We start from the raw sequence: 230686 nt of genomic DNA, 5'->3' as shown, positions 1-230686 counted from the left end.
CTGCTGCTGCTGTGGCTGTTCATCTTCGCGGCGTTCCGCGTGGTGCGCGCCGACCTGTTCGGTGGCCGCCCGGGCCGCGTCGCGTCGGTGCCGCCGCGCTCGGCCACGCCGAAGAAGCGCGGGCAGCGCGGTCCCCGCACGCTGGTGGTGACCGCCGGCCCGCTGAGCGGCACCAAGATCACGCTCGGCGACCAGCCGATCCTCATCGGCCGGGCCGACGACTCCACCCTGGTCCTCACCGACGACTTCGCCAGCTCGCGGCACGCGCGGCTGACCAACCGCGGCGGCCAGTGGTACGTCGAGGACCTCGGTTCCACCAACGGCACCTACCTCGACCAGCAGCGCGTCCAGGGCCCGCTGCTCGTCGCCCCCGGCCAGCCGATCCGCATCGGCCAGACCGCACTGGAGCTGCGTTCGTGACGCTGGTTCTCCGCTACGCCGCGCGATCCGACCGCGGCCTCATCCGCGGCAACAACCAGGACTCGGTCTACGCCGGGCCGCGGCTGCTGGCCGTGGCCGACGGCATGGGCGGCCACGCCGCCGGTGACGTCGCGAGCAAGGTCGTCATCGCCGCGCTCGAGCACCTCGACGACGACGCGCCCTCCGGCGACATGCTGCAGGCGATGCGCTCGGCGGTCTTCGAGGGCAGCGAGCACCTGCGGGAGGTGATCCGCGAGTCCCCGCAGCTCGAGGGCATGGGGACGACGCTCACCGCGATCCTCTTCGCCGGCGGCCGGCTGGCGCTGTGCCACGTCGGCGACTCCCGCGCCTACCTGCTCCGCGACGGCCAGTTCTCCCAGATCACCCATGACGACACGTTCGTGCAGACGCTGATCGACGACGGCCGGATCACGGTGGAGGAGGCCAACCACCACCCCCAGCGGTCGCTCCTGCTGCGGGCGCTCAACGGCCAGGAGGTCGAGCCCGACCTCTCCATGCGCGAGGCCCGGGCCGGCGACCGCTACCTGCTCTGCTCCGACGGGCTCTCCGGCGTCGTCAGCGAGGAGACCCTCGCCGAGGCGATGCTGGACCCCGACCCGCAGGCCACCGCCGACCGGCTGATCGAGCTGGCCCTGCGCAGCGGCGGCCCGGACAACATCACCGTCATCGTCGCCGACGTCGTCGAGGACACCGGCGGCGGCGGACGGCTGGACCCGGTCGTGGACGGCGCGGCCGGCGACAACGTCGGCCAGCGGCAGGTCGACGCCCGCTCGGCCGCCGGCCGGGCCGCGCTGGCCGATGCCCCACCCGCCTCCGCTCCCCCGCCGACACCCACGCTGCCGACGGGCGGCGGCCCCTCCGCCCGCCGCCGCCCGCTGCGCATCCTCCTGGTGGCGGGGGCGCTCCTCATCGTTCTGGTGGCCGGAGCGATCGGCACGTACGTCTGGGCCCTCAACCACTGGTTCGTGGGCGTCGACGGCACCGGCGAGGACTCGCAGGTCGCCGTCTTCCGCGGGCTGGACGTCTCCGTGCTGGGCCTGGACCTGTACCGGCTCGACCGCGACACCGACCTGGCGGTCGCCGACCTCACGCCGGCGGCCCGCACCCGCGTCAAGGGCAGCATCACCGCCGACGACTCCGGCGACGTCGACCGCATCCTGGAGGCGCTGCGCGACCAGCAGCTGCCGCTGTGCCGCACCCTGGACGCCGAGGCCACCGAGCCGACGCCCCCGCCGACGCCCTCGCCCGCGGTCCCGACGCCTCCCCCGCCCCCCGTCCCCGGCGAGCCGGCTCTTCCCGAGCCCCCGGCCCCCGAGGAGGCGACGACCACCTCGTCGTCGGCCCGGACGACGACGTCGTCCGAGCCGGGGGTGAACTGCCGGGAGGCGAGCTGATGCCCGGCCCGCTCACCGATCCCCGCGGTACCGCCGCCGGGGACACCCCCACCCGCCGCGGCACCGAGGCCTGGCTGCTGGGCTTCGCCGTCCTCATCACCGTCGTGGCCCAGGTCATCGTCGACCTGACCGTCACCGGCTCGCTGCGCCCGGAGATGGCCGCCTTCAGCGTCTGGATCTCCGCGCTCTGGGTCGTGGCGCACCTCGTCGTCCGCAAGTGGGCGTCCTACGCCGACCCGCTGCTGCTGCCCGCCGTGGCGCTGCTCGTCGGGCTGGGGCTCACGGTGATCCACCGGCTGGACCTCGCCGGCGAGCAGTCCGGCGACTCGGTCCGCGAGGACGCCCCGGTGCAGCTCATCTGGGCCACCCTGGGCGTGGCGCTCTTCGTCGCCTTCCTGGTCGTGGTCCGCGACCACCGCTCGCTCGCCCGCTTCGCCTACACCCTCGCGCTGGTCGGCATCGTGCTGCTGGCGCTCCCGGCGGTCCTGCCGGCATCGATCTCCGAGGTCAACGGCGCCAAGATCTGGATCCGCGTCGCCGGCTTCTCCATCCAGCCCGGTGAGTTCGCGAAGATCTGCCTGGTCGTCTTCTTCGCCGCCTACCTCGAGGACAAGCGCGACGTGCTGGCGCTGGCCAGCCGCAAGGTCGCCGGCCTCGAGCTGCCCCGCGGCCGCGACCTGGGACCGGTGCTCCTGGCCTGGATCCTGTCCATCCTCGTGCTGGTCTTCGAGCGCGACCTGGGCAGCTCGCTGCTGCTGTTCGGCATCTTCGTGGTGATGCTCTACGTCGCCACCGAGCGGGCCAGCTGGCTGTTCATCGGCCTGGGTCTGTTCGCCGGCGGCGCGCTCATCGCCTACCAGGTCTTCGGTCACGTCCGCGCCCGCGTGGACACCTGGCTGGACCCCTTCGCCTACATCGACGGCGCCGGCTACCAGCTGGTCCAGTCGTTGTTCGGCCTCGGTACCGGCGGGCTGTTCGGCGCCGGGCTGGGCGGCGGCCGCCCGGACCAGGTGCCGGTGGCCAAGAGCGACTTCATCGCCGCGGCGGTCGGCGAGGAGCTCGGCCTGTTCGGCCTGGTCGCGGTGATCATCGTCTACCTGGTGCTCGTGGAGCGCGGCCTGCGCACCTCGCTCGTCGTCCGCGACGCCTTCGGCAAGCTGCTCGCCGCCGGCCTGGCGTTCGCCATCGCCTGGCAGGTCTTCGTCGTCCTCGGCGGCGTCACCGGGCTGCTCCCGCTCACCGGTCTGACCACCCCGTTCCTCGCCTACGGAGGCTCCTCCCTCGTGGCGAACTTCGTCCTCGTGGCGATCCTCGCGCGGATCAGCGACGCCGCCCGTCGGCCCAGCACCCCGCACGCCGCCCCGGTCCGCCTCGGGGACGCGCCGACCGAGGTGGTGACGCCGTGAACGCGCCGCTGCGCCGGGTGGCGATCAGCGTCCTCGTGCTCTTCACGCTGCTGATCGTCAACGTCAACATCATCCAGGTGGTCCGCTCCGACGACCTGCGCGACGACAACCGCAACACCCGGGTGCTCGCCGAGGAGTACGACCGGGAGCGCGGCTCGATCGTCGTCTCCGGCAGCGAGATCGCGGTCTCGGTCCCGACCGACGACCGGCTCGAGTACCTCAGGACGTATCCGCAGGGACCGTTGTACGCGGCGGTCACCGGGTACTACTCGCTGGTGTACGGCAACACCGCCCTCGAGGACGCCGCGAACGACGTGCTCGCCGGCGAGGACCCCCGCCTGTTCGTGCGCCGGATCGCCGACCTCTTCACCGGGCGCGACCCCGCGGGCGGCGACGTCGTCCTCACCCTCGACCCGGCCGTGCAGGAGGCCGCCATGGCCGGCCTGGAGGGCGTGACCGGCGGCGTGGTGGCCATGGACCCCTCGACCGGCGCGATCCTCGGCATGGCCAGCACCCCGACGTACGACCCCGCCCAGCTCTCCAGCCACGACCCCGAGGCCATCCGCGCCTACATGGAGCAGATCACCGGCGGGGACTCCCCCGACCCGCGGGTGAACCGGACGATCGCGGACAACTACCCGCCCGGGTCGCTGTTCAAGGTGATCGTGTCGGCCGCGGCCCTCGAGCAGGGCTACGCGCCCGACACCGTCGTGCCGGCGCCGGACATCCTGACCCTGCCGCAGACCAGCACCCAGCTGCGCAATTTCAACAACTCCCGCTGCGACCCCAGCCAGGAACAGTCGCTGATCGACGCGCTGACGATCTCCTGCAACACCGCCTTCGCCCAGCTCGGCATCGACCTCGGCGAGGACGAGGTGCGGGAGATGGCCGAGGCGTTCGGGCTGGACGGCGAGCCCTTCGAGATCCCGCTGCCCGTCGCGGGCAGCCACGTCGGCGAGATCGAGAGCGACGCGGCGCTGGGCCAGACCTCCATCGGTCAGCGGGACGTGCGCATGACCGTCCTGCAGGCGGCCATGGTGGCCGCCACCGTCGCCAACGACGGCGTGCAGATGAAGCCCTACCTGGTCGACCAGCTGCTCGCGCCGGACCTGACGGTCATCGACGACACCGACCCGGAGGAGCTGCGCGAGCCGGTCTCCGCCGAGGTCGCCGACAAGCTGACCGAGATGATGGTCAGCGTCGTCGCCCGCGGCTCGGGGCGGGCGGCCCGCATCCAGGGGATGGACGTCGCCGGCAAGACCGGTACCGCCCAGGTGCGCGAGGGCGTCCCGGACCACAACTGGTTCATGGGCTTCGCCCCGGCCGACGACCCGCAGATCGCCGTGGCCGTCTTCGTGGCCAACGGCGGGGGCACCGGCGGCGACGTGTCGGCGCCGATCGCGGGCCGGGTCATGCAGGCCTACTTCGAGGGGCAGGGCGGCTGATGGCACTGGGCATCGGAAGTCTGCTGGCCGGGCGCTACGAGATCACCGCCCCCATCGCCACCGGCGGCATGGGCGAGGTGTGGAAGGCGCGCGACCAGGTCCTCGACCGCATCGTCGCCGCGAAGGTGCTGAAGACCGAGTACACGAACGACCCCAGCTTCCTCGCCCGGTTCCGCAACGAGGCCCGGCACACCGCCGCGCTGTCGCACCCGAACATCGCCTCGGTCTACGACTACGGCGAGACCACCGACGACAGCGGCCTGCAGACCCTCGCGTTCCTCGTCATGGAGTTCGTCGAGGGCCAGCCGCTGGTGACGATCCTCCACGAGGAGGGCCGGCTGCCCGTCGACTGGACGCTGCACGTGCTCAGCCAGTCCGCCGACGGCCTGTCCGCCGCGCACCGCGCCGGGGTCGTGCACCGCGACATCAAGCCGGGCAACCTGATCGTCCGCCCTGACGGCGTCGTCAAGCTCACCGACTTCGGCATCGCCCAGGCCCGGGACGCAGCACCCCTCACCCGCACCGGCATGGTCGTCGGCACCGCGCAGTACCTCTCCCCCGAGCAGGCGCAGGGCCTGGAGGTCAACGCCGCCTCCGACGTCTACTCCCTCGGCGTCGTCGGCTACGAGTGCCTGGCGGGCGCACGGCCCTTCGACGGCGCCTCGCAGGTGGCCATCGCCCTGGCGCACATCAACCGCCCCCCGCCACCGCTGCCCGGCGACGTGCCCCCGGCGGTCCGGCTGCTCATCGACCGCGCGCTGGCCAAGGACCCCTCCGACCGCTTCCCCGACGGCGGTGCCTTCGCCGAGGCCGTGCGGCAGGTCGGCTCCGGCGGCACCGTGGCCGCCCTCGGTGGCATGGCGGCCGCCGCCACCGTGGTCTCGCCCGCGACCGCGCCCACCCAGGTCGTCGACGTCGCCGCGGACGGGCGCACCCAGGTCTTCGCCACGCCCGCCGCGGGGCTGCCCGCCGTCTCCCCCGCCACCGGCGGTCGTCCGATGCCCGCGCTGCACGCGCCGGACGACGAGGACGACGAGTGGCTCCCCGACGAGCAGGAGCCGGCCCGGCGCCGCCGCTGGATCTGGCCGGCCGCGGCACTGGCGCTGCTGCTGCTGATCGGCGGCGTCATCTGGATCCTGATGTCCGGCGGGGGCGAGGACGCCGACCGGGACGCCGATCCGGCCACCAGCGCGCCGAGCACCAGCGCCGGCCCCACCGGCCTGTTCATCGACCCCGCCCAGTTCGTCGGCCGGGACGCGGAGTCCGCCGAGCAGATCCTCACCGCGGCCGGCCTGGTGCCCGTGCGGGTGCCCGCCGACGAGGACCTGCTCGAGGACGTCACCCAGCCGCTGGACGCCGGTGACGTCGCCGGTATCGACCCCTCCGGCCGCGCCGTCCCCGCCGGGGAGGAGGTGACGCTCTTCGTCACCGAGGAGGCGTTCGACCCCGAGGCCGAGGAGGAGGAGGAGCCGACCGAGGCCCCGCAGCAGACCACCCGCGCCCCAGCACCGACCACGACGGCGGCTCCGACCACCACGGCCCCGCCCGCCACGACCGCGCCCACCACCACGACGACCTCGCCCAGCGCGGGCGGCACCCCCGCGCCGACGACGACGACCCCGCCGCCCCCGGTCGAGCCGACCGAGCCGGCCGCCGGGGGCCAGGGTCCGGGCAACGCCGCGGCGCCGGCGGGCCAGGACCAGTGACACCGGTCGTCGCGACGTCCCCGGATCGCGGCCGTCCGGCGGTTAGGCTCGCCCTCGGCCCCCTGTGTGCCGGGCCCGCACCCGCGCCCTCCCGAACGAGGACGCCGTGGCGCGCGCACCGAACCGCCCGAGAGGACCGTCGATGACCACGCCGCAGGTGCTCGGCGAGCGCTACGAGATCGGCGGGGTCCTGGGCCGCGGCGGCATGGCCGAGGTGCACCACGGGCGGGACCTGCGCCTGGGCCGCGAGGTGGCCGTCAAGGTGCTGCGCAGCGACCTGGCCCGCGACCCCTCGTTCCAGGTGCGCTTCCGCCGCGAGGCACAGGCCTCGGCCTCGCTGAACCACCCCGCGATCGTCGCCGTCTACGACACCGGCGAGGACCGCACGCCGGCCGGCGCCACCCCGTACATCGTCATGGAGTTCGTCGAGGGCGAGACGCTGCGCGACGTGCTCCGCCGCGAGGGGGTGCTGCCGATCGAGCGGGCCATGAGCCTGGCGGCCGACATCTGCGGCGCCCTGGACTTCAGCCACCGCAACGGCATCGTGCACCGGGACGTGAAGCCCGGGAACGTGATGATCACGCCGCAGGGCACGGTCAAGGTCATGGACTTCGGCATCGCCCGGGCGGTGTCGGACTCCGCGGCCACGATGACCTCCACCGCCGCGGTGATAGGGACCGCCCAGTACCTCTCCCCCGAGCAGGCCCGCGGCGAGGGCGTGGACGCCCGCTCCGACGTCTACTCGCTGGGCTGCCTGCTCTACGAGCTCGTCACCGGGGCACCGCCGTTCACCGGTGACTCCCCGGTCTCGGTGGCCTACCAGCACGTCCGCGAGGACCCTCGGCTGCCGTCGTCGATCAACCGCGAGGTCCCGCCGGAGCTGGACGCGATCCTGCTCAAGGCGATGAGCAAGAACCCGGCCAACCGGTACCAGTCGGCCGCCGACATGCGCAACGACCTGCTCCGGGCGCTCGCCGGGCAGCGGGTCGAGGCGACGCCGGTGATGGGCGAGGACGAGAAGACCGCCATCATCGGTGCCCCGATCGGCGGCTACGGCACCTACGGCGACGACTGGGACGACGAGGAGCAGCGGCGCCGCAAGCGCCGCATCATCGCCGTCGTCGCGGTCGTGGGCCTGCTCCTCCTCGCCGGCGCGGTCGCCCTGGCGCTGTCGCTGCGCAGCGACGAGCCGGACCCCGTCGCCCAGGTGAGCGTGCCCTCGGTCGTCAACCTCCCCGAGCCCGAGGCGCGGCAGCAGATCGAGGGTGCCCGCCTGACCGTCGGCGACGTGACCACCGAGGCGCACCCGACGGTGCCCGAGGGCAGCGTCGTCGAGACCACCCCGGCCGCCGGGGTCCGCGTCGACGAGGGCGCCGACGTCGACCTCGTGGTCAGCTCGGGCCCGGACACGCTGCAGATCCCCGGCGTCGAGGGGCTGACCGAGGAGCAGGCGCGGGCGAACCTCGAGCAGGCCGGCTTCACCAACGTCGGCCGCCGGTCGGTGGAGTCCGTCGAGGTCGACGAGGGCCGCGTGGTCTCCGTCTCGCCCGAGGAGGGCACGCAGGCTGGTCGCAACCAGGCGATCACGCTCAACGTCTCCACCGGCACGGTCGAGATGCCGAACGTGGTGAACCAGACCGAGCAGCAGGCGCGAGCCGCGCTGCAGGAGCTGGGCATCGGCGGCGGTCAGATCGAGACCCAGAACGCCGAGAACGACTCCGTCCCGGAGGGCACGGTCATCGAGACCGACCCGGCAGCGGGCAGCGACGTGGGAGCCGATGACGTCATCACCCTCGTGGTGGCCGTCCCGACCCCGCCCGACGAGCCGGCCACGCCCACCACGACGTCGGCACCGACACCGCCACCGGCCACCGGTCCCGACGTCGACAACGACCCCACGACGCCGCAGTAGCGGCTCGGGGCGCACGCAGGGCCCCTCCTCGGACGGGGAGGGGCCCTGCGGCGTCCTGGGGGCCGATCAGGCGCTGGCGGCGGACAACCGCTGCGCGGCCGCGGTCGCGGCGGTGACGAGCTCCTCGTCCGGTGCCAGGCCGCACTGCTCCAGCCAGGTGGCCAGCATCCGGTGACCGCCCTCGGTCAGCACAGACTCCGGGTGGAACTGGACCCCCTCGATCGGCAGCTCCCGGTGGCGCAGCGCCATCACCAGGCCCGACGGGGTGTGCCCGGTGACCTCGAGCTCGTCGGGCACGGTCGTGGGGTCGACGGCCAGCGAGTGGTACCGGGTCGCGGTGAACGGGGACGGCAGCCCGGCCAGCACCCCGCGCTCGTCGTGGAGCACCTGGCTGGTCTTCCCGTGCAGCAGCTCCGGCGCGCGGACCACCACGGCGCCGAAGGCCTCGGCGATCGCCTGGTGCCCGAGGCAGACCCCGAGCACGGGGGTGCCCTGCTCGGCCGCGGCCCGCACCATCGGCACGGTGACGCCGGCGTCGGCGGGCGCGCCGGGCCCGGGGGAGAGCAGCACCCCGGCCACGTCGAGGTCGGCCAGCTCGTCGACGGTCACGGCGTCGTTGCGCCGCACCACGCAGCGCACGCCCAGCTGACCCAGGTACTGGACCAGGTTGTAGACGAAGCTGTCGAAGTTGTCGACGACGAGGACCGGTCGGTCGGCCGTGCTCATCGCGCTTCCTCCTCGTCGGTCCGCGCCGCGAGGCCGCCGGTCAGCCGGCGGACGCGTACTGCAGGGTGAGGCCGCCATCGTAGGCGGGCACGGTCACCTGGGGCCGGTCCCGTACCTCGAACGTGAGGCCGAACGCCTCCGCGGCCTGGCGGAGCACGCCGATCTGCGGCGACGAGGACAGCGCGCTGCGGACCGCCGAGGCGTCCACGACGGCCGAGACGACGAACGGCGGCGAGTACGTGCGCCCCTGCAGCAGCAGCGTGTTCCCGACGCAGCGGACGGCGCTGGTGGAGATGAGCCGCTGGTCCATGACCGCGACCCCCTCGGCGCCGGCGGCCCACACCGCGTTCACCACCGCCTGGACGTCGCTCTGGTGGATGACGACGTCGTCCGGCCGGGCGCCGTTGGGGAGCTTGCCGTCCGAGCGGGGCGGGGCGTCGTCCAGGGTGATGACGACACCGGTGCCCGAGACCGGCGTCAGGCCCGCGTCCGGGGCGCCGGACGCCCCCTGCGCGGTGGCCTCCGCGACGACGCCGTTGCGGCTCGCGGCCTCGTCGGTGAGCTCCTGCACCTGCCGCTGGAGGGCGGTCAGCTGGGCCGCCTGGCGGGCGACGGCGGAGTCGCGCTCCCGGATGAGCTCCGAGAGCTGGGTGATCTCCCCCGCGCGGAGATCGGTGCCCTGCGCCGTGCGCCCGGAGGTCGCGAACAGCAGCCCCGCCGCCAGGGCCACGACGGGCACCAGGGCGCCCCAGGCCGAGGGACGGCGACGCAGCAGCGACGGGCTCACGGGCACCTCCTGGCCGACGACGGGGGGCTCGCTCGGGTGAGGGAGCGCCGTCCGCGTTGCCGGGAAGTTTAGGCTGGTGCCCGAAGCGGTCCGGGGAAGACGAACCCCGCCCCCGGGAGGGAGTACGCGTTGCCCAAGTCCAAGGTGCGCAAGAAGTCGGTGTACACCCCGCCGGAGGAGACGCTCCGCGGGCGCGGTGCCCAGGCCAAGGCGCTCCAGCCGAGCCCCCGCTGGTACGCGCCGGTGATGGTCGCGCTCATGCTGTTCGGCCTGCTGTGGATCGTCGTCTACTACGTGGCGGGCGACCGCATCCCGTTCATGGTGTCCCTGGGCGCCTGGAACTTCGCGATCGGCTTCGGCGTGATGGTCGCCGGGCTGATCATGTCGATGCGCTGGCGCTGAGCGCCCGCCCGCACCTGCCGTCGAGGCCCTCGTCCCCGCTGGGGACGGGGGCCTCGTCCGTTCCCCCTGGTCGGCGTCGGCGCTGTGGACGCTGTGCACAAGGCGGTCGGCGTCGTCCACAGGTCGACATGGCGCTCCGCCCCCAGGGTTGTCCACCGAGTGTGGAGGGGCGATGACCGGTGGAACCGCTCTGACCTGCGGTTTCGCCCCGCGTGGGACACGTGTGACAAGACGTCCAGCCGCGTAACTACAGCCGTGTGAGTCTGTCCCCAGCTGTGTACCCAGCTGTGGACGAGTCGACTTGTCCGTCCCACCGGGTCGCTGACCGCCTCCGCGCACTACCCCTCTGACCTGCGCATACACCCCATCCGCCGGGGTGTGGACGGACCCGTCCGGTCCCGTGCGGACCGGTCGTCCCCGGGGACGCCGACAGCCCCCGGCCGGAGGGGCCGGGGGCTGTCGGTGCGGAGGAGGACCGGGGCTCAGGCGTCCAGGAGCTCCAGCACGGTGGCGTTGGCCATGCCGCCGCCCTCGCACATCGTCTGCAGCCCGTAGCGGGTGCCGGTGGCCTGCATCTGGTGGACCAGCGTCGTCATGATGCGCGCGCCCGAGCCGCCCAGCGGGTGGCCGAGCGCGATCGCCCCGCCGACCGGGTTGAGCCGGCTCGCGTCGGCGCCGAGGTCGGCCAGCCAGGCCATGGGCACCGGGGCGAAGGCCTCGTTCACCTCGAAGATGCCGATGTCGTCGACCGATAGCCCCGAGCGGGCGAGGACCTTCTGGGTGGCCGGGATCGGCGCGGTGAGCATGATGATCGGGTCGTCGCCGGCCATGACCGTGGTGTGGATGCGCACCAGCGGCCGCAGGCCCAGCTCGCGGGCCTTCTCGCTGGTGGTCACCAGCAGGGCGGCCGAGCCGTCGGAGATCTGGCTGGCGTTGCCGGCGCTGATGACGCCGTCCTCCTTGAACGGGGTCTTGAGCGAGCCGAGCTTCTCCAGCGTCCCGCCGGCCCGGATGCCCTCGTCGGCGCGGATCACGGTGCCGTCGTCGAGGGTGACCGGGGCGATCTCCTCGTCGAAGGCGCCGTCGGCCTGGGCCTTGGCCGCCTTCTCGTGCGAGGCGAGGCTGAACTCGTCGAGCTGGGTGCGGGACAGGCCCCACCGCTCGGCGATCATCTCCGCGCCGATGCCCTGGTTGGGGTTGACGCCGTCGTAGCGCTCCATGAACCGCGGGCCCAGCGGCTTGCCGGCCGCGCCGTCGCCGCGGGCGGCGCCCATGGGCACCCGGCTCATCGACTCGACACCGCCGGCGACGACGACGTCGGCCTGCCCGCTGATCACCGTGGCAGCCGCGAAGGCGACCGCCTGCTGGGAGGAGCCGCACTGCCGGTCGATCGTGGTGCCGGGGACCGACTCGGGCCAGCCGGCGGCGAGCGCGGCGTTGCGGCCGATGTTGAACGTCTGCTCGCCGACCTGGCTCACGCAGCCCCAGAACACGTCCTCGACCACGGCCGGGTCGATGCCGGACCGCTCGGCCAGCGCGTTCAGCACGTGCGCGGAGAGGTCGACGGCGTGGACGCCGGAGAGCCCTCCTCCGCGCTTGCCCACCGGTGTACGCACGGCGGCACAGATGACGGCATCACGCATGGACCCACTCCTCGTCGACGTCCCGGGGTGGCCGGTCGGTCACGCCCGCTCGCGATCGTATGTGCCGGGGACCACTGGCAGGCTGGGGGTCGTGCGGTGGTCTCCCCCGGTCGTGCTGCCCGTCGTCCTCGCCCTCGGCGGGCTGCTGCTGGGCGCGGTCGCGGCGCTGCTCGACGAGGCGGGAAGGGTCCTGGTCGGGGCTGCCGCACTGCTGCTGGTGGCGCTGGCCGTGCGCGACGCGGTGCTGCGGCCGCGGCTCACGGCGGCCGCGGACGGGCTCGAGGTCGCCACGCTCACCGGCCGGCGCGTGCTCCCGTGGGGGCTGCTGCGGGTGCGCGTGCGGTCGACCCGGCGGTGGGGCACGACGGTGCGCACCCTCGAGCTGGACACCGCGGCCGGGCCCGACGACGACGGCGTGCTCGTCGTCCTCGGCCGCTGGGACCTCGGCGCCGACCCGGAGGACGTCGCGCGGGCGCTGGAGACCCAGGGCGGGGCCGGCTAGAGACCCAGCACCGTGACGGTCGGCGCGGTGAGCGCGACGGCCACCAGCAGCAGCGCCAGCGCCGCCAGGAGCGTCGCCTGGACGGCCGGACGGCGGCGGGTGAGCACCAGCACCCCGGCGGCGACCACCCCGGCGACCAGGCCGCCGAGGTGCCCGAGCAGGGAGATGCCGGGCAGGAAGCTGATGAACACGTTGATCGCGAGCAGGGCCAGCAGCCCGCGGAGGTCCTGCCGGCGGGACAGCAGCAGGACGCCGAGCCCACCCAGCAGGCCGTAGATGGCCGTGGAGGCGCCCGCGACCGGCACCCGGGGGTCGCCGAACAGCTGGATGGCGACGGCCCCGCCCAGCGCGGAGACCAGGTAGAGCGCGAGGAAGCGGACCCGGCCGAGCGCGTTCTCCAGCTCGGAGCCGAGGAACAGCAGCGCGAGCATGTTCATGGCCAGGTGGACCGGGCCGATGTGCAGGAACGCGGCGGTCAGGACGCGCCACCACTCGCCGAACACCGAGACGCCGTACGGCCACTGGGACAGCGCGTCGAAGACGGGGGAGTCGAAGTTGGACAGCGGCGAGTTCCCCGCGACCGCGGCCGACACTGCGGTGACGACGAACATCGCGACGTTGACCGCAACGAGGGTCACGCTGACCGGACCCCACCGGCGGGTCGCCCTGGTCCAGGAGCTCTGCTGCCGGGGCGCGCGGATGGAGGCGCTGCCCTCCCGGACGCACTCCGGGCACTGGAAGCCCACGGAGGCCGGGATCATGCACTCCGGGCAGATCGGACGCCCGCAGCGCGTGCAGGAGATGCCCGTCGGCCGGTCCGGGTGCCGGTAGCAGCTGGGCGGCGGGGGTACCGGCTGCTCGCCGGTGCCCCCGCCCACGGGACCGGTGCTCAGCTGCGCTGCACCTCGACGGACTCGATCACGACGTCCTCGACCGGGCGGTCGCCCCGGCCGGTCTTCACCGCGGCGATGCGGTCGACGACGTCGCGACCGGCCTGGTCGGAGACCTCGCCGAAGATGGTGTGCTTGCCCGTGAGCCAGGTCGTCGGCGCGACGGTGATGAAGAACTGCGAGCCGTTCGTGCCCGGGCCGGCGTTGGCCATGGCGAGCAGGTAGGGCTTGGTGAAGGCCAGGTCGGGGTGGATCTCGTCGCCGAACTGGTAGCCCGGGCCGCCGATGCCCTGACCGAGCGGGTCGCCGCCCTGGATCATGAAGCCGGAGATGATCCGGTGGAAGATCGTGCCGTCGTAGAGCTTGTCGGTGGTCTTCTCGCGGGTCTGCGGGTGGGTCCACTCGCGAGCGCCCTCGGCCAGGTCGGCGAAGTTGGCGACCGTCTTCGGGGCGTGGTCGGGGAACAGGTCCACGGTGATGTCGCCGTGGTTGGTGTGCAGGACCGCGCGGCGGGCGGGAGTCGATTCAGTCACGCCTCCACTCTCCCACCGCCGCCGCGGCCGTGACGCCGCACCCCGTCCGCGCTGCTCCACGTGGAACATCGGGCGGCCTGGGCTACCGCTCACCGGCGGGCGGCCCTACCCTGCGCGCCCATGTTCCTGAGCGAGGCGCCCGAGTCCCCCGAGACCCGTCGGCTGTACGACGACGACCGGCGCGAGATGGGTTTCGTCATGAACGGTTCGCGCCTCTGGGCGCACGGAGCGGCGCTGCACGACGGGCTCTTCGCGCTGCTGCGCCGGGCGGCGGAGGCGGCCGGGCTGACGGTGCGCGAGCGCGGCGTCCTGGTCATCGCGTGCGCATCCACCCTGGGCGACAGCTACTGCGCCCTGGCCTGGGGGACGAAGCTCGGCCGGGAGGCCGACGGGGAGCTGGCGGCCGCGGTGCTGTCGGGCACCGACCGCGGGCTGGACACTCAGGAGCGGGCGCTGGCCCGCTGGGGGCGCCTGGTGGCGGCGGATCCGAACGGCACCGAGGCCGGGGACGTGCAGGCGTTGCGGGACAGCGGCTTCGACGACGCGCAGGTGCTGGCGATCACCGCGTACGCGGCGCTGCGGCTGGCGTTCAGCTCGGTCAACGACGCGCTGGGCGTGCGGCCGGAGGCGCAGCTGGTGGCCGGCGCGCCGCAACCGGTGCGCGAGGTGGTCACCTGGGGGCGCGCCCCGGAGGGGATCTGAGGGTGGAGACGAGGGGAATCGAACCCCTAACCCCCGCCTTGCAAAGGCGGTGCTCTGCCAATTGAGCTACGTCCCCGAGCGGCCCTGTCGGGCCGGTGGCTCAGCGGGTGGGCGTGCTGACGGCCCCCGGCCCGCTCGTGGCCTCGTGCCAGAGGTCCGCTTCGCCCTTGCCGGCGGAGCGCCTGCGGGCCGCGGCGAGAGCCCCGGCCGCGATGGCGGCGAGCGCCAGCTTCTTCAGCACGTGGAGAACCTCCTCGAGCGCTTCGTCCGCCGTGGGACGGCGACCGGAGGAGCCGCGGAGTCGTGGGACTCCGGGCACACGGGTGGGCCTGGGAGGACTTGAACCTCCGGCCTCATCCTTATCAGGGATGCGCTCTAACCGCCTGAGCTACAGGCCCGTGAACCTCCGAAAGCTTACCTGGCCCCCCAACCACACCTGACAGGGGGTGGCTGGGGCCCGTCCGTCAGTCGCGCTCGGAGAGCGTGACCTCGAGGCCGCCGACCAGGTCGGAGCAGAGGTTGTAGATGTAGGTGCCCACGGTGCACAGCGCGGTCAGCAGGACCACGTTGATGGCGCCGATGATCGCCGCCCCACCGAACACCACGCCCGGAGTGAGCACCTCGCTGCTGCCACCGGACTCCGAGCCGCTGCCGAGCTGCCCGACCAGACCGTTGATGGTGTCGAAGACGCCCAGGCCGTTGAGCACCAGGTACAGCAGGCCGACGGCCACCATCCAGATGAAGAACAGGGCGATCGACAGCACCAGGGAGATCTTCAGCGCCGACCAGGTGTCGATGTGGCGCAGCTGCAGGCGGGCCCGCCGGGGTCCGCGGCCGACCGACTTGCCGGCGGAACGGGAGGGCGGAGCCGAGGCGACCGCACCGGGCGCGGTGACCGGGCCGGTGGGGCCCGGGACGGACGGGGCGGGCGCGGACGGGGCGTGCGCACCGGCGCCGACCGCCGGGCCCTCGCCGGTCAGCGGCTGCGGCACGACGGGGACCGCGCCGGTGGCGGGGCCGACCGCGCGCTGGGCGCCGGTGGTCGGGATCGCCTGCGTCGAGGAGGCCGAGGGCTGACCCTCGGGGCCCGCCGCGGCCGGCCCGGTCTCGGCCCGGGAGTCGGTGCGCACCGAACCCTGCGTCCGGTCGCTCATGCCAGTCTCCCGTTCCGCAGCGGCCATACCGCTCCCTCAGTGCTCGGTCCCGCGGCGGCCGGAGCCGCCGCGGGACACGTCGCGTGCGTGACTACCTGCTCACACTAGGCCGCGGGCTCGTCGTTGTCCGTCGTACGGGCGATCGCCACGATCGACACGTCCTCAGGCAAGTTCATGAGCTTGACACCCATGGTGGCGCGGTCCTTGTTGTGCCGCACGCCGTTGACCGGCGTCCGGATGACGCCACCACCGGAGGTGATGGCGTACAGCTCGTCGCCCAGGGTCACCGCCAGCGCGCCGACGAGGGCACCCTTGCGGGCCTTGGGGTCGGCGGTGAGCACGCCCTTGCCGCCCCGGCCCTGGTTCGGGTAGTTCTCGATGCCGGTGCGCTTGGCGAAACCGCGCTCGGTGGCCACGAGGACGTCGACGCCCTCCTCGACCACCATCATCGACAGCAGCGAGTCGTCGTCGGCGAGCGAGATGCCGCGCACGCCCTCGGTCGCCCGGCCCATCGGCCGCAGCGCGGCGTCGTCGGCCTTGAACCGGATCGACATCGCCTTGCGGGTGACCAGGAGCAGGTCCTTGTCCGGGTCGATGAGGGCCGCGCCCACGAGCTCGTCGCCGTCGCGCAGGTTGATGGCGATGACGCCACCCTGACGCGGGCTGTCGAAGTCGGTCAGGCGGGTCTTCTTCACCTGCCCCCTCGAGGTCGCCAGGACCAGGTACGGCGCCACGCCGTAGTCCTTGATCTGCATGACCTGGGCGATCTTCTCGTCCGGCTGGAACGCGAGGATGTTGGCCACGTGCTGCCCGCGGGCGGTGCGGTTGGCCTCGGGGAGCTCGTAGGCCTTGGCGCGGTACACCCGGCCCTTGTTCGTGAAGAAGAGGATCCAGTCGTGGGTGGAGCCCACGAAGAAGTGGTCGACGATGTCGTCCTGCTTCAGCTGGGCGCCCATCACGCCCTTGCCGCCGCGGCGCTGCGACCGGTAGAGGTCGCTCTTCGTCCGCTTGGCGTACCCGGTGCGGGTGATGGTGACGACGACCTCCTCCTCCGCGATGAGGTCCTCCATCGAGACGTCGCCCTCGTTGGCGACGAACTGCGAGCGCCGGTCGTCGCCGTACTTGTCGACGATCTCCTGGAGCTCGTCGCGGACGATCTGCCGCTGCCGCTCGGGGGAGTCGAGGATCGCCTGCAGGTCGGCGATGCGGGCCTCGATCTCGGCCAGCTCGTCCATGATGCGCTGGCGCTCGAGGGCGGCCAGCCGGCGCAGCTGCAGGTCCAGGATGGCCACGGCCTGGATCTCGTCGACGTCGAGGAGCTCCATGAGGCCGGTGCGCGCCGCCTCGGCCGACTCGCTGGCCCGGATGAGCGCGATGACGTCGTCGAGGTGGTCGAGCGCCTTGGCGTAGCCGCGCAGGATGTGCGCGCGCTCCTCGGCCTTGCGCAGGCGGTAGCGCGTGCGCCGCTGGATGACCTCGATCTGGTGGTTGACCCAGTTGCGCACCAGCTCGTCCAGCCGCAGCGTGCGGGGCACGCCGTCGACGATGGAGAGCATGTTGCAGCCGAAGGAGGTCTGCAGCTGGGTGTGCTTGTAGAGGTTGTTCAGCACGACCTTGGCGACGGCGTCGCGGCGCAGCGTGATGACCAGCCGGCGACCGACGCGGTCGGAGGACTCGTCGGCGATCTCGCTGATCCCCTGGAGCCGGCCCTCCTTGACCAGCTCGGCGATGTTCTCGGCGAGGTTGTCCGGGTTGACCTGGTAGGGCAGCTCGGTGACGACCAGCTGCACCCGGCCCCGGGCGTCCTCCTCGACCGTGACGACCGCGCGCATCTTCACCGAGCCGCGACCGGTGCGGTACGCGTCCTCGATGCCCTCGCGGCCGACGATCAGGCCGTAGGTGGGGAAGTCCGGGCCCTTGACCCGCTCCATGCATGCGGTGAGGGCCTCCTCGGCCTCCGCGTCGGGGTTGTCGAGGATCCAGTACGCCGCCTCGGCGACCTCGCGGAGGTTGTGCGGGGGCATGTTGGTGGCCATGCCGACCGCGATGCCGGCCGAGCCGTTGATCAGCAGGTTGGGGATCCGCGCCGGCAGGACGACCGGCTCCTGCGTGCGGCCGTCGTAGTTGCCCTGGAAGTCGACGGTCTCCTCGTCGATGCCGGCCAGCATCTCCATGGCCAGCGGGGTCAGGCGGCACTCGGTGTAGCGCATGGCGGCGGCCGGGTCGTTGCCCGGGGAGCCGAAGTTGCCCTGCCCGTCGATGAGCGGGTAGCGCATCGACCACGGCTGGGCCAGCCGCACGAGGGCGTCGTAGATCGCCGAGTCGCCGTGGGGGTGGTAGTTACCCATGACCTCGGCGACCGGGCGGGCGCACTTGACGTAGCCGCGGTCGGGGCGGAAGCCCTGGTCGTACATCGCGAACAGGACCCGGCGGTGCACCGGCTTCAGTCCGTCGCGGACCTCGGGGAGGGCCCGGCCGACGATGACCGACATCGCGTAGTCGATGTAGCTGCGCTGCATCTCCTGCTGGAGGTCGACCGCTTCGACGCGGTCGCGGAAGGGGGTTTCCGTCACGGTTCAGATCTCCACAGGTCGGTGCACAGAGGTGGACAAAGTCGCTGGTCAACCGGGCCGTCGGGCAGCGGTCGGGAGATGTTCACCGACCCGCCGCCCGACGGCGCCGGGTCAGACGTCGAGGAAGCGGACGTCCTTGGCGTTGCGGGTGATGAAGCTGCGGCGGGCCTCGACGTCCTCGCCCATGAGGATGCTGAAGATCTCGTCGGCGGCGGCCGCGTCCTCCAGGGTGACCTGGCGGAGGATGCGGGTCTCGGGGTTCATCGTGGTCTCCCACAGCTCGCTGGCGTTCATCTCGCCGAGCCCCTTGAACCGCTGGATCATCTCGTCCTTGATCTTGCGACCACCCTCGGCGCCGGCCTTGACGACGGCGTCGCGCTCCTTGTCGCTGTAGGCGTACTCGTCGCCGACCTTCCCGCCCCACTTGATCTTGTAGAGCGGCGGCTTGGCCAGGTAGACGTACTGCCCCTCGACCAGCGGCCGCATGAAGCGGAACAGCAGCGTGAGCAGCAGCGTGCTGATGTGCTGGCCGTCGACGTCGGCGTCCGCCATCAGGACGATCTTGTGGTAGCGGAGCTTGGTGATGTCGAACTCGTCGTGGATGCCCGTGCCGAAGGCGGTGATCATCGACTGGACCTCGGTGTTCTTGAGGACCCGGTCGATGCGCGCCTTCTCGACGTTGATGATCTTGCCTCGGATGGGCAGGATCGCCTGGTACATCGAGTCGCGGCCGGACTTGGCCGAGCCACCGGCGGAGTCGCCCTCGACGATGTAGACCTCGGAGTTGCGCGGGTCGGTCGAGCGGCAGTCGGCGAGCTTGCCGGGGAGGCCGCTGACCGTGAGCAGGCTCTTGCGGGCCAGCTTGCGGGCGTCCTGCGCGGCACGACGGGCGCGGGCGGCCGAGGCGGCCTTGGTGATGATGGTCTTGGCCTCGGTCGGGTTCGACTCGAACCAGTGCCCGATCTGCTCGTTGCAGATCTTCTGGACGAAGCCCTTGACCTCGGTGTTGCCCAGCTTGGTCTTGGTCTGGCCCTCGAACTGCGGGTCGCCCAGCTTCACCGAGATGATCGCCGCGAGACCCTCGCGGATGTCGTCGCCGGTGAGCTTCTCGTCCTTCTCCTTGAGCAGCTTCTTCTCGACGGCGTACCGGTTGACGATCGAGGTGAGCGCCGCGCGGAAGCCCTCCTCGTGCGTGCCGCCCTCGTGGGTGTTGATGACGTTGGCGAAGGTGTGGACCGACTCCGAGTAGGCGTCGGACCACTGCATCGCGATGTCCACCGACATGGCCATGTCGTTCTTGCCGGTGCCCTCGGCGGAGAAGCCGATGACGGACTTGTGGATCGCCGTCCGGCGGCGGTTGATGTGGGTGACGTAGTCGACCAGGCCGCCGTCGTAGCGGTAGGTGACCTCGGTGGGCTCGAACGCCTCGTCCTCGGCGTCGGTGGGGACGGCGGCCTCGGCGAGCGAGTCCTCGCCCACGCCGGTCTCGGCCTTGGCGTGACCGGGGCGCTCGTCGCGCAGCACCATCGTCAGCCCGGCGTTGAGGAAGGCCATCTCCTGGAGCCGGCGGTTGATCGTGTCGAACGAGTAGGTCGTCGTCTCGAAGATGCCGCCGTCGGCCCAGAAGGTGATCTGGCTGCCGCGCTTGTCGGTCGGGCCGACCTCCTCCAGCGGACCGGGCTTGGCCTCGGTGTAGGACTGGCGCCACTCCTTGCCGCGGGTCCAGATGTTGACGTCGAGCCGGGTGGACAGGGCGTTGACGACGGTGACGCCGACGCCGTGCAGACCGCCGGAGACGCCGTAGCTCTTGCCGTCGAACTTCCCGCCCGCGTGCAGGACGGTCATGATCACCTCGACGGTGGGCCGCTTCTCCACGGGGTGCATGTCCACCGGGATGCCACGGCCGTTGTCCTCGACCCGCACCCCGCCGTCGGCCAGCAGGGTGACCTTGACCGTGTCGCAGTACCCGGCCAGCGCCTCGTCGACGGCGTTGTCCACGACCTCCCACACCATGTGGTGCAGGCCGCGCTCACCGGTCGAGCCGATGTACATGCCGGGGCGCTTCCGGACCGCCTCGAGACCCTCGAGGACGGTGATGGAACTGCCCGAGTAGTCGGACTCGGTCTGGGGTGCTGCGACCACGTGGGGCCTTCCTCTCGAGCAACCGGCGACCTCTCGCCCCCGACGCGGGACAGGGGGCGGATCGGCGCAGAAGCGCGCTGAGCCGGTTGCTGACGGTTTCCGTCGTCCACGATACCGCGAGGTCTGACAGGAATGGCGCCGCGCACGCCCTGACGTCGTGTCTGCGCCTCTCCCGACACCTCCGCCACCATGGATGTTGCCTCCCGGGTCGACACGCCGTCCTCGGCCCCGTGACGGCTCCTGGCGCCGGGCAGCCACCGGCGGGGAGCCGCAGACTCGGGCCATGGCCGCCCCGGACCCGTCCCCAGCCCCCTCCCCGGAGCAGCCGCCGGGCGCCCCGCTCACCTGCCTCGTCACCGGTGCCACCGGCTACGTCGGCGGCCGCCTCGTGCCCGAGCTGCTCGCCGCCGGCCACCGCGTCCGGGTCTTGACGCGGTCCCCGGAGCGGCTCCGGGACCACCCGTGGGCCGGCGACGTCGAGATCGCCCGGGCCGACGCCGGTGACCTGGAGGCCGTCGCCGCCGCCTGCGCCGGTGCCGACGTCGTCTACTACCTGATCCACGCCCTCGGCACCGGGCCGTCGTTCGAGGAGACCGACCGGCGCACGGCGGGAGTGATGGCCCAGGCGGCGCGCGCGGCCGGCGTGGGCCGCCTGGTCTACCTCGGCGGGCTGGAGCCCGAGGACGAGGAGCTGTCGCCGCACCTGCGGTCCCGCGCGGAGGTGGCCGCGATCCTGCTGGGTTCCGGCGTCCCGACCGTGGTGCTGCGCGCCGCCGTCGTGCTCGGCTCGGGCTCGGCGTCCTTCGAGATGCTGCGCCACCTCACCGAGCGGCTGCCGGTCATGGTCACGCCGCGCTGGGTGCACAGCCGGATCCAGCCGATCGCCATCCGCGACGTGCTGCGGTACCTGGTGGGCTGCGCCCGGCTGCCCGCGGACGTGCACCGCTGCTTCGACATCGGCGGGCCGGACCGGATGAGCTACGCCGAGATGATGCAGCGGTACGCGGCGGTGGCCGCCCTGCCTCGGCGGCGGATCCTGCCGGTGCCGCTGTTCAGCCCGTCGCTGTCCAGCCACTGGGTCGGCCTGATCACGCCGGTGCCCGCCGGCATCGCCCGGCCGCTGGTCGAGTCGCTGCGCAACACGGTCGTCTGCTCCGAGCACGACATCGCCGAGCACGTGCCGGATCCCCCGGAGGGGCTGCTCGGCTTCGACGAGGCGGTCCGGCTGGCCGTCCAGCGGGTCAACGACTCCGCCGTCACCACCCGCTGGGCCTCGGCCTCGGTGCCCGGCGCCCCCTCCGACCCGCTGCCCACCGACCCCGACTGGGCCGGCGGCAGCCTCTACGTCGACGAGCGGGTGCGCGCCTCGACGGCGTCGGCCGACCGGCTGTTCCGGGTCGTCGAGGGGATCGGCGGGAACCGCGGGTGGTACTCCTGGCCGCTGGCCTGGCGGGTGCGCGGCTGGCTGGACCGCGCGGTCGGCGGTGTGGGCCTCCGGCGCGGACGGCGCGATCCGGACCGGCTCTACGTCGGTGACGCGCTGGACTTCTGGCGGGTCGAGGAGCGCGAGGAGGGCCGGCTGCTGCGGCTGCGTGCGGAGATGCGGGTGCCGGGGCGTGCCTGGCTGGAGTTCCACGTGGAACACGGGCCGTCGGGCGGGACCTCGCTGCGCCAGCGCGCCACCTTCGCCCCGCACGGGCTGTCCGGGCACGCGTACTGGTGGGCCGTCGCGCCCTTCCACGGGGTGGTCTTCGGCGGGATGCTCCGCGGCATCGTCCGGGCGGCCGAGGAGCCCGGCTGACCCGCCGTGCTAGACGAGGAGCTGGGCGGTGGCGAGCTCCCGGTAGAGCGGGCTGGAGCCGACCAGCTCGTCGTGCGAGCCGCGGGCCACGACCTGCCCGCCGTCGAGGACGACGATCTCGTCGCTGTCCCGCACGGTGGACAGCCGGTGGGCGACGACCAGCAGCGCCCGGTCGGCCGACGCCGCGGCGAGGGTGTCCCGCAGCAGCCCTTCGTTGCGGGCGTCCAGGCTGGCGGTCGGCTCGTCGAGCAGCAGCAGCTCCGGGCGGGCGAGCAGGGACCGGGCGATGGCGAGCCGCTGCCGCTCCCCGCCGGAGAGCAGCACGCCGTCGTCGCCCACCGGGACGTCGAGCCCGCGGGGCGAGCGCTGCACCAGCGCGGTGAGCCCGACGTCGGCCAGGACCGCCCACAGCTCCGCGTCGCTGCTGCCGGGCGCGGCGAGCAGCAGGTTCTCCCGGATGGTCCCGGCCAGCACCGGCGCCTCCTGCTCGACGTAGCCCAGCCGGGACCGCAGCGCCGCGCGCGGCAGGTCGCGGACGTCGGTCCCCGCCCACCGGATCGCCCCGCCCGACAGCGGGTAGAAGCCCTCGATCAGCGCGAGCACGGTGGACTTCCCGGCGCCGGACGGCCCGACGAGCGCCACCCGGCTGCCGGCCCGGATGGAGAGGGACACCCCGCGCAGCACCGGCGTCCCGTCCGGATAGCCGAACGAGACGTCGTCCAGCTCGAGCAGCGGTGCCGCGTCCCCGGACGACGGACTGCGGGGGACGACGACGGCACTGCCGCGCTCGGGGCGGTCGTCCCGCTCGGGGGTCAGCGCGAGGATCTCCTGGATGCGGGCGAGCGCGCCCAGGCCGCTCTGCACCTCGGTCCAGGCGTGCACGAACCGGCCCAGCGGCATGACCAGCAGGAACAGGTAGAGGATGAACGCCACCAGGTCCGCGACGCCGATCGAGCCCGCCGCCACCCGGTAACCGCCGAGGCCGAGCACGGCCAGGAAGGCGCCCTGCACGGCGATGGAGCTGGCCGGTGAGACCAGCGCCTGCAGCCGGGCGACCTGCACCCCGGCGGCGTAGGAGCGGCCGGCGGTGTCCCAGACCGCGTCGACCTCGCGCGCCGTCGCCCCGCTGGCCCGGATGGTCCGCACGGCCGACAGCGCCCGTTCCAGTGCCGCGGTCATCGCGCCGACCGCCTCCTGCGCTTGCCGCGACAGCCGGCGGATGCCGCGGGAGACGCTGATCGCCACGGCCATCCCGGTACCGACCGCGAGCACGGTCACCAGCAGGAGCCAGCCGTCGACCAGGGCCATCGCGACCATGGCGCCGACGGCGATGACGACGGAGCCCGCGATCTCGACGATCCCCGAGGTGACGGTGGCGCGCAGCAGCGTCGTGTCCGCGCCGACCCGCGACATGAGGTCACCGGTCCGCCGCCGGTCGTACTCCGCGACGGGCAGCCGCAGCAGCCGGTCGGCCAGCGTGCGCCGGGTGGTCAGCACCACGCCCTCGCCGGTGCGCTGGAGGACGAACTGCTGGGCCGCGCCTAGGACGGCGCCCACGACGAGCACCACGACGAGGGCACCGACGGCGGCGAGCACCGAGCGCCCGGCGCCGACCGCCTCGATCACCCGCGCGACCAGCGCCGGCTGCGCCAGCGCGGCCGCGGCGCCGACGAGGGACAGGCCGGCGGCGAGCGCGAGCGCCCGCCGGTGCGGCCGGAGCAGGGGCAGCAGGTCCCGCACCCGGGCGGCGGGCGCCGGCGCCTCGTCGCTCAGCGCGGGCCGGTCAGTGCGGGCCACTTCCCAGCACCCCGACGACCGCCGTCAGCAACCGGGCGTGGTGCTCGAGCAGCTGCGGCCGGTGCCCGTCGGGCCGGACGGCCGCGACGTGACCCGCGCCGGACCAGAACTCGTCACCGTCGTCGGTGCCCAGCAGCAGCGCGTGCACCGCCGGGTCCTGCGCCAGCCGGTGCAGCCGCGGGTCGTCGGCGCCGGCCAGCAGCAGCCAGCGGGCGTCGAAGGCGGGGTCGCCGCCGGCCAGCGGGACCAGTCCACCGGTGCGGTGCCGCCAGAACCGGGCCGGGCTCAGGCGGAAGGGCGGGACGTCGCCGAGCACCGGCGCCGCGGTGACCGCGTACTCCGGGACGACGTAGCGCCCCGAGGCGAAGACGACGTCGAAGGCCACCAGCTCCAGCCCCCCGGCGCGGCCGCGCAGCACGTTGCCCGCCCGGTGGTCCTTGGTGGCCCGCACCGGGGAGGTCGCGATGACGTCGGCCAGGACGGCGTCCTCCGGGGCGGTGCCGTCGGTGACGGTCCAGCCCTGCTGGAGCGCCCAGCCCTGCGCTCCGACGAGGTCGCCCTGGTAGGCGAAGACCTGGTCGGCCGCGCCGCGGGACCGGCTGCCCTGCCGCCGGTCCGGACGCACGACGGCCTCGGGCGGGGGTCCGGGGACCGGCGGCTCCTGCGGCAGCGGCTCCGAGGGCGCCGGCTTCGAGGGCGTCGGCTTCGCGAGCGACGGGGGCGGCGGATCGGCCGGCGGCGGGACCGGGCGCTGCGGCTCGGCGGCCGGCAGGTCCCAGCCGGGCGGCTGCCACGTGGGGCGGCTCAGCGAGTCCGCGTCGTCCCGGGGGGTGCGCCGGCGTTCGGCGAAGTTGGGCCGGTCCACGTCGTCGCCGGGGTCGGCCGGACCCCCGGGGCCCAGGTGCGGCGGCTCCCGCCAGCCGCTGCCGTCGTCGGGCCCGCCGAAGCCGTCGCGGTCGTCGGGGTCTCGTGGACTGCTCATCGCTGCATCGTCCTCCCGGCACCGACCTGCTGCGTCGGGTGCCTCATCCGTAGGTGTCGCGGGGCCCCCGGCCGCGCACGGAGCGCGGGCCCTTCTTCCAGCTGGGGGCCGTCGGACCGACAACGCGCAGCCGCGTCACGACGTCCCCGCCGACCTGCGCGCGCAGCTTTCCCAGGATCGTGGGGGCCAGCAAGCGCAGCTGGGTGGCCCAGGCCGTGGACTCCGCGACCACCAGCAGCTCACCCTCGGTCAGGGTCTCGGGCCGGCAGTGCGAGGCGATGTCCGGCCCCACGATCGCGTCCCAGCGGCCGAACACCGAGCCGACCCTGGTGTGCGAGGACCAGTCCTGCTGGCTGACCAGCGAGTCCACCAGCCGGCCGAAGGGCTGGGGGTCGTCGGCACCGGGCCCCGGGCCGCTCCACGACCGCCGCGGGCCGGCGATCCGCCGCCGGGTCGGCTTGGGGCGCGCGGCCGAGGCCGCGCGGGCCGCTTCGAGCGCGGCGCGGGCGATGTCGCTGGGCCGGGCGGGCCGGTCGTCGCTCACGGGCTGCCTCCGTCGGTGGCCGGGACCGCATCCTTCACGACGACGGCGTAGCCGTCCCCCACCTCGACCCGCGCGCCGCGCAGTTCGGGCGGGACGTCGTCGACCACCGCCGCGGTGATCAGCGTCTGCTCCGCGGAGCGGGCCACGGCCGCCAGCGCCGCCCGGCGTTCGGCGTCGAGCGTGGCGAAGACGTCGTCCAGGACCAGGACGGGGTCCTCGCCCTCGGCCCGCAGCAGGGCGAAGGTCGCGAGCTTGAGCGCCAGGGCCAGCGACCAGGACTCGCCGTGGCTGGCGAACCCCTTGGCCGGCGCCGGGCCCAGGTGGAGGACCAGGTCGTCGCGGTGCGGGCCGACCAGGGTCATCCCGCGGTCCAGCTCGTCGCCGCGCCGCTCGGCGACCCGGGCGGCCATCGCCGCGGTCAGCTCCTCGACCGTGGGCAGCTCCGCGCCGGGGACCAGGGCCGTGCCGTTCCCGGCGAGCGGCACGGTCGAGCTGTAGCCGAGGCCGGCGACCGCGGCGCCCGCCCCGGCGACGCCGGCATAGGACTCCGCCACGTGCGGCGCCAGGTCGGCGATCAGCCGGAGCCGGGCCGACAGCAGCTGCCCACCGAGGTCGGTGAGGTGGCCGTCCCAGACGTCGAGGGTCTCCATGGCCTTGCCCCGGGCCATGCGCGCGGTCTTGAGCAGGGCGTTGCGCTGCTTGAGCACCCGCTCGTAGTCGCTGCGGACGCCGGCCAGGCGCGGCGTGCGCGTCGCCAGCAGCTCGTCGAGGAACCGCCGGCGCTCCGTGGGGTCGCCGCGCACCAGCGAGAGGTCCTCGGGCGCGAACAGCACCGTGCGCACCAGCCCGAGCACCTCGCGCGGGCGGGGGAGCGCGGCCCGGTTGACCCGCACCCGGTTGGCCCTGCCCGGGTTGATCTCGATCTCCACGAGCAGCTCGCGGTCACCCCGACGCAACGCGGCACGCACCACGGCCTGGCCCGCGCCGTGGCGGACCAGCGGCGCGTCGCCGGAGACCCGGTGGCTGCTCATGGTCGCCAGGTACCCGACCGCCTCGACGAGGTTGGTCTTGCCCTCGCCGTTGCGCCCGACGAACACCGTCGGCCCCGGTTGCAGCGCGAGGTCCACCCGTTCCCAGCTGCGGAAGTCCCCGACCTGCAGGTGCCTCACGTACACGGAGGTGAGGTGCTGGAACGGCCGCCCTTCAGGGTCCCGCGCCGAGCTTGCGAGGCGTGGGGGGAAGGGTGGTCCTTCTTCATGCGGGCTTCTCGGCCTCCTGCGCCTGCACCGCGCGGATCGCGTGCCCGCCGAATTGGTTGCGCAGCGCGGCCACGGCCTTCATGGTCGGGGAGTCGTCCTGCCGCGAGGAGAACCGCGCGAACAGCGACGCGGCGATCGTCGGCATGGGGACGGCGTTCTCGATCGCCTGCTCCACGGTCCAGCGGCCCTCGCCGGAGTCCTCGGCGTAGCCCTTGACCTTGTCCAGCGCCGGGTCCTCGTCCAGGGCGCGGACCAGCAGGTCCAGCAGCCAGGAGCGGATGACGGTGCCCTGGGTCCAGGAGCGGACGACGCCGGGCACGTCCTCGATCAGGTCGACCGCGGCCAGCAGCTCGTAGCCCTCGCCGTAGGCCTGCATCATCGCGTACTCGATGCCGTTGTGGACCATCTTGCTGAAGTGGCCGGCGCCCACCGGGCCGGCGTGCACGAAGCCCGCGGCGGGGAGCTCCTGGCCGGACTCGTCCACCGGCGCCGGGGGCTTGAGCGCGTCGAAGATCGGCTGGACCTTGGCGACGTCGTCCGGCGCACCGCCGACCATCAGGGCGTAGCCGTTCTCCAGACCCCAGACGCCGCCGGAGACGCCGGCGTCGACGTAGCCGATGCCCTTCTCCCGGCACAGGACGTCGTGCACCTGGTCGTCGGTGTACTTCGAGTTGCCGCCGTCGACGATCACGTCGCCGGGGTCGAGCAGGCCGGCGAGCTCCTCGACGGTCTGCCGGGTCGGGTCGCCCGCGGGGACCATCACCCAGACGACGCGGGGCGCCGACAGCGCCTGGACCAGTTCCTGCAGCGACTCGACGTCCCGCTTTCCGGGCGCGCGGTCGTAACCGACCACCTCGTGACCGGCGCGACGCACGCGCTCGGCCATGTTGCCGCCCATCTTGCCCAGCCCGATCAGCCCCAGCTGCACGGTCATCCCCATCTCGTCGCGACGTCGTCGCTCGCCATCGTGCCCGCCCGCGGGAGCCCGCGCAGCGCGTTCAGCCCGGCAACCGCACCGGCATGATCAGGTACCGGTAGCTGCCGGGACGCTCCGCGGGTGCCGACGGTGCGTCGTCCGCCGGCGGTTCGTCCACCCCGGAGAGCACGGCCGGCTTGAGCGGGCTGGTGAAGTCCATCCGCGCGCGCCCGGTGTGCACCGCCGCGAGGCCGTCGAGCAGGAACGTCGGGTTGAAGCCGATGGTCAGCGGGTCGCCGTCGAAGTCGACGTCGCAGCGCTCCTCGGCCTGGCCCTCGTCGTCGGTGCCGCCGGCGCGCAGGGTGACCTGGCCCGGGGTGAACTCGCAGCGCAACGGCGTCCCGCGCTCGGCAACCAGGGCCACGCGCTTGGCTGCGGCGGTGAAGAGCTCCACCGGCAGCGTGGCGTGGGAGAGCGACTCGCTCGGCATGATCGCGCGGTACTTCACGAACTCGGCGTCGAGCAGCCGGGTCGTCGTCTGCCGGTCCTTGCCCGACAGGCCCAGGATGCCCTCGCCGGAGCTGCCCGAGGACAGGGACAGCGTGATCTCCGGTCCGCTGGTCAGCGTCTTGGCGGCGTCGGCCAGCGTGCGCGCCGGGACCAGGACCGCGGCGGACAGGCCGGAGGTCTCCGGTCGCCAGGCGAACTCGCGGACGGCGAGGCGGTAGCGGTCGGTCGCCGCCAGGGTGATCAGGTCGTCCTCGATCTCCAGGCGCACGCCGGTGAGCATGGGGAGGGTGTCGTCGCGGCCGGCGGCGATGGCGACCTGGGCCACGGCCTCGGCGAAGACGTCGCTGTCGACGAGACCGGCCGCCGAGGGCATGGACGGCAGCGACGGGTAGTCGTCGACGGGCAGCGTGGGCAGGCTGAACCGCGCGTTGCCGCAGGTGATCGCCAGCCGTGGGCCCTCGGCGGTGATGTCGACGGGGTGCGGCGGGAGCGCCCGGGTGATCTCGGCCAGCAGCCGGCCGGGGACGAGCACCCGCCCGCTCTCACTGGTCTGGACGTCGATCTCGGCCCGTGCCGACACCTCGTAGTCGAAGCCGGAGACCGACAGCAGCGTCCCGTCGACCTCGAGCAGGATGCCGGCCAGCACGGGCACCGACGGCCGCGGCGGCAGGCTGCGCGCCGTCCAGGCCACGGCGTCGGCGAGCACCTCACGTGCCACCCGGAACTTCATCTCTCGACCCACCCATGTTCGGTCCGCCTCCCGGGCGCCGGATCACGGCGGCCGGTGCGGGCGGAGCTCGTCCTCAGTCGTCGCACCGGGCGCGGAGCCGCGATGCGGTGCTCATCGTGCCTGGTGCAGTGCCTCGTGGGGAAACCCCCGTCCCTCGATGGGTCCTCTTCCGGTCCCATCCGTGCGCCGTTGCCTGCTCTGAACCCTGCGCGAGGCCCTGCCAGCGCAGCGTCCCCACCCAGAATGTGGTTCAAGAATTCTTCGAGATAACTCCCTCATCCTCGTCATCACACGTGTGGAAGCTGGGGATCGGGACCCTTTGCGCAGGTCAGCGGCCGTTCGGGGGTGTTGGCCCGCTGTGGGTGGTCAGCGTCTTCCTGTTGTCGACACGTGGACAGATCGACGGTTGTTCACCGCCGTCCTCGCTCCTCCACCTGCTGTCCCCCGTCCGCCCCAGGTCCGTCCCCAGGTCGTACCCACCCCCGCGGGCACCAGGTGAGCGATGCTGACCCCGTCGAGCGGACGTCATCGGCATATCCGCAGGTCAAGAGCGCCGTCGAGGCGTCCGGCCGGGTTCGGGCGGGGATGGGGACGGACCCCCGGGTGGCGCCGGCGGGACCTTTCCGGGAGAGATCTCCCCAACCTGTGCACATTCCTGGGGACAACTTCTCGATCTGTCGACCGGCGTCGGTGACCGCTCGACCGTGATGAGGCCGGAAAGCTGGGCTTCCGTCGTCCCCAGGGATCCACACAGGTGTGGACAACGACTTGTCGACCGCCCCGATGAGCCGACCGGACCCCGTGGGGACGGCGACCGATCAGCGCCTGCCAGAGGCGCTCGAGAAGCCCGCAACCGGACCTGGAACGGCAGCCGCAGTGTCCGTGCCGAGTGGGGCCCGGAGGGTCCCGCGCAGGCACGACGAAGCGGCTCAGCTCAACTTGGGAACGGTAGAAGGACCCCGTCCCTCTCACCCCTCACAGGCTCGGGGCGAGCCTCCGGACGGGGCCTTACTGCCGGGCGCGGCTCTTGATGCGGGCGGTGAGCTCGGTGACCTGGGTGTAGGTGGCCCGGCGCTCGCTCATGAGGTTGGTGATCTTCTTGACCGCGTGCATGACCGTGGTGTGGTCCTTGCCGCCGAAGGACGCACCGATGCGCGGCAGGGAGAGCTCGGTCAGCTCGCGGCACAGGTACATCGCGATCTGCCGGGCGTTGACCAGCGTGCGGCTGCGGTTGGTGCCCTGCAGCTCCTCCATCGTCACGGAGAAGTACTCGGCGGTGGCGGCCATGATGATCGCCGCGGTGATCTGCGGGCCCTGCTCGTCGCTGATCAGGTCCTTGAGCACCAGCTCGGCCAGGGGCAGGTCGACCTGCTGCTTGTTGAGCGACGCGAACGCGGTGACCCGGATGAGCGCGCCCTCGAGCTCGCGGATGTTGGTCTGCACCTTGCTGGCGATGAACTCCAGCACCGGGTCGGGCACCTGCAGCCGCTCGCCCCACGCCTTCTTGCGCAGGATCGCGATGCGGGTCTCGAGGTCCGGCGCCTGGACGTCGGTGATGAGGCCCCACTCGAACCGCGTGCGCAGCCGGTCCTCCAGCGTCGTCAGCTTCTTGGGCGGACGGTCGGAGGTGATGACGATCTGCTTGCTGGCGTTGTGCAGCGTGTTGAAGGTGTGGAAGAACTCCTCCTGCGTGCGCTCGGCGCGCTCCAGGAACTGGATGTCGTCGATGAGCAGGAAGTCGATGTCCCGGTAGCGCCGGCGGAAGTCCTCCGCCCGGCCGGAGTGCACCAGGTTGATGAACTCGTTGGTGAACTCCTCGGTGCTGACGTACCGCACCCGGACGTTGGGGAACATCCGCGCCGCGTAGTGACCGATCGCGTGCAGCAGGTGGGTCTTGCCCAGCCCGGACTCCCCGTAGATGAACAGCGGGTTGTAGGCGCGGGCCGGGGCCTCGGCCACGGCGACCGCCGCCGCGTGGGCGAACCGGTTGCTGTTGCCGATGACGAAACTGTCGAAGACGTACTTGGCGTTGAGACCGGGGTCCAGGCCCGCGGGCCGGCCGCCCTCGGGCCGGCGCGTGCGGCCGCCCGCTCCCCCGCCGCCGCGGCGCTGCTCGCCCGAACCGGGGTCGACGTCGAAGGGCAGCACGTCGGCGGTGCGATCGCCGTCGGCCGGGTCGCCGGCGTCAGGCCCCCAGGGCGTGGTGCTCCAGTCCTCCGGGGCCCCGCGGTCGACCGGCGGACGCTGCGGCCCGTCGGCCGGGTGCAGCTCCCGGACCTGCGAGAAGTCGGCGGGTGCGGGGCGCTCGGCGGCGTCGCGGTCCCAGGGGGCGGGGCCGACGGCGTCGGTGCGGACGCCGAATGCGCTGCGCCCGTCGTCGGCCCGGTCCCGGGTGGCCCGGTCCTCCTCGGCGCGCTGGACCTCCGCGGCCGACCAGGGACGGCGGGTGGGCTCCTGCTCGGCCGGCTGCTCCGGCTGCGGCGGCGCGTCCTCGAGCTGGACGGCGACCCGGATGTCGCGGCCGAACCGCTCCGACAGCGCCTCGGCGAGCACCCGCCGCATGCGGGACTCGAGCACGGTCTGCGTGAACTCGTTCGGCGCGGCCAGGACGGCGGTGTCCTCCACGAGCATCAGCGGGCGGGTGAGGTTCAGCATGGCGTTCTGCTGCGGCGAGAGGCTGGTGGCCAGCCGCTCCCGGATCTGATCCCAGACCGTCGCCAGGTCCAGCGTGGCATCGGCCATGCGGTCTCGTCCTCCCAAGCTGTGCGACCCGTGGCCGCTCCCGGTGCGCCCGGTACCTCCGTACCGGCCCCGCGTCGCGTCCGTTTCCCGTGGATGCCCGCTGTGGACACGCGGACACACGTGTTCCACATGGGTTTCCACAGGCTGTGCACGGTCGACGGCGCGGTGCGCCGGTTCCGCGCGGGACGGCGGCCGGATCAGCATCCGTGCTGGTCAGCGGCCTGTTGGGGCGGGTGGAGGAGCGGCTCGGCGGTCGGTCGACCGACGGGGTCGGCCCACGCGTCGTGACCCTGACGTCCGACGCGGAGCGACGGCGACGCTAACAGCCCCGTCCACAGCCCGGCAACGACGGCCGACGTCGTCGCGACCCGGGTCGGGGACACCGGACGGGGTCGCCCGCGGCCGTGCCCCCGGCGCGCCGCCGGCCGGTCGGGGCCGTTCCCGGGTGACCATGGGCAGTCGCTCCGCGACCGGTGACCGGCAGGTGCCGGTCCTCGGTTATGCTTGCCGGAGTCTGTGGACGGGTCTGCCCGCCCCCGGTCCGTGCAGCGTGCCTGCGCAGCCGGGTCCGGTCGGTCCTCCGCAGTGCCAGCTTCCAGGGTCACCCGGAGCGGCCACCGTGCCGGTCCGATGCCCTGCGCGCGCCCGTCCACCGACGGGAGCGCACCGCCGATGTCGTGTAGTGGGAGTACCTCGTGAGCAAGCGCACGTTCCAGCCGAACAACCGCCGCCGGTCCAAGACCCACGGCTTCCGGCTGCGTATGCGTACCCGCGCGGGCCGGGCCATCCTGGCCGGCCGTCGGCGCAAGGGCCGCGAGAAGCTCTCCGCCTGACGTGCTGCCCGCGCAGGCACGCCTGCGCCGGCGCCCGGAGTTCAGCGCCGTCGTCCGATCCGGCCGGCGTGCCGGGCGACCGACCATGGTGCTGCACTACCTCTCCGAACGGCCCGCGCAGCCGGCCGGTGACCTCGCGTCCCCGGCGGCTGCACGGGCCGGTTTCGTGGTCGGCAAGAGCGTCGGCAACTCGGTGGTCCGCCACCGGGTGACCCGTCGTCTGCGTGCTGTCGTCCGCGACGAGCTCGGTCGGCTGCCCGAGGGCTCGGACCTGGTGGTGCGCGCCCGCCCCGAGGCCGCCGACGCCGATTCCGCGGCCCTGCACCGGGACCTGGTCAAGGGTCTGGACCGCCTGCTCGGCGACCGGGTGTCGACGCGGTGACGCCCCGTCGATCGGTGGCGGCGCGCGCGCTGCTGCGGGCCGTCGGGTTCTACTCCCGGGCGATCAGCCCCGCGTTCCCGCCGCGGTGCCGGTTCTCCCCGACCTGCAGCGCCTACGCGGCCGAGGCCGTGGCCGTGCACGGGGCCGCCCGCGGGTCATGGCTGGCGCTGGTCCGGCTGCTCAAGTGCGCGCCGTGGCACCCCGGTGGGGTGGACCTGGTGCCGCCTCGGGGCGGAACCGTGCAGACCGCCCGCTCGTCCAGTTCAGCGGTGTTCCCTTCCCGGACGCCGTCCGATGTCCCGGGTCCCGGCCCGGCCACCCCGCCGGTTGCCGGCCAGGCGTTCGAGGAGTCCTCCGTTGCTTGACTGGCTGTACACCGCCATCTCCTGGGTCATGGCCCGGTGGCACTCGCTGTGGAACCTGGTCTTCGGTGACCCGCCGGCGGAGTCCGGTCTCTCCGGCCTGTCCTGGGTGCTGGCGATCGTCTTCCTCGTCGTCACCATCCGGCTGATCCTCTTCCCGCTCTTCGTCAAGCAGGTCAAGTCGCAGCGGGCGATGCAGGAGCTCCAGCCCGAGCTGGCCAAGCTGCGCAAGCAGTACGGCAGCGACCGCCAGGGCATGGCCGTGGCCCAGCAGGCGATGTTCAAGGAGCGCGGGGTCAACCCGCTGGCCGGCTGCCTGCCGATCCTGCCGCAGATCCCGGTCTTCCTGTCGCTCTTCCACGTCCTGCGCCGTCTGGCACCGGACAAGCAGGGCCTCTACTCGTGGTCGGACGAGCTGACCGACCAGGCGGCCCGCGCCAAGCTCTTCGGCGCGCCCATCTCGGCCTCGTTCAACATGAGCGGCGAGAAGGAGCGGGCGATCCTCGAGATCGCCAGCTACGGCACGATCCGCACCGTCGCCTTCGTGCTGATCCTGGTCATGTGCGCCACGACCTACTTCACGCAGAAGCAGATCATGAGCCGTTCGGGCCCCGTCGAGGGCCAGGCCGCGATGGTGCAGAAGCTGATGCTCTACGGCGTGCCGCTGAGCCTCTTCGTCTCGGGCTTCATCTTCCCGATCGGCGTGCTCATCTACTGGATGATCAACAACCTCTGGACCCTGGGCCAGCAGTTCTTCATCCTGCGCAAGATGCCGCCGCCGGGGTCCCCCGGCGCCAAGGGGGCCAAGGTCGGCCCGGACAAGCCGATCGACCCGCGCACCCTCGCCCCCAAGCCCGGCGCCAAGCCGGTGCGCACCAAGGGCGGCCGCGGCGGCGCGGCGCCGAGCAGCACCACCTCCGCGGAGACGGCGCTGGACGCCCAGGACACCGTCGCCGACGGCGCCCCGCAGGCCGGCGGCTCGACGGCCGCCCCGCGCAGCGGCGGCGGATCGCGGCCCGGCTCCGGCCAGGGCCCGGCCAACCGGGGCAAGCGGAAGCGTCGCTGACCGCCGTCCGCTCCCCCGCCGGCCCCGCCGGCACACCGACCACCGGGCACGCCCCGGCATCCGCACCGACCTGGGAGGAACACCCGTGAGTGCTCCGCAGCAGCCTGTGACAGACAGCCAGCCCGCCCTGCCCGACGCCGACGCCGGGAGCGACGACGCGGTCGTCGAGGCGCTCGACGTGGACACCGATGTCGACGCAGACGTGGCTGGAGGGACCAAGGAGGCGCAGGGGACCGGTGACGACCTCCTCGTGCGCGAGGGCGACGTCGCCGGCGACTACCTCGAGCGGCTCCTGGACATCCTCGACGTCGACGGGGACATCGACCTCGACGTCGAGGGCGACCGGGCGTCGGTGGCCATCGTCGGTGGCCGGCTGGACGACCTGATCGGGTCCGACGGCGCGACCCTGGAGGCGCTGCAGGAGCTCACCCGGCTGGCCGTGGCCCAGTCGACGGGGGTCCGCAGCCGGCTGATGCTCGACGTGGGCGGCTACCGGGCCAAGCGGAAGTCCGACCTGACCGCGCAGGCCGGCGACACCGCCCGCCGCGTGGCCGGCAGCGGTCAGCCGGAGCGGATGAGCCCGATGAACCCGTTCGAGCGCAAGGTCGTCCACGACGTCATCGCCTCGGTCGCCGGCGTGCACAGCGAGTCGGAGGGCGAGGAGCCCAACCGCCGCGTCGTGGTCCTGCCGGACAAGTGAGCGACGGTCCCTCCGCCGGGGACCGCCCGACCGGTGGTCCCCCCGCTCCCCCGGAGCCGCCTCCGTCCGCCGAGGCGGTCTTCGGCGACGCGGTCGAGCTCGCCCGGCGCTACGTCGGCCGGCTGGCCACCGACGGGGTGACCCGCGGGCTGATCGGTCCGCGCGAGGTGCCCCGCCTGTGGGAGCGGCACGTGCTCAACAGCGCCGCCGTGGCCGAGGCCGTGCCCGCCGGTGCCCGGGTCGTCGACGTCGGCAGCGGTGCGGGTCTCCCGGGGATCCCCCTCGGGCTGGCCCGGCCGGACGTGGCGCTCACCCTGGTGGAGCCCATGGCCCGCCGGGTGGAGTTCCTGGAGGAGGCCGTCGGGGACCTCGCTCCGGCGGCGGCGTCGTGGCGGGTCGTCCGCGGGCGGGCGGAGGACCGATCGGTGATCTCCGCGGTGGGGCCGGTCGACGTCGTCACCGCACGGGCCGTCGCCCCGCTCCCCCGGCTCGTGGCCTGGTGCCGCGGCCTGCTGCGCCCGGGCGCGCAGCTGGTGGCCCTCGTCGGCTCCCGCGCGCTGGAGGAGCTGCCGCAGCTCCTCCCGGAACTTCGGGCCGCAGGGATGCGGGACATCGAACCGCGGGCCGTCGGTGCATCGCTGGGAGACGCTGCCACTACCGTGGTGGTCATGACGCGTGCGGGACACTGACGTGCCCTTGGGCTGTTCCACGTGGAACAGGACCACATGCCCACCCCGTTCCACGTGAAACGCCGGCAGCGGAAGGACCTGCGATGACCGACCCGGGCGAGCGGCTGCGCAGCAGCCTCGCCGACCAGTCGTCGGCTTCCTCCTACGGGATGGGTGACTTCGACAGCCCGATCGCCATGGAGGCGCTGCGCGCGACCCGAGTCCTGCACGCGGCGCAGCAGGAGCCCTTCCCGGCGCCCGGGCGGATCCGGGTCATCACGATCGCCAACCAGAAGGGCGGGGTCGGGAAGACCACGTCCACCGTGAACCTGGGAGTCGCGCTCGCCCTCTACGGTCTGCGCACCCTGGTCGTCGACCTGGATCCCCAAGGCAACGCCAGCACCGCCCTCGGCGTCGAGCACACCGTCGGTACGCCGTCGATCTACGACGCCCTCGTCGGCGACAGCACCCTGTCCGAGGTGGTCCACCCGACGACGGCGAGCCCGAACCTGCTCTGCGTCCCGGCGACCATCGACCTGGCCGGCGCGGAGATCGAGCTGGTCTCCGTCGTCGCGCGCGAGCACCGGCTCCGGCGCGCGATCGAGGCCTACGTCGCGGCCCTCCCCCAGGAGCGCCGCCCGCACTACGTGCTCATCGACTGCCCGCCGTCGCTCGGGCTGCTCACGCTGAACGCGCTCGTGGCCGGCGACGAGGTGCTCATCCCGATCCAGTGCGAGTACTACGCGCTCGAGGGTCTGGGCCAGCTGCTCAACAACATCGACCTGGTCCGGCAGCACCTGAACCCCGGCATCGCCGTGCGGACGATCCTCCTGACCATGTACGACGGCCGCACCAAGCTGGCCGACCAGGTGGCCGACGAGGTCCGCAACCACTTCGGTGACGTGGTGCTGGAGGCGGTCATCCCGCGCAACGTCCGGGTCTCCGAGGCGCCGGGCTACGGCCAGTCGGTGCTGACCTACGACCCGGGCTCCCGTGGCTCGACCAGCTACGTGGAGGCCGCGCGCGAGCTCGCCCGGCGCGGGGTCGACCTGCAGCCGCTCGACGCCGCGACCGGTGGGCCCGGCGCCACCCCCGTGGGGGCCCTGTCCTTCGGGGACACGGCCGAGCCGTTCCGCACCCCCAGCTCCCAGACGCACGGTTCCCAGTGAGCACCACTCCCGACGAGGAGCAGTCATGACGAAGCGAGGCGGCCTGGGACGCGGGCTGGCGGCGCTCATCCCGACCGGGCCTGCGCCCACCCCGGCGCCGGTCGCCCCTCCGGCACCGGCCCCGGCCGCGGAGCCGGATGCCCGACCCGCGGAGTCGGACGAGTCGCCGGCTGCCACGCCGGACGACGGACCCTCGGCTCAGCCGGCATCGCCGGTCAGCCTGGTCCCGCCGCCCGCTCCCGCGGCGGAGAGCGCGGCGGTCGGCGTCCCCGGAGCACAGCTGCGCGAGGTCGCCGTGGACGACGTCGTCCCGAACCCGAAGCAGCCGCGCCAGGTGTTCGACGACGAGGCGCTGGAGGAGCTGACCCACAGCGTCCGGGAGTTCGGCCTGCTGCAGCCCATCGTCGTGCGCGAAGCGACCGACGGCCGCTACGAGCTCATCATGGGCGAGCGCCGGCTGCGGGCCTCCCGCGCGGCGGGCCTGGACACCGTCCCGGCCATCGTCCGCGACACCACCGACGACGCGATGCTGCGCGACGCCCTCCTGGAGAACATCCACCGCGTCCAGCTCAACCCGCTGGAGGAGGCGGCGGCCTACCAGCAGCTGCTGGAGGAGTTCGGCGCCACCCACGAGGAGCTGGCCAGCCGGATCGGCCGCAGCCGCTCGCAGGTCACCAACACGATCCGGCTGATGAAGCTGCCGGTGAAGGTGCAGACGCGCGTCGCCGCCGGCGTCATCTCGGCGGGGCACGCCCGCGCTCTGCTCGGGCTGCACGACCCGGCGGCGCAGGACGCGCTGGCGACCCGGATCGTCGCCGAGGGCCTCTCGGTCCGGGCGACCGAGGAGGCCGTCGCGATGGCCGCCGCGGAGGAGCCGACCGCGAAGCGCCGCAGCCGGCGGATCTCGGCGCCGGGGGTGGAGGAGCTGGGCTCGCGGCTGTCGGACATGTTCGAGACCAAGGTCAAGATCCAGATCGGCCGGTCCAAGGGCAAGATCGTCGTCGAGTTCGGATCGGTGGACGACCTGCAGCGCATCATCGGTGTCATGGCGCCGGACATCACCGGGCGCCGCGCAGAGGGCTGACCAGCACCTCTCTGCACAACGGGGGCCTTACGTCACTGACGTAAGGCCCCCGTTGTGGGAGTGGCGGGTGGTGTCAACGAGCGATCTCGGCCCGGCGGGCGAGCAGGCGGGCGAGCACGTCGCCGAGCTCGTGCCCGGCGGCCTCCACGGCCATCGGGAACATCGACGTCTCGGTCAGCCCCGGGGAGACGTTCACCTCGAGGAAGTGCACCTCGCCGTCCGGCGTCACGATCGCGTCGGTGCGCGAGAGGTCGGCCAGGCCGAGGGCTTCGTGCACCTGGACCGCGAGAGCCGCGGCCCGCTCGGCGACCTCGTCGGAGACGCGCGCCGGGGCGTGGTACTCGGTGAGCCCGGGCGTGTAGCGCGACGTGTAGTCGAAGACGCCGGACGCCGGCTCGATCTCCACGGCCGGCAGGGCCCGCGGGCCGTCACCGAGGTCGACCACGGCGAGGGCCAGCTCGACGCCGTCCACGTAGCGCTCCACCATCACGGTGTCGCCGTAGGCGAAGCAGCTCACCATCGCCGCCGGCAGGTCCTCGACCCGGCCGACCTTCTGGACGCCGAGGGCCGAGCCGCCCGACGCAGGCTTCACCATGAGGGGCAGTCCCAGGCGGGCCACCATCAGGTCGAGCACCGCGCCGGCGCCCAGCTCGCGGAAGGTGCTGTGCGGGAGGGCGACCCAGTCCGGCGTCGTGACCCCGGCGGAGCGGACGACGGACTTGGCGGCCGGCTTGTCCCACGCCAGCCGGCAGGCCGAGGCCGGGGAGCCGACGTAGGGCACGCCGGCGAGGTCGAGCACCGCGCGCAGGGCGCCGTCCTCCCCCGTGGCGCCGTGCAGCGCGATGAAGACGGCGTCGGCGGGGGCCGCGGCCAGTCCGGGCAGCAGCTCGGCGTCGGCGTCCCGCAGCTCGGCGTCCAGGCCGGCGCGGGTGAGCTCCTCGACCACCTGGGTGCCGGAGGACAGGCTGACCTCGCGCTCGAAGGTCAGCCCACCGGCCAGGACGACGGCGCGCAGCGGGTGCGCCGGGGGCGCTGCCGCGGGGCTGGCTGCGGGCGCTGTCTCGCTCATCGTCCGTCCTCGAAGGTGTCGCTGTTCGCCGGCCCGACCATCTGCTCGGCGTCGTGCCCCGATCCCGGCGGGATCGCCCGGAACGTACCGGTGTCGACCTTGTCGAAGGTGGAGTGCAGGTCCAGCTCGGCCTCGACGACGCGGGCCAGCCGGCGGACGCCCTCGCGGATCTGGTCGGGCTCGGGGTAGCAGTAGGACAGCCGCATGTACTCCTGGCCGTTGCCGTCGGCGAAGAAGCCGATGCCCGGCACGTAGGCGACGTGCGCGCCGACCGCGCGGGGCTGCATCAGCTTGGCGTCCAGCCCGTGCGGCAGCTTCAGCCAGACGTAGAACCCGCCCCTGGGCTGGGTCCAGACCGTGCCGGCCGGCATCAGCGCCGACAACGACTCCAGGGCGGCGTCCCGCCGCTCCCGGTACAGCTCGGAGAAGACCTTGATCTGCTCGCGCCAGGGCTGGGTGTCCAGGTACCGGGCGACCGCGTACTGGGTGAGCGACGGCGGGCAGAGGACCTGCGCCTCCGTGGCCAGCACCAGCTTCTCGCGCACGGCCAGCGGCGCGAGCACCCAGCCCACCCGCAGGCCCGGTGAGAACGTCTTGGAGAACGAGCCGAGGTAGATGACCCGCTGGTTGTTGCGGGCCCGCAGCGCGCGCATCGGCTCCTGCTCGAAGCCGAGCAGGCCGTAGGGGTTGTCCTCGATGATCAGCAGGTCGTGCCGCTCGGCGATGGCCATGACGGCCTCGCGGCGCTCCTCGGAGAGGGTCACGCCGGCCGGGTTGTGGAAGTTCGGCACCGTGTAGAGGAACTTGACCCGCTCGCCGGCGGCGCGGCAGTCGGCCAGGGCCTCCTCCAGCGCCTCGGGGATGAGCCCGTCGTCGTCCATGGCGACGTGCCGGACGCGGGCCTGGGCGGCTTGGAAGACGCCGAGCGCGCCGACGTAGGAGGGGCCCTCGGCGAGGATCGTGTCGCCCGGGTCGCAGAAGACGCGGGTGATCAGGTCCAGGCCCTGCTGGGACCCCACGGTGACGACGACCTCGCTGGGCGAGGCGTCGGTGATGCCCTCGAGCGCCATGACGTCGCAGATCCGCTCGCGCAGCCGCGGGTCGCCCTGGCCGGAGCCGTACTGGAGGGTCTGGGCGCCCATGCCGGACACCAGCTCGCCGATCATCGAGCCGACGGCGTCCAGCGGCAGCGCGGTGACGGCGGGCATGCCACCGGCCAGCGAGACGACCTCGGGGCGGCTCACGACCGAGAACAGCGCGCGGATCTCCGAGGCCTGCATCCCGTGCGTCCGTGCTGCGTAGCGGTCGGCCAGGGGGTCCAGCCGCGGGTGACGCGGGACGACGTGGGGCTGCGCACCGGTGCTCAGGTGCGTGCCCGGCTGACCGGGACCGGCGGGAGAGCCGGGCGGGTTGGTGGCCACCCCCAGGAGTCTAAGCCCGCGGTGCTCGAGGCTCCGTACGGAGGCGAGGCGTCCGGCGGCGTCTGGCGAGCGGTGAGGGGCACCGTCGGCCCGAGTGGGGCCCGGAGGGTCCCGCGCAGGGACGAATCAACGGCTCCGCTCAGCAGGGGACGGCACGTGGCCGCGGTGTCGTCCGGAGGACGACGGTGTCATCGCGGTGCGATCCGGAGGATCGCAGTGCCATCTCCCTTCAGACGCGCGTGGGCAGCGAGAAGGTGCCGGTGGGCGGGTCGGCCTCGGCGGGGAGGTAGAGGCGCTGCACGGCGGCCAGGACGGCGTGCGCGATGGCACTGCGCACGCGGGCGTCGAGCAGCAGCAGCCGGTCGACGGGGTGCGAGAGGTACCCGCAGTCCAGCCGGACGGCCGGCATGCGCGTCATCCGGAGCAGGTCCCAGGTCTTGGGGTGCGAGCCGAGGTCGAGCAGGCCGGTGCGGGCCACCACCTCGCGGCGGACGAGGTCGGCGAACTCCTCCCCCACGGTGGAGGAGGCTCCGGACCCGGTGCCGTAGTAGTAGCTGGCGACGCCGCGCGCGTGCTCGGAGTCGTGCGAGTCCATGTGCAGGGAGATGAACAGGTCGGCGCGGGCGTCGTTGGCGAACCTGGTCCGCTCGGCGTGCTCGGGGTTCTGCGTCCGGCCGCGGGTGAGGTAGACGGTGGCCCCGGCGGCGGCCAGCCGGCCCTCGATGCGCGAGGCGAGGTCGAAGACCAGGTCGGACTCGGTGGTCTCCCCGGCGGCGAACCCGGCGTCGCTGCCGCCGTGGCCCGGGTCGACGACGATCCTGCGGCCGATCAGGTGCGGCCCGCTCTCCACGAAGGAGGCGCTCTGCCGCAGCAGCTGCGGGCGGCCGCCGGTCACCTTGCGGCCGAGTTGCCGGAGAGCACGGAGCGTGGCCGGGCCGCAGGTGCCGTCGGAGGTCAGCCCGTAGTCGCGCTGGAAGGCCCGGAGCCCCGACTCGGTCTCCGGGCCCAGGATGCCGTCGGCCCGCCCGGCGTCGTACCCGAGCTCGAGCAGCCGCTCCTGCAGGTTGGTGACGTCGTCGCCGCGCATGGGGCGCTCGGGGTCGTACCGCAGCAAACGGTCACCGAGTGACCAGCGCGCCTCGCTCAGCGCCCGGTAGGTCTCCTCGCCGACGCGTCCGTCCACGGACAGCCCGCGGACCTGCTGGAAGTGCCGGACGGCGAGCTCGGTGGACGCGTCGTACTCGGCGGCCTCCAGAGGCGGCTCGGGACCGTCGGCGGCGGTCGGCGGCAGGAGGCCCAGGCTCCGCAGGGCGGCGTGCACGTCGGCCACGGCCGGCCCACGGTCTCCCCGCCGGAGGATCTGCATGCGGCTGTCGGTTCCCATCGTGTCACCGATTGTGGTCCCTCCGTCCCGGAGCGGCCCACCGGGGGCTGCCCCGCTCCCCCGAGGACGACGAAGGCCCCACCCGTCCGGTGGACGGGTGGGGCCTGGTCGCTACGCGGAGTGAGCGGTCCCGGCCCCCGCAGCGGGGGGCAGGGGTTGTGTCCGTCAGATGTAGTCGGCGAGGTCGTTCAGGATCGCGCCCTTGGGCTTGGCGCCGATGATGCTCTTGACCGGCTTGCCGCCCTGGAAGACCGTCATGGTCGGGATCGACATGACCTGGTAGTCACGGGCGATCTGCGGGTTCTCGTCGATGTTGAGCTTGGCGATGGTCAGCTTCTCGCCGTGCTCGGAGGCGATCTCCTCGAGGACGGGGGCGACCATCTTGCACGGGCCGCACCACTCCGCCCAGAAGTCCACGAGTACGGGCTTGTCGCTGCCCAGCACGTCGGTGGCGAAGCTGGCGTCGGTGACCGTCACGGTGTTGCCTGCCATGGTCGTTCTCCTTCTGTAGGGGATGGAACGGCGCGGCCGCACGGGCCCGCCGCGAGCGTGCGAGTGATGGGGGGAGTTCCTCAGCGCTCGTCGAACGTGTCGGCGAGCCAGCGCTCCGCGTCGATCGCCGCGGCGGCACCGGTGCCGGCCGACGTGATCGCCTGGCGGTAGATGTGGTCGACCACGTCGCCGCAGGCGAAGACCCCGTCGATGTTGGTGCGGGTGCTGGGGTGCTCCACCCGGATGTAGCCCTCGTCGTCCAGCTTGAGCTGACCCGCGAACAGCTCGCTGCGCGGGTCGTGGCCGATCGCCACGAACATGCCGGTCACCGGCACGGTCTCGGTGCTGCCGCTGGCTACGTCGGTCAGCTGGACGGCGGAGACGGTGGAGTCGCCGAGGACGTCGGTGACCTGCTTGCCGAGCGCCCAGCGGATCTTCTCGTTGTCCTGCGCGCGCTTGACCATGATCTTCGAGGCCCGGAGCTCCTCGCGCCGGTGCACCACGGTCACGCTCTTGGCGAAGCGGGTGAGGAAGGTGGCCTCCTCCATCGCCGAGTCGCCACCGCCGACGACCACGATGTCCTGGTCGCGGAAGAAGAACCCGTCGCAGGTGGCACAGGCCGACACACCCCGGCCGAGCAGGCGCTGCTCGTTGTCCAGGCCGAGGTAGCGGTACTTGGACCCGGTCGCCACGATCACCGCGTGCGCCCGGTGCACCGTGTCGCCCACCTTGACGATCTTCGGGGTGGCGGTGAGGTCGACCTCGGTCACGTCCGAGGGCACGAGCTCGGCGCCGAACTTCTCGGCCTGCGTGCGCATGTCGTCCATGAGCTGCGGGCCCTGGATCCCCTCGGGGAAGCCGGGGAAGTTCTCGACCTCGGTGGTCGTCATCAGCGCGCCGCCGAACTGCGAGCCCTCGAAGACCAGGGGGTGCAGGTTGGCGCGCGCGGCGTAGGTGGCGGCCGTGTAACCGGCCGGACCGGAGCCGATGATGATCAGGTCACGGATGCCGTCGTGCTCGGCCGGCGGGATGACCGGATCGACGATCTCCTCGGTGGTCACGGCCGGGCCGGGCGTCGGGTTGTTCTCGGTGCTCGCGCTCACGGGGTCCACAACCAGGATCGTAGGTGCGGCATTCCACCCGTGGGTGCCGTCCCCCGGACGGGCTGCGGGGCCTCGCTCAGCCGGCGGTGCTGACCTCGACCTCGCCGATCTGGGCGGAGAAGCCGTCCGCGTCGTCGACCAGGCCGGTCACCCACACCAGGACGTAGCGGGCCGTGACGGGCTCCTCGAAGGTCAGCTCGGTGCTGTTCTCCAGGGTGCCGTCGGTGGCGACCTCGAAGTCCTCCAGCGCCTGACCCTCGCTCTCGCCGGTGCGCACCTCGACGGTCGCGCCCGGGACGGGGGAGGCGATCGTGACCCCGGAGAGCGACTGGCTGCTGCCGAGGTCGTAGAGGATGCCGACACCGGGCTTGAGGTTCCCGAAGGCCGGGGAACCGCGGTAGGCGAGGGTGGACCAGGAGGTCGCCGGGTCGCCGTCGAAGGTGAGCGGGACGTCGTCGTCGTTCTCCGGCTCGCCGTCGCCGAAGGGGTCGAACACCGCTGCGGAGCTGATGGCGGCGGTCGGCCCGGCCGTGGGCTCCTCGGGCGCCGCGGAACCGTCCGCCGGTGCCGACGACGAGGGCAGCGAGCCCTCGACGTCGTCGACCGACCCGGTCACCGACAGGACGCTGGAGCCGAACCAGAAGGCCAGCCCGATGACGACGGCGAGCGCCAGCAGCGGGAGGCCCACCACCAGCAGCCGGTGCCGGCCGGCGCCGTCCTCCTCGTCGTAGTCGTCGTCCCGCCCGCTCGCCCGGTCGTCGTCGGGCAGCATGCCGAAGGACTCGTCGTCCCGCTCCGGGACCTCGATCGCGGAGGCGTCGACCGTGTCGCCACCGAGCGCCCCGGGCGGCAGGGGCGCGCCGCTGGTCACCGGACGGACCGCCGGCACGGGCGGGACCGGCGGGAGGGCGCCGGGCTCCAGCCGCACGGGCGCCTCGGTGTCGGGCTCGGTCTTCCGCAGGCGGCGGCGCTTCCCGTCGCCGTCGTCGCTGCGGCCGCCGCTGGGCTGCGCCGCACCACCACGCGGCCGCTCGGCCAGCAGCGCGGCCATGGCGGCGACGCTGGACAGCCCCTGGCCCGGCTCCGACGAGCGCGCGCGGCGGGCCAGCGCGACCAGGTCTGAGGGGCCGCTGAGCGGCTGCGCGGCCGGGCCGGTCCCGGTGAGGCAGGCCTCGAGCAGCTCACCGAGGGCCGTGACGTCGCCGTCGAAGCTGCCGGCCGCGGCGGGGACCGCCCGGAGGCCCACCAGGCCGTTGGGGCGGAGCACCACGTTGTCCAGGGACAGCCCGCCGACGGCCAGGCCGGCGCGGTGCGCCTCGGCGACGCCCTCGGCGAGCCGGCGCAGGACCAGCCGCACCTCGCGCTCGGGCATGGGGCCGGAGCGGAGCCGGTCGGCCAGCGTCTCGCCGTCGATCCACTCGTTGACGACGTAGGCGGCACCGCCGGGGGAGGCGTCGTCGCCGGCGCGCCCCTCGGAGGCGTCGTAGACCATCGCCAGCGCCGGGGTGGCCAGCCCGCCGGCGGTGAGGGCGCGGGTGATCCAGGCGTGCGCGGCCGGCCCCGCGGGGGTGTGCACCCGGACGGCGACGTCCCGGTTGAGGACGCGGTCCTTGGCCCGCCAGCACTGGATCACGCCGGTGGGGGTCGTCTCGTCGGGCCCGATCTGGTCGATCGGCCGGTAGCGGTCGGGGAGTCCGGTGGTCGTGGACGCCATCGACACTGTCGACTCCCTGTGCTGCTCCGGCCGCCGGGGCGGCTGCTCCGGCACGGTCGGCTCCTGCGGACGGCTCATGACCGGCCCCGTCCCAACCGGGCCCTGACCGCAGCCAGGGGCTCCCGGACCTCCGGAACACGGGCCACCACGAGTCCGACCACCGCGACGCCGCCGATCACCACGGTACCGATCAGCACCTGCAGGAGCGACCCTGTGGTGGAACGTCCGCCCAGGTCGGAGGTCACGATCCGGACAAGGAACCCGGCCAGGCCCGCCACGAGCGCCACCAGGGCGACCCGGAGCACCGGCAGGAAGGTCTCGCGCGTGCGCAGCCCGCCGAGCCGGCGGCGCAGGGCCAGGTCGCCGAGCACCCAGCCGGCCACGTAGGTGACGCTCGTGACGAGCATCAGCCCGGCGACGACGTCGTCGGGCCCGACGACGACGGGCACGAGGAACAGCAGGGGCACCCGGACGGCGACCATCCCGACCTGGATCAGCGTCGGGGTGCGGGCGTCCTTCATCGCGTAGAAGACCCGCAGCTGCAGCAGGGTGACCGCCATCGGCAGCAACCCGAAGGCGCCGGCCGCCAGCGCGACCCCGATCTGCTCGGCCTCGGCGAACGAGGTGTTCCCACGGCCGAACACCAGCGCGCCGATGGGGGCGCCCAGCACGGTGAGCGCCGCGGTGATCGGCAGCAGACCGAGTGCGGAGAGCCGGGTGCCGAGCGAGAGGTCGTCCACGACGCCCTCGACGTCGGAGCGCGCCGCCGCCCGGCTCATCCGGGGGACCAGGGCGGTCAGCAGGGCCACGCCGATGATCCCGTAGGGCATCTGGAAGAGCAGGCTGGCGTACTGGAAGGCGGTGGAGCCCAGCCCGCCGTCCCGCTGGGCGGCGTTGGCGATCCGCAGTGCCACCAGGACACCGATCTGGCTGACGGCGACGTAGCCGATGACCCACAGGCCGAGCGCCCCGGCCTCGCGGAGCCCGGTCTCCCGCACTCCCCACCGCGGTCGCAGGGGGACCCCGGCGCGGCCGAGGAGCGGGACCAGCACGATCGCCTGCACCGCGATCCCCAGCACCGTGCCGATCCCGAGCAGCCACACCAGGCCCGGCGCGATGGTCGCCGCCTCGAGGCTGCCCGGACCGCTCGCGGCCAGGAAGACCAGCCCGGTGGCGATCACCACGACGTTGTTGAGGACCGGTGCCCAGGCCGGGGGCCCGAAGACGCCGCGGCTGTTGAGGATCGCCTGGGCGAACGCGCCGAGCCCGTAGAACACGATCTCGACCAGCAGCATCCGCGCCAGCCAGTTGGCCAGGCGGTACTGATCGGGGTCCTCGTCGAGGCCGTACAGAGAGGTCAGCAGCGGGGCGGCGAGCACGGCCAGCACGGTCATGACGGTGAGCCCGGCCATGGCGACGGTGACCAGCCGCTGGGCGTACGCGACGCCGTCGTCGGCGTCCCGCTCCTGCGCGTGCACCAGCAGCGGGACGATGACCGAGGTCAGCACGCCGCCGAGCAGCAGCTCGTAGACGATGTTCGGGAGCGTGTTGGTCGTGCTGTAGGCGTCGGCGACGAAGCCGACGCCGAGCGCGGCCGCCAGCACGACGGTGCGCAGCAGGCCGGTGACGCGGGAGACCAGCGTGGCCATCGCCATGGTCCCGGCCGCGCGCAGGATGCCGCGGCTGGCGCCGGGGGCGCCCTCGCGCTCCTCGACGTCCTGGTCGGTGTCGGAGGCCGCCCGCGGCACCGGCGGTAGCACGGTGATCGGGAAGACCTGGGTCTCGTCCGCGGCGGGGACCCAGCGGTGCCGCATCGGGGGCAGCGGCGGCAGGGGTGCGGCCGGACGCTGCGCCCTCGCGGGCACCTCCGGCGGCGGGGCCTGCGGCGGTGGCGGGAGCACGCGGGCGGGTTCCTGGCCGGCCCGCCGGACGTCGTCGTCCGGCCGGGCGTCCATCTGGGGGTGCGGCGCGACGGCGGCGTCCTCCGGCGGGGTCGCCAGGTAGGGCGCGGGCGGCAGGGGGGCGCCGCTGCGCCGGGCGGGTGCCGGCCGGGCGGGCGGTGGCGGGGGCATGCGGACCGGCCGGGGACGCCGCTCCTCGCGGGCGGACGGCTCGTCGGACCCGTCGTCGGTCGCGGGGCGGTCGCTGACGTCGGGGCGGTCGGTCACACCGGGCTCCGGGTGGGCGGCGCGGCCAGGCCGGGGGGCGCGAGCTCCGGGCCCTCGACGGCACCGCGGCGACGGCGGCGGACCAGGTTGACGAACCGGCGCAGGAAGAGCAGGCCCAGCAGCGACGCCGCGCCGATCGTGATCGACAGCGAGATGGACCCGTAGGCGGTGCTCTTCACCTGCATGTCCACGCGCTCGCCGAGCGGCCCACCGGAGGGGGTCGTCACCTCGGCGGTGACGGCGAAGCCGCCGGACTGGCGCACCTCCGTGGGCACCTGCAGGGTCGTGCGCTCCCGGGGGGCCAGGGTCTGGACGCCGATGTCGCCGATCGAGAGCCCGCGGCTGCCACGGGTGCGCACCTGGAGCAGCACCTGGACGGCGAAGGGCAGGTCGTTGTCGACGGTGAGGACCAGCGGAGCCGTGCTGGAGGCCAGGGTGTAGGTGCCGTCGGCGGGCGCGACGACCGTGACCCGCCCGCGGAGCCGGTCCACGGCGGCGCGCGCGGCCTCCGCCGCGGCCCGGAACGCCTCGGGGTCCTGGGCGCGCAGGACGGAGGCGCTGCGGGCGATCCCCGCGTCGTAGGCCTGCAGCGCGACCCCGGCGTCGCCGACGACGGCGCCGGCCAGGTCGTCGCGCACGGCCACGGCCTCGGCCAGCGCGAGCATCCCCTCGGCGTCGAGGCGGCGCACCGAGGCGGGGGTGGTCACCTCACCCGCGTCCGCGACCGGGACGTTGCCCAGACCGGCCACCGACTCGGCGCGCAACCACGGCAGGCCCGTGGTGTCGGCCATCATCGCGCCGGCGCCGTCGGGGCCGGAGCGCACGTCGCGCGGCGGGGCCACGAGCACGGTCTGCTCGGTGCCGGGCGGGGACTGCAGCGTCAGCGCCGCCAGCTCGGCGACGTAGCGCTGCACGGCCACCCGGGGGCCGCCCGGGACGTCCTCGGCGCCCCCGACCAGCGCGGTGAGCGTCGGGTCGGCGACCAGGACGTCGATCGTCCCGTCGGCGACCGGCAGGGTGCTGTGCGCGACGGCGTCCGATCCGTCCAGCCCGACCGCCGACTCCCCGTCGGTGAGGGCGTCGCCGGCCAGCACGACGCGGTCGACGCCGCCGTCGCGCAGGACGTCCAGCGTGGCCGGCTCGAAGCCGCCGTCCGCGGCCCAGGCCAGGTCGGTCACGGGGGTGACGTCCAGCAGGTCGTCCAGGATCACCGAGCCCGCGCCGGTGGTGCGCGGCGGCTCCTCCTCGGCCGGGGCGGCGCCGTCGGCGGTCGGCGTCGCCGGTGCCGGTGCCGCGCCGGGCGGGTCCTGGGCGGTCCCGTCGGGGGATCCGGGCAGGCTGCGGGTGACCACGCCGGGCAGCCCGGCGAGCTGCAGGCTGTCGGCGTCGACGTCGCCGTAGGGCAGCGCGACCACCGGGTGGACGGCGGCGACCGCGCGCAGCCGCTCGAGGAACGCCCGCGCCTCGTCGGTGCCGGTTCCGGCGTCCTCCTCGCCGTCGACGGCGTAGGGACCCTCGGCCATGACCGACAGCTCCTCCACCAGGGCGGGATCGATCGCGAGGGTCACCTGCAGCGCGGGCGCCGCGGCCCCGTCGGGTGCGGCGGCGGTGGGCAGCCGCTCGACGACGGCGAGGGCGCGGTCCAGCCGGCCGCCCTCGGCGACGACCTCGGTCAGCCCGTCGTCGGCGAAGCCCCCGGACGGCGTGCGGTGGCTGCGCTCGGACAGCGGCCAGAGCCAGGCCACGGCGGTGCGGGCGGCCGGTTCGACCGGCTGCTGGACGACGAAGGTGGACAGCTCGCCGACGCGCTGCTGCTCGTCGCCGTCCACGGTGCCGTTGACGTTGAGCAGCGCCGGGTAAACCCCGTCGCGCTCCAGCCGGAGCTCGTCGGAGGGGACCGTGTAGCTGAAGCCGGCGCTCGCGCCGGGGGCCAGGTCGTCGGGCACCTCGGAGAACGGTGCCAGCACGGTGGTGGCCGGATCGGGATCGGCGACCGCGGCGGCGAGCTCCTCCCGGGTGGTGCGCACCTCGCCGCGCTGCAGCCGGACGGCGAGGTCGGTGATCGGCAGCGCACCCGTGTTGGTCAGCGTGCCGGTGACGGTGATCAGGGACCCCGGTGTGACGGTGCGCGGCTCGAACCGGCCCACCTCGATGCGCACGGGGCGCTCGGCGTCGACGCCGTCCCCGGGGACGGCGGGCGCGGCCTGCGCGGGTGCGGGCAACGGGTGTGCCAGGGCCAGCGCACCGGCCACCAGCGGGACGAGCGCGACGGCGCGACGGACGGCGCCCGGCCGGGCGGAGGCGTCGGCGGCGGGGCGGCCGCCGGCGCGGGCGGCAGCCGGCCGCGTCACGCGGTGTCGGCCAGGAGTCCGGGCGCGCGCTCCACGAGTGCCCGCTCGTCGGCGTAGGCCAGCCGGGTGCTCAGCTCGTCCAGGGGCACCCAGGCGACCTCGGTGACCTCGATGTCGGCGTCGGAGAGCGCGCCGCCGATCGCGCGCAGCAGGAAGTGGTGCACCGTCTTGTGCACGCGGCGGCCCTCGGCGACGAACCAGAAGTCGATGATGCCGAGCGGCGCGACGACCTCGCCGATGATCCCGGTCTCCTCCGCGACCTCGCGCACTGCGGTGTCCTCGGGGGTCTCGCCGGCCTCGATGTGGCCCTTCGGGAGGGACCAGAGCAGGCGTCCGCGGCGGTCCGTCCGGCCGATCAGCGCGGCACGGGGACCGGTCACCCCGTCGTCGGCGACCACCAGGCCCCCGGCGGAGGTCTCGTCGACCCGGCGCAGCCGGCGGCCCGGGCGCCCACGCCCGCCCGTTCCAGCCATGCCAGGAGGGTACCGGTAAGAGCTGGGTGAGCAGAGCAGCCCGACCCGGCGGCCCCGAGTGCGGGGCGGGGCGGGTTCCCGCGCGCACTACCCTGGCTCGTCGTGTCCGCGCAGTCGCCGAGTCGTCCTGAGCCCGAGCCCGTGCCCGCGGCCGTCCAGGAGACCGTCCGCCGGCTCGTGGACCTGTCCCCCGTGCTCACCGAACTGGGCGAGCGCTTCGCCGCTGCCGGGTTCGAGGCGCACCTGGTCGGCGGCAGCGTCCGCGACGCCCTGCTCTCCGCCGGCGCCGGGATCGACCAGGTGCCCGGCGACCTCGACGTCACCACCGACGCCCGGCCCGAGCAGGTGCTGGACCTGCTCCGCGGCTGGGCCCGTTCCACGTGGAACACCGGCATCGCCTTCGGCACCGTGGGCGCGGAGATCGGCGGCGCGCGGGTGGAGATCACCACCTTCCGGGCCGACCGGTACGACCGCGAGTCCCGGAACCCGGAGGTGGCCTGGGGCGACTCGCTGCTGGACGACCTGGTCCGGCGGGACTTCACGGTGAACGCGATGGCGGTGAGCCTCGGACCGGACCGCACCGTCACCGACCCCTTCGGCGGGCTCGGTGACCTGCTCGCCCGGCGGCTGCGCACGCCCGGCACCGCGGAGGAGTCCTTCGCCGACGACCCGCTCCGGATGCTCCGCGCCGTCCGGTTCGTGGCGCAGCTCGGGCTCACCCCCGCGGACGACGTCGTCGCGGCGATGACCGCGCTCTCCGGCGAGCTGGCCCGCATCACGCCGGAGCGGGTGCAGGCCGAGCTGTCGAAGACGCTGCTGCAGGACTCCCCCCGCGCCGCGCTCGAGCTCTTCGTCGCCACCGGGCTGGCCGACGTCGTGCTGCCGGAGCTCTCCGCGCTGCGCATGGAGATCGACGAGCACCACCAGCACAAGGACGTCTACACCCACTCGCTCACCGTGCTCGACCAGGCGATCGAGCTGGAGAAGGCCGATCCCGGCAGCGGGTCCCCCGACCTCGTGCTGCGCCTGGCCGCGCTGCTGCACGACATCGGCAAGCCGGCCACCCGCCGGCACGAGCCGCGCGGGCGGGTCTCCTTCCACCACCACGAGGTGGTCGGGGCGAAGCTGGTGCGCAAGCGGCTCCAGGCGCTGAAGTACTCCAAGGAGATCGTCGAGCAGGTCGCCCGGCTGACCTTCCTGCACCTGCGCTTCCACGGCTACGGCCGCGGCGAGTGGACCGACTCGGCCGTCCGCCGCTACGTCACCGACGCCGGTGACCTGCTCCCCCGCCTGCACAAGCTGGTGCGCTCGGACTCCACCACCCGCAACAAGCGCCGGGCGGCGGCGCTGGCGGCCACCTACGACTCGCTCGAGGAGCGGATCACGGTGCTGGCCGCGCAGGAGGACCTCGCCCGCGTCCGGCCCGACCTGGACGGCAACGCGATCATGGAGATCCTCGGCGTGGGCCCCGGCCCCGAGGTCGGCGCGGCCTGGCGCTTCCTCAAGGACCTGCGCCTGGAGCGCGGCCCGCTGGACCCCGACGACGCCGAGGCCGCGCTGCGGGCCTGGTGGGCGGAGCGCACGGGCTGACCGGGGGACGCGACGACCGCCCGGCTCCAGAAGCCGGACGCCGGTGCCGAGAAATCTCCCGTGCACCCGCATGACCCCGAGGACGCCGGCCACCTGCCCGCGTCGCCGTCCGGGCGCGTCCCCCAGTGGGTCCTCCAGGAGGCCGCCGGTGTGACGGCGCCGCCCGAGCCGTGGCGCGGCGCGGTGGCCCCGCCCCGGCGCCGGCGGGGGCTGTGGAGCGGGCTGCTGGTGGCGGCGGCGGTCGCGGGCGCGGTCGCCCTCGTCGACCCGTCGGAGCTGCCCTGGGCCCAGCGGTTGCCCCAGGCCTCCCCCGGGCTGCCGGCGTCGTCGGAACCGGCCCGGCCCACCGACCGGCCGACGCCGAGCGGCCTGCTCGTCCCCCTCGGCCCTCCCCCGCTGCCGCCGCCGGTCGGCGGCACGCACGGCTTCACCACCTTCCAGGACGACGGCGTCACCCCGGTCGCCTACGACCCCTGCCGCACCATCCACTACGTGCTCCGGCCCGACGCCACGCCTCCAGGCGGCGAGCAGCTGGTGCACGACGCGGTGCTGCGCATCGCCGACGTGACCGGTCTGGTCTTCACCTTCGACGGCTACACCGACGAGCCGCTGACCACCGAGCGGGCGGTGTACCAGCCCGAGCGCTACGGCGACCAGTGGGCGCCGGTGCTCATCGGCTGGCAGACCGAGGCGGAGAACCCCGCGCTGGTCGGTGACGTCGTGGGCGAGGCCGGCAGCGTCGCGGTCTCCCTCGGCGAGGGGCCCCGGGTCTTCGTCAGCGGCACGGTGAGCCTGGACTCGGTCCAGTTCCCGGAGATCCTCGGCGGGCGCGACGGCGCGGCCGTCGCCCGGGGCATCGTGCTGCACGAGCTCGGCCACCTGGTGGGCCTGGCGCACGTCGACGACGACGCGGAGCTGATGTACCCCGAGGCGCGGCGGGCCGTGACCGACTTCTCCGCCGGTGACCTCACCGGCCTGGCCGCCCTCGGCGCGGGGCCCTGCGTCCCCGAGCTCTGAGCCGCCCGCTCAGCGCCGGGTCATCCGCGCGTGCAGCACCGCGGTGAGCAGGTACCCGGCTGCCACGATCCCCAGCACCGGCGGTGAGACGCCGGACGACGGCAGGGCGAACGCGGCCAGGACCAGCGCCGCGACGTAGCCGACGTTGACCACCGTGTCGTACACGGAGAACACCCGGCCCCGGTGGTCGTCGTCGATGCGCTCCTGGAGCGTGGCGTCGACGCAGATCTTCACGCCGTGGCCCACGAACCCGAGCACGAAGCCGGCGGCCACCGCCGCTCCCGGCTGCAGCAGGAGCCCGAGCCCCAGCTGGGCCGTCCCGCCGCCCACCAGCAGGAGCCCGGTCCACCGCCGCGTGCCGATCCGGGCCACCGCCCCGGGGGTCACGGCAGCCGCGACGAGGGTGCCGACGGCACCGGCGGCGACCACCTGTCCCAGCCCCGTCAGGCCGCCGGGGAACAGCCCGGTGCCGGCGGTGAAGGTGCCGCGGTGCAGCAGCAACGCCATCAGCGTCAGGACGCCGAACAGGCAGCGGTGCAGGCCGATGGCGGTGAGGGCCGCCCGGGCCGGTCGGTCCCGCCAGGCGTGCCGGGCGCCCGACGCCATGCCGGCCAGCACCTGGCCCGCCGTCAGACGCGCCGTCCGGGCCATGTGGTCCGGGCCCAGGTGACGTCGGTCGAACCCGGTCACCACGGCGGCCGAGCCGAGGTAGGGCAGGGCGGCGGCGAGCGCCAGGGCTGCGTACCCGGCGTCACCCGAGCCGGTCAGCGGGGCCAGGACCAGCGCTGCGCCGCCGCCCACCACGGTCGCCACCGAGCCCGACGTCGTCGACAGGGCGTTGGCCCGGACCAGCGAGTGCTCGTCGGTGGTGTGCGGCAGCCCCGCGGACAGCGCGGACAGCACGAACCGGTTGACCGAGAACACCGCGAGCCCAGCCAGGAGGAAGGCCGGTCCCTGGACGCCGGCCAGGATCAGAGCGGCCACGACCGCGACCAGGACGGCGCGCACGAGGTTCGCGCGCAGGAGGATCTGCCGGCGGCTCCAGCGGTCCAGCCAGACCCCGGCGAACGGCCCGACCAACGAGTAGGGCAGGAGCAGCACGGCGAAGCCGGCGGCCACGTCGACGGGGTCGGCCGCCCGCTGCGGGTTGAACAGGATCGTGCCGGCCAGGGCCGCCTGCAGGACGCCGTCCCCGAACTGGGCCAGCAGCCGGGTGCCGAGCAGCCGGCGGAAGTCCCCGCGGGTGAGCAGGCCGCGCACCGTCGTCCCCGCCGCGGCCACGTCCCCACCCTAGATAAAGGACCCCGTCCCCCTCACCCCTCGCAGGCTCGCGGCGAGCCTCTGGACGGGGCCGCCCGCCCTCTCCGTCACCCGCGCGGCCGACGCCCGTACCCGGAGCGGTTGGGTGGGGCACACTGGGGAAGATGTCCCCGGTGCCCGCTTCGCCCGAGCCCGAGTCCGGTCCGCCCACCCGGCCCGTGACCGGCCGTCGTCGCGCGCGCGCCGTCCCGGCCCTGTCGATCGGCTGCCTCGACGACGTGAGCGCGGGCAGCCTCCTGGTCGCGATGCCGTCGCTGACCGACCCGACGTTCGCCGGCACCGTCGTCTACGTCCTCGACCACTCCGACACCGGCACGCTGGGCGTCGTCCTCGGCCGGCCGAGCCAGGTGGAGATCCGCGACGTGCTGCCCGGCTGGTGCGACCTCGCCGTCGCCCCTGGGGTCTTCCACGTGGGCGGGCCGTGCGAGACCGACACCGCGCTGTGCCTGGCCACGGCCGCGGAGCCGGAACCGGAGGCGGGACTGCGACCGGTGGCCGGCGACGTGCACCTGGTCGACCTCGACGGGGACCCCGACGCGCTGGCCGGCCGGCTCACCGGCCTGCGGGTGTTCGCCGGGTACGCCGGCTGGTCGCCCGGCCAGCTGGCCGGGGAGATCGCCGAGGGTGCGTGGGCCTGCGTCCCCAGCCGGCCCGGCGACGTGCTCGGAGACCTGTCCGGGCCGCAGCTGTGGCGGCAGGTGATGGGCCGCCAGTCCGGCCGGCTCGCCGTCCTCTCCACCGCCCCCGCGGACCCCGCCGCGAACTGATCGCCGCGACGCGCCCGCCGATGGGGAGCGCGACGGCGCCCGGTCTGGTAAGAAGGACGTCGGGAAGGGGCGGTCTGGGGAAGAGACCGCCCCTTCCCACTTGTCTGCGGTCCTCTCAGAGGCCGAAGTCCTCCGCCACCTCCGGATGGTCCGCCGCGGCCGCCGTCTCGTCGTCGCCCGGGAGCGCCACCCGCCGGGTCCCGTGGTCGGCCAGCGTGAGCGTCACGTCCAGCCCGCTGTCGGGCAGGGTGGCCCGATACTGCACCAGCGTCCCGTCCCCCGCGTCGACCGCGACGCTGCGCCCCTCGCGCAGCCGGTAGACGACGGTCGGGCGGCCGTCCAGCGGCTCCTCCGCCTGCCAGCGGTACGGCCCGTCCAGGAACAGCGCGGGGTCGTCGGCCTCCGGCTGGGCCAGGTTGAGCAGCATCGCGACGAGCACGTCGAGCAGCTCCGGGTCCTCGGGGTCGGCCGGCCGCGGGCGCCGCAGGTAGGAGGCGTCGGGCGCCCCGTCGGCCGCCAGTGCCTCGGACAGCCCGGGGACGTCGCCGGACCACAGCTCGTCGCGGTCGAAGAAGAGGGTGCGGGCGTCGCGCTCCTCGTCGTCGACGACGGTGACCGCCTGGGCCCGGCCGACCCCGCGCCGGAAGTCGACCTCCCCGGTGAGCTCGAGCAGCGCGTCGTCACCGAAGGGCACCGACACGACGAAGTCCGCGCCGCCCTCGGTGTGGTTGCGGTGCAGCAGCTCGGCCAGGGTCCGGGCCTCGTCCTCGGTGATCGGCTCGCCGGGGGAGCGCTCGTCCCCCGAGCACGCGGTCAGGAGGAGCAGCGCGAGCGCCGCCGTCCCCGCGCGGGTGGCGAGCGGACGGCGGGCGGGCATGCCGGGAGCCTAGGGAGCGCAGCTCCCCATCCCGGGCAGGAAACGCAGCAGGGCCCGCATCCCCGGAGGAATGCGGGCCCCGCGTCACGCGATGGAACGGCCTCCCTGCAGGGAGGCCGTTCGATCAGGCGTCGCCGCGGATGAACGCCTCGACGGCGTCCCGGGCCTCGCTGTCGCTGTACTGCACCGGCGGGCTCTTCATGAAGTACGACGACGCCGACAGGATCGGGCCGCCGATCCCGCGGTCCTTGGCGATCTTCGCGGCGCGGACCGCGTCGATGATGATGCCGGCCGAGTTCGGGGAGTCCCAGACCTCGAGCTTGTACTCCAGGCTCAGCGGGACGTCACCGAACGCGCGGCCCTCGAGCCGGACGTAGGCCCACTTGCGGTCGCTCAGCCACGGCACGTGGTCCGAGGGACCGATGTGCACGTTGTCCTTGCCCATGTCCCGGTCGACCTGGCTCGTGACGGCCTGGGTCTTCGAGATCTTCTTGGACTCCAGGCGCTCGCGCTCGAGCATGTTCTTGAAGTCCATGTTGCCGCCGACGTTCAGCTGCATCGTGCGGTCGAGCTGCACACCGCGGTCCTCGAACAGCTTGGCGAGCACGCGGTGGGTGATGGTGGCGCCGACCTGGCTCTTGATGTCGTCACCGACGATCGGCACGCCCGCGGCGGTGAACTTGTCCGCCCACTCCTTGGTGCCGGCGATGAAGACCGGCAGGGCGTTCACGAAGGCGACGCCGGCGTCCAGGGCGGCCTGCGCGTAGAACTCGGCGGCCTGCTGCGAACCGACGGGCAGGTAGCAGACGAGGACGTCGGCGCCGGACTCCCGCAGCGCCGCGACCACGTCGACCGGCTGCTCGTCGGACTCCTCGACCATCTCGCGGTAGTACTTGCCGAGCCCGTCGAGGGTGGTGCCGCGCTGCACGGTCACGCCCAGCGGCGGGACGTCGCAGATCGAGATGGTGTTGTTCTCGCTGGCCACGATGGCCTCGGAGAGGTCCCGACCGACCTTCTTCGCGTCGACGTCGAACGCGGCGACGAACTCGACGTCGGAGACGTGGTACTCGCCGAACCGGACGTGCATCAGCCCCGGCACGGACGCCGTCTCGTCGGCGTCCTTGTAGTACTCGACGCCCTGCACGAGCGAGGCGGCGCAGTTACCGACGCCGACGATGGCGACCTTGACTGACCCCATGACTCTCCTTCTCCCTGGACCGGTGGTCCGGTGTACGTGAACCGCGTGCGGTCCGGTGGTGACGAAACGGTCGGGCCCGGGCCCGACCGCCTGGTTCAGGTGGTGCCCGGCTCCTGCGACGGCTCCGTCGCCTCCCGGCGCGCTGAGGACGGCTCCGTCGCCTCCCGGCGCGCTGAGGACGGCTCCGTCGCCTCCCGGCGCTCGCTGTCGATCAGCTCCGACAGCCAGCGGACCTCCCGGTCCACCGAGTCCAGGCCGTGCCGCTGGAGTTCGAGCGTGTAGCGGTCGAACCGCTCCCGGGTCCGGCTCAGCGAGGCCCGCAGGCCCTCCCGCTGGCGCTCGACCGTGCGGCGGCGCCCCTCCAAGATGCTCAGCCGTACGTCCCGTGCGGTGTGCCGGAAGAACGCCAGGCGGACGTCGAAGGACCCGCCGTCGTCGTAGGCCTCGGGACCGGTCTCGCAGACGAGCTCGTGGAAGCGCTCCTTGCCCTCCGCGGTGATCGTGTAGACCACCTTCCCGCGCCGGCCGGTGAGCGCGGGAGCGTCGGCCGGCAGCAGGGCACGCGGTGTGGGCTCATCGGTCGTAATCAGCCCGGCCGCCTGCATCCGCCGAAGCGCGGGGTACAGCGAGCCGTAGGAGATGCTGCGCAGCCCGCCGAGGACCGCCGCGAGCTGCTTGCGCAGCTCGTAGCCGTGCATCGGCGACTGGTGCAGCAGACCGAGGATGGCGAACTCGAGCACGTCACCCTCCTCGCCTCTTCCCTGTCGATGTATCGCCACGATACATCGGGCCGAGGAGCGCGCCGCCCCGGGACGGCCGGGGCGGGTGTGCCCAGCGCGACGTACGTCGCCGCACGGGAACGCCCATCCGCGGCGCGTCCTGCGTACATTGGCGCCCGTGCCCGGACGTCGATCCGTCGTGGACTACTCGCTGCAGCGGCGAGCCGTCCTCGCCGACGTGCACGCCGGGCGCACCGGGCTCTTCGAGGTCTGCGACGCCAGCCCGTACCTCTCGCGGGCCGCGAAGTACCACGGACAGCCGACCGACGACGCCTGCCCGGTGTGCCGCCGGGACCGTCTGACACTGGTGAACTACGTGTACGGCGACCACCTCGGTCCGGTGGCCGGTCAGGCCAAGACGGAGGTCGAGCTCGCCCGCATGGACGCGGCGCAGGACGAGTTCTCCGTGTACCAGGTCGAGGTGTGCCGCAGCTGCGGCTGGAACCACCTGGACTGCTCCTACGTCCTCGGTGTCGAGCCCGAGCCGGGGCGCCAGCCCCGGCGCGGCCGTCGCCGGGCGGCGACGGAGAAGTAACCGGTCGGCCGGTCTCCGGCCCGCGTGCGCGGGAAGGGACCGGTGGCCCGGCGGGGTGGGACCCGCCTCCACAGCTGAAGACGCTCGACCGCGTCCGGGCAGGTGCCCGGCGCCCATGACAGCCAGGAAGGGGTGTGCTCGTGCCCAGCCACGACGAGACCTCGCCCGTCGCGCCGCGATCCGGGTCGGTCCGCCGACCGCCGGCCACGCGGACCCGCAGCACCGGTGGCGGCGGAGGCACCGGCCGTCCGCGGCCGCCCGCCGGTGGGCGTGGCCGTCCGCCGGTCCCCCCGCGCGGGGGGGCGACGGCGTCCCGCGGGGGCACGACGGCCTCCCGTGGCGGCACGACCGCGGCCCGCGCGGGTGCGGCGGCCGGTCGCCCGCCGGCCCGCCCGGGGACCAAGGGCAAGGCCACCGGGAACAAGAAGCAGCGCCGCAAGCGCCGGTTGAAGATCGCCGCCGGGATCATGGGCGGGCTGCTCGCGCTGCTCTGCGTCTTCGTCGGCGTCGTCTACGCCAGCACCGAGGTGCCGAGCCCCGACTCGGTCTCCACCAAGCAGACGACGATCATGTACTACTCCGACGGCACCACCGAGATGGCCCGGCTGGGTGACGAGAACCGGACGAACGTCGCGCTGGACCAGATCTCGGAGCCGGCGCAGCGGGCCGTCCTCGCCGCGGAGAACCGCAGCTTCTACTCCGACCCGGGCATCTCCTTCACCGGCATCGTGCGCGCCGCCTGGAACAACGTGACCGGTGGCTCGACCCAGGGTGGCTCGACGATCACCCAGCAGTACGTCAAGAACGCGTTCCTGACCTCGGAGCAGACGTTCAGCCGCAAGTTCCAGGAGCTCTTCCTGGCGATCAAGCTGGACAACAACTTCTCGAAGGAGCAGATCCTCGAGAACTACCTGAACACCATCTACTACGGCCGGGGTGCCTACGGCATCGAGGCCGCGGCGAACACCTACTTCGGCGTCTCGGCTTCGCAGCTGACCGCGCAGCAGGGCGCCGTCCTCGCCGTCCTGGTGCGCAGCCCGTCGGCCTACGACCCGGAGGTCAACCCGGAGGGCGCGCAGGACCGCTGGGGCCTGGTGCTCGACGCGATGGTCGAGGAGGGCTGGCTGACCGACGGCGAGCGCGAGGCGTCCGTGTACCCGCCGGTGCTGCCCAAGGGCGGCTCCGCGCTGGGGACGCCGACCGGCCCCGAGGGCCACATCGTCGAGCAGGTGCGCCGCGAGCTCGAGGCCGATCACAGCTACGACGAGCAGCAGATCAACGCCGGCGGTCTGCGGATCGTCACCACGATCAGCAAGCCGGCGCAGGACGCCGCCGTCGCCGCCGTCGACGCCGTCATGACGCCGGAGCAGCCGGACAACCTCCGGCAGGCGCTGGTCGCGATCGACCCGCGCACCGGTGGGGTCGTGGCGTACCACGGCGGCCGGGACGGCGTCGGCACCGACTACGCGCAGGCGCAGCGGCAGCCCGGCTCGTCGGTGAAGCCGTACGTGCTGGCCACCGCGGTGGACCAGGGCATCGGCATCCAGGCCCGGCGCGACGGCAGCGACGACCAGGAGTTCCCCGACCGGCCCGGTCTGCCGGTGACCAACTCCGGCGGCGCCAGCTGCCCGGCCTGCACGCTGACCGAGGCGATCACCCGCTCGCTGAACACCACGTACTACGGCCTGGCCTACGAGGTCGGCCCGGAGAACGTGCGGGACACCATCCTCGCGGCCACCGGCCTGCCGGAGCAGTGGCAGGGCGGTGGCCTCAAGAACTCCCCGACCCTGGCCGGCGGTTCGGGCGCGACCGGGTCCTCGATCGGCATCGGCGAGTACGAGATGCGGCCGATCGACCAGGCGCAGGGCTTCGCCACCCTGGCCGCCGGTGGCGTCTACCGCCCGGCGCACTTCGTCGCCAAGGTGACCGACAGCGCCGGCACGGTGCTGCTGGAGAACGCGGGCGAGCCCGGCGAGCAGGTGATCCCCGCCGACGTCGCCAACGACGTCACGGTGGCGACCAAGGGCGTCGCTTCCTACTCGAAGCGGGCGCTCGAGGGCGGTCGCGAGGTGGCCAGCAAGACCGGTACGCAGGGCCTGAACCGGTCGGACAACTCCGATGCCTGGATGGTCGGCTACACCCCGTCGCTGTCGGCCGCCGTGTGGCTGGGCACCGATCAGCGCGAGGCGATCAAGGACTCCTCCGGGCGGATCGTCTACGGCTCGGGCCTGCCGGGTGCGATCTGGCAGCGCTTCATGAACGCGGCGCTGGCAGGCACCCCCAAGGAGAAGCTGCCGGACAAGGCGCTGGTCACCGGGGACAGCGGCAAGGGCGTGCCCGCGCCCACCACCGAGGCCCCGGCCCCGGTGACGACGAACGCGCCCGCGCCTACCACCCAGGCCCCCGCCCCGACGCAGGCGCCGACGCCGACCCCCACGCCGACGCCTACGCCGACCCCGACCCCGACCCCGACGCCGACCCCCACGCCGACGCCGGACCAGGGGGGCCGGCCGGGTGGTCAGCCGCCGGATCAGCCGGTCTTCCCGCCGCGTCCCGACTGATCGCCGCGGGGCCATCCCGCACACTGCAGAGATGAGCACCACGCCCACGGGCCCGTCCGCCACCGCGGACGGGCCCGTGGCCGTTCCACGTGGAACGACGGCGCCGGCCGGCCCGGACCGCGTCGTGCCGTCGTGGACCGATCCGGTCGTCCGGCAGGCCAGCGAGGCGGTGGGCGGGCCCTGGGGCCGCTTCGCCGTGACCGGCCGGGCGCTGTTCTGGACGCCGCTGCGCATCTGCCTGCTCTTCGCCACCCTGGCGCTCGCCGTCGCCTGGGTGAAGCAGGCGCCGTGCGCCGACGGGGACTGGTCGGGCAGCGTCCAGTACACGCACTTCTGCTACTCCGACACGATCCCGCTGTTCGGCCTGCACGGCCTGGACGACGGGGCCCTCCCCTACCTGGACAGCGACGTCGAGTACCCGGTCCTCACCGGCGCCTTCATGGCGACCGCAGCGGCGCTCGCGGGCACCTACGACCGGGCGGCCGAGGCCTCGGCCCTGCTGCCCTCGATCCCGCCGGTGCAGAGCTACTACGTGGTGACCTGCCTGCTGCTCACCGCCTGCGCCTTCCTCGTCGTCCGCGCGGTGCTGGCCCTGGCCGGCCGCCGACCGTGGGACGCCGCGATGATCGGGCTGTCCCCCCTGCTGGTCGTGCACGCCTTCACCAACTGGGACCTCTTCGCCGTGGCGCTGGCGACCCTGGGCATGTGGGCCTGGGCGCGGGACCGGCCGGTGCTGGCCGGCGTCCTGCTCGGCCTGGGCGTGGCGGCCAAGCTCTACCCGGCCTTCCTGCTCGGCGCCCTCTTCCTGCTCTGCCTCCGCTCGGGGCTGCTGCGGGTCTGGCTGCGCACCGCGCTGGCCGCCGTCGGCGTGTGGGTGGCGGTGAACGCCCCCGTCGCGGTGCTGGCCACGGAGAACTGGGGGCGCTTCTTCCGGCTCAACAGCGTCCGGCCGGCCGATCCCGACTCGCTGTGGAACGTGGCGATGCACCTGACCGGCGACCGGATCCTCGACGGTCCGCTCGCCGAGGGGCAGACGCCGGTGGTGCTCAACGCCCTGGTGGCCCTGGCGCTGCTCGCGGGCGTGGCCGCCGTGGGGTGGCTGACGCTGTCGGCCCCGGTCCGGCCCCGGGTGGCCCAGATCGCCTTCCTCCTGGTGGCGGTCTTCCTGCTCACCAACAAGGTCTGGAGCCCGCAGTACTCGCTGTGGCTGCTGCCCCTGGCCGTGCTCGCCCGCCCGGGCTGGCGGTCGCTGCTGCTCTGGCAGGCCACCGAGGCGCTGCTGTGGGTGCCCCGGCTGCTCTGGTACCTGGGCCCGGAGGACCGCGGGGTCGACGTCGAGTGGTTCCTGCTGGCGGTGGTGCTGCGCGACCTCGCCGTCGTCGTCCTGGTGGCGCTGGTCGTGCGGGACGTCCTGGACCCCGACCGCGACGTCGTCCGGACCAGCTGGCCAGGCGTCGACGACCCGGCCGGCGGCCCGCTGCAGCACGCTCCGGACAGCTGGGTCCTCAGGGGCCGGGGACGGCTCATGTCGCGACGAGTGGGGCCCGGAGGGTCCCGCGAGGAGTGACGCAGCGGCTCAGCCGAGCCGGGACGGCACGTGGTCGCGGTGCGATCCGGAGGATCGCGGTGTCACAGCGCGGCCCGCAGGAGGGCGATCTCGGCGGCGTGATCGGCGGCGTCACCGGGGGTCTCCAGCACCACCGGGCAGCCGGCCGTGCGCGCCACCTCGACGAGCAGCTCGGTCGGGATCTCGCCGGCGGCGAGCGGGGCGTGCCGGTCCCGGCTGGAGCCGGCGGGGTCGCGGCTGTTGTTCAGGTGCACCAGGTCGATCCGGCCGGTGATCGCCCGGACGTCGGCGACGACGGTGGTGAGGTCCCAGCCGGCCGCCCACGCGTGGCAGGTGTCGAGCACGAAGCCGGCACCGAACTCGCCCACGCCGTCCCAGAGCCGCGCCAGGGCGTCGAGGTCGCGGGCCATGGCGTTGCCCCCGCCGGCGGTGTTCTCGATCAGCACCGGCACCGGGAACCCGCCGTCGTCGGCCTGGCGGGCGAACGTCTTGCGCCAGTTGTCGACGCCGACGGCAGGGTCGTCGGCGGTGAGGACGTGCCCGCCGTGCACCACGAGCCCGCGGGCGCCGACGGCGGCGGCCGCTTCGGCGTGCTTCCCGAGGAGCTTGCGGCTGGGGATCCGGATGCGGTTGTTCGTCGTCGCCACGTTCAGCACGTAGGGGGCGTGCACGACGACGGCCAGGCCCGAGGCCCGCAGGTCGTCGGCGTCCGGGCGCGGCTTCGGCGCCTTCCAGCCCTGCGGATCGGCGAGGAAGACCTGGACGCCGTCGGCGTCCATCTCCGCCGCGCGGGCCAGCGGACCGCCCGCGTCGAGCGCCCCGTCGTCGGTGAGGCCGGCGCCCACGTGTACGCCGATCGGGTGCGCATGCATGTCTGCTCCTCATATCCGCGACGACTTCAGGTTTACCCGTATCGCTCGCGTCACATCATCGTTGAAGGCGTGACGGGGGTTACTCGCCAGTAGTGGTGTGACGTCGACGTGGAGGTAGCAGAACATGGCAACGGGTCGCATCCGTCGGACAGCCCGCAGAGGCATCGCGGTGGCCGTCCTCGCCTGGATCGGTGTCGTCACCGCCTCCGTGACCTCGGCCCCGGAGGCCGTGGCCGCGCCGGCCGCGACGATCGAGATCCGCAACGTCACGCCCCCGCTGGCCAGCGTCGACCCGGGCGGCACGGTCACGTTCGTGAACAAGATCCCGGCGGAGAACCGCGGCGGCATCTCGATCCCGCTCCCGCTCGGCAACGTCGCGGTCGGCGCGACCGTCTACACCGACGTCGCCGTCTCCTTCTTCGGGGAGTCGCGCAAGCTGGCGCCCGAGCAGAGCACGGCCTGGACGTTCCGCGACCCCGCCACGGCCGGCACGATCACCTACACCTACCGCGTCGTCCCGCAGGCGTCTCTCCCGCTGGGCGTCAGCGCGCAGCAGGTCGTCGACCGGGTGCTGGGCTCCCTGCCGCCGCTGCCCGCCCCGGTCCCCTACGTCGTGCAGACCGTCGCCCCCGCCCTGCCGACCCTCCCCGGCGTGAACGTGCCGCAGCTGCCCCAGGTGGCGCTGCCGCAGGTGCCGGGCACCCAGCCGCTCCCGCCGGGCGCCCCGGTTCCCGCGCCGCCCACGGGCGAGCCCGCTCCGGCGCAGCGGCCGGACGTCAACGGCCCGGGCGACCAGTACCAGTACCCGATGGGCGGCTCCGTGCCGATGTCGGCCGGCAGCCGCGGTGCCATCGCCGCGTTCGACCCGGCGCAGTTCTTCGTGCCCGGCACCAGCACCACGGCCGCCGACCGCAACGGCGCCGGCTCCGGCTCCGGTTCGGGTTCCGGCGGCATGGCCGGTTCCTACGACGGCGCCTCCGTCCCGGTCTTCGGCCAGCTGGCCGGGCTGGACAGCGCCTCGCTGGACGAGGGGAACGCCGAGACGGTGAACGCCTCGTCCGAGGAGCCGGTGGCCCTCCCGGCCGCCGCCCTGGCGGCCGTGGTCGCGCTCGCCGCCGTCACCGCGGCTCTTGTCCGCACCCACCAGGCGTCGCGCGGCACCCGCTGACCGCTCGCCCCCACCGTGGCCGTCGTCCCCTCCGGGACGGCGGCCACGGTCGTTCCCGGGCCCCTGTGGACGGCGGCGGACCGCCGCGCCGCGGGCGCTGGTAGCCTGGACCTGCGCGTTCCGGGTCTCTTCGGGGTCCCCCGGGGCGCGCGACGCATGTACGACCCTCCTGCTGCAGATCCCCTGCAGCCGCTGAGACCAGAGGAGGTGGGGTTCTCCGTGCGCAATTACGAACTGATGGTCATCCTCGACCCCGATCTCGAGGAGCGCACCATCGCTCCCTCGCTCGACCGGTTCCTGACCGTGGTCACCAACTCCGGTGGCACCGTCAAGACCGAGATCTGGGGCCGCCGACGGATGGCCTACGAGATCAAGAAGCAGGTCGAGGGCATCTACGCCATCATCGACATCCAGGCCGAGCCGGCCGCCGTCCAGGAGCTGGACCGCCAGCTGAACCTGAACGAGTCGGTGCTCCGCACGAAGCTGATGCGGCCCGAGGTCCACTGACCATGGCCGGCGAAACCGTCATCACCGTGATCGGCAACCTCACCGCCGATCCGGAGCTGCGCTTCACGCCGTCGGGCGCTGCCGTCGCCAACTTCACCGTGGCGTCGACGCCCCGCACCTTCGACCGTCAGTCGCAGGAGTGGAAGGACGGCGAGGCGCTGTTCCTCCGCTGCAACGTGTGGCGCCAGGCCGCCGAGAACGTGGCCGAGTCGCTCACCCGTGGCTCCCGCGTGATCGTCAGCGGTCGTCTGAAGCAGCGCTCCTTCGACACGAAGGAGGGCGAGAAGCGCACCGTCATCGAACTCGAGGTCGACGAGATCGGCCCCTCGCTCCGCTACGCCACCGCGAAGGTCACCAAGGCCTCCCGCGGTGAGGGTGGCGGCGGCGGTGGCTTCGGTGGCGGCGGCGGTGGCGGCGGCTTCGGTGGCGGAGGTGGCGGCGGCGCGAGCGACCCCTGGTCGACGCCCGCCGGCCCGTCCGACGAGCCTCCTTTCTAGAAGGACCTCGTCCTCCTCATCCCTCGCACGCTCGGGACGAGCCTCCGGACGAGGCCGTTCCATCCCCTTACTTTCTGGAGAACCAGGTGCCCAAGCCTCCTGTTCGCAAGCCCAAGAAGAAGGTCTGCCAGTTCTGCAAGGACAAGGCGACCTACGTCGACTACAAGGACACGACCCTGCTGCGGAAGTTCATCTCCGACCGCGGCAAGATCCGTGCCCGCCGCGTCAGCGGCAACTGCAGCCAGCACCAGCGTGACGTCGCCACGGCCGTGAAGAACAGCCGTGAGATGGCGCTGCTGCCCTACACCTCCACGGCGCGCTGATCATGAGCACCATGAAGCTGATCCTCACTGCTGAGGTCACCGGTCTCGGTTCCTCCGGCGACTCCGTCGAGGTCAAGGGCGGCTACGGCCGCAACTACCTCCTGCCCCGCGGCCTGGCCATCCTGGCCACCCGCGGTGCCGAGAAGCAGGTCGAGTCCCTGCGCCGGGCGCGTGCCACCCGCGACGTGCGGTCCCTCGAGGAGGCGCAGGCCGTGGCCGGTCGCCTCACCGGGCTGACCGTGCGCGTGCCGGCCCGCGCCGGTGACGGCGGCCGCCTGTTCGGCCGGGTCACCACCGCCGACGTCGCCGCTGCGGTCACCGCTGCCGGCGGCCCGGAGCTCGACCGTCGCCGGATCGAGCTGCCCAGCAGCATCAAGACCACGGGCAAGCACACCGTCACCGTGCGGGTGCACCCCGAGGTCACCTCTCAGCTGAGCATCGAGGTCGTCGCCGGCTGACACCGGCGAGCCCGCTGAGTGGCTCTGCACCGCCCGCGAGGGGCGTCGGACGTGGTCCGGCGCCCCTCGCGTCGTCTCCGGAACCCTGAGGCCCGGCAGCGGCGCCGGGACCGGCAGAGCGGTGTTCCGGCCCGGCGCAGGGCTCGTGTGACTCGTGGTGCGCGCCGCGAAAAAAACTTGGGCACATTCTCCCGTCCACAGCCGGGGGACGGCGTCCGTGCAGGTCAGCCGGGCCGTGCGGCCCGGTCGCCGTCCAGCGTCCCCCGGCTTCTCCACATGTCGACACGCCTCCGTCCACCGACTTGTCCACAAGTTGTGCAGATCGGCGTGCACAGCGGTGGTGGACTCCGGCGGCCCGCCTTCCCTAACGTCCTCTGCGGCCACCGGGACACGGGACTGTCAGTCCCCTGCGGTAGGCAGAGACCGAACAGCTGTTCGGTCCGGCGCAGTCCGCCGAGCTCGCGTACTTCCCCTGCGCGCAGTGGTGTCGTGGGCGCGCCCGCAAGGAGATGGAGGTACCCCGTGGCGGTGGCCGACGAGTTCAGCCGACCGACTGCGACGGCTCCGGCGTACGACCGGCAGCCCCCGCAGGACGTCGCGGCGGAGCAGTCGGTGCTCGGCGGCATGCTGCTGAGCAAGGACGCGATCGCCGACGTCGTCGAGGTCCTGCACGGTGCGGACTTCTACCGGCCGGCGCACCAGGTGATCTTCGACTGCATCATCGACCTCTACGGGCGGGGTGAGCCGGCCGACGCCATCACCGTGGCCGCCGAGCTCAACCGCACCGACCAGCTGTCGAAGATGGGCGGCGCGGTCTACCTGCACACGCTGATCGCCTCGACGCCCACCGCGGCGAACGCCGGCTACTACGCCGCGATCGTGGCCGAGCAGGCCGTGCTGCGCCGCCTGGTGGAGGCCGGTACCCGCGTGGTCCAGCTGGGCTACGGCGCGGCCGGCGGCAAGGGCGACGTCGACGACATCGTCGACCGCGCCCAGCAGGAGATCTACGACGTCACCGAGAAGCGCATGAGCGAGGACTACTCGCGCCTCGAGGACGTCCTGCAGCCCACGATGGACGAGCTCGACGCCATCGCCTCCCGCGGTGGCACCGCCCGGGGTGTGCCGACCGGCATCCGTGACCTGGACGAGCTCACCAACGGCCTGCAGGCGGGCCAGATGGTCGTCATCGCCGCGCGTCCCGGTGTCGGCAAGAGCACCTTGGGCCTGGACATCGCGCGCTCGGCGACGGTGAAGCACGGGATGCCAGCCTGCATCTTCTCGCTCGAGATGAGCAAGCACGAGATCACCATGCGTCTGCTCTCGGCCGAGGCGAAGGTGCCGCTGCACCACATGCGCGCCGGCACGCTCTCCGACGAGGACTGGGCCAAGCTGGCCCGCCGCATGGGCGAGGTGGCCGATGCGCCGCTCTACATCGACGACTCGCCGAACATGACGATGATGGAGATCCGGGCCAAGGCGCGGCGGCTCAAGCAGCGCAACGACCTGAAGCTGATCGTCATCGACTACCTCCAGCTCATGACCTCGGGCAAGAAGGTCGAGAGCCGCCAGCAGGAGGTCTCGGAGTTCTCCCGTGCGCTGAAGCTGCTGGCCAAGGAGCTCGAGGTGCCGGTGATCGCCATGTCGCAGCTGAACCGTGGGTCGGAGCAGCGTCAGGACAAGAAGCCGATGCTGTCGGACCTCCGTGAGTCCGGCTCGATCGAGCAGGACGCCGACATGGTCATGATGATCCACCGCGAGGACATGTACGAGAAGGAGTCCCCGCGGGCCGGCGAGGCCGACATCATGCTGGTCAAGCACCGCAACGGCCCCACCGCCAACGTCACGGTCGCCTTCCAGGGCCACTACAGCCGCTTCGTGGACATGGCCAACTAGGTTCGCGGCCACCCAGCTCGTTCCGACGCCCGCCCGTCACCCGTCACCGGGTGGCGGGCGGTCGTCGTTCCACGCGGAAGCAGTGCCGGACCAAGATCTTTTCATCGCGCAACTGGTTGTGTGCCACGTCACTGTCAGCTAGGAACGAGGTCCCCTCTGTATTGGAGCCCTCGTGTCCTCTCGCTCATGGCGTCGCACGACCGCGTCGGTCGTCGGCACCCTGGCCGTGACGTTCGCCGTCACGGCCACCGCAACACCGGCCCTGGCCAAGCCCGGCAAGGCCGACCCGATCTCCGCGTTCCCCTCCGACAGCCTCACCGTCGCCGACAAGGGCCAGCTGACCGGCCGCCGGGTGAACCTGCCCACCGAGCCCTGCGGCGCACCGATCAGCTGCGGCCTGGTGCAGCAGCTCAACCAGCTCGACGGCTTCGACCTCGACCCGCGCATCGCCATCCGGTTCAGCGGCCCGGTCGACCCGGCCGAGGCGGCCTCACGGATCAGGCTGCAGGACGCCAAGGGCAGCTGGCGCACCGGAGTCGACCGCGTGGTCTGGGACCCGGCGACCACGACGCTGTACGCCCACCCCGCGAAGCAGCTGGCGCCGAGCACGACCTACAAGCTGCGCGTCCAAGGTGGCCCGGCGAACAAGTCGCTGCAGGACACCTTCACGACGATGAGCGCCACCGACGGTCTGCTGGACCTGCGCAAGCAGATCGACAGCGGTCAGGCGTTCAAGGCTGTGGGCATCCAGGCCCCCGGTCTGCAGGTCGACGGCGCCTTCCCCGTCAAGGACACGAAGGTGGAGTTCGTCCCCGACCGGCCGGCGCCCACGATGACGTCGGACGGGCCGAAGGAGGTCGGCCCGAGCGTCGTACCGACGGCCCAGCTGCCCCCTGACGCCACCCTGGTGTTCGGTTCCTACCTGGCGCCGAACTGGTTGCGGCCGGATGTGACGATCAGGCAGACGCCGACCCGTGACGTCGGTCCGTCGCCGGTCAACGCGGCACGCCTGCCGTTCGTCGCCGTCCTCCCCGCCGGCCCCGCACCGGCTGGCGGGTGGCCGACCGCCGTGTTCGGTCACGGGTTCACCGCCAACGACACCAGCGTCTTCCTCGCCGCCACCGCCAACGCGCCCAGCGGGATCGCGACGATCGGCACCAAGGTGGTCGGTCACGGCTACGGGCCGGCCAGCACGTGGCGCATCACCCGTCCCACGGCGGAGACGCCGACCACCTTGCCCGCCTACGGCCGCGGTGTCGACCAGGACGACGCCGACAGCCTCATCGGCAGCAGCGAGGGATCGTCGGCCACCGGTGCGGCAGCGGCGCAGTCCTCCCGGGACGCCCTGCGGCAGACCGCCGCGGACAACATGACGCTGATCCGCGCGCTGGGCGGCACGGACGTGGACGGGAACGGCACGCCGGACCTCTCCGGCAAGGACGTCACCTACTTCGGCCAGAGCTTCGGTGGCATCTACGGCACGATGCTCACCGGCGCCGACCCGAAGGTGGCGCGCTCGGTCCTCAACGTGCCCGGTGGTCCGATCTCGGAGATCGCGCGGACATCGCCGTCCTTCCGGCTGCTGACCACCCAGGCGCTCCAGGCGGCGGGGCTGCTCAACAGCACCGACCAGACCCGGGCCTTCTTCCAGGAGCAGATGCCGCTGCGGGGCGAGGGCCCCGTCACGGCCACGGTCAAGGGAGCCGTCGAGATCCAGGACTACCTGGCGCGGTCGACCTGGCTCAGCCGGCCGGGTAGCCCCGAGACCTTCGCGCCGCTGATCGACCCGAAGCGGGTACTGGTCCAGGTCGCGTTCGGGGACCAGACCGTTCCGAACCCGACGTCGTACACGCTCATCGACGCGGGCAACCTCTGGTCGCGCACGAGCCTGTACCGCAACGACAAGGCCACGCCGGCGCTGCCGAACCCGCACAGCTTCCTGCTGGTGCTCAACCACCCGTCAGCGCTGCAGGGGCAGAAGCAGATCGCGGCGTTCCTCCGCAGCGGTCAGGTGATCGACCCCGATGCGGGCGGCAACGTGTGGGAGGTGCCGATCAGCAACCCGGCGCTGCTGCTCCCGCTGAACTACCCGCAGCCCGCGCTGCGCCCGTAGGTAGACCAGGAACGGCGAGGGCCCGGAACCGCGACGGTTCCGGGCCCTCGTGCGTTCCGCCGGGCCGGCTGGGTGGCCCATGGTTGGTTTCACGGGAAACGACTGGGAGGTCATCCCCTTGTCGACCTGCACGAACAGCTGAGCGGACTCGTCGGTCCGGTGATCATCCGTCTCCGGAGTGTCGCGCGCACTGCGCTGACCGTGATCCGTACGTTGCGGCGACCGCGTGCTGACGCGCGGGACGAGAACGGGGAGCGCTCAGCATGACGACACAGGTGTGGGGCGCCCGGCGCCTGCTGGCCGGCGCGATGGCCGGCCTCGCCGTGGCAGGAGCGCTGCTCGTTCCCGGCCAGGCGCTCGCGGAGCAGCCGGCGTCGGTGGCGGCCCTGCCCGGCCCCGACGGGGACCTCATCGAGGCGAAGTACGCCGCGCTCGGTGGACCGAGCGGGGTGCTGGGCGCCGCCATGGGGTCCAAGACCTGCAGCGGCCTGTCCGCCTGCTGGCAGGACTTCGAGAACGGCATCGTGTACTGGTCGGCCTTCGTCCCGTCCGCGGCCTACGCCTTCACCGATCCCGAGATCTTCGACGCGTGGCCGAGCGGCTTCGGTGCGGTCCCGGTCCCCGGAGGTATCGGAGAGCCGACGTCGGACACCTTCTGCGGCCTGCCGGACGAGGGCTGCGGGCAGCATTTCCAGAACGGGTCCATCTACGTGTCGGCGGCGACTGCGGCGGTGCGCGTCGACCCGGACATCCGGACGGGCTGGGCGGCGGAGGGCTGGGAGCGCGGGCCGGTCGGCTACCCCACGACGGACACGTTCTGCGGCCTGCCCGGCGGCGGCTGCGGGCAGCACTTCCAGCGGGGCTCGGTCTACTGGAGCCCGTCCACCGGGTCCCGGACCGTGCGCGGGCCCATCAGGGACCGGTGGGCGGGTCAGGGCTGGGAGAACGGGTCGCTCGGCTACCCGACGTCGTCCACCTTCTGCGGCCTGCGTGACGGCGGCTGCGGGCAGCACTTCCAGGGCGGGTCGGTCTACTGGTCGCCGTCGTCGGGGGCGCGCGTCCTCGCGCCCGAGGTCATCGGTCGCTGGGCCGGCCAGGGCTGGGAGAACGGTGCGCTGGGCTACCCGACCTCGGAGCCCTTCTTCGGAGACCGGATCCGCGGGCAGCACTTCCAGGGTGGGTCGATCTACTCGACGTGGAACGGCACGTTCACCGTCCTGGGCTCCATCCGCGACGCGTGGGGGGCGCAGGGCTGGGAGCGTGGAACCCTCGGGCGCCCGACGTCGGACACCTTCTGCGGCCTCCGCGACGGCGCGTGCGGCCAGCACTTCCAGGGCGGCTCGGTGTACGCCACCCGCGCCGGCACCTTCCTGGTCACGGGCTCGCAGCTCGCCGCCTGGGGGCGGCAGGGATGGGAGAACGGCCCGCTCGGGTACCCGACGAGCAGCACGTTCTGCGGGCTGCGCGACAACGGCTGCGGGCAGCACTTCCAGGGTGGCTCGCTGTACAGCGGCGGGGCGCCGTTGGGCTGGCGGAGCCCGAACGCCTACGCCGTGACCGGCGCGTTGCGGGACGCCTGGGCTGCCCGGGGCTGGGAGAACGGCAACCTGGGCTACCCGAGGGACAACGCCTACCAGGCCCCCGGCGGGCTCACCCAGTTGTTCCAAGGGGGCTACCTGCAGCTGCGCAACGGCCGGGTGTACTGAGGAACCGGCCGGCAGTGAAACGCCAGAGGCCCAGAACCACGACGGTTCTGGGCCTCTGGCGTTCAGCGGTGCGGGTGGATCAGGCGGCGGCCTTCGACTGCAGCGCTCGACGGACCTTGGGCCCGCCCGCTGTCATCTTGTAGAGCTTGGCCAGCTGCGCCGGGGCGTTCTTCGGCGTCGTCTCGGCGAGCCAGCCGTTGGGCAGCGAGAGCCGGATGACCTTGTGCCACGCGCTCGCGACCTGCTTGTACAGCGGTGCGGAGTGGTACGTGAGCTCGTAGCGGTCGAAGATCTCCTTCACCCGCGGGGCGATCTCGGCGTACCGGTTGCTGGGCAGGTCGGGGAACAGGTGGTGCTCCACCTGGTGCGACAGGTTGCCGGTCATGACGTGCATGGCCTTGCTGCCCGAGATGTTGGCAGAGCCGAGCATCTGGCGGACGTACCACTCGCCGCGGGTCTCGCCCTCGATCGAGGTCTTCTCGAAGGTCTCGACGCCCTCGGGGAAGTGCCCGCACATGATCACCGAGTGCGACCAGAGGTTGCGCACCACGTTGGCGGTGAAGTTGGCGACCAGCGTCGGCACGAAGGAGGGGCCCGACAGCAGCGGGTGGACGACGTAGTCCTTGGCGGCCTGGTTGCGGATCTTCTTCAGAACCTGCTTGGCGGCGGCGCGGAACTTGGGGTCGTTGCGGCGCTTCTTGGTGGCCAGGTTCTTGCCCAGCTCCAGGTCGTAGGCGGCGATCCCGTACTCGAAGAAGCAGGCGTTGATGAAGTTCCAGAGCGGCTGCGCCAGGTACAGCGGGTGCCAGCGCTGGTCCTCGTCGACGCGCATGATGCCGTAGCCGAGGTCGTTGTCCTTGCCGACCACGTTCGTGTACGTGTGGTGCAGCTCGTTGTGCGAGTGCTTCCACTGCGCGGCCGGGCTGGCCATGTCCCACTCCCACGTCGTGGAGTGGATCTTCGGGTCGCGCATCCAGTCCCACTGGCCGTGCAGGATGTTGTGCCCGATCTCCATGTTCTCCAGGATCTTGGCGACCGAGAGCCCCACGGTGCCGAGCACGAAGGCCGGCGGGAACTTGGAGAACAGCAGGACGGCGCGGCTGCCCAGCTCGAGCTTGCGCTGCACGTCGATGACGGTGCGGATGTACTTGGCGTCGTCCTCGCCCAGGCTGTCGCGGACCTCCTGGCGGATGGTGTCGAGCTCCTTGCCGATCAGCTCGATGTCCTCGGCGGTGAGGTGGGCGATCGGGTTCTCGGGCTTCTTCTGGATGACGGTCACGGTGCGACTCCTCGGGCTCGGGACGGTCAGTGGTCGATGGAGCAGGCGCCGGCGGGCGCGCTGATGCAGGTCTGGACGAGGACGCCGTCGCCGACGTCGTCGGCGGAGGTGATCTCGCCGTTGCGCAGGTCGCGGACCGCGCCCTCGCGCAGGGGGAGGACGCAGCCGTAGCAGATGCCCATGCGGCAGCCGCTCGGCATGAGCACGCCGGCCTCCTCGGCGGCGTCGAGGATCGGGGTGGTGCCCTCGACCTCGACGGTCGTGCCGTTCTGCTCGAAGGTGACCGTGCCCCCCTCGCCAGCGCCGGCGAGGACGCGGGGGCGGAAGCGCTCGGTGTAGAGCTGCTCGGCGATGCCGGCGGACGCCCAGTGCTCCTCGAGCGCCTCGAGCATGCCGACCGGACCGCAGGCCCAGGTGGCGCGCTCGTGCAGGTCGGGGACCAGCTCGGCGATGGAGCGGGCGTCGAGCAGCCCGGCGGTGTCGGTGTGCTGCTCGATCAGGGTGATCCGGCCCTCGGCGGCCATCTGCCGCAGCTCGGCGCCGAAGACGACGTCGTCGGCGGTGGGGGCCGAGTGCACGAGCACCGTGTCGGTGAGCTGGTGGGCGTGGTTGCGCAGGATGCCCATGACCGGCGTGATGCCGGAGCCGGCGGTCACGAACAGCGACTTCGCGGGGGTGGCCTCGGGGAGGACGAACTCGCCGGTCGCCTGGTCGAGCTGGATGATCGTGCCCGGCTTCACCCGGTGCACCAGGTGGTTGCTGACCTTGCCGTCCGGGATGGCCTTCACCGTGATGGTGAAGCAGCCGTCGGCCCGGTCGAGCACCGAGGTGATCGAGTAGGCGCGCCACTGGCGGACGCCGTCGATGTCGATGCCGATGCGGACGTACTGGCCCGGACGGTGCGGCAGCCAGTCGCGGCCGGGGCGGATGACGATCGAGGCGGCGTCCCGGGTCTCCCGGTGGACGGCCTCGATCCGGCCGCGGAGGGCCGCGCCGGAGCGCAGCGGGTCGAACAGGTCCAGGTAGTCCACCGGCAGCAGCGGGGTGGTGACCAGCTCGGCGATCTTCAGCACCCGGTCGCGCAGCGCCGGTCGGCGGGCCGCGTCGGGTCGAGGGGTCGTCGCTGTCATGCATTCAGCTTTCCCAGTCCCGCAGCCAAATACCTGTGCCCGCGACGTGAATCGAGGGGTAGGTTCTGTTCCCTGCGAACAAAGGGCGGTGGGCGATGCGGGCGCACGACTTCCCCGAGGCGGTGGCCGAGGCGATGCGCGACGAGCTGCCGGAGGTCGCCGAGCGGGCGGTCGAGGCGATCATCGTCGCGGTGCCGGGGTACGCCGACGCGTTCCAGGGCCCGATGGGGCGCAAGATCTCCAACGCCGTCGAGCTCACCCTGCGCGGTTTCCTGCAGCTGGCGGCGGCCGGCGGCACCGCGGACGCGGGCACCCCGGGCGGTCCGGTGGTCGAGGCGGCGTACGCCCTGGGCCGCGGCGAGGCGCGCAGCGGGCGCTCGATGGACGCGCTGCTGGCGGCCTACCGGGTGGGCGCACGGGTGGCCTGGCGCGACATGAGCGCCACGGCGGTCGCCGCCGGGCTGGGGCCGGAGTCCACGGCCCGGTTCGCCGAGCTGGTGTTCGCCTACATCGACCGGCTGTCGGCGGCCAGCGTCGCCGGGCACGCCGACGAGCTGGCCTCCAGCGGCCGGGCCCGGGAGCGGCTGCTCGAGCGGCTGGCCCAGGGGCTGCTCCTCGGCAGCCCGCAGGCGGAGCTGCTCGAAGCCGCGCAGCGCGCGGAGTGGACGCCGCCGCGCACGCTCACCGTCGTGGTCCTGCCCGCGGCCCGCACGCAGGGGGCGCTGGTGTCGCTCGACGCCCGCACGCTGCGGTCGACCGAGGAGCTGACCGACGTCCCGGACGCCGACGAGCTCACCGTGCTCCTCGTCCCGGACGCCGACGGAGCGGCCCGGCCGGCGCTGCTGCGCTCCCTGGAGGGGCGGGAGGCCGCGGTGGGGCCCGCCCGGCCCTGGTCGGAGGCGCACACCTCCTACGCACGGGTGGTGCGGGCGCTGCGGCTGGGGATGACGCCCGGGGAACGGGCTCCCCTGGACACCGACTGCTGCCTGGCCGAGCTGGTGGTGCGGGCCGACGCCGAGGCGCTGGCCGATCTGCGCGCCCGGGTCCTCGCCCCGCTGACCGAGCTCGCCGACACCGCCCGGGAGAAGCTCACCGAGACCCTGCGCTCGTGGCTGCTGCACCACGGCCGGCGCGATCAGGTCGCCGCGGAGCTCTTCGTCCACCCGCAGACGGTGCGCTACCGCATGACCCAGCTGCGCGAGCTGTACGGGGACCGGTTGGAGGACCCGGCGGCGGTCCTGGAGCTGACCATCGCCCTCGGGGTGCCCGACCGGGCACCGGGGACCGACGCCGACGGCGGATGACCGCGTCGGTCACGGTGCGGCAGGGTGGCGGCATGACCGTCGACCTCGCCGCGGCCGCCGGGTTCCTGGCCGGCTCCGCGCGCGTGCTGGACCGCCGCCGCGCCGATCTGCTGTTCGGCGGCGGGGCCCCGGAGCCGGTGCTCGCGGCGCTGGACGGCTACCGGAACCCCGACGGCGGCTACGGCTGGGGTCTGGAGCCCGATCTGCGGTCGCGCACCAGCCAGCCGGCGGGTGCCCTGCACGCGCTCGAGGCCCTCGCCGACACGGGTGTGGCAGGTGCTGAACGGGCGCTGCGGGTCTGCGACTGGCTGGCGACGGCGACGCTGCCCGACGGCGGCCTGCCGTTCGCGCTCCCGATCCCCGATCCGGCCGCCTGCGCGCCGTTCTGGGCGTCGGCGGACCTCTCGCGGTCGTCCCTGCAGATCACCGCGGTCGTGGCCGCGACGGCGCACCGCGTGGCGGCGGCCGTGCCGGCCGTGGCCGGGCACCCCTGGCTGGCGACCGCGACCGACCACTGCCTGACGGCGATCGAGGCGGTCGACGCGGGCACGCATGCGATGGAGCTGGCCTTCGCGGTGCAGTTCCTCGACGCCGCGGCCGCCGTCCGCCCCGAGGCGACCGCCGCCGTGGAGCGGCTGCAGGACCTCGTGCCGGCCGACGGCCTGCTGCACGTGGCCGGCGGCGCGGCCGACGAGTACATGCGTCCGCTGGACTTCGCCCCGTTCCCCGGCGGCCCGGCGCGCTCGCTCTTCGCGCCCGCGGTCGTGGAGGCCGAGCTGGACCGGCTGGTGGCCGGCCAGCAGGACGACGGCGGCTGGACCGTGGACTTCGACAGCTACTCGCCGGCGGCCGCCCTGGAGTGGCGGGGGCACCGGACCGTCGAGGCGCTCTCCCTGCTGCGGGCGAACGGGCGGCTCTGAGGCCTCAGGCGGGGCGGAGGACAGCGACGAGGAAGTCCGACTCCGGCGTGAACGGCCGCACGTCCCAGGTGGCCAGCAGCAGCTCCTCGGCCCAGCCGGTCGCCCGCGCGTCGGTGAGGAACTCGTCGAACCCGTAGCCGCGGCCCGCGCCGAAGCCGATGACCGCGCGGCCGTCGGCGACGAGGTGGGCCCGCAGCCGGCGCAGCACCTCGCGGCGGGTCGAGGGCGCCAAGAACGTCATGACGTTGCCGGCGCAGACCAGCGCTCCGAAGGGCTCCTCGACGCCCCGGGACGGCAGGTCGAGCTCGGCGAGGTCGGAGACCAGGTAGCGGGGGCCCGGGTTCTCCTCGCCGGCGACGGCGATCAGCACGGGGTCGAGGTCCACCCCGACGACGTCGTGCCCCGCGCGGGCGAGGTGGCCGGCGATGCGGCCCTGCCCGCAGCCCGCGTCGAGCACCCGCGTTCCCCGCGGCAGCATGGCGTCGAGCAGCCGCGCCTCGCCGACGAGGTCCATCCCTTGCGCCGCCAGGTCGTGCCAGCGCCGCACGTAGGCCGCGGAGTGGTCCGGGTTCTCCTCGGTGAGGCGCGCCCAGGCGCTCGACTCGGTCACGGCTCCACGATGGCACGCCCGGGGATCTCGTCCAGCAGCACGCCCGGGTTGAGGACGCCGGCCGGGTCGAGGGCCTGCTTGGCCGCCCGCAGCGCCAGCGCGAAGGGCTCGGGGCGCTGCCGGTCGTACCCGGGCCGGTGGTCGCGGCCGACGGCGTGGTGGTGCGTGATGGTCGCGCCCAGGCGGCCCAGCACCTCCGACGCCGCCGTCTTCACGTCGTCCCACATCGCCACCTCCGATCCCGGACGGCCGGCGGCGATCACGGTGAAGTACGGCGCCGCCCCGTCGGGGTAGACGTGCGTGAACCGGCAGTTGACCAGCCCCTCGGCGCCGGTCACCTCGCGCACCGCGGCGCCGATCTCCGACCGCACGGCGGCGTACAGCTCCTCGACCCGGTCCCAGGTGCAGGCGGTCTCGAAGGTCTCCACGATCGCGCTCATCCGCGCCATGCCGTCCCGGACGTAGGGCATCCGCAGGAAGGTGCTCCGCCAGGCGTCGGCGGCCGCATCCCGGCCGCCCCCGCCGCCGGCCACCGTTCCGCCGTCCGCGCGCGCCAGGTCGGTGAGCTCGGCCAGCCGGCCCTCGACCGGGACCGACGCCGACTCGACGCCGAGCACCAGCACCGGCTCGCCGCCCGAGGCGCCGGACAGCGCGGCCTCGCCCGGGTCCAGCAGCCGGCAGTTCGCCGGGTACAGCGACGCCTGGGCGATCGCGCGGACGGCCGCGATCGCCGCGGTCATGTCCGGGAAGGTCACCGAGGCCGACGCCTTGGACGTCGGCCGGTCCTGCAGCCGCATCCAGGCCTCGGTGATGACGCCGAGCGTGCCCTCCGAGCCGAGGAACAGCCGGTCGGGCGACGGGCCGGCCCCGGAGCCCGGCAGCCGCCACGACCCGCTCACGCCGGCCGGGGTGACGACGCGGAGGGACTCCACCAGGTCGTCGATGTGGGTGTGCAGGGTGGCGTAGTGGCCGCCGGCGCGGGTGGCCAGCCAGCCGCCGAGGGTGGAGAACTCGAAGCTCTGCGGGAAGTGCCGCAGCGTCAGGCCGTGCGGGCGCAGCTGCTCCTCCAGCACCGGGCCGAGGGCGCCGCCCTGGATCCGGGCGGCCCGGCTGGTCCGGTCGACCTCCAGCACCCGGTCCAGGCCGGTGAGGTCCAGCGACAGCCACGGCCGGTCGCCCCGGTACTCGACCCCGCCGACCACCGAGCTGCCGCCGCCGAAGGGGACGACGACGACCCCCGCGCCGGCCGCCCAGTCGAGCACGTCGACGACGTCGTCCTCGCCCCGCGGGAGGCCGACGGCGTCGGGCGCGCCGCGCAGGTCCCCGGAGAGGGCGCGGACGACGTCCCGGTAGGCCTTGCCGAACGCGTGCGCGGCCCGGACGGCGGGATCGGTGGTCAGCGGGAGGGTGCCCGGCGGCGTGATCCGGGAGGCCGGGAGCGTCAGGTCGCCGAGGTCCGGGACCGGGCGGGGCGACGACGGGAGGCCGGGGACCAGAGCGGCGAGGGCGACGCACTCGTCGTCGGGCAGGGCCTGGTCGGTGGTGCCCCAGCCCCACCAGGAGCGCTGGACGGTCATCGAGGGTCCTCTCGCCAGTCGGGCGGGTCCGCGGGCTGCAGCGCGGGGTCGTCGGCGGACAGTGTGCGCACCGGCCCGGGTGCGGTCCGCGGGCCCTCGAACCGCACCGTCACCCGGCCCAGCCCGCGGCCCCACACCCACCCGGCTCCGAGCTCGTCGTGCCGCACGTCCTGGCCCGGCCACCAGCGCTTCTCCACCGGCAGCTCGGGCTCCACCACCGGGGCGGCGTCCTCGGCTTCCGGCGGTGCCTCCGCCTCTCCGCCGTCGTCGAGCAGGCCGTCGGCGAAGAGGTCGCCCTGGGCGTAGACGGACAGCCCGGAGACGCCCACGCCGAGCAGCCGCAGCCCGCCGGCCGTGCCGGCCTCGGTCAGCAGCCGGCGGGCGGTGGCGGCGATCAGGCGCGGGTCGTCGGTCGGCTGGGGGAGGGTCTGCGAGCGGGTCAGGGTGGTGAAGTCGTACCGGCGCAGCTTCAGCGTCACGGTGCGGCCGGAGATCGCACCCTTCCGCAGCCGCTCGCCCACCCGTGCGGCCATCGAGTCGATCTCCCGCCCGAGGACGACGACGTCGGTGAGGTCGCGCTCGAAGGTCTCCTCGTGCGACACGGACTTCACGCCCCGGTCGGAGACGACGGCGCGGTCGTCGTCGGCCCGGGCCAGCGCGTGCAGCCCGGCGCCGTGCGCCTTGCCGACCAGCGCCACGAGGTCGGTGAGCGAGCGGGCGGCCAGGTCACCGACGGTCTTCACGCCCACCTGGTGCAGCCGCTCCGCGGTGGCCGGCCCGACGCCGCCGAGCCGGGTCACCGGTAGCGGGTGCAGCAGCTCCAGCTCGCGCCCGGGGGCGACGACGACCAGACCGTCGGGCTTGTCCAGGTCGGAGCCGATCTTGGCCATCAGCTTGGAGCTGCCGATGCCGATCGAGCCGGTCACCCCTCCGGTCGCCGCGGCGATGCGCTCCTTGAGCTCGGTGCCCAGCGCGGTGACGCCGTCCACCGAGAGGTCGAGGTCGTCGGCCGCGGCGAGGTCGACGTAGGCCTCGTCGATCGACACGGGCTCGACCAGCGGCGACACCTCCCGCAGGAGCCCCATGACGACGTCGGAGGTGCGCCGGTAGGCGGCGAACCGGCCGCCGAGGAACGCCGTCCCCGACGGGCACCGCCGGCGGGCCTCGGCCGTCGACATGGCCGAGCGGGCGCCGTAGGCGCGGGCCTCGTAGGACGCCGTGGCGACGACGCCGCGCCCGCCGACCCCGCCCACGACGACCGGCCGCCCGCGCAGCGAGGGCTTGTCCCGCTGCTCCACCGCGGCGAAGAAGGCGTCGAGGTCGAGGTGCAGGATGCTCGCGGCTCCCCTCACGACCAGCGCCTCACTCCCCCATTGTCCGCATCCCGACGGAGGTCCCGTGCGACGTCAGCGCCGACCGGTCACCGTGCGCGTCCCGGGCCGCGACGTGGACGAGGCGGTGGCGCGCCTGACCGCGGTGGCGGACCGGGTGCGGTCGCAGCGCCCGCGCCGGCCCGGCGACCTCCGCATCCGGGTGCGCGCCGACGGCCGGGTGCGGGTCGGCCGGCTGTCGGGCACCTCCACGTCCTACCCGACGCTGCGCGGCCGCCTGGAGCCGGCACCGAAGGGCGGGACGCAGCTGACGGGGACCGTGCGGGAGGCCGGGGCCGGGCTCCTGGTGCTCGGCGGTCAGGTCCTCGTCGGGTTGGTCGGGCTGGTCCTGATCGTCGGAGGGACGTCGGACGGCGAGCCGAGCGCTGTGGTGGTCGGTGCCGTCTTCCTCGCGCTGGGCGCCGCCCTGACCTGGGGACTGCAGCGGCTGCGGCGGGGGTTCCGCTCGGACGCCGACGAGCTCGTGGGCGTGCTCGACCGGGCCCTGGGCCGCCGCCGCTGACCCCGCCGCCGCTCAGCTCACGTCGTCGTCCACCCAGTCCAGGCTCTTGGTGACGGCCTTCTGCCAGTTCCGGTAGGTCCGCTCGCGCTCGTCGTCGGCCATCGCGGGCTCCCAGCGCTTGTCCTCCGCCCACTTGGCGGTGAGCTCGTCCAGGTCGCTCCAGAACCCGACCGCCAGGCCGGCGGCGTAGGCGGCGCCCAGTGCGGTGGTCTCGGCGATCTTCGGCCGGATGACCGGGACGTCGAGGAGGTCGGCCTGGAACTGCATGAGCAGCTCGTTGCCCACCATGCCGCCGTCGACCCGCAGCTCGGTGAGGTCGACGCCCGAGTCGGCGTTCATGGCGTCGAGGACCTCGCGGGTCTGGAACGCGGTCGCCTCGAGCACGGCGCGGGCCAGGTGGCCGCGGTTGACGAAGCGGGTGAGCCCGACGACGGCGCCGCGGGCGTCGGAGCGCCAGTGCGGGGCGAACAGGCCGGAGAACGCGGGGACGAAGTACGCCCCGCCGTTGTCGTCGACCTCGCGGGCGAGCTGCTCGATCTCGGGGGCGCTGGAGATCATCCCGAGGTTGTCGCGGACCCACTGGACCAGGGAGCCGGTGACCGCGATCGAGCCCTCCAGCGCGTAGACCGGCTTCGCGTCGCCCAGCTGGTAGCAGAGCGTGGTGAGCAGGCCGTTCTGCGACGGGACGGCGTCGGTACCGGTGTTGAGCAGCATGAAGTTGCCGGTGCCGTAGGTGTTCTTGGCCATGCCGCGCTCGAAGCAGACCTGGCCGAAGGTGGCCGCCTGCTGGTCGCCGAGGGATCCGGAGATCGGCACGCCGGCCAGGAAGCCGGACCGGCGTCCCGTTCCGTACTCCTCGGAGTTCGACCGGATCTCCGGCAGCATCGCGAGCGGGATGCCCATCTCCTCGGCGATGGACTCGTCCCAGGCCAGCGTCCGGTAGTCCATGAGCATCGTGCGGGAGGCGTTGGAGACGTCGGTGAGGTGCCGGCCCCCGTCGGGACCACCGGTCATGTTCCACATGAGCCAGGAGTCGATGGTCCCCATGAGCAGCTCGCCGCGCTCGGCCCGCTGCCGGGCGCCCTCGACGTTGTCGAGGATCCAGCGGACCTTGGGGCCGGCGAAGTAGGTGGCCAGGGGCAGGCCGACGGTGTCCTTGTAGCGGTCGGCGCCGCCGCCGAGGGCGCCGAGCTCGTCGATGATCTTCCCGGTGCGGGTGTCCTGCCAGACGATCGCGTTGCAGACCGGTTCCCCGGTCCTCCGGTCCCAGACGACGGTGGTCTCGCGCTGGTTGGTGATGCCGACGGCGACGATGTCGGAGGCGCCGGCGTCGCTGCGGGCGATGGCCTGGCCGACGACCTCGCGGGTGTTGCGCCAGATCTCCATCGCGTCGTGCTCGACCCAGCCGGCCCGCGGGAAGATCTGCTCGTGCTCCTTCTGGCCCACGGAGACGACGTTGCCGTCGTGGTCGAAGAGCATGCAGCGGGTGCTGGTCGTGCCCTGGTCGATGGCCGCGACGTACTGGTCTGCCATGCGGATCTCCTCGAGTCGGCCGGGGCGGGCGCTGCTGCCCTGTCCCCCGATGGGTAGCACGGCCGGCCGCGTCAGGCGTCGGTGAGCGCCGCCGCGGGCAGCCAGTCGGCGTCGAGGAGCTCGGCGATCTCCTGGAGCGAGGCGGTGTCGGCGCCGGCGGTCGAGCCGCTGACCGCCAGGCGCTCCACCATCACCCGGGCCACCTGCTCCTCCACGGTGTCCGCGGCGAAGGCGACCCGCCACGGCGAGGTCTTCCCGTCACGGTGCGTCCGGCCGGTGACCTGGCGCGCCTGGATCCCGGAGAACCGTGGCTGGTGGAACAGCCCGACCCGGGGCAGGTCCGAGGCGTGCGACCCGTCGGGCAGCAGTTCGCCGGCGTGCAGGCTGATCGACGCCGTCACGGTGAACACGCAGACCATCGCCTCGCCCCGCTGGAAGCGCAGCCGCTCGCCCTCGACGTCGAACCGGTCGCGGCCGTAGATGCCGGCGACGGGGATCCCGGCGTCGAGCAGCGCCTCGCGGATCGGGTCGGCCGCCGTCTCCACGAACTCGACCGAGACGGCGACCTGCCGCTCGGCCTCCACCTGCGCCTTGACCCAGTCGACGGTGGCCTGCACGCGGATCAGCCCGGCCTTCTGCCGGAACCGGAGCAGCGCGGCCCGGCCCTTGGCGCTCTGCCGGGCCCGGCGCGCCAGCTGCATCTCCGCGCGGAACTCCGACCACTCGGCCTCGTAGGCGGCGCGCTCGGCCGGGGTGAGCAGGACCGGCGTGCCGGTCACCGACACCGGGCCCCACGGCGCCGGGCGGTGCAGGGTCGCCGGCGGGTCGGCGTCGGCCAGCCAGGACTGCAGCCGCGCGAGGTCGGTGCGGCGCGCGTCGGCGTCCTCGGTCCACTGCCAGCCGTAGCGACCACGTTCCACGTGGAACCGGTGCCGCTCCAGCGCCTTGGGCAGGTCGGCCCACTCCTTGATCGACTCGCCGTGCCGCGCGGCGAACTCCGGTGCCAGGTAGGGGAGCTCCAACGGGGTGTGCGCCGGGGTTGCGGTCGCGGCCAGGACGTACGGGGTGTCCTTCACCCGGGCGGCGCCCGAGACGGCCTTCCAGTGCTTCCACCGCTGCGTCGTCGTGTGCCGCACCATGTGCGCCTCGTCGGCGACGACGACGTCGAACGCCAGCTTCGCGACCTTGCCGAGCCGGTCCCAGGTGGTGACGCACCAGCGCAGCCCGCCGTCGCCGAAGCCGGCGATCGAGCGGGACCAGTGCGGGATGGTGATCGCCGCCGGCCGGTCGGCAATGACCAGCACCGTGCGCACCGGCCGCTGGGCGGCGATCTCGTGCACCGCCAGGATCGCGGTGCCGGTCTTGCCCACGCCCGGGTCGTCGCCGAGCAGGAACACCCGGCCCCCGGCGGCGGCGTGCGCGGCCACCACGGCGGCGCCGGTCTCCTGCGGCTCGCGCGGCACGAGGGCAGGCGTGACCGGGAGCGGGCGCGGCTCCTCGTTGAGCTCGTCCTCCAGGAAGCGCTCCAGGCTGTACGCCGGCGGGTCGTAGGGCGCCAGCTCGGGCGGGAGGGAGCGGCCGACCCAGACGGTGGCCTGCAGGCCCGGGTGCCAGACCGCGCCCGGCGCCGGTGCGCGGAAGGGCACCGCGAGGACCCACACCCGCTCCCCCGGGCCGGCCGTGGGCAGCTCGGGCGCGGGCTTCCGCGCCGGTGCCCTGTGGGGCGCGGCCTTCCGGGTGCGGGTGGCGGTGGTCTTCGTGCTGCGGCTGCTCGTGCTGCGCCGTCGTCCAGGCATGCTCCGGTGCTCCCCCTCGTTCCCGGGCACGGTAAGCCGCGGTACCGACGGGGCGTCTGGTGGAATCGCCGGGTGACCGAGGAGATCGACGCCGACGAGCGCCTGGCCGCGCGCACCCTGGGTGAGGCCGGCCCCCGCGTCGTCTTCGTGCACGGCCTGTTCGGCCAGGGCAAGAACTGGACGACGATCGCCAAGGGGCTGGCGGACAACCACCGGGTGACGCTGCTCGACCTGCCCAACCACGGCCACTCCCCCTGGACCGATCGGGTCGACTACCTCGACATGGCCGAGCTGGTGGCCGAGGAGCTCGCGTCCTTCGGGGAGCCGGTCACCCTGGTCGGGCACTCGATGGGCGGCAAGGTCGCGATGCAGCTGGCGCTGCGCCGCCCCGAGCTGCTGCGGGCGCTGGTCGTCGTCGACATCGCCCCGGTCGAGTACCCGCTGCAGGGCGGGCGGACCGACGACGCCGACGAGGAAGCCTCGCCGTTCGAGGAGTTCATCGCCGCGATGCGGGCGGTGGACCTGGAGTCGCTGAAGACCCGCAGCGAGGCCGACGCCGAGCTGAAGGCCGCCGTCCCGAGCCGGATGGTGCGCAGCTTCCTGCTGCAGAGCCTGGTCCGGGAGGACGTCGGCGGGGACGAGACCTGGGGCTGGCGGCTGAACCTCGACCTGCTCGCCCGCGACCTCGGGGAGCTGCGCGGCTTCCCCGATCCGCCGCCCGGGGCCACCTACGACGGTCCGGTGCTCTGGATCGCCGGCGCGAACAGCCACTACGTGCTGCCGGGGGACCGCGAGCGGATGGACGAGCTCTTCCCGATGACCCGGCTGGTGCGGGTGAAGAACGCCGGGCACTGGGTGCACTCGGAGCAGCCGGAGATCTTCCTGGAGACGCTGCGCCGCTTCCTGGTGCAGGTCGAGGAGTGACCATCGCCCGGTCGCTGGTGCTGTTCGCGCTGGCGGCGCTGGCCGAGATCGGCGGCGCCTGGCTGGTCTGGCAGGGCGTGCGGGAGCACCGCGGCTGGGCCTGGATCGGCGCGGGGGTGATCGCCCTGGGCCTGTACGGGTTCGTCGCCACGCTGCAGCCGGACGCGAACTTCGGCCGGATCCTGGCCGCCTACGGCGGTGTCTTCGTCGCCGGGTCGCTCGCCTGGGGCATGGTCGTCGACGGGTTTCGCCCCGACCGGTACGACGTCGCCGGCGCGCTGATCTGCCTGGTCGGCGTCGCGGTGATCATGTACGCCCCACGGGGCGCCTGACGCCGCCCGTCGGGGTGGCGGGCTGGTTGCGAGACGCATCAACTCCTATCGTTCCCAGGACCATGACCGACACGGGGGACATCACCCAGCTCGCCGCTGAGCAGCGGGCGCGCGTGCTGATCGACCGTCAGCTGCGCGCCGCCGGCTGGGAGGTCCAGGACCGGAACAAGGCCAACCTGTCGTTCCCCGGGGTGGCGGTCCGCGAGGCGGTCATGGCCCCCGGACACGGTCGGGCGGACTACCTGCTCTACGTGGACAAGCGCGCGGTCGGCGTCATCGAGGCGAAGCCGGAAGGCACCACGCTCTCGGGTGTCGAGTGGCAGTCGGCGAAGTACGCGAACGGTCTCCCGGCCGCAGTGAAGATCCGGGCGGTCACGCTCGATGACCGGTTGCCCTTCGTCTTCGAGGCGTCCGGGTCCGAGGTCCACGTCACCAACGGCTACGACCCGGTCCCGCGTGCTCGGCGGGTGTTCTCCTTCCCGCGGCCGGAGACGCTGGCCCGCACGATCCGGGAGGCCGACGCGGACGCGGCGGCGGCTACCTGGCGCGCCCGAGTGCGGTCGATGCCGCCGCTGGTCACCGAGGGCCTGCGCCCGGCGCAGATCACGGCCATCCAGGGGATCGAGCGGTCGCTGGCCGAGCAGCGGTACAGCCGGTCGCTCGTGCAGATGGCCACCGGTGCCGGGAAGACCTACACCGCCGTGACGACCTGCTACCGGCTGCTCAAGCACGGCGGCTTCCGGCGGATCCTCTTCTTGGTCGACCGGAACAACCTGGGCAGCCAGACCCTCGCCGAGTTCCAGAACTACGCCACGCCGGACGACGGGCGGCGGCTCACGGAGATCTACAACGTCAACGCCCTCACGGGCGCCGGGATGCTGGACTCCTCGTCGATCGTCGTCTCGACCATCCAGCGGGTCTACGCCGCGCTGCAGGGCCGCACGGTCGAGGACGTCGACGACCCGGGAATGGACAACTTCGTCCCCGACGCGCCGGTCGACGTCTCCTACAACCCGCAGATGCCGCCGGAGGCCTTCGACCTGGTGATCGTCGACGAGGCGCACCGCTCGATCTACGGCGTCTGGCGCGGGGTTCTCGAATACTTCGACGCGCACATCGTGGGTCTCACCGCGACGCCGGTGAAGCAGACGTTCGGTTTCTTCCAGCAGAACCTGGTCTCGGAGTACACCTACGCCGAGTCCGTCGCGGACAACGTGAACGTCGACTTCGACGTCTACCGGATCAGGACGCAGATCTCCGACGCCGGGGCGACGATCGAGGCCGGCACGGTGGTCCCGAAGGTCGACCGCCGGACGCGGGTGCAGCGGTACGAGTCCCTCGACGACGACGTCACCTACACCGCGACCCAGCTGGACCGGGCGGTGACGGCGAAGAACCAGATCCGGCTGGTGCTGGAGACCTTCCGGGACCGGCTGTTCACCGAGATCTTCCCAGGCCGGTCGACGGTGCCGAAGACGCTGATCTTCTGCAAGGACGACAACCACGCCGAAGAGGTCGTGACGACGGTCCGCGAGGTGTTCGGCCAGGGCAACGACTTCGCCGCGAAGATCACCTACAACGCCAAGGACCCGAAGGGTGCGCTCAAGGCGTTCCGGACCTCGCCCACCCTCCGGGTGGCGGTGACCGTCGACATGATTGCGACGGGGACCGACGTCCGACCGCTGGAGTGCGTCTTCTTCATGCGGGACGTGCGGTCGGCCTCCTACTTCGAGCAGATGAAGGGCCGTGGGTCGCGGACCATCTCCTCCACCGACTTCCAGCTGGTGACGCCGGACGCGACCACGAAGGACCGGTTCGTGCTGGTGGACGCCGTGGGGGTCACCGAGCACCCGCACGTAGACGCGACGCCCCTTGAGCGGAAGAAGTCGGTGTCCCTCGGCCGGCTGCTCGACAAGGCGGGGATGTACGAGCTGGACGAGGACGAGACGGCGTCGCTGGCGTCGCGGCTCGCCAAGCTGGAGCTGGACCTCACGCCGGCTGAGCGCACGGAGCTCGACGAGGTGGCCGGTGGGTCGATGCGGTCGATCGTGCAAGGGCTCGTGCACGCCGTGGACCCCGACGAGCAGGCCACGGCGGTCGCTGCCCGCCCGGACGACCCGGCGGGGGCGGTGCAGGACTTGCTGGATGCGGCGCTGGAGCCGCTGGCGTCACGTCCCGAGCTGCGGGAGCGGATCAAGGAGCTGCGCCGCCAGCACGACCAGCTGATCGACGACGTCACGCCGGACGTGCTGCTCGACGCCGGTGGCGTCGTGGACACGGCGAAGGCGCGTTCCGTCGTGACGTCGTGGAAGGCGTACCTGGAGGAGCACCGCAGCGAGATCACGGCGCTGGAGCTGCTGTACTCGCAGCCCGGCGACAAGAGCGTCACGTTCGCGGAGCTGCGGGAGCTGGCGGAGCGGATCAAGCGGCCGCCGCACAACTGGACGCCGGACCTGATCTGGGCCGCGTACGAGGCGATCGAGGTCGGCAAGGTCACGCACGCCGACCGGCACACGGTGACGGATCTGGTGTCGCTCGTGAGGTTCACTCTGGGGGCTGACGACCGCCTCGAGCCCTTCGCCGCGAAGGTGAGCGAGCGGTACCAGGCGTGGCTGGCGCAGCAGGAGCAGGCCGGAGCCGCCTTCACCGAGCGCCAGCGCTGGTGGCTGGACCGGATGGCCGACGTGATCGCCGCGTCGGCCGGCATCACGGAGGATGACCTGGACAACGTGCCCTTCACCGAGCACGGCGGCGTGGACGGCCTGATCCGCGACCTCGGCGACAACGCGGCCGTCTACCTGGCCGACCTCAACCGCGAGCTGACGGCGTGACGCCAGAGCCGTGGTCCCTCCCGCGTGATTGGCGCTGGGCTCGTTTCGAGGAGGTGGCCTACGTCGCGGCGGCTCTTACGGATCCAGCCGGGTTCCCCGATCTCCCCCACATCGCGCCGAATCACATCGAAGCGGAAACCGGACGGCTACTTCCTTACGCCACCGTGGCAGAAGACGGGGTCACGAGCGCCAAGCACCTCTTCCAGTCGGGCGACATCCTCTACTCGAAGATCCGCCCGTATCTGGCAAAGGTGGCCTTGGCGCCCTCCGTTGGGCTGTGCAGCGCGGACATGTATCCGATCCGCACGCATCCAGAGCTGAGCCCCGCATACCTGCGCTGGTGGATGCTTTCTCGCGAGTTCACGCGGCGTGCGGCGGGTGAACAGGCGCGGACGGTGCTGCCAAAGATCAACAAGCGATCCCTCTACGAACTGCCTGTGCCGATCTCTCCGCTCGGCGAACAGCGGCGCATCGTCGATCTGCTAGAGGACCACCTCTCGCGCCTCGACGCCGCGGAGACGTCTGTGAGGCAGGCGCTTAAGCGTTCCGCGGCGCTGAGGCGCGTCTCGCTAGAGCGTGTTGTTCGCGAAGCCGACGGCCCCGACGTTCCGCTCGGCGAGTTAGCGGCGATCAAGAACGGAATCTTCGTATCGCGAGCGTCAAGTCAGCCCGACGGGGTTCCGATTCTCAGAATCGGGGCTGTGCGGGCTCTCAAGCTGGACTTGAGTGACCTTCGCTATTCACGGCGGAGCGCGCCCGACCTCTCGGCCGAGAACATGCTCTTGGCGCACGGCGATGTGGTCTTCACTCGGTACAACGGCAACCCCGAGTTCGTTGGCGCCTGCGCGGCCGTTCCAGCCGGCGTGGAGCCGCTCACTTTTCCGGACAAGTTGATCCGCGCACGAGTTGATCCCGGGCGGGTGTTGCCGGGATTTCTAGCCATCGCTTGCACAGTCGGGCGCGGCCGGGAGCAGATTCGTCGCTCAGTGAAGACGACGGCCGGCCAGGCGGGCATATCCGGTCGGGATCTCAAGCGGGTCGAGGTCCGCATCCCTGACCTCGCGACGCAGCAGCTAGCCGTGGCCAGCGCACAGGCCGTCGATGAACACACTGATCGTCTTTCGATCACCGCGCTTTCCGCGGCCCGCCGGTCGGCTGCCTTACGCCGGGCACTCCTGGAAGCTGCCTTCACCGGGCGGTTGACCGGGGACGGTTCCGATGCCGCGGTGGTCGAGGAGCTAGCCGGGTAACCTCTTGAGCCCGAACGGGCCTGCGGGCAGGCAGCCGCCATTGTCGAACCTCATGCCGATCCCCATAGCTTGAGTCGCCCTCAGGGCCGGCTCTTGATGAACTGGGGCTCGGGGGCGCCTTCATCGCCCCCGAGCCCCAGCCCTCACTGAGGCCGCAACCTCAGCTCTTCTTCTCGTTCGTTACGCCCTTGTGCTGGTTCGGGCTGCCGTTGAGGATTCGTCCGGTAGCGGTGTCCCTCTTGAACCACTGTCCGTTGTGCTGGAACTCGCTGCGCTGCTTGACGGCGCCGACGCGCGACCCCTTCCCGGTGTTCTTGGCCATGCTCATCACCTCCTCTCGTTGATCGCGTGACCTCGGCCACGCGGGCTGACTCTAGCGGATAGACCGCGGATCCACTTCATTTCTGGACAAGACTTTGCACTTGCTGCTACAAACATCCCATGGCGTATGACGAGGCGGCCCAGGCCCTCCTCCTCGAGGTGATCGAGGACTGGACCGCGTGCGGGATCTTCCCGACGATCCGTGAGGTCACCAGCGAGGTCTGGCCCCGCAACCTGGATCGGCATGAACCGGATCTCGGTGATGACGCCATGTCTCTCGGAGTCCAGAGCAGCCGGAACGTCCGCAACCTCGCCGTGCGTCGCCTTCAAGAGGATGGCCATGACGCTAGGGTTGCGGACCACACCCTTGTGGTAAAACGCTCAGGGCGAGTGCTACACATCAACAAGGCGCGGGCCGTCTCCTCGGCGTGGGATATCGACACGCAGCGGTGGGATGACAGCGAAGTGCGCCTCCTCGGAGCTCGGGCAAACTCGCAGGCGTACTTTCCGTCTGACGGCGCCCTCTTCGCGGTCCGCGCCGGGGATCCTCAGGCACTCAAGCACCTCCACTTGACGTGGCAGGGCCTTGAGCACGGACCCACGCGAGCGTGGGTTGGTTTCCCGCGGATCGGCGATGTTCCCTGGTTCGCGGTGGCGCCCCTGGCCGAAGCCGACCCGGTGCAGCGTGAACACCGACCGCCGGTGGGGCCGCTCCAGCCCTCGCCTAACTTTGACGCAATGCAGACGCGCGAGCCCGAAGTCAAGCTCAAGCCCCAGGGCAACGGGTCTCAGGAAGGCGTACGCCCGGCCGGCCCTGACCAGTCGTGACTCAAGACCTCCCCCTCGACTTCGATGCCGCCCGTAAACGTGCAACCGAGCGGCGTGCTGCGGGGGTAGCAGTCGACTTCGATCCGGCTCGCCTCGCTCTTGCGCGTCGGCTGGCGGCCATGCCTCGAACCAAGCTCGCGCGGGCCTTAAAGATCAGCCCGGCGGCGGTCGGGCAGTTTGAGAAGGGGCAAGCCCGGCCGACTCTGCCAGTCCTGACTGGTCTTGCCGACGCGCTTGACGTGCCCGTTGACTTCTTCCGTGCCGGTCACCCCATGGCCGTCCTGCCAGCTAGCGCGGCGCATTTTCGCAGCTTGCGTGCCACCACTGTTACCGAAAGAGAGCAGGCTCTGGCTTTTGGTGAACTGGTACTCAGCGTATTCAGCGCCCTTGAACTATCGGTGGACCTACCAGCTGTGAACCTGCCAGGGCTACAGGTTGATGACGAGCTTGACGAGAACGGCGTCGTAGACGCGGCTCGTCGAACGAGGCAGGCAATGGGAGTGTCCCGGGGACCGGTCCCTCACGTAGTCAGGTTGCTGGAGTCGCATGGCGTTGCTGTCGCCGGGCTCGACGATCACGTAAGCCCTCGGGTAGACGCCTTTTCCCACCAGCAGGCACTCCACCCGCACCCTCATCAGGCGCATAGCCCGCGCCCGCTTGTGCTGCTTAATCCAGCGAAGGAAGACAAGGCGCGTGGTCGCTTCAACGCAGCTCACGAACTGGGGCATCTCGTGCTGCATCACGACACGGAGCCAGGATCGCGGCTCAATGAAGCTCAAGCGCACGCTTTCGCAGCAGAATTCCTTGCGCCTGCGGAAGAGATTGCCCCGCAGCTGCCGACCCGTCTTGACTGGGTTCGATTCCACGAGTTGAAGCAGCGCTGGGGGCTGAGTTTGAAGGCGCTGGTTATGCGTGCCCATAAACTCGGCAAGCTGACTGACCACAGCTACCGCCGCGGCATGCAGCAACTCACTGCCTGGGGATTGCCTGAACCGGGAGCGCTTGGAGAGTTGGAACGGCCCGTTCTAATGTCTCGAGCCGTGGAGTTGCTAGGCGGAGAGTCCGCCCTGCAGCGGCTCGCCAAGGATGCAGGATTACCGCTTTCGGAAGTCCGCAGGGTCTGGGTGGCTGCGGGCGGTGCAGACGTTCGTCCACGGGTCGACCTCCTGAATTAGGGGAAACCAGCCGGTTCGTTGTGGGGGTCGGCAGCCGTCGCGTGCCCGCAGTCATTTCAGAGCCGCGCGGAAGGCCGACTGCGAATCTGTCTCGGAGAACGGGCGGAGCCCGCCCATTAGTGATCCAGGCGCAGGCGAGTAGGACAGGTCGCGTGATGCATCAGTGAGACAAGGACTTCTTCGAGCCCCTGTGCCGTGACCACGGGTGGCGAAGCTGCGGTCTGGTCAGGGTCCGGCGCGGCTGAGGACTTCGGTTCCGCCCGGCCGGTAGGTGTGCCAGCGGCCGGTGCCGGAATCTCGGCGGATGGTGAATCCGCCTTCGTGACAGCTCGTGTGGTGGCGCTCGCAGAGGAGCGCTCCGTTGCCGCAGCTGGTCGGCCCGCCGTGCGCCCAGTGGATGACGTGGTGGACGTCGCACCACTCCGGTGGAGCATCACACCCGGCGAAGACGCAGTGCTCGTCGCGGATCTCGATGGCCCGGCGGATCGCCGCGCTCGACGTCCGCTGCGCACGACCGACGTCCAACGGCAGGCCGTCGGGCCCGGTGATGATGCGGACGACGCTGGCATCGCAGGCCAGCCGCCGCGCCGTCTCCGGGTTGATCGGACCGGCCCAGCCGAGGGAGCCACCCGAGACGCCGAGGGCGGCACGCTCGGCGCAGAGCGCGAACCAGTCGATGGTCACGCGCACGTGCGGGCGCTCGCCGCGCACGTCGGGAAGCGAGCCGCCGTCAAGAGCCCCGCGAGCCAGCGCGACGAGCGCGTCACCCTGCCGCTCGGCGTGGGAGCGGACGTCGCCGGCGGGGCGGTCGCCGTTCATCAGGGCGCCGAGAGCCGCGTGCACGTACTCGCCGCCGGCAGGGTCGAGCTCGCCCCGCACGAACACGCGCCCGTCCAAGCCGGTGGCCAGGGTTAACGACCGGCGGACGTCGGCGGCGTCGTCCAGCGTGCCGTCCGGGTCGACGCCGGCGACCCACGCCTTCACGCCGCGTGCGGTCTCCTTCGGAGCCGTCGCCCGCGCTAGAGCAGCGAGGATGCCGTCCGTTTCCCCGAGGTCGATGCCCGCCTCCGCCGCCTTGGCCAGCCGCTTCGGCGTCATCGCCTTGGTGATGATCCGGGCGTGCGCGACGCTGATCGCTCCGTCGGCGAAGGCCGCCGCGGTCTCCGGCAGCTGCTCGAGCCGGCGCCCGGTGGACACCGTGGCCGTCGCCTCCTCGGGCGCCATCCGGCAGCTGCCGCGCAGCCAGGCCTTCATGGAGAGGGCGCCGTCGTGCCGATAGGCCTCGCGACGATCGGCGGCGCGGACGGCGGACGTGAGCGCGGCAGCCACCCGGTTCGCCGTCACCGTCAGCTCGCCAACGAGGTCGAGAACGGCGTCGCTGGACAGCTCCTCGAGGTCGATCGCCGCTAGGTCGTCGAGGGCGGAGCGCAGCTCTGACATGGGCCACACCCCTTCCGGAAAGACCTCGATCGACACCCCGAGACTAGGGCTGGGGTACGACAAAACCGCAGGTCAGCGCTGGAAAAGACCTGTAAAGTGCAGGTCGGGGCGCAGTGGGAACCGACCCGCCCGGGCGCGGGCTCTGACGGCACCCCGGGTCGAGCGTGCGAGCATCGATGAGGGCGGCAGGGAGTGCGCCCGCGAACACGAGGAGTGCGGTGACCGAGGCACGGCGGCTGGTCGACAAGCTGTGGAGCTACTGCAACGTCCTGCGCGACGACGGCGTCTCGACGATCGAGTACACCGAGCAGCTGACCTACCTGCTCTTCCTCAAGATGGCGCACGAACGCGAGACGCGGCCGCTCAAGCCCGAGCGCATCGTCCCGGCCCACTGCTCCTGGCAGCGGCTCCTCGATGCCGACGGCGACGAGCTCGAGCTGACCTACCGGCACATGCTCGAAGACCTCGCCCGTCAGCCCGGCGTCCTCGGCGTCGTCTTCCGCAAGGCGCAGAACCGGATCCAGGACCCGGCCAAGCTCAAGCGGCTCGTCGTCGACCTGATCGACAAGGAGAACTGGTCCGCCTCCGGCACCGACATCAAGGGCGACGCCTACGAGTCGCTGCTGGCCAAGGGCGCCGAGGACATCAAGTCCGGCGCCGGCCAGTACTTCACCCCGAGGCCGCTCATCCAGGCGATGGTCGACTGCCTGCAGCCGTCGGTCACGGATACGGTCATCGACCCGGCCGCCGGCACCGGCGGCTTCCTGCTGGCGGCCCACGAGTACGCCGCCCAGCACGCCCAGGACATGACGCCGGAGGAGCGCGACCACCTGCGCGACGCCTTCGCCCACGGCATCGAGCTGGTCGACGGCACGGCCCGCCTGGCGGCGATGAACCTGATCCTGCACGGCATCGGCAAGCCCACGGGGCAGAGCCTGATCGAGGTCAAGGACGCGTTGCTCGCCGATCCCGGGCAGCGCTACTCCGTCGTCCTCTCCAACCCGCCGTTCGGGCGGAAGAGCTCGATCACGATGGTCGGCGCCGACGGCCGCGAGGCGCGGGAGGACCGCGAGATCGAGCGGGCCGACTTCGTCGTCACCACCGCGAACAAGCAGCTCAACTTCCTGCAGCACATCGCCACGATCCTGAAGATGTCCGGCCGGGCGGCCGTGGTCCTGCCCGACAACGTCCTCTTCGAGGGCGGCGCCGGCGAGACGATCCGCAAGAAGCTGCTGCGCGACTACGACGTGCACACGCTGCTCCGGCTGCCGACCGGAATCTTCTACGCGCAGGGCGTGAAGGCGAACGTGCTGTTCTTCGACAAGAAGCCGGCCGCCGACCACGCGTGGACCGAGAAGCTGTGGGTCTACGACCTGCGGACCAACCAGCACTTCACGCTCAAGCAGAACCCGCTGCGCCGCAGCCACCTGGACGAGTTCGTCGAGTCGTTCCAGCCCGGCCGTCCGCGTACGGAACGGGTCGAGAGCGAGCGCTTCCGTGCCTTCACCTACGACGAGATCGTCGCCCGCGACAAGGCCAACCTCGACATCACCTGGCTCAAGGACGCCTCGCTCGAGGATCTCGACGACCTCCCGGCGCCCGAGGTGATCGCGCGCGAGATCGTCGACGACCTCACCGCCGCGCTGGCCGAGTTCGAGGCGGTGGCCCTCGCACTCGAAGAGGCCGGCGGCTCGGGCGCCGCTGCGCCCCTGGAGGTCTGAGCCGGCCGCTGCCATCCTGCGGGCATGCGGCAGGAGTCGGTGGTGCACCGACCGCAACCCGCGCTGCGCCCGTACGTCGCCGCCGCGGTCGGCTACCTGCACGAGGGCCTCCCGCCGGGCGAGCACCTGGGCCTCCCCTCCCCCTGGCTGACGGTGGTCGTGACCCTCGACGAGCCCCTCGTCATGGCCGCGCACCCCGACCCCGCCCAGCCGCCCGGCAGCTTCGACGCGCTGGTCGGCGGCCTGCACACACGACCGGCGCGGATCGCCCACGCCGGGCGGCAGGCCGGGATCCAGCTCTCCCTCACCCCCGCCGGGGCCCGCGCCCTGCTCGGCGTCCCCGCCGGCGCGCTGGCCTCCGTCGACGTCCACCTCGACGACCTGCTCGGCCGGCGCGGGCGCGACCTGGTCGACCGGCTGCGGGCCGCGCCGGGCTGGCCGGCCCGGTTCGCGGCCCTGGAGGCCGGGTTGCTGCCCGGCATCCGCGACGACGAACCGGTTCCCGAGGTGACCGAGGCCTGGCGGCTGACGACGACGGCGCACGGCCGGCTCCGGGTGGCCGACGTCGCCGCCCGCGTGGGCTGGTCGCCACGGCACCTGGAGCAGCGGTTCCGCGCCGAGACGGGCCTGGCCCCCAAGGAGGCGGCGCGGGTCGTCCGCTTCGACCGCGCCCGCCGGGCCCTGGCCGGCCGGGTCTCCGCGGGGCTGCCGCCCGACCTCGCCGGGCTGGCCGCAGCCGCGGGCTTCGCAGACCAGGCCCACCTCACCCGCGAGTGGCGGGCCTTCTCCGGGCTGCCGCCCACCCGCTGGCTGGCGGCGGAGTTCGGATACGTCCAAGACACCGCGGCCCTCGACGCGGCACTCTCGCCCGCATGACGACTCCCCCGCCCTCGGTCTGGCCCGCCTTCCGCGCGGCCGACGCCCCCGCCCTCATCCGCTGGCTGGTCGACGCCCTGGGCTTCATCGAGACCCTCGTCGTCCGGGACGGCGACCTGGTGGTGCACGCCGAGCTCGCCTGGCCGCCCGGTGGCGGCGTCATGCTCGGCTCGGTCCGCGACGACGGGAACTGGCACGCGCGGACAGCCGGGGCCTACCTCGTCACCGACGACGTCGAGGCGGTCTGGGCGCGTGCGCAGGCGGCCGGCGCGGCGGTCCTCCGCCCGCTGCGCTCCCCCGACCACGGCGGGCAGGAGTTCTCGGTGCGCGACCCCGAGGGGAACGACTGGAGCGTGGGCAGCTATCCCGGAGCACCACGACCATGACGCCCGCCGACGTCCGCGCGCTCGCGCTCGCCCTGCCGGAGGTGACCGAGGGCGACCACCACGGCCGGAACGCCTTCCGGCTCGGCGCGAGGGTCCTCGCCACCCAATGGACCGACACCCAGCTCAACGTGATGCTCGACGAGTCCACCGCCCGGGCGGTCGACGGCGGGCCGTGCGCCCTGCTGTGGTGGGGCACGCAGCTCTCCGGCGTCCGCGTCGACCTGGCGACGGCGACCCCGCACCTGGTCGCCGAGCTGCTGGAGGAGGCCTGGGCGCGCCGGGCACCGGCCCGGCTGCTGCGGGAACGCCCCCCGAAGGGCTGACCTGCCGGTCGCGCGCCGATCAGCCGCCCGCCAAGATCGACCCATGAGCGACGCCCGCGCCGGACAGCCCGCCCAGCCCAGCGACCTGATCGACGTCGCCTCCCTGGTCACGGCCTACTACACGCGCGAGCCCGATCCGTCCGACCCCGCCCAGCAGGTCGCGTTCGGGACCAGCGGGCACCGCGGGTCGGCGTTCGACGCCGCGTTCAACGAGGCGCACATCCTGGCCACGACCCAGGCCATCTGCGAGTACCGGGCCGCCCAGGGCTACGACGGCCCGCTCTTCCTCGGTCGCGACACCCACGCCCTCTCCGAGCCGGCCTGGGCCAGCGCGCTGGAGGTGCTCGCCGCCAACGACGTCACCGTGCTCGTCGACGCCGCCGACCGGTACACCCCGACGCCGGCGATCAGCCATGCCATCCTGCGGGCGAACGCCGGGAAGCGCTCGGGTCTTGCCGACGGCATCGTCGTCACCCCGTCGCACAACCCACCCCGCGACGGCGGCTTCAAGTACAACCCGCCGTCCGGCGGCCCGGCGGACACCGACGCCACGAAGGTCATCGCCGACCGCGCGAACGAGCTGCTGCGCGCCGGCCTCGACGGCGTCCGCCGCATCCCGTTCACCCGCGCCAGGGCCCAGGCCTCCCGGCACGACTTCCTCGGCGACTACGTCGACGACCTGCCGACCGTGCTCGACCTGGACGCCGTCCGCGCGGCCGGCGTGCGCATCGGCGCCGACCCGCTCGGTGGGGCCAGCGTCGACTACTGGGGCGCCATCGCCGAGCGGCACCGCCTCGACCTCACCGTCGTGAACCCGCTGGTCGACCCCACATGGCGGTTCATGACGCTGGACTGGGACGGCAAGATCCGGATGGACTGCTCGTCGCTGTCGGCCATGGCCTCGCTCATCGGCAAGCGCGCCGACTTCCAGATCGCCACCGGCAACGACGCCGACGCCGACCGGCACGGCATCGTCACCCCCGACGGCGGGCTGATGAACCCCAACCACTTCCTCGCCGTCGCGATCTCCTACCTGTTCAGCCACCGCCCGGAGTGGGGCGAGGGGACCGCCGTCGGCAAGACGCTGGTCTCCTCCTCGCTGATCGACCGCGTCGTCGCGGGCCTGGGCCGGACCCTGGTCGAGGTGCCGGTCGGCTTCAAGTGGTTCGTGCCGGGCCTGCTCGACGGCTCGGTCGGCTTCGGCGGCGAGGAGTCCGCCGGGGCGTCGTTCCTGCGCCGCGACGGCAGCGTCTGGACCACCGACAAGGACGGGATCCTGCTCGCGCTGCTGGCCGGCGAGATCCAGGCCGTGACGGGCCGGTCCCCCTCGCAGCTGCACGCGGAGCTCGTCGAGCAGCACGGCGAGTCCACCTACGCGCGCATCGATGCCCCGGCGACCCGCGAGCAGAAGGCGGCCCTGGGCAAGCTCTCCCCCGAGGACGTCCGTGCCTCCGAGCTGGCGGGCGAGCCGATCGTGGCCAAGCTGACCCGGGCTCCGGGCAACGACGCCCCGATCGGCGGGCTCAAGGTGGTCACGGAGAACGCCTGGTTCGCCGCTCGCCCCTCGGGGACCGAGGACGTCTACAAGATCTACGCGGAGTCCTTCTCCGGTCCCGAGCACCTGGCGCGGGTGCAGGAGGAGGCGCGCGCGGTGGTGACGGCGGCCCTCGGCGGGTGACCCGCCCGCACGGGTGAGCCCGGCCGTGTCCGACGCGGTCGGGCCGTCCTCGCCCGGCAGACTGGGCGCATGACGGACGGTCAGCAGTGGGGTCAGCCCCCGTACGGGCAGCAGCCCCCCTACGGCCAGCCCCAGCCCTACGGCCAGCAGTCCCCCTACGGTCAGCAGCCCTACGGTCAGCCGCAGCCGTACGGCCAGCAGCCCTACGGTCAGGCCCCCTACGGTCAGCCGCCCTACGCGCCCCAGCCCTACGCGCAGCCGGGCTGGCCCACCGCGGCGTGGCCCTACGGTCCCGGCCGCCCCGGGACCGCCACCGCCGCGGCGGTGCTCGGCTTCGTGACCGGCGGCCTGACCCTGCTGGGGTCCTTCGTCATGCTGATCGCCACGCTCTCCGGTGACGACGACCCGGCGACCGTGGTGCTCGCGCTGGGACTGCCGTGCGCGGCCGGGCTCATCACCGGCGGCGTGTGGCTGATGCAGCGCCGGTCCGCGACGACGCTCTTCTGGTCGGCGGTGGCGGCGCTCGCCGTGCTGGCGCTGGCCCTCGTCGTCGCCCTCGTCGCCATGGACGGCGACGACCAGGTGGGTGTCCTCGCGTTCGTCCTCTTCGCCTGCGTGCTCCCCGCCGTCACGGCGGTGTTCGCCCGGCTGAAGGTGGTCACCGACTGGGTCGCCGCCGGACGGTTCTGAGCGCGACCGCTCAGCGGCGGGCGTCGGGGCGCCGGCGGGACTTGTCGGCGTACATGTCGTCGTCGGCCGCCCGGACCAGGCGCTCGTAGACGTCCTCGGGCGCCTCACCGCCACGGGCGGTGCCGATCCCGATGCTGATGCCCACCGGCACCCGTGCCCCCTCGAGCTCCAGCGGCTCGGTGACCGTCGTGCGCAGCCGGTCGGCGAGCGCCACGGCGTCGTCCCGCTGGGTGTTCTCGCAGACGATGCTGAACTCGTCGCCGCCCAGCCGGGCGGCGGTGTCGCTGGCGCGCAGCACCGACCGGAGCCGGTCGGCGAAGGAGACGAGGACCAGGTCGCCCATCGGGTGACCCAGCTCGTCGTTGATCGCCTTGAAGCCGTCCAGGTCGATGACCAGAACGCAGGTGGGGGTGTTCTCCCGGTGCCCGCGGTCGAGGGCGTGCCGCAGCCGGTCGTGGAACAGCAACCGGTTGGGCAGGCCGGTGAGCGGGTCGTGCAGCGAGCGGTGGACCAGCTGCGCCTCCAGCGCCTTCCGCTCGGTGATGTCCTCGACGATGAGCACCAGGTGCGCGGCCTGGCCGTCCGCGGTCTCCGGGACCCAGGAGGCGGTGATCTGGACCGGCACGTCGGAGCCGTCGGGGCGGGTCAGCTGCGTCTCGTGCCGCATGGGGCGGTCGGGCTCGGCGGTGAGCGTCCGGTGGGCGTCCCGGGCCGCCTCGACGGCGTCCGGGTGCACCAGGTCCATGACCGATCGGCCGTGCAGGTCGTCGGCGGGCCGGCCCACCATGGCCGTCAGCGCCGGGTTGACGTCGACGAGGACGCCCTTGGGGGTCGTCAGGGCGATCCCCATCGGCGCGTTGGCGAAGGCGCTCCGCCGGTCCGCCGGGGGCAGCGCATCCGCAACCTCGATCACCGCGCACCTCCCATGCTGGGACCATCTTGCGCGACGCCCCCGACGATCTGCGCCCCGGACCGGTCGGACCCGATCCGGAACGCCTGATCGGGGGAACGGCCGGGGGTGCGAGATGCTGGGTACCCGCGACGCACGAGGAGACGCAGATGTTCGAGTTCGACCTGGTGCTGCCCACCGCGGTGGACGTGCGCGAGGTCGGCATGCGTGACGGGCTGCAGCTGGAGGCGCCGGTCCCGCTGGCCGGCAAGCTCGCGATGCTCGAGGCCCTGGTCGCCACCGGTGTCCGCCGCATCGAGGCGACGTCGTTCGTCTCCCCCAAGGCGGTACCCGCGCTCGCCGACGCCGACCAGGTCGCCGCCGAGCTCGCCCGCTGGCCCGGGATCCACTGGTCCGCGCTCGTGGCCAACGCCCGGGGGGCGGTCCGCGCCGTGGACGCCGGCGTCGCCGACCTGGAGTACGTCGTCTCCGCCTCCGACGCGCACAGCCGGGCCAACGCGGGGCGCAGCACCACCGACGCGGTCGGCGCGGTCGCGGAGGTCGCCGCGCTCGCCCACGGCGCCGGCGGCTCGCTCGAGGTCATCATCGCCACCGCCTGGGACTGCCCGTTCGACGGCCGCACGCCGGTGGCCCGCACGGTCGACGTCGCCCGCGCCGCCGTCACGGCCGGCGCCGACCAGCTCTGCCTCGGCGACACCATCGGGACGACGACGCCGCTGCGCGTGGTCACCCTGCTCGACGCCGTCCGCCGCGCCTGCCCTGGGGTGCCCGTGGGCGTGCACTTCCACGACACCCGCGGCACCGGCCAGGCCAACGCGCTGGCCGCCGTCCAGGCCGGGGTCACCCAGCTGGACGCCTCGGTCGGCGGTCTCGGCGGCTGCCCGTTCGCGCCGGGAGCCAGCGGCAACATCGCCACCGAGGAGCTGGTCTACATGCTCGAGGAGTCCGGCGTGCGCACCGGGCTGGACCTCGACGCGGTGCTGGCCGCGGCCCGGGTGACCGAGCAGCAGGTGGGCCGCGAGCTGCCGAGCTCGCTGTACCGGGCCGGCGGCCGGTCGGTGCCCCGGTCCGCCGAGGCGCCCGCGTGACCGCCGAGGAGGCGCCGCGGATAGTGGACCCCCGGCTCATGCGCGACGTGCTGGGCCACTTCGCCTCGGGCGTCACCGTGGTCACCGCGCAGACCCCGGACGGGCCGATCGGCTTCACCTGCCAGTCGTTCAGCTCGCTGTCGCTGGACCCGCCCCTGGTCGCGTTCGCCCCGGCGCGCACGTCGCGCACCTGGCCCCGGCTGCGCGACATCGGCCGGTTCTGCGTGAACGTCCTGGCCGAGGACCAGGACGACGTCTCGCAGAACTTCGCCCGCTCCGGCGTGGACAAGTTCGCCGGTGTGCCGTGGACGCCCAGCCCGCACGGCTCGCCCGTCCTCGACGGCGTCACCGCCTGGATCGACGGCGAGCTCGAGGCCGAGCACGACGGCGGTGACCACACCATCGTGGTGGCCCGCGTCCTCGACCTCGGCGCGGCCGCCGACCGGCGCCCGCTGCTGTTCCACCGCGGTGCCTACGGGCTGCTGCACCCACGCGAGGCCTGAGCGCCGACGGTTCCCGGCACCGTCCCCGGGGCACCAGTGCTGCGGGCGCGCCCGTCGTGCCCGGACACGAGGAGGCACGCCATGGGACTGCTCGACCGGATCTTCGGCCGCCGGCGCCGGACGGACGACCGCTACGCCGACGAGGGCTACGACGGCGGGTACGCGCAGCCCGCGCCGCAGCAGCCCCGGTCGGCCGACGAGCAGGCGCTGGAGCGCTACCGCTACCTCCTGCGCACCGCCCCGCCGGAGCAGATCGAGGAGGCGCACGCCGAGGCGTTCGCCCAGCTGACCCCGGACCAGCGACGCCAGGTCCTCGCCCAGCTCGGCGAGGCGGGGGAGCGGCCCCACGGTGACGACCCGCGCAGCCTGGCGCGGGCGGCGACCCGGGCCGAGATGCGCCGGCCGGGCAGCCTCGAGCGGGCGTTCGGCCACGGACCCGGCCGGTACGGACCGGGCTCCGGGGGCTACGGGCCCGCCTACGGCGGTGGCTTCGGCGGTCCGGGCATCGGCATGGGCGGCCTGATCGGCGGCAGCATGCTCGGCACGATCGGCGGCCTGGTCGTGGGCACCGCGGTCGCCGACGCGCTGTTCGACACCGGTCTGGGCGACGGCGGACTGTTCGGCGGCGGCGACGAGGAGGCCTACGCCGCCGGCTACGAGGACGGCGCCGACGGCGGCTACGGCGGGGACCCGGGCGGCGACTTCGCCGGCGGCGCGGACAACGGCTGGGGCGGCGACTTCGGCGGCGGGGACTTCGGTGGGGGCGACTTCGGGGGCGGGGGCTTCGGCGGGGGCGATTTCTGACCCCCGCGGCGGTCAGGACGTGCGCCCGGCCGTCCCCCGGCGCAGCAGGAGCAGCCCGAGCACCGGCAGCAGCAGCGGCACGTAGCCGTAGCCGCGCCCGTACCCCGACCACACGGTCTCGTCGGGGAAGGCGGCCGGGTCGGCCAGCGACAGCGTGCCGACGACGAGGACGCCGACCAGCTCCACGAGGATCGCGGCCAGCGCGGTCCGCCGTCCGCCCCGGCCGCCGCGGACCAGGCCGACGGTGGCCACGACGTAGACGACGGCGGCGAGCGCGGACAGCAGGTAGGCCACGGGCGCCTCGGCGAAGCGGGTGCTCAGCTGCACGCCCGCGCGGGCGCCTGCGGCCAGCGCGAAGAGCGCGTAGAGCACGACCAGCACGCGCACGGGGCCGCCGGACCCGCCGTCGGAGCTCTCCGCGGCCGGGCCGAGCGCGGAGCGGTCACGCACCGCTGGCCTCCCAGAGCTGCAGCAGCCGCCAGACCATGACGCCGATAGCTGCAGCGGCGACGGCGAGCACCGTCCCGGCCCAGCGGGTGCGCTCGGTGCGCGCCCAGAGCACGCCCGCCACCGGGATCAGCAGCGCGCCGACCAGGTAGCCGAGGAAGGTCGGGGTGTCCGCGGGGGCGTCCCCGCCCGCGATCGCCACCCCCGCGACGACCGCCTGCACCACGAGCAGCCCCTCGAGCAGGCCGGCGCCGGCGAGGTGCACCAGCCCGATCTGCCGGCGGGCGAGCGTGGAGGCCAACCCCAGCAGCGTGAGCACTCCCGCGACCACCGTCACGGCGACGACGAGCGAGATCTGCACCCGCTCATCCTCTCGCGCCCGCGCAGCGGCTCCGTCAGCGGTGCCCGGTGGACAGGTGGCCGAGGCGACGTTCCGGACCCCGGTCGTCCGGTTCCGGGAGCGGTGTGGCACCTTAGGCGAGGCTTACTTAGGGCTGCCTACCTTTACCTCACAGGAGCACCATGCGCACCGCGTCCCGGCCTCTGGCCGCCTTCTCCCTCACCGTGGCCGCCGCGCTGGCCCTGTCCGCCTGCGGTGGCGACGCCGACGCCGGGACCGGCACCGACGACGCCGCGGCCGGGACGGTCTCCTTCACCTGGGACCGCAACCTCAACGCGGGCGAGGAGGACGCCGAGCCCGAGCTCGAGCAGACCTCGGTCGAGGTCCCGAAGAACCCCGAGAACATCGTCGTGTTCGACATGGCCAGCCTCGACACGATCGGTGCGCTGGGCGGCGAGGTCTCCGGCGCCCCCCTGGACTCGGTGCCGGGCTACCTCGAGCAGTACCTGGCCGACGACGCCTACGACACCGGCACCCTGTTCGAGGCCGACCTCATCGCGGTCGAGGCGGAGCAACCGGACCTGATCATCATCGGCGGCCGCTCGTCGGCGCTCTACGAGGACCTCAGCGAGATCGCGCCGACCGTCGACCTGAGCCTGCGCGGCAGCTACACCGAGACGCTGGAGCGCAACGCCACCTTCCTGGGCGAGGTGCTCGGTGCCGAGGAGGAGGCCGCCGCGGCGATCGAGGAGATCAACGCGGGCATCGAGGAGGCCAAGGCCGCCACCGCCGACGCCGGAACGGGCCTGGGCCTCATGGTCTCGGGCGGCGAGCTGAGCGCGATGGCGCCGGCCGGCCCCGACTCCGACGCCCGCGGCGCCCGCGGTGGGCTCATCTACGACGCCTTCGGCGTGCAGCCGGTCGTCGACGACATCAAGGCCGCCACGCACGGCGAGCCGGTCTCCTTCGAGTTCCTGCTCGAGACGAACCCCGACCACCTCTGGGTCGTCGACCGCGACGCCGCCACCGGCGAGGCCGGCGCGCAGGCCGCGGAGGCCGTGCTCGACAACGAGATCGTCGCGCAGACGACGGCCGCGCAGGAGGACCAGATCGTCTACCTGGACCCGGTCGCCTGGTACGTCGTCTTCGGTGGCATCGACACCACGCGGATCATGATCGACGACGTCCTGCAGATCGCCGGATGACCACGGCACCGACCGCGCGCGCCTGACACCTCGTGACAGCGCTCGACCGACCCCTGACGAGCACCCTCCCCCGCGCGCGGCCCGGCCGCGCGTGGGTGGGGGTGCTCGCCGGCGTGCTGCTCGTCGTCCTGGCGGCCACCAGCCTGTTCGTCGGCGTCTCCGACGTCTCCCCCGTCTCGGTCCTCACCGGCGGCCCGGACGGCGATGCCGCGTTCCTGCTCGTGGCCAGCCGGATCCCGCGGACGGTGGCGATCGTGCTGGTCGGCGCCTCGCTGGGCATCGCGGGCCTGATCATGCAGATGCTCGTCCGCAACAAGTTCGTGGAGCCGGGCACCACGGGCGTCAGCGAGTTCGCGACGCTCGGCATGCTCGTCACGATGGTGTTCCTGCCCGGGCTGCCCGTCGTGGGCAAGATGGGCGTCGCCGCGGCCTTCGGGCTGTTCGGCACCTGGGTGTTCCTGCGCGTGGTCCGGTTCGTGCCGGTCCGCCAGCTCGTGCTCGTCCCGCTGGTCGGCATCATGCTCGGCGGCGTCGTCGGCGCCGTCACCACGTTCTTCGCCTACCGCCTGGACCTGCTGCAGTCCCTCGGCCAGTGGTCCCAGGGCAGCTTCGCCACGATCATGGCGGGCCGGTACGAGTTCCTCTGGATCGCCGGGCTGATGGTCGTCGTCGCCTGGGTCGCCGCCGACCGGTTCAGCGTGATCGGCCTCGGCGAGGAGTTCGCGACCAACCTGGGCCTGGACTACCGGCGGGTGGTCGCCGTCGGCATGGTGGTCGTCGCAGTGATCACGGCCGCGGTGCTGGTGACCGCGGGGATGATCCCGTTCCTCGGGCTGGTCGTCCCGAACGTGGTCAGCCTGGTCATCGGCGACAACGTGCGCCGCTCGATCTCCTGGGTGGCCGGCCTCGGCGCCGTCCTCGTGCTCGCCTGCGACCTGGTCGCCCGCACGGTCCGCATGCCCTACGAGATCCCGCTGTCGGTCGTCGTCGGCGTCGTCGGCGCGGCGCTGTTCCTCTGGCTGCTGCTCCGCAGGAGGAGCCGTGCTCGCTGACCCCGCCGCCCCGGCCCGCTCGCCCCGCACCCGGCCGGCCTCCTGGGCCCGGCCCGGCGTCCGGCTCGCCGTCCTCGGTGCCGTGGTGCTGGTGCTGGTCGCGGTCTACCTGTTCACCGGCGTCCCCGGCCGGCTGGCCTTCGCGCTGGAGATCCGCAGCCTCACCGTCGTCGCGATGCTCGTCGTCTCGACGGCGGTCGGGGTCTCCACCGTCGTCTTCCACACCATCACGCAGAACCGGATCCTGACCCCGTCGATCATGGGGTTCGACGCCTTCTACGTGCTGATCTCCACGGTCATCGTGTTCGTCTCGGGGTCCGCGGCGTTCCTGGCCTTCGACGAGATCACGCTGTGGTTCGTCCAGGTCGTGGTCATGGTCGCCTTCAGCGCGCTGCTGTTCGGCTGGCTCTTCGGCGGGAAGCGGCGCTCGATCCACCTGATGCTGCTGGTCGGCATCGTGCTGGGCACGTTCTTCCGGAGCTTCACCGAGTGGATGCAGCGGATGCTGGACCCGCTGGACTTCCAGGTGCTCTCCGACGCGATGTTCGCCTCGCTGACCCGCCCTGACGAGACGCTGCTGGTGCTCAGCGCGGTCCTGGTCGCCCTCGGCTGCGCGGCTGTCGTGCCGCTGCGCCGGACCCTGGACGTGCTCACGCTCGGCGAGCCGGCCGCCGTCGGCCTGGGGGTGGACCACCGCCGGGTGGTGATGGCGCTGTTCGCCGCCGTCTCGGTGATGATCGCGGCGTCGACGGCGCTGGTCGGGCCGATCCTGTTCTTCGGCCTGATCGTCGCCAACCTCGCCTACTCCTACGCGGGCTCCTTCCGCCACGCCTGGACGATGCCCACCGCCGTCCTGCTCGGCATGGTCTGCCTGCTCGGCGGCCAGCTCGTCCTGGAACGGGTCTTCGGCTACGGCGGCACCCTGTCCACGGTCATCGACTTCGCCGGCGGCCTGTTCTTCCTGTACCTCGTGCTCCGGAAGGGGGCGCGGTGATCGCGCTCGAGAACGTCACCAAGCGCTACGGCGGCCAGACGGTGGTCGACGACGTGTCGCTCACCCTCGGCGGGGAGGGCGTGACCGCGCTCATCGGCCCCAACGGCGCGGGGAAGACGACGCTGTTCAGCCTGGTCGGCCGGCTGGTCAGGCCCGATGCCGGGCGGGTGACCATCGGCGGCCTCGACATCACGACCACGCCGTCGGCCGAGCTGGCCAAGAGCCTGGCGGTGCTGCGCCAGGAGAACCACGTCGCCGCGCGGCTGACGGTGCACGACCTCGTGGAGTTCGGCCGGTTCCCGCACTCGCGGGGCCGGCTGACCGTCGAGGACCGCGCGCACATCGAGCAGGCGATCGACTACCTCGACCTCGACGCCTACCGGCACCGGTTCCTCGACGAGCTGTCCGGCGGTCAGCGGCAGCGGGCCTTCATCGCGATGGTGCTCGCCCAGGACACGAGGTACGTGCTGCTCGACGAGCCGCTCAACAACCTCGACCTGCGGCACATGACCGAGATCATGCGGCTGGTCCGCCGGATGGCCGACGACCTCGGCAAGCGGGTGGTCACCGTGCTGCACGACATCAACTTCGCCGCGACCTGGTCCGACCGCATCGTCGCGATGCGCGACGGCTCGGTCGTCGCCGACGCCCCGGCGCGCGAGATCATGCGTCCTGAGGTGCTCAGGGCGGTGTACGACACCGACGTGGACGTGCGCGAGATCGACGGGAAGCCGGTCGCCCTCTACTACGGCTGAGCAGCTGGTCCCTACCCACGGGTAACCCTCCGGGCGCGCGCTCGTTGAGACACGGCACACACCGTCGTGACTCCCCGAGGAGAGCTATGACCCGCTCGTCCCGCCGTCTGCTGGGGGTGGTGTCCGGCGCGGTCGTCGCCGGCGCCCTCCTCGCCGTTCCCGCCCAGGCCGCCCCCTCCCCCGCACCGGTGCAGGACTTCCTCGCCGACCAGCTGGAGACGCTGACCGGCAGCACCACGGTGATGGTGCACGGCACCGACATCGCCGCCGCCCGGGCCGCCGTCGCCGCCACCGGCATGAAGCCGGTCACCGAGTACGAGCGGATCGGCGTCGCGGTCGCGACGGGCACCGCCGACCAGGTCGAGGCCGCGCGCACGCAGCCCGGCGTCACCTACCTCGAGGGCAACACCCCGATCGAGTTCTCCCAGGAGACGTCGAACACCGCCACCCGCGGCGCCGAGGCGGCCGCCACGCTCACCGGCGCGAACGGTGAGGCGCTGGACGGCAGCGGGGTCTCGGTCGCGGTCATCGACTCCGGCATCGACCCGACCCACCCGTACTTCCGCAATCCCGACGGCAGCAGCGCGGTGGTCGCCAACCTGAAGAGCCTGTGCCTGGTGGAGACCAGCACCAGCCCCGACTGCGTCGTCCCCGTGCCGGGGTTCGTCGACACCGACACCCTCGCGGTCGGCGGTCACGGCACGCACGTCAGCGGCATCGTGGGCGGGCGGCCGACGACGCTGCCGGACGGCGGCAGCTTCCAGGGTGCGGCGCCCGGGTCGAGCCTCGTCTCGATCTCGACCGGCGCGGTGCTGCTCATCGTCGGTGCGGACTCCGCGCTCAACTGGGTCCTGGAGAACCATGAAGCGCCGTGCGGCGAGGGGGTCCCGGCGTCGGTCTGCCCGCCGATCAAGGTGACCAACAACAGCTACGGCCCCAGCGGCGGCGGCGAGTTCGACCCGAACTCCGCGACCGTGAAGCTGCAGCGCGCGCTCGCCGCCGAGGGCGTCGTGACCGTCTGGGCCGCCGGCAACGACGGCGGCGACGGCTCCACCTCGCTGACCAACCCGCCCGGCCAGGACCCGACCGGCGGCATCCTGTCGGTCGCCTCCTACTACGACCAGGACACCGGTACCCGCGACGGCGTGGTCAGCGACTACTCCTCGCGCGGCGCGCAGGCCGACCCCTCGACGTGGCCGGACCTCTCCGCGCCCGGTGAGAACATCACCTCCGCGTGCCGGCCCTACCTGCCGATCTGCTCCACGGGGCTGGACTTCCGCAACGGCCCGGGCCTGCTGGACGTCGGCACCTTCAACACGATCAGCGGCACCTCGATGGCGGCGCCGCACGTCGCCGGGATCGTGGCCCAGCTCTTCCAGGCCGACCCGACGGCCACGCCGGCCGAGATCGAGGCCGCGCTGAAGGGCACCACGTACCGGTTCACCGACGGCGCGGCCTACTCGACGGTGGGCGGCTACCCGACGTCCTTCGACAAGGGCACCGGCCTGGTCGACGTCGTCGCCGCGGTGGGTCGCCTGACCGCGGGGTGAAGCGACCGTTCCACGTGGAACACCTGATCTCGCCCGCGGCGGGTGATCTTGCTCTCGATGAGCGTGGATCGCCCGCCGCGGGTTAGATCAAGTCGCATGTGCGGCCTCTGCGGCGAGATCACGTTCGACGGCACGATGGCGGACACCGCAGCGGTGGGCCGCATGGTGGAGGCCCTGGTCCCCCGGGGCCCGGACGGCCAGGGTTCCTGGAGCAACGGGCGGATCGCCTTCGGTCACCGCCGGCTCTCGGTCATCGACCTCTCCACCTGCGGCTCGCAGCCGATGGTGGACAACGAGCTGGGCCTGACGGCCGTCTTCAACGGCTGCATCTACGACTACCGCGAGCTGCGCGCCGAGCTGGAAGGCCACGGCTACCGGTTCTTCTCGCACAGCGACACCGAGGTGATTCTCAAGGGCTACCACCACTGGGGCACCGACGTCGTCTCGCACCTGCACGGCATGTTCGCCTTCGTGATCACCGAGCGGGACACCGGACGCGTGGTCATGGCCCGCGACCGGCTGGGCATCAAGCCGCTCTACCTCGCCGAGACGCCGGGCAAGCGGCTGCGGTTCGCCTCCACGCTCCCGGCCCTGCTCCGCGGCGGCGGCGTCGACACCTCCATCGACCCCGTCGCGCTGCACCACTACCTGAGCTGGCACGCCGTGGTGCCGGCGCCGCGGACCATCCTCAACGGCGTCCGCAAGCTCCCGCCCGCCACCGTGCGGGTGATCGAGGCCGACGGCACCAGCCGCGAGCACCGCTACTGGAACGCCACCTACGAGCGCCGTGCCGAGCACGCGGGCTGGTCCGCCCGTGACTGGGAGGACGCGATCGAGGAGGCGCTGCGGGTCGCCGTCCGCCGTCGCCTGGTCGCCGACATCCCGGTGGGCGTGCTGCTCTCCGGCGGGCTGGACTCCAGCCTCATCGTCGGCCTGCTAGCCCAGGAGGGGCAGACCAACCTCTCGACCTACTCGATCGGCTTCGAGTCCGTGGGCGGGCGCGAGGGCGACGAGTTCGTCTACTCCGACGTGATCGCCGAGCGCTTCGGCACCAACCACCACCGCATCCGGGTCGCCTCCGACGAGCTGGTCGGCGCGCTCGGCCACGCGGTCGGCGCGATGGCCGAGCCCATGGTCAGCCACGACGCCGTCGCCTTCGACCTGCTCAGCGAGCGGGTCAGCGAGACGATCAAGGTCGTGCAGTCGGGCCAGGGCGCCGACGAGGTCTTCGCCGGCTACCACTGGTACCCGCCGCTGGCCGGGGTCGGCCGCGAGCAGGCGGTGCAGACCTACGCGCGCGCCTTCTTCGACCGCGACCACGCCCAGATGCGCTCGGTGGTCTCCGACCGCTACGCGCTGGACGAGGACCCGAGCCTGGCCTTCGTGCGCGCGCACATGGAGGCCCCGGGCGCGGAGACCGCCGTGGACGCCGCGCTGCGCCTGGACAGCGAGGTCATGCTGGTCGACGACCCGGTCAAGCGGGTGGACAACATGTCCATGGCGTGGGGCCTGGAGGCCCGCGTGCCGTTCCTCGACCACGACCTCGTGGAGCTCGCCGCGCTCTGCCCGCCGGAGCTCAAGCTGGCCGACGGCGGCAAGGGCGTGCTCAAGGCCATCGGGCGCCGGATCATCCCGCCGGAGGTCATCGACCGGCCCAAGGGCTACTTCCCCGTGCCGGCGATCACCCACCTCGAGGGCAAGGTGCTGGGGCTGGTCAAGGACGCGCTCTCCAGCGACGCCGCACGGGACCGGGGCATGTTCCGCCCCGAGTACGTGCGGGAACTGCTGGCCGACCCCAACGGCGAGCTCACCCCCTTGCTCGGCAACAAGCTCTGGCAGCTCGGCCTGCTGGAGCTCTGGCTGCAGACGCACGCGGTCTGAGGAGATGTCCATGGCACCCCGGCTCGCGGGTCACCGGCGCCGCACCCCGGTGGCGAGCACGCCGGCCCTGACCGACCGGTCCTGGCGGCAACCGTCCGAGCACCAGCTGCAGGGCATGCAGCACGACACCGTCCTGGACATGGGCTGGGGCCGGCTGGTCTTCGGCCAGACCTTCTCCGACCTGCGCGGCATCGTGCTGGCGCTGCGCGCGGAGGAGACCGGTGAGCGGGACATCTGCATCTACCCGCGGGATCCGCACGTGCTGGTCGGCCTCGCCCCCGACGAGCTGTTCATCGATCCCAGCTACACCTACCGCCTGGACCTGCACCGCTACCGGGCCCGCCACGAGCTGATCCGGGGCGTCTTCGTGCGCACCGCGACCTCGCGCGAGGACATGGAGGCGATCAACGGGATCTACGCGCTGAACGGGATGGTCGTCGGCGACTCCGACGTCATGTGGAACAACCACCGCACCCGCGCCTTCACCTACCTCGTCGCCGAGGACACCCGTACCGGCCGGATCATCGGCACGGTCACCGGCGTCGACCACACGCTGGCCTTCGACGACCCCGAGGGCGGCACCAGCCTGTGGTGCCTCGCGGTGAACAACCAGGACGCCCCGACCGGGGCCGGTGAGGCGCTGGTGCGGGTGCTGGCCGAGCGCTACGTGGGTCGCGGCCGCGCCTACCTCGACCTCTCGGTCATGCACGACAACGAGGCGGCGATCCGGCTCTACCGCAAGCTCGGGTTCAGCCGCGTCTCCGCCGTCTGCGTCAAGCGCAAGAACCCGATCAACACGCCCCTGTTCGCCGCCCGGCCGCGCGGCCTGGAGGACCTGAACCCCTACGCGCTGATCATCGCCGAGGAGGCGCTGCGCCGCGGTATCCGCGTGGAGGTGCTCGACGCCGAGTTCGGCGAGCTCCGGCTGTCGGTCGGCGGCCGCACGGTGGTCACGCGCGAGTCGCTCTCGGAGTTCACCACCGCCGTGGCGATGAGCCGCTGCGACGACAAGCGGGTGACCCGCCGGATCATGGAGCGGGCCGGCGTGCGGGTCGCCCGCGGGGCGCTGGCCCGGGAAGGCGAGCTGGACGACGCCGCCGCGCTGATCCGCGAGGTCGGCGGCGTGGTGGTCAAGCCGGCCCGGGGTGAGCAGGGCCGCGGCATCACCGTGGGAGTGACGGACGAGGTGGGTCTGGAGAAGGCGGTCCGGTACGCGCTGCAGTTCTGCCCCGACGTCCTGGTCGAGGAGCTCGTGCCGGGCGAGGACCTGCGGGTGCTGGTCATCGACCGCGCCGTGGTCGCCGCGGCCGTGCGCCGGCCGGCCGAGGTCGTCGCCGACGGCCGGAACACCGTCACCGAGCTGGTCCGCTCGACCAGCCGGCGCCGCGAGCGCGCGACCGGGGGCGAGTCCCGCATCCCGCTGGACGACACAACCGCCGAGGTCGTGGCCGACGCGGGGTGGGAGATGGATGACGTGCCACCCAACGGCGAGCGGATCCAGGTGCGCCGGACGGCGAACCTGCACACCGGCGGCACCATCGAGGACGTCACCGCCCAGCTGCACCCGGAGGTCGCCGCCGCCGCGGTGCGGGCCGCGGAGGCGCTGGGCATCCCGGTGACCGGCATCGACTTCCTGGTGCCCGACGTCGGTGGCCCGGACTACGTGTTCATCGAGGCCAACGAGCGGCCGGGCCTGGCCAACCACGAGCCGCAGCCGGTGGCCGAGCGCTTCGTCGACCTGCTCTTCCCGGAGACCCGCAAGCGCTCCTGAAGGGCCCCCTGATGATCAGGTGACCTGATCACCAGGGGTCCTCCCTCACGGTCGACCGCGAGGGAGGACCCCGAACGGCGAGGGAGGACGGCTCAGAGGCCGAGTTCGGCGCGGATCTCCTCGGTGTGCTGGCCGGCCTGCGGCACCCGGCCGACCCGGCCGGGGGTCGAGGAGAACCGGGGGGCGACGTCGGGCTGCAGCACGCCGTCGACCTCCACGAAGACGCCGCGCTCGGCGTTGTGCCGGTCGGTCGTCGCCTCCAGCAGCGACCACACCGGCGCCACGCAGGCGTCGGTGCCCTCGAATACCTGCCACCACTGCACCCGCGTGCGCGAGGCGAACACCTCGGTGAAGCGGTCCCGCAGCGCTCCCCACTGCCGCGGGTCGTTTCGGTCGGGCAGCGACTCGTCGCCGGCCAGGCCCAGTCCCTCGAGCAGCGCGGCGTAGAACTGCTCCTCCAGGGCGCCCACGGCGAGGAACTGGCCGTCGGCGCAGCGGTACACGTCGTAGAACGGCGCCCCGGTGTCCAGCAGGTTCCGGCCCCGGCGGTCGGTCCACACGCCGGCGTCGAGCATCCCGTGGATCATCGTGGTGAGGACGGCGGTCCCGTCGACGATCGCCGCATCCACCACCTGCCCCTCCCCCGTCGTCCGGGCCCGGATCAGCGCGGCGAGCGCCCCCAGGGCGAGGAACACTCCCCCGCCGCCGAAGTCGCCCAGCAGGTTCAGCGGCGGCGCCGGCCGCTCATCGGGCCGGCCGGAGGCGCCGAGGGCGCCGGTCAGCGCGATGTAGCCGATGTCGTGCCCGGCGGAGTGCGCCAGCGGGCCGGTCTGGCCCCAGCCGGTCATCCGGCCGTAGACCAGCGCGGGGTTCTCCCCCGTCAGCTCGTCGGGACCCAGGCCCAGCCGCTCCATGACGCCGGGCCGGAAACCCTCCAGCAGCACGTCGGAGCGCCGCACGAGGGCGCGCACCACCTCGACGTCGGCCGGGTCCTTGAGGTCGAGCGCGATCGAGCGCTTCCCGCGGTCCAGCAGGGACGTCGCGCCGAGGGAGCCGAGCAGTCCCCCGCGGCCGCCCTTGCGGTCGATGCGGACGACGTCGGCCCCCAGGTCGGCCAGCAGCATGCCGCAGAACGGTCCGGGGCCCAGCCCGGCGAACTCCACGACCCGCACGCCCTCCAGCGGTCCCACGGCGTCCTCCCCTGCTCCGGGCCGCCGGCGTGCGACCCTCCCGGAGGGCATGCTGCCCCACGGCCGAGGAGAGAGGAGAGGCAGGTCACATGGCCTATCTCCTGGCCGCGCTGGGCGGCGCGATCGGCGCCCTGGGCCGCTGGGGACTGGCCGAGGCGCTGCCCTCCTCCCCCGCCGGCTGGCCCTGGTCGACGCTGCTGGTGAACCTGGCCGGCTGCCTGCTGCTGGGCCTGCTCGCCGCGGTCCTGGCCGAACGGGCGCCGGACTCGCCGTGGGCCCGGCCCTTCCTCGGGGTGGGCGTCCTGGGCGGGTTCACGACCTACTCCACGTTCGCCGTCGAGACCGTGCGGCTGGCCGATGCCGGCGCTGCCGGGACCGCGGTCGGCTACGTCGTCGTCTCCGTCCTGGGCGGGGTGCTGGCCGCGGGGCTCGGGACGCTGGCCGGGCGGCGCGTGGCCCGGACCGCGCGATGACGCCTTGGTTGGTCGTGGCCGGCGCGCTGCTGGGTGCGCCGCTGCGGCTGCTGGCCGAGCGCGTGGCCGTCGCCCGGCGGGGACCGGGCAGCGTCCTGGGCACCCTGACCGTCAACGTGGTGGGCAGCGCCGTGCTGGGCGTGCTGGTGGGCTGGGCGGCCGCACCGGGCTGGCTGGCGGCACTGCTGGGCACCGGCTTCTGCGGCACCCTGACCACGTTCTCCACCTTCGGAACCGATGTCGTGCGCCTGGCCGAGCAGCGCCGGTGGCGCGTCGTCGCCGCGTACGCCGGGGTCACCTTGGTCCTCGGCCTCGGCGCCGCGGTCGCCGGCCACGCCGTCGGCCGGGGGTTCTGACCCGCTCCGGGAGGGCGACCCGCGCCCGCTGTGGATAGGGTCAGAGGCGGTATGGCCGAGAACACGGAGCATGAGGTCAAGGCGGACAGCCCCGTCGTCGTGGTCGCCAACCGGCTTCCCGTCGACCAGGTGACCGACCCCGACGGCTCGACGCGCTGGCAGCGCAGCCCCGGCGGGCTGGTGACCGCGCTCGAGCCGTTCGTCGCCGGTCGTGGCGGCGCCTGGGTCGGCTGGTCGGGGTCGGCCGGCGAGGCGCCGGAGCCCTTCGAGTCCGGCGGGATGCAGCTGATCCCGGTGCCGCTCTCGGAGGGGGAGGTCGACAGCTACTACGAGGGCATGTCGAACGCCTCGCTGTGGCCGCTCTACCACGACGTCGTCGCGAAGCCCGAGTACCACCGCACCTGGTGGGACACCTATGTCCAGGTCAACAAGCGGTTCGCCGAGCGGGCCGCCGCGGTGGCCGCCGAGAACGCGATCGTCTGGGTGCACGACTACCAGCTGCAGCTGGTCCCGGCGATGCTCCGCCAGCGCCGGCCCGACCTGACCATCGGGTTCTTCCTGCACATCCCCTTCCCGCCGTACGAGCTGTTCACCCAGCTGCCGTGGCGCTCGGCGATCGTGGAGGGGCTGCTCGGCGCCGACCTCGTGGGCTTCCAGCTTCCCTCGGCCGCGGCGAACTTCGTGCAGCTCGCCCGCCGGTTGCACGACCTCACCTGCCGCCGCGACCAGATCGAGTACGACGGCCGCACGGTCACCGCGAAGGCGTTCCCCATCTCGATCGACGTCGCGGCGTTCGACGAGCTCGCCCGCTCCCCCGAGGTGCTGGCGCGGGCCAAGGAGATCCGCGAGGAGCTGGGGAACCCGGGCAAGATCATCCTGGGCGTCGACCGGCTGGACTACACCAAGGGCATCAGCGTCCGGCTCAACGCCTTCGAGGAGCTGCTGGAGGACGGCGCCCTCGAGGCGCCCGACACGGTCATGGTCCAGGTCGCCACGCCCAGCCGTGAGCGGGTCGAGCACTACGTGCACATGCGCGAGACGATCGAGCAGCAGGTCGGCCACATCAACGGGGTGTACGGCTCGATCGCCGGTTCCGCCGTCCACTACTTCAACCAGTCCATGCCACGCGAGGAGCTGGCCGCGCTGTACCGCGCGGCCGACGTCATGCTGGTCACCCCCTACCGCGACGGGATGAACCTGGTCGCGAAGGAGTACGTGGCGGCACGGGGCGACGGCGGTGGCGCTCTGGTCCTCTCCGAGTTCGCCGGAGCCGCGGCCCAGCTGAAGCAGGCGTTCCTGGTGAACCCGCACGACATCGCCGGCGTCAAGAACCAGCTGCTGCGTGCGCTGCGCGCCGAACCGGGCGAGCTGACCAAGCGGATGCGGGCCCTTCGCCGGCACCTGTTCAAGAACGACCTGGAGCACTGGGCCACCTCGTTCTTCGACGCGCTGAAGCGGCAGGCATGAGCTCCTCCCCCGCGCTCGACCCCGACCTGGACGCGGCGCTGGCCGCCGCGGCCGGCCGGCGACCGCTGCTGGTGGCCAGCGACTACGACGGCGTCCTGGCGCCCCTGCGCGACGACCCCTCCGCCGCGGTCCCGCAGCCCGGCATCGCCGAGGTGCTGGCCCGGATCGCCGCCGTGGACGGCGTGACCGTCGCGTTGGTGAGCGGTCGCGGTGTCGAGGACCTGCAGCGCACGAGCGCCCTGTCGGGGCCCTTCCGGTGGGTCGGCAGCCACGGCGCCGAGTACGACGGTCCGCTGACCGGTGGGCTCGCCGACCGGCGGGACGAGCTGGCCCGGCTGGTCGAGCCGGAGGTGGCCGCCACGCCCGGCGCGCGGCTGGAGGTGAAGCCCGCCAGCGTCGCGGTCCACGTCCGGCAGGTCGCCGACCGCGATGCAGCCTCCGCGCTCCTCGCTCGCTGCCGCGAGCTGGCCGATTCGTCACTGACGATGAAGCCCGGCAAGGAGGTGCTCGAGATCGCGGTGACCGACGCGGACAAGGGCTCCGCCCTGCGCCGGCTCGTCGCCGAGCTCGGCGCCGACGTCGCCCTCTACCTCGGGGACGACGTCACCGACGAGGACGGCTTCCGGTCGCTGGGCCCGGCCGACGTCACGGTGAAGGTGGGCGACGGCGAGACGGCCGCCCGCCACCGCGTCGCCGATCCCGACGCCGTCCTGACCGTTCTCGGCCGGCTGGCGGATCTGCTCGCCTGATCGCGGCGTGTCGGGCATGCGTCACGGACGACCAACAGGCCCCCGACCGTTCCGGAGTCCGTCGGTACCAGTCTGCCGGGCCCCTGCCCCGCCCGCCGACCTGCGGTTTCCGGTGCAAACGGATCGGTGGACCGTCGGCAGCGGCTGCCGGAACTGTCGACAAATGGTGCAGCGGAATGCGCTGACCGGGCGGGCCGGTCACAATTGTCGTTCGGGCGTTTGAATGGACGTCGCGCCGGTCGCTGGAGTCCCCACACTCAGCGGACCACCAGGAGCGGTGGCATCCATTCATCGTCAAGGACGGTCTCCCGTGAACACCCGTAACCCTTCTCCCGTCGCGCAGCGGCGTGCGGGCTGGTTCGCCGACCGCCCGCTCGCGGTGAAGTTCGGCATCCTCGTCGGCGTCGTCGTGCTCGCCTTCGGCACCGTGCTGGCCACGATGCTCGTCGGCAACTCGAACGTGCGCGAAGCCAACACCGAGCTCGACCACATCAGCCGCGCAGAGATGCTGGTGCTCCAGCTCGACACCCGGGCCAGCGAGCTCAAGGTCGACGGCTTCAAGGCGCTCGTGCGGGGAAACCCTGCCGAGCAGCTGTCCGAGCTGGCTGACGACATCGCCACCCCCGAGGCGCTGCTGGCCGAGCTGGACGAGGTCCACCTCGCCGACGTGCCGCCCGCCGCGGAGGCCGTCGCCGAGCTGCAGGCGACCTACGGTGACTACACCGACGCGATCACGGCTTTCGTCGACTCCGCCGTCGCCAACCAGAACGCCGCCCGCGTCCGCTGGGAGGAGATCCAGGTCGCCAACGACCTCACCGACGGCGCCGTGGGGGCCGCCAAGGACGAGCTGGCCATCGCGTACGACGATGCCGAGGCGCTGCTCCACAACGAGATCAACAAGGCGGAGCGGATCAGCCTGATCGCCGGTATGGCCGGCCTCCTCGTGCTCGTCGCCCTCGCCGTGGTCACCATGCGCTCCATCACCCGCCCGGTCCAGCGGGTCAAGGCCTCGCTCGACGCGCTCGCCAAGGGCGACCTCACCGTGGGCACCGGCGTCGTCTCCCGCGACGAGCTGGGACAGATGGCCGCTTCGCTCGACGAGGCGCAGACCAGCCTGCGCGCCGTCATGTCCACCGTCGTCGCCTCCGCCGACGCCGTTGCCGCCAGCTCCGAGGAGCTCTCCGCCTCGTCGGCGCAGATCTCAGCCTCGGCGCAGGAGACCTCGGCCCAGTCCGGCGTCGTCGCCGGTGCCGCCGAGGAGGTCTCGCGCAGCGTGCAGACCGTCGCCGCCGGCGCGGAGGAGATGGGCGCGTCGATCCGCGAGATCGCCACGAACGCCGCTGAGGCCAGCCAGGTCGCCGCGCGGGCCGTGGACGCCGCCGCCACCACCACCGCCACCGTCGCCAAGCTCGGCGACTCCTCGGCGGAGATCGGCAACGTCGTGAAGGTCATCACGAGCATCGCGGAGCAGACCAACCTGCTCGCGCTCAACGCGACGATCGAGGCCGCCCGGGCGGGCGAGGCCGGCAAGGGCTTCGCGGTCGTCGCCAACGAGGTCAAGGAGCTGGCCCAGGAGACGGCGAAGGCCACCGAGGACATCGCCAAGCGGGTGCTGGCCATCCAGGGCGACACGACCGCGGCGGTGACCGCGATCGAGGAGATCTCGAGCATCGTCGCGCAGATCTCCGACCGGCAGACCACCATCGCCAGCGCGGTCGAGGAGCAGACCGCCACGACCAGCGAGATGTCCCGTTCGGTGCAGGAGGCCGCCGGCGGCACCACGCAGATCGCCGAGAACATCACCGGCGTCTCCGGTGCCGCGGAGGCCACCACGCAGGCCCTGGGGCAGACCCAGGTCGCCGTCGACGAGCTGTCCCGCATGGCCGCCGACCTGCGCACCACCGTCGGGCAGTTCACCTACTGACGGCGGACTCGCACACCTCGGGGTGGCAAACGGATCACCGGTTGCCACCCCGAATGCGTTTTCTGCCATTTCCGGTCTCGGTCACATCGCCAAGTCGACACGTGAAGTCTGCTCACCGATCAATTGTTGCGACATCACCGGACACGCGATGGAACATGCGCCCGGACTAGTGCATCGGCACTACTTTTCTCAGCAAGCCGATTGGTGCCGATGACGACCTCGACGGCGAGAACACCTTTCCGTCCTCTGTCCTGGAGTCCGGCCGTCATGACATCGTCCGTCCGCCCTCCCGCCCCCACGGGGGCCCGTCGCGCCGGCTGGCTGAACAACCGCCCCGTCGCCACCCGCATCCTGGCTGCCGTCGGCATCGCCTCGGCCACCGCCGTCGGCGTCGGCGCCCTGGCGGTGGACGACCTGAAGACCCTGCGAGACGCCCGGGCCCAGGAGCTCAGCACTGCCCTGCCCTACCTCAACAGCCTGCACGACATCGGTCTCACCAAGAAGGCCACCGCCAACGACGAGCGGGGCTACCTGCTCACCGGTGATCCCGAGTTCCTGCCGGAGATCGAGGAGCGCCTCGCCAAGGTCGACGGCTACCTGGAAGAGGCCCGCGCCGCGTCCAACGGTGCCCAGACCGCCTACCTGGACGAGCTGGAGGCCGGGCTGGACGCTTGGTCGGGCAGCATGCAGGCGGAGTTCCAGCTCTTCGCGCAGAACCCCGAGGCTGGCATCGCCCTCGCGTTCGGCGAGACCCGCGACCTCCGCAAGACCTACGAGGGGGCTCTGAAGGTGGGCCTCGAGGACGCCGAGACCGCTCTCCTGGCCGGCGCCTCCTACGAGCAGACCGTCTCCGACGCCGTGCGGACGATGGTCATCGTCTGCGGGCTGGGGGTGCTCCTGGCGGCCGGCCTCGGCTGGTTCGTCGCCCGCACCATCCGCCGCAGCCTCTCCCGCCTGCAGGACGCCACCGGCCGGCTGGCCGAGGGCGACCTGACCGTCGCAACGGGGGCTCCAGCAGGACGACGAGGTGGGGCGCACCGCCAGGTCGCTCGACGAGGCGATCGTGTCGCTGCGCGCCGTGCTCGTGTCGGTCGCGGGCTCGGCCGATGCGGTGGCGGCGAGCTCGGAGGAGCTGTCGGCGTCGTCGGCGCAGATCTCGGCGTCGGCCGAGGAGACCTCGGCCCAGTCCGGCGTCGTGTCCGGTGCCGCGGAGGAGGTGTCGCGCAGCGTGGCGACGGTGGCCGCGGGCGCTGAGGAGATGGGCGCCAGCATCCGGGAGATCGCCACGAACGCCGCGGAGGCCAGCGAGGTGGCGCACCGCGCGGTGGAGGCTGCCGCCACCACCACGGCGACGGTCGCGAAGCTCGGTGACTCGAGCGCCGAGATCGGCAACGTCGTCAAGGTGATCACCTCGATCGCCGAGCAGACGAACCTGCTGGCGCTGAACGCGACCATCGAGGCGGCTCGGGCCGGTGAGGCGGGCAAGGGCTTCGCGGTCGTGGCGAACGAGGTCAAGGAGCTGGCCCAGGAGACGGCGAAGGCAACCGAGGACATCGCCCGGCGGGTCCTGGCCATCCAGGGCGACACGACGGCGGCGGTGAGCGCCATCGAGGAGATCAGCTCGATCGTCGCGCAGATCTCCGACCGGCAGACCACCATCGCCTCGGCCGTCGAGGAGCAGACCGCGACCACCAACGAGATGGCCCGCTCCGTGCAGGAGGCAGCCGGCGGCACCACCCAGATCGCCGACAACATCACCGGGGTCTCCACCGCCGCGGACTCCACCACCCAGGCGCTGACCCAGACCCGCACCGCGGTGGACGAGCTCTCCCGGATGGCGTCCGACCTGCGCACCACCGTCGGGCGGTTCACCTTCTGAGAGGACGGGCCGCAGGCTCCTCACCCCGAACGCCGGTGGCGACCGATCCTGGTCGCCACCGGCGTTCGCCATTCCCGGTGCGACGGTCGGGGACGAATGGGTTTGTCGACACGGGAATGGCGCTCACCGACCTTTCTGCGCAGGGAGGTCGCGACACGCGGGAACCGAGCAGTCCGCACACCTGATCTGGCGCCATTCTTCGTTCGGGAAGTGGCGCCGCACAGGGCATTTCCCTTCCCGTCCTCACCCCGTTTTCCGCACTGGAGCAGTCATGTCCTCTCGTCCACCCCTCGCGCCCGCCGCCGGCCGTGGCAACTGGTTCTCGAACCGGCCCGTTGCCGTCAAGATCGGTGCGGCCCTGGCGCTCCTGGCCATCGTGTCGTTCGCTCTCACGGCCCTGGCCATCCAGCGCATCGGCACGCTCGCCGATGCAGGGGACACGCTGTACGAGGACTCCATCGTCCCGCTGAACCAGCTCGGCGAGGCGCAGCGCACCTTCCAGGGCGACCGCGCCCGCAACAACATCTACGGTTTCGTCGCCCCGGCCGCCCGCGCCGACCTGAAGACCCAGCTGGCTGAGCGCCGCACGCTGTTCGGCGAGCAGATCGACGCCTACGTCGGGACGCTGAACAACCCGGCGGACTTCGCGCCGGTGCAGGAGGCGATCGACACCTACTTCGCCGTCGTGGACCAGAAGCTCTACCCGGCCGCGGAGGCCGGTGCTGTGGCCACCGTCCAGCAGCTGGTCAGCGGCGAGCTGGCCGAGGCCGGCCGCGGCCTCTCCGACGCCTTCGGGGTCGAGCAGGAGCGGCAGGCCGAGGGCGCCCGGGTCGACGCCGCGGCCGGTCAAAGGCTCGCCGAGTCGGCGCGCCTCACCCTGTGGATCGCCCTCGCCATCGGCGTCCTCGCCGCGTCCGCGCTGGCCGTGCTCGTCGTCCGGCAGATCGTCGCCACGGTGCGCTCGGTGCAGAAGTCGGTGGACGCCCTCGCCGAGGGTGACCTGACGGTGACCCCGGTGGTCCGCTCGGGCGATGAGCTGGGCAAGATGGCCGCCGCGCTGGGAGCTGCGCAGAGCAGCCTGCGGGAGGTCCTCGGCTCGGTGGCGGCCTCGGCCGACGCGGTCGCGGCCTCGTCGGAGGAGCTGTCGGCGTCCTCGGCGCAGATCTCGGCCTCGGCCGAGGAGACCTCCGCGCAGTCGGGTGTGGTGTCGGGTGCCGCTGAGGAGGTGTCCCGCAGCGTGCAGACCGTGGCCGCGGGCGCGGAGCAGATGGGCGCCTCGATCCGCGAGATCGCGACGAACGCGGCGGAGGCTTCCGAGGTCGCCAGCCGGGCGGTCACCGCCGCCGAGACGACCACCGCCACGGTGGCGAAGCTGGGGGAGTCCTCGGCCGAGATCGGCAACGTCGTGAAGGTCATCACCTCGATCGCCGAGCAGACCAACCTGCTGGCCCTGAACGCCACGATCGAGGCGGCTCGGGCCGGTGAGGCGGGCAAGGGCTTCGCCGTCGTGGCCAACGAGGTCAAGGAGCTGGCCCAGGAGACGGCGAAGGCGACCGAGGACATCGCCCGGCGGGTGCTGGCCATCCAGGGCGACACGACGGCGGCGGTGAGCGCGATCGAGGAGATCAGCGCGATCGTCGCCCAGATCTCCGACCGGCAGACCACCATCGCCAGCGCGGTGGAGGAGCAGACCGCGACCACCAACGAGATGTCCCGCTCGGTGCAGGAGGCCGCCGGCGGTACCACCCAGATCGCCGAGAACATCTCCGGTGTCTCGGGTGCCGCGGAGTCCACCACGCAGGCGCTGACCCAGACCCGGGTCGCTGTGGACGAGCTGTCCCGCATGGCCGCCGACCTGCGCACGACCGTCGGGAAGTTCACCTACTGACAGCTCCGGGGGAACCCCGGTCACGGACGAGAGCGCACAGCCCCGGGCTGTGCGCTCTCGTCCATTTCCCGACCACGGGGCGATTGTCGACAAGTGGAAAGCGAAAGAGCGGTCGCTCGACAATTCACAATTCCGGTCGCAACACGCACGCACATGGCGTGCCTCGCGGACGGTGGGCTTCATCCTTACGCCGAACCCAGCGTCGGGATCACCGGAAAGCACACCATTCACCGCCACGCCGTGCATGCGTCCCCCCGCGGATGACGGCCCACGCACAGGAGCACGTCCATGCCTTATGCCGCTCACCTCCGCCGCCGGACCCGGCTGGGCGTCCGCGGATCGATCCTCTCCGTCGGCGCCGCCGGCGTCGTCGCCGCCGTCGCCGTCGGCGGGTTCGCGATCGTCGGACTCCAGAAGGGCGGCGAGGCGCGGCACGAGGTCGACGCGCTCGGCGACGCCCTGGCCCACGTGCAGACCATGGAGTACCTGAACGCCGACGTGAGCGGCTGGCAGGTCGCCTACGCCTGGGACGCCAGCCGGCTCAGCCCCCTCGAGGCCGTGGCTCCGGACAGCGGCAACCGTGCCGGGTTCCTCGACATCACCGACCGGCTCCGCGACGAGCTCGCGGCCATGCCGCGGGAGACCCTCAGCGACACCGAGACGGCGCTGTACGACGAGATCGTCGCCGAGTGGGAGACGTTCTTCGCCGTGGACGAGCAGGTCGCCGGCCTCTACGCACAGAACACTGCGGCGACGACCGATGCGGCCGACGCCCTCATCCTCGGCGGCGGCTACGAGGTCTACTTCGGCATCCTGGACCTGACCAAGCAGCTCAAGGAGAGCCTGCAGGCGCGGATGGGCGACGCGGTGGAGACCGCCGACGCCGAGCAGACCCGCACGCTGTGGACGATGGTCGGCGTCATCGCGGTGGGCGCGCTGCTGGCCATCGGGCTGGCGATCGCCGTCGCCCGCCGCATCGTGCGGCCCCTGGGTGCGGTGGTGGAGGTCGCCGACGCACTGGCGGCGGGCGATCTGACCCGCACCACCGGTGTCGACCAGCAGGACGAGGTCGGCCGGGTGGCCGCCGCCCTCGACGTCGCGGTGTGCGATCTCCGGGTCGTCCTGTCCTCGGTCGTGTCGTCGGCGGACGCGGTGGCGGCCTCGTCGGAGGAGCTGTCGGCGTCCTCGGCGCAGATCTCGGCCTCGGCCGAGGAGACCTCCGCGCAGTCCGGCGTCGTGTCCGGTGCCGCGGAGGAGGTCTCCCGCAGCGTGCAGACCGTCGCCGCGGGCGCGGAGCAGATGGGCGCCTCGATCCGCGAGATCGCGACGAACGCGGCGGAGGCTTCCGAGGTCGCCAGCCGGGCGGTCACCGCCGCCGAGACGACCACCGCCACGGTGGCGAAGCTGGGGGAGTCCTCGGCCGAGATCGGCAACGTCGTGAAGGTCATCACCTCGATCGCCGAGCAGACCAACCTGCTGGCCCTGAACGCCACGATCGAGGCGGCTCGGGCCGGTGAGGCGGGCAAGGGCTTCGCCGTCGTCGCGAACGAGGTCAAGGAGCTCGCCCAGGAGACGGCGAAGGCCACCGAGGACATCGCCCGCCGGGTCGAGGCGATCCAGAAGGACACCGGTGCCGCCGTGGGCGCGATCGAGGAGATCTCGCAGATCGTCGCCCAGATCTCCGACCGGCAGACCACCATCGCCAGCGCGGTGGAGGAGCAGACCGCCACCACCAACGAGATGTCGCGCTCGGTGCAGGAGGCCGCCGGCGGCACCACCCAGATCGCCGAGAACATCTCCGGCGTCTCGGGTGCCGCGGAGTCCACCACGCAGGCGCTGACCCAGACCCGGGTCGCCGTCGACGAGCTGTCCCGCATGGCCGCGGACCTGCGCACCACCGTCGGGAAGTTCACCTACTGAGTGCTGCCACCTCCCTGAACGGGGCGACGACCGGAACACCGGTCGTCGCCCCGTTCTGCATGTGTTCCCGCTCGTCGGCGGAATGGTCAGAGACTTGCGGGCCCATTGGGACGGGTGGCCATGTCGACTCGGGAAAGGCGGTCACCGAACCATTTCCACGACGCGCCACGACACGCCTCGGAAAAGGCGCTCCGTCGTGCGTTGGTGCGCGATTCTTCCTGTGCGTTACGGCACAGGATCTGCCGTTTCGAACATCTCGATCCATTCTTCCCGCCCTGGAGCAGTCATGAGCACTCGTTCGTCCCGGACCCGCGCCACGGGAGGCGGTTGGTTCTCCGATCGTCCGCTCGGCGTCCGCATCGGCGCAGTGGTCGCGCTGCTCCTCGTCGTCCTCGGCGGCGCCAACGCCCTGGCCATCTCCCGCATGAGCGAGATGAGTGCCGACCAGGAGCGCATCTACGACGAGAACCTCAAGCCGCTGAACTCCCTCTCCGCCGTCCAGCGCGCCACCGCCGCGCACCGGGCCCGCGTGCTCGAGTACGCCGTCTCCGACCCGGCGCGCCGGGTCGAGCTCGTGGGCGAGATGGAGGAGAAGCAGGCCGACGTGGACGCCGCGCTCGCCGAGTACGAGCCGTTCATCATCGACCAGGCCGCGATCGACAAGTACCAGGGTGCCCGCGAGCAGTTCCTCGCCACGAACGCCGCCCAGCTCTTCCCCGCCGCCGACGCCGGCAACCTGGCCGCCTACGCGAAGACCTACCGCGAGGTCTCCAGCCCGCTGTTGACCGACATCGCGGACGCGCTCGAGGAGGAGGGCATCGCCCAGGCCGAGGAGGCCGCAGCGCGCAACGCCGAGGCCACCGAGGACGCGACGTCGGCCACGCAGCTGCTCCTGGTCGTCTCGATCGCCGCGGCACTGGCCGCGGTGGGCCTGACCGTGCTGGTCGTCCGCCGCATCACCCGGACGGTGCGCGCCGTCCAGGTCACCGCGGAGGCCATGGCCGCCGGGGACCTCACCACCACGACCGGTGTGACCAGCGCCGACGAGCTGGGCCGCATGGCCACCGCGCTCGACAGCGCCCAGGGCAGCCTCCGTGAGGTGCTCAGCTCGGTCGTGTCCTCCGCCGATGCCGTCGCCGCGAGCTCGGAGGAGCTGTCGGCGTCGTCGGCGCAGATCTCGGCGTCGGCGGGGGAGACCTCGGCCCAGTCCGGTGTCGTCGCGGGTGCGGCCGAGGAGGTGTCGCGCAGCGTGCAGACCGTGGCCGCGGGCGCCGAGCAGATGGGCGCCTCGATCCGGGAGATCGCCACGAACGCGGCGGAGGCCTCCCAGGTGGCGCACCGCGCGGTGGAGGCCGCGGCCACCACGACGGCCACGGTGGCGAAGCTGGGGGAGTCCTCGGCCGAGATCGGCAACGTCGTCAAGGTCATCACCTCGATCGCCGAGCAGACCAACCTGCTCGCGCTCAACGCGACCATCGAGGCCGCTCGCGCCGGTGAGGCGGGCAAGGGCTTCGCGGTCGTGGCCAACGAGGTCAAGGAGCTGGCCCAGGAGACCGCGAAGGCCACCGAGGACATCGCCAAGCGGGTGCTGGCCATCCAGGGCGACACCACCGCGGCGGTCACCGCGATCGAGGAGATCTCGAGCATCGTCGCGCAGATCTCCGACCGGCAGACCACCATCGCCTCCGCCGTCGAGGAGCAGACCGCCACCACCAACGAGATGTCACGCTCGGTCCAGGAGGCCGCCGGCGGCACCACCCAGATCGCCGAGAACATCACCGGGGTCTCCGGTGCCGCGGACGCGACCAACCAGGCCCTGGGCCAGACGCGGGTCGCGGTGGACGAGCTCTCCCGCATGGCCGCCGACCTGCGCACCACGGTGGGCCGGTTCACCTACTGACCCGTCCGCTCCACGTGCGACCCCGGTCGTGCGGCCCTTTCCCGGCCGCGCGACCGGGGTCGCCGCATTCCGACATCCGCCGCCTCCTGGGTAGTCGATCCCGCGGCCGTCATGTCGACACGGGAAATGCTGTCGCCGACCATTCTTCATCTGCGGCCGAGACGCGCCGGGAAATGCCATTCCGGAGCGCTCCGGTCCCCCACCATTCCATTGCGCACCACACGTCAGGCGGGGCACCGGCTGGCGACCAACACCCGTGCCGTCCACGCCCACGCAGCCAGGAGTTCGTCATGCCCGTTCCGCCCGCCCCCTCGGCCGACCCGCCCGCACGCGCCCTGTGGGGCGACCGCGGTGTCCGCACCAAGACCCTCGCCGCCGTGGGCGTCACGGCCGCCGTGGCGGTCGGCGTCGGCGTCATGGGCCTGTCGGCGCTGAGCACCTCGGCGGACGCGACGCAGAAGATGCACGACAGCAACATCGCCGGCCTCGAGGCGGTCGCCGAGATGCGGACCGCCATCGGCGGCGTGCGGCAGTCCTCGCGTGACGCCATCCTCGCGCCCACGCCGGACCTGACGACCGAGGCGCTCGAGAAGCTCGAGGTCGAGCTCGCCCACTACCAGGAGGCGGTCGAGGCCTACGCGACCTCAGGGCCCAGTCCGGAGAAGGCGGAGCTGGTCGAGAAGGCGTTCGTCACCTTCGAGGAGTACGAGGGCATCGTCGAGACCGTCCTCACCCCGCTCGCCCTCGTCAACGACTACTCCGGCTGGTACCTCACGAACCAGTCGCAGGCCGCTCCGCTGGCCGCGGCGGCGCAGGAGATGCTCGACGAGGTGCACGACCTGGAGGTGGCCGAGGCCGCGGGGGCCGCAGAGGCCGCGCGCGCGCAGTTCGAGTCGCAGCGCACCCAAGCCGTCGTCGTGCTGGTCATCGGGATCGCGATCGCCGTGGCGCTCGGCTGGGTCGTCGCCCGCAGCATGGCCCGCGGGGTCGGCAAGGTGCAGGACGTGGCGGAGGCCCTGGCCACCGGCGACCTGACGAAGACCGCCGGCCTGAGCACGCGTGACGAGCTCGGGCGCATGGGGCAGGCGCTCGACACCGCCGTCGAGAACATGCGCACGGTGCTGGGCTCGGTCGCCGCGTCGGCGGACGCGGTGGCGGCCTCGTCGGAGGAGCTGTCGGCGTCGTCGGCGCAGATCTCGGCCTCGGCCGAGGAGACCTCGGCGCAGTCGGGTGTGGTGTCGGGTGCCGCTGAGGAGGTGTCGCGCAGCGTGCAGACCGTGGCCGCGGGCGCGGAGCAGATGGGCGCCTCGATCCGCGAGATCGCCACGAACGCGGCGGAGGCCAGCGAGGTGGCGCACCGTGCGGTGGAGGCCGCGGCCACCACGACGGCCACCGTGGCGAAGCTGGGGGAGTCCTCGGCCGAGATCGGCAACGTCGTCAAGGTGATCACGAGCATCGCCGAGCAGACCAACCTGCTCGCGCTCAACGCCACGATCGAGGCCGCCCGCGCGGGTGAGGCCGGCAAGGGCTTCGCGGTCGTCGCGAACGAGGTCAAGGAGCTGGCCCAGGAGACGGCGAAGGCCACCGAGGACATCGCCAAGCGGGTGCTGGCCATCCAGGGCGACACGACCGCCGCGGTGACCGCGATCGAGGAGATCTCGCAGATCGTCGCGCAGATCTCCGACCGCCAGACCACCATCGCCAGCGCGGTGGAGGAGCAGGAGGCCACGACCAGCGAGATGTCGCGGTCGGTGCAGGAGGCCGCCGGCGGCACCACCCAGATCGCGGAGAACATCACCGGGGTCTCCAGCGCGGCCGACTCGACCACGCAGGCGCTCACCCAGACCCGCACCGCGGTGGACGAGCTGTCCCGCATGGCCGCCGACCTGCGCACCACGGTGGGCCGGTTCACCTACTGACCGCTCGCCGCCCGGGAGCGGCAGGACCCGGTACCGAGGGCGCACGGCATCAGCCGTGCGCCCTCGGCGCGTCCGTGCCGTCGGCCCGAAGAGTGCATTCCCCAACCATTTTTCGAACAATGTCGACATTCGCGGGACGGCTGTGACGGAATGTTCGTCGCCAGCGCGACACGCGCGTCGATCGCGCCATTCCGCGTTCTCCCTTCTTTACCTTCGAGCTGTCAGCACCGCCGAGTCCGAGCGACCGGTCCGTGCTCCCTCTCCCCCTTCCCCAGCTCTGGAGCACGCGCCATGACCGGAACCACGCACACCCCGGACGCCGACGGAAGTTCCACCGAGTCGACCGGCCGGTCGGCGTCCTGGTGGGGCGATCGCGGCGTGAGCGTCAAGATCCTCACGGCGGTGGCATCGGCGACCGCCGTCGCCGCCGGGGTCGGCATCATGGGCCTCACAGCCCTGGGCGACTCGGCGACCACCTCGGAGATGCTCTTCGAGAGCAACATCGCCGGCCTCGAGGCCAGCAGCGAGATGGAAGCAATCGTGGCGAACGTGCGCGTCGTCACCCGGCAGTCCTTGGTCGTGCCCACGCCGGCGCTGACCCAGGAGACGATCGCCGCCCTGGGGACCTACCGGGACGAGTTCGCGGCAGCTCAGGCGGACTACATGGACTCCGACCCGACACCGGAGAAGATCGCGCTGGTGGAGGATGCTGGTGCCGCCTTCGACGCCTACCTGACCGTCGCTGAGCAGAAGCTGGCGCCTTTCGCCCTCGCGAACGACGTGGCCGGCTGGTACGCGGTCAACGAGTCGGAGGGCAAGCCGCTCGCGGACGAGGTGCAGCAGCTGCTGGCCGAGGTCGGCGAGATCGAGCACGAGGAGGCTCAGCAGGCCGCTGCAGCGGCGCAGGAGCAGTACGAGAGCCAGCGCTCGATCTCGATCGCCGTCCTGGTCGTCGGTGCCGCGCTCGCGCTGGCCCTGGGCTTCGTCGTGGCCCGCGGCATCGCCCGCGCGACCGACCGTGTCAAGAAGGTGGCCGTCCGCCTCGCCGACGGCGACCTGACCGCCACCAGTGGCCTGACCACCCGCGACGAGCTGGGCCAGATGGGGCAGGCCCTCGACACGGCTGTCCAGAACCTGCGCGACGTCCTCACCACCGTCGGCTCGTCGGCGGACGCGGTCGCCGCGTCGTCGGAGGAGCTGTCGGCGTCGTCGGCGCAGATCTCGGCCTCGGCCGAGGAGACCTCCGCCCAGTCCGGCGTCGTGTCGGGTGCCGCTGAGGAGGTCTCGCGCAGCGTGCAGACCGTCGCCGCCGGCGCCGAGGAGATGGGCGCGAGCATCCGGGAGATCGCCACCAACGCCGCCGAGGCGAGCCAGGTCGCGCACCGCGCCGTCCAGGCCGCGGCGACGACCACCGCCACGGTGGCGAAGCTGGGGGAGTCCTCGGCCGAGATCGGCAACGTCGTGAAGGTGATCACGAGCATCGCCGAGCAGACCAACCTGCTCGCCCTGAACGCCACCATCGAGGCGGCGCGGGCGGGCGAGGCGGGCAAGGGCTTCGCGGTGGTCGCCAACGAGGTCAAGGAGCTGGCGCAGGAGACGGCGAAGGCCACCGAGGACATCGCCCGCCGGGTCGAGGCGATCCAGAAGGACACCGGCGCCGCCGTCGGCGCGATCGAGGAGATCAGCTCGATCGTCGCGCAGATCTCCGACCGGCAGACCACCATCGCCAGCGCGGTGGAGGAGCAGACGGCGACGACGAACGAGATGGCCCGTTCGGTGCAGGAGGCCTCCGGTGGCACGACGCAGATCGCGGAGAACATCACCGGGGTCTCGACCGCGGCGGACTCGACCACCCAGGCGCTGACCCAGACCCGCACGGCGGTGGACGAGCTCTCGCGCATGGCCGCCGACCTGCGCACCACGGTGGGTCGCTTCACCTACTGACAGGCCGCACGACCCCTCACCACGAGACGCCGGTGGCGACCGAACCAGGTCGCCACCGGCGTTCGTCATGTAGGCGCCGGCCATTGCGGAATGCGGTCTTGTCGACACGGGAAATGCGCTCGCCGACCAATCTCGCCAGCCACGTGCGACACGCACGAATCAGGGGTATCCGCGGCCATTTCCGGTCGTACCTTCTCCCCTGCACCGCCATTCGCTTCCCAGCTACGGAGTCCCGCCTTGACGCACACCCGCGCCGCCCGCCCCACGACGACCCCGAGCGGATCGCGTGGCAGCTCGGCGAGGCCCTTCCGGTTGGGCGACATCCGCATCGGCCGTCGGCTGGGGCTGGCCTTCGGCGCCGTCGGCGCACTCGTCCTCGTGAGCGCCGGTGCCGGCCTCGCGGCCGTGGCCGAGCAGCGCGACATCGCCGACGAGCTCAGCGGGGTCGCCGGCGTTCAGCAGCAGGCGGAGACCGCGCGCTTCCAGATCGCCGACGTCAGCGGCTGGCAGGGCCTGGTCATGGCCGACGTCGCCGCGTACGGCCCGCAGGCCGCCCTCGCTCCCGACGCCTACAACCGCAGCGGCCTGCTGGAGAGCAAGGACGGCGTCTACGAGTGGCTGGCCGCCGTGGACACCTCGGCGATGGACGCCGACGAGCGGGCCACCTGGGCAGAGCTCGAGCCCGCCTGGGACAACTACTTCGCGATGGACGACCAGGTCGTCGCGTGGGTCTCCGACGGTTCGCCCGCGGGCTACCGGACGGCGGTGGAGAGCATCAACGGTGGCGAGGCGGGGGAGGGCTACGGCCTGATCCTCGACATCGCCGACCGGATGCAGGCCTCGGCCGGTGAGCGGCTGGACGCCCTCGTCGAGGAGCAGCGCGACGCCCAGACCCGCGCGACGCTGATCCTCTCGGTCGTCGGTGGGCTCGCCGTCCTGCTGGCCGCGATCGCCGCCGTCGCCGCGGCCCGCTCGGTCGTGCGCCCGCTGCGCCGCGTCCAGGCCTCGCTGGAGGCCGTCGCCCAGGGCGACCTGACCCGTCCGGCCGACGTGCACACCCGCGACGAGGTGGGCCAGATGGCGGCGTCGCTGACCACGGCCCAGGAGAACCTGCGCCGGCTGGTGAGCTCGGTCGTGGCCTCCGCGGACGCCGTCGCCGCGAGCTCGGAGGAGCTGTCGGCGTCCTCGGCGCAGATCTCGGTGTCGGCGGAGGAGACCTCGGCGCAGTCCGGCGTGGTCGCCGGGGCCGCGGAGGAGGTCAGCCGCAGCGTGCAGACCGTGGCCGCCGGCGCCGAGCAGATGGGCGCCAGCATCCGGGAGATCTCGCAGAACGCCGCCGAGGCCAGCCAGGTGGCGGCGCGCGCGGTGACCGCTGCGGAGACGACCACCGCGACGGTGGCGAAGCTGGGGGAGTCCTCGGCCGAGATCGGCAACGTCGTGAAGGTGATCACGAGCATCGCGGAGCAGACCAACCTGCTCGCCCTGAACGCCACGATCGAGGCGGCTCGGGCGGGCGAGGCGGGCAAGGGCTTCGCGGTGGTCGCCAACGAGGTCAAGGAGCTGGCGCAGGAGACGGCGAAGGCGACCGAGGACATCGTCCGCCGGGTCGAGGCGATCCAGAAGGACACCGGTGCCGCCGTCGGCGCGATCGAGGAGATCTCGCAGATCGTCGGTCAGATCTCCGACCGGCAGACCACCATCGCCTCCGCGGTGGAGGAGCAGACCGCCACCACCAGCGAGATGTCGCGCTCGGTCCAGGAGGCCGCCGGCGGTGCCGGCCAGATCGCCGACAACATCGGCAGCGTCTCGACGGCGGCCGAGTCCACCACCCAGGCGCTGACGCAGACCCGCACCGCCGTGGACGAGCTGTCCCGCATGGCCGCGGACCTCCGCACCGAGGTCGGCCGCTTCACGTACTGACAGGACCCCGTCCTCCTCACCCCTCGCAGGCTCGGGGCGAGCCTCGCGACAGGGCCCCGCGCCGATGGTCGGTTGCGGGCTCGGGACTGCCGATAACAGCACAGACGGCGCGGGCCGACGGGTTCACCTTGACCTCACCGCAGCGCCCGCCGATGACACACCGGGGCCGACCGCGCTCCCGCAAAGCAGAGAGAAGGCAGCAGTGGACGGTCTGGACGACATCGTCGAGGAGTTCCTCGTCGAGAGCCACGAGAACCTCGACCAGCTGGACGCCGACCTGGTGGCTCTGGAGAAGGAGCCCAACTCGCGCGAGCGGCTGTCGAGCATCTTCCGGACGATCCACACGATCAAGGGCACCAGCGGCTTCCTCGCCTTCAACCGGCTGGAGGAGGTCACGCACGTCGGCGAGAACATGCTCTCGCGGCTGCGCGACGGCGAGCTGGCGCTGACCCCGCACCGCACCAGCGTGCTGCTGCAGATGGTCGACGCCGTGCGCTCCCTGCTGACCACGATCGAGGCCAGCGGTGGCGAGGGCGGCGTGGACGTCTCCGCCGTCGTCGCCGACATCAGCGCCGCGATGGAGGACGGCGACGGCCCGGCTGCCGAGGCCGCCCCCGTCGCCGCCGAGGTGGCGGTGCCCGCCGCGGCCCCCGCCGCGACGAAGGCCCCCGCCGCGAAGAAGGCCCCGGCCAAGGCCGCCCCGGCCAAGGCCGCCCCCGCCAAGCGCGCCACCCGTGCGAAGGCCGCCCCCGCCCCCGCTCCCGTCGTCGAGGAGCCGGTGGCGGAGCTGCCCGCAGACCTGCCCGCCCTGCCCGCCCTGCCGGCCGTGCCGGCCGTCGTCGCCGAGGAGCCCCCGGTGTCCGAGTCCGTCGCCGTCGACCACCCCGAAGGGGAGGTCGCGACCCCCGACGCCGCCGGTGGCCAGGGCCGCCGCGCCGTCGCCGACAGCACGATCCGCGTGGACGTCGACCTGCTCGACCAGCTGATGCTGCTCGTCGGTGAGCTGGTGCTCACCCGCAACCAGATCGTCCAGAACGTCGCCCGGTCGACCGACACCGACCTGATCCGCTCGTCCCAGCGGCTGAACCTCATCGCCAGCGAGCTGCAGGAGGGCGTCATGAAGACGCGCATGCAGCCCATCGACCACATCTGGTCGAAGCTGCCGCGCGTCGTCCGCGACCTCGGCCTGCAGCTGAAGAAGACGATCCGGCTCGACATGGAGGGCCGGGAGACCGAGCTCGACAAGACCCTGCTGGAGGCGGTCAAGGACCCGTTGACCCACCTCGTGCGCAACTCCGTGGACCACGGCATCGAGGCGCCCGAGGACCGGAAGAAGGCCGGCAAGCCGGCCGAGGGCGTGCTGACCCTGCGGGCGCGTCACGAGAGCGGCCAGGTCGTGGTCGAGGTGGCCGACGACGGCGCGGGCATCGACCCGGCCAAGCTCGGCGCCAAGGCCGTGCAGCGCGGCCTGCTCACCCAGGACGCGCTGGCGCGGATGAGCCCGGCGGACATCCTGCAGCTGATCTTCCTGCCCGGGTTCTCCACGGCGGCGGCGGTCACCAACGTCTCCGGCCGCGGCGTGGGCATGGACGTGGTGAAGACCAACATCGAGGCCATCGGCGGCACCATCGAGGTCGAGTCCGAGACCGGTCGCGGCACCGTGTGCCGGCTGCGGATCCCGCTGACGCTCGCGATCGTCCCGGCGCTGACCGTCGAGTGCGCCGGAGACCGGTACGCCATCCCGCAGATCAGCCTGCAGGAGCTGGTCAGCCTGGACGCCGAGAAGGCCGCGAACGCCGTCGAGGAGGTCGGCGGGGCCCAGGTCTACCGCCTCCGCGGGGAGCTGCTGCCCCTCGTGCGCCTCACCGACGTCCTGGGCCTGACCTCCGAGCGCCACGACGGCCACGTGGTCATCGCCGTGCTGCGCTCGGAGGGCCGGCGCTTCGGCCTGGTCGTCGACCGGGTCATCAACACCGAGGAGATCGTCGTCAAGGCGGTCGGCGGCCAGATGAAGGCCATCGGCCTGTACTCCGGCGCGACCGTCCTCGGTGACGGCACGGTGGCCCTCATCCTCGACGTGCAGGCGCTCGCCCGCCGGGCCCTGCGCACCGAGACCACGGAGCGCCAGGACTCGCAGAAGGCCGCCCTCAAGGCCGCCGCTGCCGCCAGCGACACCGACCGGCAGAGGATGCTGCTCGCCGCCATCGGCGGCGGCCGCCGGGTCGCCATCCCGCTGGACACGGTCACCCGGCTCGAGCAGGTGCGCACCGAGTCGGTGGAGAAGGTCGGCAACCGGGAGGTCGTGCAGTACCGCGGCCAGATCCTCCCGATGGTCCGGCTGGACCGGCATCTCGGTGCCTACGGCGAGACGGACCACGAGGTCCTGGAGGTCATCGTCTACGCCGACCACGGCCGCAGCGTCGCCATCGTGGTCGAGGAGATCCTCGACATCGTCGACGGCGAGGCCGCCGTCCGCAGCGACATCGACGACATGGGTCTGCTCGGCTCCGCAGTCCTCGGCGACAAGGTGACCGAGCTGCTCGACGTCCGCGCCGCCATCCTCGCCGCCGATCCGCACTTCTACTCGCCCGTCTCGTCGGCCCCGGCCGGCGTTCCCGACTCCCTGCTGGAGGTCTGACCGTGACCGCCCCCACCACCGCCCCCGCGACCAGCGGGCAGCTGGCCACCTTCCGGCTAGACGGCGACCTGTACGGCATCGAGGTCGAGCACGTGCAGGAGGTGCTGCGCAGCCAGCAGCTCACCCGCGTGCCGCTGGCGCCCGCCGCCGTCGCCGGCCTGATCAACCTGCGTGGCCAGGTCGTGACCGCCATCGAGCTGCGCGAGCGGCTCGGCCGGCCCCCGCGGCCCGAGGGCACCGATCCCGTCGTGATCGTGGTCCGGCTGCACGGCGAGGCCGTGAGCATGCTGGTGGACTCCATCGCCGACGTCGTCGACGTGGACGCCGGCGACTTCGCGGCCCCGCCGGACACCCTGGAGGGCCAGGCCCGCGACCTGATCCGCGGCGCCTACAAGCTCGACGGGCGGCTGCTGCTCGCGCTCGACGTGCAGAAGGCCCTCAGCGCGTGATCGATCACCGACCGTGATCGTGAGATAACACAGCTCACCCGGACACGCGGCCCTCATCCCTTCGCCCTCCTGCGAAGGGGTGAGGGCCGCGTGGCTTTTCGGGGGCAGGGGCACCAGCATGGGACGACGACCGCTCGGTCCCTATCGCTGGAGGCGCCGCCATGCCCTACTCGCTGGTCAGTGCCGCCACGCTGGGATTCGACCTGGTCCGCCTGCCCGCCGGGCGCGCGGTCGCCGAGGTCCTGCTCACCGGCCTGGGTGCCGACGAGGCCGCGGTCGACCGGCTGGCCGCCGTCCACCCCGCCCGCGGGCTGGACCTGGAGCGTCGCGGGGTGCGCGCCGTCCGCGGCCGCCGTGCCCGCGAGATGGCCGCCGGCGTGCCGCACATGCGCTCCGCCGCCGACGCCGGCAGCGGCGCCGGTGACCGCACCGCCCTCCTCGTGGCGCAGCTGGAGCAGGGCACGATCGGCGACGCCCCGACGCTCGAGCGCCTGCTGCGCGAAGACGTCCTGGGCGCCGAGCACCCGCAGCGCGCCGAGCTCGACGTCGACCTGTGGGACGAGGCCACCGAGGTCCTCGCCGACGCCGCCGTCGGCTACTGGGCCGCCGGGGTGCTCCCGCCCCTGGTGCGCCGGGACCTGACCGCCGCCTTCGACCGCGCGCAGGACGCCGGCCCGCTGGTGACCCCGGCCGGCTGGCAGCTCGGCCCGGCCGAGGACGACCTCATGACCTTCCTGGCCGCGGTGCGCGACCTGGACGACGCGGGGCGCACCCGCTGGCGCCTCGCGGTCGACGAGGGCCGCAGCGCCCAGCGCCCGTGGGCGACCGCCATGCACGAGGCGTCCTGGGCCGCCCACGTCTCCGGGCGCACCCGGGCGCTCGCCGCGGCCCAGCTCCTCGCCGTCCAGGCCTTCCTCGACGGCGGCTTCGACCTGCGCGACGGCGCCGCCGGCGTCTGGAACGCCGTGGCCGGCTGCGTGCAGGCGGTCGTGATGGCCGATCTGCTCGGTGAGGAGTCCGCGGCGGTCCTGGTCGCGCCCCGGGAACGGGCGCTGCGCGCCTGACCAGGCGCGGAACACCTCCGCAGTCGAGACGACCCCCGGGGATCCCCGGGGGTCGTCGTCATTTCCGGATCCATTTGTCGATCTCCGGGAAGTGGTCGCCGAATTGGCAGATGTCGACATGAATTGACGGCGAAAAGATTGCGCCAGACATTCTGCGTGTCGGCTGGAATCCGGTTCTGCGCCGCCGACAATCTCAGGACAGCAGCAGCTCGCTCCCGCATGCCCGCGGGAGTGCGGGCTGACGCGCCCGGCGCGCGACGCCCCCGTCCTCCCGTCCCTCTCCTCCCCCGCCGACGTGGGTGGGAACCGGCCGGACGGGGCCGTCGCAGCGCTCAAGCCGGGGGCGCTGGTGCCGATACAGAGAACGAGCCCGCCGGTCGTCGGGGGCGGGGTCAGGAGGACGTGTGAATCCGATCAAGGTGATGGTGGTCGACGACTCGGTCGTCGTCCGCAAGATCGTCACCGACGTGCTCTCCGCCGATCCCGACATCGACGTCGTGGGCACCGCCGTCAACGGCAAGGTCGCCCTCGGCAAGCTCGAGCAGCTCAAGCCCGACCTGATCACCATGGACATCGAGATGCCGGAGATGAACGGCATCGAGGCGGTGCGGGCGATCCGCGGGCTGCGCTCCCGCGTGCCGATCATCATGTTCAGCACGCTGACCGAGCGCGGCGCCACCGCCACCCTCGACGCGCTGTCCGCCGGCGCCAACGACTACGTCACCAAGCCGGCCAACGTGGGCAGCGTCGCGCAGTCGATGGAGAGCGTGCGCGAGCAGCTCATCCCCAAGATCAAGGCGCTGCTCGGCCGCCCCGTCACGCCGCGCAGCGGGTACGCGGCGCCCCCGCCGCCGAAGCCCAAGCCGGCGGCACCGCGCACCGGCCCGGGCAAGAAGCCCGCCGTCCTCGTGATCGGCTCCTCCACCGGCGGTCCCGAGGCGCTGGCCCGCGTCATCCCGGCGCTCCCGGCGAACCTGCCGGTACCGATCCTGCTGACCCAGCACATGCCGCCGGTGTTCACCCGCCAGTTCGCCCAGCGCCTGGACCGCCTCAGCGCCCTGCGCGTCGTCGAGGCCGTCGACGGCACGCCGCTGGTGCCGGGCACCGTGCACCTCGCCCCCGGCGACCACCACCTCGTGGTGCGCGCCAACGCCCGGTCGGCGTTCACCACCTCGCTGAACCAGAACCCGCCGGAGAACTTCTGCCGGCCCGCCGTCGACCCGCTGTTCCGCTCCGCGGTGGCCGCCTACGACGGCGCCGTCCTCGGTGTGGTCCTGACCGGCATGGGCGCCGACGGCCGCAACGGCTGCGGGGAGATCCGCAACGCCGGCGGGACCGTGATCGTGCAGGACCAGTCGACCTCCGTCGTCTGGGGCATGCCGGGCGCCGTGGCGCAGGCCGGCTACGCCGACGAGGTCCTGCCGCTCGACCGGATCGCCGAGACCATCCAGCGCCACCTCTCCGGTGCCGTGCCCCTCGCTTCTGCAACAACCATGGCCGTGGGAGGTCGTCGATGAGCCTGACCGCGACCAGTTTCGACTGGGTCCGTGAACTCGTCCGCAAGGAGAGCGCCATCGTTCTCCAGCCGGGCAAGGAGTACCTGGTGGAGGCCCGCCTCCTGCCGATCGCCCGGCAGATGGGGCTGGCCGACGTCAGCAAGCTGGTGGAGACGGTGCGCGTGCGCCCCGACCCTGAGAACACCCGGCGGATCGTCGAGGCGCTGACCACGAACGAGACCTCGTGGTTCCGCGACGGTGACCCGTTCACCGCGCTCACCTCCACGGTGGTCCCGGCGCTCCTCGCGGCGCGCGGGGCCAACGAGCGCCTGCAGATCTGGTCCGCCGCCAGCTCCAGCGGCCAGGAGCCGTACACCATCGCGATGCTCCTCGACGACGCGCTGCCGAATGCGGCCTCGCGCGTCTCGATCACCGCGACCGACCTCTCCCGGGAGATGGTGCAGCGCACCAAGGCCGGGAGGTTCAGCCAGCTCGAGGTCAACCGCGGCCTGCCCGCCCCGATGCTCGTCCGCCACTTCCAGCGGGCCGGCACGGAGTGGGAGGTCTCGCCCACCCTGCGGCGGATGGTCACCGCCAGCGAGTGCAACCTGGCTGCCCCCTTGCCGCGGATGGGCCCGTTCGACGTGGTCTACCTGCGCAACGTGCTCATCTACTTCGACCTGCCGACCAAGCAGTCGATCCTCCGCCGCGTGCGGGACCTCATGCGACCTGACGGCTGGCTCTTCCTCGGCGCCGCCGAGACCACCCTCGGTGTCGACGACTCCTGGGAGCGGGTCGTCATCGGCCGCAGCTCCGCCTACCGCCCACTGAAGGGGGCCTGACATGCGTGCCTTGGTGATCGACGACTCGCGCGCCATGCGCCGGATCGTCACCGGCATCCTCACGAACCTCGGCTACGAGGTCCGGGACGCCGGCCACGGCCGGGAGGGGCTGGACGTGCTCGACGAGGGCTGGGTGCCCGACCTCGCCACGATCGACTGGAACATGCCGGTGATGGACGGGCTGCAGTTCGTCTCCGCCGTCCGCTCCAACCCGGCCTGGCGCCGGATGACGATGATGATGGTGACCTCGGAGAGCGAGCACACCCAGATCGTCCGGGCGCTGGCCGCCGGCGCGCACGAGTACATGATCAAGCCGTTCACCGCCGACGCGTTCCGCGACAAGCTCGCGCTGCTCGGCCTGCTCCCGCAGGAGGTCGCCCTGTGACCAGCACCGACACCGGCCAGCGCCGCCGCGGGACCGACGTCCGCCCGGTCATCACCGACCTGATGGACGAGGACACGATCCTCGCCGTCGCGGGTGACGCCTGGATCTCCCTCGTCGGCGAGGACGAGGTCCTCGTGCCGATCCCCGGCGACCTGCCCGGCGACGTCCTCTCGAGCTGGGTCGACGTCGTCGGCCCGTGGACCGGGAGCGTCGTCCTGACGACCGGCCGGGCCACCGCCGAGGCCCTCTCCCGGGCGCTGCTCCGGGAGACCGCCCCCGAGGTGCTCGAGGTCGAGGACGTCGAGGACGCCTTCGGCGAGATCGCCAACGTCGTCGGGGGCAGCATCAAGGCCGCCCTGCCGGGCCCCTCGGGCCTGAGCCTGCCGCAGGTGGGTCACGCCCCGCTGGTGCGCAACCCCGCCGACGTCTGCCGCGTCGAGGTCCTCTGGCGCGGCGAGCCGCTCACCATCTCCGTGCAGGGTGCGCTCCCGCCGCTGCCGGTTCCCTCCTCCTGATCCCACTGACCGAAACCGAGGTGCCACTGTGAAGATCCTGATCGCCGACGACAGCCGCGTGATGCGGCAGATCGTCATCCGCACCCTGCGTCAGGCGGGGTACGACGACCACGACATCGTCGAGGCCGAGGACGGCGCCGACGCGCTGGCCAAGGTCGGCTCCGAGAGCCCCGACCTGATCCTGTCCGACTGGAACATGCCCAACATGACCGGCATCGAGTGCCTGCAGGCGCTGCGCGCCCAGGGCTCGGCCGTGCCGTTCGGCTTCGTCACCTCCGAGGGGTCCGCGGAGATGCGGGAGAAGGCCGCCAACGCCGGCGCCCTGTTCCTCATCGCCAAGCCGTTCACCGAGGACACGTTCCGGGAGCACCTGGACGGGGTGATCGCATGACCGCCCCCACCGGGGTCAAGGTCCCCGAGGCCAAGGACATCCGCGAGATGCTGACCGGCCTGGTCGGCAAGCCGGTCGCGGTCTCCCCCGGGGCCCCGGTCACGCCGACGCCGGAGCGACCGGTCTCCGTGGCCGTCTACGTGGACCCGCAGATGAACGTCAACGCCCTGTGCCTGATGGACCTCGGCGCGTCGGCCTACACCGGCTCCGCCCTCGCCCTGCTGCCCCCCGGCGGCGCCCAGGACGCGGTCGAGGAGGACGGCGAGCTGTCCGGCATGCAGGTCGAGGCGCTCTACGAGGTGGTGAACGTGCTCTCCGCGCTGTTCAACACCCCGGGTGCCCCGCACTCCAAGCTGCACAAGCTCTACGCCCCGGGCGAGGAGGTGCCGGGCGACCTCGCCGGCATGCTCTCCGCGTTCAACCGGATCGACCTCGCCATCGAGGTCCCGACCTACGGCAAGGGAGCGCTGTCCTTCGTCGTCCCGTGACGGGGCACCGCACCACGACGAGACCCCCGCCGCTCATCCGAGCGGCGGGGGTCTCGTGCGTGTTGCACGTGGAACAGCCGAGGCGATCGCGTCAGGCGAGCGCCGCACCGGGCTGGTCGGCCTCCGTGGGCAGGCAGGCCCAGACGTGCTTGCAGTCCTCGTCGACGTACCAGCCGTGCGCGACCGAGAGCCGCGCGACCAGCTGCAGACCCATGCCGCCCTGGGCCGGGTCGCGGTCGACGGTCGGCGCGGGCATCGATCCCGGCGCCCGGTCGCTGACGTCGAGCAGCCAGCCCCCGCTGCCGGCCACGACGGTGGCGACGACGGGCCGCTCCCCGTGGCGGAGGGCGTTGGAGGCGAGCTCGTCGAAGGCGAGGACCAGCTGCTCGCTCGAGGGGTCGTCGCCCTCGGGCGGGTAGCCGTGGCCGCAGAGCCGCGAGCGCAGCCCGGCCCGCGCTGCCGGCAGTTCGGCCAGGCCGGTGAGCCGCCAGCGCCACATCTCACCGCGGCCGTCGGGCAGCGGGCGCACCGGCCACGCAAGTCGCACCATGCCTCCCCCTCGGCTCGGGTCGTCGCCGTCTCCCTGGTGCCCCGTCGAGGGCGCTGTCAACCCCCCGGCCCGCGGTCCGGGCGGGCAGTTGTGGCCAGAGTCACCCCGAGCGGCGCCCGCCCCCGTAGGAGGAGCCGCGTTGCTTTCCGGTGGTCGACCAGTCAGGCTGAGCCCTTCTGCTGCCGACAGCGCGGCCGACGGGCTGGGGCTGACGGGCATGGGGCGGGATGATTCGGCGCTGGTGCGCGGGAACCTGCTGCTCGAGGCCGTCGAGGGCATGGACCGGCCGTTGTTCGTCCTCGACGAGGACTGGCTCTTCGCGTACGTGAACCCCGCCGGCGCGCGGGTGCTCGACCGCACGGTCGGCGACCTGCTCGGGCGCGGCGTCTGGGTGGAGTTCCCCGAGGCCGTGGGCGGACCGTTCGAGCAGCTGTACCGGTCGGTGCGGAGCTCGGGACGGCCCGGCAGCACCGAGGCCTGGTTCGACCCGCTGCAGAAGTGGTTCCGCGCCGACGCCTTCCTAACCGACGCGGGCCTGGTGGTCAGCTACGACGACGTCACCGCGCGCCGCCGGGCCGACGAGGAGCGGGTCGCCGCGGTCGCCGCCCGGGAGCAGGCCGCCGCGGAGGCCGCCCGCGCCGGCCGCGAGGCCGAGGAGGCCGCCCGGCACCTGATGCTGCTGGGCGACATCAACCTGGCCATGACCTCCACCTACGACACCGACGAGGCCGTCCAGCGCTTCGCCGAACGGGTGGTGCCGGAGCTGGCCGACTGGTGCATCGTCAGCGTCATCGACCCGGACGGCACGCGGCGGGACGTCGGCCGCGCCCACCGCGACCCGGCCCTCGCCCCCGACATGCACCGCTACGCCGACCTCCGGGTGGCCACCAACGACGTGACGGCCCCCGTGCCGCGGATGCTGCGCGAGCCCGCCCCGCTGGTCTACCCGGAGCTCACCCCCGAGATCGTCGAGTCGATGGTTCCGGACGCAGCGGCCCGCGAGGTCCTCGCCCCGCTCCGCCCGGCCGCCGCCGCCGCGTTCCCGCTGCTCGCCCGCGGAGAGGTCATCGGGGGCTTCACGCTCGTCAACGGGCCCGACCGCGGGGCGCACACCCCCGTCGAGCTCCGGACGGCGCAGATCGCCTCCCGCCGGGCTGCCCTCGCGCTCGACAACGCCCGGCTGGTGTCCCTCAACCACCAGGTCGCCGAGCGGCTGCAGCTCAGCCTGCTCTCCCCGCCGGTGCAGCCGGACAACCTGGAGCTCGCCGTCCGCTACCGGCCGGCGACCCAGGGGGTCTCGATCGGCGGGGACTGGTACGACGCCTTCCTGCAGCCCGACGGCGACACCGTGCTCGTGATCGGTGACGTGATGGGGCACGACATCGAGGCCGCCGCGGCCATGGGCCAGATCAAGACCCTGGTCCGCGCCATCGCCTTCGACCGGCAGGAGGAGCCGGCCGGCCTGCTCACCCGCGTCGACCACGCGCTCGTCGGGCTCGCGGTGCCGGCCATGGCGACGGCGATGGTGTGCCGGATGGAGCAGGACGAGGCCGAGCGGGCCGCCGGTGTGCGCCGGCTGCACTGGGCCTCGGCGGGGCACCCCGACGCGATGCTGCTGATGCCCGACGGCCGGGTCGAGGACCTGAGCGCGCCGGTGGGGCCGCCGCTGGGCATCGGCTGGCTCGGCACGCGCTCGGACGGCGAGGCGCTGCTGCCCGACGGCAGCACCCTCCTGCTGTTCACCGACGGGCTCTTCGAGCGCCGCGGCCTGCCGCTGGACGACGGGCGGGCGCAGGTGCGCGCCCTGCTCGAGTCCTCCGACGGGCTGACGCTGACGGCGCTGTGCGACCGCCTCCTCACCGAGATGCTGGGCGAGGGCGTCGAGGACGACGTCGCCGTCCTGGCCGTCCGGATGCACCCCCGGGACGTCGACCGGCCGGCCGAGGCCGGTCCGCAGGTCCTGCCCCAGCCCTTCGCCTGAACCGGCCGCGGGCGCTAGTCCGGGTGGCGCAGGAGGTAGCGGCCGAAGTGCGGCACGGTGAAGGCGATCTGGCCGCGCTCGGCGGAGTAGACCAGGCCCTTCTTGATCAGCGAGTCCCGGGCGGGGGAGAGGGACGCGGGCTTGCGCCCCAGCGACACCGCCACCTCCGAGGTGGCCACGGCGGCGCCGCCCGGTCCGCCGAGCTCGGCCATCGCGTGCATGTACTCCCGCTCGGCCGGCGTGGCCCGGTCGTAGCGGGACCCGAAGAACCCGACGGCGAGCTCGGTCTCCGCGACCGGCGCGGCCATGGCGACGTCGGCGGCGGTGATGGGGGAGGAGGCGGCGAGGTCCCAGGTCACCTTGCCGTAGGCCTGCACGAAGTAGGGGTAGCCGTCGGCGGCGTCGTAGAGGGCGTCCAGCGCCTCCTGCTCGAACTCCACGCCCTCCCGCTCGGCCGGCGCGATCAGCGCCCGGTCGGCCTCCCCGCGCTCGAGCCGGTCGATGCGCAGGTAGCGGAACAGCCGCTCGGAGTAGCTCTTCGAGGCGCTCAGGACGGCGGGGAGGTGGGGGAGGCCGGCGCCGACGACGATCAGCGGGGCGCCCTGCTGGGACAGCTCGTGGCAGGCCGCGCAGATGGCGGAGACGTCGTCGGGCTGGATGTCCTGCATCTCGTCAATGAACAGGGCGATCCCGCTGCCGATGTCGGCGGCCACCCCGGCGGCGTCGCTGAGCAGCTCGACGAGGTCGATCTCCATGTCGCCGGAGTCCGCGCGCCCGGTGGCGGCGGGGACGTCGATGCCCGGCTGCCAGCGGTCGCGCACCTTCGCGTCGGCCGGGCTCACCCGCGAGGCGAACGCCTTCACCACACCCAGCACCTCGGCCACCGACTCCTGGTCGCCGTGCCGGGGGCCGAGCTCGCGCAGCGCCATGTGCAGCGCCGAGCTCACCGGCCGGCGCAGCGACTGGTCCGGGCGCGCCTCGATCTTGCCGGTGCCCCAGCCGCGCGAGATGGCCGCCGACCGCAGCTGGTTGAGCAGCACCGTCTTGCCGACGCCGCGCAGCCCGGTCAGCACCAGCGAGCGCTCGGGGCGGCCGTGCGCGATCCGCTCCAGCACGACGTCGAAGGCCGAGAGCTCGGAGTCGCGACCGGCGAGCTCGGGCGGGCGCTGGCCGGCGCCGGGTGCGTACGGGTTCCGCACGGGATCCATGTCGACCACCGTATGGGGTTCTCTAGCCCGACCCGTAGAGATCGGTAGAACGACCTAGCGCGTGTCGAGCCACCGCCGCACCAGCGCCAGCTCCCGCTGCAGGCCCTGGTCGAACAGGCGCAAGGGGCGCAGGGTGACGTCGAGGGACCGCGTCGAGCCGTCGGCGAGCTCCAGCACGACGACCCGGCCGCCCCGCTCCCGCCCGATGCCGGCTCCGGCGACCTCCTCCCGGGCGTAGGTGCGCGTGGTGAGCTGGTTGCGGACCACCAGCCGCCCGTCGGCGCGGCCCACGGCGCCCATGACCCACATCCGCGCGGACAGCGCGATCACCGCTCCCGCGAACAGCACCCGCACGGGCACGCCCGGGTCGCCGCGCAGCGGGAGCGGGCTCAGCAGCGCGGCGACGACGAGGAGCGGGAAGACCACGAGCCACACCCGCGCCCAGGTCGGCATGCGCAGGGTGAACGCGGCGTCGGTGCTCGTCACCCGCGCATCGTGCCCGGGCATGCGGTCGTCTGTCGCTGTCTAGCGGGCGCGCTAGACACGGCTAGGTGACCTCATATCCCCCAGCCGGTCCGGCGGGACCGCTAGCGTCGGCGCCGTGATCAAGTTCCTGCTCAAGGTCGTCCTCCTCGGCGCGGTCTTCTTCCTCCTGACGAAGTACGACGTGCTGCCGGGGCTGGACGTGGTCGAGAACCCGGACGGGCCGCTCGGGATCTACGGCACCTACCTGTGGATCGCGCTGATCTTCGGCGTGGTCAACGCGGTCGTCGGGCCGGTCCTCCGGCTGCTCTCGCTGCCGTTCGTGCTGCTGACGCTGGGCCTGTTCCTGATCGTCATCAACGCCGCCCTCCTCGGGCTGACCGCGGCGCTCACCACCCGGCTCACCATCGACGGCATCGGCACCGCGATCCTCGGCGGGCTGATCCTCGCGGTGGCGGGCTGGGTGGCCGACCAGCTGCTCGACCGCTGAACCCGCAGGTCGCCGGGCCCCCGTCGCGTCGCCGTGACGGGGGTCTCGCCGGGCAGTAGCGTGGCCTTTCATGGCCAGTGACACCGGCGTCGTCCCGGGGACCCCGGTGCGCGACCGGAACGGCGCCTCCGCGAACAGCTCCCTGACCGAGCTCGCCGCACTCGAGGCCGCCCGCGAGGAGAAGCGACGACTGCTCGACCGGGCGGCAGACGTCGCCGGGACCGGGCTGGACCCGGCGGTCGCGCTGCCCGCCGGGTGCCGCTCCGAGGACCTGCCCGCGTTCATGCGGCGGTACTACTGGAGCGAGCCGGCCCAGGAGGTGGTCGGGCACCCGCCCGAGGACCTCGCCGCGCTGGCGCTGGGTCACCTGGCGCTCGCCGAGGTGCGTCCCCCGGGCGCGGCCACGGTCGACGTGCACCAGCCCTCCGGGGAACGCGCCCGCGCCGTCGTCCGCCTGGTCACCGACGACATGCCCCACCTGGTCGACTCGGTCACCGCCGAGGTGGTGCGCCAGGGCTTCGCGCTGGAGCACATCGTGCACCCGGTGCTGGTCGTGCGGCGCGACCTGCGCGGCCGGATCACCGCCTTCTGCGACAGCGCGGACGTCCAGGCCTGCGGTGTCGACGCCGTCGCCGAGTCCTGGATGGCCGTCGTGCTCGACGGCCCGCTGGACGACGAGGCCGCCGAGGACCTCGTGGCCGGCCTGCGCACCGTGCTGGACGATGTCCGGGCCGTCTGCGAGGACACCGCCCGGCTGCGCGAGCGGGTCCGCGAGCTCGCCGCCCGGCTGGATCAGATGGCACCCGCGGCGGATGGGACCGCCGACCCCTCCGACGACCCCGCCGAGGCCGCGGCGCTGCTGCGCTGGCTGGCCGACGGCAACTTCCTGCTGCTCGGCGCCCGCGAGGTCGAGCTCGCCGCGACCGCCCGAGGGGCGGTCCGCGCGGTGCCCGGCACCGGCCTCGGCGTGCTGCGCAGCGACGCCGACATGAGCGGCAGCGCGGCCACCCCGGAGGCTGTGCGGGCCCCGGCCGGCCGCCTGCTCAGCGTCACCAAGGCCGACACCCGGGCCACCGTGCACCGCCGGGCCTGGCTGGACCTGGTCGCCGTCACCGCGCCCGCGGACCCCTCGGGGGCCCGGCGCCAGTACCGCTTCGTGGGGCTCTTCCCGTCGGTCGCCTACTCCAGCAGCGTGCTCGACGTGCCGCTGGTCCGGCGCCGCGTCGCGGAGGTGGTGACCCGCTCCGGCGTGCCGGCCGACAGCCACACCGGCAAGGAGCTGCTCGACGTCCTGGAGACCTATCCGCGCGACGAGCTGATGCAGGTCGACGCGGACGAGCTGCTCCCGGTCGCGATGGGCGTCCTGCACCTGCAGGAGCGCCGGCAGACGAGGCTGTTCCTGCGCCAGGACCCGACCGGGCGGTTCTGGTCCGCGCTGGTCTACCTGCCGCGCGACCGGTACACCACCGAGGTCCGCACTCGCATGCAGCAGTCGCTGCTCGAGCGGCTGGGCGGGACGAGCATCGAGTTCACCGCCCGGTCCACGGAGTCGGTGCTCGCCCGCCTGCACTTCGTCGTCCGGCTGCCGGTGGGCAGCCGGGGCGCGCCCCGCAAGGTGGCCGTCGACGTCGACGCGCTGCAGGCCGAGCTGGCCGCCGCCGCGCGCAGCTGGGGCGACGAGCTCCAGGACGCGCTGGCCGCCCGGTACGGCGCGGACGCCGAGACGGTGTTCGCGCGGGTCGCCGACGCGTTCCCCGCCGCGTACCAGGAGGACTTCACCGCCGAGCGCGCCGTCGAGGACCTCGCCCGCCTGGAGGGCCTCGAGCCCGGCGGTCTGGCGCTGCGGCTGTGGACGCCCACCGGCGCCGCGCCCGGGGAGCGCCGGCTGTCGGTGTACCGGGTGGGGGAGCGGCTGCTGCTGTCGCACGTCCTCCCGGTGCTGCAGAACATGGGCGTCGACGTCGTCGACGAGCGGCCCTACGAGCTGGACCGGATCGGCGCCCCGCCCACCTGGATCTACGACTTCGGCGTCGCCGTCCCGCAGGTGGAGCTGCCGCTGCTGCGCTCGCTGCCCGAGCGGTTCACCGAGGCCGTCGGCGCCGTGTGGCGCGGCGAGGCCGAGGACGACGGGCTCGGCGCGCTGGTCATGCTGGCCGGGCTCAACTGGCGGCAGGTCGGCGTGGTGCGCGCCTACGTGCAGTGGCTGCGCCAGGCGGGCCTCCCGTTCAGCCAGGCCTACGTCGAGCAGACGCTGGCGGCCCACCCCGGCGTCGTCGCCCGGCTGGTCGCGCTCTTCGAGACCCGCTTCTCGCCGGGCCGGGTCAACGGCCGGGAGGGGCGCCAGGCCGACCTGGTGGAGGCCCTGCGCCGCTCGATCGGCGAGGTCGCCTCGCTGGACGCCGACCGGGTGCTCAGCTCGCTGCTGGCCGCGGTGACCGCCACCCAGCGCACCACCTACTACGCCATGTCCACCCCGGCCCGCCCGGCGCTGGCGCTGAAGCTGGACCCGGCCGAGGTGCCCGACCTGCCCGACCCGCGCCCGAAGCACGAGGTGTGGGTGAGCTCGCCGCGGGTCGTGGGGGTGCACCTGCGGTTCGGCAAGGTCGCCCGCGGTGGCCTGCGCTGGTCCGACCGCCGCGAGGACCTGCGCACCGAGATCCTGGGCCTGGTCAAGGCGCAGATGGTGAAGAACACCGTCATCGTGCCGACCGGCGCCAAGGGCGGGTTCGTCGTCAAGCGCCCGCCGGGTGAGGGGGCGTCCCGCGACGAGGTGCTCGCCGAGGCGCAGGCCTGCTACAAGCTGTTCATCGGCTCGCTGCTCGCCCTCACCGACAACCTGGTCGACGGCGAGGTCGTGCCGCCGGCCAAGGTCGTCCGGCACGACGGTGACGACTCCTACCTGGTGGTCGCCGCGGACAAGGGGACGGCGACCTTCTCCGACCTGGCGAACTCCGTGGCGCTCGAGCGCGGGTTCTGGCTGGGCGACGCCTTCGCCTCCGGGGGCTCGGTCGGCTACGACCACAAGGCCATGGGCATCACCGCCCGCGGCGCCTGGGAGTCGGTGACCCGCCACTTCCGCGAGCTGGACCTCGACATGCAGCGCCAGGACTTCACCGTCGTCGGCGTGGGCGACATGTCCGGCGACGTGTTCGGCAACGGGATGCTGCTGTCCGAGCACATCCGGCTGGTGGCCGCCTTCGACCACCGGCACGTCTTCGTCGACCCGTCGCCCGACGCCGCCACCTCGTTCGCCGAGCGGAAGCGCCTGTTCGACCTGCCGCGGTCGAGCTGGGAGGACTACGACCCGCAGCTCATCACCGAAGGTGGCGGCGTCTGGCCGCGCACGGCCAAGTCGATCCCGGTGTCCGACCAGATGCGCGCCGCCCTCGGCATCGCCGACGGCGTGACGTCGATGAGCCCGGTCGAGCTCATGCGGGCGATCCTGCTGGCGCCGGTGGACCTGCTGTTCAACGGCGGCATCGGCACCTACGTCAAGGCCGCCTCGGAGAGCCACCTCGAGGTCGGCGACAAGGCCAACGACGCGCTCCGGGTCGACGGCGGTCAGCTGCGCGTGCGCGTGGTCGGCGAGGGCGGCAACCTGGGGCTCACCCAGCGCGGGCGCGTGGAGTACGCGCTGGCCGGCGGCCGGGTGAACACCGACGCCATCGACAACTCCGCGGGCGTGGACACCTCCGACCACGAGGTCAACATCAAGATCGCGCTCAACCGGCCGGTGGCCGACGGCGCCATCGACGCCGAGGGCCGCGCCGCGCTGCTGGGCGAGATGTCCGACGACGTCGCCACCGACGTCCTCACCGACAACCACGCGCAGAACGCGACCCTCGCCGTCGAGACGGCGTCGGCGCGCAGCCTGATGGATGCCCACGAGCGGTTCATCCGCTCGCTGGAGCGCTCCGGCCGGCTGCGGCGCGCCGTCGAGGCGCTGCCGGACGACCGCGCGCTGGCCGAGCGGCGCCGGGACGGCCAGGCGCTGACCGGGCCCGAGCTCTCGGTGCTGCTGGCCTACGCGAAGCTCCAGACCGGCGACGCCGTCCTGCAGTCCACGCTGCCCGACGACCCGGCGCTGGAGGCGCTGCTGGTCGACTACTTCCCCGCACCGCTGCGCGAGCGCTTCCCGGACGCGGTCGCCGGCCACCCGCTGCGGCGGGAGATCATCGGCACCGCGCTGACCAACCGGGCGGTCAACGTCGCCGGTGTGACCGGGCTCTTCCGGCTGGTCGAGGAGACCGGCGTGCCGCTGCCGGTGGTGGTCCGGGCGCACGCCGTGGCCCGCGAGGTGTTCGGCATCGACCGGATCTACGACGCGGTGCGGCCCCTGGACAACCGGGTCCCGGCGGCGGTGCAGGGCGAGGCGCGCACCGAGGCGACCCGGCTGGCCGAGCGGGCCACCCGCTGGCTGCTGCGCCAGCCCGACCTCACCTCGGACAACCCGCCGCCGCTGGCCGAGGTCACCGCGCGCTTCGCCGGCTCCGTGGACGCGGTGCAGGCCGGGCTGCCGGACTGGCTCATGGGCCGGGAGGCCGAGGACTACGCCGCCCGTGCCGCACGGCTGCGCGAGGCCGGCATGCCCGAGGAGCTCGCCGCCCGGGTGTCGGTCGCGCCCTTGATGCCTGCGGCGCTCGACCTCGCCGTCGTCAGCGAGCGCACGGGTGCCCCGGTCGAGCTGGCCGGCCAGGTGATGCAGCGGCTGTCGGAGCGGCTGGGCCTGGCCCCGCTGCGCGACCAGGTGACCGCGCTGCCCCGCGACCGGCGCTGGCCGTCGATGGCCCGGGCGTCGCTGCGCGACGACCTGCAGATGGAGCAGTCCTCGCTCACCGAGGACGTGCTGGGTCTGCGCACGTCGGACGCCGAGTCCTCGGCCGACCTGGTCGTGCGCTGGGAGGACGGCTGGGACACCGCCCAGCGCCGCGCCGCCGGGCAGCTGGCCGACATCACGTCGGGGGACCGGCAGGAGCTGGCCGAGCTGCTGGTCGCCGTCCGCACCCTGCGCGGGCTGCGCAAGCGCCGTCAGGCCCGCCGCATCGCCCGGCCGGCAGAGGAGAAGTAGCCGCCGAACGTCATCACAGCGTCATGTCCGGGAGCGGTTGGCCCGGGGGTGGGGCGGGCAGGCCTTCGAGGGTCCTGCCCCGCCCAACCCGAGGAACCGCCGTGCCGCTGCGCCCGCTCGAACCCGTCGACGGCTACCTCCCCATCGAGGACCACGGCCTGATCGGCGACGGCGTCACCTGCGCACTCGTCGCCCGGGACGGGGCGATCCCGTGGCTGTGCCTGCCCACGTTCGACGGTGAGCCCTTCGTCGCCGGGCTGCTGGACGCCGAGCGGGGCGGCACCTTCGCGATCACCCCGGTCGGTCTGCGCGAGGCCGCCCAGCACTACGTGCCCGAGACCGGCGTCCTGGTCACCGAGCTGCACGCCGCCGACGGCGTGCTGGAGCTGACCGACTGCCTCCCCCTGCGCTCGGGCGCCGATCTCTCCGAACCGGTGCCCGCGGGCCGCGGGGAGGTGCTGCGCACCGCCCGGGTGCTCGCCGGGTCCGTGGAGGTCGACGTCCGGCTCCTGCCCAGGGACGGCGTCCGGGTGCGTGCCGAGCTCGGCGCCTGGCGGATCCACTGTCCCGCGCGCGCCGACCTGGACCTGCTCCTGTGGTGCTCGCACCCGCTGACGCTCACCGGCGACGGCGCGATCGCCGGTCGCGTGCGACTGGCTGCCGGGGAGCGGCTCACCGTGACCCTGCAGTGGTCGGGGCAGACCCACCTCCGCGCCCGGGAGGAACCCCAGCGGCTGGTCGACCAGACGGCCGCGGCCTGGCGGGACTGGTCCGGCCGGCTCACCTACGCCGGTCCGCAGGCCGCGCTGGTGCGGCGCTCGGCGCTGACCCTGAAGCTGCTCGACCACGTGCCGACCGGGGCGGTGATGGCGGCGGCCACCTCCTCGTTGCCGGAGGGCATCGGCGGCGAGCGCAACTGGGACTACCGCTACACGTGGGTGCGCGACGCGGCGTTCACCGGCTACGCGTTGCGCCGCATCGGCATGGACGAGGAGTCGCACGCCTTCCTGGCGTGGACGCTGCGCAACGTCGAGCGGCGCGGTGGCGTCGACATCATGTACGGCCTCGACGGCCGTCCTCCGGCGACCGAGTGGATCGACGCCTCGTTGGCGGGCTACCGCGGGTCCTCCCCGGTGCGGTGGGGCAACGGAGCGGCCCGGCAGGTGCAGAACGACGTCTACGGCGAACTGCTCGACGTCGCCTACCAGTGGGCGCGGGCCGGCGGCGACGTCAGCGGCGCCCTGTGGACCTCGCTGACGTCGCTGACCGAGCAGGCGATCACGAAGTGGCGGACGCCGGACAACGGCATCTGGGAGATCCGGGACGCCGGCCGGCCGTTCACCTACTCGGTCGCGATGTGCCACGTGGCCGTGGACCGGGCCCTGCGGCTCGCCGACCTGCTGGGCCTGCCGCATCCTCGGGAGCGCTGGCGGGCCGAGGCCGACCGCATCCACCGCACGCTGCTGGACCAGGCCTGGGACCCCGACCGGGGGACCTTCACCGAGCACCTCACCCCGCCCGGGCAGACCGACCGCGGCGGCCTGGACGGGTCCCTGCTCACCCTGCCCCTGCGCCGGCTGATCGCTGCCGACGACCCGCGGATGGTGGCCACGACCGCGGCGGTGCGCCGGCACCTGGACGCGGGGGACGGGCTGCTCTACCGCTACCTGCACACCGAGTCGCCCGACGGGCTGCAGGGCACGGAGGGCGCCTTCCTGCTCTGCAGCTTCTGGCTGGTCGACAACCTGGCCGGGCAGGGGCGGCTGGAGGAGGCCTCCGAGCTGTACGACTCGCTGTGCGGCCGGGCCACCGAGCTCGGGCTGCTGGCCGAGGAGATCGACCCGTCGACCGGGGCGTTCCTCGGCAACTTCCCGCAGGCGTTCAGCCACGTCGGGGTGATCAGCAGCGGGTGGAACCTCGCCCGGGCCACGGCCGCCGCGACGAGGGGGACGGGACGATGACGCGCTCCTTCGTCGTCCTCGGTGGCACGGGGGACCTCACCGGCCGGCTGCTCCTGCCCGGCCTGGCCGAGCTCGTCGACGCCGGCATCCTGGACGACGGGGTGCGGCTGCTCGCTCTCAGCCGGGAGGACTGGTCGGACGAGGAGTACCGGTCCTGGGCCCGCGACCGGCTCGCCGAGCACGCCGCGCACGTGCCCGAGCCCGCCCGAGAGCGGCTGGTCGGCCGGTTCGGCCACCGGCACGGCGACGTCACCGTCGCCGCCGACCTGCGGGCGGGGCTCGAGCGCGCCGGGGGTACCCCGGTGGTCTACCTCGCGCTGCCGAACACGGTGTTCCTCCCGACGCTCGAGGCGCTGACGGAGGTGGGCCTGCCCGAGGGCGCCGTCGTCGCCGTGGAGAAGCCCTTCGGCCGCGACCTGGCCGACGCCCAGCGGCTCAACGCCGTCCTGCACCGGCTGGTGCCGGAGGAGCAGGTCTTCCGCACCGACCACTTCCTGGCGATGCAGACCGTGCTCAACATCCTCGGTCTGCGGTTCGCCAACCGGATGTTCGAGCCGGTGTGGAACGCCCAGCACGTGGAGCGGGTGGACATCGTCTTCGACGAGACGCTGGGGCTGGAGGGCCGGGCCGGCTACTACGACACCGCTGGTGCCCTGCGCGACATGCTGCAGAACCACCTGCTGCAGATGCTGGCCGTGGTGGCGATGGAGCCGCCGGCCGCGCTGGACGCCCGCAGCCTGGCCGCACGCAAGGCCGACGTGCTGCGTGCCGTCCGGTCACCGGAGGACATGCGCCGCGACACCGTGCGGGCGCGGTACACCGCCGGCCGGGTCGGTGGGCGCGAGCTGCCCGACTACACCGCCGAGGACGGCGTGCAGGCCGATCGCGGCACGGAGACCTACGCCGAGTACACCGTGACGATCGAGAACTGGCGCTGGGCCGGGGTGCCCTTCCGGCTGCGCTCGGGCAAGGCGCTGGGCGCTGACCGGCACGAGATCGCGCTGCGGTTCAGACCGGTGCCGCACCTGGCCTTCCAGCCGGACGAGGAGAGTCCGGCGACCGAGCCGGACGTGCTGCGGCTGCGGCTGGACCCCGACGGGATCGACCTGGACCTCAACCTCAACGGCGCGGGGGACCCGTTCGACCTGGAGCGGCGGTCGCTGCAGGTCGAGCTGCCGCCCGCGCGGCTGTCGGCGTACGGGCTGCTGCTGGCCGAGCTGCTCGCCGGCGAGGCCGCGCTCTCGATCAGCGACGTGGAGGCGGAGGAGTCGTGGCGGATCGTGGAGCCGATCCTCGCCGCGTGGGCGGCGGGCGAGGTGCCCCTCCAGGAGTACCCGGCCGGCTCGGACGGCCCGGCGCGCTAGCCGCCTCTTCGTCCCTCTACCCCTGACGCTAGACAGTCGTAGAGGCGGTCAGAGAGGTGGGCGGCGGTAGCCGAAACGGGTGGCCTGCTCGAACGCGTGCCCCACCTCGAGCACCCGGCGGTCGGCGCGCGGCGGGCCCACGACCTGCAACCCCACCGGCAGCCCGTCGGGCGTGAAGCCGCCGGGCACCGACAGCGCCGGGCAGCCGGTGGGGGAGAGCAGCGTGCAGGAGCGCATCCAGGCCAGGTAGTCCTCCTGCGGCTCCCCGGCGATCTCGGTCGGGTACTCCAGCTCCACCGGGAAGGGCAGCACCTGCGTCGTCGGGCAGAGCAGCACGTCGAAGCGGGTGAAGAACTCGACGATCCGCTCGAACAGCGTCGTGTGCTGCCGCTCCGCCCGCGCGAGGTCGGCGCCGGTGAGCCGCGCGCCGAGGGCGACGTTCCAGCGGATCGTCTCCTTGACCTGGTCGGGATGCCGGCGCACCAGGTCGGAGAAGGTGGCGTCGAACAGCCAGGCGCGCAGCGTGCCGAACACCTCGTCGGCGCCGTCCAGGTCCGGGCAGGCCTCCTCGACCGTCGCACCCAGCGACTCGAGCACCGGCAGGGACGCCGTCAGCACCGAGGTGATCGCGGGGTCGACCGTCACCCGCCCACCGAGCGACGGCGCCCACGCCACCCGCAGCCCGTCCAGCCGTTCCGGCAGCGGCGCGGCGAACGCCGCCGGGTCCTCCGACAGGGAGAGCGGCACCCGGGGATCCGGCCCGGCCAGCACCGACAGCTGCAGCGCCACGTCGGCGACCGTGCGGCCCATCGGCCCCTGCACCGACAGCGTCGACCAGCCCATCGGCGCGGGCCACGTGGGCACCCGGCCCGGGGTGGGCCGGAGCCCGACCACGTTGCACATCGCCGCCGGGTTGCGCAGCGAGCCGCCCATGTCGCTGCCCTCGGCCAGCGGCACCAGCCCCGCGGCCAGGGCCGCCGCCGCGCCGCCGCTCGACCCACCGGCCGACAGCCCGTGCCGGTAGGGGTTGTGGGTCGCCCCGAACACCGGGTTGACGGTGTGCGAGCCGGCCGCGAACTCCGGCACGTTCGTCTTGCCCACGCGGATCGCGCCCGCCGCCCTCAGCCGGGCCACCACCAGCTCGTCGCGCAGCGGCACGGTGTCGCGGTGCAGCGGTGACCCCCAGGTCGTCCGCATGCCGCCGGTGGCGTGCGTGTCCTTGTGCGCCACCGGGAGCCCGTGCAGCGGCCCGAGCGGGTCCCCGGCGGCCTGCGCGGCGTCGGCCGCGTCCGCGGCCGCGCGGGCACCCTCGGCGTCCAGGGTCACGACGGCGTTGAATCGCGGATCGAGCCGCTCGATGCGGGCGAGGTGGGCCTCGAGCAGCTCCCGCGCCGACACCTCCCCGGCCCGGACCAGTGCCGTCAGCTCGGTCGCGGGACGGGTGCAGAGCTCGTCGTCGGGGGTCACCGGACCAGCGTCGCAGAAACCCGGGTGCGCGCGACCCGCGTCACCGGTGAACGATGGAGGCGATGAGCGACGAACGAACGACCCCCGGCGACGAGCCCGCCGCCCCGGACGAGCACGCCAGCTTCGAGGCCCTCGGTCTGCGCCCGGAGCTGCTGAAGGCGCTGTCCGCCCTCGGCTACGAGGAGCCCACGCCCATCCAGCAGGAGGCGATCCCGCCGCTGGTCGAGGGCCGCGACCTGCTCGGCCAGGCCGCCACCGGCACCGGGAAGACGGCGGCCTTCTCGCTGCCGGTCCTCCAGCAGATGTCCGCCCACCGCCGGGAGAAGCCGCCGGTGGCGCTGGTCCTCGTGCCCACCCGCGAGCTCGCCGTCCAGGTGTCCGAGGCGCTGCACAAGTACGGCCGTGACCTCGGCGCCCGCGTGCTGCCGGTCTACGGCGGCGCGCCGATCGTGCGCCAGCTGCGCAGCCTCGAGTCCGGGGTCGACGTCGTCGTCGCCACCCCGGGCCGCGCCCTGGACCTGCTCAACCGTGGCGCCCTGCACCTGGGCGAGATCGGCACCGTCGTGCTCGACGAGGCCGACGAGATGCTCGACATGGGCTTCGCCGAGGACCTCGAGGCGATCCTCGACGAGACGCCGCGGGAGCGGCAGACCGTGCTGTTCTCCGCCACCATGCCGCGCCGGCTGGACGCGCTGGCCCGCCGCCACCTGAGCGACCCGGTGCGGATCACCATCGCCAAGGAGAAGGCCGCGGCGGGGGAGGCCCCGCGGGTGCGCCAGACCGCCTACGTGGTGCCCCGGGGCGCGAAGCCCGCCGCGCTCGGCCGGGTCCTCGACGTCGAGGCGCCCACGGCGGCGATCGTGTTCTGCCGCACCCGCGAGGAGGTCGACACCCTCACCGAGACGCTCAACGGCCGCGGCTACCGGGCCGAGCCGCTGCACGGCGGCATGAGCCAGGAGCAGCGCGACAAGGCGATGGGCCGGCTGCGCAGCGGGACGGCGGAGCTCCTCATCGCGACCGACGTCGCCGCCCGTGGCCTGGACATCGAGCAGCTGACCCACGTCGTGAACTACGACGTCCCCTCGGCGCCGGAGTCCTACGTGCACCGGATCGGGCGGGTCGGGCGCGCCGGGCGCGAGGGCGTGGCCATCACGCTGGCGGAGCCGCGCGAGCACCGGCAGCTCAAGACGATCGAGAAGGTCGCCGGCGCGACGATCTCGGTGCAGACCGTGCCGACCGTCGCCGACCTGCGCGCCCGGCGGCTGGACCTGACCAGGGCGGCGCTGCGGGAGAGCCTGCTCGGCGACGAGCTCGACCGGTTCCGGGTCGTCGTCGAGACCCTGGCCGACGAGTTCGACCTGATGGAGGTCGCCCTGGCGGCGGTCAAGCTGGCGCACGAGGCCGGGGGAGGGGTCGACGACGACGAGGAGATCCCCCAGGTCGGCTTCCGGCCGGACTCCGGCGGGCGTCCCGACTCCCGGGGCGGCAACCGGGGCGGTGCCGGCCGGGCCGATGCGGGACGGCCGCCGCGGCGCTCCTCCGGTCCGGCGGGCCGGCTGTTCGTCGGTCTCGGCCGCGAGGCGGGGATCCGTCCGGGCGACCTCGTCGGCGCGATCACCGGCGAGACCGGGCTGACCGGCCGCGACGTCGGCTCGATCGAGATCCACCAGCGGTTCGCGCTGGTGGAGGTGCCGGAGGCGGCGGTCGACGACGTCGTCCAGGCCCTGCGGGCCACCATGATCAAGGGCCGGAAGGCGACGATCCGCCGGGACCGCTCCTAGACCGTGCCCTCGGCAGGCACGGTCGGCGGGACCCGGTTGGGGCCCGCCTCCCGCGGACGCGGTCGGTCCTGGCGGTGCAGCCGGACGGCGACGAGCGCGACGTCGTCCTCCGGCCGCCCGTGCACCAGCCGCTCGAGGAGCTCGTCGAGCAGCTGCTGCAGCGGCAGGCCGGCGAGGTCGATCAGCGCCTCGCGCAGCCGGTGGATGCCCTCGTCGAGATCGGCATCCCGGCGCTCCACGAGGCCGTCGGTGTAGAGCAGGACGGTCGACCCGCGGTCCAGCGTGATCACCGACTCCCGGCGCCGGCTGGCCGCGTCGACGCCGAGCAGCAGGTCGCCGTTCCACTCCGCCAGCTCCGCCACGCTGCCGTCGGGGTTGATGACCAGCGGCGGGAGGTGCCCCGCGTTGGCCCAGCGCATGCGGGTGACGCCGCGGGCGAGCTCGTCGGGCGTCTGCTCGAACCGGGCCACCGCCGCCGTCGCCAGGGTCTGCATCTGCAGGGTGGTCATGGAGGTGTCCAGGCCGCGGAGGACCTCGACGGGGCCCGCGTCGCTGTAGGTGGCGATGCCGCGCAGCAGCCCGCGCAGCTGGCCCATCGCGGCGGCGGCCTCGGTGTCGTGGCCGACGACGTCGCCGATGACCAGCATCGTCGTCCCGCCGGGCTGCATGAAGGCGTCGTACCAGTCGCCGCCCACCCGGGCGGCCTCGGCGGCCGGCAGGTAGCGGACGGCGATCTCTGCGTGGTCGGGCTCCGGCGGCTCGGTCAGCAGGCTGCGCTGCAGGCCCTCGGCGAGCTGCTGCTGGGCGCTGTAGAGCCGGACGTTGTCCAACGCCAGACCGGCGCGGTCGGCCACGTCCTGCGCCGTGCGCAGGTCCGCCTCCCGGACCGGGGTGCCGTCGGCGTAGAACACGGTGAGCAGGCCGACGACCCGGTTGCGGCCGCGCAGCGGGATCACCACGGCCTCGCGGGGGGCCAGCTGCAGCAGCACCTCGCGGATCTCGCCGTCGGGGAACATCTCCCGCACCTCGGGGCCGTCGCGGCGGATCATCTCGCCCGTCCGCAGCGCGACGGAGGCGGGGGAGTCCGGCGGCATGGCGTCCAGGCGGAGCTCGGTGTACCGCTCCAGCCGCGGGCGCATCTCAGGGTCGGCGTGCCAGCAGCCGACGTCGCGGGGCCGGCCGTCGGCGTCGACGACCGTCACGATGCAGAAGTCCGCGAGCGCCGGGACGACCAGCTGCGGCAGGTGGGCCGTCGCGGCGAGCGGGTCGAGCGCCCCGGCCAGCTCCGCGCTGACCTCGGCCAGCAGCGCCAGCCGCCGGGTGGCGTCCTCCGCCTGGGCCTTCGCCGCCCGTCGGTCGGTCACCTCGAGGAAGTAGACCGACAGCCCGTCGGGCGTCGGCCAGGCGCTCACCTCGTACCAGCCGTTCAGCGGCGCGGGGTAGTGCGCGTCGAACAGGATGGGTTCGCCGCTGCTGACCGCCCGGTGGTAGCTCGTCTCGAAGACGCTGCCGACGGCCGCGGGGAACGCCTCCCAGAGCACCTCGCCCAGCAGCTCGTCGCGGCTGCGCCCGAGCAAGCGCTCGGCCTGCGCGTTCACGTGGGTGAACCGCCACTCGCGGTCCAGGGAGTAGAAGCCGGCCGGCATGGCCTCGAGCACCCGGGTCACGCGCGTCGAGGCCTCCCGCTCACCGGTGGTGTCGTAGGCCGCACCGATCAGGTGGTGGGTGCGCCCGTCAGGGCCCAGGACGTGCCGCCCGCGGGCGTGGATCCATCGGGTCTCGCCTCCGGGGAGGACGATCCGGTACTCGACGTCGTACTCGCCGCGCGTGTCCACGCTCGCCTGCAGGGCGTCGGCGTGCCACTCCTCGTCGTCGGGGTGCACGCGGGCGTTGAAGGCCTCCAGCGACTCGCTGAAGGTGGCCGGGTCGTAGCCGAACATCCGCTGGAGCTGCTCGTCCCAGAGGAGCACCCCGCTGGAGGGCTCGAAGTCGAAGGTGCCGACCTCGCCCGCCTCCTTGGCCAGCTCCCAGCGCAGCCGCTCGCTCTCGTACTGGCGGAGCAGCGCCGACAGCTGGAGCTCGGTCATCACCGATCCGGCGAGCTGGCGCAGCGTGGCGATCTCCGACGGCGCCCACGGCCGGGGGTCCTCGTCGAAGACGCAGAGCGCGCCGATGGCGTGGCCGTCGGTGTCGGTCAGCGCCGTCCCCAGGTAGGAGCCCACCACCCCGGCGCGGACCGGGGCCAGGTCGCGCACGCGCGGGTCCAGGCGCGCGTCGCTGACGACGAGGGACTCGCCGGCCGGCATCGCTGCCGTGACCGAGCACAGCGACTCCTCGAGCGGACCGGTGGTGCCGACCGCGGCGGCCCCGGTGCCGGCCTCGACGTGCTGGAGGTCGGTCAGCAGCGAGACCTGGCTCCCCGACGTCCCCAGCAGGCGGGCGGCGAGCCCGGCGAGCCGGTCGAGGCCGGGGCGGTGCCCGCCCGGGAGGATCCTGCGCGCGGCCTCCACGCGGGAGGGGTCGAGCCGGAGCTGGGCTGCCGCGCGATCGCCGGAGGAGGCCTCCGCGGTGACCGTGCGGTCCGTGGATCCGTCCACCGATGCCCTTCTGACCGGCTGTCGCCGGAGAGTCCTCGACCAGCCGCACCGCGCTGTTCGAGTGAGTGGCCGGACCAGTTATGCCATGGCTCGCGTGTTGTGCGCAACCAACCGGGCGGATTGCGAGCGACGTCTCGTGATCAGGCCGGCACCACGAGGGTCAGCGCCGTGCCGCCGTCGTGTTCCACGTGCAACCCCGCGCGCCGGAGCAGCGCGCGCAACCGCACCACGTCGGCCGGCTCGGCCGTCGTCGTGGCGAGCAGGCGGGCCAGCCGCCCCTTGTGCGCCTTGTTGAAGTGCGAGACGACGGCGCGCGTCCCGTCCGCGCGCTCGCTCAGCACGTCGACCGTGACCGCCCCGGGCACGGGGGCCAGCGCGGCGTAGGACCCGCTGCGCAGGTCGACGACGAGCTGGTCGACGGCGGCCAGCACCGGGGAGAGGGCCGGCTTCCACAGCGCGCGCAGCGTGGGGAGCCCGGGCAGGGCCGAGCCCGCGGACAGCCGGTAGGCCGGGATCCGGTCCCCGGCGGCCACCAGACCGAACAGCGCCGATCCCACGGCCAGCCGCCGGTCGGCGCGGGCGCGCTGCGCCTTGGTGAGGGATCCGACGTCGAGGGCGTCGTAGAGGACGCCGGTGTAGCGCTCCACCGCCGGGCGGGTGGGACTGGTCCACAGCTCGGCGTTGCGGGCGATCTCCCCGTCCTGCTTGGGCGACAGCCCGAGGGCGGCGCGGGCGGCCGGGACGTCGCCGGCCAGCTTCGCCAGCGCGTCGGCGAGCTCGCGGCGGACGCCGGTCAGCTCGGGTGCGGTCAGCGCGGCGAGGTCGAGCGGAGCACCGTCGCCACCGGGGGCCTTGGTCTCCGAGGGCGGGAGCAGGACGAGCACGAGGAGGAACGGTACGTCCCGCCGTCCTCAGGTCCAGTACAGGAGCCGGGCGTCGGGGAGGCGGGCGGACAGCGCGTCGGTGAACCACCCGCGGAGCTCGCCCATCGTGTCCTTCGGGTAGACGTGCTTGACGGCGCCGAACCTGCCCCGCTTCGTCGTCCGCTTCTCCTCGTCCATCTCCAGCCGGCTGCGCGGGTACCACTCGGTCAGCGTCGCCTTGCTGCCCGGCGTGAACCGGTGGGTGATGCACTCCACCGTGAGGTCGGCGCCGGTGGGGACCGCGGCGGCGATCCGGTCCAGCAGGTCGCCGTACTCCTCCCGCCACTGCTCGCCGGGCATGATCGGTGCGATGACCACGCCGACGGGGTAGCCGGCGCGGGCGACGGCGGACAGCGCCGCGAGGCGGCCGTCGACCGGGCTGGTAGCGGCCTCGAAGCGGCGGGCCACCGACGCCGCGTTCACGGAGAACCGCAGCCGCGTGCGACCGGCGTGCGGCAGCTCCAGGAGGCCCGCGACGTCGTCGAACTTCGTGGTGGCCCGTAGCTGGACGGGACCGGACCAGTCGTGGGTGCCGACATGGGTGATCGCCCGGGCCAGCCCGCCGGTGAGGTGCTCGAGGGCCAGCGGGTCGGTGTAGCAGGAGGCCTCGAACGTCGTCCCCTCGCCGCCGCGCTCGGCGGTACCGGAGGTGATGGCGCCGCGACCGACGTAGGGGTCCAGGCCGTCGAGCACCTCGTCCAGGTCGGCGAAGACCCGCGTGATGGGCGGGCCGCTGAGCGAGCCGGCCAGGTAGCAGTACTGGCAGTGCGCCGGGCAGCCCTCCGCGAGGTCGAAGCGCCAGTCGGCCGAGGGCGGGATGGGCTGCAGCCGCCGGCGGGAGGGTGCGCCCACCACCAGGGCGAGGGTGTTCTTCGCGCGCATGAAGGCGGCCCGGTCGCCGTCGCCGCGGAGGTTGGGCAGGCGGTCGCCGCGGAGCAGCTCGACGTCCTGCACCCCGGCCGACTGCAGCCGCTCCAGGACGTGCTGGCCGTAGGGCCGTTCGGCGGCGGACCGGGTGACGAGGACCCGGGCCGGGGTCCACAGGCGGGTGGGGGCGGGCGCTGCGACGGCGGTCATCGCAGGGTGCAACGCCTGTGCCCGGCGAGGACGACCCCGGTCAGGGGGTGAGGTCGACCACCACGGGCGCGTGGTCGCTGGCGCCCTTCCCCTTGCGCTCCTCGCGGTCGATGAAGGCGTGCTCCACCCGGGCCTCGAGAGCGGGGGAGCCGAGCACGAAGTCGATCCGCATGCCCTCGCGCCTCGGGAAGCGCAGCTGCGTGTAGTCCCAGTAGGTGAAGACGCCGGGACCGGGGGCGTGCGGGCGCACCACGTCGGCGTACCCGGCGTCGACGATCGCCCGGAAGGCGGCGCGCTCCGGCGGCGAGACGTGCGTCGAGTGCGCGAAGACCGCCATGTCCCAGACGTCGCCGTCCTCCGGGGCGATGTTCCAGTCACCGACCAGGGCCACCTGCGCCGCGGGGTCCTCGGCCAGCCAGCCTGCCGCGTTCTCCCGCAGCGCCGACAGCCACTCGAGCTTGTACTGCAGGTGCGGGTCGGCCAGCGTCCGCCCGTTGGGCACGTAGAGGCTCCACACCCGCACCCCGCCGCAGACGGCGCCCAGCGCGCGGGCCTCGGCCGTGGGCTCCTGCCCCTCCTTGGCCGCCCAGGACGGCATGCCCGGGAAGCCGGTCCGGACGTCGTCGAGGCCTACCCGGGAGACGATCGCGACACCGTTCCACTGCGAGTGACCCACGTGCGCGACCTGGTAGCCGAGGTCGGTGAACCGATCGTGAGGGAACTGGTCGTCGCGGCACTTGGTCTCCTGCAGCGCCAGCACGTCGACGTCGTGCCGCTCGAGGAAGGCGGCCACCCGGTCGACACGGGTACGGATGGAGTTCACGTTCCAGGTCGCCAGGCGCACGGGACCCGAGCTTACGGAGCGCCCCGCGCCGTCGGTGCGGCGCGGCGCCCTCCCGGTGTCCCCGGATCGGGCGGTCCCGGGGGGCGGCCCCCCGCCCAGGCCCCCTACCTGGCCGGACGGTGAGAACATGGGCGGATGAGCGGGCGGCGAGAGGTGACGAGGTGACCGCCGGTACGGCTCCGGTCGCGCCCGAGCAGGACGGTCGGGCATCCCGTGGCGGCGCCCGCCGCGCACCCCGCAGCTTCGGGTCGGCGCTGGGCTGGACCGCGCTGGGAACGCTCCTCCCGGGCGTCGGCTACCTCGCGGCCGGCCGCCGCCGGCTGGGCGCCGTCGTGCTCGGGATCTTCCTCGTGCTCGTCGCCGGCGTGGTGTGGCTGGCCACCGGCGGGCGCCGCTTCGCCGCCCGGACGGCGGTCGACACCGACGTGCTGCTCTGGGCGACCGTCGGCATCGGCGTCCTGGCGCTGCTGTGGGTCGTCGTCGTCGTGACCGGCTACCGGATGCTGCTGCCGCGGCCCACCTCGGGCGGACGGCACGTGGTCGGTGGCCTGCTCGTGGCGCTGCTGGTCGCCGGCATCGCCGCTCCGGCGGTCCTGGCCGGGCAGTTCGTCGCCACCTCCCGCGGCCTGATCGACGGCGTCTTCGCCGACGACCGGGAGTCCGCGACCGTGCCGGACGGCCCGGACCCGTTCGGCTCGAAGGACCGGGTCAACGTGCTGCTCCTGGGCGGCGACGGCGGCGAGGGGCGCGAGGGCGTGCGCACCGACACGGTGATCGTGGCCAGCACCGACACCGAGACCGGTGACACGGTCCTCTTCAGCCTCCCCCGCAACCTGGAGGACCTGCCCTTCCCGGCCGACAGCCCGTTGGCCGAGGTCTACCCCGAGGGCTTCGACGCCGGCAGCGAGAGCGAGAGCCTGCTCAACGCCGTCTACCGGAACGGACCGGCCGAGTTCCCCGACATCCTCGGCCCGACCGACGACCCGGGCGCGGACTTCCTCAAGCTCGGCGTCGGCGAGGCGCTCGGCCTGCCGATCGACTACCACGTGCTGGTCAACCTCGAGGGGTTCAGCCGGCTGGTCGACGCCCTCGGCGGCATCACGGTGAACGTCAACTACTACGTGCCGGTCAACGGCATCCCCGACAGCCGTGAGCTGCCGGACGCCTACATCGCGCCCGGGCCGGACGTGGAGATGGACGGAGCCACCGCGCTGGCCTTCGCCCGCGGCCGGTTCGGTCTCACCGACTACGACCGCATGGCGCGCCAGCGCTGCACCATCGACGCCATCGTGGACGCCGCGGACCCGGTGACGCTGCTGCAGCGCTACCAGGAGCTCGCGTCCACCACCGAGGACATCGTGAGCACCGACATCCCGCGGTCGGTGCTGGACGACTTCGTCGACCTGGCCTTCCTGGTGAAGGACGCCGAGCTGCGCAGCGTCGTCTTCGACGAGGAGGTCATCGACCCGGCCTACCCGGACTACGAGCGGATGCGGCAGCTGGTGCAGGACGCCATCGCGCCACCGGCCGCCCCGGAGCCGGCTCCGGAGCCCGCCCCCTCGCCGGCCCCGGGGGAGGAGCCGCCCGCGCCGGACCCGGTGACCGACGTCGGCGACGCGTGCGCCTACGACCCGGTGCGCGCCCAGGAGGCCCGGGCAGCGGGGGAACCGCCGACCAAGCAGGGCTGAGCCCAGCCCCTCACAGCCGCACGTCGTCGAGGGTGCCGAGCTGCACCCAGGACGCCGGGCGGCCGCCCGGACCCGGGGCCCGGTCGGTGCCGGCCGGGACCGGCAACCGGTCGACGGCGGCCAGCGCGGCCAGGTCCACGCCGGCGATCGCGGCGATGTCGGCGATGGGCACCTGGAAGGTGCGGTAGGCGCCCAGGGGCGGCGGATCGCCCGCCGCGGCCGCCTCGGCGACGGCGGCCGCCAGGTCGTCGACCAGCGGGGTCTGGTCGAGCAGGTAGCCGGTGGCGGCGAGCGCGCCGTCCTGGACGAACGCCACCACCTTCCAGAACAGCAGCGGGATCGCGACGCCCCGGTAGGGCGGATCGGCCGGGTCCAGGACGGGTCCGGCCAGCACGACCAGCTTCCGGTCGTGCACCTCGGCGTGCTCCTGGACGTGGTCCTCCAGGCCCAGCCACAGCTGCCTGCCCTGGTTGAACAGCGCCGCCTGCGGAGCCGCGTTCGGGTAGTGGAACGAGTCCGCGTTGGCCTGCTCGGCCTCGGCCTCGTCGCGTCCCCAGCACGCCGAGGCCCGCCGCACCAGGTGCCCGCGGTCGAGGTCGTTGCGCGCGTAGACGGCGGCGCCGGCCTGCTGCTCCGCGGGCAGCCGGGGGTCCAGGGACCACTCGATGCCCTCCCGGTCGAGGCTCCGCAGCCGGGCGCCGTCCATGGCCAGCGCGGTCACCGCCGCCAGCCGCCGGTCGGGCCGGTGCAGCACCGTGAAGTGCGTGTAGGGCAGCGGGACGGTCGGGTGCCCGGTGGTGAGCGCCGGCAGGGGGACCGGGAGGCCGAGGAAGCCGGGGTCGTACCCGCGCCGGTCGGACAGGTCGTCGTCCCGGCGCAGGGCCTCCGATGCGGTCATGGCGGAACGCTAGGCCCATCGCCGCGCGACCGGGGGTGCGCGGGTCGCGCCCCGGGGCGGCGTCCCGGCGTGTCGGGACGGGGCGGAGAATGGCCGCGTGCCCGCCGCAGTCGTCCGTCCCGTTCCCGAAGTCGACGACGCCCTGCGGGCCGAGCTGCTGGGGTGCTGGACCGACGTCTCCAACGCCGGCGGCGCCGTGGGGTTCGTGCCCCCGGTGACCCGGGACGACGTCGCCCCGGTGCTCGACCGGCTGCTCGACGGTGTGCGGTCGAGGCGGGACGTGCTGTGCGTGCTCACCGTGGACGGGGCGACCGCGGGGTTCGCCGCGCTGGTCGGGGCGACCGGTCCGCTGCGGCAGCACTGGGGGACCGTGCTGCGCGTCCAGGTGCACCCGTCCCGCCAGGGTGAGGGCCTGGGCCGGGTGCTGATGGACGGCGTGCACGAGATCGCCCGCACCCGCGGCTGGGAGTTCCTGCACCTGACCGCGCGCGGTGGCACCGGGGTCGACGTCTTCTACCGCCGGCTGGGCTACCGCGAGGTGGGCCGGCTGCCCGGCGCCATCCGGGTCGCCCCCGGCGACGACCGCGACGAGATCTCGCTGGTCCGGTCGCTGCAGCTCTGAGTGCAGCCGGCGCCCGTCAGACCTGGACCGGCGTCTCTCCCCTGGCCGCCATGCGGGCGCGGAGGCGCTCGCGGCTCTCCACGAACCGGGTGGCCTCCGCGTCGAGCCCGGTCAGGAACGCGGCCAGCTGCTCCCGGGCCTGCTCGCCGGCCGGGCCGAGGTCGCTGCGCTCGAAGACCTTCCAGGTGCGCAGGATGGGGCTGACCACCTCGTCGTGGTGCAGGCGCAGGTCGTAGATGCCGGCTTTCGCGATGATCGTCGAGTTGCGCCGGAAGTTCGCCATGTTCGCGCCGGGCATCTCGAAGGTCATGACCTCGCGGGCCACGGCGGCCATGGTCGCGTCGGGATCGATGTCGAACGCCGCCGTCACCAGGTTGCGGTAGAAGATCATGTGCAGGTTCTCGTCGGTGGCGATGCGGGCCAGCAGCTTGTCGGCGACCGGGTCGCCGGTGGCCCGGCCGGTGTTGCGGTGCGACACGCGGGTCGCCAGCTCCTGGAACGAGACGTAGGCGACGGCCTCCAGGGGGGTCTTGTCGCCGGAGTCGTAGCCGGTGGTCATGTAGTCCATCCGGGCGCGCTCGAGCTCGACCGGGTCGACCCCGCGGGTGACGACGAGGTAGTCGCGCAGCGCGATCCCGTGCCGTCCCTCCTCCGCCGTCCAGCGGCCCACCCACTGGCCCCAGGCGCCGTCCCGGCCGAACCGGGTGGCGATCTCGCGGTGGTAGCTCGGCAGGTTGTCCTCGGTCAGGAGGTTGACGAACATCGCCGCCTTGGCCGTGGCGTCCAGCCGGGACTGCTCGGGCGACCAGTCCTCGCCCCCGAGGAAGGCGAAGTTCCGCCCCTCGTTCCAGGGGACGTAGTCGTGCGGGTGCCACTTTTTGGCCATCCGGATGTGGCGGTCCAGGTTCTCGGCGACGACGGGCTCGAGCTCGATGAGCACTGCTGCGTCCGGGGATGTCCTGGGCATGGTGGCCTCCGGGGTGACCCGGCCGGTGCCGGCGCGGTCCCCGCCACCGTAACCCCCTCCGCCGGTGCGCGGGCGGCTCTGGCACGGTGATCGCATGTCCGCGCCGCAGCCGTCGCCCACCGCCCGCCGCGAGCGCCTGGTGGGGCTGCTCGTGCTCGGCATCGCCTTCGTGCTGCTCGTCTCGTCCCCGACCTGGTTCGCCAGCGACCGGACGGGCGTCGGGGTGGCCCAGGTCGTCGTCGCCGCGTTCCTCGCCGGGGTCGGCGCCGTCCTGCTGAGGCGCGCCTCCCGCTGAACCCGGCGTTGCGGGCTCATGTGACCCGCAGCACACTCGCGTCCGACGGACCGGGTGGACGGAGGGGCTCGATGAAGCTGGCCAAGCAGGAGCTGGTGCGCGTGCTGCGCACCGAGGGTGACAACGACACGGCCGAGAAGCTCGAGGGCAGCGGGCTGCCCGAGGAGCTGGACACCGACCGCGACGCCGAGGGCCTCGCCGCCATCGGCCTGGACCGCACCACGCTGATGGCCAAGCTGGCCGGCGGCTCGCTGGGGACGACGCTCACGCCCTGAGCCGGCGAGGTGTCGGGGCGGCCCCGGTGCAGGGGCCCGCCGCGAGCTCGCGAGTGGTGGGGGGCAGCGGGGTCCTTTCTCAGCCGGTGAAGGGGCGCTCGCGGGCGAGCTCCTCCTTGGCCACGCCGCGGATGTGCACAGCGTCGGGGCCGTCGACGATCCGCAGCGTGCGGGCGCTGGCGTAGAAGCGGGCCAGGACGGTGTCGTTGCTGACGCCGGCGCCGCCGTGCACCTGGATCGCGCGGTCGATGACGTCGAGGGCGACCTTGGGCGCGGCCACCTTGATCGCCGAGATCTCGGTCTTCGCGCCCTTGGCCCCGTACTTGTCGATGAGGTCCGCGGTCTTGAGCACGTAGAGACGGGCCTGGTCGATCTCGATCCGCGACAGGGCGATCGCCTCGCGGACGGTGCCCTGGTCGGCCAGCGGGCGGCCGAAGGCGACCCGGTTCTTGGTGCGCTCGACCATCAGCGCCAGCGCGCGCTCGGCCATGCCGATGGCGCGCATGCAGTGGTGGATGCGGCCGGGGCCCAGTCGGGCCTGGGCGATCATGAAGCCGTCGCCCTCGCCGGAGAGGATGTTGCTCACCGGCACCCGCACGTCGGTGAACCGCAGCTCGGAGTGGCCGTGCTGGTCCTGGTACCCGAACACCGGCAGGTGGCGGATGATCTCCAGCCCCGGGGTGTCGCGGGGGACCAGCACCATCGACTGCTGCCGGTGCGGCGGGCCGTCGGGGTCGGTCTTGCCCATGACGATGAAGATCTGGCAGCGCTCGTCGGCGGCGCCGGAGGTCCACCACTTGCGGCCGTTGATGACGTACTCGTCGCCGTCGCGGACGATCGACGTCTGGATGTTGCGGGCGTCCGAGGAGGCGACGTCGGGCTCGGTCATCGCGAAGCCGGAGCGGATCTCGCCCTCCAGCAGCGGGGTGAGCCACCGCTCCTTGTGCTCGGGGGTGCCGAACAGCATGAGGGTCTCCATGTTGCCGGTGTCCGGCGCGCCCACGTTCATGGCCTCGGGGGCGATGACGGGCGACCAGCCGGTGATCTCGGCGACGGAGGCGTACTCGAGGTTGGTCAGCCCGCCGACCTCGTGGTGGAAGAGGTTCCACAGCCCGCGCTTGCGCGCCTCGGCCTTGAGCTCCTCGAGCACCGGCGGGTGCTCGTGGTTGTCGTGCCCCCGCTCGGCGCGCCACTGGTCGTAGACGGCCTCGGCGGGGAACACGTGCTCGCGCATGAAGTCCCAGGCGCGTGCGCAGACGTCCTCGGCCTTGGCGGAGAGAGCGAAGTCCATGCCCGCAACGTAGCGCCGGACGTGACGGTCGTCGCACCGGGGGGTCGGTCGTCCCCCGCCCCGGAAACGGCGCGAGCCGGGCCCCGCCGCCCCCGAGGGGACGTGCGGAGCCCGGCTCGCACCGGGTGCCGGGTAGGTCAGACGCGCCGGTTGTCGACGGCGTTGCGGACCGGCAGCAGGGCGATGACGAGGCCGACCAGCGCGGTGGCGATGTGCAGCACGTTGTCGGCGCCGTTGATGCTGAGGAAGTCCCACTCCTTGCCGATGGCGAGGAGGCCGTAGACGAAGGCGGCGCCGTAGCCGACCGCGAGCAGCCACCCGTAGGTGCGGGCACCCGCGAGCGTCTGCGAGAGCGCCAGACCGGCGATGCCGATCAGGATGTGCACGACGTTGTGCATGCCGTTGATCTCGAAGAACAGGAGCATGTCGCCGCTGTCGTGGGCGAAGAAGTCGTCGAAGCCGGTGATGAAGAACCCGACGATCCCGACGAGCAGGTAGATCGCGCCGAAGGCGAGTCCGAGGATCTCGGGGACGGTCTTGCCCCGGCCCGTGGCGTTGTGGCCCGAAGCGGCCATGATGTCCTCCAAGGTGGTGGTCCCGTCAGGTCCTGACGGGGGCTGGCAGGCCTGTACCCCCTGGCTGAGCAGGAGTAACGGTCGTCCCCCGTTGGAGCGACGGTCGTTGCCGAACCGTCATCTGCGCGGGGGGAGCCCGTCAGGCCCTCGTCCCGGTGTTCGGGGCCGGCCGTCGTACCGGTTCACCCGCGGCGGTTCAGACCTGCCCCGTCCGGGGGGTGGCCCTGGACCGGCGGACGACGAACGGCCCGATGGCGAGCAGGTCGACCGGGGCCGAGCCGAAGCACTCGAGGGCGTCCCGCGGGTCGTCCACCATCGGCCGCCCGGCGGTGTTCAGGCTGGTGTTCACCACCACCGGCAGACCGGTGCGGCGCTCGAAGGCCGAGATCATCCGGTGCACCAGCGGCTGGGCCTGCGCGTCGATGGTCTGGATCCGCGCGGTGCCGTCGACGTGGGTGACCGTGGGGATGCGGCCGCGCCACTCCTCGGCGACGTCGTGCACGAACAGCATGTACGGCGAGGGGATCGGGCCGCGGCTGAAGATCTCCGGTGCCCGCTCCTGCAGCACCATCGGCGCGACCGGGCGGAACTGCTCGCGCCCCTTCACGTCGTTCATCCGCTCGAGGTTGGCCTCGAACCCCGGGTGGGCCAGGAGCGAGCGGTGGCCCAGGGCGCGCGGGCCGTACTCGCTGCGGCCCTGGAACCAGGCGACGATGCCGTTGTCGGCGAGGACCTCGGCCACCGCCTCCGCGACGTCGTCGGGGCGCTCGTACTCGATCGCCGCCGTCGTCAGGTACTGCTCGATCTCCTCGTCGCTCCAGCCGCGACCGAGCGCGGCGCCGGCCATGGGCTCCGTGCGCTCGCCGAGCTCGGCGGCGACGTGCAGGGCGGCACCGAGGGCCGTGCCGGCGTCGCCCGCGGCCGGCTGCACCCAGACGTGCTCGAACGGGCTCTCGGCCAGGATGCGGGTGTTGGCCACGCAGTTGAGCGCGGTGCCGCCGGCCATGGTGAGCGTCGTCTCGCCGGTCTGCTCGTGGACCCAGCGGGCGAGGTCGACCAGCACCTCCTCCAGGCGGGTCTGCACGCTGGCGGCGAGGTCGGCGTGCGCCTCGGTCCACGGCTGGTCCTTGCCCAGCCGCGGGGCGAACTCGGCGTAGTCGATCTTCTCGGTGCGGAAACCGCCGTCGTCGGTGGCGCGGATCAGCTCGGACAGCTCGCCCAGGAAGCGGGGCTTCCCGTAGGAGGCCATCGCCATCACCTTGAACTCGTCGGAGCTGCGCAGGAAGCCGAGGTGGTCGGTCAGGTCCTCGTACATCAGGCCGAGGGAGTGCGGGAGCGCCTGGCCGGCGAGCACCTCCAGCTGCCCGTCGACGTAGCGGCCGGCGAGGTGGCTGTGCGCCTCGCCGCGGCCGTCGAGCACGAGGACGGCGTTGTCCCGCTGCGGGGCGGCCTTGCCGGCGGAGGCGGCGTGCGCGACGTGGTGCTTCACGAACCGGACCTTGGCGGGGTCGAGGCCGGGCAGCGCGTGGGCCAGGAACTCCGGCGCCATCTCCGCGTACTTCTTGCGCATCGTGTCGCCGTCGTCGAAGAGCCCGGACTCCTCCGGGGTCCCCATGAGCGCCGGGTCGAAGGAGTAGGCGACGGCGTCCAGCTCATCCGGCCGGATGCCGGCCTGCCGCAGGCACCACGCGGCCGACAGCTCCGGCAGCTCCCAGGCGCTCCAGGGGAGCGGGCGCTTGCCGTGCTTGCGCCGGCTGAACCGCTCCTCCTCGGCCGCCGCCACGATCGTCCCGTCGACCACCAGCGCCGCCGCCGGGTCGTGGTAGATCGCGTTGATGCCCAGGACCTTCACTCCGCCGCTCCTCCCGGTCGGGCGACAGGGGCCCGGTCCGTGTTCAGGATCACGCGCGGGTGCGGCCGCCGCACGGCGAGGGGCGCTCCAGCTGCACCGCCGACGAGCCGATGGGAACGGGTGTCCTCCTCCCCGGTCCCGCCCGAGTCGTCCCGAGCGGCCGGCGCCGCGGAGCTGCTGCGCGCCTACGGTCTGCCCGAGAGCGCCCCCGCCGACCAGCTGCGGGCGCTGACCCGGGTGGCCGCGGCGCTGTGCGGCTCGGGCACCGCTGTGGTCAACCTGCTCGACGAGTCGTTCCAGCACCAGGTCGGTGCGGTCGGCTTCTGCGGCGCCACCACCAGCGTGGCGGACTCGCTCTGCGCCGTCGCGCTCGGCCGGCCGGCTCTGCAGCACGTCCCGGACGCCGGCCTCGAGCCCGCGTTCGCCGGGAACCCCTGGGTCGACGGCCGGATCGGGAACGTCCGCTTCTACGCCTCCGCGCCCATCGTGCTCACCGATGGCCGGGCCATCGGTTCGCTGTGCGTCTTCGCCGACGAGCCGGGCCACCTGTCGTCCACGCAGCAGGACGCGCTGGGCGACCTCGCGCGGCAGGCCGCCGTCCTCATCGAGCAGGCGCAGCTGGCCCGCGAGGCAGCAGGGCAGGCAGCGCTGTTCCGGCTCGTGGCCGACGGATCCGCCGACGTGCTGTGCCGCCTCGCGCCGAGCGGCGCCGTCCGCTACGTCTCCCCGTCGCTGCGCAACGTGCTGGGCCACGAACCGGCCACCGACGTCCCGGCCGCGGACCTGCTGCGGATCCACGTCGGCGACCTCGACGAGGTCCAGGACGCCATGCGGCGCGTGCTCTCCCGGGGGCGCAGCGCCTCGGTGCTGTTCCGCGCCTGGCACGCCGACGGGTCCACGCGCTGGCTGGAGGCCCGGATCGCGCCGATCCGGGGCGAGGACGGCTCGGTGACCGAGCTGCACTCGGCGGCACGGGACGTGACCGAGCGGGTGCGCGCCGCCCAGGAGCTCGCCCAGGTCGCCGAGCAGGCGGCCGGTCTCGTGGAGACCTGCGCCGATGCGCTGGTCTCCATCGACGAGGACAACACCGTGGTGGACTGGAACCCCGCGGCCACCCAGACCTTCGGCTGGACCCGCGAGGAGGCGATCGGTCAGGAGCTGTCCGACCTGATCATCCCGGCGGAGATGCGGGCGCAGCACCGCGCGGGGCTGGCCCGGCTGCGCGCCGGCGGCGCGGCGACGATCCTGGGCAAGCAGGTGCAGGTGACCGGCCAGCGGCGCGACGGCAGCCGGCTGCCCGTCGAGCTGACGCTCTGGCGCAGCCGCGGGCGCGACGGCTGGCGCTGCAACGCCTTCCTCCGCGACGTCACCGAGCGGGTCGCCGCGGAGGCGGAGCTCACCGAGGCGCGGGACCAGGCGCTGGCCAGCACGAGGGCGAAGACGGCGTTCCTGGCGGCTGCCAGCCACGAGATCCGGACACCGCTCAACGGGGTGCTGGGCACCCTGGAGCTGCTGGAGCTCGAGCAGCTGACCGCGACGCAGACCGAGTACGTGGCGGTGGCGCGTCGATCGGGGGAGGCGCTGCTGCGGCTGCTCAACGACGTCCTCGACCTGTCGAAGGCCGAGACCACCGCCGTCGAGCTGACCAGCGAGGTGTTCAGCCCCGGCGACGTGGCCCGCGACGTGACCGCCGCGATGCTGCCGGTCGCCGCCCGCAAGGGGCTGTCGGTCGTCCTGGACGCGCAGGTCGACGAGTGCCTCGTCGGTGACCCGGGCCGGCTGCGCCAGGTCCTGATGAACCTGGTCGGCAACGCGGTCAAGTTCACCGCCGAGGGGCAGGTCACGGTCGCGGTCGAGTTCGGCCCGGCCGACGGCGAGCGGGCGCGGCTGCGGATGTCCGTGCGCGACACCGGCGCCGGCATGAGCGCCGACGAGCAGGCCGGGTTGTTCCAGCCGTTCTCCCAGGGGGCGCAGGGGCAGCGCTACGGCGGCACCGGGCTGGGGCTGGCGCTGAGCCAGCAGCTGGTCGAGCTCATGGGCGGCCGCCTCGACGTGCAGAGCGCGCCCGGCGCCGGGTCCACGTTCGTCGTCGAGGTCGACCTGCCCCGCGCCGGTCGGGCGCCGGAGGCAGCGCCAGGGGGGACCCCGGCGGCCGTCGACACCGACGAGCTGCCGGCCGGACGCCGGGCGCCGCGGGTGCTGGTCGCCGACGACAGCGAGACCAACCTGATGGTCGCCTCGGCCCTGCTCGGCAGCATCGGCGCCGACGTGGTCACCGTCGAGGACGGCGACGAGGCGGTCGCGGCCGTCCGGCGCGAGCACTTCGACCTGGTCCTGCTCGACAACCAGATGCCGCGGATGTCCGGCATCCAGGCAGCGACCGCGATCCGGGCGCTGCCCGGGCCGGCCGGTGCGACCCGGCTGGTGGCGCTGACGGCCAGCACCGGGGAGGACCAGCGTGCCGCGTTCGAAGCCGCCGGCGTCCAGGGCTTCCTGAGCAAGCCGGTCCGGCTGGCGGACTTCCGCCAGCTGCTCGAGGGGGCGACCGCGGGGCAGGCGTGACCCCGGTGGGCGATCGGGGCGGTCAGCCGCGGCTGCTCAGCAGGTCGTGCTCGAGGACGGCGGCCAGTCCGAGCGTCTTGTAGCCGACGTCGTCGAACAGCACGGTGATCCGGTCGTCCTCGACCCGCATGACCGCGCCGGCGCCCCACTCGGTGTGCCGCACCGCGGTGCCGACGGGGAACGGGACGTCGCCGCCGGCCTCGGCGACGTGCTCGTGGGCGGTGCCGGCCGTGCAGTTGTCGCAGTTGCCGCACGGCTGCTCCAGCTGCTCGCCGAAGTAGCCCAGCAGGAACTGCCGCCGGCACTCTGTGGTCTCTGCGTAGCCGCGCATCATCTCGACGCGGCTCTGGTCGACCTTCTCGTGGTGCTCGGCCAGTTCGCGGGCCCGCTCGGCCGCCACGCCCGGGGCCGGTGCTCCCTCGGCGGGGAAGGCGGCGCCCTCCTCGTCCAGGACGACGGCGGAGACCTGCTCGAGCAGGTTCAGGTCGCGCACCAGCGGGGTGGCCGCGCGGCCGGTCTCCTCGCGCAGCGCCCTGATGTCGACGCCGTCCTCCATCCCGGCGGCCGCGGCGGCCTGCACCAGCCCGGCCACCTGCTGGAGCTCCTGCTCAGCCGGGGTCCCGGCGGCGAAGAACCGGCGCAGCCCGAGGTCCTCCTGCCGGTAGACCAGGACGGCGAGCGCGGGCTGGCCGTCGCGGCCGGCCCGGCCGATCTCCTGGTAGTAGCTGTCCACGGAGTCGGCGGGCTCGGCGTGGACGACGAAGCGGGTGTCGGGCTTGTCGATGCCCATGCCGAATGCGGTGGTGGCGACGACGACGTCGAGGTCGTCGTCCATCCATGCCCGCTGGGTGTCCTCGCGGTCGGCCTTGTTCAGCCCTGCGTGGTAGTGCCGCGCGCGCAGTCCGCGTTCGGCGAGCTGCCGAGCGATCTCCTCGGTGCCCCGGCGGGTGGCGCTGTAGACGATGCCCGGGCCGCGGTCCTCGCCGATCTCGGCCAGGACGCGGTCGAGCACGCCCTGCTCCTTGCTCCGTGCATCGGCGTGGTGGTCGACCTCGAGCCGGATCTCCGGCCGGTCGAAGCCGGCGACCACGACCTCCGCGTCCCGCATGCCCAGCTGCTCGACGATCTCGACCCGGACCGGCGGCGCGGCGGTGGCGGTGAGCGCCAGGACCGTCGGCCGGCCCAGCTGCTCGATCACGCTGCCCAGGCGGAGGTAGTCGGGGCGGAAGTCGTGGCCCCAGGCCGAGACGCAGTGGGCCTCGTCGACGACGAACAGCGCAGGCTTCACCTCGGCGATGGCGTCGACCACCTCGGGCTTGGTGAGCTGCTCGGGGGCGAGGAAGAGGAAGCGGACCGTTCCGTCACGCAGACCGTCCAGGGCCTCCTGCTGATCGCCGGCCGACATCGTGGAGTTCAGCTGCGCCGGCCGTCCGGCGCGGTCGGCCAGCTCGGAGAGCCGGTCGACCTGGTCGCGCTGCAGGGCGATGAGCGGTGAGACGACGAGCACCGGTCCGTCGAGGAGCTGTCCCGCGACCTGGTAGATCGCGGTCTTCCCGGCGCCGGAGGGAAGCACCGCCAGGGTGTCGCTCCCGCCGACGACGGCCTGCATCGCCCGTTCCTGCCCAGGGCGGAACTCCTCGTAGCCGAGGACCTCGCGGGCGAACTCGCGGATGCGGCGGGTGCGCACCGACGGGCTGGCTCCGGCGGGGTTGTCGCGGGACGGCGTGGGGTCGGACGGGGCGGGGGAGGAGGCGCGTGGCACCGGGTCCGGCTGCCCGTGCCCGGAGATCGGCAAACGGTGCGCAGGACCACGCCGTGTTCCCGCCGCAACACGCCGTCACCGCGGTTCTGTCGACGTTCCCGCGGGAACGTCCCGGCCCTCCGCGGACCGCGTCCCCGCGTCCGTCACGAGCCGCCGGACGAGGTCGCGGTTGCCCATGAGCACGCCGATGGCGTACCTCATGTCGAGCCGTTCGCAGGGGGCCTCGCCGGGGGCGGCCAGCACGGGCGGGCCGTCCGGGAACAGTGCCTCGCCGAGCCGGCGGGTCTCCCGGACGACGTCCACCGCCCTCGCGGCAACCGCGGACCGGTGCTCGGGCCGGACACGCCGAGCGCCGCGTCGACCGGGACCGCCGCTCCTGCCGGGACCGGCCGGGCGGGGGCGGCCATGTCGTGCTGCCAGGCGTCGGTGTCGGCGATCGGCCGGAGGACGGGGTGCGTCCCGGCGGGACGGGGGAGCCGAGGCGGCGGTCGGTCGACGGCCGGCGGTCGTGTCGATGGGCTGCACGCCGGCGTACGGGTCGTCGGCCCGGTCCGGGTCGGGCGCGGCGCCGTCCAGGCCACCGGGGAAGGCGGCGTCCGCGGCTCCCCACACGCGGACGCCCTCCGGGGTGGTGGCGACCAGCGTGCCGGCCCGACGGGTCGTCACCAGGTCCAGGTCGTGGACCAGCCCGTGGTCGACGTCGCACAGCAGGACCAGGTTGTCGATGTCGGTGGCGCCGCCGAACAGCCAGTGCCGCAGGTGGTGGGCGTGCAGGCGTTCGATCCGGGTCTCGGGGCAGCCGGAACGGGCGCAACCGCCGTCACGGCGCAGGAGCGCACGGAGCTGGGCCCTCGTCGCCCGCCTCTTCCTGCGCCCGACCGCGAGCGGCTCCCGGCCCCGTTCGATCATCGCCACGACGGTGGCCTCGCAGAGCATGCGGCGGGCCTGCGCCCCGGTGATCGCGGGCCCGCCTTCGTAGTACGCCCGACCGGCCGCGGTGTCGTCGGCGAGCACGTCGGCATCGACGTGGACGACGACCTCGCGCCGAGGCGGGTCCCCGGGGCGGCGCCGGCCCGCGGCGGCGCCCTCGTCGACCAGTGCGGTCAGCGCCGCGATCCGGCGGGCGGCGATGCGCTCGCGGGCCAACCCGACCGACGCGTCGTCCGCGCAGCGGTCCTCGAGTTCCGGGTCGACCCGCCCGCCTGCCGCCCGGGTGGCCTCGTGGCCGAGTCGCGCCTTCTTCGCCTGGGCCCGCTCGCGACGAGCCTCCGTCTCGGCGCGGGATTCGACGGCGGAGATCAGCGGGACACCGGCTTCGGCGCGCATCCGGATCTTGAGGGTCAGCCACCCGTCGTCGTCGGTCCAGTGCTCGAAGGACTGGTCCAGCTCGGCCTGCTCGCGCCCGCCGGCGGCTGCGGTGTCGTCGACGCGCCGCCACGAGCGGCAGAACCGCTCCGTCTGCGAGGCGGTCGCCGACAGGGCGAAGTCGACCAGCGCGGCCTCGGAGTCCGGCTCGGCGACGCGGGTGAGCGCCCGCACCTTCGAGTAGGAGAGGCGGCCGGCGATGAACGCCGCCTCGATCCGCGGCAGGCCGCGCAGGGCTCGGGCGACGCGCACGTGCTCCCGGGCGGCGCCGGGACCCATGCCGCACTGCCAGGCGAGCCAGTGCGCGCACGAGAGGATGCCCACCCCGTGCCAGCCGCCACGGGCATCGAACTCCGCCACCAGGCGCAGCCAGGCGGCGGTGGCCGCCGCGAGCCGGACGGCGCCGGAGGTGATGGCGGCGGCCAGCTCGGACAGCGGGGTGGCGTCGACCTCGTTCGAACTCATGTTCGGACGATATGCAAGGGTGCTGACAGAAACCGCAGGTCAGGGCCATGGGACGTTTCCGCGGGAACGCCCCGTCAGCGCAGCGTCGTCATCGCAGCGGCGCCTGGCGGGAGCCGACATCGGCGCGCTCGGCGGCGGCCCGGCCGGCGTACCAGCCGCCGGCGTCCACCGAGGCGCGGCTGCGGCTGGCGCGGACCCTCGGGAAGAGCTCCGCGACGGCCGTCTCGACCGCCTCCTGCCGGGACCGCAGCACCGGCAGCAGGTCCACCTCGCGCTCCGCCGCTGCCCGGGCGGTCGCCGACTCGCGCGCCCTGCGTAGCCGCTCCCCGACGCGCTGGGCGTAGCCGAGCAGGAACGCCCGGCGGAAGGTCCGCGAGGCGGAGCGCCGCCCCGCCTCCCGCTCGGCGGCGGTGAGCGCCTGCGAGACCTGGAGCAGGAGCGAGGTGAACAGCAGCTCGACGGCGTCCAGATCGGCCCGGACCCCGACCAGGTTGGCGATCCCCAGGCCCTGGTACCAGACCAGTCGCACGTCGTTGGCCTCGGCGACCGCGCCCAGGAGCTGCATCTTGGCGCGCACGTAGGGGTCGGCGACGTGCACGCGCCGGGTTCCGACGGCGACACCTGGCGCCCCGGGCACGGAGCCGGCGCCGAGCAGGGCCACGTCCACCGCGTGCCGCGTCATCAGCTCCTGCGCCTTGGCCGTCAGCGCCTCCGCCTCGTCGGGGAACTCCGTCGACTCCGCCTTGGCCAGCAGACCTCGGATCCGCCGCAGCGCGCGGTCGTCGGACGGGGCCGCGACCGCGTCGCGCACCCGGGCGGCGCCCCACCGCGACGGCGGCGGCACGAGCACCTCGATCCGGGAGGCGCCGCGCAGCACGCCCAGCAGCTCGAGCGCGATCCGCCAGGCCTCGGTCGGCGACCGGCGAGCGCTTCGCTGCCAGGCGGCGACCACGGCGGCGTCGCCCGGACCGAGGGCGTCGAGCTCTCGCAGCTGGTCGACCCAGCTCTCCGGCGCCCGCCTGGCGGCGTCGGTGCGGCGGGCGTGCTCGGCGATCAGCGCCACTGCCAGCGGCACCGACCCCGCGAGAGCCTCCCGCCGGGCCGTGTGGGCCACGTCCGCCGGCTGCCAGCCCCGTTCCCAGACCTCGTCGAGGGCCTCGAGCAGCGTCCGCGTGACGAGACCTCCGACGTCGACGTCCGGGTGGCGCTGGGCGAGCCCGGGGGCCAGCTGGGCCGCTGCCGCCGCGTCGGGCCGGTGCCGCAGCAGGTCCGCCAGCAAGGTCTCGTCGATCACCCCCGGCATGCTGCCCGCCCCCGCTGACGTCGTCGGGCAGCGGCTGTGGACGGCGGAGCGGCGTCCACAGATCCGTCTAGGGTCTGGCCGTGGCCGCCACCTACCGCATCGCCGAGGCGGCGACCCTGCTCGGCGTCAGCGACGACACGGTGCGGCGCTGGATCGACAGCGGCCGGCTGCCGGCCCGTCGCGACGGCGGGGGCCCGGCCGTGGTCGACGGCGCGGAGCTCGCGACGCTGGCCACGCAGCTGCGGGAGGCGCCCGAGCCCGGGACCACGCCGTCGTCGGCCCGCAACCGGCTGACCGGCATCGTCACCAACGTCGTCCGCGACACCGTCATGGCGCAGGTGGAGATCCAGGCCGGCCCCTTCCGCGTCGTCTCGCTGATGTCGCGCGAGGCGGCCGACGAGCTCGGCCTCGAGGTCGGGGTGCGGGCGGTCGCGACGGTCAAGGCCACCCAGGTGAGCGTCGACGTCCCCTGATCCGCACCTGCGGACCCGGGCACCCGTTATGGTGCCGCGCATGCGGATCGATCGGCGAGTGCTGGCCGGGCTCGCGGCAGCGGCGCTGGTCGCCGGGTGCGGGTCCTCGGAAGGCGCGGACGTCCCCGACGACGCGGTGAGCGGAACGCTGACGGTCTTCGCCGCGGCGTCGCTCACCGAGGTCTTCACCGCGCTCGGGGGCCGGCTGGAGGACGCGAACCCGGCGCTGCAGGTGCAGTTCAGCTTCGCGGGCAGCTCCGCGCTGGCCACCCAGATCTCCCAGGGCGCCCCGGCCGACGTCTTCGCCTCCGCCAACGAGGCCCAGATGGCCGTGGTCACCGACGCCGACCTGGCCGAGGGCGAGACGCAGGTGTTCACCCGCAACGTCCTGCAGATCGCCGTGCCGGCGGGGAACCCCGCGGGGATCAGCGGGCTGGCCGACTTCGCCCGCGAGGAGCCGGCGCTGGCCGTGTGCGCGGCCGAGGTCCCCTGCGGGGCGGCCGCCGAGGACGTGTTCGCCGCAGCCGGGGTCACCGCGCGCCCGGACACCCTCGAGGAGGACGTCCGCGCCGCGCTCACCAAGGTGGAGCTCGGCGAGGTCGACGCCGCCCTCGTCTACGCCTCCGACGTCGCCGCGGCCGGCGACGCCGTGGAGGGGATCGCCTTCCCGGAGGCCGAGCAGGCGGTCAACGACTACCCGGTCTGCGTCCTCGCCGACGCCCCGAACCCGGCGGCGGCCCGGGCGTTCGTCGACCTGGTCCTCTCGGGCGAGGGGCGCCGGCTCCTGACCGACGCGGGCTTCCGCGCACCGTGAGCACCGCCCCGTGAGGCGCACCCGCGAGGGTGCGCGGGTGCCGGCCCCGCTGCTGGTCCCCGCCGCGATCGGCGTCCTCTTCCTGGCCCTGCCGCTGGTCGGCCTGCTGGTGCGCACGCCGTGGTCGCAGCTGGCCACCCAGCTCGCCGCGCCGGGCGTGGGCCAGGCGCTGCGCCTGTCGCTGGTCTCCGCGACTCTGGCCACCCTGCTGTCGCTGCTGCTCGGCGTCCCGCTGGCCTGGGTGCTGGCCCGCTCGCGGACGCGCGGGCGCACGGTCCTGCGGGCCCTGGTCACGGTCCCGCTCGTGCTGCCGCCCGTGGTGGGCGGCGTCGCGCTCTTCCTCGTGCTCGGGCGCCAGGGGATCGTGGGGAGCTGGCTCGACGACGCCTTCGGCATCACCATCCCGTTCACCACGACCGCGGTGGTCATCGCCGAGACGTTCGTGGCCATGCCGTTCCTCGTGATCAGCGTCGAGGGCGCGCTCCGGGCGGCCGACGCGCGCTTCGAGGACGTCGCGGCCACCCTCGGCGCCGGCCGCTGGACCACGTTCCGCCGGGTCACCCTGCCGCTCGTGGCGCCGGGCATCGCCGCCGGCGCGGTGCTCTGCTGGGCCCGGGCGCTGGGCGAGTTCGGCGCGACGATCACCTTCGCGGGCAACTTCCCGGGGACGACGCAGACGATGCCGCTGGCCGTCTACCTCGCCCTGCAGCGCGACCCGGACGCCGCGATCGTGCTGTCGGTGCTGCTGCTGGCCGTCTCGCTGGCCACCCTGCTGCTGCTCCGCGACCGCTGGCTGGGCCGAGGAGGTGCCGCATGAGCCTGCACGCCTCGATCGCCGTCCGCCGGGGGACGCTGGACCTCGAGCTGGACGTCGAGGTCGCCGACGGCGAGGTGCTCGCGGTCCTCGGCCCCAACGGCGCGGGCAAGTCCACGCTGCTGCGCGTCCTGGCCGGGCTGCTGCCGCCCGACGCCGGCAGCGTCGTCGTCGACGGCGCCACCTGGGACGGCGACGGCACCTCCCTGCCGCCGCACAGCCGCTCCCTGGGCATGGTCTTCCAGGACGCGCTGCTCTTCCCGCACCTGAGCGTCGCGGACAACGTCGCCTTCGGGCTGCGCACCCGGGGAGCGGGCAGGGCGCCGGCCCGGGCGGTCGCCGCCGACTGGCTCGCCCGGGTCGGGCTGGAGGGGCTGGGCGACCGGCGGCCCCGCGAGCTCTCCGGCGGGCAGGCGCAACGGGCCGCGCTGGCCCGCGCCCTGGTGGGGGAGCCCGCGCTGCTGCTGCTCGACGAGCCGTTGTCGGCACTGGACGCCCGCACCCGGCTCGCCGTCCGCGCCGAGCTGCGCCGGCACCTCGCCGAGTTCCGCGGCAGCACGGTGCTGGTCACCCACGACCCCGTGGACGCGATGGCGCTGGCCGACCGCGTCGTCGTCGTCGAGGACGGACGGGTCGTGCAGGCCGGTCCGCCGCAGGAGATCGCCCGCCGCCCGCGCACCGACTACGTGGCCCGGCTGGTCGGACTGGCGCTGCTGCCCGGCACCGGGCGGGGAACCCGGGTGCACCTGGACGACGGCGGTGCAGTCGCCGTCGCCGAGGAGGCGAGCGGGCCGGTGTTCGCCGCGATCCGGCCCGAGTCGGTCGCCCTGTACGTCGCCCGCCCCGAGGGCAGCCCCCGCAACGTCTGGCGGGCCACGATCGCCGGCGCCACCCCGCACGGCGCGACCGTGCGCTGCGACCTGACCGGCGAGGTGCCGCTGGTCGCCGACGTCACCGCGACCGCGTTCGCCGAGCTGGGGCTTGCCGTCGGCGCCGAGGTGTGGGCCACGGTGAAGGCCTCCGAGGTCGCCGTCTACTCGCGCTGAGCCCGGCCAGAATGGCCATTTCGGCCCCTGGGAGGGTGGGGGCATGAGCTGGGTGGGTGGGGCATGACCAACATCGGAGCCGTCGTCCTCGCCGCCGGGGGCGGCCGCCGCTACGGGATGCCGAAGGCGCTGGTCGAGTACGAGGGCAGCCTGCTGGTCGAGCGGGCGGTGCGGACGGCGCGGGCGGCCTGCGACGTCGTCCTCGTCGTCCTGGGCGCGCAGGCCCTCGACGTCTGGCGCACCGCCGACCTCACCGGGGCCACGGTGCTGGCGAACAAGGACTGGGAGACCGGCATGGCGTCCTCGCTGCGCACGGGGCTGGACGGACTGCGCGGATTCCCCGGCACGGTGGACGCCGCGCTGGTCACGCTGGTGGATCTGCCCGGCATGACCTCCGCCGCTCTGACCGCCGTCGCCGCGCACGCCGCGCCCGGCGCCCTGGCCGTCGCCACCTACGACGGGGTGCCCGGCCACCCGGTCCTGCTCGGCCGCGACCACTGGGCGGGGGTGGCCGAGACGCTCACCGGTGACGAGGGCGCCCGCCGCTACCTGGCCGCGCACTCCGCCGCCGGAGGGGTGACCGAGGTCGACTGCACCGGGCTGGCCGATCCGGCCGATCTGGACGTCCCGCCGCCCGGGGTACCTTCGGCGCCGTGATCGCCAGGGTCGTCGACGAGCCGCTGTCCGTCGCCGAGCACGAGGACGCCGTGGCCGACGCGGCGGCCGGGGCGGTCGTCTCGTTCTCCGGCGTCGTCCGCGACCACGACGGCGGTCGGTCGGTCACCGAGCTCGAGTACGTCGGGCACCCGACCGCGGCCGCGGTGATCACCGAGCTGGCCGAGGAGTTCGCGGCCCGCCCGGGCCTCCACGGCGTCGCGGTCAGCCACCGCGTCGGCCTGCTCGGCATCGGCGACGTCGCCCTCGCCTGCGCGGTCAGCGCGTCGCACCGGGGCGAGGCCTTCACCGCCTGCGCGGAGCTCGTCGACGAGGTGAAGAAGCGGCTGCCGATCTGGAAGCGGCAGGTCTTCACCGACGGCGAGGAGGAGTGGGTCGCCTGCCCCTGAGCGGGCGCCTCAGCCGGCGAACGTGCGCGCCGGCAGTCCGCGCACGCCGGCGTCGATGCGGAACAGGCTGCCCGCCGGCGGGTCGTCGTCCGGGTCCAGGCCCTGGCGCGACGTGGTGATGAAGAGCTGGTCCAGATCGGGCCCGCCGAACGTGCAGGCGGTGACCTGCGCGGCGGCCACCTCCACGACGGCGTCGAGCCGGCCGGCCGGGTCGTACCGGTGCACCGCGCCGCCGCCGAACAGCGCCACCCACACGCCGCCCTCGGCGTCGACGGTCAGGCCGTCGGGGTTCTGCTCCTCGGTCATGGTCACGAACGGACGGCGGCCGGTCAGCCCGGCGTCGGCGCTGTAGTCGAAGACGTCGACCCGGTGGGTGGCCGTGTCGTCGTAGTACGCGAGCGAGCCGTCGGGGCTCCACTCCAGGCCGTTGGAGACGGTGACGTCGCCGAACACCCGCCGCACGCTGCCGTCCGGGTCCAGCCGGTACATCGAGGCGGCGCCGGAGGCCTGGTCGTAGGCCATGGACCCGCACCAGAACCGCCCGTCGGGGTCGCAGCCGCCCTCGTTCATGCGGATGCCCTCGTCCGACCACGCCGGCGGGAGGGCCGTGACGGACCCGTCCGGCTCCTCCAGCGCGAAGCCGCGCTCGACGGCGAGGACGGCGCCGCCACCCCGCCGCGGGCGCAGGGCCGCCGCGACCGACCCGACGGAGGTCCGCCGCACGCCGCCGTCGGCGGTCAGGGTCAGGACGTCGCCGGCGTGCATGTCGACGAAGCGCAGCCCACCCCAGCCGGCCCACCAGACCGGTCCTTCCCCGTGGTGGGCGACCGGTCCGGTCACCTGTTCGGCCCGCATGCCCACCGATCCTGCCGCAGGACGGCGTCCTCAGTTCGACGACTCGGGGCGCGGCGGCACCGGCGGCGGCTCCATGCCCGCCGCCATGAGCGAGCTCAGGGTGCGGGCCGCCGCCTCGATCACCGTCAGCTCCCGGGCGGCGCTGCGCGGCTTGGCCCGCGCCGAGACGCCGCAGAGCGTGCCGAACAGCTCCAGGTCGCGCGTGAGCAGCGGGATGCCCACGTAGGCGGCCACCGTGCCCACCGGCTGCTGGGCGTGCGCGGCGTAGGCGGGCACGATCGCGGTCACGGTGGCCATCCGGGGGGCGTTGCCCTCGACCATCTGCCGGCACAGGCTGTCGGCCCAGGGCACCGAGGCGCCGGGCCGCACGTCGCGGTCGGGCCAGGCCCGCAGGACCACCTGCCGGTCACCGACCAGGCGGGTGACCATCCACAGGTCCCAGCCCACGTGGTGGTGCAGGAAGCGCAGGGCATCGTCCGCGGCGGATGTCCAGTCCTGCCACGGTGCGACATCGGCGACGCGCGCCGGAACCATGCCGTCCATTATCGCCCGCTCCGGGCGTTCCGCACGACGTCGAGCCCATCGACCGCCTGGTCAGCGGACGGCCGGAGGACGACGTGGCGCTGGTGGCCATCCGCCTGGACGGGCCGGCGGCCTAGCGCGCCGCCGCGGTCCCCTCGTCGTCCGGGCGGCGCCCACCCCGCTCGAGCTCCTCCTCGGCCTCGGCCTTTTGCACGTGCGCCTCGCCGGCGACCGTGGCCGCGGCGTCGCCGTGCGACTCGCCGTACAGCTCCTCGGCGCGGCCGAGCAGCTCCTCGGCCTTGTGCTTGGCCCTGTCAAAGATGCTCATGCGCCCATCCTCGCGGAAGTCATCCGCCGGCGAACGGCGGGAGGACGTCGACCACCGATCCGGGCGACAGCGAGACCGCCCGGTCGCGGGTCGTGGTGCCGTCGACGAGGAAGGAGCAGGCGGTCAGCACGCGCTCCAGGCGGTCCCCGTGGTCGGCCACGATCTGGCCCACCAGCTCGTCGAGGCTGGCCGCCTCGCGCGCCTCGGTGTCGACGCCGGACGCCGCCCGGGCGCCGGCGAAGTAGCGCACCGTCACGGTCATCTCAGCCGCCGATGGCCGACATCGGCCGGGTCGGCTGCAGGAACGACGGGTCGTCGATGCCGTGCCCGGGCAGCTTGCCGAGCGTGGCGATCCGCCAGCGGTCGGCGATCTCCTGGTCGGTGGCGCCCTCGCGCATCGCGGTGCGCAGGTCGGACTCCTCGCGGGCGAACAGGCAGTTGCGGATCTGCCCATCGGCGGTGAGCCGGGTGCGGTCGCAGGTGCCGCAGAACGAGCGGGTGACCGACGCGATGACGCCCACGGTGGCCGGGCCGCCGTCGACCAGCCAGCGCTCGGCCGGGGCCGAGCCGCGCGCCTCGGTGTCCGGGGTCAGCGTGTGCGCGGCCGACAGCCGCTCGAGGATGTCCTCGGCGGTGACCATCTCGCCGCGGGTCCACGCGTGGTGGGCGTCCAGCGGCATCTGCTCGATGAAGCGCAGCTGGTAGCCCTGCTCCAGGCAGAAGTCGAGCAGCGGCACGGCGTCGGCCTCGTTCATGCCGCGCATGAGGACGGCGTTGACCTTCACCGGCGTCAGCCCCGCGCGCTGGGCGGCGGCCAGCCCGGCGACGACGTCGTCCAGCCGGTCGCGGTGGGTGAGCTGCTTGAACCGGTCGCGGTCCAGGGTGTCGAGGCTGACGTTGATGCGGTCCAGCCCGGCGTCGGCCAGCGCCGGCGCGACGCGGGACAGCCCGATCGCGTTGGTCGTCAGGCTCACCTCGGGCCGCGGGCGCAGCGCGGTGGCGGCGGCGACGATGCCGACCAGCCCCGGCCGCAGGAGCGGCTCCCCGCCGGTGAAGCGCACCTCCCGGATGCCCAGGTGCTCCACGCCGATGCGCACCAGGCGGCCGATCTCGTCGTCGGTGAGCACCTCGACCTTCGGCAGCCAGTCCAGCCCCTCGGGCGGCATGCAGTAGGTGCAGCGCAGGTTGCAGCGGTCGGTCAGCGAGACCCGCAGGTCGGTGGCGACCCGCCCGTACCGGTCGACCAGCCCACCGCTGCCCGGGGCCGGCGCCTGGGCGAGGCGCACCCGGGGATCGGGGAGCGGGTTGCTGGTCACGGCCCGAATGTAGCCGCGCGCCCGACGAAATGCGGCGGCGTCCGCGCCCGGCCCCCCGTTAGGCTTCCCCGGCCACCCGAGGGACCGGCGGAGGAAGCACCGCACTCGCCCGTGGCCAGGAAGCGCGAGAAGAAGCCCGTGTCACCCCGCACCCTCTTGGGCCCGTACGTCCAGCTGTTCGCCGTCCCGGGCTCGGCCGCCTTCTCGCTCGCCGCCTGGGTGGGCCGCTTCCCCGCGCCGATGCTGGGGCTGGGCGCCGTCCTCCTGGTGGAGGGCGAGACCGGCAGCTACGGGCTGGCCGGCGCCGTCTCGGGCACCCTGGCGCTCTCCTACGCCGTGGCCGGGCCGCTCTGGGCCCGGCTCATGGACCGGCGCGGCCAGGGGACGGTCCTCCGGATCGCCATGGCCGCGTTCCTGCTGACCGGGGTCGCCTTCCTCGCCGCGGTCGTCGGCGGGACCCCGCGCTGGAGCTGGTTCCTGCTCGCCGCCGCGACCGGGTTCAGCAGCCCCAACATCGGCTCGCTGGTGCGCGCGCGGTGGTCGGCGGTGCTGGACAGCAGCGGACGGCAGACCGCCTACGCGTTCGAGGCGGTCGCCGACGAGGTGGTCTTCGTGCTCGGCCCGCCGCTGGTCACCCTGCTGGCCACCCTGATCGCGCCGCCGGTGGGCTTCCTCACCGGCATCCTGCTCGGCGTCGTCGGCGGGTTGTGGCTGGCCGCCCAGCACGCCACCGAGCCGCCGCTGCACCGCGTCGACCCCGACGCCCCGAAGCGGCGCCGGTCGGTGCTCACCCCCACGCTGCTGGTCGTCGTCATCACCTACATGGCCGTGGGCACGGTGTTCGGCGCCATCGACGTCGTCGTGATCGGCTTCGCGGAGGAGGAGGGGGCGCACGCCTTCTCCGGCCTCGTCCTGGCCGTCTTCGCCCTCGGCAGCCTGGTGGCCGGGCTGGTCTACGGCCTGGCCAAGCTGCCGGGGACGCTGGCCGCCCGCTTCGTCGGGACCGCGGTCGCGTTCGCCCTCGCCGCCCAGCTGCTGTGGGGCGTCGGGTCGCTGCCGGTCCTCGTCGGCTGCGGGTTCCTCGCCGGGCTCACCATCGCCCCGGTGCTGGTCTCCGGGACGTCGCTGGTCGAGTCCCGTGTCACCCCCGGGGTGCTGACCGAGTCGTTGGCCTGGACGATCACCGGGCTCACGCTCGGCGTCACCGCCGGATCGGCGCTGGCCGGCGCGGCCGTGGACGCCTGGGGCGCGGAGCAGGCGTTCGCCGTCCCCGCGGGTGCCGCCGCCCTCGCCGGTCTGCTCGCCCTGGGCGGAGCGGCGCTGATCGGCGAGCGGAGGGTGCCCGCCGGATTGGTTGAGGGCCGCACCACCGGGTAGGCGGACCCCAGGTCGATCGCGTACGACCGAACGCGTGCGCTCGCGACCCTCCCCCGAACCGGAAGGATCTTCCCTGTGGCTTCAGCAGTGCCCTCCATCGACCTGAACAACGGCGTGCAGATCCCGCAGCTGGGCTTCGGCGTCTACCAGGTCCCGCCGGAGAAGACCGCGGACGCCGTCTCGACCGCCCTCGAGGTGGGCTACCGGCACATCGACACCGCGGAGATGTACGGCAACGAGAAGGGCGTCGGCGAGGCCGTCGCGCGCTCCGGCATCGACCGCGGCGAGATCTTCGTGACCAGCAAGCTGAACAACGGCTTCCACCGTCGCGACGACGCGCTGCGCGCCTTCGACCAGACGCTCGCCGACCTCGGCTTCGACCAGCTCGACCTCTTCCTGATCCACTGGCCGCTGCCGGGCATCGACGTCGACTTCGTCGAGACCTGGAAGGCCATGGAGGAGATCTACGCCAGCGGCCGCTGCCGGGCCATCGGCGTCTCGAACTTCCAGGAGCACCACCTGCGGCGCCTGATCCAGGAGACCGAGATCCGGCCGGCGGTGAACCAGATCGAGGTCCACCCGTTCCTCGCCCAGGACGCGCTCCGGTCGTTCAACGCCGAGCACGAGATCGTGACCGAGGCCTGGTCGCCGATCGCCCAGGGCAAGGTGCTCGACGACCCGGCGATCGTCGCGATCGCCGAGCGGCTCGGCCGCACGCCGGCGCAGGTCGTCCTCCGCTGGCACATCCAGCGCGGCGACGTCGTCTTCCCGAAGTCCTCCTCGCGCGAGCGGATGGCCGAGAACTTCGCGCTGTTCGACTTCGAGCTGGAGACCGGCGACCTCGCCTCGCTGACCGGGCTGGACCGCGGCGAGCGCACCGGCCCCGACCCGGACACCTTCAACTACATCCCCTGACGCCGCACGATGTCCCTCGGGCGGACGTTCCCTGCCGGGGAACGTCCGCCCGGGGACATCGATCAGTCCGTCGTCACGAAGTCGATCAGTTCCTCCACGCGGCCGATGAGCGTGGGCTCGAGGTCGGTCCAGGTGCGCACCCGCGCCAGGATCCGCTGCGCCCACACGTAGCCGGTGTCGTTCTCCCAGCCCAGCCGCTTGCAGACGCCGGTCTTCCAGTCCTCGCCCTTCGGCACGGTCGGCCAGGCCTTGATGCCGACGACCGACGGCTTGACCGCCTGCCAGATGTCGATGAACGGGTGCCCGACCACGAGCGCGTGGTCGCCGGTGATCTGGTCGGCGATGCGGGACTCCTTGGAGCCCGTGACCAGGTGGTCGACCAGGACGCCGAGGCGCCGCCCCGAGGCCGGCCGGAAGTCCTTCACGATCGCCGGCAGGTCGTCCACGCCGTGCAGCGGCTCGACGACGACGCCCTCGATCCGCAGGTCGTGACCCCAGACCTTCTCGACCAGCTCGGCGTCGTGCTTGCCCTCGACGTAGATCCGGCCCTCGCGCGCGACCCGGGCGCGGGCGTTGGCGACGTAGGTCGAGCCGGACGCGCTGCGGGTGGGCGCCGCGGCGACGGCGTGCTTCGGGCGCACCAGCACGACCGGCCGGCCCTCGACCCAGAAGCCCGGCCCGAGGGGGTAGCCCTTCACCCGGCCGAAGCGGTCCTCGAGGTGGACGACGTCCTTCTCGCAGCGCACCACGGCACCGACGAAGCCCGAGCTCGGGTCCTCGACGACGAGGTCCTTCTCGGCCTCCACCTGTGGCACCGGCTTCTTGACGGTCCGCGGGTGGACGAGGTTGTCGTAGGGAGAACGGGGAGGCACCCCTCCATGCTGGGCAACGGAGCCGCCATGACGGCGACGACGCGCCGACCGGCGGACGGGACCGATCCGTGTCGACACGCCCGTGGGGCGCTGAACTACGCAGCGTGACAACTCGTCCGGCAGTTGCCGCACCCAACGGACGATCCGGTCGTGCGCGACCTGCTCGCCCGTGACCTGCGGCGAAACCCCGACAGCACGGTCGATCCGCAGCGCGATGGTGACCGTTGCCCGGCGTCACACCTATCCGGGGAGCTGTCGATCCCGATCGTCTCGTTTCGTGGCGATCATCCCGGACACCCATTCGAGTGACGGACAGACCCGAGCTCAGATAGGAGCACCACCACGATGATCGGCACCGACACCATCAGCCGCGTGATCGGCCAGGACGTCTACGACGAGGCCGGCGAGAAGATCGGCTCCGCCTCGGAGGTCTACCTCGACGACGAGACCGGCCAGCCGGAGTGGGTCACGGTCCGCACCGGCCTGTTCGGCACCAAGGAGTCCTTCGTCCCGATCCGCAACGCCGACCTGACCAACGACGGCGTCCGCGTACCGGTGACCAAGGCCCGCGTGAAGGACGCCCCGAAGATCGACACCGACGGGCACCTCTCGCCGCAGGAGGAGCAGGAGCTCTACCGCTACTACGGCCTCGGCGGCACCGACACCGGCATGCAGACCGAGACGACGACCGGCATGGCCGGCACCGGGCGCACCGAGACGATGCAGACCGGCACCACGAACGAGCACGGCACCGTGGGCCACGACACCTCCGGGCCCACCACCGACAACGCCATGACGCGGTCGGAGGAGCACCTCAACGTGGGCACCCGCTCCGAGGAGGTCGGCCGCGCCCGGCTGCGCAAGTACGTGGTGAGCGAGAACGTCACCGAGACCGTGCCCGTGGCCCGCGAAGAGGTCCGCGTCGAGCGCGAGCCGATCACCGACGCCAACGTCGGCAACGCCCTCGACGGCCCGGCCATCTCCGAGGAGGAGCACGAGGTAACGCTGCACGCCGAGCGTCCCGTGGTCGAGAAGGAGGCCGTCCCGGTCGAGCGGGTCCGCCTGGACACCCAGACCGTGACCGAGCAGGCGCAGGTGAACGAGACCCTCCGCAAGGAGGAGATCGAGGTGGACGGCGTCACCGACCGGGACACCGACCGGCGCATCTGATCGAAGGCCCCAGCAGGGGCTCGCACGCCGAACGGCGGCCGACCGAGGGGATCCTCGGCCGGCCGCCGTTCGCGTGCGCAGGGGGCTCAGTCCGCGAGGCAGGCGGTGAGGGCGTCGACCATCAGCGGGACGTCGAGGGCGGAGGCGAGCTCGCGGCAGGAGTGCATCGCGAGCATGGGGGCGCCGACGTCGACCGTCGGGACGCCCAGCCGGGTCGCGGTCAGCGGTCCGATGGTGCTGCCGCAGGGCAGGTCGGCGCGGGTGACGAAGGTCTGCACCGGCACGCCCGCCTCGTCGCACCGCTCGGTGAACCACCCCCCGGTCGTCGCGTCCGTCGCGTAGGCCTGGTTGGCGTTCACCTTGAGCACCGGGCCGCCCCCGAGCTGCGGCCGGTGCAAGGGCTCGTGCCGCTCGGAGCGCGTGGGGTGCACGGCGTGCGCCATGTCGGCCGAGACCAGCACCGACCGGGCGAGCGCCCGGTGGACCGACTGCGGATCCGCGGGGTCCGCCGCCAGCCGCTGGACGACGTCCTCGAGGAAGCTGCCGCGCGCCCCGGACATGGACCCGCTGCCCACCTCTTCGTGGTCGTTGCAGACCAGCAGCTGGGTGCGCTCACCGGCGGGCGCGGCCAGCAGCGCGAGCAGCCCGGAGTGGCAGCACGCCTGGTTGTCCAGCCGGGGTGCCGCGATCCACGTGCCGTCGGCGCCGGCGCGTGCGGCGGGCTGGGTGTCGGCCAGCACCAGGTCGTGCCCGACGACGTCGCCGGCTCCGACGCCGGCCTCGGCGGCCAGGGCCTCGATGAGGCCGGGCTCGCTGCCCAGGTCGCGGTCCCAGACCGGCACCAGGTGCTGCTGGGGGTCCAGAGTCAGCCCCTCGCGGACCGCGCGGTCGAGGTGGATGGCCAGCGACGGCAGCCGCAGCGGCGCCCCGGGCAGCCGCACCAGCGCCGTCGCCGGGTGGCCGGGGGAGCTGGAGCGCAGCGCGAGACGCCCGGCGACGGTCAGCTCGCGGTCCAGCCAGGTGTGCCACAGGCCGCCGCCGTAGGGCTCGACGCCGACCAGTCGGTAGCCCGCCTGCCGGACGTCGTTGTTCGGCCGGACCTTGAAGGTGGGGGAGTCGGTGTGCGCGCCGACCAGCCGCATGCCGGTCTCCGCGGGGGAGCCGGTGCCGACCCGGAAGGCGATCAGGCTGCCGTGCCGGACGACGAAGTGCTGCCCGCCGGGCGCGGGGGCCCAGGAGTCGGTCTCGGCCAGCTCGGTGAAGCCCGCGGCCAGGAGCCGGCGGGCCAGCTCGGCCACGGCGTGCGAGGGGGAGGGGGAGGCGTCGACGAAGGCCCGCAGGTCGTCGCCGAGCGCGAGCGCGTCGGAGGCAGCGGTCGGCAGGGGGTCCGGCATGGGCCCATCGTCTCCCGCGCCGGTGTGCGCCTGCCCGCCCGGGTGGGATGCTGCCGGGTGTGACCGACCGCACGGTGCAGCCCCCGGGAAGTCCCGCCGCGCTGGCCGCCGCGCTGGAGGGCACCGGCTACCTCCCCGACGAGGGGCTGGCGACCGCCGCCTACCTGGCCCTGGCCATGCACCGGCCGCTGTTCCTGGAGGGGGAGGCGGGCGTCGGCAAGACGGCGCTGGCGCACGCCCTGGCCGAGATCACCGGGCGACCGCTGCACCGGCTGCAGTGCTACGAGGGGCTGGAGGCGTCCCAGGCGCTCTACGACTGGGACTTCGGCCGGCAGCTGCTGCACCTGCGCGCCGCGGAGGCCGCGCACGCGGACGCCGACACCGAGAGCCTGGAGGCATCGCTCTACGACCGCCGGTTCCTGCTGGCCCGGCCGCTGCTGCGGGCGCTGGAGGACTCGCCCAGCGTGCTGCTGGTCGACGAGGTCGACCGCGCCGACGACGAGTTCGAGGCGTTCCTGCTGGAGATCCTGTCGGACTTCACGATCTCCATCCCGGAGCTCGGCACGATCCGTGCGCAGACCCCGCCGCTGGTCGTCCTCACCTCCAACCGCACCCGCGAGGTGCACGACGCGCTCAAGCGCCGCTGCCTCTACCACTGGCTGGCGCACCCGGACTTCGACCGCGAGGTCGCGATCCTGCGCCGCCGGCTGCCCGACGTGACCGACGGGCTGGCCCGCCAGGTCGCCCGGGCGACGGCGACCCTGCGCACGCTCGACCTGCTCAAGCCGCCGGGGATCGCCGAGGCCATGGACTGGGCCACCGCGCTGCACACCCTCGGCGCCCGGGAGCTCGACCCGGACGTCGCGGCCCGGACGCTGGGTGCCGTCCTGAAGTACCGGGAGGACACCGAGCGGGTGCAGGCCCTGGGCACGGAGGCGCTCGTCGGTGCCTGAACGCAATGCGCCCGGACGCGATGCCGTCGACACGGTGCTGGCCTTCGCGCGGACGCTGCGGCACGCCGGCGTGCCGGCCTCACCGGACCGGGTCGAGGCGATGCTGACCGCGCTCGCGCACCTCCGGGTGCTGGAGCCCTCCGACGTCTACTGGGCGGGACGGCTCACCCTCTGCGGCGGGCCCGACGACCTCGACCGCTACGACGTCGCCTTCGCCGCGTTCTTCTCCGGCGAGCGGCCGCGGGTGCCGCGCGCGACGGCGACGGTGCCGCCGCGGCTCGCCGCGTCCGCACCCCTGGACGCCGGCGCGGGCGAGGGGGACGACGACGTCGACGTCCCCGACCTCGCCGCCCGGGCCAGCGCCGACGAGGTGCTGCGCCACCGGGACGTCGCGGGCCTCACCCCGGCCGAGCGGGAGCACCTGCGGCGGCTGTTCGCGCTGCTGGTGCCGGCCGCGCCGATGCGCCCGGCGCGACGACGGCGGCCGGCCGCGCGGGGCGCGGTCCACCCGGGCCGGACGGTGCGCCGGGCGCTGCGCGACGGCGGCGAGATCACCCGGCTCGTGCACCGCCGGGCCCGCCCGCGACCGCGGCGGGTGGTGCTGCTGGTCGACGTCTCCGGCTCGATGACGCCCTACGCCGACGCGCTGCTGCGGTTCGCCCACGCGGCGGTGCGGTCCCGGCCGACGTCGACGGAGGTGTTCACGGTCGGCACCCGGCTGACCCGGCTGACCCGCGAGCTGCGCCGGCGGGACGCCGACCGGGCGCTGGAGGCCGGCGGCCGGGCGATCCCGGACTGGTCCGGCGGGACCCGACTGGGCGAGGTGCTCAAGGCGTTCCTGGACCGCTGGGGGCAGCGCGGCACGGCCCGGGGTGCGGTGGTGGTGGTCTGCAGCGACGGCTGGGAGCGCGGGGACGCCGCCCTGCTCGGGGAGCAGATGGCCCGGCTGCGGCGGCTGGCGCACGCTGTGGTCTGGGTCAACCCGCACAAGGGCCGGGAGGGGTACGAACCGCTCACCGGCGGGATGCAGGCGGCCCTGCCGTCGGTGGACCACTTCGTGGCCGGTCACAGCATGGCCGCGTTCGAGCGGCTGTCGGAGGTGCTCACCCGTGCGTGACGTTCTTGACGAGCTCGTGGGCTGGTGGCAGGCGGGGGAGACCGTCGGCGTCGGAACGGTGGTGGCCACCTGGCGCTCGGCGCCGCGGCCGGCGGGGGCCTCGATGCTGGTCGGCCCCGACGGCAGTGCGGTGGGCAGCGTCTCCGGCGGCTGCGTGGAGGGCGCGGTCTACGAGGAGGCGCGCGACGCCGTCGAGACCGGCGAGCCGACCCTGCGCCGCTACGGCGTGAGCGACGACGACGCCTTCGCCGTGGGGCTGACCTGCGGCGGGATCCTCGACGTCTTCGTCGAGCGCATCTCCCGCGAGTCGTTCCCGGAGCTGGGCGAGGTGGCGGAGTCGGTGGGCCGGCACGAGCCGGTCGCCGTCGTCACCGTCGTCGCCGGGCCCGACGACCGGCTCGGCCGGCGGCTGGTGCTCTGGCCGGACCGCGCTGCCGGCACGCTCGGTTCCCAGCGGCTCGACGACGCCGTCGCCGCCGACGCCCGGGGCATGCTCGCCGCCGGCCGCACCGCGCTGCTGCACGTCGGGCACGACGGCGAGCGGCGGGCCGACGACCTGACCCTGTTCGTGAACTCCTTCGCGCCCGCGGCCCGCATGGTCGTGTTCGGCGCCATCGACTTCGCCGCGGCCGTCGCGCGGGTGGGCGCCTTCCTCGGCTACCGGGTGACCGTGTGCGACGCCCGGCCGGTGTTCGCGACGCCCAAGCGCTTCCCCGAGGCCCACGAGGTGGTGGTGGAGTGGCCGCACCGCTACCTGCAGGCCGAGGTCGCGGGCGGGCGGATCGACGAGCGCACGGTGCTGTGCGTGCTCACCCACGACCCGAAGTTCGACGTCCCGCTGCTGGAGGTCGCGCTGCGCACGCCGGTGGCCTACGTCGGCGCGATGGGCTCCCGGCGGACGCACGACGAGCGCCTGGCGCGGCTGCGCGAGGCGGGGCTGACCGCCGACGAGATCGGCCGGCTGTCCTCGCCGATCGGGCTGGACCTCGGCGCCCGGACGCCGGAGGAGACGGCGGTGTCGATCGCGGCGGAGATCATCGCCGGGCGCTGGGGCGGCTCCGGGGAGCGGCTGGCCGGAACCGCGGGCCCCATCCACCGGACGGCGGAGCGCTGAGGCACACCTACGCGGTGGAGGTCGTCGGGCTGCTGGCCTCGCCGGGGCACCGCTACGACGGCCGGCCGGGGGTCGACGTCCCCGAGCAGGCCGCTGACCGGCGGGACCGGCTGGAGGTGCGCGGGGGGCACGGCGTCGTCGGCGACCGCTACGCCGGGCGGCCCGCGCACCGCGACGCGCAGCTCACCGTGCTGGCGGCGGAGTCCCTCGAGACGCTGGCCGCCGAGCTCGGCACCGGCCCGCTGGACCCGCTGCTCACCCGGCGCACGGTGGTGCTGCGGGGCGCGGAGGTGGAGGCGCTGCGCGGGCAGGAGTTCGCGCTCGACTGCGGGGAGGGCGTGGTGCTGCTCCGCGGCGGCCGGCCGGCGAACCCGTGCGCCTGGATGGACGTCGTGCTGGCGCCCGGCGCGCACCGCGGGCTCCGCGGTCGCGCCGGCATCCGCTGCGCCGCGCTGTCGGACGGGGTGCTGCGCCTGGGCCCCGCGGTGCTGACCACCGACGTCCCGCTCGATCCCGCCGCCGCGGGTGCGGTGCGACCCCTGGTGCCGCACCGTCGGTGAGCCGGGTGAGCCGGGTGGGCCGACACGCCGACCCGCTGTGGGCGGGAGCCCCCCGGAGGGGGAGGATCGCCTGACCGGACCGCCACGTCCCGGTGGCCGGCACCACGACGGACGGAGTTCCATGCGCATGCGACGACTCGCCCTCGCCGGGGCGGCGGCCCTCCTGCTGGCCGGCTGCGGCGGCTCCGACGAGTCGGCGTCCGACTCGAGCGCGGCTGCGTCCTCGTCCAGCGAGAGCGGCAGCGAGCTCAGCCGGATGGAGGCCGCCGAGGTCGTCGACGCCTCCTTCACCGCGCTCGAGGAGTCCGGCGCGGCGCGCGTCGTGGGCTCGATCGAGGAGAACGGCTCGCTGCAGGAGCTCGACCTGCAGCTCCAGGGCGACGACGTCTCGGGCAGCATCACCATGGACGGCGTCGCCGTGCAGCTGATCTCCGTCGGCGGGCAGGCCTACGTGCAGGCGCCGGCCGACTTCTGGTCCTCCTTCGGCATGCCGGCCGAGTTCGCCGGCCAGCTCGAGGGCCAGTGGGTGCTCATGCCGCCCGAGGCGGCCGAGTCCTTCGCCAGCCTGACGCTCTCCGGTCTGGTGGCAGAGCTGCGCTCCGCCGGCGGCGACTCGGTGAAGGGCGAGGTCACCACCGACGAGCTCGAGGGCGAGGAGGTCGTCGTCGTCACGCAGGAGGACGGCAGCACGTTCACCGCCCGCGACGACGACGCCGAGCCGTTCCCGTTGCTGATCGAGGACAAGGGCGACGCCCCGGCCACGGTCGAGTTCAGCGGCTTCGGCGAGCCCACCGAGATCACCGCCCCGCCGAACCCGTTCGACCTGAACACCCTCGGGGGCTGACCGTGGGCGCGCGCACCCGCCGGCTCGCCGCCGTCCCGGCAGCGGCCCTGCTCCTGAGCGCCTGCGGCAGCAGCCCGCTGGAGGGCAAGACCGGCAGCGAGGTGGCCGCCGCCGCGGCCGATGCCCTGGAGGAGGCCGGCGCCGTGCACATGGCCGGCGACATCGTGGAGGGCGGCGAGGAGTCCTCGGTCGACCTGCACCTGCAGGGCGAGGACGCCGAGGGGACGCTCACCTTCGGCGGGGTCGAGCTGCAGCTGCTCACCGTCGGCGGCACGTCCTACCTGCAGACCGACCCGGAGTTCTGGGCCTCGTTCGGCGTGCCCGAGGAGATGGCCGCGTCCCTCGAGGGCCAGTGGGTGATCGTCCCGGAGGACGTCGCCGGCGACTTCGCCGACTTCTCCCTCGCCGGGATCGTCGAGCAGCTCCGGAACCCGGAGAGCGAGGTGGAGGACGACGTCACCTCCGAGGAGGTCGACGGCGAGGACGTCGTCGTCGTCCGGCAGGAGGACGGCAGCGAGCTGACCGTGCGGGACGACGACCCGGCCTACCCGCTGGCGCTCACCGACGACGGGGACTCCACCAGCGACATCCGGTTCACCCGGTTCGGCGAGGAGGAGGACATCTCCGCGCCCGAGGACCCGATCGAGCTCGCGGACGCGCTGGGCGGCGCCTGACCGTGGGCGTCGGTCCCGCGCTGCCCGGTCCGGTCATCGGGCTCCGGCGCGAGCGGGAGGTGCTCACCGTCGCGCTCGGGACCAACCGGCACGTCGTCCTCGAGGGTCCGCCCGGCACGGGGAAGTCGACGCTGCTGCGCGCCGTCGCCGCCGAGACCGGGCACGACGTCGTGTTCGTCGAGGGCAACGCCGAGCTGACCCCCGCCCGGCTGGTGGGCTCCTACGACCCGGCCGCGGTGATGGCGGAGGGGTACGTCGCCGGCAGCTTCGTCGACGGCCCGCTGCTGACCGCCATGCGCGGCTCGGGGCTGCTGTACCTCGAGGAGCTCAACCGGATCCCGGAGGAGACGCTCAACGTCCTCATCACGGTGCTGACCGAGGGCGAGATCGCCGTCCCCCGGCTGGGCACGGTGCGGGCCACGGCGGGTTTCCGGCTGATCGCGGCGATGAACCCGTTCGACGCGATCGGCACCGCGCGGGTGGGCCAGGCGATCGCCGACCGCATGTGCCGGGTGGTGCTCGGCTACCAGGACGAGGCGGGGGAGCGGGAGATCGTCGCGGCGGTCACCGGTGGCGCCGCCCGGCCGGTCGCGCTCGCCGTCGCGCTGGTGCGGGCCACCCGGGAGCACCGCGACCTGCGCACCGGGTCCTCGGTGCGGGGCGCGATCGACCTGGTCCTGCTGCTCGACGGCCTGCTGCGGCTGCGCGGCGTGGCAGGGCTGGCGGACGGCGGCGCGCGCGAGGCGACGCGGGACGCGCTGCACGCGGCGCTGTCCGGGCGGGTCCGCGTCACCGAGGGCGTGGAGCGGACCCCGGAGAGCGTGCTGGACGAGATCCTCGACGGCATCTGGCCGGCCGACGCCGAGCCGCCCGCCACCGACGGCTCGGCGGGCGGGGCGCCGACGCCGGCCGGGGACGGCCCGGGAAAAGCGGGGGGCCCGCCGCCTGAGGCGGCGGGCCCGGAGAGCAGGAGCGGGCCGCCGGAGCGGCCGGGACGGCGGGGGCCGAGGCAGACCGCGCGGCGCGAGCTGCAGCTGCGGCACGCCTCCTTCGACGACGTCAGCCCGGAGGTCGGGGAGCTCGACGAGGAGGCGTTCGCGGCGCTGATGGGGGCCGACCCGGACGCGGCCGCGGCGCTGCTGGCCGACCTGGCGCTGGCCACCGACCGTGAGCTCCGGTCGGCCGCGCGCCGGCTGGCCGCCCGGGTGTTCGTGCAGGTGGGCCGGGTGGGGGCCGCCCGCGCCCGGGGCACCCGGCGGCTGGCGGTGGCCCGCGGCGGGGACGGCGACCTGGACCTGGAGCGGACGCTGGACCGCTGGAGCGGGCCGTGGCCGCCGGCGCCGGAGGACACCGTGGCGCGGCGGTGGACCGGGTCCCGCCGGGCGGTCTGCCTGGTCGTGGACCGGTCGGGGTCGATGGGCGGGCTCGGGGTCGCGATCGCCGCGGTCGCCGCGGCGGGCGTCGTCCTGGCCGCCGGGGAGCGGCTGGAGACCAGCGTGCTGGCCTTCTCCGACCGGGTGGAGGTGCTCCAGCAGCACGGCCGGCACCGGGCACCGGAGGACCTGGTGCTGGCGCTGGTGGGGCTGCGCGGCCACGGCCGGACCGACGTGGCCGCGGCGCTGCGGGCGGCCGCGGCGCAGCTGCGCACGGCGGCGCACGCCGACGAGCGGCTCGTGGTGCTCCTGTCGGACTGCCTGTCGACGGCGGGGGAGCCGGCGGAGTCCGCGCTCGCGGGCATCGACCGGCTGGACGTGCTGTGCCCGCTGCCCGGGAGCGAGGAGGACGGGGCTCTCGCGGCCGCCCGGTCGCTGGCCGCCCGCGGTGGCGGCGCGGTGGCCGCCGTGCGTTCGCTCCGAGACCTGGGCCCGGCTCTGACGAGGCTGCTCGCCTGACGGGGCCGGCGCAGTCGGTCTCTGCCCACGGTGGTGGGCAGAGACCGACTGTCCTGGGGTCAGCTGCAGGCGCGGGCCGTCTACCGGTCGGCGTCGGTGTAGATGATCATCCCGCGGATGTTCTTGCCGTCGCGCATGTCCTGGTAGCCCTGGTTGACGTCCTCGAGCTTGTACTTCGTCGTCACCAGCTCGTCGAGCTTGAGCTGGCCCTCCTGGTAGAGCGAGAGCAGCTCCGGGATGGCGTTGCGCGGCGCGAGCCCGCCGAAGATGGCGCCCTGCAGGTCCTTCTGCAGCAGGGTGAGCTCGAAGAGGCTGAGCTTCACGTCCACGTTGGCGTAGTTGCCCATGCCGGTGACGACGGCGCGGCCGCCCTTGCCGGTCACGCTCAGCGCCGCCGCGATGTCCTCGCCCTGGATGTCGCCGACGGTGATGATCGTCTTCTCCGCCATCCGGCCCCAGGTGAGCTCGTTGATGGCGGGGGCGGCCTCCTCCATGTTCGCGAAGGTGTGCGTGGCGCCCAGGTCCATGGCCCACTCGCGCTTGGCGGCGACCGGGTCGATGACCATGACCCGCTTGGCGCCGGCCGCGGCCGCGCCCTGGACGGCGTTCATGCCCACGCCGCCGGCGCCCATGACGACGACGTTCTCGCCGGGGCGCACGTCGGCGACCTTGGTGGCCGAGCCCCAGCCCGTGGTGACGCCGCAGCCGACGAGCGCGGCGATCTCCAGCGGGATGTCGGGCTCGATCTTCACCACGGACGCCTGGTGCACGGTGATGTAGGGCGAGAAGGTCCCGAGCAGGCACATCGGGATGACGTCCTTGCCCTTGGCCTGGATGCGGTAGCTGCCGTCGGAGATCGAGGTGCCGGCGAGCAGGTTGGCGCCGAGGTCGCAGAGGTTCTGCTGCCCGCGCGAACAGGGCGGGCACTGGCCGCAGGCGGGGATGAACGCCGTGACGACGTGGTCGCCCTCCTGGAGCCCGGTGACGCCCGGCCCGACCTTGGTGACGATGCCGGCGCCCTCGTGCCCGCCGATGACCGGGTAGGAGACGACCGGGGTGCCGCCGGTGACCAGGTGCTCGTCGCTGTGGCACAGCCCCGAGGCGGCGAGCTGGACCTGCACCTCACCCGCGCGCGGATCCCCCAGCTCGATCTCCTCGATCGACCACTCCTTGCCCACGCCCCACAGAATCGCGCCCTTGGTCTTCAAACCGAGTTCCTCTCCCTAGGCCCGCCTCGTCGCGGGTGCGGGCCACCCGGATGTGCCCCGGCTCACAGCCTGCTGAGGCGGGGTCGGCCCGTCAAGATCTCGGCCGCGTCGGCGGCCCGCGACCGCGGTGCCGCAGACTGGACCGGTGTCCGGCGTCCCCGTGGTCGTGGTCGGCGCCGGACCGGTCGGCCTGACCGCGGCGCTGCTGCTGGCCCGCCGCGGCCTGGACGTCGTCGTCCTGGAGCGGCACCGGGAGCCCTATCCGCTGCCGCGCGCGGTGCACCTGGACGACGAGGTGTTCCGGGTGCTGCAGGACGCCGGCGTCGCCGACGAGCTGGCTCCGATGACCCGGCCGATGGCGGGGCTGCGGCTGCTGGACGGCGGGCACCGGGTGCTGGCCGAGTTCCGCCGCGCGCCCGGGGCCGGCACGAACGGCTGGCCGCAGGGCTCCTTCGTGCACCAGCCCGACCTGGAGGCGGTTCTGACCGCGGCCGTGGCGGCCCAGCCGCGGATCGAGGTCCGCCGGGGCGTCGAGGTCACCGGGCTGGCCGGCGGCGGGACCGCGGTGGTCGCCCGCGACCGGACGACGGGGGAGGACCGGTCCGTCCGGGCGGCCGCCGTGCTCGGGTGCGACGGCGCCGCCAGCACCGTGCGCGACCTGGTCGGCGCCCGCATGCGCGACCTCGGCCGGCCCGACCGCTGGCTGGTCCTCGACCTCCGCGCCGACCGCGACCTCGGCCTGTGGCCCGGCGTGCACCAGGTCTGCGACCCGCGCCGCGCGTCGACGTTCATGCCGGTCACCGGCGACCGGTACCGCTGGGAGTTCCGGCTGCTGCCGGGGGAGACGGCGGCGGAGCTGACGGCCCCGGCCCGCCTGCGGGAGCTGCTGGGGGATCTGGGTGGCGTGGAGCTGCTGCGGGCGGTCGAGTACACCTACCGCGCGCAGGTGGCCGACCGCTGGCGGTCGGGGCGGGTCCTGCTGGCCGGCGACGCCGCGCACCTCAGCCCGCCGTTCGTCGGCCAGGGCCTCGGTCTGGGGCTGCGTGACGTGCACCAGCTGGCCTGGAAGCTCGCCGCCGTCCTGGCCGGGACGGCGCCCGACGAGCTGCTGGACACCCACCGGGCCGAGCGCGAGCCGCACGCCCGGGCGCTGATCCGCGTCGCGCTGCTGCTCGGGGCGCTGATGACCGGGGGAGGGCGCGGCGCCGCCGTCGCCCGCCGGGTCGTGCTGGCTGCGGTCCGCCGGATCCCCGCCGTCGCCCGGCTGGCCACCGACAGCCGCACCCCGCCGCTGCGCCGAGGACCGCTGGTGGAGCGCCGCGGCCGCGCGGGCCGCCGGCTCGCGGGCTCGCTCGTGCCGCAGCCGGAGGTGCTGGTCGACGGCCGGTCCTGCCGGCTGGACGACGTCCTGGGCGACGGCGAGGCGCGCCTGGCCGCGGATCTCCGCGTGCACCGGGCGGACGGGACGACGGTGCAGGTGGTGGACCCCGGCGGCACGCTGCGCCGCTGGTTCGGGCCGGCCACGGAGGTCACCGTCCGCCCCGACCGGATCGTCCGCGCCGCGCGTTAGCCCGATCGGTCACGGTCGGGGTCCGAAGATGGTCCCCGCAGCTGCCGCACCACCATCCTCGTCCGGTGAACGACTGGCTGGCGCGGGCGTCGCGAGCGCAGCTCGCCATGATCATGGGGCTGTGCTGCGGCATCGGCGGGGCGGTGGGCCTCGCCGTGATCGCGGGTGAGGGCTGGGCCGGCGCCCTCCCCGGCGCCATCGGTGCGGGTCTGGGCGGTGCGCTGATCGGCGGGACGCTGCTGCACGCGCAGCTCCGCCGCCGGGCCGAGGCGCTCGGACCGCTCCCGGCGGCGGACCGCCGGGCCGCGGAGCGGGCATCGGTCCGGGGCCCGGTGCCCGAGGACCCCGGGACCCGCGCGGCCGCCCGTGCGCTGGCGCGGACGGCCCTGGCCGAGCAGCGCCGCCGCCGGGTGCTCGGGCTCGTCAGCGCGCTGTTCATCCTCGCGTCGCAGGTCTTCCTCGCCGTCCAGGCCTCGCCGTGGTGGTGGGTCGGCGTCGCGGCGACCACGGGGCTGGTGGTGTACGGGTCGTTCCTCCTCCCGAGGAGGCTGGAACGCCGGGTCGAGCTGCTCGGACCGCCATCGGGCGGGCCGGACGGGGGTCAGGCCGGCTGAGCTGGGTACCGGCCGGCCATGAACATCGACAAGGACCAGATCCTGCAGCTCCTGCGCTCCCAGGGCGACGACGCCAAGGCCCAGCGGGCCGAGCAGGAGCTCCCCGGCCAGGTGGACACCGACCGCGACGCCGGGCTGCTGTCCACGCTCGGGATCGACCCGATGGACCTGGTGAAGGCGCTCGGCGGTGGAGGCGGCATCGGCGGGGCCCTCGGAGGGCTGCTCGGCAAGGGCTGAGGCGCCGTCGGCCTCCTAGTCCGTCGGTCGGCCGATGCCGATCGCGTAGAGCGTCCCGAGCACCGCGCCCGGCGGCCCGGCGACGTAGAGCCACCACGGGTGGATCCCGCCGACGGTGAGCTCGAGGATCCCCCAGATCACCAGGTTCACCAGGCTGATGCAGAGCCAGATGATCGTCAGCACCTTCATCGCGGTGCCGGCGTCGTCGTCGGTGAACGCCCGCCGTGGGCCGGGCGGCGGCGGGAGCGCCGGTAGGTCGGCGGTGACCCGCGCGAGGTCACCGCGGGTGCGCGCGGCCCAGACGTCGCGCACCCGCTCGTCGAACTCGTGCAGGTCCAGCTGGCCGGCGTCGTGCGCCCGCTGCAGCCCGGAGGCGACGGCGGAGCGCTCGGCGTCGGAGACCCGGAGGTCCTGCTGCCGCACCGGCTCGTCCACGCCGGCGATCCTGCCATCCGGAACGGGCTAGGACTCCTCGCTCGCGCGCGCGACGGTGGTGTCGCCGAGACGCTGCTCGAAGCCGGGCGGGATGACCAGGTCGTCGCGGCTGAGCTCGCCCACCGAGGGGCGGCCGAGGCCGACCATCGCCGAGCCCAGGCCGTCGCGCATCAGGTCCAGGACGTTCTCCACGCCGGCCTGGCCGTTGGCCGCGAGGCCCCACAGGTAGGCGCGGCCGATCATCACGGCCCTGGCGCCCAGGGCGAGGGCCTTGGCGACGTCGCCACCCCGGCGGATGCCGCCGTCCAGCAGCACCTCCACCTGGTCGCCGACGGCCTCGGCGACCGCGGGCAGCGCCCGGATCGAGGCCGGGGTGCCGTCGAGGTTGTTGCCGCCGTGGTTGGACACCGAGATCGCGGTGACACCGGCGTCGACGGCGCGCCGGGCGTCGTCGACCCGCATGACGCCCTTGAGCATGAACGGCGCCTCCGGCCACAGGCTGCGCAGCCAGGCGACGTCCTCCCAGGTCGGCATGGGGGAGTTCATCCACTGGCCGTAGGCGCCGAAGAAGGTGGGCGCGGGCGCGCCGGGGGTGGCGACCATGTTCGGGACCGTGAGGTCGGGCAGCGAGCGGGTCTTCGCGAACTCCCACAGCCAGCGCGGCTTGAGCGCGACCTGCGGGGCGTAGCGGCGCACCGCCTCGAAGTCGATCTTCTCCGGGATGAACGGGCTGCCCCAGTCGCGGCCGTGGGAGAACGACCAGTCCAGGGTGGCGATCAGGCCCGCGGCGCCGGCGTTGCGGGCCCGCTCCACCTTCGCCGCCATCTGGTCGCGGTCCCCGACCCAGTACAGCTGGAAGAAGGTCTTCGGATTGGCTGCGATGACCTCCTCCATCGGCTTGCTGGCCATGGAGGACAGGCCCATCGCCGTCCCGCGGCTGGCGGCGGCCCGGGCGACGGCGACCTCGCCGTCGGGGTGCACGGCCTGCACGCCCGTCGGGCTGATCAGCACGGGCAGCGAGATCTCCTGGCCCATGACGGTGACGGCCATGTTCCGCTCGTTGGCCAGGCCCGCACTGTGCGGCGCGAACCCGAGCTCGCCGAAGGCGGTGGTGTTGTCCTCCACGGTCAGGCCGCGCTCGGAGCCGGCGAGCAGGGCGCCGTAGACGCCCTTCGGGAGGCGCCTCTTCGCCCGGCGCTGCGCCTCGGCCACCGTCTCGAACCACGCGTCCGCCATGCCGGTCTCCCGTCGTCGACCACCGAGCGGTGGCACTGAGTGCCACAGTAGCGGCCGCGGGGAGACGCACGCCACAGCCGGGAGGGGTCAGCCCCGCAGCGTCGGGAAGCCGGCGGCCAGCTCGTCGAAGGCGCGGTGCAGCTGCCGGGCGAGGTCGGTGCGGTCGTCGGCCAGCCAGGCGGCGAACGCGGTGGTCGCCGCGGCGCGGGTGCTCGCCGCCACCAGGCGAGGCAGCAGCCCGGCCGGGTCCTCGCCGGTGCTGCGCGCGACGTGCTCGGCCACCACGCGGTCGATCTCCGCGTACCGCAGCTGGGAGTGCGCCTGCAGCGCGGGCTCGGTGAGGATCAGCCGCATGCGCTGGCGCAGCACCGGCAGGTCGTCGTCCCCGTAGTCGTTCACCTCGGCGTAGGCCGCGCAGATCGTGGCGAGCACCGGCCGGTCGGGTCCGGCGGCCCGCAGCAGACCGTCGAGGCGGTCGACGTGCGCGGCGAAATCGCCCCAGACGGCGTCGGCCTTGGTCGGGTAGTAGCGGAAGAAGGTCCGCCGGCTGATCCCCGCCGCGTCGGCGACCTCGTCGGCGGTCACGGCGTCGAAGCCGCGGCTGGCGAACAGCGCCAGTGCAGCCCGCTCGACCCGGGCGCGGGCGGCCCCGGCGGGAGCGGCGGTCGAGGTCACGGGGCCATCCTGCCGGTCCGCCGCCGCTGCGGGATGCTTCCCGGGTACGGCAGCGGCTGCTTGCTCCTGGCACTGGGTGCCACTAGCGTTCGGCCGGACGCCCCCTCGCTCACCCAGGAGTGCAGATGCCCGAGCAGACCGTCGTCGTGGACCCCGCCGCCGCCGAGGCGCCCGCCACCGAGGAGGCCCTGGTGGAGGAGTCGTTGGTCGAGGAGGTCTCGATCGACGGCATGTGCGGCGTCTACTGAGCCGACCGCTGCCGTGACCGCGCCCGCCCCGGTGTTCGACCCGGCGCTGCCCTGGCAGAAGGCCTCGTCGGTCGCCCTGCGGCCCGAGCCGTTCGGCGCGCTGGTCTACTCCTTCGCCAACCGGAAGCTCTCCTTCCTGAAGTCGAAGCTCCTGGTCGCCGTCGTCACCTCGCTGGCCGACCACCCCTCGGCCGAGGCCGCGCTGGTCGCCTGCGGCGTGCCCGAGGCCCAGCACGGCGCCTACGTCAAGGCGCTGGCCGACCTGGCCCGTTCCCAGATGATCACTCCCCGGGAGTCCGCGTGACCGCCGTCCTGCCCGCCCGACCGCAGCGGCCCGAGGGCGGCCGGCTGATCGACCAGTTCGAGTACGGCCTGGACGCCCCGATCTGCCTCACCTGGGAGCTCACCTACGCCTGCAACCTGGCGTGCGTGCACTGCCTGTCCTCCTCGGGACGGCGCGACCCCCGCGAGCTCACCACCGCTGAGGCCGAGGGCGTCATCGACGAGCTGCAGCGGATGCAGGTCTTCTACGTCAACGTCGGCGGCGGCGAGCCCACGGTGCGGCCGGACTTCTGGCACCTGCTCGACTACGCGATCGGCCACGACGTCGGCGTCAAGTTCTCCACCAACGGCATCAAGCTGGACCGCACCCGCGCCCAGCAGCTGGCCCGCACCGACTACGTCGACGTGCAGATCTCCCTGGACGGCGCCACCGCCGAGGTGAACGACCGCGTGCGCGGCACGGGTTCCTTCGCCACCGCCACCCGCGCGCTGGAGAACCTCGCCGAGGCGGGGATGGAGGACTTCAAGGTCTCCGTCGTCGTCACGCGGGAGAACGTCTCGCAGCTCGACGACTTCAAGGCCCTCACCGACCGGTACGGCGCCCAGCTGCGCATCACCCGCTTCCGCCCCTCGGGCCGCGGCGCCGACGTGTGGGACCAGCTGCACCCGACCCAGGCCCAGCAGCGCGAGCTCTACGCGTGGCTGCTGGCCAACGGCGACGACGTGCTCACCGGTGACTCGTTCTTCCACCTGTCGGCGCTGGGCGAGTCGCTCCCCGGGCTCAACCTGTGCGGCGCGGGCCGGGTCGTCTGCCTGATCGACCCGGTCGGCGACGTCTACGCCTGCCCGTTCGCCATCCACGAGAACTTCCTCGCCGGCAACGTGCGCGACGGGGGCGGTTTCCAGCGGGTGTGGCAGTCCAGCGAGCTGTTCGCCGACCTGCGCAGCCCGCAGACCGGCGGCGCCTGCACGAAGTGCGCGCACTTCGACGCCTGCCGGGGCGGGTGCATGGCGGCCAAGTTCTTCACCGGCCTGCCGCTGGACGGCCCCGACCCGGAGTGCGTGCAGGGCTACGGCGAGACGGCGCTGGCCGCCCGCGACCTCGGGCTGGGCACGCCGAAGAGCCACGTCGACCACTCCCACACGGGTCCGGTCCGCGGCCAGCCGACCCTGCTCGGCATGCCGGCCATCCCGGTGAAGGCCTGCGACGAGTCGCCGCTGGCCGGGCTCCCGCTGCGCTGAGGGCACCCCCTCGGGGGGAAGGCGGTACCGGGCACTCCAGCAACTCGCGCGAGTTGCCGATGGCCCGGGTGTGATCGAACGGATGAGTGGGGTGCTCCCTCGCGGACGCGAGCTGCCCGAGGACGTCTGGCAGGGACGGCACCGCGCCATCGTGCGGTTGTCCTTCGCCGCCGCCGTCGGGCTGGTGCTGCTCGCCTGGTTCTGGGGCTACGACCAGCCGACCGCCGTCGCGGTGCTCGCCGGTGTCGCCGGACCCGCCGCCGTCGCCGCCGTTCCCACGCTCGGGCGCGCCGTCCGCGCCGCCGCCAGCACCTTCGCGCTCATGGGCGCCTCCGTGGCGCTGACCCACCTGTGGGGTGGCGTCACCGAGGCGCACTTCGCCTTCTTCGTCATGATCGGCGTCGTCTCGCTGTACCAGAGCTGGATCCCCTTCGGGATCGCGCTGGTCGTCGTCTCCGTCCACCACGGGGCGGTCGGCACGCTGTTCCCGCACGAGGTCTTCGGGCACGACGCCGCCGAGCACCAGCCGTGGCTGTGGGCCGGGATCCACGCGGCGTTCGTCCTGGCCGCGAGCCTGGCGCACCTCACCTCGTGGCGGCTCAACGAGGAGCAGGAGCTCAGCGACTCACTGACCGGCCTGGCCAACCGCACGCAGCTCGAGGAGGTCACCGCCCGCGCGCTCGGTCGTGGTGGCCCCGTCAGCGTGCTGTTCGTCGACGTCGACGACTTCAAGGACGTCAACGACAGCCGCGGTCATGCCGTCGGTGACGTCCTGCTCCGCGTCGTCGCCGAGCGGCTGCGCGCCTGCGTGCGCCCCGACGACGTCGTGGCCCGCATCGGCGGGGACGAGTTCGCCGTGGTCGTCGCCGGGAACGCCGAGGTCGCGCACGCCGTCGGCGAGCGGGTGCTGGTCTCGCTGTCCCTCCCGGTGCCCGTGGAGGACGGGATGGTGACCGTGCACGCCAGCGTGGGCGTCGCCGAGGCCACCGACGACGACCGCACCACCGGGGCGCTGCTGCGCAACGCCGACCTGGCGATGCACCTGGCCAAGGCGCAGGGCAAGAACCGGCTCGTGGGCTATGCCGACGGGATGGCCGAGGCCGCCCGCCGTCGCGCCGGCCTGCAGCAGGACCTGCTGGCCGCGGTCACCGACGACCAGCTCGAACTGCACTACCAGCCGACGGTGCGGCTCACCGACGGCCGGACCACCGGCTTCGAGGCGCTCGTCCGCTGGCGGCACCCCGAGCGCGGGCTGGTCCCGCCGATCGAGTTCATCCCGCTCGCCGAGGAGAGCGGCGCGATCGTGGACATCGGCCGCTGGGTGCTCCGCACCGCCCTCCAGCAGGGCGCCGCGTGGATCGCCGAGCGCGGCACCTCGCTGCGGATGGCGGTCAACCTCTCGCCCCGCCAGCTCTTCGACACCGACATCGTCGGCGACGTCGTCTCGGCGCTCACGGAGACCGGTTTCCCGGCCGAGCTGCTCACCCTCGAGCTCACCGAGGGCGTCCTGGTCCGGGACGTCGACGCCGTCGTGGCCCAGCTGGAGGCGCTGCGCGCTCTCGGCGTGCGGATCGCCATCGACGACTTCGGCACGGGCTTCTCGAGCCTGTCCTACCTGCGCAAGCTCCCGGCGGACGTGCTCAAGATCGACCGCAGCTTCGTCATGGACCTGCCCGCCGGCCGGTCGGCCACCACGCTGATCGCCTCGATCGTCGAGCTGGCCCGCACGCTGGGGCTGGACGTCGTCGCCGAGGGCGTGGAGACCGACGACCAGCGGCTGGCGCTGCGCGACCTCCAGTGCGGGCAGGCGCAGGGCTACTTCTTCGCCCGCCCGCAGCCGGCCGCCGAGGCCGGCGCCGCCCTCGGCGTCGCGGTCAGCGCCTAGAGCTCGACCTTCTCGTTCTCGCCGCCCTCGATCCGCTCACCGGTCGCCTTGGCCTTCACGAAGCTGAACGCGGTGGCCAGGCGGCCGCCGGGGCTGTCCCAGTACTCCGCCGAGTCGCCGTCGACCTTGATCAGCACGACCTCCGGGTCCTCGGGGCCGTTGGGGAACCACGCCTCGACGCCGCTGTTCCACAGCTCCTTCTTCTTCGCGAGGTCGTCCACGACGGTCGCGTGCCCGGTCAGCGACACCCAGGTGCCGCCCGAGCCCACGCCCACGTTCACCTGCGGCTCGGCGGCGATGTGCGCCACCGGGTGGGAGCTCCGCTCGGCGTAGAACCACAGGTCGCCGTCGAACTCGACCTCCTGCAGCGTCATGGGCCGGCTGGTCAGCTTGCCGCCGGGCGCGATCGTGGTGAGGAAGCCGAAGCGCTCACCCTTCAGCAGCTCGGCGACCTTGTGCGTGTCTTCTGCGCTCATGGACGTCCGGTGCCCACCGAGGACCGTCGCGACACCCGGCTCAGGCGGCGTCCAGGTACCGCCAGGCGCCGTCCTCGCGCACGAACCGGCTGACCTCGTGCTGCTCCCCGCCCGCGTACCGGGCGACGAACTCCACGGTGCCCTCGGCGGCCAGCATCCCGCCGCCGGTTGTCGCCAGCACGTCCAGGCCGGCCCACCGGACGTGAGGGTCGAGCTCCAGGGAACGCGGCCGGGTGGTGGGGTGCCAGGTGGCGAGCAGGTACGCGGCGTCACCCACGACGAAGGCGCTGTACCGGGAGCGCATGAGCTGCTCCGCGGTCGCCGCCGTCGCCTCCCCGGTGTGCAGCCGGCCGCAGCACTCGTCGTAGGGCAGGCCGGATCCGCAGGGGCAGCGACGAGGGGGCACGGGGGAAGTCTGCCCACCGGACGGTCGGGCTGCCGATGACAGGGGGAGTGGCACCGGAGCGTCCGGTGGAGCGGGAGGAACGCGCGTGGTCAAGGTGCTGGTGGTCGAGGACGAGGATGCGACCCGGCTGATGCTCGAGCGGCGCCTGACCTGGGCCGGCTACCGGGTCCGTGCGGCGGCCTCGGCGGACGAGGCGACGGACGCGCTGGACGGCGCCTTCGCGCCCGACGTCGTCGTCACCGACATGTTCATGCCCGGCGGCAGCGGCCTGAGCCTGGCGAACTCGCTGCGCGAGCACCCCGCGTCCGCGAACCTGCCGGTGATCTTCCTGAGCGGCCGGGCGCTGCCCGGGGACGTCTCCGCCGGCCGGTCCCTCGGCGCCACCTACCTCGCCAAGCCGTGCACGCTCGCCGACCTCGCCCGGGCGATCGACGAGGCCGCCGGCACCAGCACCGACGAGCTCGAGGACGTCGTCCGCCGCCGGCTCGGCGACGTCGCCGGGGTCGAGGAGGAGGCCGAGCGGGCGCTGACCGCGCGGCTGCTGCGCACCTTCGTGGCCGGCGCGCCGTCCGCGACCGCCGCCGTGCAGCGGGCGGCCACCGCTCAGGACGCCCCGGCGCTGGAGGCCGTGGCGCACCGCCTCGCCGGTGGCGCGGCCACCCTCGGTGCGGACGCGCTGGCGGCGTCCTGCCGCAGCCTCGAGGAGCGGGCGCACGAGGGCGACGTGGCCGGCGCGGCGGACCTGGTGGCCGCGGTGGCCGAGCAGCTCGCGCGGACCTGCGAGGTCTTCGCCGAGCTGGCCCAGGAGCTCGAGGAGGACGCCCTGGTGGAGGACGTCGTCGAGGACGAGCCGACCCCGGCTGCCTGATGCGGCGCACCTAGGGTGCGGCGGTGACCTCCCTCGCCGGCGCGACCTGGCCCGAGCTGCCGTCGCGGCCGCTGCTCGTCGTGCCCCTGGGCTCGGTCGAGCAGCACGGCCCGCACCTCCCGCTGGCCACCGACACCCGCACGGCGGAGGCGGTGGCGTCGGAGGCGGTGCCCGGCCTCCACGGCGCGCTGCTGGCCCCGGCGATCGCCTACGGGGCGAGCGGGGAGCACGAGGGCTTCCCGGGCACGGTGTCGATCGGCACCGCGGCGCTCACCACGCTCCTGGTGGAGTACGGGCGGTCCGCCGGCCGCTGGGCCGGGCGGCTGCTGGTCGTCAACGGCCACGGCGGCAACGTCGACGCCCTGCGCGCGGCGGTGCCGCTGCTGCGCGCGGAGGGCCGGGACGCGGCGTGGTGGCCGCTGACCGTGCGCGGGGGCGACGCGCACGCCGGCCGGCTGGAGACGTCGCTGATGTTGCACGTGGAACCAGCTGGGGTGCGTGGGGACCGGGCGGAGCCCGGGGAGACGGCGCCGCTGCGGGAGCTGCTGCCCCGGATGCGGGCCGAGTGCGTGCGGGCGGTGAGCCCGAACGGCGTGCTCGGGGACCCGGCGGGTGCGTCGGCCGCGGAGGGCGCGGCGCTGGTGGCGGACCTGGCCGGCCGGCTGGTCGCGGCGGTGCGGGAGTGGCGGGTGGACCCCGCCGGGCGGCTCGTGGGGTGAGCGCCCGGCGGGGTCCGCCGATCAGGCGAGCGCGTCGGCGAAGAGCGGGACGGCGTTGTCGAGGGCGTACCGGATGCCGAGCGACGAGCCGCTGGAGAACGCGTTGGTGAGCGTGGTGTCCTCGAGGACGACGGCGCGGCCCTCCCGGACGGAGGTCAGCCCCTGCCACAGCGGGTTTCCGGTGAACTGCGAGGCCTCGACGAAGATCGGGAAGACCACGGTCAGCTCGGCGTCGAGCAGCGAGACCTCCTCCTCGCTCACCGGCACGAAGAAGCTCTCCGTCGCCAGGTCCTGGATCGCGGCCTTGTTCTCGAAGCCGAGCTGCTCCATGAACTCCACCCGGGCGTCGCCGCGGACGTAGGCGCCGAAGCCCTCGGAGGTGAAGGCGCCGACGGCGACCTCGGTGCCCTCGAACTCCGGGTGCTCGGCGGCGGCGTCGGCGAAGGCCTGCTCGACCTCGGCCTGCAGCTCGCCGGCCCGCTCGGTCTCGCCCAGCGCCTGGCCGACGAGCTCGAGCTGCTGCTGCCAGGTCGTCTGGTACGGACCCACGCCCTCGGGCTGACCGATGGTCGGGGCGATCGCGCTGAGCGCCTCGTAGCGGTCCTCCTCCGCCGACGACCGGGTGTCGAGGATCAGGTCCGGCTCGAGCGCGGCGATCGCCTCGAGGCTGGGCTCCAGCGTCTCGATGATCTCCGGCGCCTCGTCGTAGAGGCCCTCGGCCCACGGGCCCACGCCCTCGCCGCCGAAGCCCAGCCAGTCGCTCGCGCCCACGGGCTGCACGCCCAGGGCCAGCGCCGTCTCCGCGTCCGACCAGCCCAGCGCCACGACCCGCTGGGGCTCCTCCTCGACGGTGACGTCGCCGAAGGCGGTGCTCACGGTCACCGGGAAGGCGCCGGAGCCGGAGGACGAGCCGCTGTCGGCGGTCGTGTCCTCCTCACCGGCGCCACAACCGGTGAGGACGAGGGCGGCGGCGGCGAGCGCGGCGGCGCCGCGGAGGGCGGGACGGACGTGCATGGTGGTCTCCTCGGTCGAACTCAGGTAAGGCTGACCTAAGCATGCCTCCATCGCGCCGTTGCGGGCGGGGCGCCGTCGCTAGGCTCGGCGGGTGACCGGTCCCGTCCCGGCCGCGCCCGCGGGCCGGCTGCCCGACGGGTTCGCCGTCCGCCTCGACCCGCGCACCCGTCGGCGCGACGGCGGGGCCACCCTGCTGGGCGGCTCGCCGCTCCGGCTGCTCCGGCTCGCGCCGCGGGCGGCGGAGCTGCTGGGCGCCGACCGGGTCGAGGTCCGGGACGCGACGACGGCCGCCCTGGCCGCGCGCCTGCTCGACGCCGGGGTCGCCCACCCCTCGCTCGTGCCGGGCGGGGACGCCGCGGTGACCGTGGTGATCCCGGTGCGCGACCGCCCCGCGGAGCTCGCCCGGCTGCTCGACGCGCTCCGGGCGGACCCGGCCACGGCGGCGCTGCCGGTGGTCATGGTCGACGACGGGTCGCGCGCGCCGGTCGCGGTGCCGGCCGGGGTGCGCGTGGTCCGGCACCCGTCGTCCCGCGGCCCGGCCGCCGCCCGCAACGCCGGGCTGGCCGCGGCGACGACCGACGTCGTCGCGTTCCTCGACTCCGACTGCGTGCCGCGCCCCGGCTGGCTGGCCCGGCTGCTGCCGCACCTCGCCGATCCCCGGCTGGCCGTCGTCGCCCCGCGGATCGTCCCGCTCGACGGCGCGGCCCGCGGGTGGCCGAGCGCCTACGAGGACGTCGCCGGCGCGCTCGACATGGGTGCGCGGCCCGCGGCGGTCCGCCCGCTGACGACGGTGTCCTACGTGCCCAGTGCCGCCCTGCTGGTGCGGCGGGCGGCCGTGGGCGGCGGGTTCGACCCGGCGATGCGGGTGGCGGAGGACGTCGACCTGGTCTGGCGGCTGACCGCTGCCGGGTGGCGGGTGCGCTACGAGCCGGCCGCCGAGGTGGCGCACGAGCACCCGGCCGCGCTCGGCGAGTGGCTGCGCCGCCGCGCGTTCTACGGCACGGGCGCGGCCCTGCTGGCCGACCGGCACGGTGGCGCGGTGGCGCCGGTGGTGCTCGCGCCGGAGACCGCGCTGACCTGGGCGCTCGCCCTGGCCGGCGGGCGGTGGGGGCGCGTCGCGGCGGGAGGCGTGCTCGGGGGGACGGGGCTGCGGCTGGCTCGCCGGCTCCGGCGGCCGGGCGAGCCGCTGCCCGCGGCGCTCGCGGCGGCGCTCACCGCGCGGGGGCTGGCCGCCTCCGGGCAGACCCTGGCCCGCGCCGCCACCCGCCACCACTGGCCGGTCGCCGTCGCCGCCGCGCTCCTGTCCCGCCGCGCCCGGCGCGGGGTGCTCGCCGTGGCCGTGGCCGACGGCCTGGTCGCCTGGTGGCCGCACCGCGAGCGGTCCGGACCGTTCCGTCACGTTCTGGCACGTCGGCTCGACGACCTCGCCTACGGCGCGGGGCTCTGGACCGGCGCCGTCCGCGCGAGGAACCCCCGGGCCCTGCTGCCCGTCCGGCCGCCGCGCGCATGACCCGCCGGCCGGGAATGCTGAGCGGTGCTCACGGCTTCGCCCCAGGGTGACCACCGCACCGCCCGCACCGCCCGCACCCCTCTCGACCGGACGGCTGGTGGCCGCCGTCGTCGCCCTGGCGCTGGGCGGCTTCGCGATCGGCACCACCGAGTTCGTGACGATGGGCCTGCTGCCCGACATCGCCGACGGCGTGGGCGTCGACATCCCCTCGGCCGGTCACGTCATCTCGGCCTACGCCCTGGGCGTGGTCGTGGGAGCGCCGGTGATCGCGGCGCTCAGCGCGCGGCTGCCCCGGCGGGCGCTGCTGGTCGGGCTCATGGGCGCCCTGCTCGCCGGCAACGTGCTGACCGCCGTGGCGCCCGGCTACACCACGCTGCTGCTCGCCCGGTTCGTCGCCGGCCTCCCGCACGGCGCCTACTTCGGCGTCGCCTCCCTGGTCGCCGCCTCCCTGGTGGCCCCGCACCTGCGCGGTCGCGCGGTCAGCTCGGTGATGCTCGGCCTCTCCGTCGCGCTGGTCGCCGGGGTGCCCGCCGCCACCTGGCTGGGTCAGACGGTCGGCTGGCGGGGCGCGTACTGGCTGGTCGTCGTCCTCGCCGCGGCCACCGTCGCCGCGGTGCTCGCCGCCGTCCCCTCGATGCCCGGCCGCCCCGAGGCCACGGTCCGCGGCGAGCTGGGGGCGCTGCGCCGCCCGCAGGTGCTGCTGACCCTGGGGGTCGGCGTCGTCGGGTTCGGCGGCATGTTCGCGCTCTACAGCTACATCGCCCCTGTGGTCACCGATGTCGCCGGCCTGAGCCGCGGCACGCTGCCGGTGGTCCTGTTCTTGTACGGCATCGGCGGCGTCGTCGGGACGGCTCTGGCCGGACGGCTCGGCGACTGGTCGCTGTTCCGCTCGGTCGTCGGAGCCCTGGTGACCCTGATGGGGATGCTCGCCGTCGTCGCCCTGGTCGCGCCCTCGCCCCCGGCCCTGGTCGTCGGTGTCTTCCTGGTGTCGGTGAGCGGCTCGACCCTGGCGATCCTGCTGCAGCTGCGGCTGATGGAGACCGCCGGCGAGGCCCAGATGCTCGGAGCGGCGCTGAACCACTCGGCGCTCAACCTCGCCAACGCGCTCGGGGCGTGGGCCGGCGGTCTGGTGATCGCCGCGGGTCTCGGCTTCCGCGCGCCCAGTGTCGTCGGGGCGGGTCTGGCGGCGGCCGGGCTGGTGCCCCTGGCCCTCTCGGCGGTGCTCCGGCGCCGGGAGCTGCGGGCCCTCGAGCAGGCGGCCGGGGCGGGTGTCCCGGATCCCGCGAAGGTGAGCGTGGCCTAAGTCACTCCTCCGGGTGCAGACTCCGGGTCGGGCCCACGGTCATCCGTGGACGCCGTAGACCCCTGCAACGAGGCGGAGGACTGATGACCCCCATCACCGTGCGCGTGGACGGCGCAACCTGTGCGGACGACGTCGAACCGCGGACCCTGCTGGTCCACTACCTGAGGGAGCAGCTCGGCAAGGTCGGGACGGTCGTCGGGTGCGACACCAGCAACTGCGGCGCCTGCACCGTGCACCTCGACGGCGAGGCCGTGAAGAGCTGCACCGTCCTGGCCGTCCAGGCCGACGGCTCCGAGGTGACGACGATCGAGGGCGTCGCGAGCGGCGCCGAGCTGCACCCGGTGCAGAAGGCCTTCCACGAGATGCACGGCCTGCAGTGCGGCTACTGCACGCCGGGGATGATCATGGCCTCGATCGACCTGCTCCAGGACAACCCCGACCCCAGCGACGACGAGGTGCGCGAGGGCATCGAGGGCAACCTCTGCCGCTGCACCGGCTACCAGAACATCGTCCGGGCGGTCCGCTGCGCGGCCGCCGAGATGCGCGGCGTCTCCAACGGGCACGTCTCACCCGACCACGTCTCCCCGGCCGTCGTGGACACCGCGGCCGCCCCGCACGTGGCGGCGCAGCAGTGACCGCCGTCGAGGACCGCGCGGGCACCGCTGCCGCGCCGGAGAAGGAGATCGGCAGGGCGCGCCGCCGCAAGGAGGACGCGCGGCTGATCACCGGCCGCACCACCTGGACCGACAACATGGTCCTGCCCGGGATGCTGCACCTGGCCGTCGTCCGCTCGCCCGTGGCCCACGCGCGGATCACCTCCGTGGACGTCAGCGCCGCGCGGGAGGCGCCGGGCGTCGTCGCCGTCTTCACCGGGAAGGACCTCGCCGAGGAGCAGGGCTCGCTGCCCTGCGCCTGGCCGGTCACCCCCGACATGGTCAACCCGGGCCACCCCTCGATCGCCGTCGACCAGGTCAACCACGTCGGCGAGGCGGTCGCGGTGATCGTGGCTCGCAGCAAGGCCGCGGCCCAGGACGCCGTGGAGCTCGCCGACATCGACTACGAGCCGCTGCCCGTCGTGCTCGACATGGAACAGGCGGTGCAGGACGGCGCCGACCTCGTGCACGACCACCTGGAGTCCAACACCAGCTACCACTTCGTCTTCGACGCCGGCGAGATGGGCACCGGCGGTGACACCGAGCAGGCGTTCTCCGGCGCCGACGTCGTCGTCAGCCGGCGGTTCGTCCAGCAGCGGCTGATCCCGGCGTTCATGGAGCCCCGCTCGGTGGTCGTCCAGCCGCAGGGCGACAACTACACGATGTGGTCGGCGACCCAGATCCCGCACATCCTGCGCGTGATGGCGGCGATGGTCACCGGCATCCCGGAGCACAAGCTGCGGGTCATCGCCCCCGACGTCGGTGGCGGGTTCGGCGGCAAGCTGCAGGTGAACCCGGAGGAGATCCTCTGCCTGCTCATCGCCCGCCGGCTCGGCAAGCCGGTCAAGTGGACCGAGACCCGCAGCGAGTCGCTGATGACCGCCCACCACGGCCGCGACCAGGTGCAGTTCGTGGACGTCGCGGCGGACCGTGAGGGCAACATCAAGGGGCTGCGCGTGCGGCTGCTGGCCGACATGGGTGCCTACCTGCGGCTGATCACGCCGGGTGTGCCGGCGCTGGGCGCGTTCATGTACCCGGGGATCTACAAGTTCCCGGCCTACCGCTTCGAGTGCGACGGCGTGTTCACCAACAAGGTGCCCACCGACGCCTACCGCGGTGCCGGCCGGCCGGAGGCCACCTTCGCGATCGAGCGGATCATGGACGAGCTCGCCGTCGAGCTGGGCATGGACCCGCTGGAGCTGCGTCGGAAGAACTGGATCGACGCCGCCGAGTTCCCGTTCACCACCGTGGCAGGGCTCGCCTACGACAGCGGCGACTACGAGTCGGCGACCCAGCAGGCGCTGGAGCTGCTCGGCTACGACGAGCTCCGCGAGGAGCAGCGCCGTCGCCGCGAGTCGGGCGACCCGGTCCAGCTGGGCATCGGCATCTCCACCTTCACCGAGATGTGCGGCCTGGCGCCCTCCCGGGTGCTCGGCTCGCTCGCCTTCGGCGCCGGCGGCTGGGAGCACGCGTCCATCCGGATGCTGCCGACCGGCAAGGTCGAGGTCGTCACCGGCTCGACGCCGCACGGCCAGGGCCACGAGACGGCGTGGAGCCAGTTGGTCGCCGACTCGCTCGGGGTGCCGTTCGAGGACGTCGAGGTGCTGCACGGCGACACCGCGATCTCCTCCCGCGGGCTGGACACCTACGGCTCGCGGTCCCTGGTGGTCGGCGGCTCGGCGGTGGTCAAGGCCGCCGACAAGGTGATCGCCAAGGCACGGAAGATCGCCGCGCACCTGCTCGAGGCCAGCGAGGACGACCTGGAGTTCGAGGGCGGCAAGTTCTCCGTGCGCGGGACGCCCGGCACGGGCCTGGGCATCCAGGAGATCGCCCTGGCGATCTTCGCCGCGCACGACTACCCGGAGGGCATCGAGCCCTCGATCGACGCCGAGGCGACGTTCGACCCGGAGAACTTCTCGTTCCCGCACGGCACCCACCTCTGCGCCATGGAGGTCGACACCGACACCGGGTTCGTGAAGATCCGCAAGTACGCCTGCGTCGACGACGTCGGCACGATCGTGAACCCGCTGATCGTCGAGGGGCAGGTGCACGGCGGCCTGGCGCAGGGCATCGCGCAGGCCCTGTACGAGGAGGCCGTCTACGACGCCGACGGCAACCTCACCACCGGCACCTTCGTCGACTACCTGGTGCCCTCGGCCGCCGACCTGCCGCACTTCGACACCGGCAACACGGTGCACGCGGCGCCCGGCAACCCGATCGGCGCCAAGGGCGTGGGGGAGGCCGGCTGCATCGCCTCCACCCCCGCCGTCGTCAACGCCGCGCTGGACGCCGTCCGGCACCTGGGCGTGACCGACATCCGCATGCCGCTGACGCCCGAACGGGTCTGGCGTGCGATCCACCAGGGGGGTGACGGCGGGGACCGCGCCACCGCCGGCAGCAACGCCTACGGCGGCGCGCAGACCGAGACCACCGCAGGTGTCGCCACCGACGCCTCGTCGCTGGGAGGCGACCGATGATCCCCGCTCCCTTCGCCTACGCCCGGCCGACGACGGTCGAGGAGGCACTGCAGGCGATCGCCGACGGCGGCGAGGACGTCAAGGTCCTCGCCGGCGGGCAGTCGCTCATCCCGGTCATGCGGCTGCGGCTGGCCGCACCGGAGACCGTCGTCGACCTCGGCAAGGTCGAGGGCTTGCGAGGCGTCCGGGACGACGGCGACGCGATCGTCATCGGTGCGATGACGACGCACTCCGACGTCATGGCCGACCCGCTGATCGCCGAGCACGCGCCGCTCATCGCCGAGGCCACCGGCACCGTCGCCGACCGGCAGGTGCGCCACCGCGGGACCTTCGGCGGGGCGCTGGTGCACGCCGATCCCGCCGGCGACCTGCCGGCGGTGGCCCTGGCGCTGGACGCGGAGTTCGTCATCGTCGGGCCGGGGGGACGGCGGACCGTGCCGGCGAGCGAGTTCTTCGTGGACTACCTGACCACCGCGGTCGGCGAGGGCGACCTCCTGGTCGAGGTGCGGGTGCCGAAGCTCAGCGGTGAGTGGTCCATGCGCTACGAGAAGTTCAACCGCGTGGCGCAGGCCTGGTCGATCGTGGCGGTGGCCGCGGCGGTGCGGCGGGAGAACGGCCGGATCGCCGAGGCCCGGATCGGGCTGACCAACATGGGCCCCACGCCGCTGCGCGCCCGCCAGGTCGAGGAGGCCCTCGCGGGCGCCGAGGCGACGGCGGAGGCGGTCGCCGCCGCCTGCGAGCGGGCGGCCGAGGGGACCGAGCCGAGCAGCGACCTGAACGCCCAGGCCGACTACCGGCAACACCTCGCGAAGGTGCTGACGCGCCGGGCGGTGAGCACCGCCGCCGGGCTGTAGCTTGGAGGACCCCCGTGCCCCCCGGCACTCGCAGGCTCGTGCCGGGGCCCTGCACGGGGGCCGTTCCAGTCCGTCACCTGGAGGTCGCACCGTGCAGCTGGAGAACTCGTTCACCGTCCCGGTGCCCGTCGACGAGGCGTGGCGGGTGCTGCTCGACATCGAGCGGATCGCGCCGTGCATGCCCGGTGCCGCGCTGGACTCGGTCACGGGTGACGACTTCACCGGCCGGGTGAAGGTGAAGCTGGGGCCGATCAACCTGACGTACCAGGGCAAGGCCTCGTTCATCGAGAAGGACGAGGCGGCGCACCGGGCGGTCATCGACGCGCGCGGCAAGGACCAGCGGGGCAACGGCACGGCGGCGGCGACGGTGACGGCGGTGCTCAAGGCAGAGGGGTCGGTCACGCGGGTCGACGTCCTCACCGACCTGAACATCACCGGGCGCCCGGCGCAGTTCGGTCGCGGCGTGATGACCGACGTCGGCAACAAGCTCCTCGGCCAGTTCGCCGACAAGCTCGCCGCCCAGCTGGGCGAGGGCGACGCGCAGGGCGACGCCCAGCGGGAGACCGCGGCGCAGAAGGCGGTCGCGACCGCCTCCGGCGCCGTCGAGGAGATCGCCGCCTCCGCCGAGCAGGCGGCGGGCAACGGTGCGGGCGGCAAGGCGGTCAAGAAGGCTGCCGCGGCCACGAAGAAGGCTGCGGCCGCCACCACGGACAAGGTGACGCCGGCCGGCGAGGACGGCACGGCGGCGGCCAAGGCGGCACCCGCGAAGACCACGCCCATCAAGGCGGCGCCGGCCAAGGCAGCGCCGGCGAAGACGGCGGCCAAGAAGGCCGGGGCGCCCGCGGCGGCCGACTCGGCTCCCGCCGCGCGCGACACCGCGCCCGGGGCGAAGGCGCCCAGCACGCCGCCGAAGGGGCCCACGGCACCGCCGGCCCGGCCCGCCACCGGGGCGCCGCTGCGCAGCGTGCCCGCGGCCGGCCCGGCGACGACGCCCACCGTGCGCCCGGAGCAGGCGGAGCCGGAGCCGATCGACCTCCTCGAGGTGGCCGGCGGAGCGGCGCTCTCGCGGTACGCCGCGCCCGCGGCCGGGGTCGCCGCGGCGGTCCTCGTGGTGACGCTGCTCGTGCGCCGCCGTCGCCGTCGCTGACGGTCCTCCACCACGGCAGGACCCGGCGCTCTCCGGCTGAGCTTGCGAAAAGTGTCGTACCCCGCCTCTAGCCTGCGGGTATGTCCTCGGGTGGCGGGTTCGCGGTGGGTGTCACCGTGGTGCCGGTCGACCCGGTGCCCTCGCGGTGGGAGCTGCTGGATCCTGATCCGGCGCCCGTCGGGGAGCCGTTGAGCGCGTGGCTGCCGGCTCGCCGGAGCGCCTCGGACGCGGCGGTGCTGCTGGGTCAGATCGTGGCGGCGGAATCGCAGCTGGCCGCGCTCCGGGTGGAGCTGGTCGTGGATCTGGCGTCCGCTCGTCCGGCGCCGGTCGATCCGCTGCCCGGTGGGCACGGCGCCGGCGCGACCGGTCCGGCCGGGGTGAGCGAGTTCGTGCCCGACGAGCTGGCGGCGGTGCAGAACAGCAGCCGCGCGGCGGCGGTGACGCTGCTGGAGCACGCCGACCTGCTCACCACCGTCCTGCCGGGCACGTTCGGGGAGCTGCGGCTGGGGCGGCTGGACTGGCCGCGGGCCCGGGCGATCGCCACGGAGGTGGCGGCCACCGGCCGGGACACCGACCCGGCGGTGATCGCCGCCGCCGAGGCCGCGGTCCTTCCTCGGGCGCTCGAGCTGGGTGTGGGCAAGCTGCGGGAGGCGGTGCGGGCGGAGCTGGTGGCCCGGGACGCCGCCGCGGCCGACCGGCGACGGGCGCAGCGGCAGCGCAACGCCGACGTGACCGTGCGTCCGGTCGGCGACGGGATGAGCGAGCTGCGCGTCCTCCTGCCCCACCCCGAAGCACGCGGCTGCCGCGACACCGCTGATCGGCACGCCCGGGCGGCGAAGGACGCCGGTGACCTGCGTCCGATCGGGATGCTGCGGACCGGCGCGGTGGCCGACCTGATCCTGCGCCCCTGGCAGGAGCAGCCTTCGGTCACCGCGCAGCTGACCGTGGTCGCCCCGCTGGACGCGCTCACCCCGGACCGGTTCCTGGCCTCCGGTGCCCCGCTGCCCGCCGCGTTCTCCCCGCCCGCCACGTCCGCGCCCGCTGCGCCGGGCCCGATCGGGGAGGTCGACGGCGAACCGGTCACCGCCGGCCACCTGCGCGAGCTGCTCACCCGCCTCGACGCCCTCGGCGTCCAGGCGCCGGCCGCCGGCACCCTCGAGATCGCGATCACCGACCACACCGGGGCGCTGCTGGCCCTCACCGGCCGCACCGAGCTCGAGCGGCTGGCCCGCCAGGGCGGCTCGCTGGGCCTCCCCGGTGCGGTCGACCGCTACCGCCCCTCGGCCGCCCACTTCCGCTTCACCAGGGCCCGGGACCGCACCTGCCGGCATCCCGGCTGCACCGTCCGCGCCGGCTGGGCCGACCTGGACCACGTCGTCCCGCACGCCGATGGCGGGGAAACCGACTGCGCGAACCTGTGCTGCCTGTGCCGCCACCACCACCGGCTCAAGACCCACGCGCCGGGCTGGACCCACACGATGAGCGACGACGGCGTGCTCACCGTCATCACACCCTCCGGCGTCACCCGGATCAGCCGACCACCGGGCTACCGCGTCCTCGTCGAACCACCGCAGCCACCACCGCCCCCGGCACACGACCCACCGCCCTTCTGAGGCGGACGGATCAGCGCGGTAGCACCTCGGTGAGCCACGACATCGCCGCCGCGGCGACCAGGTGCGGGTTCTTCCTCAGCGAGTGGTCACCCGGGACGGCGTACACCGACGCCCCCGGGTGTCCCCGCAGTGCCGCGGCGACGTGCTCGGGGAGGCCCATGGCGTCGGTCTCGCCCTGCACCACGACCAGAGGCACCGGCACGGCGACGAGCTCGGGGGCCCGGCTCTTCGCCGGCCTGCCCGGCGGGTGCAGGGGGAACGCCAGGGACAGCACCCCGGCCGCCCCCTGGTCCGCCGCCGTCCGGCAGGCCACCCGTGCCCCGGCGCTGCGGCCGCCCAGCACCAGCCGCCCCGGCAGCCGGTCCAGCACCCGCAGCCGGTCCAGCACGGCGTGCCACGCCTCGTCCAGCCGCGGCGGTGCGGGCGCGATCCGCTTTCCCGCCACGCGCCACGGCTGGTCCACCCGGTGCACCAGCCAGCCCGCGGCCACGGCCTCGGCCGCGAGCGCGGCCAGGTCCTCGGACTCCGACCCACCGCCCGCACCGTGCCCGAGCACCAGCGTGCCCGCGCCACCGTCCCCGGCCGACACCACCCGCGCCGGGCCGTGCGGGGTGTCGACCGGCAGCTCCGACGGGGATCCGGACGTCATGCGGGCAGCGCCAGCAGCGCGTCCACGGCACCGGCCAGGTCCTCGGCCCGCACGTGCGCCGGCTCGTACACCGCCGGGTACACCCGCTCGCTGCGCGGGAACCACGCCCCGGTGAGGCCGGCCCGCTGCGCGCCCAGCACGTCCCACCCGTGCGCGGCCACCAGCGCGAGGCGCTCCGGTGCCACGGCGCACGCGCCGGCCGCCCAGAGGTAGACCTCGCGGGCCGGCTTCCAGGCGCGGATCGCCTCGCTGGACATCGTCGCCGAGACCAGCGGTGCGATCCCGCCGCGCCCCAGCGCCGCCTCGGCGATCCCGGGCGACCCGTGCGACAGCGTCACCACCCGCACCCCGGCCGAGACCAGCCGGCGCAGCACGGGCTCGACGTCCGGGTGCGGCGAGAGCTCCCCGAACGCGCTCACGACCCGAGCGCGGGCGTCGTCGTCCAGCGGGCTCTCCTGGGCCAGCGCCGCGTCGAACGCGTCCCGGAAGGGGAACCAGTCGCCCACCATCGACGCGGCGAAGCCGGTCATCAGCGTGCGCGCGAACACCGTCCCGAGCAGCCCCTCGGGCTGCCCCGCCTCGACCAGCGCGGCCCTCACGGGGCCCAGGTCGAGCAACGTCTCGTTGACGTCGAAGGCCACGACCTCGGGGCGGCGGCGCGTCATTCGGCCTGGTCGCGCTCGTCGGGCGGCAGGTGCGCTCCGGCCGTCGGCGGCCGCTGCAGGCCGCCGCTGAACTTCTTGTAGAGGAACCAGGCCACGAACGCGACGACGGCGGCGACCACGGCGTAGTCCAGGTACTTGAGGTTCGCCCGCACGAAGTCGCCCGCCGCCACCCCGAGCCCGATGAGCAGGCTGTTCCACAGCAGGCTCCCGGCGGTGGTGAACAGCAGGAACTGACCCACCGGCATCCGGACGACGCCGGCCGGCACCGAGATGAAGCTGCGCACGATCGGCACCATCCGGCCGAAGAAGACCGCCGACCGCCCGTGCCGCTCGAACCACGCGAAGGTCTTGTCCACGTCCTCGGTCTCCACCAGCGGCAGCCGGTCGAGGAAGGCGTGCGACCGGCGCGGGCCGAGCGCGCGGCCGACGTAGTAGAAGAAGATCGCGCCGAGCACCGAACCCAGCGTCGCGAACAGCACGACCGGGACGACGTTCATCTCGCCCTCGTTGATCAGCACGCCGGCCAGGCCCAGCACCGCCTCGCTGGGGATCGGCGGGATGACGGTCTCGGCCAGGATGCTCAGCCCCACGCCCACCGGGCCGAGGGACTGGACGAGATCGAGCAGGAAGCCGGTGATCCCACCCTCGTCGGTGGCGGCTGCGGCGAGGGGGTCCATGGCCCCACGGTATCGGCGGGTGCGGAGCGCTGCCGCGACGCGTGCTGCCCACGGCACTACCGTCGGGAGGCATGCGCCAGCGCTTCACCGCCCGGGCCGCGGTTCTCGGCGACCGTGCGGGAACCGTCGTCCCGGACGCCGTCGTGGACGTCGCCGACGGGCGGATCACCTGGGTCGGCCCGGCCGCGGAGGCGCCGGACCCCGGGGACGCCGAGCTCGTCGCGGTCCCCGGGGTGCTCACCCCGGGCCTGGTCAACACCCACTCGCACGCCGCGATGGTGCTGTTCCGCGGCCAGGGGGAGGGGCTGCCGCTGGACCGCTGGCTGCAGGAGGTGATGTGGCCGCGCGAGGCCCGCCTCACCCCGGAGGACGTCGAGGTCGCCATGACCGCCGCGTCGGCGGAGATGCTCGGCAACGGCATCACCACCAGCGTGGAGATGTACTTCCAGCCCGAGCGGATCGCCGCCGCCGTCGGCACCACCGGCGCGCGGGCCGTCATCGCCACGCCGCTGCTCCCGCTGCCCGGCATGCCGCCGGTCGCCGAGCAGCTCGAGGCCGCCGTCTCCCTGGCCGCCACCGCTCCGGACGACGGCACGGTCGAGTACGGCATCGGCCCGCACGCGGCCTACACCGTGCCGCTCCCGGTGCTCGCCGACGCGGCCCGCGCCGCCCGCGAGCACGGCCTGCTGCTGCACCTGCACGTCGCCGAGACCGCCACCGAGGGCGCCGACCTGCTCGCGCAGCACGGGCTGTCCGTCCCGGCGCTGCTCGCCTCCTACGACGTCCTCGGGGGCCGGGTCCTCGCCGCGCACTGCGTGCACCTGGACGACGCCGACCTGGAGCTGTGGCAGGAGTACGACGTCGCCGTCGCGCACTGCCCCGCCAGCAACGCCAAGCTGGCCAGCGGCGTCGCCCCGCTGCGCCCGATGCTGGACCGCGGCATCCGGGTGGGCCTGGGCACCGACGGGCCTGCCTCGAACGACTCCCTCGACCTGTTCGCCGACCTCCGGCTGGCCGCCGGCCTGGCGCGGCTGCGCGAGCGGTCGGCCACCGCGCTGACCGCGGCCGAGGCGTTCTGGCTGGCCACGGGCGCGGCGGCCGACGCGATCGGACGCCCGGACCTCGGCCGGCTCGAGGCCGGCCGCCGAGCCGACCTCGTGCACGTCGACACCCGTGACCTCGTCTTCGAGCCCGTGGGCGACCCCGAGGACGTGCTCGCCCACCTGGTGTGGTCCGGCGCCGGCCGGCACGTCCGCGACGTCTGGGTGGGCGGCCGTCCGGTCGTCCGCGACGGCGCCGGCACCACGGTCGACGTCGACGCGCTGCGCGCCGACGTCGCCGAGCGCGCCGCCCGGCTCGCTGCCGGCTGAGCGCTCAGGTTTCCGACCGCAGCGCGTCGTCGGTCCACGCGTAGAGCCGGTCGTCGAGCACGACGGTCACCCAGCCGTCGCACAGCAGGGCCGGCCCCTCGCCGAGGTCCGGCCAGTCGCCACCGCCGTCGAAGGGCATGCCGACCCGGGGCAGCTCGGTGCAGTCGGCGGGCGGCGTGGCGCCGGGCAGGTCCAGGTCCACCCGCACGCTGCCGCCGTCGTCCCCCGAGGCGGCACCCGGCCGGACGACCGTGACGTCCGTGCCCGCTGCCCGGCTCCAGCCGGGCACGTCGCCGCGGGGCGCGCGCTCCGCCGTGGCGTACCCCGCCGTGTCGGTGTGGCCCTGCAGCTCGGCCAGCACCTCGCCCGGGGTGTCGATGCCGGGAGGCATGGTGACCACCATCCCGGCGACCGCCACCCCGCCCAGCGCCACCAGGAAAGCCCCGCCCAGCACCGTCTTCTTCGCTCTGATCGCCATGCTCCGAGCCTCGGGCAGGAGGTCGTCCCCGGGCGTCGGCCGCCGGGATGATCCGCGACTCCGTCCCCGGGAGGACTTTGTTCAACCGATGGGTTGACCACGAGAAGGACCGGGTCTACCGTCTTGTTAAACCGAGAGGTTGAACGAGGAGGAACTGGTGGCAGATCCGCTCTCCCGGGTGTTCTCGGCGCTGGCCGACCCCACCCGGCGGGACATCGTGGCGCGACTCGCGGTCGCCGACGCCACGGTCAACGAGCTCGCCGCGCCCTACGACGTGACCGTCCAGGCCGTCTCCAAGCACCTCCGGGTGCTGGAGGACGCCGGCCTGGTGAGCCGGAGCCGGGAGGCGCAACGCCGCCCGGTGCACCTCGAGGCCGAGGTGTTCGACCTGATGACGAAGTGGATCGAGCGCTACCGGCGCCAGGCCGAGGAGCGCTACCGCCGTCTCGACGACGTCCTGCGGTCGATGCCGGACGCCGACCCCCCACCCCCGGAGGAGAACCCGCGATGACCAGCACCACGCACCACGAGACCCAGATCGTCTGCGACCCCGACGTCCCCCTCGTCCGCATCGTGCGCGAGTTCGACGCTCCGCCGGAGAAGGTGTTCCGGGCGCACGTCGACCCGGAGCTGTTCGCCCGGTGGGTCGGGCCCCGGGGCATGGGGATCCGCATCGACCGCCACGACTGCCGCTCCGGTGGCTCCTACCGCTACGTGATGTCGCAGGACGGCGAGGACTACGCGTTTAACGGCGTCTTCCACGAGGTGCGCCAGGACGAGCTCATCGTGCAGACGTTCGCGTTCGAGGGGATGCCCGACGACGTCGCCCTGGAGCGGATCGTGCTCGAGGACCTGGGGAACGGGCGCACCCGGCTCACCTCGACCTCGCTGGTCGACTCGTTCGAGGGGCGGGACGGCTTCGTCGCCAGCGGTATGGAGGTCGGCGTGAACGACGGCTACGAGAAGCTCGACGCCCTCCTCGCCGAGGGCTGAGCGCTCAGCCGGTGGGAGCGTCGCGGCCGGCCTGCTGCGCCGGCGGGGCGGTGGCCTCGACGGCGGTCAGCTCCTCGACGATCTCGTAGGTGTGCTCGACGCCGGCCGGCACGACCCACGAATCACCCGGGCCCAGGTCGAGGGTCCCGTCCTCGCTCACCAGCCGAGCGCGACCGGAGATGACGTAGCCGACCGTCTCGTAGTCGCGCGCCGCCTGGGGCTTGCCACTGCTGGCGGGCTGCTCCGACCAGAGCCGCATGGCGACCCTCGACCCGGAGGCCAGGTACCGCTGGCCCATCCCGCCGGTGCTGGCAGCGGTCACGGTGATCTTGTCGACGCCGTCGTCGGTGTGGTGGCTCACGGCACGCCGGTACCCGCGCCGGGATGGGCTACGCCCGCAGGCTGATGGTCTCGCCGCGGTGGGCCGGGCGCACCGTGCCGGGCAGCCGCCGGCGGGCCACCTCGGCGACGAAGTCGCCCAGCGGGGAGGCGAAGCGGTCGTAGTCGTCGTAGTGCACCGGCACGGTCACCGGCGGCTTCAGCAGCTCCACCAGGTCCGCGCCCTGCCGGTCGTCCATCGTGACCGTCAGGCCGAGCGCCTTGGTGCCGCCGAGGTGCGGGATGACGACGTCCAGCGGCCCGCACCGCTCCAGCACCTCGCCCAGGAACGGCCGGAACAGCGTGTCGCCGCTGATGTAGCCCCGCCAGCTCACCTCGTCGCCGCGCACCAGCTCCAGCACGCTGCCCATGACCGGCGGCAGCACCTTCGCCAGCGGCCCCGGCCCGTGCACCCCGGGCACCGAGGTGATCCGCAGCTCCTCGTCGGTGCCCTGCGCGAGCACGTGCTGCTGCCACGGCCGCAGGTCCGACGTCGCGGCGAAGCCCTTGCGGTTCAGCGCCTTCGCCGCCGCCTGGGTGGTGACGACCGGCGTCGCCTTGTCCAGGTGGCGCGTGGCGATGTCGTCCCAGTGGTCGCCGTGCATGTGCGACAGCAGGATCGCGTCGAGCGGGGGCAGCTGGGTCGGCTGCAGCGCCGGGTCGGTCAGCCGCCGGGTCCACAGCCCCTTGCCGAGGTAGGCGCGCTGGCCGCGGTGCAGGAAGCTCGGGTCGGTGAGCAGGGTGAACGCCCCGACCCGCAGCAGCATCGTGGCGTTGCCGCCGAAGGTCATGGTGACGTCGTCCACGGGGCCGGCCATGCGCACGCGCTTACCCGCGCGCGCCGCTGGTAGACAAGGGTCCGTGCCAGCACCCCGCGCCATCGACGAGGCGTTCCTCGCGCTGCCGCTGTCCGCGCTCACCGACGCCGCCCTGACCCGGGCGGTCGACCTCGGCTGCGAGCACGCCGATCTCCGCGTCGAGCGCATCCGCACCCAGACGATCAGCCTCCGGGACGCCCGCCCCGAGTCCTTCACCGACGGGGAGGACCTGGGCCTCGCCGTGCGGGTGGTGCACGAGGGCACGTGGGGCTTCGCCGCCGGCGTCGTCCTCACCGCGGCCGAGGCCGTGCGCCTGGCCGAGGAGGCCGTCGCGGTCGCGCAGGTCGCCGCCGCGCTGAACCGCGACCGCGTCCAGCTCGCCCCCGAGCCGGTGCACGCCGACGCCACCTTCGTCTCGGCCTACGACGTCGACCCGTTCACCGTGCCCGACGCCGAGAAGTCCGGGCTGCTCACCGAGCTGTCCGAGCAGCTGCTCGCGGCGGACGGCGTCGAGCACGTGCAGGCGAGCTGCATGCTCGTGAAGGAGCAGAAGTACTACGCCGACACCGCCGGCACCCGCACCACCCAGCAGCGCGTGCGCCTCCACCCCGACTTCACCGCGCTCGCCGTCGACCGGTCCACCGGCTCGTTCGAGAGCATGCGCACGCTGGCCCCACCGGCCGGCCGCGGGTGGGAGTACCTGACCGGCACCGGCTGGGACTGGCGCGCGGAGCTCGCCGAGATCCCCGAGCTGCTGCGGGAGAAGACCAAGGCCCCGTCGGTGCAGTCGGGGCGCTACGACCTCGTCGTCGACCCGTCGAACCTGTGGCTGACCATCCACGAGTCCATCGGCCACGCCACCGAGCTCGACCGCGCGCTGGGCTACGAGGCCGCCTACGCCGGCACGTCCTTCGCGACGCCCGACCTGCTCGGCAGCCTGCGGTACGGCTCCCCCCTGATGAACATCACCGGCGACCGCACCGCGCTGCACGGCCTGTCCACCGTCGGCTGGGACGACGAGGGCGTGGCCGCCCAGCAGTGGGACATCGTCCGGGACGGCGTCCTCGTGGGCTACCAGGTCGACCGGAACATGGCCCGCCGGCAGGGCATGGAGCGCTCCAACGGCTGCGCCTTCGCCGATTCGCCCGGCCACGTGCCGGTGCAGCGGATGGCCAACGTGTCGCTGCAGCCCGCGCCCGACGGCCCCTCCACCGAAGACGTCATCGCCGGCGTCGAGCGGGGCGTCTACGTCGTCGGCGACAAGAGCTGGTCGATCGACATGCAGCGCTACAACTTCCAGTTCACCGGCCAGCGGTTCTACAAGATCGAGGGCGGCAGGCTGGCCGGCCAGCTGCGCGACGTCGCCTACCAGGCCACGACGACGGACTTCTGGGGCTCGATGCGCGTCGTCGGCGGGCCGCAGACCTACGTCCTCGGGGGCGCGTTCAACTGCGGCAAGGCCCAGCCCGGCCAGACCGCGGCGGTCAGCCACGGCTGCCCGACGGCGCTGTTCGAGAACGTGAACATCCTGAACACCGTCGAGGAGGCCGGGCGTTGAGCGTTCCGAGAACGACGGTCGAGCGAGCATCGCAGGGAGCGCTAGCGACCGAGGAGCGGAACGAGACCGGAGTCGAGGCATGAGCAGGGCCCAGGACATCGTCGAGCAGGCGCTGGCCGCCTCGAACGCCGACGGGCAGGTCACCTTCGTCGTCGACGGCTCGGAGGCCAACCTGCGCTGGGCGGGCAACAGCCTCACCACCAACGGCGCCATGCGCTCCCGCCAGGTCGTCGTCGTCTCCTTCGTCGACGGCGGCACCGGCATGGCCGCGGGGACCGTGACCCGCAGCGGGACGCCGGACATCGCCGACCTGGTCGCCGCCAGCGAGCAGTCCGCCCGCGACGCCGGCCCCGCCGAGGACGCGATGCCGCTGATCGGTGAGGCCCCCCCGGGCTCCGGGGACTGGGACGCCGACCCCGCGGACACCTCGATCCGCGTCTTCGCCGACTTCGCCCCCGCCCTGGGCCAGGCCTTCGGCGAGGCAGGCGACCGCGGCGAGCTGCTCTACGGCTTCGCCGAGCACTCGATGCGCACCACCTACCTCGGGAGCTCGACCGGCCTGCGGCTCCGTCACGACCAGCCCACCGGCCGGGTCGAGCTCAACGGCAAGACGGCGGACTTCGGCCGCTCGGTGTGGGCCGGCACGAGCACGCGGGACTTCACCGACGTCTCGGTCGCCGACCTCGCCGCGGACGTGGAGCGGAAGATGGCCTGGTCACGACGGCGCATCGACCTGCCCGCCGGGCGCTACGAGACGCTGCTGCCGCCGTCGGCGGTGAGCGACCTGATGATCTACCTCTACTGGACGATGGAGGCGCGGGACGCCGACGAGGGGCGCAACGTGTTCGCCCGGCCCGGTGGCGGCAACCGCATCGGCGACCGGCTGGCGCAGCTGCCCCTGACGCTGCGCAGCGACCCGGCGCACCCCGGTCTGGAGGCAGCGCCCTTCCAGGTCGTCGGGGCGTCCTCGGGCGGGGCGTCGGTGTTCGACAACGGCATGGCCACGCCCGCGGTGAACTGGATCGAGAACGGGGTGCTGGCGAACCTGTTCCGGCCCCGGTCCTGGGCGCTGAAGACGACGGCTCCGGCCGTCGCCGCCGTCGACAACCTGGTCCTCGAGGACCCGACGGCGACCGCCTCGCAGGAGGAGATGGTCGCGGCCACCGAGCGCGGCCTGCTGCTGACCACGCTCTGGTACATCCGCGAGGTCGATCCGCAGACCCTGCTGCTGACCGGGCTCACCCGGGACGGCGTCTTCCTCGTCGAGGGCGGCGAGGTGACCGGAGCGGTGAACAACTTCCGCTTCAACGAGTCACCGGTCGACCTGCTCGGCCGCACGGTCCAGGCCGGGCGCACCGAGCAGACCCTGCCCCGGGAGTGGAACGACTGGTTCACCCGCACGGCCATGCCGATGCTGCGGGTGCCGGACTTCAACATGAGCAGCGTCAGCCCCGCCAGCTGAGCGGGGTGGGGGCGTTCCGTCACATTTGGCGACAAGTGGATCTCGGCACCACTGGCGGAAACTGACGGCGACGACACGTGAACGAAGAATTACGCTCGGTTGCGGAACATGAGCAGTCGGAGAGCTTTACCCCAGACCTGGATCTGCCGAAACCTCCCGTAGCTCGAAAATGTCCGTACATCGCACCGGACCCCGCTTCCCGGGGACCGTTCGAGGGGAGGGCTCCGTGAGCAGGAGTCGCAAGCCGTCCGTCTTCCAGGTGGGCAAGGTCCGCGACGACGGGCACACCGTCGTCATCTCCGGCTGGGGCCTGGGCCTCTGCGCCGCGGGCTGCGCCTGCCACCGCCACCCGTCCGCCGGTCACCTCGCGATCTCCGAGGACCAGGCCGGTGGCTCCATCGGTCTGGTCAGCTTCGCCGACGGCGGCTGCGACTGCTGCGAGCCGTGGACCTCCGAGGAGCTCTCGGCGATCCTGCGCGACTTCCAGGCCCTCTCCGGCCTGGAGGCCCAGGAGCCCCTCGCCGGCTGAGCCGGTTCCATCGCCTCGCCTGCGGGGTAGGCGCGTTCCATGCTGGGACGCGCTGCCCTGAGGGGTGCTCTCGCCGGGGTTGCCGGTGTCGCTGCGATGACGATCGGCGAGAAGGCCGAGCAGGCCGTCACCGGGCGTCCCGACAGCTACGTGCCCGCGCGCACGCTCACCGCCCTCACCACCGGCCGCCGGCTCCCGGGCTCGGCCCGGCCGCCGGTGCGCAACCACCTCATGCACTGGGGCACCGGCGCCGCCGTCGGTGCCCTCCGCGGCATCTGGGCCGCCTCGGGCCTCCGCGGCTGGCGGGCCTCGGCCTGGCACACCTCGGTGCGGCTGGCCACCGATCAGACCCTGGAGAACGTCACCGGCGTCGGTGCGCCGCCCTGGACCTGGTCCCGGCGCGACCAGGTCGTCGACGTCGGCCACAAGGCCGTCTACTCGTTCGTCACCGGTGCGCTCGCCGACCGTCTCGTCCCGCTCGCGCCCGACCGCCGGCCCGACGGGACCGCCCGGGGCCCCCGCGTCCGCTGAGCCCGCCCCCGCGCGGGGCGCCCGCTGCTTCCTGTGACGCGTGAGGCAGAAGAGGTCGCCGCAGGTCTTGCGTTGGGCGCGCCGACCACTACTTGTCGACACCGCCTCCCTACGGTCCGTGCTGACGCGCATGGTTGAGGCCCCTTCCCCGGGCCCGGCGCAGGTGATCGGAGGCCACGGTGCAGTCGCAGCGCAGGACCACCCGTCGTCGCCCGCGTGCCGTCCTCGCGGTCGGCGCCGCTCTGATGGCGGCTGCGACGGCGACGCTGACCCCCACGGCGGCCACCGCCGCCCCGGCCGACGCGGCCGAGGCCGCCGAGCTGGTCGCCAAGGCGGCA

210 protein-coding genes, 2 tRNA genes and 1 pseudogene (2 of these 213 running past the window's edge) are annotated in these 230686 nt (G+C 73.7%); 132 read left to right on the top strand and 81 right to left on the bottom strand.

Translation table 11 applies throughout. The features are described 5' to 3' along the window. The 6 genes from DQ244_RS08465 to pknB all read left to right on the top strand — a co-directional run. Positions 1–420, top strand: the 3' portion of a protein-coding gene (locus tag DQ244_RS08465; RefSeq protein ID WP_113811019.1) for an FHA domain-containing protein. 39 nt of this gene lie to the left of the window's left edge; only the last 420 of its 459 coding nucleotides appear in the window; its start codon lies off the left edge, out of view; it ends in the stop codon at positions 418–420. Further along, entirely contained in the window at positions 417–1835 is a 1419-nt protein-coding gene (locus DQ244_RS08460; protein ID WP_113811018.1) for a PP2C family serine/threonine-protein phosphatase, read from the top strand. Before DQ244_RS08465 ends, DQ244_RS08460 begins: the two co-directional genes overlap by 4 nt. Continuing rightward, positions 1835–3241 (top strand): FtsW/RodA/SpoVE family cell cycle protein, encoded by a 1407-nt coding sequence (locus DQ244_RS08455; RefSeq protein WP_113811017.1) that lies wholly within the window; start codon positions 1835–1837, stop codon positions 3239–3241. The genes DQ244_RS08460 and DQ244_RS08455 overlap by 1 nt, the downstream gene beginning before the upstream one ends. Next, entirely contained in the window at positions 3238–4686 is a 1449-nt protein-coding gene (locus DQ244_RS08450) for a penicillin-binding protein 2 (RefSeq protein WP_113811016.1), read from the top strand. The genes DQ244_RS08455 and DQ244_RS08450 overlap by 4 nt, the downstream gene beginning before the upstream one ends. Continuing rightward, positions 4686–6392, top strand: coding sequence for a protein kinase domain-containing protein (locus DQ244_RS08445; RefSeq protein WP_113811015.1), 1707 nt, complete (start codon positions 4686–4688; stop codon positions 6390–6392). The genes DQ244_RS08450 and DQ244_RS08445 overlap by 1 nt, the downstream gene beginning before the upstream one ends. A gap of 142 nt (positions 6393–6534) precedes the next feature. Beyond that, on the top strand, positions 6535–8304 hold the full coding sequence (gene pknB, locus DQ244_RS08440) for a Stk1 family PASTA domain-containing Ser/Thr kinase (RefSeq protein ID WP_113811014.1): 1770 nt from the start codon (positions 6535–6537) through the stop codon (positions 8302–8304). A 66-nt stretch (positions 8305–8370) separates the two neighbouring features. On the opposite strand, the gene DQ244_RS08435 is transcribed toward pknB, so the two are convergent. Together DQ244_RS08435 and DQ244_RS08430 are read right to left on the bottom strand one after the other, a co-directional pair. After that, entirely contained in the window at positions 8371–9030 is a 660-nt protein-coding gene (locus tag DQ244_RS08435; RefSeq protein WP_113811013.1) for an aminodeoxychorismate/anthranilate synthase component II, read from the bottom strand. A gap of 40 nt (positions 9031–9070) precedes the next feature. Continuing rightward, positions 9071–9817 (bottom strand): DUF881 domain-containing protein, encoded by a 747-nt coding sequence (locus DQ244_RS08430; RefSeq protein ID WP_113811012.1) that lies wholly within the window; start codon positions 9815–9817, stop codon positions 9071–9073. 129 nt (positions 9818–9946) lie between these two features. Between DQ244_RS08430 and crgA the strand changes: the two genes are divergently transcribed. Further along, entirely contained in the window at positions 9947–10219 is a 273-nt protein-coding gene (gene crgA / locus DQ244_RS08425; RefSeq protein ID WP_113811011.1) for a cell division protein CrgA, read from the top strand. A gap of 482 nt (positions 10220–10701) precedes the next feature. Here crgA and DQ244_RS08420 read toward each other — a convergent pair whose 3' ends face one another. Beyond that, positions 10702–11862, bottom strand: a complete 1161-nt coding sequence (locus DQ244_RS08420; protein WP_113811010.1) for a thiolase family protein — start codon at positions 11860–11862, stop codon at positions 10702–10704. Between the two features lie 91 nt (positions 11863–11953). Between DQ244_RS08420 and DQ244_RS08415 the strand changes: the two genes are divergently transcribed. After that, positions 11954–12364, top strand: coding sequence for a PH domain-containing protein (locus DQ244_RS08415; protein WP_113811009.1), 411 nt, complete (start codon positions 11954–11956; stop codon positions 12362–12364). Here DQ244_RS08415 and DQ244_RS08410 read toward each other — a convergent pair. Together DQ244_RS08410 and DQ244_RS08405 are read right to left on the bottom strand one after the other, a co-directional pair. Then, complete coding sequence (locus DQ244_RS08410) at positions 12361–13125, bottom strand: rhomboid family intramembrane serine protease (RefSeq protein ID WP_113811140.1); 765 nt, start codon at positions 13123–13125, stop codon at positions 12361–12363. The two genes, DQ244_RS08415 and DQ244_RS08410, sit on opposite strands and share 4 nt — an antisense overlap. Positions 13126–13253: 128 nt before the next feature. Beyond that, positions 13254–13787 (bottom strand): peptidylprolyl isomerase, encoded by a 534-nt coding sequence (locus DQ244_RS08405; RefSeq protein WP_113811008.1) that lies wholly within the window; start codon positions 13785–13787, stop codon positions 13254–13256. A gap of 120 nt (positions 13788–13907) precedes the next feature. Between DQ244_RS08405 and DQ244_RS08400 the strand changes: the two genes are divergently transcribed. Beyond that, positions 13908–14489, top strand: a complete 582-nt coding sequence (locus DQ244_RS08400; RefSeq protein ID WP_113811007.1) for a carboxymuconolactone decarboxylase family protein — start codon at positions 13908–13910, stop codon at positions 14487–14489. Between the two features lie 3 nt (positions 14490–14492). On the opposite strand, the gene DQ244_RS08395 is transcribed toward DQ244_RS08400, so the two are convergent. The 6 genes from DQ244_RS08395 to gyrB all read right to left on the bottom strand — a co-directional run bounded on the left by DQ244_RS08395 (position 14493) and on the right by gyrB (position 20358). Next, positions 14493–14565, bottom strand: a tRNA-Ala gene (locus DQ244_RS08395). A gap of 24 nt (positions 14566–14589) precedes the next feature. Further along, a complete protein-coding gene (locus tag DQ244_RS19610) occupies positions 14590–14730 on the bottom strand; it encodes a DLW-39 family protein (RefSeq protein ID WP_199580294.1) in 141 nt (46 codons plus the stop codon). Positions 14731–14813: 83 nt separating this feature from the next. Beyond that, positions 14814–14887, bottom strand: a tRNA-Ile gene (locus DQ244_RS08390). Between the two features lie 66 nt (positions 14888–14953). Next, positions 14954–15643, bottom strand: coding sequence for a DUF3566 domain-containing protein (locus tag DQ244_RS08385; RefSeq protein ID WP_113811006.1), 690 nt, complete (start codon positions 15641–15643; stop codon positions 14954–14956). A 104-nt stretch (positions 15644–15747) separates the two neighbouring features. Beyond that, positions 15748–18216, bottom strand: a complete 2469-nt coding sequence (gyrA, locus tag DQ244_RS08380) for a DNA gyrase subunit A (protein WP_113811005.1) — start codon at positions 18214–18216, stop codon at positions 15748–15750. Between the two features lie 111 nt (positions 18217–18327). Beyond that, entirely contained in the window at positions 18328–20358 is a 2031-nt protein-coding gene (gyrB, locus tag DQ244_RS08375; protein ID WP_113811004.1) for a DNA topoisomerase (ATP-hydrolyzing) subunit B, read from the bottom strand. 283 nt (positions 20359–20641) lie between these two features. Here gyrB and DQ244_RS08370 point away from each other — a divergent pair, with 283 nt between their 5' ends. Continuing rightward, on the top strand, positions 20642–22159 hold the full coding sequence (locus DQ244_RS08370; RefSeq protein ID WP_113811003.1) for an SDR family oxidoreductase: 1518 nt from the start codon (positions 20642–20644) through the stop codon (positions 22157–22159). Positions 22160–22168: 9 nt separating this feature from the next. Here DQ244_RS08370 and DQ244_RS08365 read toward each other — a convergent pair whose 3' ends face one another. The 7 genes from DQ244_RS08365 to dnaA form a co-directional block, all read right to left on the bottom strand. Further along, positions 22169–23956 carry an ABC transporter ATP-binding protein gene (locus DQ244_RS08365; protein ID WP_233491264.1) on the bottom strand — a complete coding sequence of 596 codons (1788 nt, stop codon included), beginning with the start codon at positions 23954–23956 and terminating at the stop codon, positions 22169–22171. Beyond that, complete coding sequence (locus DQ244_RS08360; protein ID WP_113811002.1) at positions 23943–24938, bottom strand: hypothetical protein; 996 nt, start codon at positions 24936–24938, stop codon at positions 23943–23945. Before DQ244_RS08360 ends, DQ244_RS08365 begins: the two co-directional genes overlap by 14 nt. Positions 24939–24981: 43 nt before the next feature. Next, positions 24982–25482, bottom strand: coding sequence for a DUF721 domain-containing protein (locus tag DQ244_RS08355; protein ID WP_113811001.1), 501 nt, complete (start codon positions 25480–25482; stop codon positions 24982–24984). Next, complete coding sequence (recF, locus tag DQ244_RS08350; protein WP_233491263.1) at positions 25479–26651, bottom strand: DNA replication/repair protein RecF; 1173 nt, start codon at positions 26649–26651, stop codon at positions 25479–25481. The genes DQ244_RS08355 and recF overlap by 4 nt, the downstream gene beginning before the upstream one ends. An 85-nt stretch (positions 26652–26736) precedes the next feature. Continuing rightward, the gene (gene gnd, locus DQ244_RS08345) at positions 26737–27675 is read right to left on the bottom strand and encodes a phosphogluconate dehydrogenase (NAD(+)-dependent, decarboxylating) (RefSeq protein ID WP_233491262.1); all 939 of its coding nucleotides are present in this window, start codon (positions 27673–27675) and stop codon (positions 26737–26739) included. 64 nt (positions 27676–27739) lie between these two features. After that, on the bottom strand, positions 27740–28885 hold the full coding sequence (gene dnaN, locus DQ244_RS08340; RefSeq protein ID WP_233491261.1) for a DNA polymerase III subunit beta: 1146 nt from the start codon (positions 28883–28885) through the stop codon (positions 27740–27742). A gap of 1020 nt (positions 28886–29905) precedes the next feature. After that, positions 29906–31639, bottom strand: coding sequence for a chromosomal replication initiator protein DnaA (gene dnaA, locus DQ244_RS08335; protein WP_113810998.1), 1734 nt, complete (start codon positions 31637–31639; stop codon positions 29906–29908). A 695-nt stretch (positions 31640–32334) separates the two neighbouring features. Here dnaA and rpmH point away from each other — a divergent pair. The 8 genes from rpmH (at position 32335) to DQ244_RS08295 (ending at position 37903) form a co-directional block, all read left to right on the top strand. Next, positions 32335–32472, top strand: a complete 138-nt coding sequence (gene rpmH, locus DQ244_RS08330) for a 50S ribosomal protein L34 (RefSeq protein WP_040338882.1) — start codon at positions 32335–32337, stop codon at positions 32470–32472. Position 32473: 1 nt separating this feature from the next. Further along, positions 32474–32854: a ribonuclease P protein component gene (gene rnpA, locus DQ244_RS08325; RefSeq protein ID WP_113810997.1), complete on the top strand. Its 381-nt coding sequence runs from the start codon at positions 32474–32476 to the stop codon at positions 32852–32854. Further along, positions 32851–33219: a membrane protein insertion efficiency factor YidD gene (gene yidD, locus DQ244_RS08320; protein WP_113810996.1), complete on the top strand. Its 369-nt coding sequence runs from the start codon at positions 32851–32853 to the stop codon at positions 33217–33219. The genes rnpA and yidD overlap by 4 nt, the downstream gene beginning before the upstream one ends. Further along, positions 33212–34282, top strand: a complete 1071-nt coding sequence (yidC, locus tag DQ244_RS08315; protein ID WP_199580293.1) for a membrane protein insertase YidC — start codon at positions 33212–33214, stop codon at positions 34280–34282. Before yidD ends, yidC begins: the two co-directional genes overlap by 8 nt. Before the next feature lie 106 nt (positions 34283–34388). After that, positions 34389–34982 carry a R3H domain-containing nucleic acid-binding protein gene (locus DQ244_RS08310; RefSeq protein WP_255411598.1) on the top strand — a complete coding sequence of 198 codons (594 nt, stop codon included), beginning with the start codon at positions 34389–34391 and terminating at the stop codon, positions 34980–34982. Then, complete coding sequence (rsmG, locus tag DQ244_RS08305; RefSeq protein WP_113810993.1) at positions 34979–35671, top strand: 16S rRNA (guanine(527)-N(7))-methyltransferase RsmG; 693 nt, start codon at positions 34979–34981, stop codon at positions 35669–35671. The genes DQ244_RS08310 and rsmG overlap by 4 nt, the downstream gene beginning before the upstream one ends. An 83-nt stretch (positions 35672–35754) precedes the next feature. Then, positions 35755–36819 (top strand): ParA family protein, encoded by a 1065-nt coding sequence (locus tag DQ244_RS08300; RefSeq protein WP_113810992.1) that lies wholly within the window; start codon positions 35755–35757, stop codon positions 36817–36819. A 25-nt stretch (positions 36820–36844) separates the two neighbouring features. Next, positions 36845–37903: a ParB/RepB/Spo0J family partition protein gene (locus DQ244_RS08295; RefSeq protein ID WP_113810991.1), complete on the top strand. Its 1059-nt coding sequence runs from the start codon at positions 36845–36847 to the stop codon at positions 37901–37903. A gap of 73 nt (positions 37904–37976) precedes the next feature. Here the strand turns inward: DQ244_RS08295 and DQ244_RS08290 are convergent, their stop codons facing one another. The 9 genes from DQ244_RS08290 to DQ244_RS08250 form a co-directional block, all read right to left on the bottom strand. Then, entirely contained in the window at positions 37977–38972 is a 996-nt protein-coding gene (locus DQ244_RS08290) for a D-alanine--D-alanine ligase (protein WP_113810990.1), read from the bottom strand. After that, on the bottom strand, positions 38969–40393 hold the full coding sequence (locus tag DQ244_RS08285) for a PLP-dependent aminotransferase family protein (protein WP_233491260.1): 1425 nt from the start codon (positions 40391–40393) through the stop codon (positions 38969–38971). The genes DQ244_RS08290 and DQ244_RS08285 overlap by 4 nt, the downstream gene beginning before the upstream one ends. Before the next feature lie 229 nt (positions 40394–40622). Continuing rightward, on the bottom strand, positions 40623–41723 hold the full coding sequence (locus DQ244_RS08280) for an N-acetylmuramoyl-L-alanine amidase (RefSeq protein WP_233491259.1): 1101 nt from the start codon (positions 41721–41723) through the stop codon (positions 40623–40625). Between the two features lie 219 nt (positions 41724–41942). Further along, a complete protein-coding gene (gene trxA / locus DQ244_RS08275) occupies positions 41943–42269 on the bottom strand; it encodes a thioredoxin (protein ID WP_113810988.1) in 327 nt (108 codons plus the stop codon). An 80-nt stretch (positions 42270–42349) separates the two neighbouring features. After that, positions 42350–43330, bottom strand: coding sequence for a thioredoxin-disulfide reductase (gene trxB / locus DQ244_RS08270; RefSeq protein ID WP_113811136.1), 981 nt, complete (start codon positions 43328–43330; stop codon positions 42350–42352). A gap of 118 nt (positions 43331–43448) precedes the next feature. Further along, positions 43449–45086, bottom strand: a complete 1638-nt coding sequence (locus tag DQ244_RS08265; protein ID WP_199580292.1) for a protein kinase family protein — start codon at positions 45084–45086, stop codon at positions 43449–43451. 74 nt (positions 45087–45160) lie between these two features. After that, entirely contained in the window at positions 45161–47254 is a 2094-nt protein-coding gene (murJ, locus tag DQ244_RS08260) for a murein biosynthesis integral membrane protein MurJ (protein ID WP_233491257.1), read from the bottom strand. Further along, the gene (locus DQ244_RS08255; protein WP_113810986.1) at positions 47251–49605 is read right to left on the bottom strand and encodes a DUF6049 family protein; all 2355 of its coding nucleotides are present in this window, start codon (positions 49603–49605) and stop codon (positions 47251–47253) included. The genes murJ and DQ244_RS08255 overlap by 4 nt, the downstream gene beginning before the upstream one ends. Beyond that, a complete protein-coding gene (locus DQ244_RS08250) occupies positions 49602–50078 on the bottom strand; it encodes an NUDIX hydrolase (protein WP_113810985.1) in 477 nt (158 codons plus the stop codon). The genes DQ244_RS08255 and DQ244_RS08250 overlap by 4 nt, the downstream gene beginning before the upstream one ends. Before the next feature lie 141 nt (positions 50079–50219). Here DQ244_RS08250 and DQ244_RS08245 point away from each other — a divergent pair, with 141 nt between their 5' ends. Beyond that, positions 50220–51668, top strand: a complete 1449-nt coding sequence (locus tag DQ244_RS08245; protein WP_199580291.1) for a CCA tRNA nucleotidyltransferase — start codon at positions 50220–50222, stop codon at positions 51666–51668. A gap of 60 nt (positions 51669–51728) precedes the next feature. Next, positions 51729–52685 carry a matrixin family metalloprotease gene (locus DQ244_RS08240; protein WP_113810983.1) on the top strand — a complete coding sequence of 319 codons (957 nt, stop codon included), beginning with the start codon at positions 51729–51731 and terminating at the stop codon, positions 52683–52685. 9 nt (positions 52686–52694) lie between these two features. On the opposite strand, the gene DQ244_RS08235 is transcribed toward DQ244_RS08240, so the two are convergent. Continuing rightward, a complete protein-coding gene (locus DQ244_RS08235) occupies positions 52695–53966 on the bottom strand; it encodes an MFS transporter (RefSeq protein ID WP_113810982.1) in 1272 nt (423 codons plus the stop codon). Between the two features lie 152 nt (positions 53967–54118). Here DQ244_RS08235 and DQ244_RS08230 point away from each other — a divergent pair, with 152 nt between their 5' ends. Then, positions 54119–54772, top strand: coding sequence for a YqgE/AlgH family protein (locus tag DQ244_RS08230; protein WP_233491256.1), 654 nt, complete (start codon positions 54119–54121; stop codon positions 54770–54772). Positions 54773–54887: 115 nt separating this feature from the next. Here DQ244_RS08230 and DQ244_RS08225 read toward each other — a convergent pair whose 3' ends face one another. The 3 genes from DQ244_RS08225 to DQ244_RS08215 all read right to left on the bottom strand — a co-directional run bounded on the left by DQ244_RS08225 (position 54888) and on the right by DQ244_RS08215 (position 57587). Beyond that, complete coding sequence (locus DQ244_RS08225; RefSeq protein ID WP_113810980.1) at positions 54888–55649, bottom strand: hypothetical protein; 762 nt, start codon at positions 55647–55649, stop codon at positions 54888–54890. A 124-nt stretch (positions 55650–55773) separates the two neighbouring features. Beyond that, the gene (locus DQ244_RS08220) at positions 55774–56847 is read right to left on the bottom strand and encodes an inositol-3-phosphate synthase (RefSeq protein WP_113810979.1); all 1074 of its coding nucleotides are present in this window, start codon (positions 56845–56847) and stop codon (positions 55774–55776) included. 95 nt (positions 56848–56942) lie between these two features. Further along, on the bottom strand, positions 56943–57587 hold the full coding sequence (locus DQ244_RS08215; RefSeq protein WP_113810978.1) for a PadR family transcriptional regulator: 645 nt from the start codon (positions 57585–57587) through the stop codon (positions 56943–56945). A 157-nt stretch (positions 57588–57744) separates the two neighbouring features. Here DQ244_RS08215 and DQ244_RS08210 point away from each other — a divergent pair, with 157 nt between their 5' ends. From DQ244_RS08210 to DQ244_RS08200, 3 genes are all read left to right on the top strand, one after another. Then, entirely contained in the window at positions 57745–58161 is a 417-nt protein-coding gene (locus DQ244_RS08210; protein WP_113810977.1) for a DUF5318 family protein, read from the top strand. 140 nt (positions 58162–58301) lie between these two features. Then, on the top strand, positions 58302–60722 hold the full coding sequence (locus DQ244_RS08205) for a transglycosylase domain-containing protein (RefSeq protein WP_199580290.1): 2421 nt from the start codon (positions 58302–58304) through the stop codon (positions 60720–60722). Between the two features lie 31 nt (positions 60723–60753). After that, entirely contained in the window at positions 60754–62289 is a 1536-nt protein-coding gene (locus DQ244_RS08200) for a glycosyltransferase family 87 protein (RefSeq protein ID WP_113810976.1), read from the top strand. A 62-nt stretch (positions 62290–62351) separates the two neighbouring features. Here DQ244_RS08200 and DQ244_RS08195 read toward each other — a convergent pair whose 3' ends face one another. Continuing rightward, positions 62352–63161, bottom strand: coding sequence for a deoxyribonuclease IV (locus tag DQ244_RS08195; protein ID WP_113810975.1), 810 nt, complete (start codon positions 63159–63161; stop codon positions 62352–62354). A 169-nt stretch (positions 63162–63330) separates the two neighbouring features. Between DQ244_RS08195 and DQ244_RS08190 the strand changes: the two genes are divergently transcribed. The 8 genes from DQ244_RS08190 (at position 63331) to DQ244_RS08155 (ending at position 71826) form a co-directional block, all read left to right on the top strand. Further along, on the top strand, positions 63331–64329 hold the full coding sequence (locus tag DQ244_RS08190; protein ID WP_113810974.1) for a hypothetical protein: 999 nt from the start codon (positions 63331–63333) through the stop codon (positions 64327–64329). Between the two features lie 219 nt (positions 64330–64548). Next, the gene (gene rpsF / locus DQ244_RS08185) at positions 64549–64836 is read left to right on the top strand and encodes a 30S ribosomal protein S6 (protein WP_104524186.1); all 288 of its coding nucleotides are present in this window, start codon (positions 64549–64551) and stop codon (positions 64834–64836) included. Between the two features lie 2 nt (positions 64837–64838). Beyond that, positions 64839–65333: a single-stranded DNA-binding protein gene (locus tag DQ244_RS08180; RefSeq protein ID WP_113810973.1), complete on the top strand. Its 495-nt coding sequence runs from the start codon at positions 64839–64841 to the stop codon at positions 65331–65333. An 86-nt stretch (positions 65334–65419) separates the two neighbouring features. Further along, positions 65420–65656: a 30S ribosomal protein S18 gene (gene rpsR / locus DQ244_RS08175; protein ID WP_014378671.1), complete on the top strand. Its 237-nt coding sequence runs from the start codon at positions 65420–65422 to the stop codon at positions 65654–65656. 11 nt (positions 65657–65667) lie between these two features. Beyond that, a complete protein-coding gene (gene rplI / locus DQ244_RS08170; RefSeq protein ID WP_113811133.1) occupies positions 65668–66114 on the top strand; it encodes a 50S ribosomal protein L9 in 447 nt (148 codons plus the stop codon). A 522-nt stretch (positions 66115–66636) separates the two neighbouring features. Then, on the top strand, positions 66637–68007 hold the full coding sequence (dnaB, locus tag DQ244_RS08165) for a replicative DNA helicase (protein WP_199580289.1): 1371 nt from the start codon (positions 66637–66639) through the stop codon (positions 68005–68007). Positions 68008–68179: 172 nt separating this feature from the next. Beyond that, positions 68180–70120, top strand: coding sequence for a hypothetical protein (locus tag DQ244_RS08160; RefSeq protein WP_147251490.1), 1941 nt, complete (start codon positions 68180–68182; stop codon positions 70118–70120). Between the two features lie 263 nt (positions 70121–70383). Continuing rightward, positions 70384–71826 carry a hypothetical protein gene (locus DQ244_RS08155; protein ID WP_113810970.1) on the top strand — a complete coding sequence of 481 codons (1443 nt, stop codon included), beginning with the start codon at positions 70384–70386 and terminating at the stop codon, positions 71824–71826. Positions 71827–71905: 79 nt separating this feature from the next. Here the strand turns inward: DQ244_RS08155 and DQ244_RS08150 are convergent, their stop codons facing one another. Continuing rightward, a complete protein-coding gene (locus tag DQ244_RS08150) occupies positions 71906–73105 on the bottom strand; it encodes an acyl-CoA desaturase (RefSeq protein ID WP_113810969.1) in 1200 nt (399 codons plus the stop codon). Positions 73106–73131: 26 nt separating this feature from the next. After that, positions 73132–74235 carry a ferredoxin reductase gene (locus DQ244_RS08145; RefSeq protein WP_113810968.1) on the bottom strand — a complete coding sequence of 368 codons (1104 nt, stop codon included), beginning with the start codon at positions 74233–74235 and terminating at the stop codon, positions 73132–73134. Positions 74236–74330: 95 nt separating this feature from the next. On the opposite strand from DQ244_RS08145, the gene DQ244_RS08140 reads away from it, so the two are divergent. Further along, positions 74331–75539, top strand: a complete 1209-nt coding sequence (locus DQ244_RS08140; protein WP_113810967.1) for a CdaR family transcriptional regulator — start codon at positions 74331–74333, stop codon at positions 75537–75539. Positions 75540–75571: 32 nt separating this feature from the next. After that, the gene (locus DQ244_RS08135) at positions 75572–76459 is read left to right on the top strand and encodes a hypothetical protein (protein ID WP_113811132.1); all 888 of its coding nucleotides are present in this window, start codon (positions 75572–75574) and stop codon (positions 76457–76459) included. Positions 76460–76463: 4 nt separating this feature from the next. Here DQ244_RS08135 and DQ244_RS08130 read toward each other — a convergent pair whose 3' ends face one another. The 3 genes from DQ244_RS08130 to DQ244_RS08120 are packed head-to-tail and all read right to left on the bottom strand — an operon-like array spanning position 76464 to position 79998. Beyond that, on the bottom strand, positions 76464–77069 hold the full coding sequence (locus DQ244_RS08130) for a bifunctional 2-polyprenyl-6-hydroxyphenol methylase/3-demethylubiquinol 3-O-methyltransferase UbiG (RefSeq protein ID WP_199580288.1): 606 nt from the start codon (positions 77067–77069) through the stop codon (positions 76464–76466). Then, the gene (locus DQ244_RS08125; protein WP_113810966.1) at positions 77066–78646 is read right to left on the bottom strand and encodes an FAD-binding oxidoreductase; all 1581 of its coding nucleotides are present in this window, start codon (positions 78644–78646) and stop codon (positions 77066–77068) included. The genes DQ244_RS08130 and DQ244_RS08125 overlap by 4 nt, the downstream gene beginning before the upstream one ends. Beyond that, entirely contained in the window at positions 78643–79998 is a 1356-nt protein-coding gene (locus DQ244_RS08120) for a DNA polymerase IV (protein ID WP_113810965.1), read from the bottom strand. Before DQ244_RS08120 ends, DQ244_RS08125 begins: the two co-directional genes overlap by 4 nt. A 46-nt stretch (positions 79999–80044) precedes the next feature. Between DQ244_RS08120 and DQ244_RS08115 the strand changes: the two genes are divergently transcribed. Beyond that, positions 80045–80539: a hypothetical protein gene (locus DQ244_RS08115; RefSeq protein ID WP_147251489.1), complete on the top strand. Its 495-nt coding sequence runs from the start codon at positions 80045–80047 to the stop codon at positions 80537–80539. 12 nt (positions 80540–80551) lie between these two features. Here DQ244_RS08115 and glpK read toward each other — a convergent pair whose 3' ends face one another. Both glpK and DQ244_RS08105 read right to left on the bottom strand, forming a co-directional pair. Further along, positions 80552–82072 carry a glycerol kinase GlpK gene (glpK, locus tag DQ244_RS08110; protein ID WP_113810963.1) on the bottom strand — a complete coding sequence of 507 codons (1521 nt, stop codon included), beginning with the start codon at positions 82070–82072 and terminating at the stop codon, positions 80552–80554. A 71-nt stretch (positions 82073–82143) separates the two neighbouring features. Continuing rightward, a complete protein-coding gene (locus DQ244_RS08105) occupies positions 82144–83868 on the bottom strand; it encodes a helicase (RefSeq protein WP_233491255.1) in 1725 nt (574 codons plus the stop codon). 72 nt (positions 83869–83940) lie between these two features. Here DQ244_RS08105 and DQ244_RS08095 point away from each other — a divergent pair, with 72 nt between their 5' ends. From DQ244_RS08095 to DQ244_RS08075, 4 genes are all read left to right on the top strand, one after another. Then, entirely contained in the window at positions 83941–84792 is an 852-nt protein-coding gene (locus DQ244_RS08095) for an alpha/beta fold hydrolase (protein ID WP_113810960.1), read from the top strand. Continuing rightward, a complete protein-coding gene (locus DQ244_RS08090; RefSeq protein ID WP_113810959.1) occupies positions 84789–85124 on the top strand; it encodes a YnfA family protein in 336 nt (111 codons plus the stop codon). Before DQ244_RS08095 ends, DQ244_RS08090 begins: the two co-directional genes overlap by 4 nt. Positions 85125–85186: 62 nt before the next feature. Further along, a complete protein-coding gene (locus DQ244_RS08085) occupies positions 85187–87955 on the top strand; it encodes a type I restriction-modification enzyme R subunit C-terminal domain-containing protein (protein ID WP_199580287.1) in 2769 nt (922 codons plus the stop codon). Then, positions 87952–89205, top strand: a complete 1254-nt coding sequence (locus tag DQ244_RS08075) for a restriction endonuclease subunit S (RefSeq protein ID WP_113810958.1) — start codon at positions 87952–87954, stop codon at positions 89203–89205. Before DQ244_RS08085 ends, DQ244_RS08075 begins: the two co-directional genes overlap by 4 nt. A 160-nt stretch (positions 89206–89365) precedes the next feature. On the opposite strand, the gene DQ244_RS19605 is transcribed toward DQ244_RS08075, so the two are convergent. Next, a complete protein-coding gene (locus DQ244_RS19605; RefSeq protein ID WP_199580286.1) occupies positions 89366–89527 on the bottom strand; it encodes a hypothetical protein in 162 nt (53 codons plus the stop codon). Positions 89528–89646: 119 nt separating this feature from the next. Between DQ244_RS19605 and DQ244_RS08070 the strand changes: the two genes are divergently transcribed. Together DQ244_RS08070 and DQ244_RS08065 are read left to right on the top strand one after the other, a co-directional pair. Further along, positions 89647–90354, top strand: a complete 708-nt coding sequence (locus tag DQ244_RS08070) for a hypothetical protein (RefSeq protein ID WP_113810957.1) — start codon at positions 89647–89649, stop codon at positions 90352–90354. Then, positions 90351–91529, top strand: coding sequence for an XRE family transcriptional regulator (locus DQ244_RS08065; RefSeq protein WP_113810956.1), 1179 nt, complete (start codon positions 90351–90353; stop codon positions 91527–91529). Before DQ244_RS08070 ends, DQ244_RS08065 begins: the two co-directional genes overlap by 4 nt. 225 nt (positions 91530–91754) lie before the next feature. Here DQ244_RS08065 and DQ244_RS08060 read toward each other — a convergent pair whose 3' ends face one another. Next, positions 91755–92969 carry an HNH endonuclease signature motif containing protein gene (locus DQ244_RS08060; protein WP_113810955.1) on the bottom strand — a complete coding sequence of 405 codons (1215 nt, stop codon included), beginning with the start codon at positions 92967–92969 and terminating at the stop codon, positions 91755–91757. Positions 92970–93187: 218 nt separating this feature from the next. Here DQ244_RS08060 and DQ244_RS08055 point away from each other — a divergent pair, with 218 nt between their 5' ends. The 6 genes from DQ244_RS08055 to DQ244_RS08030 all read left to right on the top strand — a co-directional run bounded on the left by DQ244_RS08055 (position 93188) and on the right by DQ244_RS08030 (position 98643). Beyond that, a complete protein-coding gene (locus DQ244_RS08055) occupies positions 93188–94690 on the top strand; it encodes a class I SAM-dependent DNA methyltransferase (RefSeq protein ID WP_199580284.1) in 1503 nt (500 codons plus the stop codon). Between the two features lie 24 nt (positions 94691–94714). Then, positions 94715–95566: a helix-turn-helix domain-containing protein gene (locus DQ244_RS08050; RefSeq protein ID WP_113810953.1), complete on the top strand. Its 852-nt coding sequence runs from the start codon at positions 94715–94717 to the stop codon at positions 95564–95566. Further along, entirely contained in the window at positions 95563–95952 is a 390-nt protein-coding gene (locus tag DQ244_RS08045) for a VOC family protein (protein WP_113810952.1), read from the top strand. The genes DQ244_RS08050 and DQ244_RS08045 overlap by 4 nt, the downstream gene beginning before the upstream one ends. Continuing rightward, positions 95949–96275 (top strand): hypothetical protein, encoded by a 327-nt coding sequence (locus DQ244_RS08040; protein ID WP_113810951.1) that lies wholly within the window; start codon positions 95949–95951, stop codon positions 96273–96275. The genes DQ244_RS08045 and DQ244_RS08040 overlap by 4 nt, the downstream gene beginning before the upstream one ends. 43 nt (positions 96276–96318) lie before the next feature. Next, positions 96319–97953, top strand: a complete 1635-nt coding sequence (gene pgm / locus DQ244_RS08035; RefSeq protein WP_113810950.1) for a phosphoglucomutase (alpha-D-glucose-1,6-bisphosphate-dependent) — start codon at positions 96319–96321, stop codon at positions 97951–97953. A 69-nt stretch (positions 97954–98022) separates the two neighbouring features. Then, positions 98023–98643: a hypothetical protein gene (locus DQ244_RS08030; RefSeq protein WP_113810949.1), complete on the top strand. Its 621-nt coding sequence runs from the start codon at positions 98023–98025 to the stop codon at positions 98641–98643. 10 nt (positions 98644–98653) lie between these two features. Here the strand turns inward: DQ244_RS08030 and DQ244_RS08025 are convergent, their stop codons facing one another. After that, positions 98654–99556 (bottom strand): diguanylate cyclase domain-containing protein, encoded by a 903-nt coding sequence (locus tag DQ244_RS08025; RefSeq protein ID WP_113810948.1) that lies wholly within the window; start codon positions 99554–99556, stop codon positions 98654–98656. Positions 99557–99702: 146 nt separating this feature from the next. Here DQ244_RS08025 and DQ244_RS08020 point away from each other — a divergent pair, with 146 nt between their 5' ends. From DQ244_RS08020 to DQ244_RS08010, 3 genes are all read left to right on the top strand, one after another. Then, positions 99703–100641, top strand: coding sequence for a hydroxymethylglutaryl-CoA lyase (locus tag DQ244_RS08020; RefSeq protein ID WP_113810947.1), 939 nt, complete (start codon positions 99703–99705; stop codon positions 100639–100641). Beyond that, positions 100638–101144 carry a flavin reductase family protein gene (locus DQ244_RS08015; RefSeq protein ID WP_233491254.1) on the top strand — a complete coding sequence of 169 codons (507 nt, stop codon included), beginning with the start codon at positions 100638–100640 and terminating at the stop codon, positions 101142–101144. The genes DQ244_RS08020 and DQ244_RS08015 overlap by 4 nt, the downstream gene beginning before the upstream one ends. 81 nt (positions 101145–101225) lie before the next feature. After that, entirely contained in the window at positions 101226–101948 is a 723-nt protein-coding gene (locus tag DQ244_RS08010; RefSeq protein ID WP_113810946.1) for a hypothetical protein, read from the top strand. Between the two features lie 12 nt (positions 101949–101960). Here DQ244_RS08010 and DQ244_RS08005 read toward each other — a convergent pair whose 3' ends face one another. Together DQ244_RS08005 and DQ244_RS08000 are read right to left on the bottom strand one after the other, a co-directional pair. Further along, entirely contained in the window at positions 101961–102398 is a 438-nt protein-coding gene (locus tag DQ244_RS08005; protein ID WP_113810945.1) for a hypothetical protein, read from the bottom strand. Further along, positions 102391–102756: a hypothetical protein gene (locus DQ244_RS08000; protein WP_113810944.1), complete on the bottom strand. Its 366-nt coding sequence runs from the start codon at positions 102754–102756 to the stop codon at positions 102391–102393. The genes DQ244_RS08005 and DQ244_RS08000 overlap by 8 nt, the downstream gene beginning before the upstream one ends. A 161-nt stretch (positions 102757–102917) precedes the next feature. On the opposite strand from DQ244_RS08000, the gene DQ244_RS07995 reads away from it, so the two are divergent. The 7 genes from DQ244_RS07995 to ngg all read left to right on the top strand — a co-directional run bounded on the left by DQ244_RS07995 (position 102918) and on the right by ngg (position 111943). Continuing rightward, positions 102918–103940, top strand: coding sequence for a siderophore ABC transporter substrate-binding protein (locus DQ244_RS07995; protein ID WP_113810943.1), 1023 nt, complete (start codon positions 102918–102920; stop codon positions 103938–103940). Positions 103941–103972: 32 nt separating this feature from the next. Then, positions 103973–104992 (top strand): ABC transporter permease, encoded by a 1020-nt coding sequence (locus tag DQ244_RS07990; protein ID WP_199580283.1) that lies wholly within the window; start codon positions 103973–103975, stop codon positions 104990–104992. Then, complete coding sequence (locus tag DQ244_RS07985) at positions 104982–105986, top strand: iron chelate uptake ABC transporter family permease subunit (protein ID WP_199580282.1); 1005 nt, start codon at positions 104982–104984, stop codon at positions 105984–105986. Before DQ244_RS07990 ends, DQ244_RS07985 begins: the two co-directional genes overlap by 11 nt. Further along, positions 105983–106741, top strand: a complete 759-nt coding sequence (locus DQ244_RS07980) for an ABC transporter ATP-binding protein (RefSeq protein WP_113810942.1) — start codon at positions 105983–105985, stop codon at positions 106739–106741. Before DQ244_RS07985 ends, DQ244_RS07980 begins: the two co-directional genes overlap by 4 nt. Positions 106742–106827: 86 nt before the next feature. Beyond that, positions 106828–108291, top strand: a complete 1464-nt coding sequence (locus DQ244_RS07975) for a S8 family serine peptidase (protein ID WP_113810941.1) — start codon at positions 106828–106830, stop codon at positions 108289–108291. A gap of 96 nt (positions 108292–108387) precedes the next feature. Continuing rightward, the gene (locus DQ244_RS07970; RefSeq protein WP_113810940.1) at positions 108388–110172 is read left to right on the top strand and encodes an N-acetylglutaminylglutamine amidotransferase; all 1785 of its coding nucleotides are present in this window, start codon (positions 108388–108390) and stop codon (positions 110170–110172) included. Positions 110173–110182: 10 nt separating this feature from the next. After that, entirely contained in the window at positions 110183–111943 is a 1761-nt protein-coding gene (ngg, locus tag DQ244_RS07965; RefSeq protein ID WP_233491253.1) for an N-acetylglutaminylglutamine synthetase, read from the top strand. Positions 111944–112035: 92 nt separating this feature from the next. Here ngg and DQ244_RS07960 read toward each other — a convergent pair whose 3' ends face one another. Beyond that, positions 112036–113133 (bottom strand): CaiB/BaiF CoA-transferase family protein, encoded by a 1098-nt coding sequence (locus tag DQ244_RS07960; RefSeq protein WP_113810938.1) that lies wholly within the window; start codon positions 113131–113133, stop codon positions 112036–112038. 89 nt (positions 113134–113222) lie between these two features. Here DQ244_RS07960 and crcB point away from each other — a divergent pair, with 89 nt between their 5' ends. From crcB to DQ244_RS07855, 22 genes are all read left to right on the top strand, one after another. After that, positions 113223–113606 carry a fluoride efflux transporter CrcB gene (crcB, locus tag DQ244_RS07955; protein WP_113810937.1) on the top strand — a complete coding sequence of 128 codons (384 nt, stop codon included), beginning with the start codon at positions 113223–113225 and terminating at the stop codon, positions 113604–113606. Further along, the gene (locus tag DQ244_RS07950) at positions 113603–113962 is read left to right on the top strand and encodes a CrcB family protein (RefSeq protein WP_113810936.1); all 360 of its coding nucleotides are present in this window, start codon (positions 113603–113605) and stop codon (positions 113960–113962) included. Before crcB ends, DQ244_RS07950 begins: the two co-directional genes overlap by 4 nt. A 51-nt stretch (positions 113963–114013) precedes the next feature. Continuing rightward, positions 114014–115429 (top strand): trehalose-6-phosphate synthase, encoded by a 1416-nt coding sequence (locus DQ244_RS07945; protein WP_113810935.1) that lies wholly within the window; start codon positions 114014–114016, stop codon positions 115427–115429. Then, positions 115426–116178 (top strand): trehalose-phosphatase, encoded by a 753-nt coding sequence (gene otsB, locus DQ244_RS07940; protein WP_113810934.1) that lies wholly within the window; start codon positions 115426–115428, stop codon positions 116176–116178. Before DQ244_RS07945 ends, otsB begins: the two co-directional genes overlap by 4 nt. 310 nt (positions 116179–116488) lie before the next feature. Next, complete coding sequence (locus DQ244_RS07935) at positions 116489–118102, top strand: methyl-accepting chemotaxis protein (protein WP_233491252.1); 1614 nt, start codon at positions 116489–116491, stop codon at positions 118100–118102. Between the two features lie 267 nt (positions 118103–118369). After that, positions 118370–119356 carry a CHASE3 domain-containing protein gene (locus DQ244_RS20255; protein WP_369832100.1) on the top strand — a complete coding sequence of 329 codons (987 nt, stop codon included), beginning with the start codon at positions 118370–118372 and terminating at the stop codon, positions 119354–119356. Then, a complete protein-coding gene (locus DQ244_RS20250) occupies positions 119340–119981 on the top strand; it encodes a methyl-accepting chemotaxis protein (protein WP_369832099.1) in 642 nt (213 codons plus the stop codon). Before DQ244_RS20255 ends, DQ244_RS20250 begins: the two co-directional genes overlap by 17 nt. 271 nt (positions 119982–120252) lie before the next feature. Then, positions 120253–121869, top strand: coding sequence for a methyl-accepting chemotaxis protein (locus DQ244_RS07925; RefSeq protein WP_113810932.1), 1617 nt, complete (start codon positions 120253–120255; stop codon positions 121867–121869). A 288-nt stretch (positions 121870–122157) separates the two neighbouring features. After that, positions 122158–123789, top strand: a complete 1632-nt coding sequence (locus DQ244_RS20140) for a methyl-accepting chemotaxis protein (RefSeq protein ID WP_113810931.1) — start codon at positions 122158–122160, stop codon at positions 123787–123789. 286 nt (positions 123790–124075) lie between these two features. Next, positions 124076–125689: a methyl-accepting chemotaxis protein gene (locus tag DQ244_RS07915; RefSeq protein WP_113810930.1), complete on the top strand. Its 1614-nt coding sequence runs from the start codon at positions 124076–124078 to the stop codon at positions 125687–125689. A gap of 290 nt (positions 125690–125979) precedes the next feature. Continuing rightward, complete coding sequence (locus tag DQ244_RS07910) at positions 125980–127608, top strand: methyl-accepting chemotaxis protein (protein ID WP_113810929.1); 1629 nt, start codon at positions 125980–125982, stop codon at positions 127606–127608. Between the two features lie 291 nt (positions 127609–127899). Beyond that, the gene (locus tag DQ244_RS07905; protein WP_113810928.1) at positions 127900–129552 is read left to right on the top strand and encodes a methyl-accepting chemotaxis protein; all 1653 of its coding nucleotides are present in this window, start codon (positions 127900–127902) and stop codon (positions 129550–129552) included. A 237-nt stretch (positions 129553–129789) separates the two neighbouring features. Then, positions 129790–131472: a methyl-accepting chemotaxis protein gene (locus DQ244_RS07900; RefSeq protein WP_233491251.1), complete on the top strand. Its 1683-nt coding sequence runs from the start codon at positions 129790–129792 to the stop codon at positions 131470–131472. Positions 131473–131674: 202 nt separating this feature from the next. Next, on the top strand, positions 131675–134110 hold the full coding sequence (locus tag DQ244_RS07895; protein ID WP_113810926.1) for a chemotaxis protein CheA: 2436 nt from the start codon (positions 131675–131677) through the stop codon (positions 134108–134110). A 2-nt stretch (positions 134111–134112) separates the two neighbouring features. After that, positions 134113–134559, top strand: coding sequence for a chemotaxis protein CheW (locus DQ244_RS07890; protein WP_233491250.1), 447 nt, complete (start codon positions 134113–134115; stop codon positions 134557–134559). Between the two features lie 161 nt (positions 134560–134720). Continuing rightward, the gene (locus DQ244_RS07885; protein ID WP_113810924.1) at positions 134721–135623 is read left to right on the top strand and encodes a hypothetical protein; all 903 of its coding nucleotides are present in this window, start codon (positions 134721–134723) and stop codon (positions 135621–135623) included. Positions 135624–136027: 404 nt separating this feature from the next. Next, positions 136028–137140, top strand: coding sequence for a chemotaxis response regulator protein-glutamate methylesterase (locus DQ244_RS07880; protein ID WP_113810923.1), 1113 nt, complete (start codon positions 136028–136030; stop codon positions 137138–137140). Beyond that, a complete protein-coding gene (locus tag DQ244_RS07875; RefSeq protein WP_113810922.1) occupies positions 137137–137961 on the top strand; it encodes a protein-glutamate O-methyltransferase CheR in 825 nt (274 codons plus the stop codon). The genes DQ244_RS07880 and DQ244_RS07875 overlap by 4 nt, the downstream gene beginning before the upstream one ends. A 1-nt stretch (position 137962) precedes the next feature. Beyond that, positions 137963–138346 (top strand): response regulator, encoded by a 384-nt coding sequence (locus DQ244_RS07870; RefSeq protein WP_104524327.1) that lies wholly within the window; start codon positions 137963–137965, stop codon positions 138344–138346. Then, positions 138343–138861, top strand: a complete 519-nt coding sequence (locus DQ244_RS07865) for a chemotaxis protein CheX (protein WP_113810921.1) — start codon at positions 138343–138345, stop codon at positions 138859–138861. The genes DQ244_RS07870 and DQ244_RS07865 overlap by 4 nt, the downstream gene beginning before the upstream one ends. Before the next feature lie 28 nt (positions 138862–138889). Further along, complete coding sequence (locus DQ244_RS07860; protein WP_113810920.1) at positions 138890–139252, top strand: response regulator; 363 nt, start codon at positions 138890–138892, stop codon at positions 139250–139252. Further along, on the top strand, positions 139249–139740 hold the full coding sequence (locus tag DQ244_RS07855) for a hypothetical protein (RefSeq protein ID WP_113810919.1): 492 nt from the start codon (positions 139249–139251) through the stop codon (positions 139738–139740). Before DQ244_RS07860 ends, DQ244_RS07855 begins: the two co-directional genes overlap by 4 nt. 91 nt (positions 139741–139831) lie before the next feature. Here DQ244_RS07855 and DQ244_RS07850 read toward each other — a convergent pair whose 3' ends face one another. Further along, complete coding sequence (locus DQ244_RS07850) at positions 139832–140290, bottom strand: ATP-binding protein (protein WP_199580281.1); 459 nt, start codon at positions 140288–140290, stop codon at positions 139832–139834. 217 nt (positions 140291–140507) lie between these two features. Here DQ244_RS07850 and DQ244_RS07845 point away from each other — a divergent pair, with 217 nt between their 5' ends. Beyond that, positions 140508–142271, top strand: coding sequence for a SpoIIE family protein phosphatase (locus tag DQ244_RS07845; RefSeq protein WP_158544497.1), 1764 nt, complete (start codon positions 140508–140510; stop codon positions 142269–142271). A 14-nt stretch (positions 142272–142285) separates the two neighbouring features. Here DQ244_RS07845 and DQ244_RS07840 read toward each other — a convergent pair whose 3' ends face one another. Beyond that, positions 142286–143479 (bottom strand): ATP-binding protein, encoded by a 1194-nt coding sequence (locus tag DQ244_RS07840; protein WP_113811126.1) that lies wholly within the window; start codon positions 143477–143479, stop codon positions 142286–142288. 54 nt (positions 143480–143533) lie between these two features. Continuing rightward, positions 143534–143965: a hypothetical protein gene (locus DQ244_RS07835; protein WP_113810917.1), complete on the bottom strand. Its 432-nt coding sequence runs from the start codon at positions 143963–143965 to the stop codon at positions 143534–143536. Positions 143966–144080: 115 nt separating this feature from the next. On the opposite strand from DQ244_RS07835, the gene DQ244_RS07830 reads away from it, so the two are divergent. The 4 genes from DQ244_RS07830 to DQ244_RS07815 all read left to right on the top strand — a co-directional run bounded on the left by DQ244_RS07830 (position 144081) and on the right by DQ244_RS07815 (position 152845). Next, the gene (locus DQ244_RS07830; protein ID WP_113810916.1) at positions 144081–144452 is read left to right on the top strand and encodes a phage holin family protein; all 372 of its coding nucleotides are present in this window, start codon (positions 144081–144083) and stop codon (positions 144450–144452) included. A gap of 70 nt (positions 144453–144522) precedes the next feature. Continuing rightward, positions 144523–149520 (top strand): NAD-glutamate dehydrogenase, encoded by a 4998-nt coding sequence (locus DQ244_RS07825; protein ID WP_113810915.1) that lies wholly within the window; start codon positions 144523–144525, stop codon positions 149518–149520. A gap of 101 nt (positions 149521–149621) precedes the next feature. Continuing rightward, entirely contained in the window at positions 149622–151481 is a 1860-nt protein-coding gene (locus tag DQ244_RS07820) for a glycoside hydrolase family 15 protein (protein ID WP_233491249.1), read from the top strand. Continuing rightward, on the top strand, positions 151478–152845 hold the full coding sequence (locus tag DQ244_RS07815) for a glucose-6-phosphate dehydrogenase (RefSeq protein WP_113811125.1): 1368 nt from the start codon (positions 151478–151480) through the stop codon (positions 152843–152845). Before DQ244_RS07820 ends, DQ244_RS07815 begins: the two co-directional genes overlap by 4 nt. 48 nt (positions 152846–152893) lie before the next feature. On the opposite strand, the gene DQ244_RS07810 is transcribed toward DQ244_RS07815, so the two are convergent. Beyond that, entirely contained in the window at positions 152894–154312 is a 1419-nt protein-coding gene (locus DQ244_RS07810; RefSeq protein ID WP_113810913.1) for an amidase, read from the bottom strand. A gap of 62 nt (positions 154313–154374) precedes the next feature. Between DQ244_RS07810 and DQ244_RS07805 the strand changes: the two genes are divergently transcribed. Continuing rightward, the gene (locus DQ244_RS07805) at positions 154375–156093 is read left to right on the top strand and encodes a DEAD/DEAH box helicase (protein WP_113811124.1); all 1719 of its coding nucleotides are present in this window, start codon (positions 154375–154377) and stop codon (positions 156091–156093) included. Here the strand turns inward: DQ244_RS07805 and DQ244_RS07800 are convergent. The 4 genes from DQ244_RS07800 to DQ244_RS07785 all read right to left on the bottom strand — a co-directional run bounded on the left by DQ244_RS07800 (position 156090) and on the right by DQ244_RS07785 (position 161534). Continuing rightward, positions 156090–158690, bottom strand: coding sequence for a SpoIIE family protein phosphatase (locus DQ244_RS07800; protein ID WP_113810912.1), 2601 nt, complete (start codon positions 158688–158690; stop codon positions 156090–156092). The genes DQ244_RS07805 and DQ244_RS07800 overlap by 4 nt on opposite strands. 140 nt (positions 158691–158830) lie before the next feature. Then, positions 158831–159574: a peroxide stress protein YaaA gene (yaaA, locus tag DQ244_RS07795; RefSeq protein ID WP_113810911.1), complete on the bottom strand. Its 744-nt coding sequence runs from the start codon at positions 159572–159574 to the stop codon at positions 158831–158833. Between the two features lie 27 nt (positions 159575–159601). Further along, the gene (locus DQ244_RS07790) at positions 159602–160690 is read right to left on the bottom strand and encodes a radical SAM protein (protein ID WP_113810910.1); all 1089 of its coding nucleotides are present in this window, start codon (positions 160688–160690) and stop codon (positions 159602–159604) included. Positions 160691–160730: 40 nt separating this feature from the next. After that, positions 160731–161534 (bottom strand): exodeoxyribonuclease III, encoded by an 804-nt coding sequence (locus DQ244_RS07785; protein WP_113810909.1) that lies wholly within the window; start codon positions 161532–161534, stop codon positions 160731–160733. 161 nt (positions 161535–161695) lie between these two features. Here DQ244_RS07785 and DQ244_RS07780 point away from each other — a divergent pair, with 161 nt between their 5' ends. Continuing rightward, positions 161696–163222 (top strand): LCP family protein, encoded by a 1527-nt coding sequence (locus DQ244_RS07780; protein ID WP_113810908.1) that lies wholly within the window; start codon positions 161696–161698, stop codon positions 163220–163222. 10 nt (positions 163223–163232) lie between these two features. On the opposite strand, the gene DQ244_RS07775 is transcribed toward DQ244_RS07780, so the two are convergent. After that, positions 163233–164120, bottom strand: a complete 888-nt coding sequence (locus tag DQ244_RS07775; protein WP_113810907.1) for a DNA/RNA non-specific endonuclease — start codon at positions 164118–164120, stop codon at positions 163233–163235. 97 nt (positions 164121–164217) lie between these two features. Between DQ244_RS07775 and DQ244_RS07770 the strand changes: the two genes are divergently transcribed. Next, positions 164218–164742, top strand: a complete 525-nt coding sequence (locus DQ244_RS07770; protein WP_113810906.1) for a GNAT family N-acetyltransferase — start codon at positions 164218–164220, stop codon at positions 164740–164742. 16 nt (positions 164743–164758) lie between these two features. On the opposite strand, the gene DQ244_RS07765 is transcribed toward DQ244_RS07770, so the two are convergent. Beyond that, positions 164759–165709, bottom strand: a complete 951-nt coding sequence (locus DQ244_RS07765; protein WP_113811123.1) for an acyl-ACP desaturase — start codon at positions 165707–165709, stop codon at positions 164759–164761. Positions 165710–165803: 94 nt separating this feature from the next. Here DQ244_RS07765 and DQ244_RS07760 point away from each other — a divergent pair, with 94 nt between their 5' ends. Together DQ244_RS07760 and DQ244_RS07755 are read left to right on the top strand one after the other, a co-directional pair. Continuing rightward, positions 165804–166004: a hypothetical protein gene (locus tag DQ244_RS07760; protein WP_113810905.1), complete on the top strand. Its 201-nt coding sequence runs from the start codon at positions 165804–165806 to the stop codon at positions 166002–166004. Positions 166005–166075: 71 nt separating this feature from the next. Beyond that, positions 166076–166279: a hypothetical protein gene (locus DQ244_RS07755; protein ID WP_113810904.1), complete on the top strand. Its 204-nt coding sequence runs from the start codon at positions 166076–166078 to the stop codon at positions 166277–166279. 79 nt (positions 166280–166358) lie between these two features. Here the strand turns inward: DQ244_RS07755 and DQ244_RS07750 are convergent, their stop codons facing one another. The 3 genes from DQ244_RS07750 to DQ244_RS07740 all read right to left on the bottom strand — a co-directional run bounded on the left by DQ244_RS07750 (position 166359) and on the right by DQ244_RS07740 (position 169997). Continuing rightward, positions 166359–167570 carry an acyl-CoA dehydrogenase family protein gene (locus DQ244_RS07750; RefSeq protein ID WP_113810903.1) on the bottom strand — a complete coding sequence of 404 codons (1212 nt, stop codon included), beginning with the start codon at positions 167568–167570 and terminating at the stop codon, positions 166359–166361. 137 nt (positions 167571–167707) lie between these two features. Then, positions 167708–168145, bottom strand: a complete 438-nt coding sequence (locus DQ244_RS07745; protein ID WP_233491248.1) for a DUF4383 domain-containing protein — start codon at positions 168143–168145, stop codon at positions 167708–167710. 196 nt (positions 168146–168341) lie between these two features. Beyond that, entirely contained in the window at positions 168342–169997 is a 1656-nt protein-coding gene (locus DQ244_RS07740; protein WP_113810902.1) for a carbamoyltransferase C-terminal domain-containing protein, read from the bottom strand. A 120-nt stretch (positions 169998–170117) separates the two neighbouring features. Here DQ244_RS07740 and DQ244_RS07735 point away from each other — a divergent pair, with 120 nt between their 5' ends. Beyond that, positions 170118–172559 (top strand): PAS domain S-box protein, encoded by a 2442-nt coding sequence (locus DQ244_RS07735; protein WP_113810901.1) that lies wholly within the window; start codon positions 170118–170120, stop codon positions 172557–172559. Between the two features lie 22 nt (positions 172560–172581). On the opposite strand, the gene DQ244_RS07730 is transcribed toward DQ244_RS07735, so the two are convergent. The 3 genes from DQ244_RS07730 to DQ244_RS07720 all read right to left on the bottom strand — a co-directional run bounded on the left by DQ244_RS07730 (position 172582) and on the right by DQ244_RS07720 (position 177445). Then, positions 172582–174321, bottom strand: a complete 1740-nt coding sequence (locus tag DQ244_RS07730) for an ATP-dependent DNA helicase RecQ (protein WP_233491247.1) — start codon at positions 174319–174321, stop codon at positions 172582–172584. A 75-nt stretch (positions 174322–174396) separates the two neighbouring features. Then, positions 174397–176151 carry an HNH endonuclease signature motif containing protein gene (locus tag DQ244_RS07725; RefSeq protein WP_113810899.1) on the bottom strand — a complete coding sequence of 585 codons (1755 nt, stop codon included), beginning with the start codon at positions 176149–176151 and terminating at the stop codon, positions 174397–174399. Positions 176152–176239: 88 nt separating this feature from the next. Beyond that, positions 176240–177445: a DUF2786 domain-containing protein gene (locus DQ244_RS07720; RefSeq protein ID WP_199580280.1), complete on the bottom strand. Its 1206-nt coding sequence runs from the start codon at positions 177443–177445 to the stop codon at positions 176240–176242. Positions 177446–177534: 89 nt separating this feature from the next. Here DQ244_RS07720 and DQ244_RS07715 point away from each other — a divergent pair, with 89 nt between their 5' ends. From DQ244_RS07715 to DQ244_RS07690, 7 genes and pseudogenes are all read left to right on the top strand, one after another. Then, positions 177535–177927, top strand: a complete 393-nt coding sequence (locus tag DQ244_RS07715) for a molybdopterin-binding protein (RefSeq protein ID WP_113810897.1) — start codon at positions 177535–177537, stop codon at positions 177925–177927. A 40-nt stretch (positions 177928–177967) separates the two neighbouring features. Continuing rightward, positions 177968–178741, top strand: coding sequence for a molybdate ABC transporter substrate-binding protein (modA, locus tag DQ244_RS07710; RefSeq protein ID WP_233491246.1), 774 nt, complete (start codon positions 177968–177970; stop codon positions 178739–178741). A 10-nt stretch (positions 178742–178751) separates the two neighbouring features. Further along, positions 178752–179558 carry an ABC transporter permease gene (locus DQ244_RS07705; protein WP_113810895.1) on the top strand — a complete coding sequence of 269 codons (807 nt, stop codon included), beginning with the start codon at positions 178752–178754 and terminating at the stop codon, positions 179556–179558. Positions 179559–179617: 59 nt separating this feature from the next. Beyond that, positions 179618–180025 (top strand): annotated as a pseudogene (locus DQ244_RS20300) (ATP-binding cassette domain-containing protein); the annotation flags it as partial. A 120-nt stretch (positions 180026–180145) separates the two neighbouring features. Then, a complete protein-coding gene (locus tag DQ244_RS20295) occupies positions 180146–180601 on the top strand; it encodes a TOBE domain-containing protein (protein WP_407060695.1) in 456 nt (151 codons plus the stop codon). A 63-nt stretch (positions 180602–180664) separates the two neighbouring features. Then, positions 180665–181258, top strand: coding sequence for an NTP transferase domain-containing protein (locus DQ244_RS07695; RefSeq protein WP_113810893.1), 594 nt, complete (start codon positions 180665–180667; stop codon positions 181256–181258). After that, entirely contained in the window at positions 181255–181665 is a 411-nt protein-coding gene (locus tag DQ244_RS07690; RefSeq protein WP_113810892.1) for a molybdenum cofactor biosynthesis protein MoaE, read from the top strand. The genes DQ244_RS07695 and DQ244_RS07690 overlap by 4 nt, the downstream gene beginning before the upstream one ends. A 9-nt stretch (positions 181666–181674) precedes the next feature. Here the strand turns inward: DQ244_RS07690 and DQ244_RS07685 are convergent, their stop codons facing one another. The 5 genes from DQ244_RS07685 to moaA all read right to left on the bottom strand — a co-directional run bounded on the left by DQ244_RS07685 (position 181675) and on the right by moaA (position 184686). Continuing rightward, complete coding sequence (locus DQ244_RS07685; RefSeq protein ID WP_113810891.1) at positions 181675–182520, bottom strand: SMP-30/gluconolactonase/LRE family protein; 846 nt, start codon at positions 182518–182520, stop codon at positions 181675–181677. 30 nt (positions 182521–182550) lie between these two features. Beyond that, complete coding sequence (locus tag DQ244_RS07680) at positions 182551–183054, bottom strand: histidine kinase (protein ID WP_113811121.1); 504 nt, start codon at positions 183052–183054, stop codon at positions 182551–182553. A 121-nt stretch (positions 183055–183175) separates the two neighbouring features. Further along, the gene (locus DQ244_RS07675) at positions 183176–183370 is read right to left on the bottom strand and encodes a hypothetical protein (protein WP_113810890.1); all 195 of its coding nucleotides are present in this window, start codon (positions 183368–183370) and stop codon (positions 183176–183178) included. 19 nt (positions 183371–183389) lie between these two features. Beyond that, positions 183390–183632, bottom strand: coding sequence for a MoaD/ThiS family protein (locus DQ244_RS07670; RefSeq protein ID WP_113810889.1), 243 nt, complete (start codon positions 183630–183632; stop codon positions 183390–183392). A 1-nt stretch (position 183633) separates the two neighbouring features. Next, positions 183634–184686: a GTP 3',8-cyclase MoaA gene (gene moaA / locus DQ244_RS07665; protein ID WP_199580279.1), complete on the bottom strand. Its 1053-nt coding sequence runs from the start codon at positions 184684–184686 to the stop codon at positions 183634–183636. 138 nt (positions 184687–184824) lie between these two features. On the opposite strand from moaA, the gene DQ244_RS07660 reads away from it, so the two are divergent. After that, complete coding sequence (locus DQ244_RS07660; protein WP_113811120.1) at positions 184825–186063, top strand: MFS transporter; 1239 nt, start codon at positions 184825–184827, stop codon at positions 186061–186063. 75 nt (positions 186064–186138) lie between these two features. Beyond that, a complete protein-coding gene (locus DQ244_RS07655) occupies positions 186139–186978 on the top strand; it encodes an aldo/keto reductase (protein ID WP_113810887.1) in 840 nt (279 codons plus the stop codon). A gap of 62 nt (positions 186979–187040) precedes the next feature. On the opposite strand, the gene DQ244_RS07650 is transcribed toward DQ244_RS07655, so the two are convergent. Then, positions 187041–187850: a DUF3097 domain-containing protein gene (locus DQ244_RS07650; RefSeq protein WP_113810886.1), complete on the bottom strand. Its 810-nt coding sequence runs from the start codon at positions 187848–187850 to the stop codon at positions 187041–187043. Positions 187851–188000: 150 nt separating this feature from the next. Between DQ244_RS07650 and DQ244_RS19375 the strand changes: the two genes are divergently transcribed. After that, positions 188001–188159, top strand: coding sequence for a hypothetical protein (locus DQ244_RS19375; protein WP_158544495.1), 159 nt, complete (start codon positions 188001–188003; stop codon positions 188157–188159). 36 nt (positions 188160–188195) lie between these two features. Beyond that, on the top strand, positions 188196–189020 hold the full coding sequence (locus tag DQ244_RS07645) for a DUF2382 domain-containing protein (RefSeq protein WP_113810885.1): 825 nt from the start codon (positions 188196–188198) through the stop codon (positions 189018–189020). 86 nt (positions 189021–189106) lie between these two features. Here the strand turns inward: DQ244_RS07645 and DQ244_RS07640 are convergent, their stop codons facing one another. After that, positions 189107–190414, bottom strand: a complete 1308-nt coding sequence (locus DQ244_RS07640; RefSeq protein WP_113810884.1) for a M18 family aminopeptidase — start codon at positions 190412–190414, stop codon at positions 189107–189109. Positions 190415–190461: 47 nt separating this feature from the next. On the opposite strand from DQ244_RS07640, the gene DQ244_RS07635 reads away from it, so the two are divergent. The 7 genes from DQ244_RS07635 to DQ244_RS07610 all read left to right on the top strand — a co-directional run bounded on the left by DQ244_RS07635 (position 190462) and on the right by DQ244_RS07610 (position 197568). Then, a complete protein-coding gene (locus tag DQ244_RS07635) occupies positions 190462–191367 on the top strand; it encodes a MoxR family ATPase (RefSeq protein WP_113810883.1) in 906 nt (301 codons plus the stop codon). Then, positions 191360–192484 (top strand): VWA domain-containing protein, encoded by a 1125-nt coding sequence (locus DQ244_RS07630; protein ID WP_113810882.1) that lies wholly within the window; start codon positions 191360–191362, stop codon positions 192482–192484. The genes DQ244_RS07635 and DQ244_RS07630 overlap by 8 nt, the downstream gene beginning before the upstream one ends. Continuing rightward, entirely contained in the window at positions 192477–193598 is a 1122-nt protein-coding gene (locus DQ244_RS07625) for an XdhC/CoxI family protein (RefSeq protein WP_113810881.1), read from the top strand. The genes DQ244_RS07630 and DQ244_RS07625 overlap by 8 nt, the downstream gene beginning before the upstream one ends. A gap of 14 nt (positions 193599–193612) precedes the next feature. Then, positions 193613–194158 carry an MOSC domain-containing protein gene (locus tag DQ244_RS07620; protein ID WP_233491244.1) on the top strand — a complete coding sequence of 182 codons (546 nt, stop codon included), beginning with the start codon at positions 193613–193615 and terminating at the stop codon, positions 194156–194158. 127 nt (positions 194159–194285) lie between these two features. Further along, positions 194286–195002: a hypothetical protein gene (locus DQ244_RS07615; protein ID WP_147251488.1), complete on the top strand. Its 717-nt coding sequence runs from the start codon at positions 194286–194288 to the stop codon at positions 195000–195002. Between the two features lie 2 nt (positions 195003–195004). After that, positions 195005–195676 carry a hypothetical protein gene (locus DQ244_RS19600; protein ID WP_199580278.1) on the top strand — a complete coding sequence of 224 codons (672 nt, stop codon included), beginning with the start codon at positions 195005–195007 and terminating at the stop codon, positions 195674–195676. Between the two features lie 2 nt (positions 195677–195678). Then, the gene (locus tag DQ244_RS07610; protein WP_199580277.1) at positions 195679–197568 is read left to right on the top strand and encodes a MoxR family ATPase; all 1890 of its coding nucleotides are present in this window, start codon (positions 195679–195681) and stop codon (positions 197566–197568) included. Positions 197569–197648: 80 nt separating this feature from the next. Here DQ244_RS07610 and DQ244_RS07605 read toward each other — a convergent pair whose 3' ends face one another. Next, complete coding sequence (locus tag DQ244_RS07605; RefSeq protein ID WP_113810878.1) at positions 197649–198776, bottom strand: NDMA-dependent alcohol dehydrogenase; 1128 nt, start codon at positions 198774–198776, stop codon at positions 197649–197651. 145 nt (positions 198777–198921) lie between these two features. On the opposite strand from DQ244_RS07605, the gene DQ244_RS07600 reads away from it, so the two are divergent. From DQ244_RS07600 to DQ244_RS07590, 3 genes are all read left to right on the top strand, one after another. Next, entirely contained in the window at positions 198922–200346 is a 1425-nt protein-coding gene (locus DQ244_RS07600) for a bifunctional 3-(3-hydroxy-phenyl)propionate/3-hydroxycinnamic acid hydroxylase (RefSeq protein ID WP_113810877.1), read from the top strand. 65 nt (positions 200347–200411) lie between these two features. Further along, on the top strand, positions 200412–200960 hold the full coding sequence (locus DQ244_RS07595) for a hypothetical protein (RefSeq protein WP_113810876.1): 549 nt from the start codon (positions 200412–200414) through the stop codon (positions 200958–200960). 18 nt (positions 200961–200978) lie between these two features. Next, positions 200979–201197 carry a hypothetical protein gene (locus DQ244_RS07590; RefSeq protein ID WP_113810875.1) on the top strand — a complete coding sequence of 73 codons (219 nt, stop codon included), beginning with the start codon at positions 200979–200981 and terminating at the stop codon, positions 201195–201197. A gap of 15 nt (positions 201198–201212) precedes the next feature. Here the strand turns inward: DQ244_RS07590 and DQ244_RS07585 are convergent, their stop codons facing one another. The 3 genes from DQ244_RS07585 to mftR form a co-directional block, all read right to left on the bottom strand. Continuing rightward, on the bottom strand, positions 201213–201632 hold the full coding sequence (locus DQ244_RS07585; RefSeq protein WP_158544493.1) for a DUF1707 domain-containing protein: 420 nt from the start codon (positions 201630–201632) through the stop codon (positions 201213–201215). A gap of 27 nt (positions 201633–201659) precedes the next feature. Then, entirely contained in the window at positions 201660–202868 is a 1209-nt protein-coding gene (mftD, locus tag DQ244_RS07580) for a pre-mycofactocin synthase MftD (protein ID WP_113810873.1), read from the bottom strand. Positions 202869–202955: 87 nt separating this feature from the next. Beyond that, a complete protein-coding gene (mftR, locus tag DQ244_RS07575; RefSeq protein WP_113810872.1) occupies positions 202956–203543 on the bottom strand; it encodes a mycofactocin system transcriptional regulator in 588 nt (195 codons plus the stop codon). Positions 203544–203668: 125 nt separating this feature from the next. Between mftR and mftA the strand changes: the two genes are divergently transcribed. The 4 genes from mftA (at position 203669) to DQ244_RS07555 (ending at position 207200) form a co-directional block, all read left to right on the top strand. Beyond that, the gene (mftA, locus tag DQ244_RS07570) at positions 203669–203791 is read left to right on the top strand and encodes a mycofactocin precursor MftA (RefSeq protein ID WP_199580276.1); all 123 of its coding nucleotides are present in this window, start codon (positions 203669–203671) and stop codon (positions 203789–203791) included. A gap of 13 nt (positions 203792–203804) precedes the next feature. Next, positions 203805–204095 carry a mycofactocin biosynthesis chaperone MftB gene (mftB, locus tag DQ244_RS07565; protein WP_113810871.1) on the top strand — a complete coding sequence of 97 codons (291 nt, stop codon included), beginning with the start codon at positions 203805–203807 and terminating at the stop codon, positions 204093–204095. Further along, positions 204092–205315: a mycofactocin radical SAM maturase gene (mftC, locus tag DQ244_RS07560; RefSeq protein ID WP_113810870.1), complete on the top strand. Its 1224-nt coding sequence runs from the start codon at positions 204092–204094 to the stop codon at positions 205313–205315. The genes mftB and mftC overlap by 4 nt, the downstream gene beginning before the upstream one ends. A gap of 91 nt (positions 205316–205406) precedes the next feature. Beyond that, on the top strand, positions 205407–207200 hold the full coding sequence (locus tag DQ244_RS07555) for a putative bifunctional diguanylate cyclase/phosphodiesterase (RefSeq protein ID WP_369832098.1): 1794 nt from the start codon (positions 205407–205409) through the stop codon (positions 207198–207200). Here DQ244_RS07555 and DQ244_RS07550 read toward each other — a convergent pair. Together DQ244_RS07550 and DQ244_RS07545 are read right to left on the bottom strand one after the other, a co-directional pair. Beyond that, entirely contained in the window at positions 207197–207676 is a 480-nt protein-coding gene (locus tag DQ244_RS07550; RefSeq protein WP_113810869.1) for a pyridoxamine 5'-phosphate oxidase family protein, read from the bottom strand. The two genes, DQ244_RS07555 and DQ244_RS07550, sit on opposite strands and share 4 nt — an antisense overlap. A 40-nt stretch (positions 207677–207716) precedes the next feature. Further along, positions 207717–208082 (bottom strand): YchJ family protein, encoded by a 366-nt coding sequence (locus tag DQ244_RS07545; RefSeq protein ID WP_113810868.1) that lies wholly within the window; start codon positions 208080–208082, stop codon positions 207717–207719. A gap of 85 nt (positions 208083–208167) precedes the next feature. Between DQ244_RS07545 and DQ244_RS07540 the strand changes: the two genes are divergently transcribed. Beyond that, entirely contained in the window at positions 208168–208950 is a 783-nt protein-coding gene (locus DQ244_RS07540) for a response regulator (RefSeq protein WP_113810867.1), read from the top strand. Between the two features lie 23 nt (positions 208951–208973). After that, positions 208974–209669 (top strand): mycofactocin biosynthesis peptidyl-dipeptidase MftE, encoded by a 696-nt coding sequence (gene mftE / locus DQ244_RS07535; protein WP_113810866.1) that lies wholly within the window; start codon positions 208974–208976, stop codon positions 209667–209669. 21 nt (positions 209670–209690) lie between these two features. Here the strand turns inward: mftE and DQ244_RS07530 are convergent, their stop codons facing one another. Next, a complete protein-coding gene (locus tag DQ244_RS07530; RefSeq protein WP_113810865.1) occupies positions 209691–210683 on the bottom strand; it encodes an iron-siderophore ABC transporter substrate-binding protein in 993 nt (330 codons plus the stop codon). A gap of 91 nt (positions 210684–210774) precedes the next feature. On the opposite strand from DQ244_RS07530, the gene mftF reads away from it, so the two are divergent. From mftF to DQ244_RS07495, 7 genes are all read left to right on the top strand, one after another. Beyond that, a complete protein-coding gene (gene mftF / locus DQ244_RS07525) occupies positions 210775–212193 on the top strand; it encodes a mycofactocin biosynthesis glycosyltransferase MftF (protein ID WP_113810864.1) in 1419 nt (472 codons plus the stop codon). A gap of 46 nt (positions 212194–212239) precedes the next feature. Beyond that, a complete protein-coding gene (locus DQ244_RS07520; RefSeq protein ID WP_113810863.1) occupies positions 212240–213496 on the top strand; it encodes an MFS transporter in 1257 nt (418 codons plus the stop codon). An 83-nt stretch (positions 213497–213579) separates the two neighbouring features. Then, a complete protein-coding gene (locus DQ244_RS07515; protein WP_113810862.1) occupies positions 213580–214131 on the top strand; it encodes a (2Fe-2S)-binding protein in 552 nt (183 codons plus the stop codon). Further along, positions 214128–216626 carry a xanthine dehydrogenase family protein molybdopterin-binding subunit gene (locus tag DQ244_RS07510; protein WP_113810861.1) on the top strand — a complete coding sequence of 833 codons (2499 nt, stop codon included), beginning with the start codon at positions 214128–214130 and terminating at the stop codon, positions 216624–216626. The genes DQ244_RS07515 and DQ244_RS07510 overlap by 4 nt, the downstream gene beginning before the upstream one ends. Next, complete coding sequence (locus DQ244_RS07505; protein ID WP_113810860.1) at positions 216623–217480, top strand: xanthine dehydrogenase family protein subunit M; 858 nt, start codon at positions 216623–216625, stop codon at positions 217478–217480. Before DQ244_RS07510 ends, DQ244_RS07505 begins: the two co-directional genes overlap by 4 nt. Positions 217481–217571: 91 nt before the next feature. Beyond that, positions 217572–218627, top strand: coding sequence for an SRPBCC family protein (locus DQ244_RS07500; RefSeq protein ID WP_113810859.1), 1056 nt, complete (start codon positions 217572–217574; stop codon positions 218625–218627). 80 nt (positions 218628–218707) lie between these two features. Beyond that, positions 218708–220240: an HNH endonuclease signature motif containing protein gene (locus tag DQ244_RS07495; protein ID WP_113810858.1), complete on the top strand. Its 1533-nt coding sequence runs from the start codon at positions 218708–218710 to the stop codon at positions 220238–220240. 10 nt (positions 220241–220250) lie between these two features. Here DQ244_RS07495 and DQ244_RS07490 read toward each other — a convergent pair whose 3' ends face one another. Genes DQ244_RS07490 through DQ244_RS07480 form a run of 3 tightly spaced genes read right to left on the bottom strand, consistent with a single transcriptional unit; the run spans position 220251 to position 222231 of the window. Beyond that, entirely contained in the window at positions 220251–220889 is a 639-nt protein-coding gene (locus DQ244_RS07490; RefSeq protein WP_113810857.1) for an alpha/beta family hydrolase, read from the bottom strand. Further along, on the bottom strand, positions 220886–221554 hold the full coding sequence (locus tag DQ244_RS07485; RefSeq protein WP_113810856.1) for an HAD family hydrolase: 669 nt from the start codon (positions 221552–221554) through the stop codon (positions 220886–220888). The genes DQ244_RS07490 and DQ244_RS07485 overlap by 4 nt, the downstream gene beginning before the upstream one ends. After that, the gene (locus DQ244_RS07480; protein ID WP_113810855.1) at positions 221551–222231 is read right to left on the bottom strand and encodes a DedA family protein; all 681 of its coding nucleotides are present in this window, start codon (positions 222229–222231) and stop codon (positions 221551–221553) included. Before DQ244_RS07480 ends, DQ244_RS07485 begins: the two co-directional genes overlap by 4 nt. A 71-nt stretch (positions 222232–222302) precedes the next feature. On the opposite strand from DQ244_RS07480, the gene DQ244_RS07475 reads away from it, so the two are divergent. Beyond that, on the top strand, positions 222303–223601 hold the full coding sequence (locus DQ244_RS07475; protein WP_113810854.1) for an amidohydrolase family protein: 1299 nt from the start codon (positions 222303–222305) through the stop codon (positions 223599–223601). A 4-nt stretch (positions 223602–223605) separates the two neighbouring features. On the opposite strand, the gene DQ244_RS07470 is transcribed toward DQ244_RS07475, so the two are convergent. Continuing rightward, entirely contained in the window at positions 223606–224079 is a 474-nt protein-coding gene (locus tag DQ244_RS07470) for a hypothetical protein (RefSeq protein ID WP_113810853.1), read from the bottom strand. Positions 224080–224236: 157 nt separating this feature from the next. Here DQ244_RS07470 and DQ244_RS07465 point away from each other — a divergent pair, with 157 nt between their 5' ends. Together DQ244_RS07465 and DQ244_RS07460 are read left to right on the top strand one after the other, a co-directional pair. Continuing rightward, positions 224237–224590: a helix-turn-helix transcriptional regulator gene (locus DQ244_RS07465; protein WP_233491243.1), complete on the top strand. Its 354-nt coding sequence runs from the start codon at positions 224237–224239 to the stop codon at positions 224588–224590. After that, entirely contained in the window at positions 224587–225072 is a 486-nt protein-coding gene (locus DQ244_RS07460) for an SRPBCC family protein (RefSeq protein ID WP_113810852.1), read from the top strand. The genes DQ244_RS07465 and DQ244_RS07460 overlap by 4 nt, the downstream gene beginning before the upstream one ends. Positions 225073–225076: 4 nt before the next feature. Here DQ244_RS07460 and DQ244_RS07455 read toward each other — a convergent pair whose 3' ends face one another. Together DQ244_RS07455 and DQ244_RS07450 are read right to left on the bottom strand one after the other, a co-directional pair. Beyond that, on the bottom strand, positions 225077–225433 hold the full coding sequence (locus tag DQ244_RS07455) for a cupin domain-containing protein (RefSeq protein ID WP_199580275.1): 357 nt from the start codon (positions 225431–225433) through the stop codon (positions 225077–225079). A gap of 28 nt (positions 225434–225461) precedes the next feature. Further along, positions 225462–226268 (bottom strand): MBL fold metallo-hydrolase, encoded by an 807-nt coding sequence (locus tag DQ244_RS07450; protein ID WP_113811114.1) that lies wholly within the window; start codon positions 226266–226268, stop codon positions 225462–225464. Between the two features lie 43 nt (positions 226269–226311). Between DQ244_RS07450 and DQ244_RS07445 the strand changes: the two genes are divergently transcribed. From DQ244_RS07445 to DQ244_RS07425, 5 genes are all read left to right on the top strand, one after another. Then, positions 226312–227826, top strand: a complete 1515-nt coding sequence (locus tag DQ244_RS07445) for a TldD/PmbA family protein (protein WP_199580274.1) — start codon at positions 226312–226314, stop codon at positions 227824–227826. A 79-nt stretch (positions 227827–227905) separates the two neighbouring features. Next, positions 227906–229288, top strand: a complete 1383-nt coding sequence (locus DQ244_RS07440; RefSeq protein ID WP_113810851.1) for a metallopeptidase TldD-related protein — start codon at positions 227906–227908, stop codon at positions 229286–229288. Between the two features lie 226 nt (positions 229289–229514). Then, on the top strand, positions 229515–229817 hold the full coding sequence (locus DQ244_RS07435; protein ID WP_113810850.1) for a hypothetical protein: 303 nt from the start codon (positions 229515–229517) through the stop codon (positions 229815–229817). A gap of 96 nt (positions 229818–229913) precedes the next feature. Further along, positions 229914–230348, top strand: a complete 435-nt coding sequence (locus DQ244_RS07430; RefSeq protein ID WP_199580273.1) for a hypothetical protein — start codon at positions 229914–229916, stop codon at positions 230346–230348. Between the two features lie 179 nt (positions 230349–230527). Next, on the top strand, positions 230528–230686 hold the 5' portion of the coding sequence (locus DQ244_RS07425; RefSeq protein ID WP_113810848.1) for a C40 family peptidase. It continues 867 nt past the right edge of the window; the window shows 159 of its 1026 coding nt (coding positions 1–159); it begins with the start codon at positions 230528–230530; the stop codon falls past the right edge of the window.

The organism is Blastococcus sp. TBT05-19 (assembly GCF_003319095.1).
Classification (GTDB): domain Bacteria; phylum Actinomycetota; class Actinomycetes; order Mycobacteriales; family Geodermatophilaceae; genus Blastococcus.
This window is presented reverse-complemented; position numbering and strand designations above follow the sequence as displayed.

Bases quoted from the DNA above. Each gene is read 5' to 3' on its own strand.
- DQ244_RS07495 (WP_113810858.1), top strand. From the start codon at position 218,708: ATGTCCTCGGGTGGCGGGTTCGCGGTGGGTGTCACCGTGGTGCCGGTC.
- gnd (WP_233491262.1), bottom strand. From the start codon at position 27,675: ATGACCGTGCAGCTGGGGCTGATCGGGCTGGGCAAGATGGGCGGCAAC.
- DQ244_RS07915 (WP_113810930.1), top strand. From the start codon at position 124,076: ATGAGCACTCGTTCGTCCCGGACCCGCGCCACGGGAGGCGGTTGGTTC.
- DQ244_RS07765 (WP_113811123.1), bottom strand. From the start codon at position 165,709: ATGCCCAGGACATCCCCGGACGCAGCAGTGCTCATCGAGCTCGAGCCC.
- DQ244_RS08455 (WP_113811017.1), top strand. From the start codon at position 1,835: ATGCCCGGCCCGCTCACCGATCCCCGCGGTACCGCCGCCGGGGACACC.
- DQ244_RS07450 (WP_113811114.1), bottom strand. From the start codon at position 226,268: ATGGCCGGCCCCGTGGACGACGTCACCATGACCTTCGGCGGCAACGCC.
- DQ244_RS20255 (WP_369832100.1), top strand. From the start codon at position 118,370: ATGACATCGTCCGTCCGCCCTCCCGCCCCCACGGGGGCCCGTCGCGCC.
- DQ244_RS07590 (WP_113810875.1), top strand. From the start codon at position 200,979: ATGAACATCGACAAGGACCAGATCCTGCAGCTCCTGCGCTCCCAGGGC.
- DQ244_RS07635 (WP_113810883.1), top strand. From the start codon at position 190,462: ATGCTGCCGGGTGTGACCGACCGCACGGTGCAGCCCCCGGGAAGTCCC.
- DQ244_RS08410 (WP_113811140.1), bottom strand. From the start codon at position 13,125: ATGATCCCGGCCTCCGTGGGCTTCCAGTGCCCGGAGTGCGTCCGGGAG.
- DQ244_RS08135 (WP_113811132.1), top strand. From the start codon at position 75,572: ATGACCGTCGACCTCGCCGCGGCCGCCGGGTTCCTGGCCGGCTCCGCG.
- DQ244_RS08105 (WP_233491255.1), bottom strand. From the start codon at position 83,868: ATGCCTGGACGACGGCGCAGCACGAGCAGCCGCAGCACGAAGACCACC.
- DQ244_RS08370 (WP_113811003.1), top strand. From the start codon at position 20,642: ATGGCCGCCCCGGACCCGTCCCCAGCCCCCTCCCCGGAGCAGCCGCCG.
- DQ244_RS07645 (WP_113810885.1), top strand. From the start codon at position 188,196: ATGATCGGCACCGACACCATCAGCCGCGTGATCGGCCAGGACGTCTAC.
- DQ244_RS08020 (WP_113810947.1), top strand. From the start codon at position 99,703: ATGTTCGAGTTCGACCTGGTGCTGCCCACCGCGGTGGACGTGCGCGAG.
- DQ244_RS07975 (WP_113810941.1), top strand. From the start codon at position 106,828: ATGACCCGCTCGTCCCGCCGTCTGCTGGGGGTGGTGTCCGGCGCGGTC.
- DQ244_RS20295 (WP_407060695.1), top strand. From the start codon at position 180,146: ATGGCGCTGGCCGACCGCGTCGTCGTCGTCGAGGACGGACGGGTCGTG.
- DQ244_RS08385 (WP_113811006.1), bottom strand. From the start codon at position 15,643: ATGAGCGACCGGACGCAGGGTTCGGTGCGCACCGACTCCCGGGCCGAG.
- DQ244_RS19605 (WP_199580286.1), bottom strand. From the start codon at position 89,527: ATGGCCAAGAACACCGGGAAGGGGTCGCGCGTCGGCGCCGTCAAGCAG.
- pgm (WP_113810950.1), top strand. From the start codon at position 96,319: ATGAGCGACGCCCGCGCCGGACAGCCCGCCCAGCCCAGCGACCTGATC.
- DQ244_RS07910 (WP_113810929.1), top strand. From the start codon at position 125,980: ATGCCCGTTCCGCCCGCCCCCTCGGCCGACCCGCCCGCACGCGCCCTG.
- DQ244_RS08085 (WP_199580287.1), top strand. From the start codon at position 85,187: ATGACCGACACGGGGGACATCACCCAGCTCGCCGCTGAGCAGCGGGCG.
- rplI (WP_113811133.1), top strand. From the start codon at position 65,668: ATGAAGCTGATCCTCACTGCTGAGGTCACCGGTCTCGGTTCCTCCGGC.
- DQ244_RS08265 (WP_199580292.1), bottom strand. From the start codon at position 45,086: ATGGCGTCCACGACCACCGGACTCCCCGACCGCTACCGGCCGATCGAC.
- DQ244_RS08030 (WP_113810949.1), top strand. From the start codon at position 98,023: ATGACGGACGGTCAGCAGTGGGGTCAGCCCCCGTACGGGCAGCAGCCC.
- modA (WP_233491246.1), top strand. From the start codon at position 177,968: ATGCGGATCGATCGGCGAGTGCTGGCCGGGCTCGCGGCAGCGGCGCTG.
- DQ244_RS07995 (WP_113810943.1), top strand. From the start codon at position 102,918: ATGCGCACCGCGTCCCGGCCTCTGGCCGCCTTCTCCCTCACCGTGGCC.
- DQ244_RS07945 (WP_113810935.1), top strand. From the start codon at position 114,014: ATGGCCGAGAACACGGAGCATGAGGTCAAGGCGGACAGCCCCGTCGTC.
- dnaA (WP_113810998.1), bottom strand. From the start codon at position 31,639: ATGGCCGATGCCACGCTGGACCTGGCGACGGTCTGGGATCAGATCCGG.
- DQ244_RS08050 (WP_113810953.1), top strand. From the start codon at position 94,715: ATGCGGCAGGAGTCGGTGGTGCACCGACCGCAACCCGCGCTGCGCCCG.
- DQ244_RS07440 (WP_113810851.1), top strand. From the start codon at position 227,906: ATGAGCAGGGCCCAGGACATCGTCGAGCAGGCGCTGGCCGCCTCGAAC.
- DQ244_RS08140 (WP_113810967.1), top strand. From the start codon at position 74,331: ATGCGGGCGCACGACTTCCCCGAGGCGGTGGCCGAGGCGATGCGCGAC.
- DQ244_RS07885 (WP_113810924.1), top strand. From the start codon at position 134,721: ATGCCCTACTCGCTGGTCAGTGCCGCCACGCTGGGATTCGACCTGGTC.
- DQ244_RS20140 (WP_113810931.1), top strand. From the start codon at position 122,158: ATGCCTTATGCCGCTCACCTCCGCCGCCGGACCCGGCTGGGCGTCCGC.
- DQ244_RS07480 (WP_113810855.1), bottom strand. From the start codon at position 222,231: ATGGACCCCCTCGCCGCAGCCGCCACCGACGAGGGTGGGATCACCGGC.
- DQ244_RS07550 (WP_113810869.1), bottom strand. From the start codon at position 207,676: ATGAGCGCAGAAGACACGCACAAGGTCGCCGAGCTGCTGAAGGGTGAG.
- DQ244_RS07485 (WP_113810856.1), bottom strand. From the start codon at position 221,554: ATGACGCGCCGCCGCCCCGAGGTCGTGGCCTTCGACGTCAACGAGACG.
- DQ244_RS07505 (WP_113810860.1), top strand. From the start codon at position 216,623: ATGATCCCCGCTCCCTTCGCCTACGCCCGGCCGACGACGGTCGAGGAG.
- DQ244_RS08295 (WP_113810991.1), top strand. From the start codon at position 36,845: ATGACGAAGCGAGGCGGCCTGGGACGCGGGCTGGCGGCGCTCATCCCG.
- DQ244_RS07845 (WP_158544497.1), top strand. From the start codon at position 140,508: ATGGGGCGGGATGATTCGGCGCTGGTGCGCGGGAACCTGCTGCTCGAG.
- DQ244_RS08060 (WP_113810955.1), bottom strand. From the start codon at position 92,969: ATGTCAGAGCTGCGCTCCGCCCTCGACGACCTAGCGGCGATCGACCTC.
- DQ244_RS07685 (WP_113810891.1), bottom strand. From the start codon at position 182,520: ATGCGGGCCGAACAGGTGACCGGACCGGTCGCCCACCACGGGGAAGGA.
- DQ244_RS07850 (WP_199580281.1), bottom strand. From the start codon at position 140,290: ATGGTGCGACTTGCGTGGCCGGTGCGCCCGCTGCCCGACGGCCGCGGT.
- DQ244_RS07680 (WP_113811121.1), bottom strand. From the start codon at position 183,054: ATGGTTCCGGCGCGCGTCGCCGATGTCGCACCGTGGCAGGACTGGACA.
- DQ244_RS07725 (WP_113810899.1), bottom strand. From the start codon at position 176,151: ATGAGTTCGAACGAGGTCGACGCCACCCCGCTGTCCGAGCTGGCCGCC.
- DQ244_RS07875 (WP_113810922.1), top strand. From the start codon at position 137,137: ATGAGCCTGACCGCGACCAGTTTCGACTGGGTCCGTGAACTCGTCCGC.
- DQ244_RS08420 (WP_113811010.1), bottom strand. From the start codon at position 11,862: ATGCGTGATGCCGTCATCTGTGCCGCCGTGCGTACACCGGTGGGCAAG.
- DQ244_RS08040 (WP_113810951.1), top strand. From the start codon at position 95,949: ATGACGCCCGCCGACGTCCGCGCGCTCGCGCTCGCCCTGCCGGAGGTG.
- DQ244_RS08290 (WP_113810990.1), bottom strand. From the start codon at position 38,972: ATGAGCGAGACAGCGCCCGCAGCCAGCCCCGCGGCAGCGCCCCCGGCG.
- DQ244_RS07675 (WP_113810890.1), bottom strand. From the start codon at position 183,370: ATGAGCATCTTTGACAGGGCCAAGCACAAGGCCGAGGAGCTGCTCGGC.
- DQ244_RS08045 (WP_113810952.1), top strand. From the start codon at position 95,563: ATGACGACTCCCCCGCCCTCGGTCTGGCCCGCCTTCCGCGCGGCCGAC.
- DQ244_RS07905 (WP_113810928.1), top strand. From the start codon at position 127,900: ATGACCGGAACCACGCACACCCCGGACGCCGACGGAAGTTCCACCGAG.
- DQ244_RS07855 (WP_113810919.1), top strand. From the start codon at position 139,249: ATGACCGCCCCCACCGGGGTCAAGGTCCCCGAGGCCAAGGACATCCGC.
- DQ244_RS08200 (WP_113810976.1), top strand. From the start codon at position 60,754: ATGAGCACCACGCCCACGGGCCCGTCCGCCACCGCGGACGGGCCCGTG.
- glpK (WP_113810963.1), bottom strand. From the start codon at position 82,072: ATGGCAGACCAGTACGTCGCGGCCATCGACCAGGGCACGACCAGCACC.
- mftA (WP_199580276.1), top strand. From the start codon at position 203,669: ATGCCCGAGCAGACCGTCGTCGTGGACCCCGCCGCCGCCGAGGCGCCC.
- DQ244_RS07430 (WP_199580273.1), top strand. From the start codon at position 229,914: ATGACGATCGGCGAGAAGGCCGAGCAGGCCGTCACCGGGCGTCCCGAC.
- DQ244_RS07950 (WP_113810936.1), top strand. From the start codon at position 113,603: ATGACGCCTTGGTTGGTCGTGGCCGGCGCGCTGCTGGGTGCGCCGCTG.
- otsB (WP_113810934.1), top strand. From the start codon at position 115,426: ATGAGCTCCTCCCCCGCGCTCGACCCCGACCTGGACGCGGCGCTGGCC.
- DQ244_RS08225 (WP_113810980.1), bottom strand. From the start codon at position 55,649: ATGCCCGCCCGCCGTCCGCTCGCCACCCGCGCGGGGACGGCGGCGCTC.
- DQ244_RS07615 (WP_147251488.1), top strand. From the start codon at position 194,286: ATGCGACGACTCGCCCTCGCCGGGGCGGCGGCCCTCCTGCTGGCCGGC.
- DQ244_RS07970 (WP_113810940.1), top strand. From the start codon at position 108,388: ATGTGCGGCCTCTGCGGCGAGATCACGTTCGACGGCACGATGGCGGAC.
- DQ244_RS07755 (WP_113810904.1), top strand. From the start codon at position 166,076: ATGAAGCTGGCCAAGCAGGAGCTGGTGCGCGTGCTGCGCACCGAGGGT.
- DQ244_RS07515 (WP_113810862.1), top strand. From the start codon at position 213,580: ATGACCCCCATCACCGTGCGCGTGGACGGCGCAACCTGTGCGGACGAC.
- DQ244_RS08145 (WP_113810968.1), bottom strand. From the start codon at position 74,235: ATGACAGCGACGACCCCTCGACCCGACGCGGCCCGCCGACCGGCGCTG.
- DQ244_RS07760 (WP_113810905.1), top strand. From the start codon at position 165,804: ATGTCCGCGCCGCAGCCGTCGCCCACCGCCCGCCGCGAGCGCCTGGTG.
- DQ244_RS07805 (WP_113811124.1), top strand. From the start codon at position 154,375: ATGAGCGACGAACGAACGACCCCCGGCGACGAGCCCGCCGCCCCGGAC.
- crcB (WP_113810937.1), top strand. From the start codon at position 113,223: ATGGCCTATCTCCTGGCCGCGCTGGGCGGCGCGATCGGCGCCCTGGGC.
- DQ244_RS08010 (WP_113810946.1), top strand. From the start codon at position 101,226: ATGGGACTGCTCGACCGGATCTTCGGCCGCCGGCGCCGGACGGACGAC.
- DQ244_RS07490 (WP_113810857.1), bottom strand. From the start codon at position 220,889: ATGACGTCCGGATCCCCGTCGGAGCTGCCGGTCGACACCCCGCACGGC.
- DQ244_RS07790 (WP_113810910.1), bottom strand. From the start codon at position 160,690: ATGACCGCCGTCGCAGCGCCCGCCCCCACCCGCCTGTGGACCCCGGCC.
- DQ244_RS08360 (WP_113811002.1), bottom strand. From the start codon at position 24,938: ATGAGCAGTCCACGAGACCCCGACGACCGCGACGGCTTCGGCGGGCCC.
- DQ244_RS08435 (WP_113811013.1), bottom strand. From the start codon at position 9,030: ATGAGCACGGCCGACCGACCGGTCCTCGTCGTCGACAACTTCGACAGC.
- pknB (WP_113811014.1), top strand. From the start codon at position 6,535: ATGACCACGCCGCAGGTGCTCGGCGAGCGCTACGAGATCGGCGGGGTC.
- DQ244_RS07825 (WP_113810915.1), top strand. From the start codon at position 144,523: ATGGCCAGTGACACCGGCGTCGTCCCGGGGACCCCGGTGCGCGACCGG.
- DQ244_RS07530 (WP_113810865.1), bottom strand. From the start codon at position 210,683: ATGCACGTCCGTCCCGCCCTCCGCGGCGCCGCCGCGCTCGCCGCCGCC.
- DQ244_RS07475 (WP_113810854.1), top strand. From the start codon at position 222,303: ATGCGCCAGCGCTTCACCGCCCGGGCCGCGGTTCTCGGCGACCGTGCG.
- DQ244_RS07870 (WP_104524327.1), top strand. From the start codon at position 137,963: ATGCGTGCCTTGGTGATCGACGACTCGCGCGCCATGCGCCGGATCGTC.
- DQ244_RS07815 (WP_113811125.1), top strand. From the start codon at position 151,478: ATGACGCGCTCCTTCGTCGTCCTCGGTGGCACGGGGGACCTCACCGGC.
- DQ244_RS07640 (WP_113810884.1), bottom strand. From the start codon at position 190,414: ATGCCGGACCCCCTGCCGACCGCTGCCTCCGACGCGCTCGCGCTCGGC.
- ngg (WP_233491253.1), top strand. From the start codon at position 110,183: ATGGCACCCCGGCTCGCGGGTCACCGGCGCCGCACCCCGGTGGCGAGC.
- DQ244_RS08400 (WP_113811007.1), top strand. From the start codon at position 13,908: ATGTTCCTGAGCGAGGCGCCCGAGTCCCCCGAGACCCGTCGGCTGTAC.
- DQ244_RS08250 (WP_113810985.1), bottom strand. From the start codon at position 50,078: ATGGCTGGAACGGGCGGGCGTGGGCGCCCGGGCCGCCGGCTGCGCCGG.
- DQ244_RS07750 (WP_113810903.1), bottom strand. From the start codon at position 167,570: ATGGACTTCGCTCTCTCCGCCAAGGCCGAGGACGTCTGCGCACGCGCC.
- DQ244_RS07745 (WP_233491248.1), bottom strand. From the start codon at position 168,145: ATGGCCGCTTCGGGCCACAACGCCACGGGCCGGGGCAAGACCGTCCCC.
- DQ244_RS08180 (WP_113810973.1), top strand. From the start codon at position 64,839: ATGGCCGGCGAAACCGTCATCACCGTGATCGGCAACCTCACCGCCGAT.
- DQ244_RS07470 (WP_113810853.1), bottom strand. From the start codon at position 224,079: ATGGCGATCAGAGCGAAGAAGACGGTGCTGGGCGGGGCTTTCCTGGTG.
- mftD (WP_113810873.1), bottom strand. From the start codon at position 202,868: ATGGCGGACGCGTGGTTCGAGACGGTGGCCGAGGCGCAGCGCCGGGCG.
- DQ244_RS08300 (WP_113810992.1), top strand. From the start codon at position 35,755: ATGACCGACCCGGGCGAGCGGCTGCGCAGCAGCCTCGCCGACCAGTCG.
- DQ244_RS08195 (WP_113810975.1), bottom strand. From the start codon at position 63,161: ATGCATGCGCACCCGATCGGCGTACACGTGGGCGCCGGCCTCACCGAC.
- DQ244_RS07775 (WP_113810907.1), bottom strand. From the start codon at position 164,120: ATGACCGCATCGGAGGCCCTGCGCCGGGACGACGACCTGTCCGACCGG.
- DQ244_RS07840 (WP_113811126.1), bottom strand. From the start codon at position 143,479: ATGGATCCCGTGCGGAACCCGTACGCACCCGGCGCCGGCCAGCGCCCG.
- trxA (WP_113810988.1), bottom strand. From the start codon at position 42,269: ATGGCAGGCAACACCGTGACGGTCACCGACGCCAGCTTCGCCACCGAC.
- DQ244_RS07695 (WP_113810893.1), top strand. From the start codon at position 180,665: ATGACCAACATCGGAGCCGTCGTCCTCGCCGCCGGGGGCGGCCGCCGC.
- DQ244_RS07670 (WP_113810889.1), bottom strand. From the start codon at position 183,632: ATGACCGTGACGGTGCGCTACTTCGCCGGCGCCCGGGCGGCGTCCGGC.
- DQ244_RS07925 (WP_113810932.1), top strand. From the start codon at position 120,253: ATGTCCTCTCGTCCACCCCTCGCGCCCGCCGCCGGCCGTGGCAACTGG.
- DQ244_RS08220 (WP_113810979.1), bottom strand. From the start codon at position 56,847: ATGGGGTCAGTCAAGGTCGCCATCGTCGGCGTCGGTAACTGCGCCGCC.
- DQ244_RS08070 (WP_113810957.1), top strand. From the start codon at position 89,647: ATGGCGTATGACGAGGCGGCCCAGGCCCTCCTCCTCGAGGTGATCGAG.
- DQ244_RS08125 (WP_113810966.1), bottom strand. From the start codon at position 78,646: ATGACCGTCCAGCGCTCCTGGTGGGGCTGGGGCACCACCGACCAGGCC.
- DQ244_RS08155 (WP_113810970.1), top strand. From the start codon at position 70,384: ATGACGACACAGGTGTGGGGCGCCCGGCGCCTGCTGGCCGGCGCGATG.
- DQ244_RS08445 (WP_113811015.1), top strand. From the start codon at position 4,686: ATGGCACTGGGCATCGGAAGTCTGCTGGCCGGGCGCTACGAGATCACC.
- DQ244_RS07460 (WP_113810852.1), top strand. From the start codon at position 224,587: ATGACCAGCACCACGCACCACGAGACCCAGATCGTCTGCGACCCCGAC.